191 protein-coding genes, 1 tRNA gene, 1 other RNA gene and 2 riboswitches (2 of these 195 running past the window's edge) are annotated in these 230,686 nt (G+C 67.8%); of the genes, 71 read left to right on the forward strand and 122 right to left on the reverse strand.

The genetic code is table 11. The features are described from left to right. Nucleotides 1-82, reverse strand: partial view of an APC family permease gene (locus ATCM_RS13300; RefSeq protein WP_132864972.1) — the 5' portion only. Its footprint begins 1,532 nt before the window's first position; only the first 82 of its 1,614 coding nucleotides appear in the window; it begins with the start codon at nt 80-82; the stop codon falls past the left edge of the window. A gap of 326 nt (nt 83-408) precedes the next feature. Between ATCM_RS13300 and ATCM_RS13305 the strand changes: the two genes are divergently transcribed. The 3 genes from ATCM_RS13305 to ATCM_RS13315 all read left to right on the forward strand — a co-directional run bounded on the left by ATCM_RS13305 (nt 409) and on the right by ATCM_RS13315 (nt 2,754). Continuing rightward, a complete protein-coding gene (locus ATCM_RS13305; RefSeq protein ID WP_132864973.1) occupies nt 409-1,161 on the forward strand; it encodes a hypothetical protein in 753 nt (250 codons plus the stop codon). 86 nt (nt 1,162-1,247) lie between these two features. Next, complete coding sequence (metF, locus tag ATCM_RS13310; protein ID WP_132864974.1) at nt 1,248-2,078, forward strand: methylenetetrahydrofolate reductase [NAD(P)H]; 831 nt, start codon at nt 1,248-1,250, stop codon at nt 2,076-2,078. Between the two features lie 55 nt (nt 2,079-2,133). Beyond that, complete coding sequence (locus tag ATCM_RS13315; RefSeq protein WP_132864975.1) at nt 2,134-2,754, forward strand: DUF4124 domain-containing protein; 621 nt, start codon at nt 2,134-2,136, stop codon at nt 2,752-2,754. On the opposite strand, the gene ATCM_RS13320 is transcribed toward ATCM_RS13315, so the two are convergent. From ATCM_RS13320 to ATCM_RS13330, 3 genes are all read right to left on the reverse strand, one after another. Beyond that, a complete protein-coding gene (locus ATCM_RS13320; protein ID WP_132864976.1) occupies nt 2,744-3,697 on the reverse strand; it encodes a Nudix family hydrolase in 954 nt (317 codons plus the stop codon). The two genes, ATCM_RS13315 and ATCM_RS13320, sit on opposite strands and share 11 nt — an antisense overlap. Before the next feature lie 240 nt (nt 3,698-3,937). After that, nucleotides 3,938-6,646, reverse strand: coding sequence for a preprotein translocase subunit SecA (gene secA / locus ATCM_RS13325; RefSeq protein WP_132864977.1), 2,709 nt, complete (start codon nt 6,644-6,646; stop codon nt 3,938-3,940). A gap of 160 nt (nt 6,647-6,806) precedes the next feature. Beyond that, nucleotides 6,807-7,757 (reverse strand): M23 family metallopeptidase, encoded by a 951-nt coding sequence (locus tag ATCM_RS13330; RefSeq protein WP_132864978.1) that lies wholly within the window; start codon nt 7,755-7,757, stop codon nt 6,807-6,809. Nucleotides 7,758-7,769: 12 nt separating this feature from the next. On the opposite strand from ATCM_RS13330, the gene ATCM_RS13335 reads away from it, so the two are divergent. Further along, the gene (locus tag ATCM_RS13335) at nt 7,770-8,204 is read left to right on the forward strand and encodes a DUF721 domain-containing protein (RefSeq protein WP_132864979.1); all 435 of its coding nucleotides are present in this window, start codon (nt 7,770-7,772) and stop codon (nt 8,202-8,204) included. A gap of 223 nt (nt 8,205-8,427) precedes the next feature. Here ATCM_RS13335 and lpxC read toward each other — a convergent pair whose 3' ends face one another. The 14 genes from lpxC to mraZ all read right to left on the reverse strand — a co-directional run bounded on the left by lpxC (nt 8,428) and on the right by mraZ (nt 24,482). Further along, nucleotides 8,428-9,339: a UDP-3-O-acyl-N-acetylglucosamine deacetylase gene (gene lpxC / locus ATCM_RS13340; RefSeq protein WP_132864980.1), complete on the reverse strand. Its 912-nt coding sequence runs from the start codon at nt 9,337-9,339 to the stop codon at nt 8,428-8,430. Nucleotides 9,340-9,614: 275 nt separating this feature from the next. Then, complete coding sequence (gene ftsZ / locus ATCM_RS13345; protein ID WP_132864981.1) at nt 9,615-10,847, reverse strand: cell division protein FtsZ; 1,233 nt, start codon at nt 10,845-10,847, stop codon at nt 9,615-9,617. 200 nt (nt 10,848-11,047) lie between these two features. Beyond that, entirely contained in the window at nt 11,048-12,283 is a 1,236-nt protein-coding gene (ftsA, locus tag ATCM_RS13350) for a cell division protein FtsA (RefSeq protein ID WP_132864982.1), read from the reverse strand. After that, nucleotides 12,280-13,008, reverse strand: coding sequence for a cell division protein FtsQ/DivIB (locus ATCM_RS13355; RefSeq protein WP_132864983.1), 729 nt, complete (start codon nt 13,006-13,008; stop codon nt 12,280-12,282). Before ATCM_RS13355 ends, ftsA begins: the two co-directional genes overlap by 4 nt. A 91-nt stretch (nt 13,009-13,099) precedes the next feature. Beyond that, nucleotides 13,100-14,536: a UDP-N-acetylmuramate--L-alanine ligase gene (gene murC, locus ATCM_RS13360; RefSeq protein WP_132864984.1), complete on the reverse strand. Its 1,437-nt coding sequence runs from the start codon at nt 14,534-14,536 to the stop codon at nt 13,100-13,102. A 43-nt stretch (nt 14,537-14,579) separates the two neighbouring features. Then, nucleotides 14,580-15,671, reverse strand: coding sequence for an undecaprenyldiphospho-muramoylpentapeptide beta-N-acetylglucosaminyltransferase (gene murG / locus ATCM_RS13365; protein ID WP_132864985.1), 1,092 nt, complete (start codon nt 15,669-15,671; stop codon nt 14,580-14,582). After that, the gene (ftsW, locus tag ATCM_RS13370) at nt 15,671-16,987 is read right to left on the reverse strand and encodes a putative lipid II flippase FtsW (RefSeq protein ID WP_132864986.1); all 1,317 of its coding nucleotides are present in this window, start codon (nt 16,985-16,987) and stop codon (nt 15,671-15,673) included. The genes murG and ftsW overlap by 1 nt, the downstream gene beginning before the upstream one ends. Further along, nucleotides 16,987-18,072: a phospho-N-acetylmuramoyl-pentapeptide-transferase gene (gene mraY, locus ATCM_RS13375; RefSeq protein ID WP_132864987.1), complete on the reverse strand. Its 1,086-nt coding sequence runs from the start codon at nt 18,070-18,072 to the stop codon at nt 16,987-16,989. The genes ftsW and mraY overlap by 1 nt, the downstream gene beginning before the upstream one ends. After that, nucleotides 18,062-19,444 carry a UDP-N-acetylmuramoyl-tripeptide--D-alanyl-D-alanine ligase gene (gene murF / locus ATCM_RS13380; RefSeq protein ID WP_132864988.1) on the reverse strand — a complete coding sequence of 461 codons (1,383 nt, stop codon included), beginning with the start codon at nt 19,442-19,444 and terminating at the stop codon, nt 18,062-18,064. The genes mraY and murF overlap by 11 nt, the downstream gene beginning before the upstream one ends. After that, nucleotides 19,441-20,928: a UDP-N-acetylmuramoyl-L-alanyl-D-glutamate--2,6-diaminopimelate ligase gene (locus tag ATCM_RS13385; RefSeq protein WP_132864989.1), complete on the reverse strand. Its 1,488-nt coding sequence runs from the start codon at nt 20,926-20,928 to the stop codon at nt 19,441-19,443. Before ATCM_RS13385 ends, murF begins: the two co-directional genes overlap by 4 nt. Continuing rightward, the gene (locus ATCM_RS13390; protein ID WP_132864990.1) at nt 20,925-22,787 is read right to left on the reverse strand and encodes a penicillin-binding protein 2; all 1,863 of its coding nucleotides are present in this window, start codon (nt 22,785-22,787) and stop codon (nt 20,925-20,927) included. The genes ATCM_RS13385 and ATCM_RS13390 overlap by 4 nt, the downstream gene beginning before the upstream one ends. Beyond that, the gene (gene ftsL / locus ATCM_RS13395; protein WP_132864991.1) at nt 22,784-23,047 is read right to left on the reverse strand and encodes a cell division protein FtsL; all 264 of its coding nucleotides are present in this window, start codon (nt 23,045-23,047) and stop codon (nt 22,784-22,786) included. Before ftsL ends, ATCM_RS13390 begins: the two co-directional genes overlap by 4 nt. Further along, on the reverse strand, nt 23,044-24,012 hold the full coding sequence (gene rsmH, locus ATCM_RS13400; RefSeq protein ID WP_132864992.1) for a 16S rRNA (cytosine(1402)-N(4))-methyltransferase RsmH: 969 nt from the start codon (nt 24,010-24,012) through the stop codon (nt 23,044-23,046). The genes ftsL and rsmH overlap by 4 nt, the downstream gene beginning before the upstream one ends. Before the next feature lie 14 nt (nt 24,013-24,026). Beyond that, a complete protein-coding gene (mraZ, locus tag ATCM_RS13405; protein WP_132864993.1) occupies nt 24,027-24,482 on the reverse strand; it encodes a division/cell wall cluster transcriptional repressor MraZ in 456 nt (151 codons plus the stop codon). Nucleotides 24,483-24,802: 320 nt separating this feature from the next. Between mraZ and ATCM_RS13410 the strand changes: the two genes are divergently transcribed. Next, on the forward strand, nt 24,803-25,573 hold the full coding sequence (locus ATCM_RS13410; protein WP_132864994.1) for an NRDE family protein: 771 nt from the start codon (nt 24,803-24,805) through the stop codon (nt 25,571-25,573). Nucleotides 25,574-25,865: 292 nt separating this feature from the next. Here the strand turns inward: ATCM_RS13410 and rnpB are convergent. The 3 genes from rnpB to rsmI form a co-directional block, all read right to left on the reverse strand. Next, nucleotides 25,866-26,218: RNase P RNA component class A (gene rnpB, locus ATCM_RS13415), an RNA gene on the reverse strand. Nucleotides 26,219-26,267: 49 nt separating this feature from the next. Beyond that, nucleotides 26,268-27,032 carry a hypothetical protein gene (locus tag ATCM_RS13420; RefSeq protein ID WP_132864995.1) on the reverse strand — a complete coding sequence of 255 codons (765 nt, stop codon included), beginning with the start codon at nt 27,030-27,032 and terminating at the stop codon, nt 26,268-26,270. Further along, entirely contained in the window at nt 27,010-27,846 is an 837-nt protein-coding gene (gene rsmI / locus ATCM_RS13425) for a 16S rRNA (cytidine(1402)-2'-O)-methyltransferase (protein WP_132864996.1), read from the reverse strand. The genes ATCM_RS13420 and rsmI overlap by 23 nt, the downstream gene beginning before the upstream one ends. A gap of 82 nt (nt 27,847-27,928) precedes the next feature. Between rsmI and ATCM_RS13430 the strand changes: the two genes are divergently transcribed. From ATCM_RS13430 to ATCM_RS13445, 4 genes are read left to right on the forward strand one after another with little or no spacing between them, the layout of a single operon-like run. Further along, nucleotides 27,929-29,653, forward strand: a complete 1,725-nt coding sequence (locus ATCM_RS13430) for a penicillin-binding protein activator (protein WP_132864997.1) — start codon at nt 27,929-27,931, stop codon at nt 29,651-29,653. Beyond that, nucleotides 29,643-30,020, forward strand: a complete 378-nt coding sequence (locus ATCM_RS13435) for a YraN family protein (protein WP_132864998.1) — start codon at nt 29,643-29,645, stop codon at nt 30,018-30,020. The genes ATCM_RS13430 and ATCM_RS13435 overlap by 11 nt, the downstream gene beginning before the upstream one ends. Next, nucleotides 30,020-30,562, forward strand: coding sequence for a metal-dependent hydrolase (locus tag ATCM_RS13440; RefSeq protein ID WP_132864999.1), 543 nt, complete (start codon nt 30,020-30,022; stop codon nt 30,560-30,562). The genes ATCM_RS13435 and ATCM_RS13440 overlap by 1 nt, the downstream gene beginning before the upstream one ends. Next, nucleotides 30,559-31,977 carry an FAD-linked oxidase C-terminal domain-containing protein gene (locus ATCM_RS13445; protein ID WP_132865000.1) on the forward strand — a complete coding sequence of 473 codons (1,419 nt, stop codon included), beginning with the start codon at nt 30,559-30,561 and terminating at the stop codon, nt 31,975-31,977. Before ATCM_RS13440 ends, ATCM_RS13445 begins: the two co-directional genes overlap by 4 nt. A gap of 81 nt (nt 31,978-32,058) precedes the next feature. Here ATCM_RS13445 and ATCM_RS13450 read toward each other — a convergent pair whose 3' ends face one another. From ATCM_RS13450 to ATCM_RS13490, 9 genes are all read right to left on the reverse strand, one after another. After that, nucleotides 32,059-32,613, reverse strand: coding sequence for a GTPase (locus tag ATCM_RS13450; RefSeq protein WP_132865001.1), 555 nt, complete (start codon nt 32,611-32,613; stop codon nt 32,059-32,061). Next, on the reverse strand, nt 32,610-33,566 hold the full coding sequence (locus tag ATCM_RS13455) for a hypothetical protein (RefSeq protein WP_132865002.1): 957 nt from the start codon (nt 33,564-33,566) through the stop codon (nt 32,610-32,612). The genes ATCM_RS13450 and ATCM_RS13455 overlap by 4 nt, the downstream gene beginning before the upstream one ends. A 77-nt stretch (nt 33,567-33,643) precedes the next feature. Continuing rightward, on the reverse strand, nt 33,644-34,006 hold the full coding sequence (locus tag ATCM_RS13460; RefSeq protein WP_132865003.1) for a roadblock/LC7 domain-containing protein: 363 nt from the start codon (nt 34,004-34,006) through the stop codon (nt 33,644-33,646). A gap of 152 nt (nt 34,007-34,158) precedes the next feature. Beyond that, entirely contained in the window at nt 34,159-34,557 is a 399-nt protein-coding gene (locus ATCM_RS13465) for a roadblock/LC7 domain-containing protein (protein WP_132865004.1), read from the reverse strand. 168 nt (nt 34,558-34,725) lie between these two features. Then, a complete protein-coding gene (thiL, locus tag ATCM_RS13470; protein WP_132865005.1) occupies nt 34,726-35,718 on the reverse strand; it encodes a thiamine-phosphate kinase in 993 nt (330 codons plus the stop codon). 91 nt (nt 35,719-35,809) lie between these two features. After that, nucleotides 35,810-36,289 (reverse strand): transcription antitermination factor NusB, encoded by a 480-nt coding sequence (gene nusB / locus ATCM_RS13475; protein ID WP_132865006.1) that lies wholly within the window; start codon nt 36,287-36,289, stop codon nt 35,810-35,812. Beyond that, nucleotides 36,286-36,753 carry a 6,7-dimethyl-8-ribityllumazine synthase gene (gene ribH / locus ATCM_RS13480; RefSeq protein ID WP_132865007.1) on the reverse strand — a complete coding sequence of 156 codons (468 nt, stop codon included), beginning with the start codon at nt 36,751-36,753 and terminating at the stop codon, nt 36,286-36,288. The genes nusB and ribH overlap by 4 nt, the downstream gene beginning before the upstream one ends. Nucleotides 36,754-37,016: 263 nt before the next feature. Then, nucleotides 37,017-38,117 carry a 3,4-dihydroxy-2-butanone-4-phosphate synthase gene (gene ribB / locus ATCM_RS13485; protein WP_132865008.1) on the reverse strand — a complete coding sequence of 367 codons (1,101 nt, stop codon included), beginning with the start codon at nt 38,115-38,117 and terminating at the stop codon, nt 37,017-37,019. Next, nucleotides 38,114-38,716, reverse strand: coding sequence for a riboflavin synthase (locus ATCM_RS13490; protein ID WP_132865009.1), 603 nt, complete (start codon nt 38,714-38,716; stop codon nt 38,114-38,116). Before ATCM_RS13490 ends, ribB begins: the two co-directional genes overlap by 4 nt. A 75-nt stretch (nt 38,717-38,791) precedes the next feature. Further along, nucleotides 38,792-38,978, reverse strand: a riboswitch (FMN riboswitch). A gap of 157 nt (nt 38,979-39,135) precedes the next feature. On the opposite strand from ATCM_RS13490, the gene ATCM_RS13495 reads away from it, so the two are divergent. Then, nucleotides 39,136-39,753, forward strand: a complete 618-nt coding sequence (locus ATCM_RS13495; protein WP_132865010.1) for an outer membrane beta-barrel protein — start codon at nt 39,136-39,138, stop codon at nt 39,751-39,753. A 200-nt stretch (nt 39,754-39,953) separates the two neighbouring features. Here ATCM_RS13495 and ribD read toward each other — a convergent pair whose 3' ends face one another. The 5 genes from ribD to glyA form a co-directional block, all read right to left on the reverse strand. Continuing rightward, nucleotides 39,954-41,039 carry a bifunctional diaminohydroxyphosphoribosylaminopyrimidine deaminase/5-amino-6-(5-phosphoribosylamino)uracil reductase RibD gene (ribD, locus tag ATCM_RS13500; protein WP_132865011.1) on the reverse strand — a complete coding sequence of 362 codons (1,086 nt, stop codon included), beginning with the start codon at nt 41,037-41,039 and terminating at the stop codon, nt 39,954-39,956. 118 nt (nt 41,040-41,157) lie between these two features. Beyond that, nucleotides 41,158-41,625 (reverse strand): GNAT family N-acetyltransferase, encoded by a 468-nt coding sequence (locus tag ATCM_RS13505; protein WP_132865012.1) that lies wholly within the window; start codon nt 41,623-41,625, stop codon nt 41,158-41,160. A 58-nt stretch (nt 41,626-41,683) separates the two neighbouring features. Continuing rightward, nucleotides 41,684-42,418, reverse strand: a complete 735-nt coding sequence (locus ATCM_RS13510; protein WP_132865013.1) for a hypothetical protein — start codon at nt 42,416-42,418, stop codon at nt 41,684-41,686. A gap of 88 nt (nt 42,419-42,506) precedes the next feature. Then, on the reverse strand, nt 42,507-43,040 hold the full coding sequence (gene nrdR / locus ATCM_RS13515; RefSeq protein ID WP_132865014.1) for a transcriptional regulator NrdR: 534 nt from the start codon (nt 43,038-43,040) through the stop codon (nt 42,507-42,509). Nucleotides 43,041-43,211: 171 nt separating this feature from the next. Beyond that, nucleotides 43,212-44,465 (reverse strand): serine hydroxymethyltransferase, encoded by a 1,254-nt coding sequence (gene glyA / locus ATCM_RS13520; protein WP_132865015.1) that lies wholly within the window; start codon nt 44,463-44,465, stop codon nt 43,212-43,214. Between the two features lie 237 nt (nt 44,466-44,702). Here glyA and ATCM_RS13525 point away from each other — a divergent pair, with 237 nt between their 5' ends. Then, entirely contained in the window at nt 44,703-46,397 is a 1,695-nt protein-coding gene (locus ATCM_RS13525; protein WP_132865016.1) for a ShlB/FhaC/HecB family hemolysin secretion/activation protein, read from the forward strand. Nucleotides 46,398-46,407: 10 nt separating this feature from the next. Continuing rightward, nucleotides 46,408-51,783, forward strand: coding sequence for an MBG domain-containing protein (locus tag ATCM_RS13530; RefSeq protein WP_132866178.1), 5,376 nt, complete (start codon nt 46,408-46,410; stop codon nt 51,781-51,783). A 129-nt stretch (nt 51,784-51,912) separates the two neighbouring features. Here ATCM_RS13530 and ATCM_RS13535 read toward each other — a convergent pair whose 3' ends face one another. Next, entirely contained in the window at nt 51,913-52,377 is a 465-nt protein-coding gene (locus tag ATCM_RS13535; protein WP_132865017.1) for an RcnB family protein, read from the reverse strand. Nucleotides 52,378-52,594: 217 nt separating this feature from the next. Here ATCM_RS13535 and ettA point away from each other — a divergent pair, with 217 nt between their 5' ends. Further along, nucleotides 52,595-54,259, forward strand: coding sequence for an energy-dependent translational throttle protein EttA (gene ettA, locus ATCM_RS13540; RefSeq protein ID WP_132865018.1), 1,665 nt, complete (start codon nt 52,595-52,597; stop codon nt 54,257-54,259). 280 nt (nt 54,260-54,539) lie between these two features. Next, nucleotides 54,540-55,856, forward strand: coding sequence for an NCS2 family permease (locus tag ATCM_RS13545; protein WP_132865019.1), 1,317 nt, complete (start codon nt 54,540-54,542; stop codon nt 55,854-55,856). Nucleotides 55,857-55,884: 28 nt separating this feature from the next. Here the strand turns inward: ATCM_RS13545 and ATCM_RS13550 are convergent, their stop codons facing one another. The 5 genes from ATCM_RS13550 to ATCM_RS13570 form a co-directional block, all read right to left on the reverse strand. After that, nucleotides 55,885-56,670, reverse strand: coding sequence for a DUF3667 domain-containing protein (locus ATCM_RS13550; protein ID WP_132865020.1), 786 nt, complete (start codon nt 56,668-56,670; stop codon nt 55,885-55,887). A gap of 76 nt (nt 56,671-56,746) precedes the next feature. Then, a complete protein-coding gene (locus ATCM_RS13555) occupies nt 56,747-57,784 on the reverse strand; it encodes a fimbrial protein (RefSeq protein WP_132866179.1) in 1,038 nt (345 codons plus the stop codon). Continuing rightward, the gene (locus tag ATCM_RS13560) at nt 57,781-60,384 is read right to left on the reverse strand and encodes a fimbria/pilus outer membrane usher protein (RefSeq protein ID WP_132865021.1); all 2,604 of its coding nucleotides are present in this window, start codon (nt 60,382-60,384) and stop codon (nt 57,781-57,783) included. The genes ATCM_RS13555 and ATCM_RS13560 overlap by 4 nt, the downstream gene beginning before the upstream one ends. 97 nt (nt 60,385-60,481) lie before the next feature. Further along, complete coding sequence (locus ATCM_RS13565) at nt 60,482-61,207, reverse strand: fimbria/pilus periplasmic chaperone (protein ID WP_132865022.1); 726 nt, start codon at nt 61,205-61,207, stop codon at nt 60,482-60,484. A 71-nt stretch (nt 61,208-61,278) separates the two neighbouring features. Beyond that, entirely contained in the window at nt 61,279-61,818 is a 540-nt protein-coding gene (locus tag ATCM_RS13570) for a fimbrial protein (RefSeq protein WP_132865023.1), read from the reverse strand. 423 nt (nt 61,819-62,241) lie between these two features. Between ATCM_RS13570 and ATCM_RS13575 the strand changes: the two genes are divergently transcribed. Then, nucleotides 62,242-62,613, forward strand: a complete 372-nt coding sequence (locus ATCM_RS13575; protein WP_132865024.1) for a type 1 fimbrial protein — start codon at nt 62,242-62,244, stop codon at nt 62,611-62,613. 31 nt (nt 62,614-62,644) lie between these two features. Here ATCM_RS13575 and ATCM_RS13580 read toward each other — a convergent pair whose 3' ends face one another. From ATCM_RS13580 to purL, 28 genes are all read right to left on the reverse strand, one after another. Beyond that, the gene (locus ATCM_RS13580) at nt 62,645-64,066 is read right to left on the reverse strand and encodes a lipid II flippase MurJ (RefSeq protein WP_132865025.1); all 1,422 of its coding nucleotides are present in this window, start codon (nt 64,064-64,066) and stop codon (nt 62,645-62,647) included. A gap of 4 nt (nt 64,067-64,070) precedes the next feature. Beyond that, nucleotides 64,071-64,892, reverse strand: a complete 822-nt coding sequence (locus ATCM_RS13585; RefSeq protein ID WP_132865026.1) for an acyltransferase — start codon at nt 64,890-64,892, stop codon at nt 64,071-64,073. Further along, entirely contained in the window at nt 64,889-66,286 is a 1,398-nt protein-coding gene (locus ATCM_RS13590) for an O-antigen ligase family protein (RefSeq protein ID WP_132865027.1), read from the reverse strand. The genes ATCM_RS13585 and ATCM_RS13590 overlap by 4 nt, the downstream gene beginning before the upstream one ends. After that, nucleotides 66,283-67,389 carry a glycosyltransferase family 1 protein gene (locus tag ATCM_RS13595; protein WP_132865028.1) on the reverse strand — a complete coding sequence of 369 codons (1,107 nt, stop codon included), beginning with the start codon at nt 67,387-67,389 and terminating at the stop codon, nt 66,283-66,285. Before ATCM_RS13595 ends, ATCM_RS13590 begins: the two co-directional genes overlap by 4 nt. Further along, nucleotides 67,380-68,582 carry a glycosyltransferase family 4 protein gene (locus ATCM_RS13600; protein WP_207911812.1) on the reverse strand — a complete coding sequence of 401 codons (1,203 nt, stop codon included), beginning with the start codon at nt 68,580-68,582 and terminating at the stop codon, nt 67,380-67,382. Before ATCM_RS13600 ends, ATCM_RS13595 begins: the two co-directional genes overlap by 10 nt. After that, nucleotides 68,582-69,940 (reverse strand): beta-galactosidase, encoded by a 1,359-nt coding sequence (locus ATCM_RS13605; RefSeq protein ID WP_132865029.1) that lies wholly within the window; start codon nt 69,938-69,940, stop codon nt 68,582-68,584. The genes ATCM_RS13600 and ATCM_RS13605 overlap by 1 nt, the downstream gene beginning before the upstream one ends. Then, nucleotides 69,937-71,100: a glycosyltransferase gene (locus tag ATCM_RS13610; protein WP_132865030.1), complete on the reverse strand. Its 1,164-nt coding sequence runs from the start codon at nt 71,098-71,100 to the stop codon at nt 69,937-69,939. The genes ATCM_RS13605 and ATCM_RS13610 overlap by 4 nt, the downstream gene beginning before the upstream one ends. After that, on the reverse strand, nt 71,101-73,083 hold the full coding sequence (locus ATCM_RS13615; protein ID WP_132865031.1) for a lipopolysaccharide biosynthesis protein: 1,983 nt from the start codon (nt 73,081-73,083) through the stop codon (nt 71,101-71,103). It abuts the gene before it with no gap. Next, nucleotides 73,080-73,865, reverse strand: coding sequence for a polysaccharide biosynthesis/export family protein (locus ATCM_RS13620; RefSeq protein ID WP_132865032.1), 786 nt, complete (start codon nt 73,863-73,865; stop codon nt 73,080-73,082). Before ATCM_RS13620 ends, ATCM_RS13615 begins: the two co-directional genes overlap by 4 nt. Further along, entirely contained in the window at nt 73,862-74,788 is a 927-nt protein-coding gene (locus tag ATCM_RS13625; RefSeq protein ID WP_132865033.1) for a glycosyltransferase family 2 protein, read from the reverse strand. The genes ATCM_RS13620 and ATCM_RS13625 overlap by 4 nt, the downstream gene beginning before the upstream one ends. Continuing rightward, complete coding sequence (locus ATCM_RS13630) at nt 74,788-76,158, reverse strand: undecaprenyl-phosphate glucose phosphotransferase (protein WP_207911813.1); 1,371 nt, start codon at nt 76,156-76,158, stop codon at nt 74,788-74,790. The genes ATCM_RS13625 and ATCM_RS13630 overlap by 1 nt, the downstream gene beginning before the upstream one ends. A gap of 367 nt (nt 76,159-76,525) precedes the next feature. After that, nucleotides 76,526-77,695 carry a nicotinate phosphoribosyltransferase gene (pncB, locus tag ATCM_RS13635; protein ID WP_132865035.1) on the reverse strand — a complete coding sequence of 390 codons (1,170 nt, stop codon included), beginning with the start codon at nt 77,693-77,695 and terminating at the stop codon, nt 76,526-76,528. A 197-nt stretch (nt 77,696-77,892) separates the two neighbouring features. Beyond that, entirely contained in the window at nt 77,893-78,726 is an 834-nt protein-coding gene (locus ATCM_RS13640; RefSeq protein ID WP_132865036.1) for a glycosyltransferase family 2 protein, read from the reverse strand. Next, on the reverse strand, nt 78,723-79,586 hold the full coding sequence (locus ATCM_RS13645) for a glycosyltransferase (protein ID WP_132865037.1): 864 nt from the start codon (nt 79,584-79,586) through the stop codon (nt 78,723-78,725). Before ATCM_RS13645 ends, ATCM_RS13640 begins: the two co-directional genes overlap by 4 nt. Nucleotides 79,587-79,588: 2 nt before the next feature. Then, nucleotides 79,589-81,850 (reverse strand): type II secretion system secretin GspD, encoded by a 2,262-nt coding sequence (gene gspD, locus ATCM_RS13650; protein ID WP_132865038.1) that lies wholly within the window; start codon nt 81,848-81,850, stop codon nt 79,589-79,591. A 9-nt stretch (nt 81,851-81,859) separates the two neighbouring features. After that, entirely contained in the window at nt 81,860-82,546 is a 687-nt protein-coding gene (locus tag ATCM_RS13655) for a general secretion pathway protein GspN (RefSeq protein ID WP_132865039.1), read from the reverse strand. After that, a complete protein-coding gene (gspM, locus tag ATCM_RS13660; RefSeq protein ID WP_132865040.1) occupies nt 82,536-83,150 on the reverse strand; it encodes a type II secretion system protein GspM in 615 nt (204 codons plus the stop codon). The genes ATCM_RS13655 and gspM overlap by 11 nt, the downstream gene beginning before the upstream one ends. Continuing rightward, nucleotides 83,125-84,252 (reverse strand): PilN domain-containing protein, encoded by a 1,128-nt coding sequence (locus tag ATCM_RS13665; RefSeq protein WP_132865041.1) that lies wholly within the window; start codon nt 84,250-84,252, stop codon nt 83,125-83,127. The genes gspM and ATCM_RS13665 overlap by 26 nt, the downstream gene beginning before the upstream one ends. Beyond that, nucleotides 84,249-85,091 (reverse strand): type II secretion system protein GspK, encoded by an 843-nt coding sequence (locus ATCM_RS13670; protein ID WP_132865042.1) that lies wholly within the window; start codon nt 85,089-85,091, stop codon nt 84,249-84,251. Before ATCM_RS13670 ends, ATCM_RS13665 begins: the two co-directional genes overlap by 4 nt. Continuing rightward, the gene (locus ATCM_RS13675) at nt 85,088-85,738 is read right to left on the reverse strand and encodes a prepilin-type N-terminal cleavage/methylation domain-containing protein (RefSeq protein ID WP_132865043.1); all 651 of its coding nucleotides are present in this window, start codon (nt 85,736-85,738) and stop codon (nt 85,088-85,090) included. The genes ATCM_RS13670 and ATCM_RS13675 overlap by 4 nt, the downstream gene beginning before the upstream one ends. Further along, nucleotides 85,735-86,124: a prepilin-type N-terminal cleavage/methylation domain-containing protein gene (locus ATCM_RS13680; RefSeq protein WP_132865044.1), complete on the reverse strand. Its 390-nt coding sequence runs from the start codon at nt 86,122-86,124 to the stop codon at nt 85,735-85,737. Before ATCM_RS13680 ends, ATCM_RS13675 begins: the two co-directional genes overlap by 4 nt. Then, nucleotides 86,121-86,627 carry a GspH/FimT family pseudopilin gene (locus tag ATCM_RS13685; RefSeq protein WP_243694020.1) on the reverse strand — a complete coding sequence of 169 codons (507 nt, stop codon included), beginning with the start codon at nt 86,625-86,627 and terminating at the stop codon, nt 86,121-86,123. The genes ATCM_RS13680 and ATCM_RS13685 overlap by 4 nt, the downstream gene beginning before the upstream one ends. 6 nt (nt 86,628-86,633) lie before the next feature. Continuing rightward, nucleotides 86,634-87,062, reverse strand: a complete 429-nt coding sequence (gspG, locus tag ATCM_RS13690) for a type II secretion system major pseudopilin GspG (RefSeq protein ID WP_192286726.1) — start codon at nt 87,060-87,062, stop codon at nt 86,634-86,636. A 29-nt stretch (nt 87,063-87,091) separates the two neighbouring features. Then, nucleotides 87,092-88,309, reverse strand: coding sequence for a type II secretion system F family protein (locus tag ATCM_RS13695; RefSeq protein WP_132865045.1), 1,218 nt, complete (start codon nt 88,307-88,309; stop codon nt 87,092-87,094). Nucleotides 88,310-88,340: 31 nt separating this feature from the next. Next, nucleotides 88,341-90,068, reverse strand: a complete 1,728-nt coding sequence (gspE, locus tag ATCM_RS13700) for a type II secretion system ATPase GspE (RefSeq protein ID WP_243694021.1) — start codon at nt 90,066-90,068, stop codon at nt 88,341-88,343. A 189-nt stretch (nt 90,069-90,257) separates the two neighbouring features. After that, a complete protein-coding gene (locus ATCM_RS13705; RefSeq protein WP_132865047.1) occupies nt 90,258-92,129 on the reverse strand; it encodes a S8 family peptidase in 1,872 nt (623 codons plus the stop codon). A gap of 162 nt (nt 92,130-92,291) precedes the next feature. After that, on the reverse strand, nt 92,292-100,643 hold the full coding sequence (locus tag ATCM_RS13710; protein ID WP_132865048.1) for an ESPR-type extended signal peptide-containing protein: 8,352 nt from the start codon (nt 100,641-100,643) through the stop codon (nt 92,292-92,294). 694 nt (nt 100,644-101,337) lie between these two features. Next, complete coding sequence (gene purL / locus ATCM_RS13715; RefSeq protein ID WP_132865049.1) at nt 101,338-105,219, reverse strand: phosphoribosylformylglycinamidine synthase; 3,882 nt, start codon at nt 105,217-105,219, stop codon at nt 101,338-101,340. Between the two features lie 307 nt (nt 105,220-105,526). On the opposite strand from purL, the gene ATCM_RS19480 reads away from it, so the two are divergent. Continuing rightward, nucleotides 105,527-107,629, forward strand: coding sequence for a glycosyl hydrolase family 18 protein (locus ATCM_RS19480; protein ID WP_132865050.1), 2,103 nt, complete (start codon nt 105,527-105,529; stop codon nt 107,627-107,629). A 79-nt stretch (nt 107,630-107,708) separates the two neighbouring features. On the opposite strand, the gene ATCM_RS13725 is transcribed toward ATCM_RS19480, so the two are convergent. Both ATCM_RS13725 and xerD read right to left on the reverse strand, forming a co-directional pair. Continuing rightward, the gene (locus ATCM_RS13725) at nt 107,709-108,485 is read right to left on the reverse strand and encodes a DsbC family protein (RefSeq protein WP_132865051.1); all 777 of its coding nucleotides are present in this window, start codon (nt 108,483-108,485) and stop codon (nt 107,709-107,711) included. Between the two features lie 196 nt (nt 108,486-108,681). Continuing rightward, the gene (xerD, locus tag ATCM_RS13730; RefSeq protein ID WP_132865052.1) at nt 108,682-109,659 is read right to left on the reverse strand and encodes a site-specific tyrosine recombinase XerD; all 978 of its coding nucleotides are present in this window, start codon (nt 109,657-109,659) and stop codon (nt 108,682-108,684) included. Nucleotides 109,660-109,730: 71 nt separating this feature from the next. Here xerD and ATCM_RS13735 point away from each other — a divergent pair, with 71 nt between their 5' ends. Continuing rightward, entirely contained in the window at nt 109,731-110,201 is a 471-nt protein-coding gene (locus ATCM_RS13735) for an RDD family protein (protein ID WP_132865053.1), read from the forward strand. 145 nt (nt 110,202-110,346) lie between these two features. On the opposite strand, the gene lptG is transcribed toward ATCM_RS13735, so the two are convergent. Both lptG and lptF read right to left on the reverse strand, forming a co-directional pair. Further along, complete coding sequence (lptG, locus tag ATCM_RS13740) at nt 110,347-111,453, reverse strand: LPS export ABC transporter permease LptG (protein WP_132865054.1); 1,107 nt, start codon at nt 111,451-111,453, stop codon at nt 110,347-110,349. Next, nucleotides 111,450-112,535 (reverse strand): LPS export ABC transporter permease LptF, encoded by a 1,086-nt coding sequence (lptF, locus tag ATCM_RS13745; protein ID WP_132865055.1) that lies wholly within the window; start codon nt 112,533-112,535, stop codon nt 111,450-111,452. Before lptF ends, lptG begins: the two co-directional genes overlap by 4 nt. A 104-nt stretch (nt 112,536-112,639) precedes the next feature. On the opposite strand from lptF, the gene ATCM_RS13750 reads away from it, so the two are divergent. The 4 genes from ATCM_RS13750 to ATCM_RS13765 all read left to right on the forward strand — a co-directional run bounded on the left by ATCM_RS13750 (nt 112,640) and on the right by ATCM_RS13765 (nt 117,707). Further along, nucleotides 112,640-114,112 carry a leucyl aminopeptidase gene (locus ATCM_RS13750; RefSeq protein ID WP_132865056.1) on the forward strand — a complete coding sequence of 491 codons (1,473 nt, stop codon included), beginning with the start codon at nt 112,640-112,642 and terminating at the stop codon, nt 114,110-114,112. A gap of 112 nt (nt 114,113-114,224) precedes the next feature. Beyond that, nucleotides 114,225-114,647: a DNA polymerase III subunit chi gene (locus ATCM_RS13755; protein WP_132866183.1), complete on the forward strand. Its 423-nt coding sequence runs from the start codon at nt 114,225-114,227 to the stop codon at nt 114,645-114,647. Between the two features lie 9 nt (nt 114,648-114,656). Then, the gene (locus ATCM_RS13760) at nt 114,657-114,848 is read left to right on the forward strand and encodes a YqaE/Pmp3 family membrane protein (protein ID WP_132865057.1); all 192 of its coding nucleotides are present in this window, start codon (nt 114,657-114,659) and stop codon (nt 114,846-114,848) included. A gap of 33 nt (nt 114,849-114,881) precedes the next feature. Then, nucleotides 114,882-117,707, forward strand: a complete 2,826-nt coding sequence (locus ATCM_RS13765; protein WP_132865058.1) for a valine--tRNA ligase — start codon at nt 114,882-114,884, stop codon at nt 117,705-117,707. Nucleotides 117,708-117,780: 73 nt separating this feature from the next. On the opposite strand, the gene ATCM_RS13770 is transcribed toward ATCM_RS13765, so the two are convergent. The 3 genes from ATCM_RS13770 to ATCM_RS13780 all read right to left on the reverse strand — a co-directional run bounded on the left by ATCM_RS13770 (nt 117,781) and on the right by ATCM_RS13780 (nt 120,376). Next, nucleotides 117,781-118,404, reverse strand: a complete 624-nt coding sequence (locus ATCM_RS13770) for an HAD family hydrolase (RefSeq protein WP_132866184.1) — start codon at nt 118,402-118,404, stop codon at nt 117,781-117,783. 14 nt (nt 118,405-118,418) lie between these two features. After that, complete coding sequence (locus ATCM_RS13775; RefSeq protein WP_132865059.1) at nt 118,419-119,153, reverse strand: hypothetical protein; 735 nt, start codon at nt 119,151-119,153, stop codon at nt 118,419-118,421. A 113-nt stretch (nt 119,154-119,266) separates the two neighbouring features. Beyond that, a complete protein-coding gene (locus ATCM_RS13780) occupies nt 119,267-120,376 on the reverse strand; it encodes an MBL fold metallo-hydrolase (RefSeq protein ID WP_132865060.1) in 1,110 nt (369 codons plus the stop codon). Nucleotides 120,377-120,456: 80 nt separating this feature from the next. Here ATCM_RS13780 and ATCM_RS13785 point away from each other — a divergent pair, with 80 nt between their 5' ends. Both ATCM_RS13785 and ATCM_RS13790 read left to right on the forward strand, forming a co-directional pair. Beyond that, nucleotides 120,457-121,083: a TetR/AcrR family transcriptional regulator gene (locus tag ATCM_RS13785; RefSeq protein ID WP_132865061.1), complete on the forward strand. Its 627-nt coding sequence runs from the start codon at nt 120,457-120,459 to the stop codon at nt 121,081-121,083. 192 nt (nt 121,084-121,275) lie between these two features. After that, entirely contained in the window at nt 121,276-122,568 is a 1,293-nt protein-coding gene (locus ATCM_RS13790) for an acetamidase/formamidase family protein (protein WP_207911814.1), read from the forward strand. Nucleotides 122,569-122,670: 102 nt separating this feature from the next. On the opposite strand, the gene ATCM_RS13795 is transcribed toward ATCM_RS13790, so the two are convergent. Next, a complete protein-coding gene (locus tag ATCM_RS13795; protein WP_132865062.1) occupies nt 122,671-124,623 on the reverse strand; it encodes a M1 family metallopeptidase in 1,953 nt (650 codons plus the stop codon). Between the two features lie 276 nt (nt 124,624-124,899). Continuing rightward, entirely contained in the window at nt 124,900-125,664 is a 765-nt protein-coding gene (gene ubiE, locus ATCM_RS13800) for a bifunctional demethylmenaquinone methyltransferase/2-methoxy-6-polyprenyl-1,4-benzoquinol methylase UbiE (protein ID WP_132865063.1), read from the reverse strand. Nucleotides 125,665-125,764: 100 nt separating this feature from the next. Between ubiE and ATCM_RS13805 the strand changes: the two genes are divergently transcribed. Beyond that, nucleotides 125,765-126,217 (forward strand): nucleoside deaminase, encoded by a 453-nt coding sequence (locus ATCM_RS13805; protein WP_132865064.1) that lies wholly within the window; start codon nt 125,765-125,767, stop codon nt 126,215-126,217. Between the two features lie 116 nt (nt 126,218-126,333). Further along, nucleotides 126,334-126,585, forward strand: coding sequence for a hypothetical protein (locus ATCM_RS13810; protein WP_132865065.1), 252 nt, complete (start codon nt 126,334-126,336; stop codon nt 126,583-126,585). Nucleotides 126,586-126,722: 137 nt separating this feature from the next. On the opposite strand, the gene smeE is transcribed toward ATCM_RS13810, so the two are convergent. Further along, nucleotides 126,723-129,866 carry a multidrug efflux RND transporter permease subunit SmeE gene (gene smeE / locus ATCM_RS13815; RefSeq protein ID WP_132865066.1) on the reverse strand — a complete coding sequence of 1,048 codons (3,144 nt, stop codon included), beginning with the start codon at nt 129,864-129,866 and terminating at the stop codon, nt 126,723-126,725. A gap of 12 nt (nt 129,867-129,878) precedes the next feature. Then, the gene (locus ATCM_RS13820) at nt 129,879-131,063 is read right to left on the reverse strand and encodes an efflux RND transporter periplasmic adaptor subunit (RefSeq protein WP_132865067.1); all 1,185 of its coding nucleotides are present in this window, start codon (nt 131,061-131,063) and stop codon (nt 129,879-129,881) included. A gap of 223 nt (nt 131,064-131,286) precedes the next feature. Between ATCM_RS13820 and ATCM_RS13825 the strand changes: the two genes are divergently transcribed. Beyond that, on the forward strand, nt 131,287-131,964 hold the full coding sequence (locus ATCM_RS13825) for a TetR family transcriptional regulator (RefSeq protein ID WP_132865068.1): 678 nt from the start codon (nt 131,287-131,289) through the stop codon (nt 131,962-131,964). Nucleotides 131,965-132,105: 141 nt separating this feature from the next. Here the strand turns inward: ATCM_RS13825 and hslU are convergent, their stop codons facing one another. From hslU to ATCM_RS13870, 9 genes are all read right to left on the reverse strand, one after another. Next, nucleotides 132,106-133,479 (reverse strand): ATP-dependent protease ATPase subunit HslU, encoded by a 1,374-nt coding sequence (hslU, locus tag ATCM_RS13830; RefSeq protein WP_132865069.1) that lies wholly within the window; start codon nt 133,477-133,479, stop codon nt 132,106-132,108. 29 nt (nt 133,480-133,508) lie between these two features. Next, nucleotides 133,509-134,060, reverse strand: coding sequence for an ATP-dependent protease subunit HslV (hslV, locus tag ATCM_RS13835; protein WP_132865070.1), 552 nt, complete (start codon nt 134,058-134,060; stop codon nt 133,509-133,511). Next, nucleotides 133,946-134,434 (reverse strand): DUF3079 domain-containing protein, encoded by a 489-nt coding sequence (locus ATCM_RS19385; protein WP_343145360.1) that lies wholly within the window; start codon nt 134,432-134,434, stop codon nt 133,946-133,948. The genes hslV and ATCM_RS19385 overlap by 115 nt, the downstream gene beginning before the upstream one ends. Nucleotides 134,435-134,532: 98 nt before the next feature. After that, nucleotides 134,533-135,009, reverse strand: a complete 477-nt coding sequence (locus ATCM_RS13845) for a DUF1203 domain-containing protein (protein WP_132865071.1) — start codon at nt 135,007-135,009, stop codon at nt 134,533-134,535. Between the two features lie 107 nt (nt 135,010-135,116). Beyond that, nucleotides 135,117-135,995, reverse strand: a complete 879-nt coding sequence (gene xerC / locus ATCM_RS13850; RefSeq protein WP_132865072.1) for a tyrosine recombinase XerC — start codon at nt 135,993-135,995, stop codon at nt 135,117-135,119. Between the two features lie 16 nt (nt 135,996-136,011). Then, on the reverse strand, nt 136,012-136,689 hold the full coding sequence (locus tag ATCM_RS13855) for a DUF484 family protein (protein WP_132865073.1): 678 nt from the start codon (nt 136,687-136,689) through the stop codon (nt 136,012-136,014). Then, complete coding sequence (gene dapF / locus ATCM_RS13860) at nt 136,686-137,531, reverse strand: diaminopimelate epimerase (protein WP_165931183.1); 846 nt, start codon at nt 137,529-137,531, stop codon at nt 136,686-136,688. Before dapF ends, ATCM_RS13855 begins: the two co-directional genes overlap by 4 nt. 5 nt (nt 137,532-137,536) lie before the next feature. Beyond that, nucleotides 137,537-137,770, reverse strand: a complete 234-nt coding sequence (locus tag ATCM_RS13865; protein WP_132865075.1) for a lipoprotein — start codon at nt 137,768-137,770, stop codon at nt 137,537-137,539. A 179-nt stretch (nt 137,771-137,949) separates the two neighbouring features. Continuing rightward, complete coding sequence (locus ATCM_RS13870) at nt 137,950-140,058, reverse strand: S9 family peptidase (RefSeq protein WP_132865076.1); 2,109 nt, start codon at nt 140,056-140,058, stop codon at nt 137,950-137,952. A gap of 121 nt (nt 140,059-140,179) precedes the next feature. On the opposite strand from ATCM_RS13870, the gene ATCM_RS13875 reads away from it, so the two are divergent. After that, on the forward strand, nt 140,180-141,382 hold the full coding sequence (locus ATCM_RS13875) for a pyridoxal phosphate-dependent aminotransferase (RefSeq protein ID WP_132865077.1): 1,203 nt from the start codon (nt 140,180-140,182) through the stop codon (nt 141,380-141,382). Between the two features lie 286 nt (nt 141,383-141,668). On the opposite strand, the gene ATCM_RS13880 is transcribed toward ATCM_RS13875, so the two are convergent. Then, entirely contained in the window at nt 141,669-143,768 is a 2,100-nt protein-coding gene (locus ATCM_RS13880; protein ID WP_132865078.1) for a prolyl oligopeptidase family serine peptidase, read from the reverse strand. Nucleotides 143,769-143,836: 68 nt separating this feature from the next. Continuing rightward, a complete protein-coding gene (locus tag ATCM_RS13885; protein ID WP_132865079.1) occupies nt 143,837-144,154 on the reverse strand; it encodes a hypothetical protein in 318 nt (105 codons plus the stop codon). A gap of 137 nt (nt 144,155-144,291) precedes the next feature. Here ATCM_RS13885 and ATCM_RS13890 point away from each other — a divergent pair, with 137 nt between their 5' ends. Next, entirely contained in the window at nt 144,292-144,891 is a 600-nt protein-coding gene (locus ATCM_RS13890) for a lipocalin family protein (protein ID WP_132865080.1), read from the forward strand. 144 nt (nt 144,892-145,035) lie between these two features. Here ATCM_RS13890 and ATCM_RS13895 read toward each other — a convergent pair whose 3' ends face one another. Further along, nucleotides 145,036-146,001, reverse strand: a complete 966-nt coding sequence (locus ATCM_RS13895) for a YafY family protein (protein WP_132865081.1) — start codon at nt 145,999-146,001, stop codon at nt 145,036-145,038. A gap of 161 nt (nt 146,002-146,162) precedes the next feature. On the opposite strand from ATCM_RS13895, the gene ATCM_RS13900 reads away from it, so the two are divergent. Continuing rightward, nucleotides 146,163-146,954, forward strand: coding sequence for a DUF481 domain-containing protein (locus tag ATCM_RS13900; RefSeq protein WP_132865082.1), 792 nt, complete (start codon nt 146,163-146,165; stop codon nt 146,952-146,954). Nucleotides 146,955-147,205: 251 nt separating this feature from the next. Here the strand turns inward: ATCM_RS13900 and hemC are convergent, their stop codons facing one another. From hemC to ATCM_RS13930, 6 genes are all read right to left on the reverse strand, one after another. Beyond that, nucleotides 147,206-148,114: a hydroxymethylbilane synthase gene (gene hemC / locus ATCM_RS13905; RefSeq protein ID WP_132865083.1), complete on the reverse strand. Its 909-nt coding sequence runs from the start codon at nt 148,112-148,114 to the stop codon at nt 147,206-147,208. A gap of 30 nt (nt 148,115-148,144) precedes the next feature. Further along, a complete protein-coding gene (locus tag ATCM_RS13910) occupies nt 148,145-148,864 on the reverse strand; it encodes a LytTR family DNA-binding domain-containing protein (protein ID WP_132865084.1) in 720 nt (239 codons plus the stop codon). Between the two features lie 96 nt (nt 148,865-148,960). Next, nucleotides 148,961-149,626 carry an alpha/beta hydrolase gene (locus tag ATCM_RS13915; protein ID WP_132865085.1) on the reverse strand — a complete coding sequence of 222 codons (666 nt, stop codon included), beginning with the start codon at nt 149,624-149,626 and terminating at the stop codon, nt 148,961-148,963. Nucleotides 149,627-149,745: 119 nt separating this feature from the next. Then, nucleotides 149,746-151,662, reverse strand: coding sequence for a glucans biosynthesis glucosyltransferase MdoH (gene mdoH, locus ATCM_RS13920; RefSeq protein WP_132865086.1), 1,917 nt, complete (start codon nt 151,660-151,662; stop codon nt 149,746-149,748). A gap of 378 nt (nt 151,663-152,040) precedes the next feature. Beyond that, a complete protein-coding gene (locus tag ATCM_RS13925) occupies nt 152,041-152,358 on the reverse strand; it encodes a DUF3817 domain-containing protein (protein ID WP_132866186.1) in 318 nt (105 codons plus the stop codon). A 100-nt stretch (nt 152,359-152,458) separates the two neighbouring features. After that, nucleotides 152,459-153,382 (reverse strand): CorA family divalent cation transporter, encoded by a 924-nt coding sequence (locus tag ATCM_RS13930; protein ID WP_132866187.1) that lies wholly within the window; start codon nt 153,380-153,382, stop codon nt 152,459-152,461. A gap of 141 nt (nt 153,383-153,523) precedes the next feature. Between ATCM_RS13930 and ATCM_RS19270 the strand changes: the two genes are divergently transcribed. From ATCM_RS19270 to ATCM_RS13950, 4 genes are all read left to right on the forward strand, one after another. After that, nucleotides 153,524-153,802, forward strand: coding sequence for a hypothetical protein (locus ATCM_RS19270; protein WP_132865087.1), 279 nt, complete (start codon nt 153,524-153,526; stop codon nt 153,800-153,802). Between the two features lie 127 nt (nt 153,803-153,929). Beyond that, a complete protein-coding gene (locus ATCM_RS13940) occupies nt 153,930-155,096 on the forward strand; it encodes a hypothetical protein (protein WP_243694022.1) in 1,167 nt (388 codons plus the stop codon). A gap of 322 nt (nt 155,097-155,418) precedes the next feature. Then, a complete protein-coding gene (locus tag ATCM_RS13945) occupies nt 155,419-158,433 on the forward strand; it encodes a TonB-dependent receptor (protein ID WP_132865088.1) in 3,015 nt (1,004 codons plus the stop codon). A gap of 110 nt (nt 158,434-158,543) precedes the next feature. Next, on the forward strand, nt 158,544-160,178 hold the full coding sequence (locus tag ATCM_RS13950; RefSeq protein ID WP_132865089.1) for an alkaline phosphatase D family protein: 1,635 nt from the start codon (nt 158,544-158,546) through the stop codon (nt 160,176-160,178). A 105-nt stretch (nt 160,179-160,283) separates the two neighbouring features. On the opposite strand, the gene ATCM_RS13955 is transcribed toward ATCM_RS13950, so the two are convergent. After that, nucleotides 160,284-160,478, reverse strand: coding sequence for a hypothetical protein (locus tag ATCM_RS13955; RefSeq protein ID WP_132865090.1), 195 nt, complete (start codon nt 160,476-160,478; stop codon nt 160,284-160,286). A gap of 264 nt (nt 160,479-160,742) precedes the next feature. Here ATCM_RS13955 and ATCM_RS13960 point away from each other — a divergent pair, with 264 nt between their 5' ends. Beyond that, on the forward strand, nt 160,743-161,105 hold the full coding sequence (locus tag ATCM_RS13960) for a BON domain-containing protein (protein ID WP_132865091.1): 363 nt from the start codon (nt 160,743-160,745) through the stop codon (nt 161,103-161,105). Between the two features lie 93 nt (nt 161,106-161,198). On the opposite strand, the gene ATCM_RS13965 is transcribed toward ATCM_RS13960, so the two are convergent. From ATCM_RS13965 to ATCM_RS13975, 3 genes are all read right to left on the reverse strand, one after another. Then, the gene (locus ATCM_RS13965; protein ID WP_132865092.1) at nt 161,199-162,353 is read right to left on the reverse strand and encodes a YncE family protein; all 1,155 of its coding nucleotides are present in this window, start codon (nt 162,351-162,353) and stop codon (nt 161,199-161,201) included. Nucleotides 162,354-162,511: 158 nt separating this feature from the next. Further along, on the reverse strand, nt 162,512-164,470 hold the full coding sequence (locus tag ATCM_RS13970; RefSeq protein WP_132865093.1) for a S9 family peptidase: 1,959 nt from the start codon (nt 164,468-164,470) through the stop codon (nt 162,512-162,514). A gap of 96 nt (nt 164,471-164,566) precedes the next feature. After that, the gene (locus ATCM_RS13975) at nt 164,567-165,112 is read right to left on the reverse strand and encodes a hypothetical protein (protein ID WP_132865094.1); all 546 of its coding nucleotides are present in this window, start codon (nt 165,110-165,112) and stop codon (nt 164,567-164,569) included. Between the two features lie 358 nt (nt 165,113-165,470). Here ATCM_RS13975 and ATCM_RS13980 point away from each other — a divergent pair, with 358 nt between their 5' ends. Continuing rightward, entirely contained in the window at nt 165,471-166,967 is a 1,497-nt protein-coding gene (locus ATCM_RS13980) for a hypothetical protein (protein WP_132865095.1), read from the forward strand. Between the two features lie 27 nt (nt 166,968-166,994). Here ATCM_RS13980 and ATCM_RS13985 read toward each other — a convergent pair whose 3' ends face one another. Genes ATCM_RS13985 through ATCM_RS13995 form a run of 3 tightly spaced genes read right to left on the reverse strand, consistent with a single transcriptional unit; the run spans nt 166,995 to nt 169,533 of the window. Beyond that, entirely contained in the window at nt 166,995-167,387 is a 393-nt protein-coding gene (locus ATCM_RS13985; RefSeq protein WP_132865096.1) for a hypothetical protein, read from the reverse strand. A 49-nt stretch (nt 167,388-167,436) separates the two neighbouring features. Beyond that, nucleotides 167,437-168,531 carry a crosslink repair DNA glycosylase YcaQ family protein gene (locus ATCM_RS13990; protein ID WP_132865097.1) on the reverse strand — a complete coding sequence of 365 codons (1,095 nt, stop codon included), beginning with the start codon at nt 168,529-168,531 and terminating at the stop codon, nt 167,437-167,439. Nucleotides 168,532-168,579: 48 nt separating this feature from the next. Continuing rightward, the gene (locus ATCM_RS13995; protein ID WP_132865098.1) at nt 168,580-169,533 is read right to left on the reverse strand and encodes a hypothetical protein; all 954 of its coding nucleotides are present in this window, start codon (nt 169,531-169,533) and stop codon (nt 168,580-168,582) included. 311 nt (nt 169,534-169,844) lie between these two features. Here ATCM_RS13995 and ATCM_RS14000 point away from each other — a divergent pair, with 311 nt between their 5' ends. The 4 genes from ATCM_RS14000 to pnuC all read left to right on the forward strand — a co-directional run bounded on the left by ATCM_RS14000 (nt 169,845) and on the right by pnuC (nt 175,171). Then, the gene (locus ATCM_RS14000; protein ID WP_132865099.1) at nt 169,845-170,810 is read left to right on the forward strand and encodes a hypothetical protein; all 966 of its coding nucleotides are present in this window, start codon (nt 169,845-169,847) and stop codon (nt 170,808-170,810) included. Nucleotides 170,811-171,063: 253 nt separating this feature from the next. Next, a complete protein-coding gene (locus ATCM_RS14005) occupies nt 171,064-172,200 on the forward strand; it encodes a phosphotransferase (protein WP_132865100.1) in 1,137 nt (378 codons plus the stop codon). Between the two features lie 43 nt (nt 172,201-172,243). Continuing rightward, nucleotides 172,244-172,339, forward strand: a riboswitch (TPP riboswitch). A 70-nt stretch (nt 172,340-172,409) separates the two neighbouring features. Continuing rightward, nucleotides 172,410-174,578: a TonB-dependent siderophore receptor gene (locus tag ATCM_RS14010; RefSeq protein ID WP_132865101.1), complete on the forward strand. Its 2,169-nt coding sequence runs from the start codon at nt 172,410-172,412 to the stop codon at nt 174,576-174,578. Further along, nucleotides 174,575-175,171, forward strand: a complete 597-nt coding sequence (pnuC, locus tag ATCM_RS14015) for a nicotinamide riboside transporter PnuC (protein WP_207911815.1) — start codon at nt 174,575-174,577, stop codon at nt 175,169-175,171. Before ATCM_RS14010 ends, pnuC begins: the two co-directional genes overlap by 4 nt. Nucleotides 175,172-175,267: 96 nt before the next feature. On the opposite strand, the gene ATCM_RS14020 is transcribed toward pnuC, so the two are convergent. Both ATCM_RS14020 and ATCM_RS14025 read right to left on the reverse strand, forming a co-directional pair. Next, the gene (locus tag ATCM_RS14020) at nt 175,268-176,485 is read right to left on the reverse strand and encodes a GGDEF domain-containing protein (RefSeq protein WP_165931184.1); all 1,218 of its coding nucleotides are present in this window, start codon (nt 176,483-176,485) and stop codon (nt 175,268-175,270) included. A 256-nt stretch (nt 176,486-176,741) separates the two neighbouring features. Then, nucleotides 176,742-177,128, reverse strand: a complete 387-nt coding sequence (locus ATCM_RS14025) for a hypothetical protein (RefSeq protein ID WP_132865102.1) — start codon at nt 177,126-177,128, stop codon at nt 176,742-176,744. Nucleotides 177,129-177,253: 125 nt separating this feature from the next. Here ATCM_RS14025 and ATCM_RS14030 point away from each other — a divergent pair, with 125 nt between their 5' ends. Together ATCM_RS14030 and ATCM_RS14035 are read left to right on the forward strand one after the other, a co-directional pair. After that, nucleotides 177,254-178,138 carry an HNH endonuclease gene (locus tag ATCM_RS14030; protein ID WP_132865103.1) on the forward strand — a complete coding sequence of 295 codons (885 nt, stop codon included), beginning with the start codon at nt 177,254-177,256 and terminating at the stop codon, nt 178,136-178,138. A 63-nt stretch (nt 178,139-178,201) separates the two neighbouring features. Then, nucleotides 178,202-178,921, forward strand: coding sequence for a hypothetical protein (locus tag ATCM_RS14035; protein WP_132865104.1), 720 nt, complete (start codon nt 178,202-178,204; stop codon nt 178,919-178,921). Between the two features lie 546 nt (nt 178,922-179,467). Here ATCM_RS14035 and ATCM_RS14040 read toward each other — a convergent pair. Then, nucleotides 179,468-180,271, reverse strand: a complete 804-nt coding sequence (locus ATCM_RS14040; protein ID WP_207911816.1) for an SIR2 family protein — start codon at nt 180,269-180,271, stop codon at nt 179,468-179,470. 2 nt (nt 180,272-180,273) lie between these two features. On the opposite strand from ATCM_RS14040, the gene ATCM_RS14045 reads away from it, so the two are divergent. Together ATCM_RS14045 and ATCM_RS14050 are read left to right on the forward strand one after the other, a co-directional pair. Next, nucleotides 180,274-180,696, forward strand: coding sequence for a hypothetical protein (locus ATCM_RS14045; protein WP_132865105.1), 423 nt, complete (start codon nt 180,274-180,276; stop codon nt 180,694-180,696). Nucleotides 180,697-180,781: 85 nt separating this feature from the next. Continuing rightward, nucleotides 180,782-180,866, forward strand: a tRNA-Leu gene (locus ATCM_RS14050). A 206-nt stretch (nt 180,867-181,072) separates the two neighbouring features. Here the strand turns inward: ATCM_RS14050 and ATCM_RS14055 are convergent. From ATCM_RS14055 to ATCM_RS14070, 4 genes are read right to left on the reverse strand one after another with little or no spacing between them, the layout of a single operon-like run. After that, nucleotides 181,073-182,632 carry a DHA2 family efflux MFS transporter permease subunit gene (locus ATCM_RS14055; protein WP_132865106.1) on the reverse strand — a complete coding sequence of 520 codons (1,560 nt, stop codon included), beginning with the start codon at nt 182,630-182,632 and terminating at the stop codon, nt 181,073-181,075. 7 nt (nt 182,633-182,639) lie between these two features. Then, nucleotides 182,640-183,821, reverse strand: a complete 1,182-nt coding sequence (locus ATCM_RS14060; RefSeq protein WP_132865107.1) for an HlyD family efflux transporter periplasmic adaptor subunit — start codon at nt 183,819-183,821, stop codon at nt 182,640-182,642. Between the two features lie 11 nt (nt 183,822-183,832). Next, entirely contained in the window at nt 183,833-185,311 is a 1,479-nt protein-coding gene (locus tag ATCM_RS14065) for an efflux transporter outer membrane subunit (RefSeq protein WP_132865108.1), read from the reverse strand. Then, nucleotides 185,308-185,733: a MarR family transcriptional regulator gene (locus tag ATCM_RS14070; RefSeq protein WP_132865109.1), complete on the reverse strand. Its 426-nt coding sequence runs from the start codon at nt 185,731-185,733 to the stop codon at nt 185,308-185,310. The genes ATCM_RS14065 and ATCM_RS14070 overlap by 4 nt, the downstream gene beginning before the upstream one ends. A 245-nt stretch (nt 185,734-185,978) precedes the next feature. On the opposite strand from ATCM_RS14070, the gene parC reads away from it, so the two are divergent. Together parC and ATCM_RS14080 are read left to right on the forward strand one after the other, a co-directional pair. Beyond that, complete coding sequence (gene parC, locus ATCM_RS14075) at nt 185,979-188,222, forward strand: DNA topoisomerase IV subunit A (protein WP_132865110.1); 2,244 nt, start codon at nt 185,979-185,981, stop codon at nt 188,220-188,222. Nucleotides 188,223-188,481: 259 nt separating this feature from the next. Further along, nucleotides 188,482-189,138, forward strand: coding sequence for a thiopurine S-methyltransferase (locus tag ATCM_RS14080; RefSeq protein WP_132865111.1), 657 nt, complete (start codon nt 188,482-188,484; stop codon nt 189,136-189,138). 177 nt (nt 189,139-189,315) lie between these two features. Here ATCM_RS14080 and ATCM_RS14085 read toward each other — a convergent pair whose 3' ends face one another. Beyond that, on the reverse strand, nt 189,316-189,804 hold the full coding sequence (locus ATCM_RS14085; protein ID WP_132865112.1) for a bacterioferritin: 489 nt from the start codon (nt 189,802-189,804) through the stop codon (nt 189,316-189,318). A gap of 185 nt (nt 189,805-189,989) precedes the next feature. Here ATCM_RS14085 and ATCM_RS14090 point away from each other — a divergent pair, with 185 nt between their 5' ends. After that, complete coding sequence (locus ATCM_RS14090) at nt 189,990-192,401, forward strand: penicillin acylase family protein (protein ID WP_132865113.1); 2,412 nt, start codon at nt 189,990-189,992, stop codon at nt 192,399-192,401. A 90-nt stretch (nt 192,402-192,491) separates the two neighbouring features. On the opposite strand, the gene ATCM_RS14095 is transcribed toward ATCM_RS14090, so the two are convergent. The 3 genes from ATCM_RS14095 to ATCM_RS14105 form a co-directional block, all read right to left on the reverse strand. Beyond that, on the reverse strand, nt 192,492-192,917 hold the full coding sequence (locus tag ATCM_RS14095; RefSeq protein ID WP_165931185.1) for a RidA family protein: 426 nt from the start codon (nt 192,915-192,917) through the stop codon (nt 192,492-192,494). An 83-nt stretch (nt 192,918-193,000) separates the two neighbouring features. Further along, nucleotides 193,001-194,686: an asparagine synthase B gene (asnB, locus tag ATCM_RS14100; RefSeq protein ID WP_132865115.1), complete on the reverse strand. Its 1,686-nt coding sequence runs from the start codon at nt 194,684-194,686 to the stop codon at nt 193,001-193,003. A 144-nt stretch (nt 194,687-194,830) separates the two neighbouring features. Further along, a complete protein-coding gene (locus ATCM_RS14105; protein WP_132865116.1) occupies nt 194,831-195,043 on the reverse strand; it encodes a hypothetical protein in 213 nt (70 codons plus the stop codon). Between the two features lie 2 nt (nt 195,044-195,045). On the opposite strand from ATCM_RS14105, the gene ATCM_RS14110 reads away from it, so the two are divergent. Then, nucleotides 195,046-195,942 carry a tetratricopeptide repeat protein gene (locus ATCM_RS14110; protein ID WP_132865117.1) on the forward strand — a complete coding sequence of 299 codons (897 nt, stop codon included), beginning with the start codon at nt 195,046-195,048 and terminating at the stop codon, nt 195,940-195,942. A 70-nt stretch (nt 195,943-196,012) separates the two neighbouring features. On the opposite strand, the gene dapE is transcribed toward ATCM_RS14110, so the two are convergent. The 5 genes from dapE to map form a co-directional block, all read right to left on the reverse strand. Beyond that, a complete protein-coding gene (dapE, locus tag ATCM_RS14115) occupies nt 196,013-197,140 on the reverse strand; it encodes a succinyl-diaminopimelate desuccinylase (RefSeq protein WP_132865118.1) in 1,128 nt (375 codons plus the stop codon). 89 nt (nt 197,141-197,229) lie between these two features. Beyond that, on the reverse strand, nt 197,230-197,586 hold the full coding sequence (locus ATCM_RS14120; RefSeq protein WP_132865119.1) for a Spx/MgsR family RNA polymerase-binding regulatory protein: 357 nt from the start codon (nt 197,584-197,586) through the stop codon (nt 197,230-197,232). A 169-nt stretch (nt 197,587-197,755) separates the two neighbouring features. Next, on the reverse strand, nt 197,756-198,814 hold the full coding sequence (dapD, locus tag ATCM_RS14125) for a 2,3,4,5-tetrahydropyridine-2,6-dicarboxylate N-succinyltransferase (protein WP_132865120.1): 1,059 nt from the start codon (nt 198,812-198,814) through the stop codon (nt 197,756-197,758). After that, a complete protein-coding gene (locus tag ATCM_RS14130) occupies nt 198,814-201,459 on the reverse strand; it encodes a [protein-PII] uridylyltransferase (protein WP_132865121.1) in 2,646 nt (881 codons plus the stop codon). The genes dapD and ATCM_RS14130 overlap by 1 nt, the downstream gene beginning before the upstream one ends. Continuing rightward, nucleotides 201,456-202,232 carry a type I methionyl aminopeptidase gene (gene map / locus ATCM_RS14135; RefSeq protein WP_132865122.1) on the reverse strand — a complete coding sequence of 259 codons (777 nt, stop codon included), beginning with the start codon at nt 202,230-202,232 and terminating at the stop codon, nt 201,456-201,458. Before map ends, ATCM_RS14130 begins: the two co-directional genes overlap by 4 nt. Nucleotides 202,233-202,541: 309 nt before the next feature. Between map and ATCM_RS14140 the strand changes: the two genes are divergently transcribed. The 4 genes from ATCM_RS14140 to ATCM_RS14155 are packed head-to-tail and all read left to right on the forward strand — an operon-like array spanning nt 202,542 to nt 207,255. Further along, the gene (locus tag ATCM_RS14140; protein WP_132865123.1) at nt 202,542-203,054 is read left to right on the forward strand and encodes a spore coat U domain-containing protein; all 513 of its coding nucleotides are present in this window, start codon (nt 202,542-202,544) and stop codon (nt 203,052-203,054) included. A 10-nt stretch (nt 203,055-203,064) separates the two neighbouring features. Continuing rightward, nucleotides 203,065-203,862: a fimbria/pilus periplasmic chaperone gene (locus tag ATCM_RS14145; protein ID WP_207911817.1), complete on the forward strand. Its 798-nt coding sequence runs from the start codon at nt 203,065-203,067 to the stop codon at nt 203,860-203,862. A 16-nt stretch (nt 203,863-203,878) separates the two neighbouring features. Beyond that, nucleotides 203,879-206,206, forward strand: a complete 2,328-nt coding sequence (locus ATCM_RS14150) for a fimbria/pilus outer membrane usher protein (RefSeq protein ID WP_165931187.1) — start codon at nt 203,879-203,881, stop codon at nt 206,204-206,206. A 38-nt stretch (nt 206,207-206,244) separates the two neighbouring features. Then, entirely contained in the window at nt 206,245-207,255 is a 1,011-nt protein-coding gene (locus ATCM_RS14155; protein WP_165931188.1) for a spore coat protein U domain-containing protein, read from the forward strand. Here the strand turns inward: ATCM_RS14155 and ATCM_RS19155 are convergent. Further along, nucleotides 207,208-207,690, reverse strand: a complete 483-nt coding sequence (locus ATCM_RS19155) for a hypothetical protein (protein WP_165931082.1) — start codon at nt 207,688-207,690, stop codon at nt 207,208-207,210. The two genes, ATCM_RS14155 and ATCM_RS19155, sit on opposite strands and share 48 nt — an antisense overlap. Between ATCM_RS19155 and ATCM_RS14160 the strand changes: the two genes are divergently transcribed. The 20 genes from ATCM_RS14160 to dnaE form a co-directional block, all read left to right on the forward strand. After that, complete coding sequence (locus tag ATCM_RS14160; RefSeq protein ID WP_243694023.1) at nt 207,674-208,051, forward strand: spore coat U domain-containing protein; 378 nt, start codon at nt 207,674-207,676, stop codon at nt 208,049-208,051. The two genes, ATCM_RS19155 and ATCM_RS14160, sit on opposite strands and share 17 nt — an antisense overlap. 37 nt (nt 208,052-208,088) lie before the next feature. Beyond that, nucleotides 208,089-208,862, forward strand: a complete 774-nt coding sequence (locus tag ATCM_RS14165) for a molecular chaperone (protein WP_165931190.1) — start codon at nt 208,089-208,091, stop codon at nt 208,860-208,862. Next, entirely contained in the window at nt 208,789-211,209 is a 2,421-nt protein-coding gene (locus ATCM_RS14170) for a fimbria/pilus outer membrane usher protein (protein ID WP_132865129.1), read from the forward strand. Before ATCM_RS14165 ends, ATCM_RS14170 begins: the two co-directional genes overlap by 74 nt. A 50-nt stretch (nt 211,210-211,259) precedes the next feature. Then, nucleotides 211,260-212,219 carry a spore coat U domain-containing protein gene (locus ATCM_RS14175; protein ID WP_165931191.1) on the forward strand — a complete coding sequence of 320 codons (960 nt, stop codon included), beginning with the start codon at nt 211,260-211,262 and terminating at the stop codon, nt 212,217-212,219. 287 nt (nt 212,220-212,506) lie between these two features. Beyond that, complete coding sequence (gene rpsB, locus ATCM_RS14180) at nt 212,507-213,313, forward strand: 30S ribosomal protein S2 (protein ID WP_132865131.1); 807 nt, start codon at nt 212,507-212,509, stop codon at nt 213,311-213,313. A 134-nt stretch (nt 213,314-213,447) separates the two neighbouring features. Beyond that, nucleotides 213,448-214,326 carry a translation elongation factor Ts gene (gene tsf / locus ATCM_RS14185; RefSeq protein WP_132865132.1) on the forward strand — a complete coding sequence of 293 codons (879 nt, stop codon included), beginning with the start codon at nt 213,448-213,450 and terminating at the stop codon, nt 214,324-214,326. Nucleotides 214,327-214,499: 173 nt separating this feature from the next. Then, the gene (locus ATCM_RS14190; RefSeq protein WP_132865133.1) at nt 214,500-216,011 is read left to right on the forward strand and encodes a GGDEF domain-containing protein; all 1,512 of its coding nucleotides are present in this window, start codon (nt 214,500-214,502) and stop codon (nt 216,009-216,011) included. A 109-nt stretch (nt 216,012-216,120) separates the two neighbouring features. Beyond that, complete coding sequence (gene pyrH / locus ATCM_RS14195) at nt 216,121-216,849, forward strand: UMP kinase (protein ID WP_132865134.1); 729 nt, start codon at nt 216,121-216,123, stop codon at nt 216,847-216,849. 78 nt (nt 216,850-216,927) lie between these two features. Further along, nucleotides 216,928-217,485: a ribosome recycling factor gene (gene frr / locus ATCM_RS14200; RefSeq protein WP_132865135.1), complete on the forward strand. Its 558-nt coding sequence runs from the start codon at nt 216,928-216,930 to the stop codon at nt 217,483-217,485. Between the two features lie 3 nt (nt 217,486-217,488). Continuing rightward, nucleotides 217,489-218,265 carry a polyprenyl diphosphate synthase gene (uppS, locus tag ATCM_RS14205; RefSeq protein ID WP_132865136.1) on the forward strand — a complete coding sequence of 259 codons (777 nt, stop codon included), beginning with the start codon at nt 217,489-217,491 and terminating at the stop codon, nt 218,263-218,265. Further along, nucleotides 218,262-219,083 (forward strand): phosphatidate cytidylyltransferase, encoded by an 822-nt coding sequence (locus ATCM_RS14210; protein WP_132865137.1) that lies wholly within the window; start codon nt 218,262-218,264, stop codon nt 219,081-219,083. The genes uppS and ATCM_RS14210 overlap by 4 nt, the downstream gene beginning before the upstream one ends. A gap of 2 nt (nt 219,084-219,085) precedes the next feature. Then, the gene (locus tag ATCM_RS14215) at nt 219,086-220,282 is read left to right on the forward strand and encodes a 1-deoxy-D-xylulose-5-phosphate reductoisomerase (protein WP_132865138.1); all 1,197 of its coding nucleotides are present in this window, start codon (nt 219,086-219,088) and stop codon (nt 220,280-220,282) included. Nucleotides 220,283-220,308: 26 nt separating this feature from the next. Further along, nucleotides 220,309-221,667: an RIP metalloprotease RseP gene (rseP, locus tag ATCM_RS14220; RefSeq protein WP_132865139.1), complete on the forward strand. Its 1,359-nt coding sequence runs from the start codon at nt 220,309-220,311 to the stop codon at nt 221,665-221,667. Between the two features lie 71 nt (nt 221,668-221,738). After that, nucleotides 221,739-224,204, forward strand: coding sequence for an outer membrane protein assembly factor BamA (bamA, locus tag ATCM_RS14225; protein WP_165931192.1), 2,466 nt, complete (start codon nt 221,739-221,741; stop codon nt 224,202-224,204). Between the two features lie 324 nt (nt 224,205-224,528). Then, a complete protein-coding gene (gene lpxD / locus ATCM_RS14230) occupies nt 224,529-225,551 on the forward strand; it encodes a UDP-3-O-(3-hydroxymyristoyl)glucosamine N-acyltransferase (RefSeq protein WP_132865141.1) in 1,023 nt (340 codons plus the stop codon). Continuing rightward, nucleotides 225,548-226,006 carry a 3-hydroxyacyl-ACP dehydratase FabZ gene (gene fabZ / locus ATCM_RS14235; protein WP_132865142.1) on the forward strand — a complete coding sequence of 153 codons (459 nt, stop codon included), beginning with the start codon at nt 225,548-225,550 and terminating at the stop codon, nt 226,004-226,006. Before lpxD ends, fabZ begins: the two co-directional genes overlap by 4 nt. Nucleotides 226,007-226,024: 18 nt before the next feature. Next, a complete protein-coding gene (lpxA, locus tag ATCM_RS14240) occupies nt 226,025-226,816 on the forward strand; it encodes an acyl-ACP--UDP-N-acetylglucosamine O-acyltransferase (RefSeq protein ID WP_132865143.1) in 792 nt (263 codons plus the stop codon). Nucleotides 226,817-226,818: 2 nt separating this feature from the next. Then, nucleotides 226,819-228,087: a lipid-A-disaccharide synthase gene (lpxB, locus tag ATCM_RS14245; RefSeq protein WP_132865144.1), complete on the forward strand. Its 1,269-nt coding sequence runs from the start codon at nt 226,819-226,821 to the stop codon at nt 228,085-228,087. A 38-nt stretch (nt 228,088-228,125) separates the two neighbouring features. Further along, nucleotides 228,126-228,737, forward strand: coding sequence for a ribonuclease HII (locus ATCM_RS14250; RefSeq protein ID WP_243694102.1), 612 nt, complete (start codon nt 228,126-228,128; stop codon nt 228,735-228,737). Between the two features lie 167 nt (nt 228,738-228,904). Beyond that, nucleotides 228,905-230,686, forward strand: the 5' portion of a protein-coding gene (dnaE, locus tag ATCM_RS14255) for a DNA polymerase III subunit alpha (protein WP_132865146.1). The gene runs 1,812 nt beyond the window's last position; the window shows 1,782 of its 3,594 coding nt (coding positions 1-1,782); it begins with the start codon at nt 228,905-228,907; its stop codon lies off the right edge, out of view.

The raw sequence follows: 230,686 nt of genomic DNA on the forward strand, positions 1-230,686 counted from the left end.
CCGAACCGATGATCGAGCCCAGGCCGGTCAGCATCAGGGCAATGGGGCCGACGTCGCGGCGGATGGCACTGGACGTGTTCATGCGGGTTCCCGGGAAACTGCAGTGGCAACGGAAAGGAAGGTCGATCATCGCAAAGCCCGGCGGGCAGACACCTGCCATCGGTCGTGGTCAGCCAGCTACCGCCACAACCGGCACAACCGGTGAACCCGGGCAGCGCAGTCATGCGCCTGTCCGGGACGCAATGCAAGCCGAAGCCGCCGACCGCGGCCGCTCCGGGGAGGGCCGGGCCGCGCGCCCGACGCCCCGGATGCCGGCAACTGGCCGGTGCATGAACAGCCGCCCCGGCTACGACGTGGCTCCGACACGCTCGCTCCGAAGGTAGGCCATCCCCGTCCATGACCCGCGCCATGTCGACCACGCACACGCTCAGCAAGGTCCCCGCCGTCACCCTCGGTTTCTGGCTGGTCAAGATCCTCGCCACCACGCTGGGCGAGGTCGGCGGCGACGCGGTCACCCTGTCGATGGGACTGGGCTACCTGGTCGGTACCGCGCTGTTTGCCGGCGTGTTCGTCATCGCGGTCAGTGCGCAGATCCGCAGCCGCCACTTCCAGCCCTGGCTGTACTGGTTCGCCATCGTCGCCAGCACCACCGTGGGCACCACCCTGGCCGACTACGTCGACCGCTCGCTGGGCATCGGCTACAGCGGTGGCAGCGCGCTGCTGCTGGCCCTGCTGTTGGCCACGCTGTGGCTGTGGAAACGCAGCACCGGCAGCATCGCGGTGGCCAGCATCACCCAACCGCGCAGTGAGTTCTTCTACTGGCTGACCATCACCTTCTCGCAGACCCTGGGCACCGCGCTGGGCGACTGGGCCGCCGATACCCAGGGATTGGGGTATGGCGGTGGCATCGCCCTGTTCGGCGGTCTGCTGGCACTGGTCGCGGTACTGTACCTGACCACCCGCACCTCGCGCACCGCCCTGTTCTGGACGGCCTTCATCCTGACCCGGCCGCTGGGCGCGGTGGTTGGCGACTTCCTGGACAAGCCACTGGACCACGGCGGCCTGGCCCTGAGCCGCTACGCCGGCACGGCGGTGCTGCTGGTCGCCATCGTCGCCTGCATCGCGCTGCTGCCACAGCGGGCCGCGCGGCGCGCGCACTGATCCGGGGCGGTCACGCCTGAAACATTTGCACATCCATCTTGATGGAGAGATATAATCGCTCGCATTCGTCATGCCCGGCCCCCTCCATGACCGCGATCAGCTTCGAGTTCTACCCCCCAAAGACCGACGACCAGCGCGCCCAGCTGGACCGCACCGCCGCCAAGCTCAAGGGCCACGCGCCCGAGTACGTGTCCTGTACCTTCGGGGCGGGCGGTTCGACGCTGAGCTACACCTCCGAGACGGTGCGCCACCTCAACCAGCACCATGGCTTCCAGGCGGCGCCGCACCTGTCCTGCGTCGGCGGCACCCGCGAGGAGATCCGCGAGCTGCTCAAGCTGTACCGCGCCATCGGGGTCAAGCGCCTGGTCGCGCTGCGCGGCGATCTGCCCTCGGGCATGGGTTTCCCCGGTGACCTGCGCTACGCCTCCGAGCTGATCGCCTTCATCCGCGCCGAGCATGGCGACGCCTTCCGCATCGAGGTCGGCGCCTACCCGGAGACGCACCCGCAGGCCAACGACGCCCTGGCCGACCTGCGCCACTTCAAGACCAAGATCGATGCCGGCGCCGATGCCGCCATCACCCAGTACTTCTACAACGCCGATGCCTACTTCCATTTCGTCGACGCGGTGACCCGGCTCGGCGTGGACGTGCCGATCATTCCCGGTGTCATGCCGATCTCCAACTTCAGCCAGCTGCGCCGCTTCTCCGAGCAGTGCGGCGCAGAGATCCCGCGCTGGATCAGCAAGCGCATGCAGGCCTATGGCGACGACGCCGAGTCGGTGCGCGCGTTTGGCGCCGACGTGGTCGCTTCGCTGTGCGAGCGCCTGATCGCCGGCGGCGCGCCGTCGCTGCACTTCTACACGCTCAACCTGGCCAAGCCGACCAACGCGGTACTGCAGCGCCTCGACCGCGGCTGAGCCGGCCCACGCCGCATCACTTCCGGCCTACCGGGGCAGTGGTTACCCTTGCCGGATGCGCACCGTCCTGCTCCTGCTGCTCAGCTGCCTCGCCCTGCCTGCCATCGAGGCGCCCGCACAGCAGATCAACCGCTGCACCAACCCGCAGGGCCAGACCGTGTACGGCGACAAGCCCTGCGAAGTGATGGGCGCCCGCGCGCGGCTGTTGCCGCCCGCACGGGCGGCCGGCAGCAGCGGCCTGTACCGCGACAGCTGCGCGCGGCGCTTGAGCGAAGTGGTCGGCATCATCCAGTCAGCCGCCGACGCCCGCGACCCCAACCGGCTGTCCGGCATCTACCTGTGGACGGGCCTGTCCAACGAGGCTGCCACGCGGGTGATGGACCGCCTGGATGACATCGTGCAGCGCCCGCTGGTGGACATCGCGCCGGTGTTCCCGGAAGCCCCTGCCTACGCGCCGGCACCCACGCAACCGTTCACCTATGCCGACGGCACCCCGGTCGACCCTGCCGATGGCAGCGCCGAGGCACCGGTCGAACACCTGCTCACCAACGTGCAGTACACGCCGCGCAGGCCCATCGGCCTGCGCCTGGAGCAGACCCTGCCACGCAGCAGCACCCCGAGCCGCACCGTGTTCCGGCTGCGTCGTCAGTACAACTGCTTCTGGATCACGCTGTAAGCACGGCCGGCCACAGCGAACGGATCGCCGCCACGCCCAAGGCGCCATGCTGGCGCGCGGCCTGCACGTCGGCCGCCGCCAGTCCGCCGATCGCATAGATCGGCAATGACACCTGCTCGCGCAGGCGTTCGAACGCCTCCCAGCCCAGCGGCGTCGCATCGGGGTGGGTCGCGGTGGCCCGTACCGGGCCGAGCACCGCGAAGTCGCAGCCCAGCCGCTGCGCGGCCTGCAACTGCGCCAGGTCGTGGCAGGACGCGGCCACCGGCAGCGTCGCCGGCAGTGGGCGCGCCTCCAACGCCAGCAGCTGCTCGCCGCCCAGGTGCACGCCAACCCCCAGCTCCTGCGCCAGGGCGATGTCGCGGTTGACCAGCAGTTCCAGATCCCGCCCGAAGCGCTGCACCGCGCTGCGGGCCAGTGCCTGGCGCTCGGCGGCCACCGGCGTGCGTAGCTGGACCCGGCGGATGCCGGAAGCCACGGCGGCCTCGATGCCGGCCAGCCAGGCCGCGTCGCCGTGCAGCGGCTCGGGCGTGACCAGGTAGCACTCCGGCTGGCGCAGCGCCGCCACCACCGGCAGGTCCGCCGGCGGCATCGAGTAGCGCCCCAGCTTGTCCGGCGTCACCCAGGTGATCGCCTGCCCTTCGCGGCCGCGTGCCGTCCCTTTCCATTGCCGCACCATGCGCACTTCCAGGCGCAGGCGCTTGTCCGGGTAGAGCTGCGGCACCTCCATCACCCACTCGCCCACCTCGGCCTCGATGCCCAGCTCTTCGTGCAGCTCACGCGCCAACGCCTGCTCGGAGGTTTCGCCGGGTTCGCGCTTGCCACCGGGGAACTCCCACAGGCCGGCCATGTCGCTGTTGCCGGTGCGGCGGTTGAGCAGGATGCGGCCGCGCGCATCGACAATGACGGCGGCCACGACGTGGATTGAACGCAGGGGGGAATTCATGCCACGAGCATGCCGAACAAGCGCCCGCACGCGCAACGGGAACCGTGCGCCACGATCCGGATTCGAGACATCGAACCCAGCCGCGGGAGCGACCGCGGCCGCGAAGCACGGCAGCCTGCTGCACCGGAATCCCCGGCGGTCACCGCATGCATGGGGCCGGCCGCACCGGCGGCGCGGCCCAGGCCGTTCCTGCCGCTCGCCATGACGAAAACGCCCCGCGTGCGCGGGGCGTTTCGTGGATCAGTTCAACTGGCCGTGGCAGTGCTTGTACTTCTTGCCGCTGCCGCACGGACAGGGGTCGTTGCGGCCGACCTTGACCTCGCCCGAGGCCAGCGCCTGCTCGGCTTCCTCGTCGGCGCTGTAGCCGCCGTTGTCCTGGTGCTGGAACTGCGACATCTTCAGGCGGGCCTCGGCCTGCTGGCGCTCCAGCGCCTCCATCGCCGCCACTTCCTCCTCGCTGCGGATACGCACGCGCGACAGCATCAGGATCACCTCGCGCTTGACGTTCTCCAGCATGTCCGAGAACAGCTCGAAGGCTTCCTTCTTGTACTCCTGCTTGGGCTGCTTCTGCGCGTAACCACGCAGGTAGATGCCCTGGCGCAGGTAGTCCATGCGGGCCAGGTGCTCCTTCCAGCTCTGGTCGAGCACGGTCAGCATCACGTGCTTCTCGAGCGCCCGCATGGTTTCCACGCCCACGGACACTTCCTTCTGCGCGAAGTGCTCATCCATGAACTCGATGACCTTCTGCGCGATGCCCTCGGCGTCCAGCTCCTCGTGCTGCTTGACCAGCCCGACCACGTCCATCTCCACGCCCAGCTCAGCGTGCAGGGTGGCCTGCAGGCCCGGCAGGTCCCACTGCTCGTCCACCGAATTGGCCGGCACGAAGCGGGTCACCAGGTCGTAGATCACGTCGCCGCGGATGCCGTCGATGTTCTCCTTGACCGACTCGGCGTCCAGCAGCTCGTCGCGCTGGGCGTAGATCACCTTGCGCTGGTCGTTGTTGACGTCGTCGAAGTCCAGCAGGTTCTTGCGGATGTCGAAGTTGTGCGCTTCGACCTTGCGCTGCGCCTTCTCGATCTGGCGGCTGACCATGCGGTCTTCGATGACGTCGTCTTCCTTCATGCCCATCAGGCGCATCGCCTTCTGCACCCAGTCCGAGGCGAAGATGCGCATCAGGTTGTCTTCCAGCGACAGGTAGAAGCGGGACGAGCCCGGGTCACCCTGGCGGCCGGAACGGCCACGCAGCTGGTTGTCGATACGACGTGATTCGTGGCGCTCGGTGCCGACGATGTGCAGGCCGCCAGCGGCCTTCACCGCGTCATGGCGCTCCTGCCAGGCCGCCTTGAGCGCGGCCTTCTGCGCGTCGGTGGCATCCTCGCCCAGCTCGTGCAGCTCGGTTTCCAGCGAGCCGCCGAGCACGATGTCGGTACCGCGGCCGGCCATGTTGGTGGCGATGGTCACCGAGCCCGGGCGGCCGGCGTTGGCGACGATGGTCGCTTCGCGGTCGTGCTGCTTGGCGTTGAGCACTTCGTGCTTCACGCCGGCCTTGCGCAGGTGCTCGGACAGCATCTCCGAGGTTTCGATCGAGGTGGTGCCCACCAGCACCGGCTGGCCGCGCTTGGCGCATTCCTCGATGTCGGCCAGCACCGCGTTGAACTTGCCGGTGCGGTTGAGGAACACCTGGTCCGGGTGGTCCTTGCGCACGGTCGGCTTGTTGGTCGGGATCACCACCACTTCCAGGCCGTAGATGCTCTGGAATTCGTAGGCTTCCGTGTCGGCCGTGCCGGTCATGCCGGACAGCTTCTTGTACATGCGGAACAGGTTCTGGAAGGTGATGCTGGCCAGCGTCTGGTTCTCGCGCTGGACCGGCACGCCTTCCTTCGCTTCCACCGCCTGGTGCAGGCCATCGGACCAGCGGCGGCCGGCCAGGGTACGGCCGGTGAACTCGTCGACGATCACCACTTCGCCATCACGCACGATGTAGTCCACGTCACGCTGGTAGATCGCGTGCGCGCGCAGGGCGGCGTTGAGGTGGTGGACGACGGTCAGGTTCTGCGCGGCGTACAGGCCGTTGTCGTTGTCCTCGCCGATGATGCCGGCTTCGCGCAGCAGGGTCTCGGCATGCTCCATGCCGGCCTCGGACAGGTAGACCTGCTTGCCCTTCTCGTCCACCCAGTAGTCGCCCTCGCCGTCCTCGGCGTCCTGGCGGATCAGATGCGGCACCACGCGGTTGACGCGGATGTACAGCTCCGGGGAATCGTCGGCCGGGCCGGAGATGATCAGCGGGGTACGCGCCTCGTCGATCAGGATCGAGTCGACTTCGTCGACGATGGCGTAGTGCAGGCCGCGCTGGTAACGGTCGGCGCGGGTCAGCGCCATGTTGTCGCGCAGGTAGTCGAAGCCGAATTCGTTGTTGGTGCCGTAGGTGATGTCGCAGCCATAGGCTTCGCGCTTGTCGCCGTGCGGCATGCCCGGGTAGACCACGCCCACGCTCAGGCCCAGCCAGTTGTACAGCTTGCCCATCTGCGCGGCGTCGCGGCGGGCCAGGTAGTCGTTCACGGTGACCACGTGGACGCCCTTGCCTTCCAGCGCATTGAGGTAGACCGGCAGCGTTGCCACCAGGGTCTTGCCTTCACCGGTACGCATTTCGGCGATCTTGCCCAGGTGCAGCACCATGCCGCCGATCAGCTGCACGTCGTAATGGCGCATGCCCAGCACGCGCTTGGATGCCTCGCGGCAGACCGCGAAGGCCTCCGGCAGCACCTTGTCCAGGGTTTCACCGCCGGCGATGCGCTCGCGGAACGCGGTGGTCTTGGCTTTGAGCTGGTCGTCGGAGAGCGTCTGGATCTCCGGCTCCAAGGCATTGATCTTGGCGACGATACGGTTGAGCTGGCGCAGCTGGCGCTCGTTACGGCTGCCAAAAACGCGGGTAAGCAGGCTGTTGATCATTGAAGGAACCGGTTTGAATGAAATGCCGCGCGACGCAGGATCCCCCCCGGGTTCACCTCGTCACAAACGAAACAGGGCGCAATGCGCCCTGTCTATGGCAACGCCTATTGTAGCTTGGGGCGGGGGCTTGGCGATTCAAGCCACCCGCACCCGGCAAACATCAGCCCCGGCTGAGACGGCCGACCGGGGTGTTGCCACCCTCGCCCAGGAACTTGCGCGGGTTCATGACCTGGCCGTTCTGCCAGACCTCGAAGTGCACGTGGGCACCGGTGGAGCGGCCGGTGGAGCCGGCCTTGGCCACTTCCTGCCCGGCCCGGACCAGCGCGCCTTCGCGCACGGTCAGGCGGGAGTTGTGGGCGTACAGGGTCTTGTAGCCGTTGCCGTGGTCGATCTCGACCACGTTGCCGTAGCCGCCCTTGACCCCGGAATAGCTGACCACGCCATCGGCCACGGCCATGACCGGGTCGCCGACGCGGGCGTGGAAGTCCATGCCCTTGTGGTTGCCGGCACCGCGGCCGAACGGGTCGGCGCGGGTACCGAAGCTGGAGGTGATGTAGGTGTTGCTGATCGGCATGCGCGAGGGCACGGCGTTCTGCTCGAGCTGGTGGTCGAACAGCAGCGACTCCAGCACCGACAACTGCTTGCCTGAAGCAGCGAAACGCTGCTCCAGCACCTGTAAGTCGCTGTTGACCGCGTTGGCCGGGATGTCCTGGGTCGGGCCCGGATCGCCGTCACCCATGCCGGGGGTTTCGTTGAAGTCGAACTCGCCGTCCTGCAGCTTGCCCATTTGGGTCAGGCGCTCGCCCAGGGCGTTCAGGCGCGTGGCTTGGGCCTGCAGCTCGCCCAGGCGGGCGGCCAGCGCATTGACCTGGGTCTGTGCGTCGGCACGGACCTTGGCCAGCTCCTGCTCCTGGTGGTCGACCTTGGCTTGCAGGGCCGAATCCCCGACCATGCCCAGCGCGAAGCTCATCGCCACGCCTATCAGGCACCCCAGTCCAAGTACGCTGCCCAGCAACGCCTTGGGTCGATCCTCGAAGTACATCTGAACGCGTGCGAGCGGCGTCTTGGCCTGCGGTTCACGCGTTTTGATTACGATCTTTTTGAATGCCATTGAAGAATTCTTATGTCTGAGCCGAAATCCAGCGTTCGTTCCCGTTCCGCGCCCAAGCAGGCGCTGGAAGCGGTGATGGCGGACAAAGCTGGAAACCCGTTGCGACGAGCCCTGTGGCTCGATGCGCTGGACCGGCAGTTGCGCCCCCATTTGCCGCCGGCGCTGGCAAACCGTTGCCGGTTGGCCAATGTGGACGGCGAACACCTCGTTTTTGTCGTCGAATCGCCGGTGTGGCATGCCAAGGTAAGGCTTGCCGAAGGCCAGCTGATCGACGCGGCCCGATCCATCGGGCTGAAGGTCACACGGGTGACCGTCAAGACTGCCACTGCGCCACCGCACTCCCCAGTGCGTAACGACCAGCGCAGTACCGCAGTGTCGGAAGCCACGCACAAAGGCCTGCGTGACGCCCTGGCTGCCCTTCAGGATGTGAAACCCACGCGTTCCTGAAACCACCGGGGCCCGGGGGCCCCGGTTCCCGTCCGCCGCCCCGAGGGGGGACAAACAGGAAGCCGGCAGGAATCCTAGCCGCCGAATGCGACCGGGGAGTTAGTCTTTTGTTAATTTTCAGTTAAATTCAGGCTCGAACCCGCGCGAGGTTCACATTTCGACAACACAGCTGTCCGCCTGTCCGTGGGACAGAACAGGACACATGCGCGGGTGAGCGCCCGGCTCAGGCCAGGGCGGGGACACCGTAGACCACCGGGTCGGTGGCGGTGGGGGACGCGTAGCTGGCCCATTCCCAGGCGCTCTGGTCGGCCAGCAGGGCACGCACCAGCTTGTTGTTGAGCGCATGGCCGGACTTGAAGCCCTCGTAGGCCCCGAGCACCTGGCCACCGGCCAGGTACAGGTCGCCGATGGCATCGAGAATCTTGTGACGCACGAACTCGTCGGCGTAGCGCAGGCCGTCGTCGTTGAGCACGCGGAACTCATCCAGCACGATGGCGTTGTCCATCGAGCCGCCCAGGCCCAGGTTGCGCTCGCGCATGTACTCCAGGTCGCGCATGAAGCCGAAGGTGCGCGCGCGGGAGATTTCCTTGATGTAGGCGGCCGTGGAGAACTCGACCTCGGCGCGCGACTGCTTGGCCGGGATCATCGGGTGGTCGAACTGGATGGTGAAGCCCAGCTTGTAGCCCTCGTACGGGTCGAAGCGGGCGACCTTGTCGCCGTCGCGCACTTCCACCGTCTTGAGGATGCGCAGGAAACGCTTGGGCGCGTCCTGCTCGATGATGCCCGCCGACTGCAGCAGGAACACGAACGGGCCGGACGAACCGTCCATGATCGGCAGCTCGGCCGAGGACAGCTCGACGATGGCGTTGTCCACGCCCAGGCCGGCCAAGGCCGACATCAGGTGTTCGACGGTCTGGATCTTGGCGCCTTCGCAGGTCAGGCCGGTGCACAGCGTGACTTCGGTGACCAGGTCGGCACGGGCCGGCACTTCGACCACGGGCTCCAGGTCGACGCGGCGGAACACGATGCCATGGTCCACCGGCGCAGGGCGCAGGGTCATGTAGACCTTGTCACCGCTGTGCAGGCCGACGCCCGTGGCGCGGATCGTGTTCTTGAGGGTGCGTTGCTGGATCATGGACTCGGAACCGGGAAAGCCGCGCATGCGCGGCCGGGGACAAACAAGAATAACACGCGTTCACACGCGGCCCTGGCCCACTGAAACGAGGCGCCTGCCGCGATTCAGGACGGAAAATGCCGCCGGGCCTGCCCTGGCCCGGCGACAAAGGACATGGATGTTGCCCGTCGGGGTGGACGGCCCCGACGTGTATTGCCTTGCCCCGGGCCAGGCCTGCCCCGGCCTGCCGTCATCGGCAGGCGCAGGGGCCGGCACGCCCGGTCATGCCGGCCGGATCAGTCCGCCTGGCGGCGCAGGAACGCCGGGATGTCCAGGTAGTCGCTCGGCAGTTCGGCGGCGGCCGGGGTCGAAGCCGATGCCGACGAGGCGGCAGCGGTATCGGCGCTCGGACGACGCAGGCCCATGCCCAGCGAGTTGCCGGCGGCCTTGGCCACGGCATCGGCCGGGCTTTCGTACTCGCCGAACTCGGCCTGGCCGGTGGTGGCGTTGCGGACTAGCTTGATCGGTGCGCGCTCGCCGGCACGCGGCGCGGCGCCCTTGGCAACGGCACGGTTCAGGCCGGTGGCCACCACGGTCACGCGCACTTCGTCCTGCATGTCCGGGTCGAGCACGGTGCCCACCACCACGGTGGCGTCCTCGGAGGAGAAGCCGTCGATGGTGCGGCCGATCTCGTCGAACTCGCTCATGGTGAAGTCCGGGCCGGCGGTGATGTTGACCAGGATGCCGTTGGCACCGGCCAGGTTCACGTCGTCCAGCAGCGGGTTCTGGATGGCGGCCTCGGCGGCGGCCTGGGCGCGGTCATCGCCGCGCGCGGTGCCGGTGCCCATCATGGCCAGGCCCATCTCCGACATCACGGTGCGCACGTCGGCGAAGTCGACGTTGATCAGGCCCGGACGCACGATCAGGTCGGCGATGCCCTGCACGGCGCCCTGCAGCACGTCGTTGGCGGCACGGAAGGCCTGCACCATGGTGGCGTTGCGGCCGAGCACGGTGATCAGCTTCTCGTTCGGGATGGTGATCAGCGAGTCGACGTGCTGGCTCAGTTCCTCGATGCCCTTCAGCGCGACCTGCATGCGGCGACGGCCTTCGAACGGGAACGGCTTGGTGACCACGGCCACGGTCAGGATGCCCATTTCCTTGGCCAGCTGCGCCACCACCGGCGCGGCGCCGGTGCCGGTGCCGCCGCCCATGCCGGCGGTGATGAACACCATGTCCGCCCCCTGCAGGGCATCCATGATGCGCTCACGGTCTTCCAGGGCGGCCTGGCGGCCGACTTCCGGGTTGGCGCCTGCGCCCAGGCCCTTGGTGACGTTGGTACCCAGCTGCAGCTGCAGCTTGGCACCGCAATTCTTGATGGCCTGCGAGTCGGTGTTGGCGGTGATGAACTCCACGCCATCCACGCTGCTGTTGACCATGTGCGCCACGGCGTTGCCGCCGCCGCCGCCCACGCCAACCACCTTGATCACCGCGTTCGGTGCCATCTTTTCAATCAGTTCGAAATGCGCCATGTCCATGTCCTCTCTATTGCCGTGATTGGGTCGGGCATCCGGGAAGCATCCTTCTCCTTCTGCGCCCGCCCGCACCGGCGAGTTTTAGTTGATGTACCGGCCGGGCTGCCCCTGCGCGGCGTTGTTGCCTGTATCAATGACTGCGTTACTGCACTTCGTCTTGCCCTGCCTACCACTTCACTGCACTACTGCCGCGACGCTCAGAACTCGCCGCGGAACCAGTTCTTCAATTTGTTGAACACGCTGCCGGCGCGCCCGGTGGGCAACGACGGACGACGCGGGTGCTCGATCTGGCTGCCCATCAGCAGCAGGCCCACGCCGGTGGCATGCACCGGGTTGCCCACTACCTCGCCCAGCCCGGTGACGTGCTGCGGGATGCCCACGCGTACCGGCATCTGCAGCATTTCCTCGGCCAGCTCGACCACGCCTTCCATCTTCGAGGCGCCGCCGGTGAGCACCACGCCGGCGCGCACCATCTCCTCGAAGCCGGAACGGCGCAGCTCGGCCTGCACCATTTCAAAGATTTCCTCGTAGCGGCCCTGCACCGCCTGCGCCAGCGAATGGCGCGGCATGCGGCGCGGCGGGCGGTCGCCGACCGACGGCACCTGGATGCTCTCCTCGGCGGTGGCCAGCTGTGCCAGCGCGCAGGCGTAGCGCACCTTGATCTGCTCCGCTTCCGGAGTCGGGGTGCGCAGCATGTGGGCGATGTCGTTGGTGACGTGGTCACCGGCGATCGGCAGCGAGGCGGTGTGGCAGATCGCGCCCTGCACGTACACCGCGATGTCGGTGGTGCCTGCGCCGATGTCCACCAGCACCACGCCCAGCTCGCGCTCGTCGGCGGTCAGCACCGCCACGCTGGAGGCCAGCGAGGACAGCACCAGGTCGTCGACCTGCAGGCCGCAGCGCTGCACGCACTTGCTGATGTTGGCCGCGGCCGACTGCGCGCACACCACCAGGTGCGCATGCACCTCCAGGCGCACGCCCGTCATGCCGACCGGGTTGCGGATGCCTTCCTGCGAGTCGTCCAGCACGTACTCGCGCGGGATCGCATGCAGGATCTTCTGGTCGGCCGGGATGGCGACCGCCTTGGCCGCTTCCAGCACGCGGTCCAGGTCACCCCAGCTGACCTCGCCTTCGCGGATCGGAGTGATGCCCTGCGAGTTGCGGCACTGCACGTGGTTGCCGGAGATCGAGGCATAGACCGAACGGATCTCGCAGCCGGCCATCAGCTCGGCTTCCTCGATGGCGCGCTGGATCGACTGCACGGTGGATTCGATGTCCACCACCACGCCGCGCTTGAGGCCGCGCGATTCGTGCGAGCCGATGCCGATCACCTCGATCGGGCTGCCCGGCGAGTACTCGCCCACCAGCGCCACCACCTTGGAGGTGCCGATGTCCAGGCCGACGATCAACGATTTGTCACCCTTGCGATTCATGTCCTGTCCTGCGTCTGCTTTGTTGCCGGCGGCGGGGTTCCCCAGCTCAGCGTGAAACCGTTGGTATAGCGAAGGTCGGCGCGCACGATCGGCACCTGGGTGCGCGTGAGCTGCGGCAGCACCCGCACGAAGCGGGCCAGGCGCGTACGTGCGTCATTGCGGCCGACGATGATCTCGGTGCCGTTGTCCAGCGCCAGCGACCAGCTGCCACGGGCGTCCATCACCACCTGGTGCACGTCCACCCCGGCCGGCGCGAACAACGCGCGCGAGTCGTTGTAGAGCTCGACCACTTCGGCGGTCTTGCTGTCCGGGCCATCGAGCAGCGGCAGCGGCGCGTCCTCCAGGCCATGCGGCACGGCGAACAGGCGGCCCTGCTCGGACAGCAGCCGGTCCTTGCCCCAGCGGGCGAACGGCTTGTGCTCGACGATGGTCACTTCCAGCACGTCCGGCCACTGCTTGCGCACCTGCGCGCTCTCCACCCACGGCAGCTTCTGCACGGCGCTCTGCGCGTCCTGCAGCTCGACCGCGAAGTAGCCGGCGCGTGCATACGGCAGCAGGGCCTTCTGCAGCTGTTCGCCGGAGACCCGCTTGAATTCGCCGTGCACGCGCAGCTTGGCCAGCGGCCAACGCTCGGCGCCGACCCAGCCGTTGAGCACGGCCACCACCGGCAACGCCACCAGGGCGATGGCCAGCAACCAGGCGAGCATGCGCAGGAGCGCGTTCATCGCGCGCCCTCCCCCGCATTCCGCGCACGCGCGGCCGACACCGACCGCGGCGCGGCGATGTGGGCGGGCATGGACGGGAATGCGTGGCGGTTCATTCGGCCGGGTGCTCCCTGAAGCCTTCGGTCACCACCGCCTGGGCCACCGCGCCGATGTCGCCGGCCCCCATCATCAGCAGCAGGTCGCCGTCCTGCAGGACGTCCGGCAGCACCGAGGCCAGGTCGGCCGCCTGGCCGACCACCACCGGCTCGCTGCGACCGCGTGCGCGGATGGCGCGTGCCAGCGACTTGGAATCGGCACCCGGGATCGGCGCTTCGCCGGCCGGGTAGACCTCGCTCAGCACCAGCGCGTCCACTTCGGACAGCACCGCAGCGAAGGCATCGAACTGGTCACGGGTACGGCTGTAGCGGTGCGGCTGGAAGGCCACCACCAGGCGTTGCGACGGCCAACCGCCGCGGGCAGCGGCGAACACCGCCGCCAGCTCGCGCGGGTGATGGCCGTAGTCGTCGATCACCCGCACCTTGGCCCCCTTGTGGGTGGTCACGATGCCCAGGTCGTTGAAGCGGCGGCCGACGCCTTCGAACTTCTCCAGCGCGGCGGCGATGGCTTCCGGGGCCACGCCCAGCTGCCAGCCCACCGCAGCGGCGGCCAGCGCGTTGAGCACGTTGTGCTTGCCCGGCAGGGCCAGCTTGACCGGCACCGAGCTGCCTTCGGGCAGGCGCAGAGTGAAGCGCATGCAGGCGCCGTCCTGGACCACGTCCTCGGCACGCACGTCGGCATTGCTGCTCATGCCGTAGCTCATCACGTGGCGCGGGGTCTTGGCCGCCAACGCCGCCACTTCCGGGTCGTCGATGCACAGCACCGCCAGGCCGTAGAACGGCAGGCGCTGCAGGAACTCGGCGAATGCGGCCTGGACGCGGGCGAAGTCGTTGCCGTAGTTCTCCAGGTGGTCCGCATCGATGTTGGTGATCACCGCCACCAGCGGGTTCAGGCGCAGGAAGCTGCCGTCGCTCTCGTCGGCCTCGGCCACCAGCCACTGGCCACCGCCGAGCTTGGCGTTGGCGCCGGCGGCCAGCAACTGGCCACCGATCACGAAGGTCGGGTCCAGGTTGCCTTCGCTCAGCACCGCGGCGGTCAGCGAGGTGGTGGTGGTCTTGCCGTGCGTGCCGGCCACCGCGATGCCGCGACGGAAGCGCATCAGCTCGGCCAGCATCGCCGCGCGCGGCATGATCGGGATGCGCTGGCTGCGCGCCTCCATCAGCTCCGGGTTGTCCTCGCGGATGGCGCTGGAGACGACGATGCAGTCGGTGCCCAGCACGTTGGCGGCCGAGTGGCCGCGCATCACGCGCGCACCCAGCCGCGACAGGCGACGGGTAGCCGCGTTGTCGGCGTTGTCCGAACCGGAGACTTCGTAGCCCAGGGTCAGCATGACTTCGGCGATGCCGCTCATGCCGGTGCCGCCGATGCCGACGAAGTGCACGCGCGGGAACGCGCGGACCAGGTCGTTGGTGTCGTGGAGGCGACGGATCATGCCCGGCCTCCGGTGTGGCGGGCGCGGGTGCGCGGTGCCGTGTTCATGCTGCTTCCTCGAGAATGATGTCCGCGATGCGTTCGGCCGCATCGACCTTGGCCAGCGCACGCGCGGCTTGCGCCATCTGCATGCGGCGGGCCGGCGTATCGGCAAGCGTGCGCAGCACGCCTTCCAGGTTTCTGGCCAGCGCGTCGTCCTGCTTGAGCAGTTCGGCGGCACCGCGCTCGACCAGGTATTCGGCATTGCGGGTCTGGTGGTCGTCCACCGCCGCGGCGAACGGCACCAGCACGCTGCCCACGCCCACCGCGCACAGCTCGGCCAGCGTCGAAGCACCGGCGCGGCACACCACCAGGTCGGCCCACGCATAGGCGGCGGCCATGTCCTTGATGAAGGCATCGACGCGGCCGTCCACGCCCGCGGCGCGGTAGGCCTGCAGGGCTTCCTCGTGCAGCTTCTCGCCGCACTGGTGCCAGACCTCGATGGCCACGCCGCCACCGAGCGCGGCCAGTGCCTGGGGCACGGCGTTGTTCAAGGCGCGTGCGCCCTGGCTGCCGCCCAGCACCAGCAGCCGCATCGGGCCACTGCGTCCGGCCAGGCGCACGTCCGGCGCCGGCAATGCGGCTATTTCCTCGCGCACCGGGTTGCCGACGGCTTCCTCGCGACCATTGGCGAAGCTGCCCGGGAAGCCGGTCAGCACGCGCCGCGCGAAGCGCGACAGGATGCGGTTGGTCATGCCCGGCGCGCGGTTCTGCTCGTGCACCAGCAACGGCAGCCCGTGCAAGCGCGCGGCCATGCCACCTGGGCCGGCGGCGAAGCCACCGAAGGCCACCACCGCGCGCGGATTGCGCTCGCGCAGCACGTAGCCGGCGCCGCGGATGGCGCGCAGCACGCGCATCGGCGCACCCAGCAAGGCCAGCTTGCCCTTGCCGCGCAGGCCGGAGATGGCCAGCGTGTCGATCGGGATGTCGTGCTGGGGGACCAGCCGGGTTTCCATCGCGCCATCGGCGCCCAGCCACACCACCGGCACGCCACGCGCGCGCAGCACCTTGGCCACGGCCAGGCCGGGGAAGATGTGGCCACCGGTACCGCCGGCCATGATCATCACCGGGCGTGCCTGGGCAGTGGACGCGGCCATCAGGCGATCCTCCCGAAGGTCGGTTCGACCCGCTGCTGCATGCGGCTGGTACCGCGCGCCGAGCTGTCGCGCCCGTTGGCGGCCTGCAGCGCGGCGGCCAGCTCGGTGGCCGAACGGCGCTCGGCGCTGTCGTCCTCGGCGGCGGCAACTACCGGTTCGATGTCCTCGCGGAATTCCTGGCGGCGCACGGCGCGGTTGTATTCGTAGGACACGCGCAGCAGCAGGCCCATCGCCACGCAGGTCATCATCACGCTCGAGCCACCGGAGGAGATCAGCGGCAGGGTCAGGCCCTTGGTCGGCAGCATGCCCAGGTTCACGCCGATCGAGACGAAGGTCTGCAGGCTGATCCACAGCGCGATGCCGAAGGCGATGTAGCCGGCGAAGTGGCGGCGCATCTCGATGCAGCGCATGCCCAGCCAGAACGCACGGCCGACCAGCAGCGCGTACAGGCCGATGATCGCGCACACCCCCAGGAACCCCAGCTCCTCGGCGATCACCGAGAAGATGAAGTCGGTATGCGATTCGGGCAGGTAGTTCAGCTTCTGGATCGAGGCACCCAGGCCGACGCCGGTCCACTCGCCGCGGCCGATCGCCATCAGCGCGTTTGACAGCTGGTAGCCCGAGCCGAGCTGGTCCTGCCACGGGTCCATGAACGAGGTGACGCGGCGCATGCGGTACGGCTCGAAGATCACCAGCAGCACCAGCGCCGGCAGCATCAGCAGCACCGGCAGGATGATGCGCTTGATCTGCGCGCCACCGAGCACCAGCATGCAGGTGGTGATGCCCAGCAGCAGCATCGAGGAGCCGAAGTCCGGCTGCATCAGCAGCAGGCCGACCAGCAGGCCGACCACGCCGACCGGCTTGAGCATGGCGATCCAGGTCGCGTTGACCTCGTCGCGGAAGCGCACCAGGTAGCTGGACAGCCACACGATGTAGAGCACCTTCACCGCTTCCACGGTCTGGAACTTGGACACGCCCAGGTTGATCCAGCGCCGCGCGCCGTTGACGCTGCTGCCCAGGCCGGGGATGAACACCACGATCAGCAGCGCGAAGCAGCCCAGCAGCAGCAGCTGGTTGTACTTCTCGATTTCCTTCAGCTCCACCCGCATCGCCACCGCGGCCAGCACCACGCCGATGGCGATGAACATCAGGTGGCGGGTCAGGTAGTAGAACGGACTCTGCGTCAGCGCGATGGAGCTGGAAGCCACCATCACGATCCCGATCGAAGCCAGCGCCATGGCGGCGCCCAGCAGCCACTTGTCGTAGCTGCCGCCGATGGCTTCCAGTCGGGTTGCCTGACGCGAGTAATCGTCCATCAGCGCACCTTGAGCGTTGCCAGGCCGATCAACACCAGCACCACCGAGATGATCCAGAAGCGCACGATCACGCGCGGCTCCGGCCAGCCCTTCAGTTCGAAGTGGTGGTGGATCGGGGCCATGCGGAACACGCGCTTGCCGGTGAGCTTGAACGAGGCCACCTGGATCATCACCGACAGGGTCTCGATCACGAACACGCCGCCCATCACCACCAGCACCAGCTCCTGGCGCACGATCACGGCGATGGTGCCCAGCACCGCGCCCAGCGCCAGTGCGCCGACGTCACCCATGAACACCATGGCCGGATAGGTGTTGAACCACAGGAAGCCCAGGCCGGCGCCGGCGATGGCCGCGCAGATGATGACCAGCTCGCCGGCGCCCGGGATCTGCGGGATCTGCAGGTAGCTGGAGAACACCGCGTTGCCGGAGGCATAGGCGAACACGCCCAGCGCGCAGGCGACCAGCACGGTCGGCATGATCGCCAGGCCGTCCAGGCCATCGGTCAGGTTGACCGCGTTGGAGAAGCCGACGATCCAGAAGTAGGCGATGGCCACGAAGCTGATGCCCGCCAGCGGCAGCGCGATCGACTTGAACATCGGGATGTAGAACGTCAGCGCCGCCGGCACGTCGGCGGTGTAGAACAGGAACAGGCCGGCGGCCAGGCCGAAGATCGACTGCAGCAGGTACTTCCAGCGCGACTTCAGGCCGTTCGGGTCGCGCTTGGCGATCTTGATCCAGTCGTCGTACCAGCCGATGGCGCCGAAGCACAGCATCACCACCAGCACCAGCCAGACGTAGCGGTTGCGCAGGTCGCCCCACAGCAGCACCGAGATCAGCACGGTGGTCAGGATCAGGCCACCGCCCATGGTCGGCGTGCCGGCCTTGGAGAAGTGCGACTGCGGGCCGTCCTTGCGGATCGGCTGGCCGCCCTTGAGCTGGGCCAGGCGACGGATCGCGATCGGGCCCAGCCACAGCGACAGCGACAGCGCGGTCAGCGCCGCCAGGATGCCGCGGAAGGTAAGGTAGTTGAACAGGCGGAAGAGGCCGTCCAACTGCTGCAGCCATCGGGCCAGTTCAAGCAACATGCGGGGTTTCCTCGCCGCGCGGCAACAGCGCGGTCACGATCTTGTCCATGGCGCTGCCGCGCGAGCCCTTGACCAGGCAACGCACGCCAGCATGAAGTTCGGTTTCCAGCGCGGCCGCCAGCGCGGCGTGGCTGTCGAAATGGCGGCCGCCTTCGCCGAAGGCGGTCGATGCGGCCTCGCTCAACGGCCCCAGCGTGTACAGGCGCTTGAGGCCGGCCGCGCGGGCGCGCTGCCCGGCCTGCGCATGCAGCGCGCGCGCATCCGGGCCCAGTTCGCGCATGTCGCCCAGCACCAGCCAGCCTTCTTCCTGGCCTGCGGCCAGCGCGCTGATCGCCGCGGCCAGCGAACCGGGGTTGGCGTTGTAGCTGTCATCGACCAGCACCGCGCCATTGGCCAGCACGTGGGCAACCTGGCGGCCGGCGACCGGGCGCGCCTGCGCCAGGCCCTGGATCACCAGCGGCAACGCGATGCCGGCGGCCAGCGCCAGCGTCGCGGCGGCCAGTGCATTGAGCACGTTGTGGCGGCCCGGCAACTGCAGCGCCACCGCGGCCTCGCCCTGCGGCGCGTGCAGCTGGAAGCGCGAGCTGCCCTGGCCCAGCACGATGCCGGTGGCGGTGACCTCGGCGCTGGCCTCCAGGCCGAAGCGCAGCACCCGATGGCTGCCGGCACGGGCCACGAAGTACGGTGCGAACGCATCGTCGGCATTGACCACCGCCACGCCGTCGGCGCGCAGGTCGTCGTAGACCGCCGCCTTGGTGTTGGCGATCTCCAGCAGGCTGCCCATGCGCTCCAGGTGCGCCGGCGCGACGTTGTTGACGAGCGACACGTCCGGCGCGGCGATGGCGGTCAGGTAGGCGATGTCGCCCGGCTTGCCGGTGCCCATCTCGTAGATGGCGAAGTCGGCATCGTCCGGCGCGTCGATCACCGCCAGCGGCAGGCCGATCTCGTTGTTGCGGTTGCCCGGCGTGGCATGCACGTGCAGGCCCTGCACGGCGGCGGCGTGCTGCAGGATCGCCAGCAGCAGGTTCTTGACGCTGGTCTTGCCGTTGCTGCCGGTGATGGCGAACACGCGCGTGGCGCGGCCCTGCTGCATGCCGGCGGCGATGCGGGCCAGGGCCAGCGCGGTGTCGGCGACCACGACCTGTGGCACGTCCAGCGGCTGCAGCGTGTCCACCAGCAGCGCGCTGGCGCCACGGGCTACCGCTTCGGCGGCGAAGTCGTGGCCGTCGAAGCGCTCGCCGCGCAGCGCCACATACAGGCTGCCGGCGGCGAGCGTACGGGTGTCGTTGCCAATGGCGTCGATCGCCACGTCCTCGCCGTGGATCTCACCGCCGGCCCAATGCGCGATCAGCGACAGCGGGGTGCGCTTCATGCGGTCACCTCCCCGTTCGCCGAGCGTGCCTGCAGCGCGCGCGATGCCACGTCGGTGTCATCGAAAGGATGTTTGATACCTGCAATCTCCTGGTAGGGCTCGTGGCCCTTGCCGGCGACCAGCACGATGTCGCCCGGGCCCGCCTGCGCGACGGCCGCGCCGATGGCGCGGGCACGGTCACGCTGCACGTTGACCCGGGACGGATCGGCGAAGCCGGCCATGATGTCGGCGACGATCACGTCGCCGTCCTCGCCGCGCGGGTTGTCGTCGGTGACGAACACCACGTCGGCCAATTCCTCGGCAATGGCCGCCATCTGCGGGCGCTTGCCGGTGTCACGCTCGCCACCGCAGCCGAACACGCACAGCAGGCGGCCATCGAGGTGGCCATGCAGGCTGCGCAGCGCCTGCTCCAGTGCGTCGGGCGTGTGCGCGTAGTCGATGACCACGGTCGGTTCACCGTGGCCGCCGAGACGGTTCATGCGGCCACGGATCGGCTGCAGCTGCGCCAGCACCTGGGCGATGGTCCCCGCCGGCTGGCCCAGGCCATGCAGCGCACCGGCCACCGCCAGCAGGTTGTCGACGTTGAAGCGCCCCAGCAGCGGCGAACGCAGCGCGAAGCGCGCGTCCCCGATCACCAGCTCGAAGCCGATGCCCTGCCCGTCCAGCACCAGTTGCTCGGCGCGCACGCTGGCACCGGCCTGGCCGGTCGAACTCAGGCCGATGGCCTGCACACCTTCGGCCAGGGTGGTGATCAGGTCGCGGCCGAACGCATCGTCCAGGTTGATCGCCGCCGCCTTCAGGCCCGCGCGATGGAACAACCGGGCCTTGGCCGCGCCGTAGGCTTCCATGCTGCCGTGGTAGTCCAGGTGGTCGCGGGTGAGGTTGGTGAACACCGCCACGTCGTAATGCACCGCATCCACGCGCCCCTGGTCCAGGGCGTGCGAGCTGACTTCCATCGCCACCGCGGCGGCGCCGCCGTCGCGCAGCTGGGCCAGCACGTCATGCATCTGCAGCACCAGCGGCGTGGTGAAGCCGGTCGGCACGATGTTGCCGTACAGGCCCACGCCGAGCGTGCCGATCGAGCCACTGGCGATGCCCAGCAGGTGCCATGCCTGGGTCAACAGCTGCACGGTCGAGGTTTTGCCGTTGGTACCGGTGACGCCGACCATGGTCATCGCACGCGACGGCTGGCCATGGAACTGGTCGGCCATCATGCCCATGCGCTGGCGCAGGCCCGGCACTGCGATGGCATCGGCCGGGGCCGGCAGCTCGGCCGGGGCCGGCGGCTCGAACAGCACCACCGAGGCGCCGTTGGCCTTGGCCTGCTCGACGAAACCCAGTCCATGCGCGCCGAAGCCGGCAATTGCCACGAAGGCATCGCCGGGGCGCACGTGGCGCGAGTCGAGCACCAACCCGCTGATCTGCGGGTCGTGCGGCAGGGCCAGGTCAGGCAGCAGGTGGGACAACAGCATCGTGCGGCTCACTGGCGCACCTCCGTCGTGGCAGGCGCAGGCGCACTGGCCGTTGGCAGTGCGGCGTCGAATTCGGTTTCAGCGTTGGTGGCTTCGGCGGCGTCCTGCGGGATCGGCAGCGGTGCCGTGCTGCTGCCCGGCTTGCCCCCGACCTTGCCCGCGGCCTGCGCCGCCAGCCACGACTGGATGTCGTCCGGCGGCACGTCCATCAGGCGCAGCGTGCCTTCCATCACGTGGTGGAAGACCGGCGCGGACACCAGGCCGCCGTACTGCAGGCTGCCCTGCGGGTCGTTGACCACGATCACCGCGGCATAGCGCGGGTTTGTGGCCGGCACCACGCCGGCGAACAACAGGTTGTAGTGGCCGCGCTCGTAGCCGTTGGGGCCGTTCTTGCGCGCGGTGCCGGTCTTGCCGGCGACGTGGTACCCCAGGATCGCCGCCTGCTTGGCGCCGCCGTTGGTGACCACGGTTTCCATCATCCGCACCACTTCCTGGGCCACGGACGGGTCCAGCACCTGCCGCGCCTCATTGCGCTGGCCCTTGATGAAGGTCGGCTGGATCACCTGCCCACCGTTGGCCAGCGCCGAGTACGCCTGCGCGATCTGCAGCGGCGTCACCGACAGGCCGTAGCCGTAGGACATCGTGGTCTTGGTGGTGCCGTACCAGCCCGGGCTGCCCGGCGACGGCACCACCCCCGCCGATTCGCCGGGGAAGCCGCTGTGCGGGGCCACGCCGTAACCGAAGCCACGCACCGAGTCGTAGAACATCTGGTCGGGGATGCGCGCGACGATCTTGGCCGCGCCGATGTTGGAGCTGCGGGTGATCACGCCGGTGACGTTGAGCACGCCGTTGTTACGCGGCACGTCGCGGATGGTGTAGCGGCCCAGCGACAGGTAGCCCGGGTTGGTGTCGATGACCGTGTCCGGTGTGACCACGTGGTTCTGCAGCGCGGTGGCGATGGTCAGCGGCTTCATCGTCGAGCCGGGCTCGACCAGGTCGGTCACCGCGCGGTTGCGGCGCGTGTCCGGGGTGGCGCCACTGACGGCATTCGGGTTGTAGGTCGGCAGGTTGGCCATGGCCATCACCTCGCCGGTGGCCACGTCCATGATCACGATCGAACCACCGGCCGCACGGTTGGTGGTCACCGCGTTGCGCAGCTCGCGCATGGCCAGGAACTGGATGCGGCGATCGATGCTCAGGGTCAGGTCCTTGCCCGGCTCGGCCGGACGGACCAGGTCGATGCTCTCCACGATCGCGCCCTTGCGGTCGCGGATCACCTTCTTGATGCCCGGCTTGCCGCGCAGCCATTCGTCGAAGGCCAGCTCCAGGCCTTCCTGGCCGTGGTCGTCGATGTTGGTGAAGCCCAGCACGTGCGCCATCGCCTCACCCTGCGGGTAATAGCGACGGAACTCGCGCTGCGAGAACACGCCCGGGATCTTCAGCGCCACGACCTGCTCGGCCACGTCCGGGTTCATCCGGCGGCGCAGGTACATGAACTCCTTGTCGGCCTTCTGCGTGACCTTGGCCGTCACTTCGTCCGCGGGCAGGCCCAGGGCCTGCGCCAGCTCGGGGATGCGCTCGGGCACGCGCAGCAGTTCCTGCGGGTTGACCCAGATCGAGGCCACCGGCGTGGACACCGCCACCGGCTCGCCGTTGCGGTCGGTGATCATGCCGCGCGAGGTCGGGATCGGCACTTCGCGCAGGTAACGGGCCTCGCCCTGCCGCTGGTAGAAGTCGCTGTTGATCAACTGCACGTAGGCCGCGCGCCCGACCAGCGTCACCCCGCACAGGCCCAGGCCCACGGCCACCATCATCAGGCGGTTGCGCAGGTTGAACTGGCTGCGGTTGCGGTTGCGCACGGGCTGGTTCATGGCCGGATCACCACGATGTCAGCGGCCTCGGGGAACTTCATCGCCAGCCGGCCCCGTGCCTCCTGGTCCACGCGCGTGGCCTGGGCCAGGGTGGCCTGCTCCAGCTGCAGGCGACCGAACTCGATGTTCAGCTCGTCGCGGGCGTGCTCGAGCCGGGACAGTTCGACGAACAGCTGCCGATGGCGATGGCGCATGAACACCACCCCGATCGCCGAGGCGATGGTGCAGGCCAGCAGCACGATCAGCAGCAGGCGGCTCATGCAGCCACCTCGCGTTTCTGGGCAACCCGCAGCACCGCGCTGCGCGAGCGCGGGTTGACCGCCAGTTCGTCGTCCTCGGCCTTGATGGCGCCACCGATCAGGTCCAGCGTCGGCACGAAGGCCACCGCCTCGGGCAGCCGGCGGTTGCTCGGCGGGGCCTTGGCATGGCGGTTCATGAACTGCTTGACGATGCGGTCTTCCAGCGAATGGAAGCTGATCACCGCCAGCCGGCCGCCCGGCTTGAGCCGCGCCATCGCCGCGTCCAGCCCGGCCTCCAGGTCGGACAGCTCGCGGTTGATGTGGATGCGGATGGCCTGGAAGCTGCGCGTGGCCGGGTGGATCTTGTCCTTGCCGCGCGGCATCACCGAGGCGATCACCTCGGCCAGTTCGGCCGTGCGGCTGAACGGCTGGTTGGCACGACGCGCAACGATGGCCCGGGCGATGCGGCGGCTCTGCCGCTCCTCGCCGTAGGTCCACAGCACGTCGGCGATCTCGCGCTCTTCGGCGCGGTTGACCCACTGCGCGGCGCTCTCGCCCGAATCCGGGTCCATGCGCATGTCCAGCGGGCCGTCTTTGCCGAAGCTGAAACCGCGCTCGGCCACGTCCAGCTGCGGCGAGGACACGCCCAGGTCGAACAGCACGCCGTCCAGGCCGGCGGCGGTCTGGTTCCAGTCCAGCAGGTCGGCGAAGCTGCCGCGGTAGATCGACACTCGACCGTCCGGCGCGAAGTCGCGCTCGGCCACGGCGATGGCCTCGGGGTCCTTGTCCATCACCAGCAGGCGCCCGTCCGGGCCGAGCTGGCGCAGCACGCCGCCGGCGTGACCGCCACGACCGAACGTGCCATCCAGGTAAGTACCGTCTTCGATCACCCTCAGGCCCTGAAGGACCTGGGTGTACAGCACCGGCAGGTGAGCCGCCGGCGGCTGCGACACCGGAGGGTGACCGGCCTGCGCTTGACCGCGCACCCGGGCACCCCGGCTCACAACTTCAAGTCGAGCAGCCCATCGCCCAGATCCTCGTCAGACAATGTCTGCTGGATCAGTGCGCGATGCGCTTGCTCGCTCCAAAGTTCGAACTTGTCGCCCATTCCCATCAGCACGGCCTTCTTCTCGATGCCCACCGCATTGCGGTGACTGGAAGGCAGGCTGATGCGGCCATTGCCATCCAGTTCCAGATGGGCCGCCGAACCGACAAGCTTCTGCTGCAGGGTGCGCACCACGCGCTGCGTGTTGGGCTTGGCCATCACATCGTCCCGCACCCGTTCCCACTCCTGCTCTGAGTACAACCACAGGCAACCGGCTTCGAACGGGTTGTAGGTCAGTACCAGGCGATTGCCGCTCACGCGCGCGACCAGGTCGCGGTAGGCGGTTGGCACCGCCATGCGTCCCTTGTCGTCAACCGTGATGGCAGTCTCGCCTTGAAACACGACGGCTATACCTGTTTGTCCGCTTTTGCCCAGGGGGTCATTGAACCACGAAAAACCACAAAAAACCCGGTTTTCCCTCTGATGCCCACCTTAGCAGCCGACTTTCGCTTGTCAACAACTTTCCGTGCACAAAATCGCCATAAGCATCAATAGCTTGCAGCAATGTTTAGAGACTTGTTCAAGGCTTATCCACAAGTTGCTGTTTCGTCTCAAATTTTGAGATTTCCATGAAATTCAGCACTGTAGAGGCCATGTGAAATCACGCCAGTGGCTACCTTGCCATTCAGGCGGGCATGGCTGGCAACTGCGCAAACAGGCACACTCCGTGCATGTGCCTGGTCACCCTTGCCTGGAAATGCCATCCCCGTTGGCGCCTGCTGATGGCCGGCAACCGCGACGAGTTCCACGCCCGCCCGACCGCTGCCCTGCACGCCTGGCCGGATTCCCCGGCAGCGGTGATCGCCGGGCGTGACCTGCGCTCGGGTGGCAGCTGGATGGGAATCAATGGCAACGGGCACGCCGCCGTGGTCACCAATGTCCGTGACCCGACCGCCGCAACCGGCGGCCCCTCGCGTGGCGAGCTGATCGCCGGCTACCTGGAGGGCAACGTCGGTGCCACCGCCTATACCGACGCACTGGCCCTGCGTGCGGCCGAGTTCGCCCCGTTCAACCTGCTGGTCGCCGATGCGGACCACTGCGCCTACCTGGGCAACCGCCCCGCGGCCCATCGGGTACTGCAACCGGGCATCCACGGCATGTCCAACGGCGCGCTGGACGCGCCCTGGCCCAAGACCCGTCGCCTGATGCAGGTACTGGACGGCTGGCTGGAGAGCGGCGAGGAGGCGCTGGACGTGATCTGGCAGGCCCTTGCCGATGAGACGCGGCCGCCGGACGCGGAACTGCCGGCCACCGGCGTTCCACTGGAACTGGAGCGGATGCTCTCCAGCGCGTTCATCCGTGGCCACGACTACGGCACCCGCGCCAGCACGGTGCTTGCCATCGACCATGATGGCCGCGGCTTCATCCATGAGCGCCGGTTCGGGCCGGACGGCGTGTACCTGGGCGAGCAGCGCGTGGATGTGTCACCGGGCCAGGTGTGAGGCTGCGGGGTTTGCCGGGGTGCTTGCCAGAAGCCGCCCTCACCCCAACCTCTCTCCCGTGGACGGGAGAGGGGCTCGGTGGATCACGCATTCCTGCAACTGAAGCCTGGCATTCACGCTTCGGTGCCCTGGCGCGATGCAAAGCGAGCCAAGCCATCCCACAGCAGCAGGAAGCCCCCTTTAGTAAAAGGGCGCGCCGACAGGCGCAGGGAATTGGGTGGCCAGAGGCACGGGGCCCAAGGTTCCGCGCCGCGGAACCTTGGGGCTTTGCTCGCCAGGCAGGCGAGGAAAGCGGCGGAGCCGGCCGATAAGCCGGGTTCTGTCGTGGACAGTCATTCTTCTAGGCGCCACGTCACCGTGACGCTCAAGCAACCTACCCGGACCCGACGCGGGCCACGTCATGAGGTCCCTATTTGGTCTTGCTCCAGGTGGGGTTTGCCGTACCGGTCTGTTGCCAGACTCGCGGTGCGCTCTTACCGCACCATTTCACCCTTACCGGCCCCCCGAAGGAGACGTAGGCGGTATCTTTCTGTTGCACTAGTCCGTCGGCTCGCGCCGCCCAGGCGTTACCTGGCACCTTGCCCTGTGGAGCCCGGACTTTCCTCGGCATTCCCGAAGGAATGACGCGACTGTCTGGCCGACTCCGCCGCGCGCATTGTCGCACGTCCAGCAGGGTTTCTGCCCGACGCTTCGTTCATCCGGCCACGGGCGGCACATAGCGCATGCGCTGCACGCCAGTGGTGGTGAACGACAGCAGCCAGCCTTCGCGCAGGATGTCGACCTGCTGGAAGTCGGCATGCGCGTCACTGGCCATCAACTGCGCCGACAACGCATCCAGCGCCGCCACCCCCCAGTCCCGCAGTGCTTCCTCGGCGACGTCCTCGATGAACGCCACCGGCGGCAGCGGCCAGTTGTCGTACAGCAGCAGGACGTTGCACGGCTGTACCGCGAACGCCGGCTTGTGCAGCACCTCGCGTTTCTTCTGCACCGCCCAGCGCATCACCTCCACCCACAGCCGCTCCGGCTCATCGCCGATCCAGGGACTGCCTTCGTAGGTATCGGCCAGCAGTTGCCGCATCAACGGGCTGTCCCACTCCGCCCGTCCATCCCCCTGACGGTGATGCGCCGCCGGGCGGACCCAGCCGGAGTTGATACCGCTCAGCTTGGCCTGCAGCTGCTTGAAGCTCTCCGGCACCACCTCCATGCATTCCACGCCCACCCGCCCGGTTCCGGTATCGACCAGGAAATCCGGGCTTTCGCGCTTGTGCACCTGCACCGGGTACGCCAACTGCGGGGACCAGGCAGTCAGCCAGCGGGTCATCATCCAGCGTTCGCGCTGCTCCTTGGCCTGGCTGCCCGTGGCCACGGCCAATGGATGCTCGCGCAGGTCCAGTTGCCCGCGCAGGCTGGCGGCGTCGGCCGCCGCCCACCACGCCTCAGTCGTTGCCGCCCTGTCCATACAAGGCCTTGCGCGGCGCACCGCTCAGTTCGGCCGCCAGCTTGGCGGCGGTGGAGGGAGGCAGGTGCTCGTTGAGCCTGGCATACAGGCGGCGGCCTTCGGCGACCTTGGCCGCCTCATCGTCGCCGGCGCCCTGCACCATCACCACGAACTCGCCCTTGCGCTGGTTCTCGTCGGCCTGCACGGTGGCCAGCAGCTGCGCCAGCGAGCCATCCAGCACGGTCTCGAACAGCTTGGTCAGCTCACGCGCGACCACCGCCGGCCGCTCCGCACCAAATGCCATCACCATGTCGGCCAGCGATTCGGCGATGCGGTGCGAGGACTCGTAGAACACCAGCGTGCCGGTCTCGCTGGCCAACCGCTGCAGGCGGTCGCGGCGCGCGGCCGCCTTGGCCGGCAGGAAGCCCTCGAACACGAAGCGGTCGCTGGGCAGGCCGGCCACGCTCAAGGCGGCAATGGCGGCGCAGGCCCCCGGCACGGGGCTGACCTTGATGCCGGCCGCGCGCGCGGCGCGCACCAGCCGGAAGCCCGGGTCGCTGACCAGCGGGGTACCGGCATCACTGACCACGGCCAGCGATTCGCCGGCCTGCAGGCGCGCGACCACGCGCTGCGCCATCGCTTCCTCGTTGTGGTCGTGCAGCGCGACCAACGGCTTGCTGATGCCGAAATGCGACAGCAGCTGCCCGGTATGACGGGTGTCCTCGGCGCAGATCGCCGCCACCGAACGCAGCACCTCCTGCGCGCGCGGGCTCAGGTCGGCCAGGTTGCCGATGGGCGTGGCAACGACATACAAGGTGGCAACGGTGGTACTCATCATCGGGATTTCCATGGGCAAGGGTAGAATCCTACCGTTTCCCCCGCCCGGCACCGCCGCGCCCCCGTCGAACGGACCTCAAATGAACAAGCAAGCCGCTCGGATTTCCGCCCTGTCACTGTCTATGCTGCTGTTCGTGGGCTGCGCCACCACCAGCGTGGCGCCGACCACGTCGCCTGCCCAGCAGGCCGCCATCGCCCTGCTCGAGCAGGGCAAGCCGCGCGAAGCGGCGCAGCAACTGGAAGCCCAGGCCGCGCAGGCGCGCGGTGCGGGCAAGTCGATGCTGCTGGCCGACGCCGCCTTTGCCTGGCACGACGCCGGCGACGATGCGCGTGCGCGCATGCTGATCCCGCAGGTGCAGGTGCGCCAGCTCAGCGGTGCCACCCGCCAGCGGTACCACCTGATGCTGGCCGAGCAGGCCCTGGCCGAGCAGCAGCCGGCGGTGGCCCTGCAGGCGCTGACTGGCAGCAATGATCCGTTGCCGCCCGCGCTGCAGACGCGCTGGCTGCTGGCCCGCGCGCAGGCGCTGGAAGCCACCGGCGATGCGTTCGCCGCCGCCGCCGAGCGCGCCCGCGCCGGCGTGCTGCTCAGCGGCACCGCGCGCAGCGACAACCAGCGCGCCATCACCCGCCTGCTGGCCGGCATCAACGATGCCACCCTGTCCAGCCGCGCCGCCGCGCTGCCAGTCGGCGATCCGCTGTACAACCACGCCGGGCGCGCCCTGCTCGGCCGTGGCCTGCCGCTGCCGCGTCCGTTCGACCGCGATGCCGCGTGGCAGGTCGATACCGGCAAGCGCCCGCCGGCCGACGTCGACGGCTACCGTCCGCCGGTCAAGCTCGCGGTGCTGCTGCCGCTGACCGGCAACCTGGCCACCGCGGCCGCGCCGGTGCGCGATGGCCTGCTGGCCGGCTATTACGGCGAAGGCCGGCGCCGCCCACAGATCGATTTCCTGGACACCCGCGGCACCGCCGCCGGTGCGATCGCCGCCTATGACAAGGCCGTGGCCGCCGGCGCCGACTTCGTGGTCGGCCCGCTGGGCCGGGACGAGGTCGATGCGCTGTTCCACCGCGATCCGCTGCAGGTCCCGCTGCTGGCCCTGAACCGCGGCAAGGATGCACCGCCGCCGGGCAGCGCCGCGTTCTCGCTGGCCCCGGAAGACGACGGCATCATGGCCGCCGAATACCTGCTCGGCCGCGAGCGCGGCAACGTGCTGGTGATCGCCAGCAACGACGACAGCGGCCGCCGTGCCAGCGCCGCGTTCAAGGAGCGTTTCGCCGAACGCGGCGGCAAGCTCGCCGCCAGCATCAATGTCGGCGAAGCCCCCGGCGACATCAGCGCGCAGCTGCGCCAGGCCGCCGGCGTGGACGCGGTGTTCCTGGCGGTGAAGGGCAACCAGGCGCGCGCACTGGCCCCCCAGCTGGCGCTGTCCGGCCTGGCCGGGGTCAGCCGCGTCGGCACCTCGCAGCTGGTCAACAACACCGGCAAGGCCGAGGAAGACACCGCGCTGGACGGCACCATCTATCCGAGCGAGGCATGGACCACGCGCGGCGTGGCCGGCCTGCCGGCCGCCAGCAGCCTGGCCAGCACCCTGCCGACCGCACGTGGCGGTGCCGCCCGCCTGTTCGCCTTCGGCTTCGATGCCTGGAAGATCACCGCCTACCTGGAAAAGCTGGCCACCAGCACCAGCGGCGGGCTGAGCGGTGCCACCGGCGCACTGCACCTGGACGGCTTCGGCAACGTGCTGCGCACACCGGCATGGTCCACCTTCAGCGGCGGCCGCCCGACCCCGATCGGTGATGGCCGCTGACCAGGCCCGGCGTGGCGCAGCGGTGGAAGCTGCCGCGCGCACGCACCTGGAACAGGCCGGCCTGCGTTGGCTGGCCAGCAATGTCCGTTATCGGGGCGGCGAACTGGACCTGGTGATGCGCGAGGCCGGCCGCGAAGGCGCGTTGGTGTTCGTCGAGGTTCGCTACCGTCGTTCCAGCGCATTCGGTGGCGGTGCAGCCTCGGTCGATGCCGGCAAGCGCCGCCGCCTGCTGCATGCCGCGCAGCTGTACCTGTCCCAGCACGACGCGCTGGCACGCCTGCCATGCCGGTTCGACGTGGTCGAAGCCAGTGGCGAGCCCCCGCGCCTGCACTGGATCCGCGACGCCTTCCGCGCCGACGACTGCTGATGCCCAGTGTCTTCACCCATGCCGCGGTCCCGCTGGCGCTGTGGTGCGCGAGCGAACGCGGGCGCATTTCCGCCCGCCTGCTCGGCGCCGGCGTAGCGGCGGCGATGCTGCCCGATGCCGACGTGCTCGCCTTCGCCGTGCACATTCCCTATGCCGATGCCTTCGGTCATCGCGGCGCGAGCCATTCGCTGCTGTTCGCCGCCGTGCTGGGTCTGGTGGCATGCGCGTTGTCGCCGTGGCTACGCGCCAGCCGGGTGCAGGCGGCTGCGTTCGTGTCCGCCTGCGCGCTGTCGCATCCGCTGCTGGACGCCTTCACCTCGGGCGGGCTGGGCGTGGCGTTGTGGTGGCCGTGGAGCGAGCAGCGCCTGTTCGCGCCGTGGCGCCCCATCCGCGTTTCGCCCTTCGCCAATAATTTCTTCAGCGCCCGCGGGCTGCAGACCGTGCTGTCGGAACTGCGCTGGGTATGGCTGCCGCTGTTCTCCTGCGTGCTGGGCTGGAAGCTGGTCCAGCACCGCGCGCCCACCGATCAGACATCCCCATGACGCCGTTGCCGCCCGCCTTCCACGCCACCCTGTCCGAACTGCTCGGCGATGACTGGCGCACCGATGCCACCGCGCTGGAAGCGCACGCGCAGGACAACTCCTGGCGACATGCCTTGCCGCAGGGCGTGGCCCTGCCGCGCAACCGTGAACAGGTGCAGGCCATCGTGCGTGCCTGCCACGACCATGGCGTGCCGCTGGTCGGCCGTGGCGCCGGCACCGGCACCACCGGTGCCGCGGTGCCCACCGCCGGCGGCGTGGTGCTGTCCTTCGTGCACATGAACCGCATCCTCGACATCCGCGCGGGCGACCGCTGCGCGGTGGTCGAACCCGGCGTGCTCAACGGCGACCTGCAGCAGGCACTGATGCCGCATGGATTGTTCTGGCCACCGGACCCCTCCAGTGCCGATATCTGCAGCATCGGCGGCAACCTGGCCTGCAATGCCGGCGGCCCACGCGCGGTGAAGTACGGCACCAGCCGCGACAACGTGCTCGGGCTGGTCGCGGTGACCGGCACCGGCGCGCTGATCCGCTGCGGCGGCCCGTATACCAAGGACGCCACCGGCTACGACCTGACCCACCTGATCGTCGGCAGCGAAGGCACGCTGGCACTGATCGTGGAAGCCACCCTCAAGCTGGCGCCGCGACCGCGCGCGCAGGCCGGTCTGCGCGTGCTGTACCGCGACGCCGGGTCGGCCGCAGCGGCGGTGTCGCGGGTGATGGCGCAGCCGGTGACACCGACCATGCTGGAGTTCATGGATGCCCGCAGCCTCGAACTGCTGCGCCGCAATGGTGCGCAGGTGCCCGATGCCGGCGCGATGCTGTTGATCGAGGCCGACGGCGACGACGACACCCTGCCCTACCTGCTCAATGCACTGGCCCAGGCCGCCGAAGGCGATGGCATGCTGGAACTGGACGTAGCCACCGACGGCAGCGCCCGCGACCGGCTGTGGGCGGCGCGGCGCGCGCTCTCCCCGGCGCTGAAGAGCATCGCGCCGGGCAAGATCAACGAGGACGTGGTGGTGCCGGTGTCGCGCATCCCGGAACTGGTGGAGGGCGTGCAGAAGCTGTCGCGGGAAGCGACGTTGCCGATCGTCACCTTCGGCCATGCCGGCAACGGCAACCTGCACGTCAACATCCTTTACCACCCGGACGACGCCGGCGAGAGCGCCCGCGCCCATGCCGCGCTGCCCAAGGTGTTCGCGCTGACGCTGGCGCTGGGCGGCACGCTGTCCGGCGAGCACGGCATCGGTCTGGCCAAGCGCGACTTCATGGCCCAGGCCTTCAGCGCCAACACGCTGGCCGCGATGCAGGCGATCAAGCAGGCGCTGGACCCGGCCGGCATCCTCAACCCGGGGAAGGTAATGCCGCCCCTGGTGCCCACTCCCCATGGGCACCAGGGCACGGACTTCCCCTGAGACATTGCCCCTGCACACGCACGGCGACCGGCGCGCCTGCATGCGCCGTCGCGCGTGGCGGGGAATCGTAGGTCGGTGGTGTTACGCCACCGCTTCAGCGTAGCGGCAGGACAGCAGTGCCTTGACCAGGAAATCGACCTGGCTGGCCTCACGCGCATCCACCCACATCACCGGCAGGCGATGGCCTGCCTGGGACAGCGCGTTGCGGAAATCGGTGAAGCGGAACGCCGGTTCGCGATCCTGGCAGGTGATGCCCACCGCGAAGCAGGCCTCCGGCGCCAATGCACGGAAGTGTTCCAGCAGCGTCAGCGTACTTGGCAGCGCGCGCGGGTTGAGTGCGCTCACAAGTACGATCACGCCAATCGCACCTTCGGCGACGATCGGCCACATGAAGTCCAGGTAGGCCTGGCCCGGCACACCGTAGACATGCAGCAGTTCGCCGTCGCCCAGCTCGATGGAGCTGTAGTCCAGCGCCACGGTGGTGTGCGACTTGTCCTCGAACGCCTCCAGTGCCGCCTCGTCACTGATCGGCATTTCGGTGCTGATCGGTTCCATGTCCGAGATCGACCTGATCGCGGTCGTTTTTCCCGCACCCATTTCACCGACAAATACCAGCTTGGTTGCCATAGCCGTCAGACCTGAAGCCCCTTGGAAAAATTGAGCCCGAACCGTTTTGCGATACGCGAGAAGAAGCCGGAGACCTTGTTGCCGGAGCCGCGCGGGGTGGCCACCGGCGCGCTGGAGGTATCCAGCAGGTGCGTGCAGGCAGCGGCCCCCATGATACGGGCAACGTCGTCCAGTGACGTACCCGTGGCCTGGGCCAGCTCATCCGGCCGCCATGGACGGATCATCATCGCCGCCATCGGCAGCAGCCACTGCATCGGCAGCCTGCCGGTCTCCACCTCGGGCCAACCGCGCAGCCGGCAATGGCCCTGCAGGTCCACCGGCAGCAGCGGCTCGCTGTTCAGCACCGCCGCCCGCCAGCAGAAATCCTCGAACGGGTGCTGCCCGACCGCATCGGACATGCACTGCTCCAGCGTCGTGTCGCCGTCGAGCAGCGACAGCGTCCAACCGGCTTCGGCCGCCGCCCGCAGGCAGTTCTCGTAGGGGATGTCGCGCAGCAGGGTGACCTGGGTCTGGTCGGCATCGACCACCACCTTCACCAAGCCCATGTGCAGCAGGCAGGGTTTGCCCCTGGCCTCTTCCAGGCTGCGGAACAGGGTGCGCGGGCGGAACCGCTCGCCACTGCTGTCCGCGGCCAGCAGGAGCTGGCGCAGTTGCTGGAAGATCTCGCGGACGCTGGCGCCATAGGCCACGCCCGGCACGCTCAGGCTGGACAGCACGTTGCGGGTGACCGCCAGTACCGGCAGCCCCTTCCGGTCGGCCTCGCGCAGCAGCTCCTGGCCGCGGCTGTCGTCGGCACTGGCCACCAGCAGGTCCACCTTCTGCTGGTTCCATTCCTGCACGTCGGCCTGGATGTACTCGGCCATCAACAGCGAACTGGCGACCTTCAGCCGCATGACGTGCAGGACATCCAGTCCCTGGCAACCAATCACGGCGGCGGAGATCTTGCGGGCGGGTGCACTCATCGTATCGATCAGGCCTGGGCGTCGAAGCGCATCAACTGCACCGCCGCCCCGTCACGGGGCAGCGGTGCATCGGTCGATCACTTGAAGTCGAGCGTCTGCTCGAAGGACTTCAGCTCGTGGCGAGCCAGGGCCAGGTTGGCGCGCGAGCGGTCCAGCACCACGTACAGGAACAGGTCCTGGTTGCTTTCCAGCGGGCGGATCAGGTGGTACTGCTTGGTCAGGGTGATCAGGATGTCCTCGATCGCCTCGGTGATGCCCAGCGACGCGGCGACGCGGCGCTTGGCGCGCACCACTTCGGTGTTGCCTGCCGCAGCGACTTCCAGGTTGAGCGGACCGCCGCCGAGCATGCCCAGGGCCATGCCGCTGTCGCTGTCGACCAGGGCAGCGCCGACGAAACCGGCGATTTCATTCAACTTGTCGAGCTTTACGTTTCCAGCCATGTTCATCTCCAAGGTTCAGTGATCTTGATGACGTGCCGCCCAGTCCTTCGCCGGAAAGGCAACACGGTTGGTCGAGGCGAAGCCCGTCGACCCGGGCCGGTCCTCCGGCACGCCGGAAGACCTGTAGCACAGATGCGTTACAGCCAATGGGGTTACAGCAGGGCCTTGATGCGGGCCGCGGCATCGCGGGCCGCGTAGAGCAGGATCGCCAGCGAGGTATCGGAATGGCCCAATGCCGCCAGCGTGTACGGACGGTCGGCATCGACGCGGACCAACACCATGCTGCCCTGCGCGGTGGACATGGTCACGTAGTCGGCCGTTGCCAGCCCGAGCTCGCGCGACAGGGTCTCACCCAGGGTCAGGAAGGAGTTGCTCATCGCCGACAGACGTCGCGGGTCGAGCTTGTTGCGGGAACGGTGCGCGATGGCACGGCCATCGGCCGTGGACACCAACAACATGGAAATGCCAGCACTGCCTTCCATCACGCTGTCCAGTGCCGCTTCCAGCGCAGGGCCGTCCACGGTCACCGAAGGCGAACCTACATCGCTCATCTTCGCCCTGACCTTTTCAAGCGTTGCCATTTCCATTCACGATCCCCTGTTAATCGCGTCGCACCCAGCAGGAACGAAAAACGCGACATCGATCACGTTGTTGATGGTATGTATGAATACGTGGACACGATGTGAACGGCATCTCTCATCGTTCAAAACGGGCTTTTCCTATGGCCCCCCGATCGAAAAGTGATTGAACCCCGACCGCTCCCTGGAGACTGCCTTGCCCTCCCCGTCGAGCAGCCGGACCCCCCTTCCGGTTCGAATATAGCCAATACGTGTAGCCCGAACTGCTACCGATGCCATGCTTTGAGCGACCTGCGCGCGCGCGGACGCCGGCGCGGTGAAGCACAGCTCGTAGTCGTCACCGGCGCCTGCACGCAGGCCTTCGAATGCCGCGCCGAGCTGCAGCTCGCTGGCGTGCTGCGATGCAGGCAGGCTGCTTTCCATCACCTCCGCAGCAACCCCACTGCGCGCGCAGACATGCCCGAGGTCGGCCAGCAGGCCGTCGGAGACATCGATCGCCGCACTGGCCAGCCCGCGCAGCGCCAGGCCGGCCTCCAGCCGGGGCGTCGGCCTGGCCAGGCGCAACCGCAGCTGCTCCCGTGCCGGCTCGGCCACGGGGCCGGCCACCGCCAGCTGCCCCTGCTGCCACAGCGCCAGCGCCAGGCCCGCCTCACCCGGCACGCCGGTCACCCAGACATCGTCGCCCGGCCGCGCGCCGTCGCGGCGCAGCGCCTGGCCGACGGGCACCTGGCCCATCGCGGTGATCGAGATCGCCAGCGGGCCGCGGGTGGTGTCCCCCCCGACCAACGCCATCCCGTGCCGGTCGGCCAGCGCGAAGAAGCCTTCGGCGAAGCCCTCCACCCAGCTGGCCGATGATTCGGGCAGCGACAGCGACAAGGTGCACCACGCCGGCTGCGCGCCCATCGCGGCCAGGTCGGACAGGTTCACCGCCAGTGCCTTCCAGCCGATGTCCTGCGCCGGGGTCTCGTGCGGGAAGTGCACTCCGGCATTGAGCGTGTCGGCGGTGACCACCAGCTGCTGCCCGGGCGCAGGCAGCAGCAGCGCGGCATCGTCACCAATGCCCAGCGCGATGTCGGCGCGTGCGCCGGTGCGGCGACGGATGCGATCGATCAGGCCGAACTCGTCAAGACTCATGGGTTGCACTCTGGATACGAAAACGCCGGTGCCGATGATGCCGGCCCCGGCGTGTTCATGGGTCACGGGCGGCGGCGAGGCCGCCGTCGGCTTACTGGCCGGACTCGGTCTTGCGCCACTCCACCGCAGCGCGGTCGAGCACGCCGTTGACGTAGGTGTGGCCGTGTTCGGAACCGAAACGCTTGGCGGTCTCGATGGCCTCGTTGATCACCACGCGGTACGGCACGTCCAGGCGGTAACGCAGCTCATAGGCGGCCACGCGCAGCACCGCGCGCTCGATCGCATCGACTTCTTCCACGCCACGGTCGACGAACGGGGCCAGCGCCTCGTCCAGGTCGCGACGGTGGTCGAGCACGCCGCGCAGCAGGCTCTCGAAGTAGGCCAGGTCGGCGATTTCATGCGCCTGCTCGTGCGCGAACTGGGCCAGCAGCGACTCGGCGTTGCCGCCGGAGATCTGCCAGGCGTAGATCGCCTGCAGGGCACGACGACGGGCGCGCGAGCGCAGCACCGGGTCGATGCCGTCGCGGCGGACGGGCTTTCCGGCAGGCTTGCCGTTGTTCTTGCTGCTCATGGCAACTGCTCCAGAAGATTGACCATTTCCAATGCCGCCAACGCGGCTTCCTCACCCTTGTTGCCGTGGCTGCCGCCTGCGCGGGCCTCGGCATCCTCGACCCGCTCCACCGCCAGCACGCCATTGAGCACCGGCACGCCGAAATCCAGCTGGGCGCGCATCAGGCCTTCGGCGCAGCGGTCGGCCACATGCTCGTAGTGGCGGGTATCGCCACGGATCACGCAGCCCAGGGTGATGATGGCGGCGTGCCGGCCAGCGGCGGCCAGGCGGGCGGCGACCAGCGGGATTTCCCACGCACCCGGCACACGCACCACGTCGATGGCGTCCTCGCCGATGCCGTTGCCGGCCAGGCTCTGGCGGGCGCCAGCAACCAGCACGTCGGTGATGCGCGCATTCCAGCGGCTGGCAATGATGGCAAAGCGGGCCGAACCGGCCGGGCGGAGGTCGCCTTCGTAGTGGCTCATGGGGTGTGGGGATCCTGAGGGTGGGTAAGTTTAACGTGCGCGGGCGGTGCGGGGCGGGCTTGGCGGTGCTTGGGCTGCGGGGCAAGGCGGACAGGCCCCTTTCCAGCCCTCCCCTACACCTTCGGTGCAAGGGAGGGAGCGGTTCACGCGAGGCCGTCGGGTTGCGGCAATGCCGGCTTCAGCTCCTCCCGTTGGCGCAAGCCAAGGGAAGGGTCGGGGACGGGTTGCCCTGTCCGCTGGACACCCTCTCACTCCCGCCGGCTTCAGGCCTGAACGGTCTCGACGATCTCCAGCCCATAGCCGGCCAGGCCGATCTGCCGGCGCGGGGTGCCCAGCACGCGCAGCTTGCCCAGGCCCAGGTCGGACAGGATCTGGGCACCGGCCCCGTTGCGGCGCCACTGGCCCACGTCCTTGTCCTTGCCCGACACCACCGGCGCAGGCTGCTGGCGCAGGCGAGCCAGCAGGCTGCCGCTGTCACGCGGCGCCGACAGCACCACCATCACGCCGGCACCGGCCGCATCGATGGCGCGCAGCGCATCGGTGGCGGCCACGCCGAAGTCGTCGCGGCGCCAGTGCAGCAGGTCGGCCAGCGGGTTTTCCACCTGCACGCGCACCAGCGTCGGGGTGTCCTTGTCCGGGGTGCCGCGGACCAGCGCGAAGTGCAGGTCGTTGGCGATGCGGTCACGGTAGGTGACCAGCTTGAAAGCACCGAACTCGGTGCCGATGTCGCGCTCGTCCACGCGCTCGACGGTGTGCTCGGTGGCCAGGCGGTAGGCGATCAGGTCGGCGATGGAACCCATTTTCAGGCCGTGCTCGCGGGCGAACACCTCCAGCTCCGGGCGACGCGCCATGCTGCCGTCGGGGTTGAGGATCTCCACCAGCACGCCGGCCGGCTCCAGCCCGGCCAGCATGGCCAGGTCCACGCCGGCCTCGGTGTGGCCGGCGCGGGTCAGCACGCCACCGGGCTGGGCGATCAGCGGGAAGATGTGGCCCGGCTGGTGCAGGTCCGACGGCTTGGCATTGGGCTTGACCGCGGTACGGATGGTGTGGGCGCGGTCGTGCGCGGAGATGCCGGTGGTGACGCCCTCGGCGGCCTCGATGCTGACCGTGAAGTTGGTCTGGAACTGCGCGGTATTGGCCTGCACCATCGGCGCCAGACCGAGGTCTGCCGCGCGCGTGCGGGTCAGCGGCAGGCACACCAGGCCGCGGCCATGGGTGACCATGAAGTTGATGTCCGATGGCTTGACCAGCTCGGCGGCCATGATCAGGTCGCCTTCGTTCTCGCGGTCCTCGTCATCGACGATGACCACCATGCGGCCAGCGCGGATCTCTTCCAGCAGTTCGGGAACGGGTGCGAAGTTCATCGTGCGGCTCCTTGGCCCAGCAGGCGCTCGACGTAACGGGCGACCAGATCGATTTCCAGGTTCACCGCGCTGCCCACGCCGGTGGCCGAGAACGCAGTGTTGGCGACGGTATGCGGGATCAGCGCCACTTCAAAGCCTTCGTCGTCGGCCTCGTTGACGGTGAGGCTGACGCCATCCACGCAGATCGAGCCCTTCCTGGCGATGTACTTGAGCAGCGGCTCGGGCGCGGCGAAGCGCCAGCGCAACGCGCGCGCATCCTCATGGATGGACAACACCTTGCCCAGCCCATCGACGTGGCCGCTGACCAGGTGCCCGCCGAGGCGGTCGGTTGGGCGCATCGCGCGCTCGAGGTTGATCACCGCGCCGTCGGCCAACATGCCAAGCGTGGTCAGGGACAGGGTCTCGGTGGACGCATCGGCCTGGAAGCTGTGCGCGTCGAATGCGATGACGGTCAGGCAGACGCCGTTGACGGCGATGCTCTCGCCCATCTGCACGTGCTCGAACGGCAGGTTGCCGACGTTGAAGGTGAAGCGGACGTCGCCGCCGATGGGTTCGCGTGCGGCCAGCGTGCCGACGCCTTCGATGATTCCAGTAAACACTAACGTTCTCCGCGAAAAGTGAGCGAAAAACGCCGCAAGGCAAACAGGCGCACGGACCCTGCGAGGGGCCCGGGACACCGTCTTCTTTCATCCGGACTATGACCGTCGGCTCCGGCATCTGACCGGATCTGCTGACCTCCTGCCCGCCATCTGCACATGTTTGTGCCGGCCGACCGGAGCGCTCGCGGGCTCGTCCGGCTACCCCGGAAAGGGCGCCAAACCTACCGCCGGTGGGGAGTTACACCCCGCCCTGAAGACGTTTGTACGTACCGGCGAACCGGCCCGCGCATTGTATCAGCCCCGTCTGAACGGATGGATTCCCGTCAAAATTTCGTTAAACTCCCGCCGCCGCGACATGAGGTTGCGGTGCTGGCCTGCAACGGGCCGGGCGATACACACTGGATTTGAAGAGGATTTTCATGCGCAAGACCCTGATTCTGGCCGCCCTGCTGGCCGCCACCCCGTTCGCCGCCGCCGCCGACGAACTGAGCTACACCTTCGTCGAAGCCGGCTGGACCCAGGTCCGCCTCAACGACAACGACCTGGACGATCCCAAGACCAACGGTGCCTACCTGCGCGGTTCGTACAACATCGCCAAGAACGTCAATGTGTTCGGTGGCTACTCCGCTGTTTCCGAAAGCTACAAGCAGGACGGCTACCGCCTGAAGGTTGAGCTGGCCCAGCCGGAACTGGGCATTGGCTACCACATGAACCTGAGCGATCGCGTGGACTTCACCGCCGACGCGGCCTGGGTTCGTGTCGCATTGGAAGCCAAGCTCAGCGGCAATGGCTACCACGAGCGCGCCAAGGACACGGTCAACGCTGGCCGCATCACCGCCGGCATCCGCGCCAAGCCCTCGCCGCGCACCGAAGCCTGGCTCAAGGGCGGCGTGATCGATGGCAGCCGCATGGACACCGAGTTCGTCGGCACCCTGGGCGGCCAGGTCAAGTTCAACCAGACCTGGGGCCTGGTCGGCGAGATCCAGCTGTTCGACGACGTCAGCCAGTACTCGGTTGGCGTTCGCGCCAGCTTCTGATCCCCTCCGGGATCGGCATGCAACGGGGGCCGCAAGGCCCCCGTTGTTGTTTCTGCAGCAGGAGCGGCCTTGGCCGCGAAGCACGCGGGCTGGCCGTATCTGCAGGAAGCGTGCGCCGATGATCGCGGCAAAGCGCATTCGACGGTGCCGGAACCCTTCCCGGCTTCGTGCCTGAAGGCGCTCCTGCCGCAGGACCGCGGCTACAGGCGCAACAGCAGGCGCAGGTCCTTGCCGAGCATGCGCGCGTCGATCGTCTCCAGCGCCATTGCCTGCGTCATGTGCTCGATGCCCAGTCCCGCCAGCAGCGGCCGGGCCCCGTCGCCCATCAACAGCGGGGCGATGTAGAGCAGCAGTTCGTCGGCCAGGCCGGCCTTGAGCAACGCGCCGCACAGGGTGGGGCCCGCTTCCACATGGACTTCGTTGATGCCGCGTGCGCCCAGCAGGGCCATCACCGCATGCAGGTCGAAGCGGCCATCCTCGCCCAACGGCGCGGTGGCGAACTCCGCCCCTTCCAGGCAGGGCGCAGCCAGTGCCGCATCGTGCAGGTACAGGGTGGGTGCGTCGCCTTCGCGCACCCGCGCGCGTTCGAGCGTGCGCAGCCGTGCATCGAGCACCACGCGCAGCGGCGGCAGGAACTGGCCGTGTTCCGGGCGCGCGGTCAGCTGCGGGTCGTCGGCCAGCACCGTGGCCGCACCGGTCAGGATGGCGCCGGCGCGGGCCCGCCAGTGCTGTACGTCGGCACGTGCCGCCTCACCGGTGATCCACTTGGACTCACCATTGGCCATGGCGGTGCGCCCGTCCAGGCTGCCGGCCAACTTGACCCGCACGAACGGCCGGCCGCGTTCCACCCGCGACAGGAAGCCACGGTTGAGCGCGCGTGCCGTGTCGGCCATCAGGCCCACCGCCACCTCGATGCCGGCCTGACGCAGCAGCGCGAAGCCCCCGCCATCCACATCCGGGAACGGGTCGTCCATCGCCGCCACCACCCGCGCCACGCCCGCCTCGATCAGCGCCAATGCACACGGTGGCGTGCGGCCGTAATGGGCGCAGGGCTCCAACGTGACATAGGCAGTGGCCCCGCGTGCGCGCTCGCCGGCCGCGCGCAGGGCGAACACCTCGGCATGCGGCCCGCCGGCACGCTGGTGCCAGCCTTCACCCACCACCTCGTCACCGTGCGCGATCACGCAGCCGACCATCGGATTGGGCCGCGTGGTCCAGGCCGCCTGTTCGGCCAGGCGCAGCGCGCGGGCCATCAGCAGGTGATCGGTGGCGGTGAACGGGCTCATGCGGGACTCCAAGGGATGCTGCGTGCGATGACGGCAACCGGCGGGAACGACGATCCGGACGTGCCTGGCGTGCAAGTTTACGCGTGCCGCCACCTGCCCCGCCGGCCATGCGTGGGACTCAGCCTTGCCGCGTCCGGATTTCCATCACGGTGATGGCCAACGGCCCCAACTGCAGTTCGGCGTGCACCCGCCAGCCAAGGCCCTGGTACCAGGGCACCATCGGCGCCTCGCAGTACAGGTACAGCGTCGGCACACCCAGGCCAGCGGCCTGGGCGACGCAATGCCGTACCAACGCCGCACCCACGCCCATCCCGCGTGCGCGGGGCTGCACGTACAACGATGCCAACCACGGCGACCACCCGCGGATCTGCTCATGGTCGTCATGCAGCAGGCTGACCGAGCCCAGCCAGCCCTGCCCGTCCTCGACCAGCCAGCTGCACGGAACAGCATCGCGCTGCTGCGCGCGCAGTTCGGCTTCGGCCTGGGCAACGGTCCAATCGGGCAGCAGGCCGCCGAAGGCCTGCACATGGGCCGCCGCCAGCGCCGGCAGGTGTTCGGGGCGGTCAAGCAGATTGACGATCAACATCCGTACTCACGAAATCAAATGGCAGAACCGGTCAGGCCCACTGCGCAACGGCCAGCGTTCACGGCCGCTGGTAACGCCCGCGCTCACGTTCGTCCCCCGGCCAGACCGGCACCAATGCCTTGTCTTCGACACGCAGGAAGGTCGGCATCGGCGCATCGCCCCCGGCGCTCAGGGCTTCCACATCCAGCCGCATCAACAGTGGCCAGCGCGCGTCCCCGTCCACCGCCATCCAGGTCATCGGCATGCCGCTGCGCGGCCAACGTGCCCCCACCTGCACCGGCATGCCCGGGCGCGGCGCGAACAGGGCTGCGCCGCGCTCGGCCTGTACCGTCTGTTCCTGGCCATCGGGCCAGCGCAAGGCGACTTCGAGGCCATCGGCGCTCACGCCATGGCTGACCTCGAATGCATAGACCAGCAGGCGATCGCCCTGGTCCGGCATCGGGTACTTGTCCATGTCCGCATAGGTCGCGCGCGCCTGCTCGTCACCGTCACGCCGCAGCAGCTGGAACGGCACCTGGGCGCCCTGCTCCCTCGCCATTCCCACGCAGTCCCCGTTGCGCCACCAGCGCCCCTGGGCGGCGAAATCCATTGCTCCGTAGGCCAGCATCCACTGGAAGCGCCCGTCCGCGCCGAGTACCAGCTCCGAGCCCACTTCCTGCAGGCCGGAAAGGTAGTAGTGGCCCGCGACCGCGCTCGATTCCGCCGATGGCCGCTGCGATGGCTCCGGGCACACGCCGGCGTGGGGAGGGTCCGCCGCCAGCACCGGCAACGGAACGGCCAACGTCAGCAGCATGCCCAGCCGCCGCCACCTGTTCCGCACCGTCCGGATCTTCTGGCCTGGCATCACCGTGTCTTCCTGTCATGCCGTGGCGGACACGGCTTCACCGCCTGACCGGCTTTGCCGCCTTGCCGTCCGGCGCATCGGCCACCTCCAGCAACGGCAGCTGGCCCTCGTCGGTCGGGTGGTCACGCTCGAGCTTCTCGATTTCGTCGCGGAAGTCGGCCACGTCCTCGAAACTGCGGTACACCGAGGCAAAGCGCACGTAGCCGACATGGTCGAGCTTGCGCAGTTCATCCATCACGAAACCGCCGACCTTGATCGACGGTACTTCGCGCTCGCCGCACATGCGCAGCTGGTGGACGACCGCACGCACGGCGGCCTCGATGCGCTCCTCCGACACCGGGCGCTTCTGCAGCGCGCGGTCGAAGCCCACCCGCAGCTTGCGCGCGTCGAACGCCTCCCGGCCCCCATCGCTCTTGATGATCACCGGCAGCTTCAGCTCGATGGTTTCCAGCGTGCTGAAGCGCTCGCCACAGGCCTCGCAGCCACGGCGGCGGCGGATGGTGGCGCCATCCTCGGAAACGCGCGAGTCGATGACGCGGGTGTCGGTGTGTTGGCAGAACGGGCAGTGCATCTATCTCGCCTTGAACATCGTGCGCCGACAGCACGGCGCGGGAAATACTACAACGCAGATACAGCAAACCCCGGGATGGAGCAAGGCTGCCCGGCCCGGGGTCTGGCCGCCATCACCGCGGCGGTCCCTTCAACGAACCAGTGCCTGCACAGAGCCGGCACCGGTAAACCGTCAACCGTAAACCGGGTACTGACGGCACTGCAGGGTGACGTTCTCACGCACGCCGGCAATGACGTTCTCATCGCCCGGGTTGTCCAGCACGTCGGCAATCCAGTTGGCCAGCGCCACGCAGTCCGCTTCCTTGTAGCCGCGGGTGGTGATGGCCGGGGTGCCCAGGCGCAGGCCCGAGGTCACGAACGGCGAACGCGGGTCGTTCGGCACCGAGTTCTTGTTGACAGTGATGTGGGCCTTGCCCAGCGCGGCCTCGGCGTCCTTGCCGGACACCTCCTTGCCGATCATGTCCACCAGCATCAGGTGGTTCTGGGTGCCGCCGGAGACGATCTTGTAACCGCGCGAAATCAGCGTGGTGGCCATCGCCTGGGCGTTCTTCACCACCTGCTGCTGGTAGGCCTTGAATTCCGGCTCCAGCGCTTCCTTGAAGGCCACCGCCTTGGCCGCGATGACGTGCATCAGCGGGCCACCCTGGATGCCCGGGAACACGATCGACTGCAGCTTCTTCTCGATTTCCTCGCCCGCGTCCTTGGCGATGATGATGCCGCCACGCGGACCGCGCAGGGTCTTGTGGGTGGTGGAGGTCACCACGTGGGCGTGTTCGATCGGGTTCGGGTAGACGCCGGCGGCAACCAGGCCGGCCACGTGCGCCATGTCCACGAACAGATAGGCACCGACCTTGTCGGCGATGGCGCGGAAGCGCGCCCAGTCCACGACCTGCGAGTAGGCCGAGAAGCCGGCCACGACCATCTTCGGCTTGTGCTCCAGCGCCAGGCGCTCGACTTCGTCGTAATCGATCAGGCCCTGTTCGTTCACGCCGTACTGGATGGCATTGAAGATCTTGCCCGAGGCGTTGACCTTGGCCCCGTGGGTCAGGTGGCCGCCATGGGCCAGGCTCATGCCCAGGATGGTGTCGCCCGGCTGCAGCAGCGCGAAGTAGACGGCCTGGTTGGCCTGCGAGCCGCTGTGCGGCTGCACGTTGGCGTAATCGGCGCCGAACAGCTGCTTGAGGCGGTCGATGGCCAGCTTCTCGGCGATGTCCACGTACTCGCAACCGCCGTAGTAGCGCTTGCCCGGGTAACCCTCGGCGTACTTGTTGGTCAGCTGGCTGCCCTGGGCTTCCATCACCGCCGGGCTGGCGTAGTTCTCGCTGGCGATCAGCTCGACATGGTCTTCCTGGCGCTGGCACTCATCGGCGATGGCCTTGGCCAGTTCAGGGTCGTAGGACGCAATACGGACTTCACGCGAGTACATCGTCAGCTCCAGGAGATGGGCGAGGGAACTGCCGATTGTAGCCGTTCCTGCGGGCCCGCCCCCGCGCGCGGGGCTGCCTTCCCGGCATCACCCATTCGCCGACAAATAGTGAGCCAAGTCACATTTCGAAGCAATTACCTGAATTCGCTGATCGATCCTGCCGGCTTCTTACGGTTAACAGGGTACAGGCGGGCGTTTGCCGCCTGCCCCTGATCGATCTCCAAGGAACACGTCCCGATGCCCCGCCCCGCCTGCAGCACGCATGAGTCCCTCCCCCCACGCCGGATCGCCCCGGTCCGCGCGACGCTGCTGGCCGTGGCCCTGGCTGGCCTGGCGGCCACGCTGTCCGTGCCGGCACAGGCGGCCGATCCGTCACCGGCCGTGGCAACGGTCCAGGTCGCCCGGGTCCAGGTGGAGGGGGTGGGTGAACACCCCGACAGCGGCATCAGCCCGGCGGGGATCGAGGCGCTGGCCAATCAGGCACTGCGCGCGCTCGGCCCGGATCAGCCCCTGGACCTGAGCTTGGCCCAGATCGAGCAGATCACCGCGCGCATCACCCAGGCCTACCGGGATGCGGGTTTCCTGGTATCGGTGGTCTACATCCCGCCCCAGCAGGTCGGCGACAGCCAGACGCTGACGCTGAAAGTGATGGAAGGCCGGGTCGGCCGGGTGCTGGTACAGGGCAGCCAGCGCTACCGCGAAGATCAGCTCACCGCCAGCAGCCTTGGGCTGATTGGCCGGCCGTTGCGCCGCAACGAACTCGACCGCGCCCTGCTCTACGCGCGTGACCTGCCCGGCGTATCGGTCACCTCGGTCCTGCAGGCAGGCCAGAACCCCGGCGAAACCGACATCGTGCTGGTGGCCACCGACAGCGCGCGCCCGTACGAGATCACCGCCGGGCTGAGCAACCACGGCACCGACAGCACCGGCAAGTACCGGGCCGAGCTGGGCATCAGCGCATTCAACGCATTGGGCGCGGGCGATGTGCTGGCCGCCAGCATCGGCTACGGGTTGGACCCGGCCGACAGCTGGCAGGCGGCACTGTCACTCAGTGTGCCTTCGGCACAGGTGCAGGGACTGAGCGCCATCGCCGGCGTCAGCCGCAGCGAGATGGAGTTGAACACCGGCCCGTTGGCGGCGTTGGAAATCACCGGCCCCACCACGATGTTCTACGCCGGCAGCGACTGGAAATTCATCCAGCGCGCCAACCTGCAGGTGCAGGCCTCGGCACGCTGGATCCACGAGGATTCCAAGCTCGAAGGGCTCGGCTTCCTGCTCTCGCGCCACACCTTTGACGTCCTGGACGCCGGCCTGAGCCTGCGCCATACCGACCACCGCTGGCGCGGCATGAACCTGGCCCAGGTGTCGCTGCGCAAGTCGGTCAATGACGAATCCTCGCCGATGAACTGGCTGTACACCTCGCACGCGCCGTACTTCTGGGTGGCCCGGGCAAGCGTGGCGCGCCTGCAGGCCCTGCCCCACGACCAGCGCCTGCTGCTGCGTGGCAGCGCGCAGTTCACCGATGACGCGCTGACACCGATGGAGCAGTTCAGCGTAGGCGGCCCCACCAGCGTGCGTGCCTACCCGCTGTCCACGGCGCTGGGCGACCGTGGCGTGCATGCCAGTTTCGAGTACCAGGTCAGCGCCCCGGGCTTCGCCAACAAGCCCTCGCCGTTCAATGGCCGCCGCTGGGGTGACCTGCTTGATGTGAATCTGTTCTACGACTGGGGCCGCACTTCGCCGGCGCCGGACAACCGCCGCTTGGGCGCATTGCCCATCACGCTCGAAGGTGCCGGCCTTGGCCTTGGCCTGCGCCTGCCGTGGCAGCCGGAACTGCGCCTGGACGTGAGCGCGGCCAAACCCACCGGAAGCTACCGCGGCAGCGACGGCCGCAGCACCCAGTACTGGGCGCGCATCAGCACTACTTTCTGAGGACACCGCCATGAATCGCATTTACCGCCTTGTGTTCAACAGCGCACTGCGCCAGGTCCAGGTGGCGTCGGAAGCTGCCAGCGGTGGCCGGATCGTCGCCCGTGGCCGACGCACGCAGGCGCTCGATCGCCCACGGTTGAAACCACTTGTCCTGGCCCTGGCGCTGGCCTGGGCAGGTGGCGCACAGGCCCAGGTGCTGCCGAGCAATCCGGTTGTGGTGCAGGGCACGGTAAGCATCGCCAATACCCCCAACACACTGCAGGTGACGCAGACCGGCAACCGCGCGCTGATCAACTGGAGCAACTTCAGCATCGGCCAGAACGGCACGGTGAACTTCATCACCCACAATCCGTCCGCGGTCACGTTGAATGTCGTGATCGGAAATCTGGCCAGCCAGATCGACGGCGTGCTGAATTCCGATGGCCATGTATTCCTGATCAATCCGAACGGCATCACCTTCGGTGGCAATGCGCACGTCAACGTTGCCGGGCTGCTCGCCACGACGTTGTCGCTGCAGGACCCGGACGTTCCCATCTACGATTTCCGGCGTGGCGCACATCCGGGCGCGGCGGTGTTGAACCATGGCCAGATCAACGCCAATGGTGGCCCGGTGCTGCTGGCAGGGGCGGCCGTTGGCAACTACGGCACCATCCAGGGGGGCCACATCGGCCTGGTCGCCGCGGACCGGATGGTGGCGTCCTACGATCCTGCCGCGGGCATGAGCTACTACATCGTCGATGCCGTGGATGACGCCCCGCTGGGGCCGGGTCCGGTGCTGGTCAACACCGGCACCTTGCAGGCTTCGCAGGTCAACCTGCTGGCGCGTGTGCCGACGGGCAGCAGTGCGATCGCGCTCAACATGGGGGGCGTGATCGTCACCGATACGCTGGTGGCCAATGCCGGTGGCGGCGCCCTGGCAGTGGGAGCGAACATCGAGGCCACGCAGACCAGCCTCATCAGCGATGGCTCGCTGCAGCAGACGGGCGGCACCATCGATACCAACACGCTGGCGCTGCAGACCGGCGGCGGTGCATCGTTGAACGCCAGCGGCAACACCGTTTCGTTCATTGAAGGCAGCGTCGGCACCAACCTGGTGTTGGGCAACAACCGGACCCTGTCGCAGCTGGGTGCGCTGAGCGTCGGAGGTGACGCCACCTTCAACAATGGCCCGCATGCGATCACCCTGAGCAACGCCAACAACACGTTCTCGGGCGGGGTGAGGCTGGAAGGCGGTACCACCACGATTTCCAGCAACGGTGTGCTCAAGCTGCGCGCGGCCGAAGTGCAGTCGCTGACGGCATCCGCCATCGGCATCGAACTCAATGGCTCCTTCAACAGCACCGGTGACCAGGCCTACAACGGCGAGGTGACACTGACCGGCAATGCCAGCCTGTCATCGAGTGCCGGGAACATCGCGTTCAACGGTTCCGTCAACGGCGGTGGCAACCTGCGGGTCGATGCGAAGGACGAAGTGCGCTTCGGCGGGATCGTCGGAGGGGCTACCCGGCTGGGGAGCGTGGAGGTGGTGAGCGGTGATGCCACCCTGAACGGGAGTGTGTATACGTGGGGCATGCAGCGCTACGCCGATGCCGTGAGGCTCGGCGGCAGCGTGTCGCTGAGCAGCAGCCTGGGCAGCGACATCGTGTTCGGCAGCACCATCGATGGTGCTTACAACCTGCTGGTACAGACCGATGGCACGACCCGGTTCGGGGGCACGGTCGGCGGCAGCTCGGCGCTGGCCACCCTGCGGCAGGACGGGGGAACCTTCGAGCTTGGCGCGAATGTCAATACCATCGGCCTGCAGACCTATGAGAAGGTCAAGCTTGTCGGCGATGTCAACGTGGCCAGCCTGGGCGGTGGCGACATCCGCTTTGATGGGGCGGTCAACGGAGGGCATGCATTGGCGACCTCCACCACCGGTCAAACGTATTTCACGGGTTCCGTTGGCGGGTTGGACGCATTGACGTCGCTGACCGCCGGTGGTGGTGGCGTGACGCTGCTGGGCGGCAATGTGACCACCACGGGCAATCAGCGCTACCTCGATGCAGCAATGCTGGTCGGCAACAGTACGCTGACCAGTACCGGCTCCGGCACCATTCAATTCAGCAAGCGACTCGACGGCAACTTCAACCTGGCGGTGAACACGGCCGGGCAGAGCATTTTCGATGGCACTGTCGGCTTCTATACGCCACTGTTGTCCTTCAGCAGTGATCTGCCAGGCAGCACGCGGATCGGCACCCAGTTCCGCAGCGTGGGTGGCATCGTGTTCAACGATATGCTGGAGCTGGGTGCGAATACGGTGGTGACCAGCACCACCGGCAGCGTCCGGTTTGGCAACATGATCTCCGGTGGCGGCTGGGACCTGCGCGTTGGCGGGGCGACCGGAACGCGCTTCGACAATGATGTCCAGGCCAACATGCTCACCGTGGAAGGCAACGGCACCACCACGCTGGCGGGGGATGTCACCGTCGCGGATGCGGCGCAGTTCAACCGCCCGGTGCTGCTTGCCGGTGACGTGGCAGTGAGCGGGCAGAGCGTCGTCTTTGGCGGAAGCATCGATGGCGGGCACGCACTGGACATCACCGCCGCGGCGGTGAATGTCGCCAGCCACATCGGCGGCAGCACCCCGCTGGCCTCCCTGGCCGTGGACGCCGGCACGCTTGCGTTGTCCGGGACGGTGACGACCAGCGGCGCATTGTCGTTGGTATCCACCGGCAATCTGGTCCAGGCCGGAGCATTCCAGGCCGGTGGTCCGGCCAGCTTCCAATCCGACGGCGACATCACCCTGGAAAACGCGGGCAACCGCTTTTCCGGCAAGGTCACGTTGAGCGGTGAGGACGTGAGCCTGTATGCCAGCAGCGGGCTGGACATGGACGGTGTGCAGGCGGAAACGCTGGTCGCGACGGCGGTCGGACGCCTGGATCTGTCCGATGCCGTGGTCAACGGCGATGTGACGTTGACGGGCGATGGGCTGGGGTTAGCGCAGGTACACGTGGGCGGCGACCTGGTTGCCGACAGCACGACCGCGATCACGCAGAGTGGCAGCCTTCAGGTTGACGGCACCAGCACGCTGGATGCGGACGGCGACATCACGCTGCGGGATGCAGGCAATGTGTTCACCGGGGCAATGGATATCAGCGGCGAGGCGGTGGCGATCACCGCCAGCAGCGGCCTGAACATCGGCGCACTGCAGAACGGCACCAACAAGGCAGTGGAACTGATCGCCGGGGGCCAGTTGAGCGTGGCGCCTGCGATCAACACCGGCAATGCCAGCCTGCGCCTGAGTTCGCTGGGCGGCGCGCTCACCATTGCAAACGCGCTGTCCGGCGGGCAAGTGAGCCTGAACGGCGCCTCCGGCCTCACCCTGGCGGCTGATGTGACCGGTGCGCAGCTGTCATTGAGCAGCCAGGGGGGATCGATCATGCAGGCGGCGGGCAGCCTGTTGGCCGCCGGTACCACGACGCTGTACGCCGGAAACGCGATCAACCTGGGAATGATTGGCAACAGTTTCGGTGGCGATGTAAGCGTGAACGCGGGGGATGTCCTGCTTCGCACCGGACAGTCCCTGTCCCTGGCCGACGTCACGGCAAACCGTCTCGAGGCGCTGGCGGGCACTGGCCTGACGGTCAGCAACGCGGATACCACCGGTGATGCGGCATTGGATGGCGGAAGCGGCCAGCTCCTGCTTCGTGGCGTCACCACAGGAGGCGACCTGACGGCAAAGGGCACCTCCATCGGCCAGGGCAGCACCCTCTACGTCCATGGCGACAGCAGCTTCCTGGCCGGCGGCGACGTCCTTCTCAACAATGCCGGCAACTTCTTTGGAGGCGTCATGGACATCAACGCCTCCAATGCCCACATCATCAGCGGCGGTGAGTTGGTACTGGGCGAGGTGACAGCCGGCACGCTCGCCGCCCGGGCGGACACCGGCCTGCGCCTGACCGGCCACGTCGTCGCAGACAACGTCGACCTTGCCACCGCGGGCATCTTCGACAACCGTACCGGCGCCGACGCCATCCAGCTGAACGGCAACGGCCGCTGGAACATCTACCTGGACTCCCCGCATCAGGCGCATGCCTTCAACAACCTGGACAGCGGCAACACCGCCGTCTGGAACACTGCAGCGTTCGGCAATTCCAGTGCAACCGGCAACCGCTATGTGTTCGCCTGGCAGCCGACGCTGACGGTTGCCGGAAACACCCTGCGCAAGACCTACGGCGACGTGCTCAACCCTCTGCTGGCCTTCCGCATGCAGGGTGCAATGACTGCCGTTGCCGGAGCATACAAGGGCGACGAATTGGCCAGCCTGTTCAGCGGACTGCCGAGTGTCATCTCGCTGGGCGCCGCTGCCAATGCCAATGCAAGCACCTCGCCCTATGCCGTCACTGTCGGTCCCGGGACACTGGATGCTTCCGCTTCCGGCTATCGGCTGGCCTACACCCCTGGGCAGCTCTTCGTTGACCCGCGCGGGCTCATCATCACGGCCGGCAATGCGAGCAAGACCTACGGGCAGGCATCTTCGCTGGGCGGTTACTCCGTCCATGGCCTGGTCAATGGAGACACGGTGAGCGGGCTGGACCTGCTCAGCAACGGCAGTGCCACCATCGCCAATGTCGGCAACTACGCGATCACCGCCGGCAATGCCTCCGGCATCGGGCTCGGCAACTACGCCATCGCTTACGTCGATGGCCTGCTGTCCGTCGGCAAGGCGACGCTGACCATCACCGCAGGGCCCGGCAGCAAGACCTACGGCCAGGATGGCGGGTTCGGCAACTACAGCGTGGACGGACTGCTCAACAGCGATGCAGTGGCCTCGGTGATGCTGGGCAGCGACGGCGCGGCGGCCAATGCCAGCGTGGGCCATTACGCCATTCACGCCGGTGACGCACGGGGCACAGGCCTGGGCAACTACACCATCACCTACGTCGACGGCCAGATGTCGGTCGGCAAGGCCAACCTGGTCATCACCGCCCGCGATGCCAGCAAGCGCATGGGCCAGGCGCTGCTGCTGGACGGCTACACCGTCGAGGGGCTGCTCAACGGTGACCGCGTCGAGGGGCTCGACCTTTCCAGCGACGGCAGCGCCGCCAACGCCGAGCCGGGGCGCTACGCCATCCTCGCCAGCGCCGCGCGGGGCGACCGCTTGGCCAATTACGCGATCAGCTACCAGGAAGGAACCCTGGACGTTTCGGGGATCGCCTCGGAGGTGCAGGCCCGCATTGCGCGGGAGATTGCCGCAAACGCGGCCAGGCCGGGCAGCCGCGCCCCCACCGGGCCAGCCGTCGATGCACCGCTGTACCGGGCCATCGGCGAGGGCATCGCCCGCCCGGGCGACGCCTGCGTCCACATGGGCGACATCCGCTGCCTCAGCCACCAACCGGAATGACCGACGGGCGGGCCAGGACGCTGCGCCGTTCTCCCCTGCCCGGGTCACCGGGGCCTCGTCCCGCCCCCTGAACGCAGAAGGCGCATCCCCTGGATGCGCCTTCTGTCATTCATGCCCGCGTGGATCAACTCAATGGTTGAACACGATGTCGGCGATGATGCCGGTGGCGATGGCCACCATCAGCAGGTTGCCGCGGTCATCGCGGATCCAGCGGTGGCCATGCGGGGGGCGACGCACGTGGTAGCGGTCATAGTCGTTGACCACGTAGACCGGTCCACCGTAGTAGTTGCTGTAGCGGTAGCCACGCTGGAAGCCGTAGGGCTGGTAGACCACCCGACGCGGCGGGTCGTAGTAGCGACGGTCGTTGTAGCGGGCGTCACGATAGCCCTCACGGTAGCCGGCGTTGTAGTGGCGGCGGTCATCGCGCCATTCACGACGGTCATGGCCGCGACCGCGGTCATGGCCCCGGCCCCGGTCATCCCACCCATGGCGCCCGCGGTCGTGGTCACGGTCGCCTGCCGCGAAGGCCGGTGCGGTGGCACCGAAGGCCAGTAGGGTAGTCATCGCGGCGACAACTAGACGGTTCATCTTCATGGGTGGCCCTCACAGGTTGGGTGGACGGTTTCCATCATGCTCACGTCATCTGAACGGATTCCGGCTGGAAACGGTTACGGATCTTTCCTATTCACAAATCAGCAAGCCCTCGCGGGCCGGCCGGCCCCGGCCGGCTTCCGGCTATAATCGCCCATTCCCTTTTGCCCTGGGCCCTGTCCATGCCGGACCGGGCGCGGGCGTGCGCTACGGAGACTTCATGTCCTCGCAATACATCTACACCATGAACCGCGTCAGCAAGGTGGTCCCGCCCAAGCGGCAGATCATCAAGGACATCTCGCTGTCGTTCTTCCCGGGCGCCAAGATCGGCCTGTTGGGCCTGAATGGCGCCGGCAAGTCCACCGTCCTGAAGATCATGGCCGGCGTGGACACCGATTTCGAGGGCGAGGCCCGCCCGCAGCCCGGCATCAAGGTCGGCTACCTGGAGCAGGAACCGCGCCTGGACCCGGCCCAGACCGTGCGTGAAGCGGTCGAGGAAGGCGTGGGCGAAGTGCTCCAGGCCCAGGCCGCGCTGGACAAGATCTACGATGCCTACGCCGAAGAAGGCGCCGACTTCGACGCCTTGGCAAAGGAACAGGAACGGCTGGAAGCCATCCTGGCCGCCGGCGATGCCCACACCCTGGAGAACCAGCTGGACGTGGCCGCCGACGCCCTGCGCCTGCCGCCATGGGACGCGGTGATCGGCAACCTGTCCGGCGGTGAGAAGCGCCGCGTGGCGCTGTGCCGCCTGCTGCTGCAGAAGCCGGACATGCTGCTGCTCGACGAACCGACCAACCACCTGGACGCCGAGTCGGTGGAATGGCTGGAGCAGTTCCTGGCGCGCTACACCGGCACCGTGGTGGCCGTCACCCATGATCGCTATTTCCTGGACAACGCCGCCGAGTGGATCCTGGAACTGGACCGCGGCCGCGGCATTCCGTGGAAGGGCAACTACACCGAATGGTTGATGCAGAAGGACGAGCGCCTGAAGCAGGAAGACAACCAAGAGAAGGCCCGCCAGAAGGCGATCCAGAAGGAACTGGAGTGGTCGCGCCAGAACGCCAAGGGTGGCCGCACCAAGGGCAAGGCCCGCCTGGCCCGCCTGGAAGAGCTGCAGAGCGTTGACTACCAGAAGCGCAACGAGACCAACGAAATCTTCATCCCGCCGGGCGAGCGCCTGGGCAACTCGGTGATGGAGTTCAAGAACGTCTCCAAGAAGTTCGGCGAGCGCCTGCTGATCGACAACCTGTCGATGATCATCCCGCCGGGTGCCATCGTCGGCATCATCGGCCCGAACGGTGCCGGTAAGTCGACCCTGTTCAAGATGATCACCGGCCAGGAAAAGCCGGATTCGGGCGAGATCGTGGTCGGCCCGACCGTCAAGCTGTCGTACGTGGACCAGAGCCGCGACGCGCTGACCGGCAACCACAACGTGTTCCAGGAAATCGCTGGCGGCCTGGACATCCTCAACATCAACGGTGTGGAGATCCAGTCGCGCGCCTACATCGGCCGCTTCAACTTCAAGGGCCAGGACCAGCAGAAGCTGGTGGGTTCGCTGTCCGGTGGTGAGCGTGGCCGCCTGCACATGGCCAAGACCCTGCTGCAGGGCGGCAACGTGCTGCTGCTCGACGAACCGTCCAACGACCTGGACATCGAAACCCTGCGTGCGCTGGAAGACGCGCTGCTGGAGTTCCCGGGCAACACGTTCGTCATTTCGCATGACCGCTGGTTCCTGGACCGCATCGCCACGCACATCATCGCCTTCGAAGGCGACTCGCACGTGGAGTTCTTCCAGGGCAACTACCGCGAGTACGAAGAGGACAAGAAGCGTCGCCTGGGCGACGATGCCGGTCCCAAGCGCCTGCGCTTCAAGGCGCTGAAGTAATACCCGACAGACGGCCGCCCAGTGCGGCCGTCTGCTTTTTCTGCCTGACCATCGTCGCACTGGGCTTCATGCTTCGAGCCCCTCTTCCGCGAGCGGGAGAGGGGTTGGGGTGAGGGCACGTTGTTCGAGGATGGGGCAGGAAGCAGAAGCCCCTCATCCGCCCCTTCGGGGCACCTTCTCCCGCACGCGGGAGAAGTGAAGCAACAGCGGTCTCGGCAACGCACGTTCTCCCGCAGGCGGGAGCGGGAACGCAGAAGTCCCTTTTCACCGGCCCCACCCCATGTCCCTGTTAGACCGCTTTTTCAAACTCCAGCAGCACGGCACCAACGTCCGCACTGAGGTGCTGGCCGGGCTGACCACCTTCCTGACGATGTCCTACATCGTCTTCGTCAATCCCGAGATCCTCGGCACCACCGGCATGGACCCGGGCGCGGTGTTCGTGGCGACCTGCCTGGCCGCGGCTGTGGGTTCGGTGGTGATGGCGCTGGCCGCCAATTTCCCGGTCGGCATGGCCCCGGGCATGGGCTTGAACGCCTTCTTCGCCTTCACCGTGGTTGGCGCGGCCGGCCTGCCCTGGCAGCAGGCGCTGGCGGCGGTGTTCATCTCCGGCGTGGTGTTCTGGGTGCTGACCCTGACCGGCGTGCGCGCCTGGCTGGTGGCCGGCATCCCGGCGTCGCTTCGCTCGGCCATCGTAGCCGGCATCGGCTTGTTCCTGGCCATCATCGCGCTGCAGAAGTCCGAGGTGATCGTCGCCAACAGCGACACCATGCTCACCCTGGGCCCGCTCAACACCGCTCCGCCACTGCTGGCGCTGGGAGGCTTCCTGCTGATCGCGGTGCTGGAAGCGCGCAAGGTCCGTGGCGCGATCCTGATCGGCATCCTCGCCGTGACCGGCGTGGCTTGGGCGATCGGCAGCGTGCAGTACCAGGGCATCGTGTCGCTGCCGCCGAGCCTGGCGCCCACCTTCCTGCAGCTGGACCTCCCCGGCCTGCTCCACCACGACGGCGGCGCGCCGCTGGCGGTGTTGCTGCAGGTGGTGCTGGTGTTCGTGCTGGTGGAAGTGTTCGACGCCACCGGCACGCTGTACGGCGTGGTCGGCCGTGCCGGCCTGCTCAAGCTGGACGATGGCAACAAGCGCTTCGGCCGTGCACTGCTGGCCGACAGCACCGCGATCGTCGCCGGCTCGCTGCTGGGCACCAGCTCCACCACCGCCTTTGCCGAAAGCGCCTCCGGCGTGCAGGTGGGTGGGCGCACCGGCCTGACCACGTTGGTGGTCGCCGCGCTGTTCCTGGCCGCGCTGCTGTTCTCGCCGCTGGCCGAAATGGTGCCGTCCTACGCCACCGCCCCGGCGCTGCTGTTCGTGGCCGGCCTGATGCTGCGCGAACTGGTCGAGGTGAAGTGGGACGACCTGACCGAATCGGTGCCGGCCGCGCTGTGCGCGCTGGCGATGCCGTTCACCTATTCCATTGCCAACGGTCTGGCGTTCGGCTTCATTGCCTATGCTGCGTTGAAGGCCGGCACCGGGCGCTGGCGCGAAGTGCGCCCGGCGGTGTGGCTGGTGGCCGGGCTGTTCGTGCTGCGCTACGCGCTGGAGTGACCCGGCCAGCGCGGCCGGACACCCGCGTTCAGTGGCTCAGCAGCACCACGATCACGGCAACAACCGTGGCCATCGTGCTGAGCACCGAGAAAGTGCCCAGCGCCAGCAGTGCACGCCACAGGGTCGACCAGATCGGCCGGCCCTTGAAGAACTGCACCAGCGAAACGGCGCTGTAAGCCGAGCCCAACAGCGCCGCCAGGACCTGCGTCTGCGGCAGCCAGCGATGCACCAGCACCAGCAGCGACCAGATGACGAAGACCTGCACCGTGAGCAGGGTGGTGATCACCAGCCATTCGGGATAGTTCAGTTTGCCGAAACGGCTGAACACCACGCGGAAGATCAAGGCTTCCAGCGGCAGCAACATCAGCGTGAACACCGCGAAATGCGATTCGATCCACGCGTTCACGCTGCGGAACGACGCCGCCAGCTTCGCCAGCTCAGGTGGTACCCCCGGACCCGCCCCCAGTGCATCCATGGCGGCACTGTCCATCACGCCTGCGCCTGTGATCAGGCGGTTCAACAACAGCACCGCGGCAGCCGTCATGGTGATCAGCAGCACCGGTTTGACCTGGTTGCCGCGGCGGCCTTCGATGTAGTCGCGCAGCAGCTTGCCCGGCTGCAGCATCAACTGCTTGAGCGAGTACAGGATGCCGCGGTCCATGTGCAGCACGCTGTGCTCCAGCTCATGGCCGAGGAAATGCCAGTCGATGCGATGCACCGGCGTGGGCTGGCCACAGCCCGGGCAGAACTTCTGGTCGGCACCGCCGACCGCGCGGCCACAATTGATACAGCTTGCGTCGACGTGCATCCCCATGCACTGCCCCCTTGTTGGCAAGGCGGCATTCTAGAACGGGCCTCGGCCAGGCCGCCATCGCCCTGCCCGGCCGGGCTCAGTTGTAGGTGATGGTGAAGGTGGCCGCCCCGTTGGCCGTGCCCGGCCCCACCGCGCCCGCCTGGGTCTGGATGTAGCGCGCACGCAGCGGCAGGTTGAAGGCACTGCTGCCGACCACGGTTCTTCCCAGCGGCACCGTGGTGCCGAATGCCAGCGCGCGTTCGGCCGCGCCATCACGCTGCACCAGCTCGATGCCGATCCGCGTGGCGGTGTTGCCGCCCTGGGTCAGGCGCAGCACACCGGCACGGTTGGAGCTGTCCTGGGTGGCATCCAGGCGGATGCCGATCGCGCTCTGGTAAGCGGCCAGGTTGCTGCCTTGGCAACTGAGCCGGATGTCGAAATCACGATTGACCGCCCGCGAGCCTACGCCGGTGAAGGTGCTGGCCGGCACAGCGCCGAAGTCCACCACCAGGTTGCGGCTACCGGCCAGCACTTCGCAGGTGGGACTGACCACGGTGGTGCCGGTGCCCTTGAAGGTGGAGGTAAGCTCTGGCCTGGAAGGACCGTCGCCGTCTAAATAGTACGTGGTGAAGCGCCCGCTGGCAGCGATCGGACCTGAGCCAGTCTGGATGGCAGTCTTGATGAGTTCAACGCGGAATCTTCCGCCATTGAGTGTGATGTCTAAGTTCTTCTCTCGCGCCGCGAGTGGCACCGTATGAGGGTAATAGGCCTGCACCGTCCCGGAGTCGCGGTACACCCGGATCCCAACGCCTTCCACCAACGTGTTGTAGGTGTTGGCGATGCTGGTAGATTGCGCTTGCTGCGCATTGACGTACCTGCCCTCGGCATAGCCACCCGAACTGGTGCAGGTACCGATCCCTTCGACCTGGTTGATGGTGGCGACCAGCTCCTTGATCACGCCCCCCACCGGCGTGCCGGGCAGGATGGTCACCTGCCCCATGTCCATCTGCACGTCCTGCGCGACGAACCCGGATTTGGTGATGCTGCACCTGGCCAACGCGGGCCCGGCCTGCAGGCCAGCCAGCAGCACGGCCACCCCGCAGATGCCACGACCAACCGCGCCCGGGAGAATCATCGACATATCGCCTCCATGGATACAATGCCTGCCTGCCCGGCCGAAGCTTCAGCCGGCACCTGATAGTCCACGCCGCAGTGCTGGTCGTCGTTCGCGCCCCAGCGCACCTGCAGCCTGCCGGCGTCGTGCTCGCTGCGCAGGTAGATGCGTCCACCCTGGCTGACCATGCCCACCGGCTGCCCGGCCACATCAACCACCTGCGCACCGAACGGCATGGCCTGGCCATGGCCGTCGCGTACCCGCATCAACAACGCACGCCCCTTGCGCGTGGCGAAGTGCAGATGGCTGATGGCACCGGCATACGGCGCCACCGTCTGGCTGCTGCCCTGCAGCTCCACCTCCAGCGACATACCCTGCGGATCCAGCGTGACCGTATTGAGTCGATACGGCGAGACATACGGCACCACCGCGTACCCATCGCCATCGATGCGCAATCCGGGGGCATTCCCCACGCGCGCATCGCGCGCATCGCGTGCCTCCACCAGCACCATGGTGTCACCGCGATCCGGCGTGAAGGTGACGCCCCCCGGATGCAGGACCAGGCTGCCATTGGCGCCGAACGCTGCCTGGCGGAACGCGCTGGAATAGCTGTACGAGCCGCTCAGCGCGGTGTAGCGGCTGCGATACTCGGCATTGCCGACCAGGGTGCTGTCCGCATCACGTGCATCGGACAGGGCCAGCCCATAGCTGAGCGCGTTCGCCTCGCCGGTCGCGCCGGTGATGCCGATGCGGCTGTTGTCATACCCCTGCGTGCCGCGCGCGCCCACGTCCACATTCAGCGACAGCGGCTGCGTGCCACGGCCCAGCGGCACGCTCACCGACAGCAGGTATTCGGTGTCCGGGCGTCCGGCAACACCGTCCTCGGTGCGCACCGCGGAGAACCCATAGTTGAGTGCGCGCCAGACATGGTTGTAGCCCACCTGGAACTGCTTGCCGGTGCCTGCGCGGTCATAGAAGTCGCGCAGCGAACCGGTGACGTACAACGCGCCCCATCGCTGTCCCAGTGGCTGGTTCAGCGTCAGCTGGACCTGGCTGCGCTGGCGGCCCAGCGCAAACCCGTCGCCGCGACGTACCGCATCGCGCACCTGCATCGCATCGAGCAGGCTGTAGAAGCCACGGGTGGAGTAGCGGTACGCCGCCACGGTCAGGTTGGTTCCGGTTTCGCCGATGAGATGGCTGTAACTCAGCCGGACACTGGCGCCCTGCCGCCGCAGGCCCGCCAGCTCGGTGCGCGCATGGGTGACATCGGCCGCGAAGGCGCCCACCGCGGTGGAAAGGCCCAGCCCGTACAGCACCGAGGCATAGCCCTCGCTGGCGTTGCCACCGCCGTACAGCGTCAGGCGGTTGCCCATCCCGCGCTGGTAGGTGGCCTGCAGCAACCAGGGAGCATCATCCAGCTGTTCGTTGCGCACCTTGCCCGCGGTGATCGCATAGCGCGAAATGCCCGCCCGCAACATCTGCGGCACCGAACCGAACGGCACCTTGAACACGCGCCGCCGGCCGTCGGCTTCAAGCACGGTCACCTCGAGGTCGCCACCATAGCCGGTGGGGTAGAGGTCATCGATGACGAAGCTGCCCGGCGACACCGTGACCGAATGGATCAACTGCTGGTTCTGGCGGATCTCCACCCGTGCATTGGTTTCGGCGATGCCACGCACCACCGGTGCGTAGCCACGCAGTGAATCGGGCAGCATGCGGTCGTCGCTGACCAGGCTGATGCCGCTGTAGCCGATCGCATCGAACAGTTCGCCGTTGGTATAGGACTGCCCGATCGTCAGCAGGCCACGCACGCCGGCGATGCCGCGCTGGGCGTAGCTCGCGATGCCCTGCCAACGGCGGCCGTCACCTTCGTTCCAGGTGAGGTTGGCGTCATGCCGGAACTGCCATCCGGCCAGGTTCAGCCCGGCGTTGAGTCCCAGGTAGGCGCTGCGGCTGCGTTGCCCACCCGGGGTCCGGTTGTGGCTGTCCACGCCGTTGAAGCTGTAGCCGATGAAACCGGCATTGATGCCGCGATCCCATCGCGCGGGACTGACGTAGCCGCGCGCTTCGCGCCGCAGCACGGCCTGCGGGATGCTCAGGTCATAGCGCAGGTCGGCGCTGTTGAAGCGGCCGAATGCGTCGGCGATGCGCTGGCGCACCGGCATGCAGGCGTCGTCCAGCGGCACGGCCGCGGCGGTGCCCGCGCCGAGTACCGTGCTGTCCACGCCCAGTTCTTCCAACTGCGCGGGGCGGAAGCAGGCATCTACCTGGCCGCTGGCATCGGCCCTGAACTCCACGTCACGCCGCCCCTGCCACGCCCCGTTCACATAGAGGTCCACGCGATAGATGCCCGCAGCCATCGGGTTGCCGTTGCTGAAGGCGGACAGGTCGATGCGACGCGCCTGCCCGGACAGGAAGTTCGAGTTGAACTGGGCGTTGGCCGGCGGTGCCAACGGGACGGCACCGGCCGCGCTCTGTGCCAGCAAGGCGCGCTCGCCGAGGTTGACCGGCTCGGCCCACGCCCGCGCCGCGGCGGACAGTGCCACCGCCGTGGCCAGCCATCGGCAGGCCCTGCCGCCGATCGCGCGGCGCGTTGGTGCATGGCGGGCTACGCCAGGCATGGATGCGATCACCCTGCTTCCCTTCACGCGGACCTCTCCCGACGCCGTCGGTCTGCGCCCGTGCACGGGACACGCGAGCGGACGGCGATGCATCACCTCAGCGACCCGCATCCAGGCGAACGCTCCGCTCGATGCGACCGCCGTAGTCGTTGATGGTGCGGAACCGCACCTCCTCGGTGGCCGCCGGCACGATGAACTCCAGCTGCTGGTCCGGGGCGATCATCCGGCCCTGCGCCTGGATCACCGTGTCCTGGCCGGCGGCCCATGCATGCGCCTCGGCCAGGGTCACGTGGTACGGCGTGGGGTTGTGCACGCGCAGGCGGTCACCGCCCAGGGTCCACTGCAGCGCCTGTGCTGCATCATTGGCGTGGCCGTTCAGCCCCTGCGGACGGAAGAACAGCTTCAGGCGTGAACGGAACGCGACCTGCAGGTAGTTCTGCCCGGCACCGCCGGCCTCCTCAGGAACGGGCGGGACATCCAGCACGTTGAGCCAGAACACCGTTTCACGATCGGCGGGCAGTGCGCGTCCCGAGTAGATCACCCGCAAGGCCTGGCTGCTGCCCGGCTCCACCCGGCTGATCGGCGGCGTCAGCACGAACGGGGCATCGCTGTCCTCCGGCGTCTGTTCGGCATCGCCCGTATCGATCCATGCCTGCACCAACGACGGTGTGTCGCCGACATTGTTCACCTGCACGGTGACCTCGCGCGCCTGCGCCGGGTAGATCACACGCGTACCGTTGATCACGATGCCGGCCTGTGCGGACGGGCAGAACAGCAGGGACGACACCAGCAGCAGTGATGCCCGACGACGGATCACGTTCATTGCCCAACGACCGGAAGAAAGGGAAGCCACCGGCTGGCCGTACGGCCAACCGGTACCAATGCAGGTGATCGTCAGTTGTAGATGATCGTGTACTTGACGCTGCTGGCAACTTCACCGGCACTGGCTGCCGCCGTGGCGTAGTACTCGGCGTAATAGTTGAGGCTGGCCGAGCCATCGGCGGCGACGGTCACCCACTGCGAGTTGGCCTGCGCACTGCCACTGCCCGCGGCCAGCACCGGCAGGAACTGGTTGTTGGACCCCAGCAACTGGATCTGCACATTGCCTGCCGCGTTGGCCGCAGCCTGGTTGAGCAGGCGCCCCGACGTGAAGTCCACGCTCGCGCCCGGCTCGAAGTAGGTCGCCACGTCGCCGGCGCTGCACTGGCTCAGGCTGATCGTGAAGGGCGTGCGGCCTGCGGTGGAGCCGGCGGCGGGCAGCGAGGACTTGGCCACGGTCGGCAGGGTGACGGTGAAGTCCTTGCCCTGTGGCGTGGTGATGTCGCAGGTCTTGTCGGTGACCAGGCCGTTGAAGGTTATGGTGCCGTCGGCGGCGTTGGCAGCGGACGTCGCGGCGGCCAGCACCGCGATTGCAAACAAGCGGATCGTGTTCATTCTCGAGATTCCATCCCTGACGGGAGACAGTGGAAGGGGGAGGAGGAAGCAAAGGATTTCGCGGGCCTTTGCCCTCGCCTTGCGTCTCACCTGCACGCGAACGCTTCCTGTGCGGTCACGGCGGCGGGAGATTAGCCACGCCCGCCAGCGGGCACCAATCCACGGCACGAATGTCCGTTGTTGACACGGCATCGCGCTTGCCCTCTTTCGTGGAAGCGTTGCCAGTGTCCGGCAGACAGCATGCTGCAATGCCGCGCCGGACGCCTGTTTTCTTACACCGCTGCATCCATGCAAATAGCTGAAATACAGCTGTTTGATGCACATCACCCTTTGCCAGTGACGGGCCGTCCAGATCGCGATGTTGCCCCTTACCGAACAGTTCGCGAAGGAGCCAACTGGTCACTCCCCTGCGGAGGACACGTCATGAAAACACCTCTCCTGCTGTGCGTGGCGCTGGTTTCCATTTCTGCAACGGTGCAGGCCAATACCGGCACGATGCGCTTCAACGGGGTCATCACCGACCCCAGCTGCACGATGCAGCTGTCCGCCACGGCGCAGGAACTGCGCCTGTCCGATTGCCCGGCCTCGGCGGGTGGTGCAGTGATCTCGGTGAAACCGCTAGGTGGCGGCGAAGAGGGGAACGCACGCATGGGCGGTCCCGTCGCAGGCCTTGCCGCACTGTCCGGCGATGATCCGGATACGGATCAGCGGGGCATCTCCGCACGCTATCCCCTGCGCGGCGCGCAACAGGCACGCCTGCAGGGCGATTACGTCGTGGTCATTGATTACCCGTGATGGGCTCGGCGGCACGCCGCCGCATCACCGCTCAGGCCGCGCGTCGCGCCTGTCGCACGCTCCATGCGCCCAGCACCAGCAACCACAGCGCCGCATGCACCGACGCTGCGCCCAGTTGCAACCATGGTCCCGGCAACGGGTACAGCAGCAGCGCCGATACCAGCAACGCGATGCCGGCCACCACAGGCAAGCGCAGGACCCATTGCTGGCCCAGCAAGCGGTACCGATGCAGGAACAGCACGGCGGTGACGAGGATGCCGGCCAGCGCCGCCCAGGCGATGCCGGCCATGCCAGTAACCATGGGCACCAGCAGCAATGCCAGTGCGTTGACCGCGCTGCCAAGCAGCTCGCAGCGCATCGGCAACAGGGTGTCGCCGGCGGCATAGGCATAGCGCGCGAGCAGCGCGTTCCACGCGCCGAACACGATCACGCAGGCGAACCACGCCAGCAGCATCGGCAGCGGCCCCTGCGCCATTCCCGCCGGCAACAGCAGTTGCACCAGCGCGGGCGCGGCGCCGATCAGGCCGGCCGCCGCCGGCACGGTCAATGCGGCGGTGGCCAGCATGCCGACCTGCAGGGCCGCGCGGCGCGCCTGCGGGTCATCGGCCAGCCGGGTCATGCGCGCCAGCACCACCTGGTTCAGGCTCATCAACGCGACCAGCGGCAGGTTGACCAGCTTGCGCGCCAGGTTGACCAGCGTGATCGCCCCTTCGCCGAGGAAGGACGCGCAGATGCGCTCCAGCAGCACCAGTCCCTGGCTGGCGCCGGCGCTGGCCAGCAATGGCGCCAGGCGGCGGTACAGCAGCGCGATGTCCTGCACCTGCCACTGCCAGCGCCAGGGGCGCCAACCGCTGCGCCACAGCAGCGGCAGCATCGAGGCCAACATCAGCACCGCGCCGAGGACGAAGGCCCAGGCCAGGCGGTGTTCGTCGGTGCTGCCACGCTGCAGCAGCAACAGCACCACCGCAGGCAGGTTGTAGAGGAACGAGCCCAGGCCGGCGACCAGGAAGCGCTCCTGCGCCTGGGCCACGGCCGCGGCCAGGGCATGCAGCAGCAGCAACGGCACGCTGGCCGCCAGGATCGTCAGGCTGGCCGAGGCATCGTGCTGCGCGGAAGCGGACAGGCCCGGGCCGATCAGCCGCACCCACAACGGTGCGGCGATCGCCAACAGCACCGCCAGCGCAACGCCCAGCAGCATCAGGCTCGAGACCTGCGCGGACAACCAGCCCACGCGCCGTTCGCCGGCCAGTTGCTGGTACAGCGGCAGCGCCGCCGAGGACAACAACCCGGCGGCCAGCGTCATGCGGATCGCCTCGGGCAGGAACATGCCGACCAGGAACGCATCGGTGCGCGCGCCCGCCCCCCAGGCATCGACCAGCAGCCACTCGCGGCCGAAGCCGAGCGCCAGCCCGGCGATGGTCGCCAGCGTCAGCCAGAGCGTGGCGCGGAACATCGGCTCAGTGCAGCAGGGTCAGCAGGTTCTTGCCGCCCACCTTGTAGTTGAGGTTGTGCGGCCGTTCACCCATCGGCTTGGCACCGCTGCCGCCGATGATCTTGTAGGGCGCGACTTCCTTGGCGACCACGGTGTTGGCGGTGATCACGCAGCCGCGTCCCAGGTGCGCGCCATGCGCCACCAGCGCGCGGCTGGCGATCCACACGTAGTCCTCGATCACGATCGGCGCGGACACCGACCAGAACTCCGGCGCGGTCAGGTCATGCGTGCCGGCGATGATCAGCACGTGCGAGGCGATGGCGACGTGGTCGCCGATGCGCAGCCCGGCGCGTGCGTCGATCTGGCAATGCCAGGCAATGACGCTGTCCTTGCCGATCACCAGGTTGTTCACACCCAGCACCTCGGTGTTGCGCCAGATGGTGGAGCCCTCGCCGATCTTCGCCCCGCCGATGCGCAGCCAGGTCAACCGCACCCAGTGGAACGGCACCTTGTTGATGGCGATGTTGTAGACCTGCTCCCACAGCCGCAGGCAACGGTCCTTCAGCGTGGCCCAGTTCTTGCCGTAACGCGGCACCAGCTGGGTGGGCACCTCGCCCTTGAGCTCGTGGTACAGGCGCCGGCCCAACGGGTCCTGCAGGGTCGGCTCGATGTCCACCGAACAGATCGAGACGCGTACTTCGTCGCCGCTGGGTTCCTCGAACGCGCCCTCGTTGGCCAGCAGCCATTCGTAGGCGGCCAGCAGCGCCGGCGTGTCCACGCCCATGCGCGCGGCATAGTCGCCCAGCCGCGAGCGCAGGTCCGTCGAATGGAAAATACGATGTCTCATGCCTGCTTCCTCGAAGACGATGACGGACGGCCTGGCGCGTCGGCCGGCACGGCAGCGGCGCTCTGCAGCCCCATGCCCATCACCAGCCAGAACAGTGCGACCAGCACCATGGTGAAACTGTAGTAGTGATCGATCAGGCCGGTGACCAGCGCGGCCAGCAGGCCGGTGGTACAGCCCATCCACATGCCGTTGCGTGCATCAATGGCCGTGACCTTGCCCTGCGGACGCACCTGCTTCCACCAGCGCCAGGTCACCACGCCGTACAGCAGCATGCCGAGCAGGCCCAGCTTGTACATGTAGTACAGCCACAGGTTGGAGATGCCGAGCAGGCCGCTGCCCGGGACCGGCGGCTCGGTACGGAAGCCGATGCCCAGCGGATAGCGGGCCACCGCCTCGGGGAAACGTTTGTACTCGTCCACGCGCACTTCGGTACTGGCGTTGTCGGAGGAGAACATGGTGGCCAGGCGGTCCTGCAGCGGCGGGTAGCTCACCGCCAGCGCCACGCCGCCCAGCACCCCGGCCAGCACCATCGCCCGCGCGTAGGGCACGCGCAGCCACGACAGCCACAGCAGCATCACGCCGATGGCCAGGATGGCGCCGCGCGAGCTGCTCAACAGCAGCGCCGCCGTGCCCAACACCGCCACCGCCGCGCCGAGCAGGCGCCGCCAGCCATGCTGGTAAAGGGCATGGAACGCCGCCATCGGCACGAACAGGGCCATCGCGCCGCCGGTCAGATTGGGATGCACCCACGGCGTGCCCAGGCGCGCGTTCTCGGCGCTGAAGATGTCCAGCAGGGCTTCCGGGTGCGCGTACCGCGCCTTCTCCAGGATCGGGATCATGTCCAGCGCGCTGCGCGACTTGATGAACATGCCGAGCGAGAGCAGCAGCATGGCCAGGTTGCCCAGCAGCAGCATCACCATCAGCTGCTCGCGTTGCTTCTGCTGCGACAGCATCAACGGTGCCAGCAGCAGCGGCGACAGGTTGGCCAGCCAGCGCACCCAGTTCACCGGGCCATTGCCATCGGCCACCACCATCACCTGGCCGACCAGGAACGGAAACGCGCTGAAGGCCATCAACAACAGCAGCGAACGCTCCACCCCGCCCCAGTCCGGACGCTCCAGCTTCTGGAAGAACAACTGCAGCATGACCCCGGCCCAGGTCAGGCCCAGCATCGCCTCGGCCACGGTGAAACGGATGCCGACCTGCAACGTGCTGTACGGCATGAACGTGGCCGACAACGCGAACAGGGACAGGCCGACCACCGGCCAGCGCAGTACCACCAGCGCCGCCGGAAAGCCCGCCAGCAGCACGAAGAACTTGGACGGCGGCAGCACCAGCAGCAGGCTGCCGAACAGCACCCCGCACAGCACCGCGACGGTGGTGCCCAGCTTCACCGCAGCACCTCGTCCAGCAACTGCAGCACGCGCTGCTGGTAGTGCGCCGGCGCATAGCGCGCCGCCGCGGCCTGCAGCACGGCAACGCTTTCCTCCGCGCGCCGGCCGGTGGCCGCATCCCGCAATGCTTCGCGCAGCGCGTCGGCATCGCGGGGGTCGAAACGCAACGCCTGGCGCGGGGTGATTTCATCCAGCGCGCTGCCGGTGGCCACCGCCACCGGGGTGCCACAGGCCAGCGCCTCGATCACCGGCAGGCCGAAGCCCTCGGCGGTGGCCGGGTGCCACAACCGTTCGGCGTCGTGATACAGCCGCGACAACGCGGCATCGCTCAGGCCACTGCGCCAGTGCAGGCCCGGCAGGTCGGCCAACCATTCCGGCACGTCGCCCGGATCGCCCACCAGCACCAGGTCCGGCAGCAGCAGGCCGCCGTCACGCAGGGCCTGCCAGTGTTCGAGCAGGAAGGGAATGTTCTTGCGGGGCTCGCGGGTGCCCACCACAAGCCAGTAACGGCGCGGCAGGGTCGGGTCACGCAGGGGGTCCGGCGTGGCCAGTGCAGCCACCGCATTGGGCAACACCGCGAGCTTGCCGGCGCTGCGCGGGAACAGCCGCGCCGCCTGCCCCGCGCTGTACTGCGACGGCGTCCAGATCGCGTCGGCCGCGCGCAGCGCGTGGCCGATCAGCGTCCTGTCCATCGTGCCGTACACCCGCCCATGCAACCAGCTGGCATGCCGCCCGGCCAGGGTCAGCTGGAACAGGTCGTGCAGCAGCTGCACCTGGTGCTTGAGCCCGCGCGGACGCGGCCACGGCAGGCCGCTGTTGGCGGTGGCGATGTACAGGTCGATGCCCTGCCCGGCCAGCGCCTTGGGCAGGAAGCCGATCTCGAACGCCAGCCGCGCCTGCGGCCGGTGCAGGCCCGCGGCCGGGACGTCCTGCGCCGGACAGCAGGCGATCGCGCGGTGCGGATGCTGCAGCGGTGCCATGCTGAAACGCACCAGCTCGCCACGACCGCTTGCCAGCAGGGCCTGCTCCAGCGCCAGCACCTGGCGGGCGATGCCCGAGTACGGCGCGGCGGTCACCGGGCGGTAGTCGATGCCTATGCGCATGTCAGCTCCGCGTAGACAGCTTCGAGCTGGTCGGCCGAGCGGCTCCAGTCGTGGTGCTGGCGCACGTAGTCGCGCCCGGCCTCGCCCAGCGCATGTGCCTGGGCAGGATCCTCCAGCAGCTGCCGCAGCGCCGCCACCAGCGCGTCGGCCTGCGCGCCACCGGCGTAATGCACACCCGGCTGCACGGCCAGACCCGACACCGCCTGCGGCGTGGCCACCAGCGGCAGCCCGGCGGCCATCGCCTCCAGCACCTTCAGCTTGGACCCGCCGCCATCGCGCAACGCGGCCAAAAACACGCTGCTCTGTGCCTGCACGCCCTGCAGTCGCGGCACGAAGCCGCGCCACTCGATGCGCGGGTCGGTCCAGCGCCCGGCCCACTGCGTCGGCAATGCGTGCCCGCACAGGCACAGGCGCACGTCCGGCGAATGCTTCCAGAGCGCGGGCATGATCACGTCCAGCATCCACTCCACCGCATCGATGTTGGGCGCGTACTCGAAGTTGCCGATGAACAACACGCGACGTTGCCCTGGATCAGGCACCACGTCGGCGAATGCCGCGGTGTCGGTGCCGTTGACCACCACCGCCACCGGTTGCCGGCTGTACGGTGCGAACACCTTCGCATCCTCGCCGGTCAAGGCGATCACCTTGCGCGCGGCCGACAGCACCTGCCGCTCCCAGCGCTGGTAGCGCCCGCGGTCGAGCCCGGCCAGGGGCCGCAGCACCGCCGGCAGGCGACTGTAGGTCACCTCGGCTAGCGTGGATTCCACGTTGTGCTCGCTGACGATGAAGTCACGCTGGTGGCGGCGCAGCGGCGCGCGGCACGGTTCGTACATGTAGGAGTGTTCCAGCTGCACCACGTCCCACGGCTCGGCCAGCAGGCGGTCCAGTGCCCGCGCGAAGGCCGGTGCATGGCCGTTGACCGAGGCCAGCAACGGCACCGGCGACAACAGCGCCGCCGTCAGGGTGCGAACGGATTTCAGCGGGCGTCGCTCCAGCACCACCAGCCGCTCCAGCAGGGGTTCCAGCTGCTCGCGCGCCTGGCGGTCCAGCGGCGCCTTGCTCTGCACCAGCAATGTGATGCGGTGGCCGCGGGCGGCCAGGCAACGCAGCAGGTGGTACTGGCGCAGCTTGCCACCGCTGGTGGTCGGCCACGGCAGGTACGGCATCACCCAGAGCAGGCGCAGCGGTCGCATCACCACTCCAGGATCGACAGCGTGGTGCCGACCGGCACGGCCAGGCTGCCGGCGTCGGCCTGCAATGCCCGCACGCCACCGCCCAGGACATCGTGCAGCTGTGCATGCTCCACGCCGCGCAGCTGCAGCTGGCCGGGCGCGTCGGCCCAGAAGAACCACAGGCGACGGCCATCCTCGCGTTGCCAGGCGATGCTGACCAACCCCGGCGGCACCGTGGCCAGCGTCGGCGCCGTGCCCGGCGTGATGCGGGGGCCGGTCAGGCGCAGCATGCGCTGCACGGCGGCGTAGACGGGCTTGGGCTGGGCGCGTTCGTCCAGCAGGCCGTAGCGACGGTCACGCGCGCCGGCGCGGCTGTCCAGGTCGCTCAATGCGAACAGGAACACCTTGTCGTAGTCCAGCGCACTCATCAGCGCCAGCCGGCGGGTGACGTAGTCGGCCTGGCCCTGCACGCCGATGATCGGCTGCTCTTCCTTGGGACCGTCGTAGCTCGACCAGCCCCACTCGTCGGCCCAGATGGCGTGTGCGCCGGCCGCACGCAGCGCGGCGTTGCCCTGCTGCGCACGCAGGATGAAGTCCATCGCCTTCGGGTCGTCGCCCTCCGGGTACAGCGAATACGGGTGATAGGCGGTGATCACGTCCAGCGAATACAGGCCGCCTTTGGCCAACTCCTCCACCATCAGGCCACCGCCACGGGTCGGCATCTGGCTGAAGTAACCCATGCCGCCGAGCACGACCTGGCGGCCCGGCGCACCGGTGCGCATCGCGTTGACGGAGGTCAGCAGCAACCGGCCATAGGCCGCCGGGTCCTCGCGCGGACGCCAGAACGCCGGCAGGTTGGGTTCGTTCCAGACCTGCCAGGCGTCGACCTGTGGGTAGCGCTGGGCCAGCAGCACCAGTGCCTTGGCGTACAGCGCCGGATCCTTGGGCGGGTACTGGTCCGGATGCGGGCTGCCGGCCGGGGCCGAGGTCGCATGCGGCGCCGAACCCACCAGGTACACCTCGGCCTTCAGGCCACGGCGCTGGATCTCGGCCATCAACGGATCCAGCACGTCCCAGCGGAACACGCCTTCGCGCGGCTCGATGGTGTCCCAGTGCAGGTCCACGCGTACCCATTGCAGGCCCAACGCCTGCAGCTGGTCCATCTGCTGCCGGTAACGCGCCGGTTCGAACCAGAGGAAATGCGCGTTCACGCCCAGGAAATCGCGCCACTCCACCGCGCGCGGCGGCACCAGCTCCATCGCCGGGCGTTCGCCCTTGGCACAGGCACTGACCCCGCCGAGCAGGGCCGCCAGCGCCACCAGCAGCAGCGCCGCGCGCCGCCACCACCGCTTCGCGGGACGGGCAGTTGCAAGGTTCATCGTCCACTCTCCTGCAACGAGGCGAACAGCGCCGCGAACTGCGCGGCGATACGCGGCCATTGCCGTTGTTGTCCCAGCGCCGCGGCACCGGCGGCCCAGGCCGTGGCCTGTGCCGGCGCATCGACCAGCGCGATGATCCGCCCGGCCAGCGCGGTGGGGTCGCCCTGCGCGAACACCACGCCGTTGCCGTGCGACACCTCCTCGGCGAAGGCACGCGCATCGGAGGCGATCACGCCCCGGCCGCAGGCATTGGCCCAGGACAGGGCACCACTGGTGCCACGCATGCGCCCGAGCAGGGCCAGCTTCTTCGAATCGCGATAGGGCAGCAGCATCACGTGGTGGTCCTGCACGCAGGACACGATCTGCGCGGCGGGCAGGTCCAGCCGCCACTGGATCCAGTCACCGACGCCCAGCCGCTGCGCACGCTCGCGCAGTTCGGCCACATAGTCCCCGCGGCTGCCGAAGGCCAGCTCCGGCGCGCTGCCGCCGGCCATGGTCAGGCGCACCGCGGCCTCCGGCCGTTGCCGGCGCACCAGCGCCAGGGCATCGAGCAGGTCCTCGATGCCCTTGCCCGGGTAGATGAAACCGAAGTACAGCAGCTGCAGCGGCGTCGCCTCCGGCAACGGCTGCGGCGCGAACACGCCATTGCCGTGCGCGATGAAATGCACCTTGTCCGCGGCTAGCTGCATGCGTTCGGCCAGCACCTGTCCGCCGGTGCGGGTCAGCGCGACCATGGCATCGAGCTGGCGCGCCAACGCGCGTTCGCGCGCCAGCATGCGGCGGTCCTGCGACAGCGCCAGCAGCTGCGGCAACGGCCGCGGTGCGGCGGCCAGCCAGCGCCCCAGCCCGTGCGGCGGGCTGGGCGAACGCCAGACCAGGCGTTCCGGGTCATGCACGGTCGCGCTCAGTGGCAGCCGCGGGAAGCGTGCGCGCAATTGCTCCAGCGCCACGAACTCCGGCCCGCGGCCACCGCCCAGTTCGGCGTGCACCCCGTCGATGCCCTGCCAGAAGCCGGCATCGGCGGTGTCCCATTGCCCCTGCCGCTGCGGCGGCACCACCACCTCCACGCCGGCGCCGCGCACGGCCGTCATCCATGCCTGTGCATAGTCGGCGATGCCGTTCTGCAACGGCGGCAACGGCGCGAGCAGGGCAAGCCGCACTCAGTACGCCCCGAGCCAACGGCTGATCGGCTTCCAGTAACGCGGCGGGATCTCGAACACGCGGCGGTTCAGCACCACGCCATCGACATGACCCAGCGCGTCGCGCAGCAACGCGATCGCGTTCTCCACCGCCGGTACCGTGGTGCTGCGGGTCTTCACCACCAGCACGATGCGGTCGCAGCCGCGCAGCTGGATCAGCGCGTTCTCGTCGCTGACCGGCGGTGCCTGCACCAGCACCACCTCGCCGGGGCCGGCCGGCAGCTGGCCATCGCGCACGCTGTAGCCCTGCTGGCGCAGCACGATGGCCAGGCGCGAGGCGATGAAGCTCACGCCTTCGCCACTGCGGCTGGACGTGAGGCCCACCGACAGCCCCTGCGCGGCGATCTGCTCCAGCGGCAGCCGGCAATAGATGCGGTACAGCGCGGCACGCAGCGGCTGCGAGCCGTCCACGTCGTGCAGGATCTCCGGCACCGTCGCCAGCAAGGGCACGCCCAGGGTCTTCTCCAGGCGGCCGCCGTCATGGATGCGCTGGTCCATCAGGTACAGCAGGAACACCACCACCAGCGCCACCGCGAACGCCACCGGGATCGACAGCAGCAGCATCAGCATGCTCTTGGGGAACACGCGCGACGGGGTGAAGCTGGACTGCCCGACCAGCGCCACGTTGCTCAACCGGGCACGGTTGAGGTCGCGGATCACGCGTGCGCGCAGCAGGTAGTCCGAGTACTGGGCAAAGGTCTTCTCCGCCGAGGACAGCTCCAGGCTCAGCCGCGACAGCGACGGCTCGGCCGACATCACTTCCTCGCGCTCGCCCTGCAGCTGCTTGATCTGGCTGTCGATCTCGGCGACGTTGGCATCGATCTTGGCCACGTTGAGGCGCGCGTCCTGCATGTCCTGGCGCAGGCGCGCACCCAGCGCGTTCGGCGCGACGTTGCGCGAGCGCACCACGTTGCCGTCCACGCCGTTGATCTCCGCTTCCAGCGCGGCGATGCTCTCGTCCAGCGCACGCACCGGCGGCGCGCCTTCCTTGAAGTTGCGCAACAGGTCCAGTCGTTGCTGCTTGAGCCCGTTCAACTTCAGCTTCAGGTCCTCGCGCTCCGGATTGAGGCTGATCTCGCGCTCGGTCACCACTTCACCGGCCACCGCCGGCAGCTGCCGGCCGGCCGAGCCAAGGATGCCCACCAGTGCCTCGCGCTCGGCCTGCAGCTCGCGGCGCTGGCGGTACAGCTTCTGCAGCTGGTCGGTGACGTCCTCGATGCGCTGCTCCACGCTGGTGGCGTCGATCACCCGCAACTGCTCGCGCAGCTGGCGCTTGAGCGCGATGATGCTGTCGTTGAGCTCGCGGTTCTGCTCTTCGTAGAAATTGAACAACGCCTCGCCGCCGGCAGCCTTGGCGCGCTCGTCGAAGTAGGCGTCCACCCAGGCACGGGAAATGCCCTGGGCCACGTGCGGGTCGTTCCAGCTGACCCGCATCTCCATCACGTTGGAGCCGGGGTCGTGGCTGACCTGCAGCTTCTTGGCCAGGCGTGCGGCCAGCCGGTCCGCCACCGGCGCCTCGTCCATCAGGCCGATGCCGACCAGCACGTTGCGCAGCATCTCCTTGCACCAGGACAGCGCCTGGCCCATGCGGAACTTGAACAGGGCCCAGCCCCCCTTCGGCGGCACCGAGGACATCGCCAGGTAGGTCTGCGCCACCTTCAGCATCACCGGCGCGCTGGTGGCCATCTTCTCCTCGTCCAGCAGCGGGTCGCGCTGCGGGCTCTGCTGCACGAAGCCGGCGTCCGGGCCCGGTTGCACCGGCAGCTGCACGCTGGCGCTCTCGGTCGGCTTGACCAGCAGGCGGGCATCGGAGACGTAGCGGTTGGGCAGCAGGAACGCGCCCAGGATCACCACGGCCAGGGTCGCCAGCAGGGCGAGCTTGAACTCCCTGCCGAAGATGAAGAGCAGGCGCAGTGCGTCGCGCAGGCTACGGATCTCGATCACGGGACGCTCCCGTCGGGGGTGTTGATCTTGTAGGAAGGTTCGTTGATCTGGTAATTCGCCGACGCGCCGAAACCGCGGAACATCAGCAGCTGGCCGACGTACATGTCCACGCGCTGGATCGCATTGCCGATGCGCGAGCTGGGCACGAACACCAGGTCGCCGCGCTGCAGCCCGATGCTGCGGCTGCCATTGGTGCCGGCGCCCAGCAGCGCCGCATAGTCGAAGAAGTACACCTGCTGCACGCCCTGCTCGTCCTGGCGCACCAGCGCCACGTGGCGGCTGTCGGCGGTGGGCAGCACGCCGCCGGTGGCGGTGATGGCCTGGGCGACATTGACCGTCGAGCCCAGGTCGAACACGCCCGGGTTGCGCACCGCGCCGCCCACGTAGACGCGGCTGCCGGGCGCCTCGGCGATGTTCACGGTCACCTTCGGCTCGCGGTAGATCGCATCCAGCCGCCGAGTGATCTCATCGCCCACGTCCTCCGGAGTGCGGCCACCGGCCTTGACCGTGCCGATGAACGGATAGGCGATCATCCCGTCCGGACGCACCCGGTACAGCGTGGCCTCGTCCTTCTCGGCCGGGGTCTGCGCATCGCGCACGATCCGCAGCACGTCGCCGGTGTAGACCCGCAGCACCGGCGCCGGCAACTGCTCGGGGCTGAAGTTGGTGATCTGGCCCTGCTCGATCACCTTGCCCGAAGGCAGCTTGACGACGTTGGGCATCGCGCACGCCGTGCACAGCATCGCCAACAACGCCATCACCATCACTCTGCTCGTATTCACTGCTGCCTCCAGTAACCGGGGAACATGCTGACCCTGCGCTTGACCGCCAATGGCAGCCTGCGTTCCAGGTGCCCCAATCGATAACCCAACAGTTTCGCGGCACTGCGTAACAGTGCGCCGGGAACCCGCATCCACTGCCGCTCGCGCCGCAGCGCGGCCAGCTCCGACCTGACGAAGCGCCCACCCTCGCCGCCGGCGCGCCCGAAGCGCTCGGCGATCCAGCGCTCGCGCGAATAGAACACGCCGATGTCGAAGTAGCGGCGGAACTCCTCGGCGATGGAGTAGTCGTGCGAATGCCAGGCCTGCGCGTCGGCGACGTAGTTCACCGCATAGCCATCCAGCAGCATGCGCCCGGCCACGTGCGCGTCCTCGCTGCCGATCACGTCCTGCGGAAAGCCGCCCACCGCGACGAGCGCGTCCATGCGGTAGGCGCAGAACGCATCGGAGGTGAAGCAGGTCTTGATGCCCAGCTCGCCGGCATCGGCCAGGCGCTTGATGCGCCCCTGCGCCGGGTAGTTGAACGCCCTTGCATGCCGCGCCAGCACCCCGGCCTCCGGATGCGGCAGCTGGCGCCCGTAGGCCACGCCGATGTCATCGGCGGCATACAGGCCGGCGACCAGCCTGGCCAACGCATCCGGCGGCACCGGGATCGCGTCCTGGGTCATGTAGATCAGCACGTCGGCGTCGACCAGCGTGGACGCCCAGCCGCGCGTACCACCGTGATTGAAGGTGGCCGCGTCGATCTCCACCACGCGTGCGCCGAACGCACGCCAGCGCGCCACGCTCTGGTCGCGCGAGGCGCTGTCGATGACCAGGATCTCGTCCGGCTGCAGGCTCTGTGCCTGCAGCGCCGGCAACATGCGCTCCAGGAACGGCTCGCCGTTGCGCACCGGGATCACCAGCACCACGCGCCGGGCGGCCATCAGTACGCCGCCTTCATCGACAGGACCGCCGGCAGGGTGCGCAGCAGGATGAAGATGTCCAAGCCCAGCGACCAGTTCTCGATATAGGCCAGGTCGTACTCCACGCGCTTCTGGATCTTCTCCAGCGTGTCGGTCTCGCCGCGATAGCCATGCACCTGCGCCAACCCGGTGATGCCGGGCTTGACCTTGTGCCGGGCCACGTAATCGGCCACGGCCTCCTCGAACGGAATGTCGGCCGCCTTGGTCGCGGTGGCATGCGGGCGTGGGCCCACCATCGACATGCTGCCGGCCAGCACGTTGAACAGCTGCGGCAGCTCGTCGATGCTGCTCTTGCGGATGAAGCGTCCGACCCGGGTCACGCGCGGGTCGCCGGCGCGGGTCTGCACCGCGGCGTCCATGTCGCGCTGGTCGTGGTACATCGAGCGGAACTTGTAGACCTCGATCAGCTGCTGGTTGTAGCCGTAGCGGCGCTGCCGGAACAGTACCGGCCCGCGCGAATCCAGCTTGATCAGCGCCGCCACCAGCACCATCAGCGGTGACAGCAACAGCAGCGCCAGCGACGCCAGCACCAGGTCCTCGGCACGCTTGTAGGCCGGCGCCCAGCCCTGCAGCGGCGGCTCGGACACCACCAGCATCGGCACGTCGGAGATCTCGGCCACGCGCGGCAGCGCGTAGTTGAAGGCCTGCATCTCCGGCACCAGGAACACCTCCACCGGCATCTTGCGCAGCAGCGCGACGTAGTGGTGGTTGCGGCTTTCGGCGCTGGCCGGCAGCGCCATCAGCACCTGGTCGACCTCGTTGGCGCGGATCAGCTGCTCCAGCAACGCGAAGTTGCCGATCAGCTGCGGGCGCAGGCTGGAGTCGATGCGGTCCGGCGCGCGGTCATCGATGAAGCCCAGCAGGCCGGAGCTGATGTCCGCGTTCTGCTGCATGTGGCGGGCCAGGCGGCCACCGTTCTCGGTCGCACCGAGGATCACCGAACGGCCCACGAAGTGGCCCTGGCGTATCTGCCGCTGGAAGAAGATCAGCATCACCAGCCGCCCGGCCAGCAACAGCAGCAAGGTGGCTCCGTACCAGAGCACGGCCATCTTGATCGGCAGGTAGGCGATCACCCGGAACAGCGTGTGCAGCAGCAACACCAGTCCGAAGCTGGCCGACCACGCCACCACCGTCGTGCGCAGCATCAGCTGGTTGCTGAACATCTCGCGCCCGTACAGGCCGAAGGCGCCAAACACCAGCACGGTGAGCAGGCCCGCGGCGGCGGCGAGCGCGAGATAGGTGCGGATCGCGCCACCGGCATGCACCTGCATCAACCACAGGATCAGCAGCGCCGGCGCCATCGCCGCACAGAAGTGGAACACGCGCGCCATCAATCGCGACCAACGCGTCACCGCGGGCCGAGTGTTCGCAAACAGTGCTTCTGAAAACGGTAAGCGCATTACGAGGCTTGGCCTTCGTCGACGAATCCGAAAGACGGCCAGCCACCACCTGGCAATCCGGACCTGTCATGACAACCTGCACGACAAACGGCTCAACCACGCGGTAGCCCGCCTTCCCCCATTGGGCAAAACGGATCAGATCCCACTCCTGTGATCGATCAAACCGCATTGCCTGTCCCAATGGCAATACAATAGCGTGACGTCCTTCACGTTTGGAAGTCGGAATTTTCCTTACCGGCCTGCGTTCATTCGCAGGCCAGCTTTGTCCATGTCTTCGTCACAAAGTGACGCCAGGCGCTCACTTGAGCTCGAATACCTGGCGCAGGTAGGCCAGGTAACCCGGGTCATCACACATGCTCTTGCCCGGCGAATCACTGAGCTTGGCGACGGGTTGGCCATTGCAGCGGACCATCTTGATGACGATGTTCAGCGGGGTTGGGCCCAGGTCGTTGGTCAGGTGCGTGCCGACCCCGAATGCCACCTGGCAGCGGCCACGGAAGTAATCGAACAGCTGCATCACCTTTTCGATGTTCAGGCCGTCGCTGAACACCAGGATCTTGCTGGTCGGGTCGGTGCGGTTGGCCTTGAAGTGGGCCAGCATGCGGTCGCCCCACGTGAACGGGTCGCCGGAATCATGGCGCACGCCGTCGAACAGCTTGCAGAAATAGGTGTCGAAGTCGCGCAGGAAGGCCTCCAGCCCAACCACGTCGGACAACGCGATGCCGAGGTCGCCGCGGTACTCGCGCGCCCACGACTCCAGCGCCGCCACCTGCGAATCACGCAGGCGCGGCCCCAGCGCCTGGAACGCCTGCAGGTACTCGTGCGCCATCGTGCCGTGCGGGGTCATGCCGTACAGGCGCGCGAAGTGCACGTTGCTGGTGCCGACGAACTGCGGGCCGAGCGCATCGCGCAACATCGGCAGCATGGTGCCGTGCCATTGCCGCGAATAGCGGCGGCGCGAGCCGTAGTCGGCGATGCGGCAGTTCGCAAAGCCCGGCGTGTCGCGCAGCAGCGCGGTCTTGGCCTGCAGGCGACGCTCGCCTTCGGCGAAGTCGGGCGTGGTGGTGTTGCGGAACCAGACTTCGTTGATGATCGCCAGCAGCGGCACCTCGAACATGATGGTGTGCAGCCATGGGCCGGTGATGTCCAGCTCGATCTCGCCCGGCACCGTGCTCGACGGACGCAGCGTGATGTACTTGCGGTCCAGGTGGAACAGGCCCAGGAAATCGACGAAGTCCGGCTTCACGAAACGCAGCCGGCGCATGTACTCCAGTTCCTCGGCGCTGAAGCGCAGGCTGCACAGGTGATCGATCTCGGCGTTGATCTGGTCGATGTAGCGGGCCAGGTCGATGCCCGGCGTGCGGCACTTGAACCGGTACTGGACGATGGCGCCGGGGTACTGGTGCAGCACCGCCTGCATCATCGTGAACTTGTAGAGGTCGGTGTCGAGCAGGGATTGGATGATCATGCCCACATTATGCGCCGGGGCCGGTGGCAATCCGTGCAGCAGCCCGGACGACCCGTTCAGCCTGGCTTGCAGGCCGGACGTCCGTTCCGGTCCACGTGGCAATCCAACGCGGGCGGGATGCAATCCCGGCATGACCTGCCGGAAGCGCCGGGATTTCGTACCGGCGCCCGGGGCTGCGCGCGTTGCGTTGACCGGGCTCAGCGCAACAGCAGGCGCGGCACCTGCAGGGCCGCATGCGCCCAGATCACGCCCCACACACCCACCCGTACCGGCAGGCTGCGCCGCGGGGCCTCGAACTTGCGGAAGTAGCGCCACAGGCCACGGTGCTTGTGCCACTCCACGAAGAAAGGCCGCGCGCGGCTGGACACGCCGCGCACATGCAATACCTGCAGCGCGTTGGCGATGGCCACGGTCGCGCCCGCCTCTCGGGCGCGACGGCACAGGTCCAGGTCCTCGGCATGCAGCCGGTAGCCCTCGTCCCATCCGCCCAGGCGCTGGAACAGGCTGCGCGGCATCAACAGCAGGGCACCGGACAACGCCGGCACCACCTGCAGCGGCGCCGAGCGATCGGCGTCGATCGACAACCGCGCGCCAGCGCCCGGATGGCGCAGCATCGCGGCGAAATCCGGATCGCGACGGCGCACCGCCGCATCCGCCAGCCCCTGCTCGTCCACCTGTTCCACGCCCAGCAGGCAATCACCCAACGGCAGGCCGAGGTCGCGCAGGCGCGCCAGCGTGTCCGGCTCGACCATCAGGTCCGGGTTGACGAACGCCTGCCACGCCGCGTGGCATTCGGCCGCGCCCTGGTTGCAGGCGGTAGCGAAGCCGGGGTTGTCGGGGTTGGCGATGAAGCGCACGCGCGCATCGGCGAGCGCGTGGCGCTGGGCGATCTCCAGCGAGCCGTCGAACGAGGCGTTGTCGACCACGCGGATCTCGGTGACATCCTGCGCGGCGCGCAGTCGCGCCAGGCATTCGTCCAGGGTACTCGCGCTCTGGTAGCTGACGACGACAACGGCAATCGACTGACTCACAACGGCTCCGCGCCTGGAAGGGAACCGCAGGCATCGAACAGGTCGCGCTGGGCTTGCGGCATTATCGCCTGCTCGACCAGCTGCTGCAGCAGCGCGCGATGGGCCTGCAGCGGGTCATCCATCAGGAAGCCGGCCAGCCGCGCGGTCCATGTCGGCCAGCGATTGGCCAGCACCTCCATGTCGCCATCGCCCGGCTGCCCTTCGCCGGCGCGGCCGACGAAGGCGTTGTCGCACAGCACGTTGCGCCAGCCCAGCCCGCTCATGCGCAGGCTCAGGTCGACCAGCGCGGCGTACCACGAGCCATAGCTGTGGATGTCCAGGCCGCCGGCACGACGACGCGCACTGCCGCGTATCAACACCGCGTGGGTCACCGCCGACGGCAGTTCCGGATGCAGCAACGGCATCGCCGCCAGCGCCAACGCCATGCGTTGCGGGTCGATCGGCAGTGGATTGACCTCGCCGGCGCGCGGCCAGGACACGGTTTCGCCGGCGTTGCTCCAGGGCGTGGCGGTGGCGATGGCCGCATCGCGCGCGAAACACTCGCTGAGCTGCTGCAGCCAGCCACTGCCCGGCACCGCGTTGGGGGCCAGCACCGCCACGTCGGCATCGCCGCAAGCTTGCAGCATCTGGTCCAGATGCGCCGATTCACCGATCGGCCGCGGGCGCCGGGTGTATTCGGCCTGCAGGCGCGTATGCGCCAGCCAGTGCTCGATCACCGCCTGCCCGCGCGGACCGGACTGGCCATCGTCGGCCAGCCATACCGGCGTGCCGGCCGGCGTGGATGCTTCCAGCGCCGCCAGGCAGGCATCCAGGGCCGTGTCATCCACGCCTACCGGCAACAGGATGACGGGCAGGCCCATGCTCAGTGGCCCGCCTTGGGCTTGTTGATCGGGTCCAGGGCGCGGAACTTGCTGCCGTATTCGTCGGTGAGGTTCCGTGCTTCCTGCGGATTGCGCACGATGGTCGGGGTCAGCAGCACGATCACCTCGCTGCGGCGGCTGTTCTGGGTCTTGCGGCCGAACAGGCCACCAATCACCGGCAGCCGGCTCAACCCCGGCAAGCCCGAGGAGCCCTTGGTGGCGCTGTCCTCGATCAAGCCGCCCAACATGACGGTGTCACCGGCATTCACGGCGGCCTCGGTCTTCATGCGACGCGTGTTGATGCGCACGTTGCCGTTTTCATCAGCCTTGCCTTCCGGCGAACTGACCTCCTGCACGATGTCCAGGAACACCATGCCATCGCGGGTCACGCGTGGCCGCACCTTGAGGATGGTGCCGGTTTCCAGGTACTGCACCTGCGCGTACTGGTTGTCGCTGATGCCCGATACCGACACCGAATACACCGGGATCTTGCTGCCCACGTTCAACGTGGCCACCGCGTTGTTGCGCACGAACACCGAGGGCGTCTGCAGCAGGCGTACGTCGGTGACCTGGTCCAGCGCGGTGATCACCGCGGCGGCGTTCTTGCCGAGGAAGGTCCAGCTCAGCCCTCCCGTCCCGTCGGTACTGCCAGGCACCAGCGACCCGGCGATATCGCCCCAGATGCCGCGACCCAGTGCCGACGGCAAACCGGCACCCCCTGACTCCTTGGAGGCATTGACCGCCTGCTCGAAATACCAGTTCACGCCGTAGCTCAACTCGCCGGTCAACGCGACTTCGGCCACCTGCGCCTCGATATGCACCTGCATCGGCATCACGTCGAGCTTCTCGACCACCTCGCGGATCGAGCGCCACGCCTGGGGCGTGCTGCGCACCAGCAGCGTGTTGGTTTCCTCCACCGCCGAGACGCCGACGCGGTCGCCCTCCACTTCCAGCGTCACGCTGCCGTTGCCAGTGCCGCGCGAAGGCAGCGACAGGCTCTCGCCGCTGCCACCACCGCCGTTGCTGCCACTGCCACCGAGGCTGCCGCCATTGCCGCTGTCGGCGAAGCTGCTGCCGTCGCCGCCCGACAGCTTGCTGTCCGGGCCGGAGGACGGATCGTAGGTGCCGCCGCCCATCGACACCGCGCTGCCGCCCGGCGCCAGCGAGGGCCCACCATCGGACGCCCCCCGCGACCCACTGCCCGCGCCGAACACTTCGGCGAGGCGATCGGCCAGGTCCTTGGCCTTGATGTACTTCAGCTCGTAGGAGAACAACCGCGCGGTGCCGCCCGCGCTGTCGATGCGGTCCAGCCATTGCTGGATCTGGTCCAGGTAGCGTGCCTGCGGGGTGATCACCAGCACGGCGTTGGCGTTGTCCAGCGGCATGAAACGGAACATGCCGGCGCTGGGCGTCTTGCTGCCCTCGCCGAACACCTTCTCCAGGTCACTGGCCACCTGCGAGGCGCGGCCGGACTGCAGCGGGAACACGCCCACCGACATGCCCGACAGCCAGTCCACGTCGAAGATCTCGACCGTGCGCAGGTAGTTCTCCAGCTCGGTGCGGGTGCCGCCCAGGGTGATGACGTTGCGCGAGCCGTCGATGCCGACGATGGCATTGGGCCGCGCGTAGGGCTTGAGCACCTTCTCCATCTCGCTGGCGGAGATGTACTGCAGCGGCACCACCCGTACTTCGTAGCCACGCGCGACCGAGGCCGGCGCGGTGCTTGGCGCGACGGTGCCCGCCAACGGCTGGTCGGCCGGCACCACGTTGTAGCGGCCGCCGCTGAACACCAGCCGGGCGTTGTTCCAGCCCAGCACCATCTCCAGCAGGTTCAGCGCCTGCGCCGGCGACACCGGCTTGGGCGTGGCCAGCGTCACCGTGCCCTGCACGCCCGGCGCGATCACGTAGTTCTGGCCCAGCATGTCGCCAAGGATGGCCTTGGTGACGGCCTGCACCGACTCGCCTTCGAAGTTGAACACCGCCGAACCATTGCCGGCCGCCGACAGGGACGGCGCCGGCGCCGAAGCCGCAGCGCGGTTGATCACCGTGCCATTGCCACGGCGGATCACGGCCCGGCTCTGGCCCTCCACTTCCTGCGGCGCGTCGGTGGGGGTCAACCCGCGCGTGGTGGCCGGTTCGCCGGCCTGTGGCGCGGCGATGTCGTTGCCCACCGCCGCGTTGCGCCGGATCTCGGGCACCGGCGTGGTGGCGCAACCGCTCAGGGCGCCGATCAGCAGGGTGATGGGGACTATGCGTGACGTCATGCGCTCACTCTACGGTTTCTGGCCGCCGGGGGCGCCGGCCTGTTGTTGTTGCGCCTGCCTGCGGCGGGCCTGGATGCGATCACGGATCGCCTGGATCTGTTCGGCGGTCGGCGCCGCCGGCTCGGCCGCGGCATTGGCCGGCGGCGGTGGCAGCGGTGGTGGCGGGACCTGCGGCGTGGGTGCGGTACCGGGCGGCGGCACGCCTTCCGGCTTGCCACTGCCACTGAACACCTGCAGCTCCAGGTTCAAGGTGCCCGACGGCCCGCTGACCACCGCCGCGCGTGGCTGCAGCGACAGCAGTTGCCACCCCGACTGCGCCTCGCCGCCCACCCGCAACCGCAGCGACTGGCCCTGTTCGGTGGTCAGCGTCGCCATTTCCATGCCCGGGGTGATCAGCACGCCGGTCAGGCGCACGCTGGCCACCGCCGCCGGCTCGCTGCCATCGCCCAGCACGAACGGGTGCGGGCGCCGGTCGTTGGCGAACAAGGGCCGCGCCATGGCTTCGGCATTGTCGGTGGCCGTGGCACGCGGCGGGTCGGCCACCGGCACGGCTGGCAGTGCCGGCACCTCCAGCGTCGTGGCGGGATCGCCGATGCGGCCGCCCAGCCCGAACAGCGTGGCCGTCCACACCGCCAACGCCCAGCCGCCCAACGCGGCCAGCCACCAGGTCCGCAGGCCCGCCACGTCAGGGCGCATTGGTCACCTCCGGGTTGGCGCCGGCCACCACGCCGGGCGGCAGGTAGCCGCTGAGTTCGAAACTGACATCCAGTCCGACGCTGCCTTCGCTGCCACCGGGAGAGGACAGGATGTCCAACCGGTCCACGCGCAGCTGCGGTGCGCCGGTTTCCAGCGCCTGCAGCACGGTCATCCATTCGGCCATGCCGCAGCGCAGGCGTGCCTGCACCGCCACCCGCACGAAGCGGCCGGTGGTATCGGCCGGCATCGGCGAACGGTCGCTGATCGCGCAGCTGCGGTTGTCGGGGCTGGCCTGGCGCGCGGCTTCCTCCAGCCGCTGCACCAGCCGCGAGGTGGCCAGCTCCACCGAGGTTTCCGGCAGGAAGCCGGGCTCGGTGGCCAACGCCTGCTGTGCCTGCTGCAGCCGCTGCGTCACCTGCGGCGCCTGCCGGATCTGGATGTCGATGCGCTGCCGGCGCTCAAGCAGCGCGTCGATCTGTTCGCCCACCGCCCGCATCGGCTGCGTCCACAACGGATGCACCAGCAGCAGGTAGGCCAGGCCGACCAGGCCGAGCAGCAGGCCCAGCGCCAGCCAACGGTCACGGGGTGCGGGTTGCGGCGCCATCGGCGGCCTCCTTCCGTGGCGCCAGCAGCTCGGCGGTCAGGGTGAAGCGTTCGCGCCGGTCGCCGCCGCCGGCCTGCAGCACGCCGGTCAACGAAGGCGTCTTCCACAGGCTGGAACCCTCCAGCCGGGACACCAGCGAGGAGGAACTGCGGCTCATGCCGATCAGCTGCATGCGACCGGCTTCGATGGACAGCTTTTCCAGCGAGGTATCGTCGTCCAGGCGCTGGCTGAGTTCGTTGATCACTTCGGTGGCGGTGGGCTGGGCGGCCCGTTGCTGGGCGAAGAAGGCCTGGCCATCGACCAGGTCCTGCAGCTGCTGCCGCTGCGTGGCCACGGCGCGTGCACGCACCGAGGCCGCTTCCACCTGCGCGGCGAGCGTGGCCGCGGCCTGGCGACGGTTGTCCAGCAGTTGCCAACCGGCCAGGACCAGCAGCACCGCGCTGCCCAGCACCAGCATGCGGTTGAGCCGGCGCATCGGGTCCTGGCGCTGCCGGCGCAGTGCCGCCGGCAACAGGTTCACGCCCAGCGGCTGGCCCTGGGCATCGGCCACGTCCACGCCATCCAGCTGGCCCTGCCACGCCTCGCGTGGCTGCAGCAGGGTTTCCACCACGGTGCGCGGCGCCACCACCAGCTCGACGTCCAGCTGGCCATCGGCCTGCCGCCCCAGCAATCGCACGTCGAAGTACACCTGCTCGGCGGTGAAGGGGGTCTGCCGGTCGATCTCGAAGCGCAGCACGTCATGCAGGCGGCCGTCGGCGGCGGCCGGCAGGCGCATCGGCTTGCGCAACGCCTTGCCGGCCGGCAGCAGCGCGCAGCGCGGCAGCCGCGCATCGCGCGGCGACAATGCGGCCTCCAGTGCTTCCGGCAACAACGGCGCCTGCAGCGACTGCTGCAACAGCGCTTCGGCGCCCTGCGCCTGCAGCACATGTACCTGCCCGCCCTGCGGCGACAACAGCACCCGCGCACCGGACACCCCCAGCAGCAGGCGCCAGCGCGCCGGCAACCACGACTGCAGCGAGGACACCCACCACGACCAGAAGCCCCCGGCCCCCGGCGCGATGCGCGTCCCCAGCTGTCCCAGTCTTTCCCGCAACGCCGTCATCTCGATACCGCTCCCTGTTCCCACCGCACCATCGTATACGGCATGCCGGCGGCGCCTTCTGGCGCCAGCCGCACCACCGTGCGCAGCACCGCTTCGCGTTCGTCCCCCATCCGCACGCGGCTGTCGACACTATAAATGCCGCTGCCGCCTCCCATCGCACCGCCACCCCCGGGGGTTTCGCGTTCACGCGCGGCGATGACCAGCGCCGCGTCCATGCCCATCGCGGTCAGTACCGGTGCCTGGGCCAAGCGCGCATCCGGCCGCGCCTGGCCGTAGACCGTCACCAACGGGGCCAACTGCTCGTACAGGTCCGCGTCCATGCCGATCAGGCGTTGCAGTTCGCCGATGCTGTCGAAGCGGGCGTTCTTGGCCGGATAGGGATACCCCGCCGCGGCATAGTCGGCGCTTTCCGCGCCGCCGCTGGGCTGGCGCAGGTCGTCGACGTCGCGCCAGTCCAGCACCGCGCCGGCCACCTGCGTGGCGCGCGTGGCTTCCACCCCCAGCGCCCGCAGCAGGCCTTCGAGCAGGGGGCGGTCGGCCTGGTTCAGGTCGACCTTGCCAGCCTCGTCGATGACGCGCAGCTCCACCGTGCGCCCATCGAACTGCCAGCGGTAGCGGCGGCCATCGGCGTGCCAGGCCGGTTGGGTCGGCGTGGCGCGCATGCGCGACAGCGCGTAGTCCACGCCGGCATGGGCGATCTCCTGGCCTGCGCCGAGGTCCGCCGTCACCTTGCCCTGCATGTATTCCACCCGCGCGCTCAACGCGAACGCGCCGATGGTGGCGGTCAGCAGCGCCACCAGCCACAGCACCAGCACCAGCGCCGCGCCGCGTGCCCTCATCGCCAGCCTCCCGGGGTGGCGCCGTACTGCGGCACCGCCACCACCAGCGTCGGCCAGGCCGCACCTTCGGCCGGCACGATGTCGATGGCGACCAGGGCCGGCATCCGTCCCGGCACGTTCCAGCGCTCCTGCCATGGCCCCATCGTCCCGCTCTGCGGGTCGATGCCGCGGTACTGCAGGCGAACCTGCCGGAGCCCGTCGACCAGCAGCTCGCTGCCGCGTGGTGGGTTCTCCGGCAACGGCTGGCCGTTCTGCAGCAGGGTCAGGTCGATGCGCAGCTGCTGCCTGGCGCCGTCGCCGCTGACCTGCAGGTCATGCAGGTACGGACCGCCACGGCCCAGGTAGCCCGGCACGTCGGCGACGAAGCGCATCTGCTGTGGCTGGCCATCGAACATCACCGCCACGGCACTGAGCGAGCCAGGTTCAGCCGGCAACGGCTGGGTCAGCGTCGCCATCAAGCGCCGGCGCAGGAAACCCTCCACGCCACGCATGCGTTCGTTCTGGCTGGCGATCAGTTCACCGCGCGTGCTGATCGCCAGGGTCGAGCGCACGATGGCGAACGCCAACGCCATGCCAGCCGCCAGCAACGTGGTGGCCAGCAGCACTTCGATCAGGGTGAAGCCACGCGCGGGACGGCCCGGCCTCATTGCGTGCCCTCCATGCCATTGGCGCGAAGCCGCAACGTGCGCCAGCGCAGTTGTTCGGCTGCGGCATCGCCCCAGCGCACCTGCAGGTCCAGCAGCCACAACCGCGATTGCGGTTGGCGCGGCTCGACGAATGGCGTCACCTGCAGGGTCCAGCGGTACCGCCCCTGCTCCCATTCGCCCTGGCGCACGCCCGCGGCCAGCGGTGCATCTATGCCGGCGCCGGCGAGCAGCGACTGCGCGTGCAGCGACGCACGGCCCTGGTGCTCGGCCATGCCGACCTGGCGCGCCGCACCGGAAAGACTGCCCAGCAGCAGGGTGGCGGCCAGCGCCATCAGCGCGAAGGCGACGATCACCTCGATCAACGAGAACCCCCGCTGCCGCTTCATTGCGCTGCCCCCTGCAACAGGCCCGAACGCACCTCGCCGGTGATCCAGCCCACGTCGATGCGCCACACCGCCGAGCGCGCGCTCAACTCGATGCGCCCTCCGGTCGATGCGCCGTCCTCGAAGAACCGCACCACGCCCTCGTCGCCGCGCACCTGGGCCTGGCGCGCGCCGGTGTAACGCACCGACAGCGTGTCGGGCAGTTCACCGTGGCGACCACCGGGGCCGGTCCAGCGGCGCGTGCGCACGTCCAGCGCGAACGCCTGCGGCCGGCCGGTGGCGATGGCGCGGGTACGTGCGTAGCGCAGTTCGGCGGCGACCTCCTTGCCGGCCGAGCGCAGCTTCATGCCTTCCAGCCCGCCGCTCATCGCCATCGCCGCGACCAGCGCGATGGCGGCCACCAGCGCCAGCACCAGCAGCATCTCCAGCAGCGACACGCCGGACATGCGCGCCCGCACGCCTGCGGGCAGGCGGCGCGGCCGGAACGGGGCGGTCAGCGCAGGCATGGCCGCTTACTGGTTGCGGATGTCCGCGTTGTAGCTGTCGCCGCCCGGCTGGCCATCGGCGCCCAGGCTGATCAGGTCGAACGGCTGGCCTTCGCCCGGCGCGCGGTACTGCACCGGGTTGCCCCACGGGTCATTGAACTCGGCCGGCTTGGCATACGGGCCGAGCCAGCCACTGACACCACCGGGCTGGGTGGCCAGGTCGTCGAGCTTGGCCGGCAGGCGGCCGGTATCGAGCTTGAAGTTCTCCACCTTGCCGCTGAGCGTCTGGATCTGGGTCTTGGCCAGGTTGGCCTTGCCGCGGTCGGCGCCGCCGAGCACGCGGCTGCCGACCAGGGTCAGCACCGCGCCGATCAGCACGATGACGATGATGATCTCCAGCAGGCTCATGCCGGCCTGGCGCGCGTGGAAGGACGGTTGTCGGATGGTTCGCTTCATGCAGGTTTCCTTGTCGGCGAGGTCGGGGGTCAGCCAATGGCGTTGGTCAGGTCGTACAGCGGCACCAGTACCGCGATGATCACCACGCCCACCACCGAGGCGAGCAGCAGGGTGATCACCGGCACCAGCGCGGCGAGCATGCGGTCGATGCTGCGGGCGGTTTCCACGTCGAAGGTGTCGGCGGTCCTGAGCAGCATGCTTTCCAGCGTGCCGGACTCCTCGCCCACCTGGATCATCTGCAGCGCCAGCCGCGGGAAGCGGCCGTTGCGCGACAGCGCGCCGGACAAGCCGGCACCGTTCTTCACCGCTTCGGCGGCCTCGGCCACGTCGCCGGCCAGGGCGCGGTTGCCCAGCACGTTGCGGGCGATGCCCAGCCCGGCCAGCAAGGGCACGCCGTTGCGCAGCAGCGTGCCCAGCGTGCGGCTGAGCCGAGCGGTCTCCAGCCGCGCCACCAGCGGCCCGACCACCGGCCGCTTCAGCAGCCAGGCATCGAAGGCCAGGCGGAACGCGGCATCACGGCGCTTGCGCTCCATCCACAGCAGCGCCAGCGCCGGCACCACGATGAACACGATCCAGCCCTGGCGCACCAACAGGCCGATCTCCAGCACCGCGCGGGTGAACCAGGGCAGGGTCACGTCCAGGCTTTCGTACATCTGCGCGAACTGCGGCACCACGTAGCCCAGCAGGAACAGCAGCGCGCCACCGACCACCACCAGCAGGATGGCCGGGTAGATCATCGCGTTGATCACCCTGCCCTTCAGCTCCTGGCTGCGCTCCAGGTAATCGGCCAGGCGCTGCAGGGTTTCATGCAGGCTGCCGCCGGCTTCGCCGGCGCGCACCATGTTCACGTACAGCCGCGAGAACAGCCCATGCTGGCGTTCCAGCGCCTGCGACAGCGGGGCACCGCCACGCACGGTGTCGCGGATGTCGGCGATGACGCGGCGCGAACGCGCGTCCTCCGGCGCTTCCAGCAGGATGCCCAGCGCACGGTCCAAGGGCTGGCCGGCACCCAGCAGCGTGGCCAGCTGCTGGGTGAACTGCACCAGCATGGCGCCGGCGAACGGGCGTTGCCGCCACTGCTTCCAGCTGGCGCCCTCGAACGCCGAACCGGTCGCCAGCTTCGCCTCGACCGGCATGTGGCCCTGCTCCTGCAGGCGCGCGATCACGTCCGCATCGCTGGCCGCCTCCATCTGCCCGTCCAGCAGTTCGCCATGGGCATCCAGTGCCTTGTAGCGGTACAACGGCATCAGGACGACCGCTCCACGTGCAGCAGGAGGTTCATGCGTCCTCCGTCACGCGCAGGACTTCTTCCAGCGTGGTCTGGCCACGCAGGGCCTTGATGATGCCATCCTCGTACATGGTGCGCATGCCGGCGGCACGCGCGATCTGCTCGATCTCGCCCATCCCGGCCTTGCGCATCACCGCGTTGCGCAGCGCATCGTCCATCACCAGGAATTCGACGATGGTGGTGCGGCCCTTGTAGCCGGTGGGCGCAACGGCCGATGGCTGCGGCCGGTACAGGTGGATCTGCCCATGCGGCTGGTAACGGCGCAGGTTGAAGCGTTCGATCTCCTCGGCCGAGGCCGGGTAGCGCTGTGCATGCGTGGGCTCCAGCCGGCGCACCAGGCGCTGGGCGAGGATGCCGTTGATGGTGGAGGTGAGCAGGTAGTCCTCCACGCCCATGTCGAGCAGGCGGGTGATGCCGCCGGCGGCGTTGTTGGTATGCAGCGTGGACAGCACCAGGTGGCCGGTGAGCGCGGACTGGATGGCGATGCGCGCGGTTTCCAGGTCGCGCATTTCGCCGATCATGATGATGTCCGGGTCCTGGCGGACGATGCCGCGCAGCGCGCTGGCGAAGTCCAGCCCGATCTGCGGCTTGGCCTGGATCTGGTTGATGCCTTCGAGCTGGTACTCGACCGGGTCCTCGACGGTGATGATCTTGACCTTGTCGGTGTTGAGCTGGCTCAGCGCGGTGTACAGCGTGGTGGTCTTGCCCGAACCGGTCGGGCCGGTGACCAGCAGGATGCCATGCGGCTGCGCCAGCACGCGGCTGAACTGTGGCATGAATGCATCGTCGAAGCCGAGCCGCTGGAAGTCGAACACCACCGCCTCGCGGTCGAGCAGGCGCATCACCACGCTCTCGCCATGCGCGGTGGGCATGGTGCTCACGCGCAGGTCCAGCTCCTTGCCCTGCACGCGCAGCATGATGCGGCCGTCCTGCGGCAGGCGGCGCTCGGCGATGTTGAGCTTGGCCATGATCTTGATGCGGCTGATCACCGCGGCGGTCAGGTTGACCGGCGGGCTTTCGCCATCGACCAGCACGCCGTCGACGCGGTAGCGCACCTTCAGCCGGTTCTCGAACGGCTCGACGTGGATGTCCGAGGCGCGCAGTTCCACCGCACGCTGGATCAGCAGGTTGACCAGGCGGATCACCGGCGCCTCGGAGGCCAGGTCGCGCAGGTGCTCGATGTCATCCAGCGGCGCGGCCTCGCCATCGGCCGACTCCAGGATGGTGCCCATCGCACTGCGGCCCTGCCCGTGCCAGCGCTCGATCACCTCGTCCACTTCACTGCGCAGGCCGACCACCGGGGCGATGTCGCAGCCGGTGGCAAGTCGCATCGCGTCGATGGCATAGCCGTCCTGCGGGTCGGCCATCCACACGCGCACGCGGCCCTGCTGTTCGCCCAGCGGCAACACCAGGAACTGCTTGAGGAAGCGCAGCGGCACCGGCTCGGCCCCTTCCACCAGCTCGGGCGGGTGCTCGGGGACGTCACGCGCGGCCAGCAGGCGCAGGCCCAGCACCCGCGCGCAGGCCTCGGCATGGTCGCGCTCGGACACCAGCCCCAGCCGCGCCAGCAGCACCAGCAGGTCGCCGCCGGACTCGCGCTGCAACTGCCGCGCACGCTGCAGGTCGGCGTCCTTCAGCCGGCCCTGCGCGAGCAGCTCCTGGACGATGCGTTCGGCAGGCGTGGCCGCAACATTGGCGTCATGGACTACCGCGTTCACGCACTCCTCCTCTGTTGACCGGACTTTAGCAGCTCGCCGCGTCGTTCCATACGCATGAACAGGCGTAATTCCCGCTTCCAGCGTGATTGGCATCCACGTCAGCGCGATTACGCCGGCCCGCCCACCCGGCATGGCCAAAAAAAAAGAACCCCGGCAAGCCGGGGTTCCAAGGACCACAGGAGGAAACGCTTACTGGCGCGCGACCAGGCTCACGCCGCTGAAGCTGCCCGCACCGACCAGCTTGACGTAGTAGGTGCCGGCCTTCGGGGCGGTGAAGCGAATGGTCTCGCTGTTGCCCGGGCGGGTGGAGCTGGCATCGGCCGCGCTGGCCGACGGCTCCTTGTCGAAGCTGGCGTACAGCGAGACGTTGCCGCTGCCACCGTAGCTCATGAAGGTCAGCACCTTGCCGGCCTCGGCCTGGAAGCTGTACAGCACCTCGTTGCCACTGTTGCCGGCCAGGCCGGTCACCGCGACCTTGTTGACCAGCGGCGTGGCCACCGGGCCGCATTCCTCCACGGCCGGGTCGCACGGCGGCGTGGTTGCCTTGAGCAGGGCCGCCTCGATGTTGAGGATGCCGGCGCCGATCGGCGTGGACGCCGGGATGCTCACCGGGAACGGCTTGACCGTGGAGGTCAGCAGGTCACGCATCTGCGTCCAGGTCAGCGGCGTGTCGACCACGCTCTGCACCATCGCCACCGCGGCGGCCACGTGCGGCGACGCCATCGAGGTACCCACCATGCCCAGCGGCGCCCAGTCCGCGGTCGGCCCCTGCGTGCCTTCGTTGATCACCTGGAAGATCCAGCCGTTGTTGTTCTGCTCGGCGTTGCCGCCCGGCGCGGACAGGTCCACGCGCGGCCCGTAGTTGGAGTAGTACGTGCGCCCGCCGTTGAAACCGGTGGCGCCCACCGAGATCACGTTGTTGCACGAGGACATCGTGTAGCTGCCGGCATTGGCGTTGTCGTTGCCCGCGGCCACCACGATGATGCTGCCGAGGCTGATCGCCTCGTCGATGGCGTCCTGGTAGATGGTCGGACAGCTCGACGGCGCACCGCTGCCCAGGCTCATGTTGATGACTTCCGCCGGGTTCGGGTTGGCCGGCAGGCCCGGCACGGTACCGCCGGCCGCCCAGATGATGCCGTCGGAGATGTCGCTGCCGAAGCCGCCGCAGGAACCGAGCACGCGCACCGGCATCACCTTGGCCTTGAACGCCAGGCCGGCCAGGTTGACGCCGTTGTTGGTCTCCTGCGCGACGGTGCCGGCGACATGGCTGCCATGCCAGGAACTGACGTCGGCCGCGTGCGGGTCGTTGGTCGCCCAGCCGGTGCAGTAGTTCTGCTCGACCCAGTCACCGATGTCCCAGCCGCCGGCGACGCGGTCATCGCTGTCGCGGCGCGAGACGCGCTTGTCGCTGATCATGTCGTAGCCGGGAATCACGTTGTTCTGCAGATCCGGGTTGCCCTGCGCGATGCCGGTGTCGATCACCGCCACCACCACGCCCTCGCCCTGCGAGATGTCCCAGGCCTGGGTGGCATTCACGCCGCTCTGGGCGTTGTAGAAGTTCCACTGCGCCGAGGTCTGCGGGTCGTTGGGCGCGAAGTTCGGGCTCACCTGGGTTGCCAGGCGCTGGTACATCCGGTCGATTTCCACCCGCTCCACCGCGGGATTGGCCTTCAGCTCGCGGATGAAGTTGGCCGCTTCCTGGCCGTCCAGCTCACGCGAGGCCTTCACCACCGCCCAGCCCGGGCTGCCCATGCGGCGCAGCAGCGCGGCACTGGCGGCCGGACGTGCGGCCGACTTGGCCGAAGCGGCGGTCGCCCGGCTCAGCCCGGCGCGCGAGGCCGCGGCATTAATGCCCCGGTTGGCCACGCCTGAATCACGCAGCTCGCTGCTGCCGGCACGGTACTTGACGATGAATCGGTATCCGCCTTCACCGGCGGCCGGCCCACTGTTGAGCGGGCGTGTCGGCAGGCTGCCGGTGTTGGCCGCCAATGCGGCCGGCACGCCCATCGAAACCATCAACACGACACCGGCAACTGCCACTCCAAGCTTGGTCTTCTTCATGTTCGATCTCTCGTCTGCTGGAACAGGGATGGAACTCCATTGCTGCATTGCCTTGCCTTCCCGACCCTCGCTCCACCGGCTGCGGGGGCAGCCGGCGGCGGGGCCGCGAACCTTGCTGCAGGCGCCCGCCGGTGAGGGCGGGCGCCGCTGTCACCGACGTGCCTACCAGCCGAAGCCGGCGCCCACGCCCACCGAGCTGTCATCGCTGCTGAAGGCACCGCCCAGGGTGACCGTGGCGCGATCGCTGATCGCACGCTGGTAGCCGATGGACAGGGCCGATTCACCGCTCTGGAAGCCCACGCCCACGCCCACGCGGTTCGGCGTGCGTACGCCGGCCGCGCTGGTGGCCATGTTCAACATCGCCGCGTTCATCGCGCCCTGGCGATCAATGCGGCGGTCGATATGCCGCAGGCGGTTGTCCATGTCGTTGCGCAGGCCGGTGAAGCTGTCGGTGAGGCTGCCGAACTTGGTGTCGGTATAGCTGTTGGCCGAGGCGACGCCCTGGTCCAGCTGTCCCTTGTTGACCGCGTCGGTGGCCTGGGTGCCGGCAGCGACATTGGTGATCTGCCGCTCCTGCCCGGCACTGCCCACCGACACGGTGTTGGCACGGTCGGCCACCGAACCCTGGCCCAACGCCACGGCCCCCTGCGCGGTGACGCTCGCGCCCTGCCCCACCGCGGTCCCGGAGGCGGCACTCACGCTGGCGCTTTCACCCACCGCAACGGCATTGGTGGCCGCCGCGGTGATGTGGGTGTTGGCCCCCACCGCGGTGCTGCCGTCGGCGTCAACGCGGGCGTTGCTGCCCAGCGCGGTGTCGTTCGGGCCATGCGCGTAGCTGCTGTTGCCCACCGCGGTGCCGGCGGTGTTGTTGGCCTTGGCCTGGTCGCCCAGTGCGACGCCGCCGGTACTGGCGGTGGTGTCGACGCTGGCGGTACGGGGACCATTGCCATTGCCATTGCCATTACCGTTGCCGTTGCCGTTGCCATTTCCATGGCCGTTCCCGTTCCCGTTCCCGTTCCCGTTGCCATTCCCTGCCAGGCGGCCGTTGATCGAGGTGACCTGGTTGTCCAGTGCCGTCAACGCCGCACCGACGTTGTTGTAGCTGCTGCCCTGGATCACGTAGGTCGGCGCGACGAACACGCCCTGCATGCCGATGCCGGCACCACCGCCGAGGAAGCTGGCCATGTTGCCCAGCGACTGGAACAGCTGGCCCCCGTTGACCGCCTGCATGCTGCCGGCGGCGATGTTGCCGGCGGCCACATTGTCCAGCGTGGTTCCCTTCACGCCGGCCAGGGTCATCGTGTCGCGGCTGCTGTCATCGTAGGTCACGGCGTTGGCGGTGACGTTCTCCACCGTGCCGATGCGGCCATCGATGTCGTCCACGCGCGTCTCCACCGCACCGACCCGCTGGTTGGTGACGTACAACTGGCCACCGGTCACCGCATCGGTGCTGTTCTGGGCGACGCGGCCGTTGGCGACGTTGACGATGCGGCGCGTGGCCGGGCCGTCGGTACCATTGCCACCGCCCACCGAGACCACGTTTGCCTCGGTCGCACGCGAACCGGCACCCAGCGCAACCGAGTTGGCGCCGGACACCCCGGCACCGGCGCCGATGGCGACGCTGTTGACCCCGTTGCTGGCGAACGCGCCATAGCCGATCGCCACGCCGTTGGTCGCGGTGATCGAAGTCTGCCGGCCCAGCGCGGTGCTGTTGGTGCCACGCGCCGATGCATCCGCGCCGACCGCCGTTGCACCGGTGGCGTTGGCGGTGCTGGCCGTGCCCAACGCCGTGGAACGGTTGGCGCTGGCGTTGGCACCCGAACCGGCGGCCAGTGCGTCCGTGCCGCCCGCGCTCGCCGCCGCACTGCCCGTGGCCTGGAAGTACTTGCTGGTCTGGCCGGCGCTGGTTGCCACCGCATCCAACTGCGACTTGTTCACCGCATCGGTGGCCTCGGTACCGGCGGCCACGTTGGTGATCTGGCGCTCATTGCCGGCACTGCCCACCGACACCGTACCGGCGCGGTCGGCAACCGAGCCGGCACCCAGGGCCACCGAACCGGTGCCACTGGCCTCCGCCCCCATGCCCAGCGCGGTGCTCTGCTGGCCCACCGCCCAGGCATTGGCGCCCACCGCGGTGGCGTCATCGCCGAAGGCCCAGCTGGCGCTGCCGATCGCCACCGCATTGGTCGAACCAATGCCGAACAGGCCGAAGCCGGTCTCGGCACCATCACCGATCGCCAGGCTGCCTTCGCCCAGTGCCGAGGCATTGCGGCCCACGGCCACGTTGCCATCCTCGTAGGCCGCCGCATTGAAGCCCACCGCGGTCGTGCCCGCACCTTCGGCGTAGCTCTGCGAACCGGTCGCGGTGCTGTAGTCACCCAGGGCGTTGGCAACCGCGCCATTGGCGGTGGACTGGTCGCCACGTGCCAACGCGCCCACGCCGCTCGCCGTGGCGGCGAAGCCTTCGGCATTGGCGCTGGCACCCAGCGCGGTGCCGCCGACGCCGGCGCTGGTCGCACCGGTATCCACCGGCACGCCACCGACGTTGATCAGCGCATCGCCGTTCTCGTCCACCGCGTTGCCGCCGACGGCCACCGCACCCGGGCCCATCGCCTGCGCGTTCTGGCCGAACGCGGCGGCGTTCTGGCCGCTGGCCAGGGCGTTCATGCCGACCGCGGTCGCCCCGTCGGACAGGGCATTGGCACCACTGCCGTAAGCCGAGGCACCGTTGCCGTAGGCATTGGCCGCCTCGCCGGCGGCCACCGCGTTATCACCCTCGACGTAGGCACCGACATCACTGTCGGCACTGCCGCTGGCCTTGAAGTACTTCGCGGTTATCTGCCCTTCCTCGGCAACGGCGGCCACGTCGTCCAGCTGTGCCTTGTTCACCGCGTCGGTGTCCTCGGTGCCGGCGGCCACGTTGGTGATCTGCCGTTCGCTGCCGACATCGCCCACCGACACCGTGTTGTCGCGGCCCGCCACCGATCCGGCACCCAGCGCCACCGAGTTCTCGGCGCCCGCCTGCGCGCCCGCACCCACGGCGGTGCTGCGCTGGTCGAAGGCCCAGGCATTGGCACCCACCGCGGTAGCGTCATCGCCGAAGGCCCAGCTGCCGCTGCCGATCGCCACTGCGTTGGCCGCACCGATGCCGAACAGGCCGAAGCCGGTCTCGGCACCATCACCGATCGCCAGGCTGCCTTCACCCAGTGCCGAGGCATTGCGGCCCACGGCCACGTTGCCGTCCTCGTAGGCCGCCGCATTGAAGCCCACTGCGGTCGTGCCCGCGCCTTCGGCATAGCTCTGCGAACCGGTCGCGGTGCTGTAGTCGCCCAGGGCGTTGGCAACCGCGCCATTGGCGGTGGACTGGTCGCCACGTGCCAACGCGCCCACGCCGCTTGCCGTGGCGGCGAAGCCTTCGGCATTGGCGCTGGCACCCAGCGCGGTGCCACCGACGCCGGCGCTGGTCGCGCCGGTATCCACCGGCACGCCACCGACGTTGATCAGCGCATCGCCGTTCTCGTCCACCGCGTTGCCACCGACGGCCACCGCACCCGGGCCCATCGCCTGCGCGTTCTGGCCGAACGCGGCGGCGTTCTGGCCGCTGGCCAGGGCGTTCATGCCGACCGCGGTCGCCCCGTCGGACAGGGCATTGGCACCGCTGCCATAGGCCGAGGCGCCGTTGCCGTAGGCATTGGCCGCCTCGCCGGCGGCCACCGCGTTATCACCCTCGACATAGGCACCGACATCACTGTCGGCACTGCCACTGGCCTTGAAGTACTTGCTGGTGGTGTCGGCCACAGCGGCCACTTCGTCCAGCTGCGCCTTGTTCACCGCATCGGTGTCCTCGGTGCCGGCGGCCACGTTGGTGATCTGCCGCTCGTTGCCGACATCGCCCACCGAGACCGTGTTGTCACGCTCGGCCAGCGAATCGGCACCCAGCGCCACGCTGTTTGCTCCCTGCGCGATGGCCGCGTTGCCCAGCGCCGTGCTGTTGGTACCCGGCGACCACGCACCACCGCCCACGGCGGTGGAGTAGTCACCCGAGGCCTCGGCCGGCAGCAGGCCGAACAGCGACCCGCCCACCGCGACGCTGTTGTAGCCGGTCGCCAGCGCGCCCTGGCCGGCGGCCAGGCTGTCTTCGCCACTGGCCACCGCATCGGCGCCAACGGCCACATCGTTGCTGCCGCTGGCCGTACTGCTGTTGCCCAGCGCGGTGCTGTTGAAGCCCGCCGCCTGTGCATAGCCACCCACCGCCGTGGCGTAGCTGGCCGTGGCCTGCGCGGCGAAGCCCTGCGCGCTGGCCGTGGTGCCACTGGCCACGCTCTCCGCGCCCAGTGCGGTCGCCCCGCTGCCTTCGGCGCTGCTGTAGTAGCCCACCGCGGTGGACTCGATGCCATCGGCTTCGGCCAGCACGCCCATCGCCGTGGCGCCATCCCCCGAGGCCGCCGAGGCCGCACCGAAGGCCGCGCTCTGCTCGCCGCTGGCCACGCTTTCCGAACCCACCGCCGTGGCGTACTCGCCGCTGGCGATCACGCTGTCACCGGCGGCGAAGCTGCTGCCACCACTGGCGATGCTGTTGCTGCCCACCGCCGTGGCGTTGTCGCCATCGACGAAGTTGGCGAAGCCGAACGCGCTGCTGTTCTGCCCATCGACCTGGTTGAAGTTGCCCACCGCCGAGCTGTTGGTGCCGTTGGCGGTGTTCACGTAGCCCACCGCACTGGCGTAGTCGCCCGCCGCGCTGTTGTAGCTGCCCACCGCGATGCTCTCCGCACCGCTGGCCACCGAGCCCACGCCCGCCGCCGTGGCACCGTCACCGCTGGCCACCGCGTCATCGCTGCCGTCACCGGCACCGTTGGCCTTGAAGTAGCGGCCCGCCAGCAGCGCGCCTTCGGCCGCTGCATTGAGCTGGTCCACGTTCACCGCGTCGGTGCCTTCGGTACCGGCGGCGACGTTGGTGATCTGCCGGTCGATGGCGGCGTGGGTCACGCCGGCCGCATCGGTCCATTCCTGCGCGGCACCCACCGACACCGTGTTTGCCCGGTCGGCCAGCGAACCGGCGCCCAACACCACGCTGTTCTGCGCGTCCTTGGTGGTCCACGCATTGGAGCCCAGCACGGTTGCGTTCTGCGCCTGCGCGTAGCTGTTGTAACCGACGACAGTGGCGCCGTCCTCGGTCGCCCATGCCTCGGCACCGAGCGCGGTGGTCTGCTTGCCCTCGGTTTCGCTGTAGGCATCCTGCCCGGCCAGTGCATTGGTGCCGACCGCCACGCCCATTTCACCGGTGGCGGCGTTGTTGCCAACTGCCACGCCACCCTGCCCGGCGCGCGTCTGCACGCCGAAGGCGGCACCGGCGATGTCGGCGATGGCGTTCTGGCCCACCGCGGTGGCGACCTCGGCGGCCTGCGCCTGGGTGCCCACGGCGGTACCGAAGAACGTCGCATATGCGCCCGAACCGACCGACACCGCCTGCCAGGCATCGGCGGTCGCGCCGAAGCCGATGGCCGTGGACTCACGCCCGGTGGCCCATGCCGCGTTGCCGATGGCGGTCGCGGCCAGGCCCGAGGCCTGCGCGTCCGCGCCGATGGCCGCGGCGAACAGGCCATTGGCGCTGCTGTCCGCGCCGATGGCCAGCTGCCCGCCCTGCGCGGTGCTGGCATTGGTACCGATGGCGATGTTGTCCTGCGCCGATGCATTGGCGTTCAAGCCCACGGCGATCGCGCCCTCGCCGGTCGCCAGCGCGCTGGTACCCAGCGCGGTCGCGTTGTCGGCCAGTGCATTGGCACCGTTGCCGTAGGCCGAAGCACCATTGCCGATGGCGTTGCTGGCCTCGCCGGCCGCCGTCGCGTTCTGGCCCTCGGCCAGCGCACCGGCATCGCTGTCGTCGCCACCGGTCGCCTTGAAGTACTTGTCGGTGTTGGAGGCGACGGCGGCGACATCGTCGAGCTGCGCCTTGTTCACCGCATCGGTGGCCTCGGTGCCGGCCGCCACGTGGGTGACCTGCCGTTCGGCACCATCGCTGCCGACCGACACGGTGTCGTCGCGATCGGCTACCGAGTTGGCACCCAGCGCGACGCTGTTCACGCCACTGGCCTCGGCCAGGAAGCCCACGGCGGTGGCGTTCTCGGCATTGGCGTAGCTGCCGCCGCCGATCGCGGTGGCGCCGTCACCGGCGGCCGCGGCCAACGTGCCCAGCGTGGTCGCCTGCACCCCTTCGGCGGTCGCCGCGGTGCCCACGGCGGTCGCGCCCAGGTCAGTCGCCTGCGCGCCGTTGCCCAAGGCGGTGGATGCAACGCCACTGGCCTCGGTCGCCTGGGTGATGAAGCCCGGGAAGCCGTACAGCAGGTCGCCGATGTCGGCCACGCCGCCCACCGCGGTGCTGTAGTCGCCGCTGCTCACCGCCGCGAAGCCCACCGCGGTGGCGTAGGTGGCCGTGGATTCACTGCCATAGCCCAGCGCCGTGCTGCGTGCGCCGCTGGCATCGGCAAAGCTGCCGTTGGCGGTGGAATAGGCCCCGCCAGCGCTGCTGCGGTAGCCGGTGGTGGTGGATTGCGCGCCCTCGGCCGTCGCGCCGGCACCATTCGCCGTCGAGAACACCCCGGTCGCCACCGCGCCGGCGCCAAAGGCCGATGCGCCCACGCCGGACGCCGTGGTGGTCTGGTCCAGCACGACGTTGCCGTCGGCATCCTCGAAGTACAGGCGGCCACCGTTGGCGGTGCTGGAATCCCCTTCGGCCACCGCGTTGTAACCGGTGGACGTGGCGTACTGGCCGGTGGCGACCGCGCCGCTGCCGATGGCCGACGCCCCCAGCGCCAGTGCCGAACTGGAAGAACCCAGCGCGGTGGCGTAGTCCCCCTGCGCCATCGCGTTGCTGCCCGATGCAGTCGCCTCCTCGCCTTCGGCGATGGCGCCGTTCTCGCCGGTGGCAACGAAGTACTTGCTGTTGGCGGTGGCTTCGTCCAGCTGCGCCTTGTTCACCGCATCGGTGTCCTCGGTGCCGGCGGCCACGTTGGTGATCTGCCGCTCGTTGCCGACATCGCCCACCGAGACGGTGTTGTCACGCTCGGCCAGCGAGTCGGCACCCAGCGCCACGCTGTTTGCTCCCTGCGCGATGGCCGCGTTGCCCAGCGCCGTGCTGTTGGTACCCGGCGACCACGCACCACCGCCCACGGCGGTGGAGTAGTCACCCGAGGCCTCGGCCGGCAGCAGGCCGAACAGCGACCCGCCCACCGCGACGCTGTTGTAGCCGGTCGCCAGCGCGCCCTGGCCGGCGGCCAGGCTGTCTTCGCCACTGGCCACCGCATCGGCGCCAACGGCCACATCGTTGCTGCCGCTGGCCGTGCTGCTGTTGCCCAGCGCGGTGCTGTTGAAGCCCGCCGCCTGTGCATAGCCACCCACCGCCGTGGCGTAGCTGGCCGTGGCCTGCGCGGCGAAGCCCTGCGCGCTGGCCGTGGTGCCACTGGCCACGCTCTCCGCGCCCAGTGCGGTCGCCCCGCTGCCTTCGGCGCTGCTGTAGTAGCCCACCGCGGTGGACTCGATGCCATCGGCTTCGGCCAGCACGCCCACCGCCGTGGCGCCATCCCCCGAGGCCGCCGAGGCCGCACCGAAGGCCGCGCTCTGCTCGCCGCTGGCCACGCTTTCCGAACCCACCGCCGTGGCGTACTCGCCGCTGGCGATCACGCTGTCACCGGCGGCGAAGCTGCTGCCACCACTGGCGATGCTGTTGCTGCCCACCGCCGTGGCGTTGTCGCCATCGACGAAGTTGGCGAAGCCGAACGCGCTGCTGTTCTGCCCATCGACCTGGTTGAAGTTGCCCACCGCCGAGCTGTTGGTGCCGTTGGCGGTGTTCACGTAGCCCACCGCACTGGCGTAGTCGCCCGCCGCGCTGTTGTAGCTGCCCACCGCGATGCTCTCCGCACCGCTGGCCACCGAGCCCACGCCTGCCGCCGTGGCACCGTCGCCGCTGGCCACCGCGTCATCGCTGCCGTCACCGGCACCGTTGGCCTTGAAGTAGCGCTGCACGTTCTCGCCGGCGGCCGCCACGGCATCCAGCTGCGCCTTGTTCACCGCATCGGTGGCCTCGGTGCCGGCGGCCACGTGGGTGACCTGCCGCTCGCTGCCCGACGTGCCCACCGAAATGCTGTTGGCGCGGTCGGCGACCGAGCCGGCACCCAGTGCCACGCTGCCGTCGGCCGAGGCGACCGTGCCGGCGCCAATGGCCACCGCGTTGCTGCCCGTGGCCTGCGCGTCACCGGACGTCGCGCAATCCACCAGGGTCGCGCTGCCCAGCACCATGCACTGCCCGCTGCCGCCCACTTCGACCGATTGCGCCTGTACGGCGGTAACCGTTCCTGCGCCCAGTCCCAGGGCGATGGCCAGGGACAAGGCCTGCAGCCGATGGCTGCCGGCGCGTCGCTCATCGACGACGACGCCCGACGCGTTGGAAGTGGCCAACTCCGATGCCACGACCAGCTGCCCCAATGCCTTGTTCCACACCTTGCGATAAATCCGATTCATCGTCACAGCTCCTCAAGTGGGGTGGTTTATTCCGCTTGCAGAAACGGCCATCGCTGGACTGAACGCGTCCAACGATCCCCCTGAGGTGTTGTGGATCCTGTCTCCCGGACAACCGGGCACGCGAGGCTCACGCCTGCCGTGGCGGCTCTCGCCCGTACGGATGTGTAACCACGGTTCCGTACGTGTCGAGGCGCTACAGGATGGTTCGAGTGTTAATCGACGATTTATCTAGCGTCAAGTTTCCGGCTGCATAACGATTTTTGAGATGCATCGCACAAATCTCCTTTCCAAAGGAGATGATTTTTGGGAAATTTCTTATGAAACAAACGGATGCGTGTGTTGTCCCCAAGCCATCGCCGCACGCTCTGCAGGCATGACAGGCCCGGCCGGCGGCCAGCCCCGGGCCTTGTCCTACGGGCGTTTCCAGCCAATCTTCCGTCGGGGAACCCAATCCCGATGGCGACACGTGTTCAGGGCGGCTTTTTTTGCGCTGCAGGAATGACCACAGCGCCGGACGCGCGCCAAACCGTCCCGGGCAGCCTGCCACCGCCACCGGATACCCCGACGACACCTGAACCCCCACATCCGGGACCTGCCCGCCACCGGCCTGTCCCCCCCAAAAAAAAACCCGCGGCAGCGGCCACGGGCTTTCCCGGACGGCCCCGACAGGGTCGGGGCCATTTCCCAGCGTTACTCAGCCACACCACACGCGGGCATTGCGGAACATCCGCAGCCACGGCGAGTCCTCGCCCCAACTGCGCGGCGCCCAGCTCAGGTTGACCGTGCGCGGGGTGCGTTCCGGGTGCGGCATCAGGATGGTGACGCGGCCATCGCTGGTGGTCAGGCCGGTGATGCCGTCCGGCGAACCGTTCGGGTTCAGCGGGTACTGCTCGGCCACCCGGCCATCGCCGTCGACGTAACGCAACGCGATGTTGGCGGCGGCCTGGTCCACGGCGTTGTCGAACTCGGCGCGGCCTTCACCATGCGCCACGGCCACCGGCAGGCGCGAGCCGGCCATGCCACGCAGCAGGATCGACGGCGACTCCTGCACTTCCAGCAACGCGGTGCGGGCTTCGAACTGCTCGCTGCGGTTGCGCTGGAACACCGGCCAGTGCTCGGCACCGGGGATGATGGCCTTGAGCTGGCTGATCATCTGGCAGCCGTTGCACACGCCCAGCGCGAAGGTGTCCGGACGCGCGAAGAAGGCGGCGAATGCCTCGCGCAGCGCCGGGCGCTCCAGGATCGAGGTCGCCCAGCCACGGCCGGCACCGAGCACGTCGCCGTAGCTGAAGCCGCCACAGGCAGCCAGGCCACGGAAATCGGACAGCTGCACGCGGCCTTCGATCAGGTCGCTCATGTGCACGTCGTAGGCGTCAAAGCCCACGCGCTCGAAGATGTTGGCCATCTCGATCTGGCCGTTGACGCCCTGCTCGCGCAGGATCGCGACCTTCGGCCGCGCACCGCTGGCGATGAACGGCGCGGCCACGTCCTCGGCCGGATCGAAGCTCAGCTTCGGCTTCAGGCCCGGCGCGTTGAAGTTGCGGGCCAGCGCGCGCTCCTGGTCGGCCGCTTCCGGGTTGTCACGCAGCTTCTGCATGGCGTGGGTCACCGACCACCAGGCGTCGAACAGCTCTTCCCAACGCCATTCCACCAGGCTCTCGCCGCCCAGCTGCACGCGCACCACCGGTGCGGTGCTCGGGCGCGCGATGCGCTGCGCGCATTCGGTCAACGCATGCCGCTCGACCAGGTCGGCGAACGCGGCGCGGTCCTCCTTGGCGATCTGCACCACGGCGCCGAGTTCTTCGTTGAACAGGCTGCGGAACGGGTCATCGCCCCAGGCATCGAGCACGATGTCCAGGCCCAGGCGCGAGGCGAAGGACATCTCGCACAGCGCGGCGAACGCACCACCGTCGCTGCGGTCGTGGTAGGCCAGCAGCAGACCGGCCTCACGTGCATCGCGGATCAGTTCGAAGAACCCACGCAGGCGCTCGGGGTCGTCAAGGTCCGGCACTTCACCGGCAAACGCCGGCAAGGCACTGTGGTCGGCCTGGGTCTGGGCCAGGATCGAACCACCCAGACGCTGCTTGCCCGCACCCAGGCCGATCAGCCACAACTCACTTTCGGCTTCACGGTCGAGCAGCGGGGTCAGCTGCTGGCGCGCATCGACCACCGGCGCGAACGCCGAGATCACCAGCGACACCGGCGACACCGATTTCTCGGCCTTGCCGTCAGCCTGCCACTGCGCCTGCATCGACAGCGAGTCCTTGCCCACCGGGATGCTGATGTCCAGCTGCGGGCACAGCTCCATGCCCACCGCCTTGACCGCGTCGTACAGCAGCGCGTCTTCGCCGTCGTGGCCGCAGGCGGCCATCCAGTTGGCCGACAGCTTGACCGTATCCAGCGACAGCACCGGTGCGGCACACAGGTTGGTGATCGCTTCGCCCACCGCCATGCGCGCCGAGGCGGCGGCGTTGAGCAGGGCCAGCGGGGTACGCTCGCCCAGCGACATCGCTTCACCGGCGTAGGTGTCGAAACCGGCCAGGGTGATGGCGACATCGGCCATCGGCAGCTGCCACGGGCCGATCATCTGCTCGCGTGCGGTCAGGCCGCCGACGCTGCGGTCACCGATGGTGACCAGGAAGCTCTTGGAAGCAACGGTCGGATGCGCCAACACGCGCAGGCCGGCTTCATGCAGGTTGATGCCGGCGGTCTTGAGCTGCGGCCAACGCGGTGCAGCCGGATGCGTGGTGTCGCGATGCATCTTCGGCGCCTTGCCGAACAGCACGTCCATCGGCAGATCAATCGGTGCATCGGCCGGAATGTTGCCCGGCGTAGCGCCGTAAGCGACAACCAGGCGTTCCTCGGCGGTGGCGATGCCGACCGCGGCGAACGGACAACGCTCGCGTGCGCAGATGTCGGTGAACTCGGCCAGGCGCCCGGCCGGGATGCCCAGCACGTAGCGTTCCTGCGATTCGTTGCACCACAGTTCCAGCGGCGACAGCGACGGATCGTCGGTGGGCACCTTGCCCATATCGATCACGCCACCCACGCCGGAGTCGTGCAGCAGTTCCGGGATGGCATTGGACAGGCCACCGGCGCCGACGTCATGGAAGAACTTGATCGGGTTGTCGGTGCCCATGGCCACGCAACGGTCGATCACTTCCTGGCAGCGGCGCTCCATTTCCGGGTTGTCGCGCTGCACGCTGGCGAAATCCAGGTCCTCGGCGCTCTCGCCGGAGGCCACCGACGAGGCGGCACCGCCGCCCAGGCCGATCAGCATCGCCGGGCCGCCGAGCACGATGACGATGTCACCGTCCTGCAGGCGCAGCTTGTCCACCTGCACGCGGTCGATCGCGCCCAGGCCACCGGCCAGCATGATCGGCTTGTCATAGGCGCGGGTGATCTCGCCTTCCGGCAGTTCGAAGCTGCGGAAGTAACCCAGCAGGTTCGGACGGCCGAACTCGTTGTTGAACGCGGCGCCGCCGAGCGGGCCGTCGAGCATGATGTCCAGCGCCGGTGCCATGCGCGGGTTCAGCGCGCGCGGCGCTTCCCACGGCTGCGGCAGGGTCGGGATGCGCAGGTGCGAGACCGAGAAACCGGTCAGGCCCGCCTTGGGCTTGCCGCCGCGGCCGGTCGCGCCTTCGTCGCGGATTTCGCCACCGGCACCGGTCGATGCGCCCGGGAACGGGGCGATCGCGGTCGGATGGTTGTGGGTTTCCACCTTGATCTGGAAGGCGCTGGGCACCACCGCTTCGCTGCGGTACTTGCCGCTGGCCGGGTCCGGGCGGTAACGCGCGGCCGGCTCACCCTCGATCACCGCGGCGTTGTCGCTGTACGCGCTCAACGTGTGCTGCGGGGTCTGCTGGTGGGTGTTCTTGATCATCTTGAACAGCGAGCGGTCCTGCGCCTGCCCATCGATGGTCCAGCTGGCGTTGAAGATCTTGTGGCGGCAGTGCTCGGAATTGGCCTGCGCGAACATCATCAGCTCGACGTCGGACGGATCGCGGCCCAGCTCGGTGTAGCGCTGGCGCAGGTACTCGATCTCGTCCTCGGCCAGGGCCAGGCCCAGGCGCTTGTTGGCGCTTTCCAGGTCGGCCAGCGCGATGCGCTCCAGCTGGCCGCGGGCCAGGCTGGTGAACAGTGCCTGCGCCTGCCCGATGTCGGTCAGCAGCGACTGCGTCATCGGGTCGTGCAGCAGCTTGGCCACCGCGGCCTGCTGGGCCGGGTCGGCCGGCCAGCCGCTCAGGTCGATGCGGGTACCGCGCTCCACGCGCTGGATCGCCAGGCCGGCGCCACGCACCAGCTCGGTGGCCTTGCTCGACCACGGCGACAGCGTGCCCAGGCGGGGCACCACGTAGCGCGACACCGCGCCGTCGGCGCGTTCGGCCGCCTGCGGCTGGCCCTGCACGATGCGGCCCAGCGTGGTCAGGTCGACCGCGCCGGCATCGGCAGCTTGGGTGAAATAGACATGCCAGGCACCGGTGATACGCAGGTCGGCGGCGATGGACTGCAGGCGGGATTCAAGACGTTCGCGACGGAACGGCGAAAGGGCAGCTGCGCCCTCGAGGACGATCATGTCCGGGAAACCATGGTTAGGAATCGGGCCCGGCATTGTACCGGAGTCCGCCGCCGCTCCCCTGATTTCCGGTTCAGCGCGGGCAGGCGCTGGCCGGGCGCCAGCGGCAATCGCCCGGTGTGGAGGGAAAGCGGGGTTACGGTTCCCCCCTCGCTATGCTCATTCAGCCGGTGGCGCTGCCCCGGCCCGTCCGCCCGCCTTACCGCTCGCCAACGGAACTACCCCAACCCGGCCCCGGCCAGGCGCTTGATGCGCGGGCCATGCCGAAGGCATGCCCCGCGCCGGCCACCCCCAAAGGAGATTGACCATGACGGATCATCCCAACCACCGCCCGCCCCACCGGCGCCGTCGCACCCGCACCGGCCTCCTCCTGGCCACGGTGATGGGCCTGGCCGCGCTGCCAGCGGCCCAGGCCGCCGATTGCACCGGCGTGAAGCCCTGGATCGCCACCACGATCTACTCGCCCGGGCAGACCCTGCAGAAGGACGGAGTCCTCTACCAGGTCCAGCAACAGATCTGGAACGCCGCGCCGGACCATCCCGCCGGCCGGCGCTACTACCGCTCCCTTGGCCGTTGCGGGAGCGGCGCCGGTAATCCGCCACCGCCTTCCCCGCCGCCGGCCAACCAGGCGCCGCAGGTCCGGCTGACCGCTCCTTCGGCCGGCAGCCGTTTTGCCGCCGGCAGCACGGTCACGCTCCGCGCCGATGCCTCCGATCGCGATGGCAGTATCCGCAAGGTCGAGTTCTTCCATGACGGCAGGTCGCTGGGCGTGGCCCCCCAGGCCCCGTACACCCTGCAATGGCAAGCGGTTCCAGCCGGCACCCATGTGCTCAGCGCCCTGGCCACCGACGACCGCAATGCGAGCACGCGCTCGGCCACGGTCACCCTCATCGTCCCCCCCGCTCCCCACGAGGACAGGGATACCACCGCACCCACCGTCCCCGCCGCAATGTCGGCCCAGGCGTTGGACCCGAACCGCGTCCAGCTGCGCTGGAATCCGTCCAGCGACAATCCCGGTGGCAGCGGGCTGGCCGACTACGACCTGTACCGCGATGACCGCCTGGTCGCCTCGCCCTCCACCCCCTCCTACCTGGACAGCGGCCTGGCACCTGACACCGCCTACCGCTACGCCGTGCGGGCCCGCGACGTGGCCGGGAATGCTTCGGCCCGCAGCACACCGGTGGGCGTGCGCACCCCGTCTGCCGACACCGACGGCGACGGCCCGGGCGCCAGGCGGCTCATCGGCTACTTCACCCAGTGGGGCATCTACGGCCGCAACTACAAGGTCAAACAGATCGACAGCAGCGGCTCGGCGGCCAAGCTGACCCACATCAACTATGCCTTCGGCAACGTGCGCAACAACCGCTGCGAGGTCGGCATCACCCAGGCCGCGAACCCGGGCACCGGCAGCGGTGGCGATGCCTATGCCGACTACACGCGCAGCTTCGGTGCGGCCGAGAGCGTCAGCGGCCGTGGCGATACCTGGAACCAGCCGCTGCGCGGCAACTGGAACCAGCTGCGCCAGCTCAAGGCCAAGCACCCACACCTGAAGGTGCTGATCTCGCTCGGTGGCTGGACCTGGTCACGCGGCTTCTCCAGCGCCGCGCAGCCGGAGAACCGCGCCGCATTCGTGGCCTCGTGCATCGATGCCTACATCAAGGGCAACCTGCCGTTCACCGACAACGCGGGTGGGCCGGGCGTGGCCGCGGGCATCTTCGACGGCATCGACGTGGACTGGGAGTACCCGGCCGACCGGCAGAATTTCACCGCACTGCTGGCCGAGTTCCGCCGCCAGCTCGATGCGGTCCGCCCCGGCATGCTGCTGACCGTGGCGGTGGGTGCCGGCATCGACAAGATCCGCGTGACCGACCCCGGGGAGTACCACCGCTACTTGGATTTCATCAACGTGATGACCTACGACTTCCACGGTGCCTGGGCACCACGTACCAACCACCATTCGGCACTGTTCGATTCGCCGGCCGACCCGTCCAGCGGGGACGAGCGCCTGTACAACAGCAATGACGCGATCGAGGCCTACCTTGCCCGCGGCGTGCCGGCCCACAAGTTGAACCTGGGCGTGGGCTTCTACGGCCGCGGCTGGACCAACGTGGCACCGACCAACAACGGCCTGTACCAGCCTGGCCGCCCGGCGGCTGGCAGATACGAAGCCGGCATCGAGGACTGGAAAGTGCTCAAGGACCTGGGCTGGCCGGCCTACCGCGACCCGGCCGCCAAGGCCGCGTGGATCTACAACAGCACAACCTTCTGGAGCTTCGATACCCCGGAGATGCTCATCGAGAAGATGGCCTACGTGAAGGCCCAGGGCCTGGGCGGCGCGTTCTTCTGGGAGTTCAGCGGTGACGATGCGCAGGGCACGATGGTCAACGCGCTGGACCGCGGCCTGAAGTAAGCGGCGCGCCCGCAAACAAAAAGCCCCTCCATTGGAGGGGCTTCCGGTATCACGTGCAGCCGATCAGCCGGCGAATGGATCAGCGACCGCCGCCGGCGGCGTCGATGCGCTCCAGCGCGGCCTTGAGCTGTGCCGGCGGCAGGTAGCCACCGAGCTGGCTGCCATCGGCGGCGAAGATCGCCGGGGTACCGTTGATGCCCAGCTGCTGGCCGAGGTTGTACTGCATGGCGACCGGGTTGGTGCAGGTCTTCGGGGACACCGGCTGGCCGGACTTGGCCGCAGTCAGCGCGGCCTTGCGGTCGCTGGCGCACCAGACCGAGATCATGTCGGTGTAGTCCTTGCTGCCCAGGCCCATGCGCGGGAACGCCAGGTACTCGACCGCGATGCCGTTGCGGTTGAGCTCGGCGATGTCCTGATGCAGCTTGCGGCAGTAACCACACTCGATGTCGGTGAACACGCTGATGGTGTACTTGGCATTCGGCGGGGCGAACACGATGCGGTCCGCGTGCGGCAGGGTCGCCAGCAACCCGCGGCGGTACTGCAGCAGCCCGGCGCTGGTGGCCATGGCCTTCTTCTGGATGTCATACGGCTGCGACTGCATCAGGTAGCGGCCATCGTCGGTGACGTACAGCACCTGGCCGGACACGATCACCTCACGGAAACCCGGGAACGGCGCGGCACCGATGTAGTCGGGGCTGAAGTTCGGGTCGAGCTGCTTGAGCGCATCGCGCACGGTCTGCTCGACCGGGCCTTCGGCGACCTGTGGCGCAGGGGCGGCGGCGGTCGGCGAGGCCTGCTGCGCACAGGCGGTAAGGCTGATCGCGCCCAGCAGCGCGGCAATGGCAATTCGGTACATCGGCAACCCGTGGGAAGAAATATCCGACCGATTCTCGCATACGCCCCTGCAACGCGCCGTGCGGGCAGCCGGCAACCTGCCACGGGACATCTGGACAAATATTCACCAGCCACCGGAAACGCCGGCGGGGCAAGGGGTACCGGCATTTATCCACAGCTTGTGCGGCCACTGCCGCACACCCGTTGTGGAAAACCCCTCAACCGCGCGGGTGATGCCTGCGGTGCAGCTTCTGCAGGTGCTCGCGCGCCACCAGCGTGTAGATCTGGGTGGTGGACAGCGAGCTGTGGCCCAGCAGCATCTGCAGCGCGCGCAGGTCCGCACCGTGGTTGAGCAGGTGGGTGGCGAAGCTGTGGCGCAGGCCGTGCGGGCTGATCTTGCCCGGGTCGATGCCCGCGACCGCTGCACTGGCCTTCACCAAGGCCCAGAACTGCTGCCGGCTCAAGGGCTTGCGCTCGTTGCCGACGAACAACGGCACCTGCCCGTCCGGCGTGGCCTGCACCGCCTTGCCGCCGGTCAACTGCGGGCGCGCCTGCGCCAGGTAGCGCTCCAGCCAGTGCTGGGACTCCTCGCCCAATGGCACCAGCCGCTCCTTGCTGCCCTTGCCGGTCACCCGCAGCACGCCCTGGCGCAGGTTGACCGCATTGGCCGGCAGGTTGACCAGTTCGCTCACGCGCAGGCCGGCGGCGTACATCAGCTCCAGCATCGCGCGGTCGCGCAGGCCTTCGGCGGTCTCCACGTCCGGCGTGGCCAGCAGCGCATCGATCTGGCTTTCGGCCAAGGCCTTGGGCAGCGAGCGCGGCAGCTTGGGCGGCTCCAGCAGGGCGGACGGATCGTCATGCCGCTCACCGCGCTTGAGGCCATATCCGAAGAACGCCCGCAACGCCGACAGCAGCCGTGCATTGCTGCGGGCCGTCCAGCCATGCCGGGTACGCCAGGCCAGGTAATCGAACAGGCCCGCGCGATCGATGCCAGCCAGGCCATCGCCGGCGCCGTCACGCCACCGCGCCAGCCCTTCCAGATCACGGCGGTAGCTGTCCAGCGATGCCCGGGCCAGGCCCTGCTCGGCCCAGATCGCATCCAGGAAACGCTGGATCAGGCGGGCATCGGCATCGCGCAGCGGCGGCAGCTGCTGCACCATCTGGCGGCGTTCGGCGGGCGTCAATGCGGCGGACATCGGCACAAGCATAGGGGCTGGCCGTGCCGCTGCCCATGCATCGTCGCCGTCCCAGCCCGTATGCTCGGCACATGACGATCGCCGCCGACGCTCCTCCCGCCCGCCCTTCCGCCCTGCTGCCACGTCGGCTGGCGGCACTGTTCTACGACTTCTGGCCGGCATTGGCGTTGTGGATGCTGGTCTCGGCGGTATTCACCGTCGGCTACACCCTGGCCGGCCATGCCGCACGCGAGAACATCCATCCCTTCAGCGGCCTGCAATGGCTGCTGTGGCTGTGCTGCTGGATCGTGGCTGGCATCTACGCCACCGCCAGCTGGAAACGCGGTGGGCAGACCCTGGGCATGCGCCCGTGGCACCTGCACCTGCGCGCGATCGATGGCGGCCCGATCGGCACCGGCGCGCTGTGGGTGCGTTACGCGGTCGGCACGTTGTCGCTGCTGTGTGGCGGCCTTGGGTTCTGGTGGGCGCTGGTGGATCGCCAGCGCCTGACCTGGCATGACCGTGCCAGCGGCACGCGCCTGGTGAAGCTGCCGAAGCCGTGATCGCCCGACGCGGATACGTGCCGGGAGTCGCTGCGCGGACTCCCCGCCTGCCGGCAGGCGAGCACGCTCACGCAGGTTGGGAAGCCATCCCGGCCTTGGATCAATGGCCGCGTCACGGGTACAGGCTTGGCGGCCAAGGCCGTTCCTAGCCGACCCGTCGTCGTGACAGCCAGCCGGAGATGGCCAGCATCATGATCGGCGGCAGCGCATAGGCGATGCGGTAATCGATCTTCAACGCGCCGGCCATACGGCCGAAGAACATCTGCAGCAGCAGGAAGCCCAGCGCGAACAGCATGCCCAGGAACAGGCGCTTGCCCATGCCGCCACTGCGCAGCGAACCGAACGCGAACGGCACCGCGGCCAGGCACAGCGCCAGCACGTTCAACGGGTAGAACCAGCGGCTCCAGTACGTGTCCTCGTAGTCCCGCGCGTCCAGCCCGTTGCGCTTGCGGTAGTCGATGCTGGTCTTGAGCTCGCCCGCGCTGAGGTTACGCGGGCGCGCCAGGCCCGACGCCAGCGCCGCGGCGTCCAGGTTCGACTCCCAGACTTCGCTCTCGGCGGTTTCGCGGGTCACCGAACGGTCGCCGAACACGTCGCGGCGGACCTTGCCCAGTACCCAGCCATTCTGGTCATGGGTGGCGGTCACCGCATAGGTCAGCGTTGCCAGCCGGCCGGCATCGTCGAGGGTGTACAGCCGGACCTCGTTCAGCACCAGGCGGCTGCGCCCCTCGTCGTCGAGCAGTTCCTCGCCATTCTGTGCGTTGAGGAAGGTGTCGCCCTCGCGCGCCCACAACCCGTAATAGCGGGCCATGGTCATGTCGGTGTTGTACTTGGCGCTGGTCTTGAGCGCATCGGCACGGTTCTGCGACCACGGTGCCAGCGTCTCGCCGTTGACCACCATCAGCACGGTCAGCAGCGACAAGGCGATCGCCACCGACCCGGCGATCCGCCGCCGCGACACGCCCACCGCGCGCAGCGCGGTCAGCTCGGAGGTCGCTGCCAGCTGGCCCAGGCCCATCAGCGCACCGATCACCGCGGCCATCGGGAACAGCGTGTAGGCACGGCGCGGGACGGTGTAGGCGGTCCAGGCCAGCGCATGGCCGAAGGTATAGCTGCCCACGCCGATGTTCTTGGCCTCGCCGGACAGCGCCAGGATGGCGTCCAGCCCCAACAGCACCAGCCAGACCAGCAGCACGGTCGCCAGCACGTTGCGGCCGACGTAGATGTCATGGATGCGCGGGGTCAGCCTCATGCCGTTGCTCCTGCGCGCGGGCGACCCAGCCGGCCATCACGGAAATACAGCCAGAGCGCCAGCGCCAGCAGCGGCACGGTCAGCCACCACATGCCCAGCCCGGCCGGGATGTCGCCCTTGGCCAGCCACTGCCGGCCGAGGATGCTCAGCTGCACGCCCACCATGTAGGCCAGGAACGCCATCATGATCCGGCCATAGCGCTGCTGGCGCGGCGCGCTGCGCGCCAGTGGCAGGGTCAGCAGGGCGAAGGCCAGCGCCAGCAGCGGCGGGGTGATGCGCCAGTGCAGCTGGGCCTTGGCCTCCGGCCGCGGGTCCGCGAGCAGTTGCCCGGTGGTCATCATTTCCGGGTCGTCCTTGTCGCGCGTCTCGTCGCGGTCGGGCAAGGCGATCTCGTTGCTGGCGTAGCGCATCAGGCGATAGTCCAGTGCCCCGTTCTCCGGGCCCTCGACCCGGTAGCCGTCCTCCAGGCGCAGGAACCGCTGGCGCTCGCCCTCGAAGAACATCGAGCCCTGCTTGGCCGACACCACGTCGATCCGGCCATCGCGGGTGCGCTGCATGAAGACCTTGCCCATCCGGGTGCCGTCCTCGTTGAGCGAGGACAGGTAGATGATGCCGCCGCCGGACACCTGGGTGAACTTGCCCGGCTCCAGCCCGGCCACCACGACGCTGCGGCTGGCGTCCTCGATCATCTGCTCGGAGGTGCGGTCGGCCCAGGGGCCCAGCCACACCGAGCACAGCGCCACCAGTGCCACGACCGGCGCCACCAGCAGCAGGATCGGCTTGAGCAGGCGCCGCGGGCCGACGCCCACGCCGGTCAGCACCGCCATTTCCGAGTCGCGGTAGAGCCGGGCGATGGCCAGCGCCAGGCCCAGCATCAGGGCCAGCGGCACGATGATCGGCAGGTAGACCACGAACTGCAGGCCCAGCTGGGACAGCAGCAGCCCGGCGGGCATGCGCCCGTCGGCGATGCGGCCGAGGATGTCGACCAGCACGCCGCCGACACTCACCACCAGCAGGACGATCAAAGTGGCCAGAAAGCTCTGGAGGAAGTCGCTCAGCAGGTAGCGGTCAAGCTTCGCCATAGGGTCGGTGGTTTAAACTCTCGGTTTCGTCCGCGGCACGCCGGTCCATGGGACCGTACGTAAACAGCCTGCGATTGTACGGATTTGGCAACGGAATCTGATCAATGTCTCTGGAATTCACCCTGAACCACGCCGCCCCGGCCTCCGCCGGCTTCGATTGCATCATCGTCGGCGCCTTCGCCGACAAGTCGCTGAGCCCGGCCGCCCAGGCCCTGGACGCCGCCAGCGGCGGCCGTCTCACGGCCCTGGTCGAGCGTGGCGATGTCGGCGGCAAGACCGGCAATACCACCGTGCTGCACGACCTGCCCGGCGTCACCGCGCCGCGCGTGCTGGTGGTCGGGCTGGGCGAACCAGCCAAGTTCGGTGTGCCCCAGTACATCAAGGCGGTCGGCGACGCCGGCCGCGCCCTGAAGAGCGGCGTCACCCGCAGCGCCCTGTTCACCCTGTCCGAACTGGCCGTAAGCGGCCGTGATGCCGCCTGGAACATCCGCCAGGCCGTGATCGCCGCCAACCACGCCAGCTACCGCTACACCGCCACCCTGGGCAAGAAGAAGCCCGACGCCCCGGGCCTGGAGACGCTGGCCATCCTCGGACAGGACGACACCGCGCTGCTGCAGGGCCAGGCCATCGCCGCCGGCGTGGAGTACGCCCGCGAGCTGGGCAACCTGCCGCCGAACCTGTGCACCCCGGCCTACCTGGCCGAATCCTCGGTCGCCTTCGCCGCCGGGCACGACGGCGCCGAAGCCGAGATCCTGGACGAGCAGCAGATGGAAGCGCTGGGCATGGGCTCGCTGCTGGCCGTGGCCCGCGGCTCGGCCAACCGCCCCAGGCTGGTGGTGCTGAAGTGGAACAACGGCGGTGACGCCAAGCCCTACGTGCTGGTCGGCAAGGGCATCACCTTCGATACCGGCGGCGTCAACCTGAAGACCCAGGGCGGCATCGAGGAGATGAAGTACGACATGTGCGGCGGCGCCAACGTCATCGGCACCTTCGTGGCCACGGTCAAGGCCAGGCTGCCGCTGAACCTGGTGGTGGTGGTGCCGGCGGTGGAGAACGCCATCGACGGCAATGCCTACCGCCCGTCCGACGTGATCACCTCGATGTCCGGCAAGACCATCGAAGTGGGCAACACCGACGCCGAAGGCCGCCTGATCCTGTGCGACGCCCTGACCTACGCGCAGCGCTTCGAACCGGCCGCGCTGGTCGACGTGGCCACCCTCACCGGTGCCTGCATGGTCGCCCTGGGCCACCAGACCGCCGGCCTGATGAGCAAGCACGACGACCTGGCCAATGAGCTGGTCGCCGCCGGCGAGCACGTGTTCGACCGCGCCTGGCGCCTGCCGCTGTGGGACGAGTACCAGGGCATGCTGGATTCGACCTTCGCCGACGTCTACAACATCGGCGGCCGCTGGGCCGGCGCCATCACCGCCGGCTGCTTCCTGTCGCGCTTCACCGAAGGCCAGCGCTGGGCGCACCTGGACATCGCCGGCGTGGCCAGCGACGAAGGCAAGCGCGGCATGGCCACCGGCCGTCCGGTGGGCCTGCTGACCCAGTGGCTGCTGGACCGGGTGGCCTGAGGCAGGTAACGGGGAGCCGGCAACCGGGCATGCGAATGCCCCGCGCCGGTTCCCCACGCCGCCTTCCGCACCGTCCTTCCCCGTTCCCCTTCCCCGGTTCCCCGCCTTGACCATCCGCGCCGACTTCTACCTGATCGCCAAGCCGCGTTTCCTCGCCGAACCGCTGAAGCTGGTGTGCGAGCTGGCCCGCAAGGCCAACGACGGCGGGCTGTACACGCTCGTACTGGCGCGCGATGCCGCCCAGGCCGAGGAACTGGACGAGCTGCTGTGGTCGTTCGACCCGGATGCCTACATCCCGCACCAGATCGTGGGCGAGGACGTGGACGAGGAGGAAGCCATCGTGCTGATCGCCGTGCCCGGTGCCGATGCGCCGGAACGCCCGCTGGTGATCAACCTGCGCGACGAACCCTGGCTGGGCGCCTGCGAGCGCGTGCTGGAAGTGGTGCCGGCCGACCCGGAAGCCCGCGAACCGCTGCGCGAGCGCTGGCGCCAGTACAAGGCCGCCGGCTACGCGCTCAACAAACACGACATGTAAGGAACGACCATGCGCCTGCTCATCGCCATCCTCCTGCCCTGGCTGGCCTTCTTTACCATCGGTCGTCCCATTTCCGGCATTGTCTGTCTGATCCTGCAGATCACCTTGATCGGCTGGCTGCCCGGCGCCATCTGGGCTGCATACGCGGTCAGCCAGTACCACACCGACCAGAAGATCAAGCGCGCGCTCGGCGCCCGCTGATCCCCTTTTCACGCTTCGACCCGGTTTCCCCGCATGACCCAACTCGCCTCCAGCTACGACCCCAAATCCTTCGAAACCGATCTCTACGACGCGTGGGAGAAGGCCGGCCACTTCAAGCCGTCCGGCAAGGGCGAGCCGTACACCATCGTGCTGCCGCCGCCGAACGTGACCGGCACCCTGCACATGGGCCATGCGTTCCAGCAGACGCTGATGGACGCACTGATCCGCTACCACCGCATGCGCGGCTACGACACGCTGTGGCAGGTGGGTACCGACCACGCCGGCATCGCCACCGAAATGGTGGTCAGCCGCAACCTGGCGCTGGAAGGCAAGGGGGAAACCCGCGACTCGCTGGGCCGTGACGGCTTCATCGACAAGGTGTGGGAGTGGAAGGCGCATTCGGGCAACGTGATCGAGGGCCAGATGCGCCGCCTCGGCACCTCGGCCGACTGGTCGCGCAGCACCTTCACGATGGACCCGGGCCCGAGCGAGGCGGTGATCGAATCGTTCATCCGCTGGCACGAGCAGGGCCTGATCTACCGTGGCCAGCGCCTGGTCAACTGGGACCCGGTGCTGAAGACCGCCATCTCCGACCTGGAGGTGGAAAGCGCCGAGGAAGACGGCTTCCTGTGGTCGATCGCCTATGCGCTGGAAGACGGCGCCAGCTACGAGCATATCGAGGTCGATGCCGACGGCAACGAGACCCTGCGCGAAACCCGCAACTACCTGGTCGTGGCCACCACCCGCCCGGAAACCCTGCTGGGCGACACCGCGGTGATGGTGCACCCGGAGGACAGCCGCTACGCGCACCTGGTCGGCAAGACCGTCACCCTGCCGCTGACCGGCCGCAGCGTGCCGGTGATCGCCGACGACTACGTGGACAAGGCGTTCGGCACCGGCGTGGTCAAGGTCACCCCGGCGCATGACTTCAACGACTACCAGGTGGGCGTGCGCCACGGCCTGCCGATGATCAACCTGTTCACCCCGGTGGCCGCGCTCAACGAGAACGCGCCGGAGCAGTACCGCGGGCTGGACCGCTACGAAGCACGCAAGGTGATCCTGGCCGAGCTGGAGGACCTGGGCATCCTGGTCGAGACCAAGGCGCACAAGCTGCAGGTGCCGCGCGGCGACCGCACCGGCCAGGTGATCGAGCCGTACCTGACCGACCAGTGGTTCGTGAAGATGGAAGGCCTGGCCAAGCGTGGCCTGGAACTGGTCGAGAACGGTTCGATCACGTTCGTGCCGGGCAACTGGATCAACACCTACCGCCACTGGATGGAGAACATCCAGGATTGGTGCATCAGCCGCCAGTTGTGGTGGGGCCACCGCATCCCGGCCTGGTTCGACGAAGCGGGCAACTGCTACGTGGGCCGCAACGAGGCCGAAGCCCGCGCCAGGGCCGGGCTGGCCGATGACGTGGTGCTGACCCAGGACAGCGACGTGCTGGAGACCTGGTTCTCCTCGCAGCTGTGGCCGTTCTCCACGCTGGGCTGGCCGAACGAAGCAGCCATGGCCGAGCGCGGTTTCGACCGCTACCTGCCGTCGAACGTGCTGATCACCGGCTTCGACATCATCTTCTTCTGGGTGGCGCGCATGATCATGGCCACCGACAGCTTCACCGGGCAGATCCCGTTCAAGGACGTCTACATCACCGGCCTGATCCGCGATGGCCAGGGCCAGAAGATGTCCAAGTCCAAGGGCAACGTGCTCGACCCGCTGGACATCATCGACGGCATCACCATCGACGACCTGGTCGCCAAGCGTACGCATGGCCTGATGCAGCCGAAGATGGCCGAGAAGATCGAGAAGGCCACCCGCAAGGAATTCCCGGACGGCATCATCGCCCACGGCGCCGACGCGCTGCGCTTCACCATCGCCGCGCTGGCCACGCACGGCCGCGACATCAAGTTCGACATGAGCCGCGCCGAGGGCTACAAGAACTTCTGCAACAAGCTGTGGAACGCCAGCCGCTTCACCCTGATGAACACCGAGGGGTCCAGCTTCAACGGCGCGCCGCAGCCGCGTACCGATGCCGAGAAGTGGATCCTGTCGCGGCTGGCCAAGGTCTCGGCCGAAGCGCAGCAGAACTTCGCCGACTACCGCTTCGACCTGCTGGCGCAGTGCCTGTACGAGTTCGTCTGGAACGAATTCTGCGACTGGTTCCTGGAGCTGACCAAGCCGGCCCTCAACGGCGACAACGCCGACGATGCAGCCAGCACCCGCCACACCCTGCTGTACGTGCTGGAAGCCGTGCTGCGCCTGCTGCACCCGCTGACCCCGTTCGTCACCGAGCAGCTGTGGCAGCAGGTCGCCCCGCGCCTGGGCATCACCGCCGACACGCTGTCGCTGCGTACCTACCCGACCGCCGCCGAGTTCGCCGGCGACTACGCGCAGGCCGAAGCCGACGTGGAATGGTTCAAGGGCATGGTCAGCGCGCTGCGCCGCGTGCGCAGCGAACTCAACGTGCCGCCGTCCAAGCAGGTGCGCCTGCTACTGCAGGGTGGCCAGGCCGTGGATCAGGCGCGCGTGGAGCGCTTCACCTCGCAGCTGCGCTTCCTGCTCAAGCTGGAAAGCATCCAATGGCTCGCTGCCGACGCGCAGACCCCGCCGGCCGCGGCCGCCATCGTCGGCGAGCTCAAGCTGCTGGTGCCGCTGGAAGGCCTGGTCGACCTGGATGCCGAACGCGCGCGCCTGGACAAGGAAATCGCCCGCGTTTCCTCGGAGAAGGAAAAGAGCGAGACCAAACTGTCCAGGTTCACCGACAAGGTGCCGGCGGCGGTGGTCGAGCAGGAGCGCGTGCGTCTGGCTGACTGGAACAGCCAGCTGGCCGGCCTGCAGGAACAGCGCGCCAAGCTGTAAGCGCCTGCGATACGTTGGACATGAAAACGCCGCCTCCGGGCGGCGTTTTCATTTCACTGCAAGCGCGGCGGCATCACGCCACCGGCACCGCGAGCGCAGCGTGCCACTGCTGCAGCAGCTCGGCGCAATCGCGCACCTGCCAGTGCGCCATGCCCGGCCACGGGTCACCGGGCTGGTTGACCAGCACGCCCGGCACGCCCGCAGCCTGCGCGGTGGCCAGGTCGTAGTAGTGGTCACCGACCATCCGCATCGCTGCCGGTGCCACCGCCCAGCGTTGCGCGAAGTACTGCAGGCCGGCCGGGGACGGCTTGGGCGTGACCTCGTCACGCCCCAGGATATCTTCCGGCGCGAAACAATCGACCACGCCGATCGCCGCCAGGGTCACCTGTGCCAACGCGCGCGCATTGCGGGTCAGGATGCCCAGCCGGCAGCCCTCGGCGTGCAGGGTCCGCACCAGGTCCACCGCGCCCGGCGCGGGCGTGGCGGCAACCGCCAATGCATGCTCGTGCTCCATCAGCCAGGCATGGCCTTCGGCGGCACGCGGCGGCGGCAACGCCGCCAGGTGCTGCAGGATGTCGGCCTCGGCCGGGATATCCAGCGCGCGCCGGATCAGCGCGAAATCATGCACCGGCTCGGTGAGGGTCCCGTCCATGTCGAACACCCAGTGACGCGACTGGGCCAGCGCCTGCGCTGCCATGCCCTGCCCCACGCTCAATCCCAGTTCGGCATCTGGCTGCCATCCAGGCCGCCGACCTCGAAGACCGCCTTGCGGGTGCCGCCGGCCTTCACCGGGAAGTCGATCTCGACCACCTTGGCCTTGCGCAACTGGCGCCACAGGCCACGGTTGTCATTGATGAACATGGCGATGGCTTCATCGGTATCCGGGCGGTTCGCGGCCATGCTGCGCGGCGCGGCACCGTCCACGCTCACCGTGACCTGGCAGCTGCGGTAGCAGGCGCGCGCGAAGTCGCTGGCCTGCAGCACCAGATAGGCGTGCCGCTTCCATTCCGGGTGGTCGCGGAACACCAGCTGCACCGGCTTGGTCCCCGTGCCATCCACGTCGACGCGGTCCTTGCTGTAGATCGCCGCCGAACGCTGGGTGCCCCCCTTCACCGCCACCTGGTTGTAGTTCCACAGGCCCTGCATGCGGCGCAGTTCGCGTGCTGCGTCGGCCTTCTCCCTCACCTCGGCCAAGCCCGGCTCGATGCGTTTGGCCGCCTCCGAATCGGGGAACTGGTCCAGCAGCGCGGCACCGTGGATCTTCGCCTTCTCCCAGTCGGTGCCGGTCACCGCTGCGTCGTACAGCTTTGCAATGCCCTCGGCGTCGGCCTCGCGCTTGGCGCGCTCCTGCGCGGCGGCGGCTTCCTGTTGCTGGCGCTCGGCTTCCGGGTCGCGACAGCCGGCCAGTGCAACGACGCACAGCACGCCAAGGATCAAGGGTTTCATCAGGCAGCTCCAGGGAAACAGGGCGCGGCACCTGGCCGCGCGACGCCGCCCACTTTAAACATCCACGCCAGTGATTGCTCGCCCTGCGCCCTGCCCGCTGCACATGCGTGGGCTCACTCGGCCGGCAGGGGCAGCGCGGCTTCCCCGCGCCACCAGTGCGTGGACGGGGCCGGTGCCCCCAGGTCCAGGCGCTCGCCCATCCGCGGTGCGGTCAGGGCCACGCCCTGCTGCTGCGCCAGCGCGGTGATGCGCTCGAACGGCTCGGTCCACGGATGCAACGCGAGGTCGAAGGTGCCGTTGTGGATGGGCATCAGCACCTTGCCACGCACATCCAGGTGCGCCTGCAGGCTCTGCTCGGGCTGCATGTGCACGTCGGGCCAGTCCGCGTCGTAGGCACCGGTCTCGACCATGGCCAGGTCGAACGGCCCATACCGTTCACCAATGCGGGCGAAGCCATCGAAGTAGCCACTGTCGCCGCTGAAGAACAGGCGCAGCCGGCCGCTGTCGATCACCCACGATGCCCACAGCGTGCGGTTGCCATCGGAGAGCCCGCGCCCGGAGAAGTGCTGCGCCGGGGTGGCGACGATCTTCAGCCCCTCCACCCGCGTCTCCTGCCACCAGTCCAGCTGCGTCACCTGCGAGGCCGGCACGCCCCAGCCGATCAGCCGGTCGCCCACGCCCAGCGGCGTCACGAAATGGCGCACCTTCGGTGCCAGCGCCAACACCGCGGCATGGTCGAGGTGGTCGTAGTGGTCGTGGGAGATGATCACGCCGGTGATCGGCGGCAGCGCCTCGATCGACAACGGCGGCGCGTGGAAGCGCTTGGGGCCCATGAACGACATCGGCGAGGCCCGTTCGGAGAACACCGGGTCGGTCAGCCAGAAGTGGCCGTCCAGCTTGAGCAGCATGGTCGAGTGCCCAAGCCGCCACAGGCTGTCATCAGGCGCGTCCAGCAGCGCCTGGCGGGTCAGCGCCTGCACCGGGATCGGGGCCTGCGGCGTGGCATCGGCCGGCTTGTCGAACAGGAACCGCCACAGCACGCCGAGCGTGCGGGCCGCGCCCAGCGAGGTCTTCTTCGCCGCCGCGTTGTGGAAGCGGCCATCGCCGTATTGCGGCGACTGGTCATAGGAAGCGGCCGGGTGCGCGCCGCAGGTCAACAGGCCAATGGACATGGCAGTCAGTACCGTGATCAGGAGGAGGAAACGGGGCAGGCGACGCTTCATCGGGGCTTGCCATGGAAAGTACACCGGCGAGTCTACTTCCAATTTCCAGAAAGTAAACTGAACGGTGTAAAATCGACGGCATGACCACCAGCAACCGCCCTCCCCGGCTCACCGACCGCAAGCGCGCCGCCATCCTGCAGGCGGCCGTGGCCGAGTTCCGCGCGTTCGGGTTCGCCGGCACCAGCATGGATCGCATCGCCGCGACCGCCGATGTCTCCAAGCGCACGGTCTACAACCACTTCAGCAGCAAGGACGAGTTGTTCGTCGCGATCCTGTTGCAGCTGTGGGAGGCCAGCCGCGCGCTTGAAGGGGTGGCGTACGACCCGGTCCGCCCGCTGCGCGACCAGTTGCTGGCATTCCTGGCGCAGAAGCTGCGCCTGCTGGCCGACCCGGGGTTCATCGACCTCTCGCGCGTGGCCATCGCCGAACTGGTGCACGCGCCGGAACGCGCACGCGTGGTGATGGACAAGCTCGCCGAGAAGGAGGAAGGCATGACCACCTGGATGCGCGCCGCACAGGCCGATGGCCGGCTGCGCGCGGACATCGCGCCCGCCGAGGCGGCCCACCAGTTGCAGGGCATGGTCAAGGCCTTCGCGTTCTGGCCGCAGATCACGCTGGGCCAGCCGCCCCTGGACCCGGCCGCGCAGCAGCGCCTGATGGAAGACTGCGTGGACATGTTCCTGGCGCTGCGTGCGCTCAAGCCCTGAGTGCGGCCCGGGCCGGTATCGGTCACCAGCGGCCACAGTCCTGGCCCGGCTTCACGGCGGCCGACCTGACTACACGTGTCGTTACGTTTGACACTGCGACGGCAGCATCGCCATTCGTACACTCCGCGAACACGCCCGCCGGGCCCTACGCGGACACGCATCGTGCGCACCTGCCTGAAATGGTCTTCGCTGTTGTTGTCCGCATTTCCGCTCGCCGCCCTGGCCAGCGATCAATGGATCCTGGCCACCGATCTATGGGGCAACAGCGCCAGGCAGACGTTGAATCTGGACGTCCAGGGCTCGCGTGTCAGCGGAACGCTGGGCGGCGACCCGATCAAAGGCACGTTGAACGGCGCGCAGCTGAAGTTCACCGCCACCGGCAGCGACGGCCAGGTTTACCACTACGATGGCCAGATCGATGGCAACCGCATGCGGGGCCGCAGCGACGAGCCGGACACCAACAATCGCAATGCCCGTGCAGCGCATGATTTCAGCGCATGGCGGGTGCCGTCACGACCAGGGGATATCCCGCGTCTGCACGACTTCACGCCGAGCGACTACGCCAATACCTTCAGCGCAGAGCGCGCCCCGGCGCTGGTGATCTGGCCCGGTGATTCCGTGCAGACCAGGACCCTGGATTCCGGCGGTGTCGACGAGCACGGCGTCACCCGCGCCTTGTTCGGCAACCCACAGGTCGGGCCGTTCTTCGTCGCCGGTGCCGAGCCTGGCGACACGCTGGCAATCACCATCCGTTCGCTGAAACTCAACCGCGATTACGCCGACAGCCTCGACGGCATCGTCGGCCGCCTGAAGACCCCGCGCATCGCCACCGAAACGGCGACGTTGGGAAAGCCGGTGCGCTGGGAACTGGACCGCGTACGTGGCACGGCTCGCCCACAGGGCGCCAATGGCGCATTGGAACACTTCCAGATCCCGGTCAAACCGATGCTCGGCGGCCTCGCCGTCGCCCCGGGCTTCGGTTACCCCGCGTTCTCCACCGGCGACGCCGGCGATTTCGGCGGCAACATGGATTTCAATGCTGTGGTCGAAGGCAACACCGTCTACCTTCAGGTCCAGCAACCCGGCGCGTTGCTGTATGTCGGCGATGGCCACGCCCTGCAGGGCGATGGCGAGACCAGCCAATGGGCGCTGGAGACATCACTGGACGTGGTACTGAAAGTGGAACTGATCAAGAAACAGTCCATCGCCACGCCACGCGTTGAATCACCGACGCAGATCATGACCCTGGGGCAGGCAGGCTCCAGCGACGATGCGCTGCGGCTGGCGACGTCGGGGATGTTGCAGTGGTTGCGCCAGTCCCATGGACTGGATATGTCGCAGGCCACCCAGGTACTCGGCGTGGCAGTGCAGTACAGCGTGGTCAATCTTGCCGGCCGCAGTGTGGGTGTGGCCGCGAAGATCGACAAGTCGGTGTTGAAAGGCTTGCCGGGGGCCACGCTGAAGACTCCCACCCCAACGCCGTGATCGATGTTGGAGGCGGGCATGCACAGCCCGCAAGCCAACAGCGGCACAAGAACAAACGGCGAGCCGAAGCTCGCCGTTTGCCTTGAAACCTGCCGAGGCCGATTACGGCTTGGGCGCAGCTTGCTGCGTCGATGCAGCTTCCGCCTTGGCGATCATGTCTTCCACCGAGGCGGTGGTGATCGGGTGGTAGCCCGGCTTGGCCTTGGCGAACACGTCCTTGGCGAAGGCCAGGCCTTCCGGGGTCTTCAGCAGCTCGGCGTAGATCGGCAGCACCAGCTTGCGACGGCCCACCTTCTGGATGAACTCACCGGCCGCCGGCAGCGCTTCGTTGTAGCCGCTGCGGATGGCCAGCGGGTACCAGCGCATGGCGATCTCGCCATTGGCGGTGCCGGTGAAATGGTAGGCCTTGTCCAGCTGTGCCAGCTTCTCCACCGGCTGCTTCTCGCCCAGCCCGTCGATGAAGCGCACCCACTCCTGCGTGCCCCACGCACCGGTGACCTGGTTGCTCGGCACGGTGTCGCTGCCCAGGTAGGCGATGCGGGCGGTATCGACCACGGCGAAGTTGCGCGAACGGGCGCGAGTGGCGAAGGCCGGGATGCCCGGCTCCTCCAGCCATGCCTTCAGTTCGGCATCGGTGACCGCCGAGGGATTCTTCGGCAGCAGGTTCTTCTTCATGTACTCGACGAACTGGTCGGTGTTCGCGCTCTGGAAGGCATGGTCGTTGAACCAGCCACGCAGGAACGGATCGAACACCTCGCGGCCGAAGCGCTGTTCCAGGAACTGCAGGAACCAGGCGCCCTTGACGTAGGCAACGTTGCTCAGCGCTTCGTCCGGGTCGCGCTCGTTGAGCGGCGGCAGCGCCAGTGCCTGGTCGGCCGGGCTCATGTCCTTCACTTCGTTGAGCAGGTCGGTCTGGTCGATCTCGCGCTCCATCTCGGCCATTTCCTGGCCGTACAGCGCCTCGGTGATGCGTGCCTGCACGTAGGTGGTGAAGCCTTCGTTGAGCCAGATGTCCTTCCAGCTCGCGTTGGTCACCAGGTTGCCCGACCAGCTGTGCGCCAGTTCGTGGGCCACCAGCGAAACCAGCGACTTGTCGCCGACGATCACGGTCGGGGTGGCGAAAGTCAGGCGCGGGTTCTCCATGCCGCCGAACGGGAACGACGGCGGCAGCACCAGCATGTCGTAGCGGCCCCAGCGGTATTCGCCGTACAGGTTCTCGGCGGCACCGATCATCTTCTCGGTGTCCTCGAACTCCTTGGTCGCCTTGCCAACCATGGTCGGCTCGGCCCACACGCCCGAACGCTCGGAGATCGGCTGGAACACCAGGTCACCGGCGGCGATGGCCAGCAGGTAGGACGGGATCGGCTGCGGCATCTTGAAGGCGTAATCGCCATCACGCGCGGCCTTCGGGTCGTTGTCGGCGCTCATCAGCACCATCACGTCCGGGCGGCTGGTCACGTGCGCGCTGTAGGTGAAGCGCACGCTCGGGGTGTCCTGCAGCGGTACCCACGAACGGGCGTGGATGGCCTGCGACTGGCTGAACATGAAGGGCAGCTTCTTGCCCTCGGTCATCGACGGCTCCAGCCACTGCAGGCCCGAGGCGGTCGGTGCGGTGTGGTAGGTGATGCGCACGCTGGCCGGCTGGTCCGGGGTCTCGATGCTCAGCTTGCTGCCGAACACCTTGTCGGCCGGAGCCAGGGCGAACTGCAGCGGCGAGGCGGCACCGTCGGCGCCGATCGCCTCGACCTTCTCCACGGTCAGCTCGCGGGTGTCCAGCACCAGCTGCTTGGCGGCCTTGTCCTTCCACTCCAGCGTGTAGGTGGCGGTGCCACCGATCTGCTTGGCGTCGAAATCGACCTTCAGGTCCAGCGCCAGGTCCTTGATGACGACCTTGTCCGGCTCGGCATAGGAGCTTTCATCGTGGCTGCGGCTGACGGTATTCACGGCGGCGGCGGGCTTCTGGGCGACGGGGTCGGCGGTGGGGGCGGCAGGTTCCTTGGCACAGCCGGCGACAAGCGCCACGGCCAGGGGCAGCATCAGCAGGGAAGAACGCATCTGAAGAGAACCGGTTCAGGGAACAGCCGTCGATTTTAAACCCGAACCGCCTTGCCGGATGCGGCGGTGCACCGTAGGAACGACCTTGGCCGCTGCTGCCGTGTCCATGCCGGGGATCGCCCCCTCCCTTTGGCGAAGCCAAGGGGAGGGTTGGGGAGGGGTTGGCTTTTCGCGCACAAGTGATGCGCCTGCTTCGCGGCCAAGGCCGCTCCTGCCGCCTTGCGGCCATGAAAAAGGCGGCCCTTGGCCGCCTTTTCCCTGCATCCTGAACCCGCCTCAGAGCTTGTAGCCGGAATGGATCGACACGATGCCGGCACTGAGGTTCTTGTAATGGCAGCGGCCGAACCCGGCCTCGGTCATCATCCCCTTCAGCTCCTCCTGCGGCGGGTGCTTGCGGATGCTCTCGGCCAGGTACTGGTAGCTGTCAGCATCGCCACGCGCGAACAACTTGCCCAGCTTCGGCAGCACCTTGAACGAATGGAAATCGTAGATCGGCTTGAACCAGTCCACGGTCACCTCGGAGAACTCCAGCACACGCGCCTGGCCACCGACCTTGAGCACGCGGTACATCTCGCGCAGCGCGGCGTCCTTGTCGGTGACGTTGCGCAGGCCGAAGGAGATGGTCACCAGGTCGAAGCTCTGGTCCGGGAACGGCAGTGCCTCGGCGTTGAGCTGCACCCATTCGAAGCCGGACACGTGGCCGCGGTTGGTCAGGCGGTCACGCCCCACCGACAGCATGCCGGCGTTGATGTCGCCCAGCACCACGCTGCCCTCCGGCCCCAGTCGCTCCTTCAGCAGCACGGCGATGTCCCCGGTGCCACCGGCCAGGTCGAGCACGCGGTCACCCGGCTTCACCTGCGCGGTGGCCACGAAGTAGCGCTTCCACAAGCGATGGATGCCCAGGCTCATCAGGTCATTCATCAGGTCGTAGTTGTCGGCCACGGAGGTGAACACCTGGCCGACAAGCTTCTGCTTGTCCTTGGCCGGTACGTCGCGGAAGCCGAAGTGGGTGGTGCCGGTCTTGTAGGGGGATTCGCTCATGAGCACGATTATCGCACCGCCGGCGCGCTTGCGGCGGCAGGCGCCTGAATCACGCCGCTATCATGGCCGCACCGGCGCCCGCGCGCCTTGAGGACCCCGCATGATCACCACCCCCGACTACCGCGCCCTGCTCGAAACCGCCATCGCCGAAGCCCGCCAGGGCCTGGCCGAGGGTGGCATCCCGATCGGCGCGGCGCTGTACCACAACGACGGCCGCCTGCTCGGCTGCGGCCACAACCGCCGCATCCAGGAAGGCGATCCGTCCATCCACGGCGAAACCGATGCCTTCCGCAAGGCCGGCCGCCAACGTGGCTACCGCGACACCATCATGGTCACCACCCTGGCCCCGTGCTGGTACTGCAGCGGGCTGGTCCGCCAGTTCAACATCGGCACCGTGGTGGTCGGCGAATCGGTCAGCTTCGGCGGCGGCATCGACTGGCTGCGCGAGAACGGGGTCAAGGTCATCGACCTGAACGACGCCGGCTGCATCGAGATGATGGGCCGCTACATCACCGATCATCCGGAGATCTGGTACGAAGACATCGGCGAGTAAGCCAGCTGACTGCGGCATGACTGGTATCACGCCAATGTGAGACAGTGAAACCCAATCGTAAGAGTTGGCAGCGTAAGCTGCGCGGACAGGGGCACTGCCATTGACGAGGTGAAGCGATGTTCATCGCGCCCATCCAAGCCAGCAGTCGCCGTTCTCTGCAACAGGCTGGGGAACGGCTACGCCAGCATTACCAGCGTTACCGTAGTTCGGCCCCGTTCTGGGATGCCTACCAGCAGGTCCAGCGCGAGCTGGTCGCGGCCTACCCCGAGCACCAGGCCGAGTTGTGCAACCGGTTGGCGGTCTTCGCGCAACGGCTGGGCGCGGTTGAAAAGGCCCAGTTGCTGGAAACCGCCGAGTTCGAGCATTGAAACAGGAACACCGGGCATTGCCCGGTGTTCTTGTCTGCGACGTTTGCCTTCATCCGTTGCCAGCTTCGCGGCCAACGCCGCTCCTATAAAAAAACGCCGGGCATTGCCCGGCGTTTTCCGTTTCACCACGTGGTCGCTCAGTGCGCCGCGTCTTCAGGCTTGTCGCGCAGCTTGCGGTTGAACAGGCGCTGCACCACCACGAAGAACAACGGGATGAAAAACAGGCCCAGCAAGGTGCCCACCACCATGCCGCCGAGCACGCCGGTACCAATGGCGCGCTGTGCACCGGAACCGGCGCCGGAAGCGATGGCCAGCGGCAACACACCCAGGCCGAACGCCAGCGAAGTCATGATGATCGGGCGCAGGCGGTCACGGACCGCATGCATCGTCGCTTCGATCACGCCGGCGCCCTTCTCCAGGTGCTCCTTGGCGAACTCCACGATCAGGATCGCGTTCTTCGAGGTCAGGCCGACCGTGGTCAGCATCGCCACCTGGAAGTACACGTCACGCTCCATGCCACGTATGGTGTTGGCCAGCACCGCGCCGAGGATGCCCAGCGGCGCCACCAGCAGCACCGCGGTCGGCACGCTCCAGCTCTCGTACAGCGCGGCAAGGCACAGGAACACGATCAGCAGCGACAGCGTGTACAGCAGCGGCGTCTGCGAACCGGCCTCGCGCTCCTGGTAGGACACCGCGGTCCATTCGATGCTGAAGCCCGGCGGCAGTTCCTTGGCCAGGCGCTCCACTTCCAGCATCGCGTCGCCGGAGGCCACGCCCGGTGCGGCTTCACCCTGGATTTCCAGCGCCGAGACGCCGTTGTAACGCTCCAGGCGCGGCGAACCGTAGTCCCAACGCTGGCTGGCGAAGGCCGAGAACGGCACCATCTCGCCGGCGTTGTTCTTCACCGTCCACAGGCTGAAGTCCTCCGGGTTCATGCGGAAGCCGTCATCGGCCTGCACGTACACGCGCTTGACGCGGCCACGGTCGATGAAGTCATCGATGTAGCTCGAGCCCCAGGCCGTTGCCAGCGTGCTGTTGATGGTGTCCAGCGACAGGCCATGCGCACCGGCCTTGGCCACGTCGATGTCCAGGCGCAGCTGCGGGGTGTCATCCAGGCCGTTCGGGCGCACGTTGGCCAGCTTCGGGCTCTTCCCGGCCAGGCCGAGCAGCTGGTTGCGGGCGTTGACCAACGCTTCATGGCCCTGCCCGGAGTTGTCCTTCAGGAAGAAGGTGTAACCCGAGGCGATGCCCAGCTCCGGCATGGCCGGCGGCGGGAAGGCGAAGATGAAGGCGTCCTTGACCTGGCCCAGCGCCATCATCGCGCGGCCGGTGATCGGGCCCACGCCCTGGTCGGCCGAGCGCTCGCCCCAGTCCTTGAGCTTGACGAAGGCCATGCCCGAGTTCTGGCCCATGCCCGAGAAGCTGAAGCCCTGCACCGAGAACACCGATTCGACCGCGTCCTTCTCGTTGTTGAGGAAGTGGTCTTCCAGCTTGTAGATCGACTCCAGCGTGCGCTCCTGGGTGGCGCCGACCGGTGCCTGCACCAGCGCCATCAGGATGCCCTGGTCTTCATTGGGCAGGAACGAGCTGGGCAGGCGTGCGAACAGCAGGCCCATCACCACCGCCAGCGCCAGGAACACCGCCATGAACCGGCCCGGGCGAAGCAGGATGCCCTTCACCCCGCGCTGGTAGGTACCACTGGTGCGATCGAAACCGTTGTTGAAGCCATTGAAGAAGCGGCCCAGCAGGCCGGTGTGGGCAACATGGTGCTCGCCCTTCTTCAGCGGCTTGAGCATGGTCGCGCATAGCGCCGGGGTCAGCACGATCGCCACCAGCACCGACAGCGCCATCGCCGAGACGATGGTGGCCGAGAACTGGCGGTAGATCACGCCGGTGGAGCCGCTCATGAAGGCCATCGGCACGAACACCGCCGACAGCACCAGGCCGATGCCGACCAGCGCGCCGGTGATCTGGCTCATCGACTTGCGGGTGGCTTCCAGCGGCGACAGGCCCTCCTCGGACATGATGCGCTCGACGTTCTCCACCACCACGATGGCATCGTCCACCAGCAGGCCGATGGCCAGCACCATCGCGAACATGGTCAGCATGTTGATCGAGAAGCCCAGCACCGCGAGGATGCCGAACGTACCCAGCAGCACCACCGGCACGGCGATCGTCGGGATCAGCGTGGCGCGGAAGTTCTGCAGGAACAGGTACATCACCACGAACACCAGCACGATGGCTTCCAGCAGCGTCTTGACCACGCCCTTGATCGACACGCGCACGAACGGCGTGGTGTCGTAGGGGATCACCGCCTTCATGCCGGCCGGGAAGTTGGCCTTGAGCTCATCCAGCGTGCGGCTCACACCCTCGGAGGTCTCCAGTGCGTTGGCGCCGGTGGCCAGGGTCACGGCCAGGCCGGAGGCCGGCTTGCCATTGAAGCGGGTGACGAAGTCGTAGGTTTCCGCGCCCAGTTCGACGCGGGCCACGTCACCGAGTTTCAGCGCCGAGCCGTCGGCTTCGGTGCGCACCACGATGTTGCGGAACTGCTCCGGCGTCTGCAGCCGGTCCTGCGCGTTGATGGTGGCGTTGAGCTGCTGGCCCTTCACCGCCGGCGCACCGCCGAGCTGGCCCACCGCGACCTGCGCGTTCTGCGCCTTCACCGCGGCGGTGACCTCGTCAACGGAGACCTTGTAGGTCTGCAGCTTGGTCGGGTCCAGCCAGATGCGCATGGCGTACTTGCCGCCGAACACCTGGATCGAACCCACGCCCGGCACGCGGCTGAGCGGGTCGACGACGTTGGAGCCGACGTAGTCGGAGATGTCGTTCTCGTCCATGCTGCCGTCCTCGGACACGAAGCCGATGACGTTGAGGAAGCCGGAGCTGGACTTGGCGACGTTGATGCCCTGGCGCTGCACTTCCTGCGGCAGCAACGGCATGGCCAGCTGCAGCTTGTTCTGCACCTGCACCTGCGCGATGTCCGAGTTGGTGCCGCTCTCGAAGGTCAGGGTGATGCTGGCCTGGCCATTGGAGGAGCTGTTGGACGAGAAGTACATCAGCCCGTCCAGGCCCTTCATGTTCTGCTCGATGATCTGCGTCACCGAGTCCTCGACCACCTTGGCCGACGCGCCCGGGTAGCTGGCCGAGATGGACACCGCAGGCGGTGCCACTTCCGGATACATCGAGATCGGCAGCTTGAGCATGGCGAGGGCGCCAGCCAGCATGATGATGATGGCGATGACCCACGCGAAGATGGGTCGGTCGATAAAGAAGCGTGCCATGGAGTTCTCCGCTTACTGCTTGGCCGCCGGCGCCGTCGCGTCGGGCGCGGCGGCGGGCTTGGCGGCTTGGGCACCCTTCTCGGCGGCCTGCACCGGCATGCCCGGGCCGATCTTCTGCAGGCCTTCGACGATGACCTTGTCACCGGCCTTCAGCCCGCTCTCGACCAGCCACTTGTCACCGATGGTGCGGCTGACGGTGACCGGACGCACGGCGACCTTGCCTTCGCCATCGACCACCATCGCGCTGGTGTCGCCCTTGGCATCGCGGGCGATGCCCTGCATCGGCACCAGCAGGCCGTTCGGCCGCACGCCGCTGCCCAGCACCGCGCGCACGAACATGCCCGGCATCAGCACGTGGTCGGGGTTTTCCACCCGCACGCGCAGGCCGTAGCTGCCGGTGGACGGGTCGACGTTGACCTCGGAGAACTCCAGCGTGCCCTTGTGGGCGAACGGGGTGCCGTCTTCCAGCACGATGTCCACCGGCAGCTCGGAGGCGCCTTCCAGGCGGCCTTCGGCCAGTTCGCGGCGCAGCTGCAGCAGCTCGGCCGAGGACTGGGTGACATCGATGTAGATCGGGTCGAGCTGGTTGATGGTCGCCAGCGCCGCGGCCTGGCCCGCGCTGACCAGCGCGCCCTGGGTGACGCTGGACTTGCCGATCTGGCCGCTGATCGGCGCGGTGATGCGGGCATAGCCCAGCGTCACGTTGGCCGCGTCCAGCGAGGCGCGCGCGGCGCCCACGTCAGCCTCGGCCTGCTTCCAGGCGGCCTGTGCGTTCTCATCGTCCTGCACGCTGATCACCTTGCTCCGAACCAGCTCGCTGCTGCGGCGCGCCGCCAGCCGTGCGGCGCTGGCGGTGGCTTCGGCGCGGGCCAGCTGCGCGCGGGCGCTGTTGGCCTGGGCGCGGTAGGCCGCATCGTCCAGCTGGTAGAGCGCCTGGCCTTCCTTGACGAAGCTGCCTTCGGTGAACAGGCGCTTGGCCACGATGCCGCTGACCTGCGGGCGCACCTCGGCCACCTGGTAGCCATTGGCGCGGCCGACCAGTTCGCGGGTCAGGGTGACCGGCTCGGTCTTGAGGGTGACGACCGTGACCTGGCCCGGGCCGCCCTGCGGCGGCGCTTCCCCGCCCTTGCAAGCGGCCAGTGCAACGGAAAGGGCAAGAGAAAGCGCGACGACGCGATAGCTGCGGATTCGAGACATGTGGAAGACTCAATGGGAAAGGTGGCGCTCGCGGACCTGCGCCGGCCCCGAAGGGCCCGGCACGCACGGTGTGCATAACTTACGTGGAGGCCCGTGAGAACCGCCACCACAAATGCACAGCAGTGCCATCCTGCGAAGCAAGCCGGCGAAATATACATACATGCACGCATGTTTGTAAACGGCTACAATTCAGCCCGGTTTCATCCAGCAACGGCGCAGTGCCATGGCCAGAAAGACCAAAGAAGAAGCCCAGGCCACCCGCGAAGGCATCCTTGATGCCGCCCTGGCCTGCTTCCATGAGAACGGCGTCGCCAACACCTCGCTGGCGGCGATCGGTGAGCGTGCCGGCTATTCGCGCGGCGCGGTGTACTGGCACTTCAAGAACAAGACCGAAGTGCTCGAAGCGATGATCAACCGCGAGCGCGTCCCCTTCATCAAGCGCCTGCGCCGCACCTACTCGCCCCACCGCAACACGCCGATCCTGGACCTGCGCTCGGCGATGCTGGTCTCGCTGAGCGAACTGGCCACCGAGCCACACCTGCGCGACATGATGGAGATCATGCTGCGCAACGACCTCAGCGCCGAAAGCCAGGCAATGCAGCAGTTGCAGCACGACAGCATCGAGGAGGAGATGGCGATCTTCCGCCGCGCCTTCGAACGCGCCCGCGAGCTGGGCCAGTTGCGCGAGGGTGTCGACACGGCCGTGGTCTCGCGCATCCTGCATGCGGGCATGACCGGCGTGCTGTACAGCGCGATGCTCGAACCCCGCCAGTTCGAGCTGCAGCGCGACAGCCGCGAGGTGATGGATGCGCTGCTGTCCTACTACGTCAAACCCGGCGTCATCACCCCGGGGGCCGATCCCCTGCCCTTGCCGCCGGCCGACCCGGACGAGCACGACTGAAACGCGCGGGTGCAGCGCGGTGAGCCCATCCCCGCTGCATGGGCGGGGATGCAACCCCAGCGCCAAGCCCAGCCACGAATCCCCAACGAAAAACGGCAGCACTGGCGTGCTGCCGCTTCCTCGAACACCGGAGCGATTCGCTTACAGGATGTAGCGGCTCAGGTCCGGATCCTGCACCAGTTCGCCCAGGTGCTTGTTCACGTAGTCACTGTCGATCGCGATGGCCTCGCCGTCACGGTCCGGCGCCTCGTAGCTGAGCGAATCGAGCAGCCGCTCCAGCACCGTGTGCAGGCGGCGTGCACCGATGTTCTCCTGGCGCTCGTTGACCTGGAAGGCGATCTCGGCCAGGCGATCCACCGCGTCCGGGGTGAAGTTGACCGTGACGCCCTCGGTCGCCAGCAGCGCTTCGTACTGCTTGGTCAGCGCGGCCTTCGGCTCGGTGAGGATACGCACGAAATCCTGCTTGCTCAGCGCACCCAGCTCCACGCGGATCGGGAAACGGCCCTGCAGTTCCGGGATCAGGTCACTGGGCTTGGCCAGGTGGAACGCACCGGAGGCGATGAACAGGATGTGGTCGGTCTTCACCGTGCCGTACTTGGTGGAAACGTTGGAACCTTCCACCAGCGGCAGCAGGTCACGCTGCACGCCCTCGCGCGAGACATCGCCGCCACCGACGTTGTCACCGCGCTTGGCGACCTTGTCGATCTCGTCGATGAACACGATGCCGTGCTGCTCGCAGGCCTCGATGGCGGCGGTGCGGATGTCGTCCTCGTTGACCAGCTTGCCGGCCTCTTCCTCGACCAGCAGCGGACGTGCGGCCTTGATCGTCAGCGTGCGCTTGTTCGACTTGCTGCCGCCCAGGTTGGCGAACATCGACTTCAGCTGCTGGCCCATTTCCTCCATGCCCGGCGGGGTCATGATGTCCATGCTGACGTTGGCCGCCACTTCCAGCTCGATCTCGCGCTCATCCAGCTCGCCGGCACGCAGCATGCGGCGGAACTTGATGCGGGTTTCGTTGTCGGCGGCCGACGGCTCGTTGCGCGCGGCCTCGGCATCGAAGCCGATGCCGACGCTGCGACGCGGCAGCAGCGCATCCAGGATACGGTCCTCGGCGCGCTCCTCGGCCTGGGTGCGCACGCGCACCTTGGCCTGTTCGCGGTACAGCTTGACCGCGGTGTCGGCCAGGTCACGGATGATCTGCTCCACGTCCTTGCCGACGTAGCCGACCTCGGTGAAGCGGGTGGCTTCCACCTTCACGAACGGCGCGTTGGCCAGCGTGGCCAGGCGGCGCGCGATTTCGGTCTTGCCGACACCGGTCGGGCCGATCATCAGGATGTTCTTCGGCATCACCTCGTTACGCAGGTCGGCCGGCAGCTGCATGCGGCGCCAGCGATTGCGCAGGGCGATGGCGACCGCACGCTTGGCGTCATGCTGGCCGACGATGTGCCGGTCCAGCTCCTGCACGATCTCGCGCGGGGTCATGGTGGCGGAAGAGACTTCGATCTTGTGGTTCATGGGGTACTCGCAGTCGTTGGCCGAAGCGCTCAGAGCTCTTCAACCACCACGTTGGTGTTGGTGTAGATGCAGATGCCACCGGCGATGTTGATGGCCTCCATGGCAACCGACTTCGCATCCATCCCGGTGTGCGCGAGCAGCGCGCGCGCGGCGCTCAGCGCGTAGGAGCCGCCGGAGCCGATGGCGATGATGCCGTCTTCCGGTTCGATGACGTCACCGGTGCCGCTGATGATCAGCGAGGTTTCCCTATCGGCCACCGCCAGCAGCGCCTCGAGCTTTCCGTAGCGGCGGTCGGTGCGCCAGTCCTTGGCCAGTTCCACCGCGGCACGGGTCAACTGGCCATGCTTCTCGAGCTTGGCTTCGAACAGTTCGAACAGGGTGAACGCATCGGCCGCCGCACCGGCGAAACCGGCCAGCACCTGGCCATCGCGGCCCAGTCGACGCACCTTGCGGGCATTGCCCTTCATCACCGTGTGGCCCAGCGTGACCTGGCCATCACCTGCGATCGCCACGTGCTCGCCGCGACGCACGCAGCAGATGGTGGTGGCGTGGAAAACATTGGGGTTCTGACTGGGGTCCATGTGGCCTCCGGGATACTGTCCAACCGAAGTGGGGCCAGACGCGCGGCGATCAAGCCTGCCCCCTCCCCCACCGGCGACAGCCGGCGTTCAGCAAAACGGCCAGGTCCGGAGGCGTCGGCCGCACCCACGCAGCACCATCCCGGCTCCCAGGGCACCAGCCGGGCCAGATTCGGGCGATCCGGTTCCGGCTCGATGCCCCACGCCACGTACCAGTCCTCGCCCTGCGTCTCGATCGGATGCAGGGTGCGGCCCGAGCCGTTGCCACAGGCCAGCGCGTCGCTCGCGCGATAGCGGTCGTATCCCCAGCAGATGCGCTCGGGATGACGGGGTTCGAGCGGGAACGGTTTCGCCATCTTCGGCAACGCCACGACCATCCGTGGCGCAGTGTGCGCTGCGGGCGTGCGGCTGGCCCTGACGCAGATCAATCCCCGGCCTGATCGTGCGCCGGGCTTCCGTGCGCCTGGCGCGGGCTTCACGCGCGGTCGGCGCGGCAGGAATAGCAACCGTAGCGGGCATGGTGGACATGCACGTAATCCACCGCAGGGTCATCGAAGCGGGCCTGCAGCCAGGCCGCGACCGCGGTCCCTTCGCAGACCTCGGCGGCGATGATCCGATGCGCATGATCGTAGGCGCGCACGGACAGCAGCCGCCGCAGCATCGTCGCCGGCACCTCGTCCGTCCCGAGCACGGCGCTGCGTGCGCCGCGCCGCACGAAGATCGGCCCGCTGGCGCGGTATGGCGATTCGGCGGGCTGGTGCTGGTAGGGCAACAGCAGCACCTGTTCGCCCGGCTGGGCATCGACCAGGCTGATCCGGCAGGGAAATCCCGTCGTCGCCGTATCGGGAACCGTCAGCCGCTGCATCTGCCGTGCGCTGAGCACGACATCAGGGAGCAGGAACAACGGAGCAAACGTATCGGGGGCCAGGCCCCGCAGGATGAAGGACGCCATCTGCATGCACCAGGAATGGGGAGCTGCAGCATGGCGATCGGCGCCGCGACGTGCTCGCCGTATCCGGACACCACAATCATGGCGACGCCGCGCCTTGACCGACCAGCTCAGCGCTTGCGCTTGGCGCGCGGGTGCGCCGCGTCGTAGACCTTGGCCAGGTGCTGGAAATCCAGGTGCGTGTAGATCTGGGTGGTGGCGATGTCCGAATGCCCGAGCAGTTCCTGCACGCCACGCAGGTCGCCGGAGGACTCCAGGATGTGGCTGGCGAAACTGTGCCGCAGCATGTGCGGGTGCACGTTCTTGAACAGCCCTTGCCGCTGCGCCAGCTGCTTGATGCGGATCTGCACCGCCCGCTGGCTCAACGGGCCGCCGGCGCGCCCCGGGAACACCGGCTTGTCGCCGCTGCCCGCGCTGTCCCTGCGCCAGTCCTGCAGTGCGTTCAACGCATGCGTACCCACCGGCACGCTGCGCTCGCGGTTGCCCTTGCCATGCACCAGCACCAGGCCGCTGGCCATGTCCAGGTCACGCCAGCGCAGTGCGCACAGCTCGCTCAGGCGCAGGCCGGAGGAATAGAACAGTTCCAGCAGTGCGCGGTCGCGCAGGCCCAGCGGTGCATCCGTGGGCAGCTCGACCAGTTGCACCGCTTCATCGGCATCGAGCACCTGCGGCAACTTGCGCGGCGCCTTGGGCGCGCGCAGGCCGGCGGCAGGGCTGGTGTCGATGGCGTTGTTCTTGAGCAGCCACGCATAGAAGCTGCGGCAGGCCGACAGGCGGCGCTGCAGGCTCTTGGCCGCCAGCCCGCGGCGGTGCTCGGCGGCGATGAACTCACGCAACTGGTCGGTGGCCAGCGCCTGCGGGTCGTCGATGCCATGGGCCTGGCACCATTGCGACAATGCGGCGAGGTCACGCTGGTAGGCATCGAGCGTATGCGCGGACATGCGCCGCTCGACCTGCAGGTAGGACAGGAACGCCGGGACGGCGCTCATCGCCGCACGCCCCCGCTCACGCCGCGTTGAAACGCTGCAGCCCGACCACCAGCGACTCGCCCATCATGCGCAGGAACAGCGTGCCCATGCCCGGGTAGAAACGGTTCGGGTCATGGCTGCCGACCGCGATCAGGCCTACGCCCGGCAACGGCAGCAACGCGGTGGATGCCACTTCGTCGACCCGTTCGCCGTAGAGCACGTCGTTCTTCTCCGACTGCAGCCGGCCGCAGATCGGCTCGCCATCCTGCAGGCAGTCGTGGAACGGCGCCAGGCGCGGGCTGTCGGCGGCGATGACCTGCAGCCACGGCGCCTGCTCAAGCCCTTCGACCGGCTGCAGGCTGATGATGCGAACCAGGTCACCGGCGAAGTCTTCCTCCAGCGAGGCCGCCATCGCCCGCAACGTGTCCGCTGCCGACGCCTGGCGCATCAACGCCAGGGTCAGCTGGTGCGTGCGCACTGCCAGCCGTTCGTTGATCTGGGCGTTGACGCCCAGGTCGGACAGCCGCCGTGCGAGCTCGCGGTTCTTGTCGCGCAACACTTCCAGCTGGTAGCTGGCCAGCGACGCGGTCGGGCCATCGTCGCGGGGCACCACCATGGTCAGGGCCAGGTCGGGGAACTGCTTGAGGAAGGTCGGGTGTCGGCGCAGCCAAGCGGCCACCTCGTGTGCCCCGATCTTTTCGGCCGTGTCGTTCATCCTGTCCACTCTCCGTCGAATACGAATGCCGCCGGACCGGACATGACGATTTCCGCCGCATCGTCCGGCCACTGGATACGCAGGTCGCCACCGGGCAGTGACAACACCGCATCGCGCCGCAGCCGCCCCCGCTGCATCAACACCACGGCCGCCGCGCAGGCGCCGCTGCCGCAGGCCAGGGTCTCGCCGACACCGCGCTCGAACACGCGCAGCCGGGCGTGGCCGCTGTCCAACACCTGGGCGAAGCCGACATTGACCGATTCCGGGAACGAGGCATGCTGCTGCAGCAACGGACCGACCCGCTCCACCGGCGCGGCATCGGCCGAGCCGACCTCCAGCACCGCGTGCGGGTTGCCCATCGACACCGCGCCAAACCGCACGTTCTCGCCCTGCAGCGACACCGCGTATTCCTCGCGCGCGCGCGGGAAGCCGACCAACGGGATCCGCTCCGGCTCGAACTCCGGCTTGCCCATGGCCACGGCGTAGTGATCCCCGCCCAACCGCTGCACGGCATGCGTGCGCAACGGGCTGTCGATCAGGAAGTGCTCGCCCTGGGCGGCGCCATCGCGCACCAGCCAGGCCGCCACGCAGCGCGCGCCGTTGCCGCACTGCTGGGAAGTGGACCCATCGGAGTTCCAGATCCGGTAGGACGCCACGGAGGCTTCCGAGCGCGGTGGCTCGATGGTCAGGATCTGGTCACAACCCACGCCGCGGTGGCGGTCGGCCAGGCGCGCGGCAAGGTCCGCGTCCGGCGGGGCCATGCCGGCGCGCAGGTCCAGCACCACGAAATCATTGCCGGCGCCGTGCATCTTGGTGAACGGCAGGCGCCCTGAAACGGACATGCTCATTACGGCTGGGTACCCTCGGCCGGCTTCCTGGCCTGCGCAGGCTCAGTGCCGTCGGTCGGCGGGACAGCGGCGGCATCGTCGGCAGCCGGTGCGTCTTCCGGCACCACCTCCTGCTCTTCGACCGGCACCGGCTTCTGCGGCATCACCAGCGGGCCTTTGTTGCCGCAGGCGGTGAGGGCCAGCAGCGCGCAGGCCACCGGGATGAGCAACAGGGAACGGGACGTCATGTTCATCCCCCGAGTATAGCCACTGGACCATGAAGTCCGGATGGAACTGCGGCTGTTCAGTCACCCATGGATCGCGTCCGCAGGCGCCCGTCGGCCATCCCGCGCAGGGGGCCCGCCCATTGCAGGGCAACCGGGCAGGCACCGGTCATGGTTGCGGGCCGCCCGGGCCCGCAACCGGTTCGGCATTACTGGGCCACGCCCAGCTGCGACAGCACGAAGGCATACGACTCGGCCAGCTCGTGGTAACGCTGGAAGCGACCGGACTTGCCGCCGTGGCCGGCTTCCATGTTGGTGCGGAACACGATCGGCAGGCTGCCGGTGTTCACGTCGCGCAGGCGCGCCACCCACTTGGCCGGCTCCCAGTACTGCACCTGCGAATCCCACAGGCCGGTACCGACGAACAGCGACGGATAGTCCTGGGCGCGCACGTTGTCGTACGGCGAGTAGCTCAGCATGTAGTCGTAGTACGGCTTCTGCTCGGGGTTGCCCCACTCGTCGTACTCGTTGGTGGTCAGCGGGATGCTGGCGTCGAGCATGGTGGTGACCACGTCCACGAACGGCACCTGGGCGACCATCACCCGGTAGTCGCCCGGGGCCTGGTTGGCCACCGCGCCCATCAGCAGGCCGCCGGCACTGCCGCCGGACGCGGCCACGCGGTCCTTGGCGGCATAGCCCTGCGCGACCAGCGCGCGGGTGACGTCGACGAAGTCGTTGAAGGTGTTCTGCTTGTGCAGCAGCTTGCCGTCCTCATACCAGTTGCGGCCCATTTCCTCGCCGCCGCGGATGTGCGCGATGGCGTAGACCAGGCCACGATCAAGCAGGCTGACCACGCTCTGGTTGAAGCCGGGGTCCATCGACATGCCGTAGCTGCCGTAGGCGTACTGGTACAGCGCGGCGCTGCCGTCCTTCCTGAAGCCCTTCTTGTAGACCAGCGACACCGGCACCTTGGCGCCGTCGCGCGCAGTCACCCAGACCCGCTCGGTCTGGTACAGCGACGGGTCGTAGCCGATCACCGGCTGCTGCTTGAGCTGGCGGCGCTCGCCGGTCTTCACGTTGAGCTCGTAGGTGGTGGCCGGCGTGGTCAGCGAGGTGTAGCCGTAGCGCAGCCAGTCGGTGTCGGGCTCGGCATTGACCGACAGACCCATCGAGTACGCCGGCTCGTCGGCCTTGACGAACTCGCTGCGGCCGTCTGCAAACAGCAGGCGCACGCGCTCCAGCGCATCGGCGCGCTCGGCGATGGCGGTGTAGCCGTTGAACAGCTCGAAGCCCTCGACCAGCACCTGCGGATCGTGCGCCACCCAGTCCTGCCACTGGTCGCGGCGGGTGGCACCTTCCGGCGCGGTGACCAGCTTGAAGTTCTTCGCGCCATCGGCGTTGGTGCGGATCACCCAGCGGCCGTCGAAGTGGTCGGCGTCGTATTCCACGTCGCGCGCGCGCGGGGCGAGCACGGTGAAGGTGCCCGGGTTGGCGGCCGAGGTGTAACGCAGCTCGGAGGACACCGTGCTGTCCACGCCGATGGTGATGAACTTGTCGTCGCGGGTACGGCCGATGCCCATGTAGAAGCTGTCATCGGTTTCCTCGTACACCAGCACGTCGCTGCTGGCCGGGGTACCGAGCACGTGCTTCTTCACCCGCACGGTGAGCAGGGTTTCCGGGTCGTTCTCGACGTAGAACACGGTGCGGTTGTCATCGGCCCAGACCACGTTGGCCGACACCCCGGTGATCACATCCGGCAGCAGCTGGCCGGTGCCCAGGTCCTTGAAGCGCAGCGTGTACTGGCGACGGCCCACGTCATCCTCGGCCCAGGCCAGGATGCGGTTGTCCTGGCTGACCGCCATATCGTCGACACCGAAGAAGCCCTTGCCCTCGGCCATGGCATTGAGGTCCAGCAGCACCTCTTCCGGGGCCTGCATGTCGCCCTTGCGGCGCGCATGGATGGGGTAGTCCTTGCCGGTCTCGTAGCGGGTGTAATACCAGTAGCCGCGCTCGCGGTACGGCACGCTGGCATCGTCCTGCTTGATGCGCCCGACGATCTCGGCGTACAGCTTGTCCTCCAGCGGCTTGAGCGGCGCCATCAACGCATCGGTGTAGGCGTTCTCGGCGTTGAGGTAGGCCAACATGGCCGGATCCTCGCGCTTGTCGTCGCGCAGCCAGTAGTACTCGTCCTGGCGCTGCGCACCGAACGGCGCCTTGACCGTGTGCGGACGCTTCTCGACATCCGGCGGAGTGGGCGTTGCGGCGATGGCGGAATTGATCATCAGGCTTGCTACCAACAGACAAAGGGTGGGTTTCACGGAAGGGTTCCCATGGGCGGGGCGGATGCCCGCGCAATGCCGACAGTGTGCCATGGGCAATGCAGCCCTTCGAGACGACATACGGCTGCCAGCACCGGCCTTGCGGCCTATGATGTCGGCGATGAACACCCCAGCCCCCACGCCGTCCGGCTACAGCCGGCGCAGCCACGAGATCGCCCCGTTCCACGTCATGTCCCTGTTGGCCCGCGCCAATGCGCTGGAGCAGGCCGGCCACGATGTGATCCACCTGGAAATCGGCGAGCCCGACTTCACCACCGCCGAGCCGGTCATCCGCGCCGGCCAGGCCGCGCTCGCCGCCGGACATACCCGCTACACCGCCGCGCGTGGCCTGCCGGCGCTGCGCGAGGCCATCGCCGGCTTCTACGCGGACCGCTACCGGTTGCAGATCGATCCGGAGCGCATCCTGGTCACCCCGGGCGGTTCCGGCGCGCTGCTGCTGGCCTCCAGCCTGCTGGTCGACCCGGGCCGGCACTGGCTGCTGGCCGACCCCGGCTATCCGTGCAACCGCCATTTCCTGCGCCTGGTGGAAGGCGCCGCGCAGCTGGTGCCGGTCGGCCCGGACAGCGGTTACCAGCTCACCCCCGAACTGATCGCCGGGCACTGGAACGCCGACAGCGTCGGCGCGCTGGTCGCCTCCCCCGCCAACCCCACCGGCACCACGCTGGACGCCACCCAACTGGCGGCGTTGTCGGCCACCTTGAAGGCTCGCGGCGGCCACCTGGTGGTGGACGAGATCTACCACGGCCTGACCTACGGCTTCGACGCCCCCAGCGTGCTGGAAGTGGACGACGAGGCGTTCGTGCTGAACAGCTTCTCCAAGTACTTCGGCATGACCGGGTGGCGGCTGGGCTGGCTGGTGGCGCCCCCGGCCGCGGTACCGGAACTGGAGAAGCTGGCGCAGAACCTGTACATCAGCGCGCCCTCGATGGCGCAGCATGCCGCGCTGGCCTGCTTCGCGCCGGAGACGATCGCCATCTTCGAGCAGCGTCGCGCGCAGTTCCAGCAGCGTCGCGACTACCTGCTGCCCGCCCTGCGCGAGTTGGGCTTCCGCATCGACGTGGCGCCGCAGGGTGCGTTCTACCTGTACTGCGACGTGAGCGCATTCACCGATGACGCGCAGGCCTTCTGCGCGCACTTCCTGGAGACCGAGCACGTGGCATTCACGCCCGGCCTGGACTTCGGCCATCACCGCGCCAACCAGCACGTACGCATCGCCTACACGCAGGACGTGGCCCGACTGCAGGAGGCAGTGCTGCGGATCGGGCGCGGGTTGGAGCACTGGCAGGGACAACAGACGACCTGATGACTCCCTTCTCCCGCCTGCGGGAGAAGGTGCCCGAAGGGCGGATGAGGGGCTTTGGGCTTTGGGCTTTGGGCTTTGGGCTTTGGGCTTTGGGCTTTGGGCTTTGAGCTTTGAGCTTCGAGCTTCGAGCTTCGAGCTTCGAGCTTCGAAAGCGTTCATATGAGTTCACTATCGGGGCTTCGCCCCTGCCCTCACCCCACCCCCTCTCCCGCCTGCGGGAGAGGGGCTTCAAACAACAAACGCCACCTTCCGGTGGCGTTTGTTGTGTATCAACTCCAGCTGAGCATCACTTCTTGCTCAGCTGCTCCCACAGGAAGCTATAGGCCAGTGCCGACATGTGCGCGGCCTGCGCGTTGTTGGCTGCGCCGCCGTGGCCACCTTCGATGTTCTCGTAGTAGGTCACGTCCTTGCCGGCGTCGATCATCTTGGCCGCCATCTTGCGGGCATGGCCCGGATGCACGCGGTCATCGCGGGTGGAGGTGGTGAACAGCACCGGCGGGTAGGTCTTGCCCGGGTCGAACAGGTGGTACGGCGAGAAGGTCTTGATGAACTCCCAATCAGCCGTGTCCGGGTTGCCGTACTCGGCCATCCACGAGGCGCCGGCCAGCAGGTGGCTGTAGCGCTTCATGTCCAGCAGCGGCACCTGCACCACCACCGCACCGAACAGCTCCGGGTACTGGGTCAGCATGTTGCCGGTCAGCAGGCCGCCGTTGCTGCCGCCCTGCACGCCCAGGTGCCTGGCCGAGGTGATGTTGCGGCTGACCAGGTCCTGCGCAACCGCCGCCATGTCCTCGTAGGCCTTGTGGCGGTTCTGCTTCAGCGCGGCCTGGTGCCAGCGCGGGCCGTACTCGCCACCGCCGCGGATGTTGGCCACCACGTACACGCCGCCCTTGTCCAGCCAGGCGCGGCCCATGCCGCCGGAGTAGCCCGGGGTCAGCGAGATCTCGAAGCCACCGTAGCCGTACAGCAGGGTCGGGTTGGAGCCATCCAGCTTCATCGCCTTGTCGTGCACCACGAAGTACGGCACGCGGGTGCCGTCCTTGCTGGTGGCGAAATGCTGCTCGATCACCTTGCCGCTGGCGTCGAAGAACGCCGGCATGGTCTTGAGCACTTCCGGCTGCTGGCCGATCTCTGCCAGCGACAGCGTGGTCGGGGTCAGGTAATCGGTGACGGTCATCCACACCGCGTCGCTTTCGTCGGCGTCGACCGCGCCGATGCCAATGGTGCCGAACGCCGGTGCGCCGGTGAAATCACCGGTGGTCCAGCCGTTGGCACCGTGGGTCAGCACCTGCAGGCGGTTCTTGACGTCGTCCAGCACGTTCAGCACCACGTGCGACTTGGTCCAGGACATGCCGGCCAGCGACGTCGTTTCGGTCGGTGCGAACAGCACGTCGAACTCGCGCTTGCCGGCCATGAAGTCATCGAACTTCGTGGCCAGCAGCGAACCGGCGGCGTAGGTCTTGCCACCCACGGTCCACGGCTCGCGCAGCTCCAGGGTCAGCCACTCGCGGCGCACGCCCTTCTCGGCCGAATTCGGCGCATCGATCTTGGTCAGCTTGCCGTCGGCGCCGAGCACGAACAGCTCGTTGTTGTAGAAGGCGATGGTGCGGCTGACGTAGTTGCGCTCGAAGCCCGGGGTGTCGTCGTGCATCGCGGCGATGTACATGTCCTCCGGCTTGCCTTCGTACACGGTCGTGGCCGAGGCCATCGGCGTGCCGCGGCGCCACTGCTTGACCACGCGCGGGTAGCCGGACGTGGTCATCGAGCCATCACCGAAGTCGGTGTAGACGAACACGTTGTCCTGGTCGATCCAGCCCAGGCCACCCTTGGCTTCCGGACGGAAGAAACCGTCCTTGATCCAGTCCTTCCTGGACAGGTCGAACTCGCGGGTGACGTCGGCATCGGCGCCGCCGCGCGAAAGCGCGATCAGGCAGCGGGTGTACTCCGGGCGCAGGCAGTTGGCGCCATGCCACACCCAGTTCTCGCCCTCGGCCTTGTTCAGCGCGTCCAGGTCCAGCACGGTTTCCCACAGCGGCTCGGCCTTGCGGTACTCCACCAGCGTGGTCCGGCGCCACACGCCGCGCTCGTGCTGCTTGTCCTTCCAGAAGTTGTAGTAGTAGTCGCCGATCTTCTCCACGCCCGGGATCTTGGCGTCCGAATCCAGCACCTCGCGGATGCCGGCTTCCATCTGCCGGAACTGCGGGGTCTGCGCCAGGCGGCCCTCGGAACGGGCGTTCTGCTCCTTCACCCACGCCAGCGGCTTGTCGCCGGTGACGTCTTCCAGCCAGGCGTAGTTGTCCTGGGGTTCGTCAGCGGCCATGGCGGCACCGGCCAGGCCAGAGGAGATCAGGCCTGCAACGAGGCAGGCGGAGGTGATTCGGGACATGTGTGCTCCACGCGGACATAGGCCGCGAACGCTAGCACAGGCCCTGCCCCACCTCCCCCTGTCGAAGGTCAGGCCACCTGCGACCAGCGCGCCCGGACCGGACGGCGTGCGCGGCGCGCCTGCGGGCCACGGCGGCGCGGTGCCGCCTGGCGGTTGCGCCAGCGCGCAGGCAGGCGGAAGCGGTACAGGGCCCACCATGCGCTCAACGGCATGCCGACCAGCCACAACGGCAACCAGCCGATCCACTCGCTGTGGCCTCGCGCCGCCGGCCATACCACTACCAGGGCCAACCCTGCCATCACGGCTTGCCTGACGCAACGCAGCACCCGCAGATCGGGGGTCGGCTCAGGGTGACGGCGGGATGACGAAGCAGCAGGCTTGGACATGACGTTCTCCGGCAATGGGACGGGTGTTGGCGTGCATCCTCGCCATCGGCCATCTCACGGACTGCGACCTGCCATTGACGCGCCCATCGCTGCCCGTCGAACATGCTGCCGTCATCAACCATGGCGCGTCCTACGCAATGCGACTCATTCCCGCGATCCTGTCCGCCCTGCTGCTGAGCTTCACCCTGCCGCTGGCCCCTGCACATGCGCAGGACCCGGCTGCCGCCGCCCCGGTCGTGGAGGGCGATGCCGACGGCCCGATCGACCTGCAGCGCTTCATGGGCCGCTGGTACGTGATTGGCCGGGTGCCCAACTTCGTCGAGCGTGGCCACGTGGCCAGCGTCAACACCTACTCGCTGACGGACGGGGACAAGGTCGCCATCCGCTACCAGTTCCGCGACGGCTTCAACGAGCCCGAGGAGGAGATCAACATCCGCGCCAAGGTCGATGACGACAGTGGCAACCGGCGCTGGCGCACCTGGTTCTACAAGATCGTGCCGACCCACTCGCGCATCCTGGAAGTGGCACCGGACTATTCCTGGGCCCTGATCGGCTACCCGGGCCGCGAGATGGCCTGGATCTTCGCCCGCCAGCCGGACATGGATGCGGCTACCTACCGGGCGCTGGCACTGCGCCTGCGCGACAAGTACGACGTCAACACCGACAAGCTCAAGCGCGTGCCGCAACACCCGGCGCAGGTGGACAGGCTGGGCTTCGAGGTACCGAACAAGAAGTAGCCACGGCCGGCCGGATCGGCCACCGGAACCCCCGCGCCCTTCGCCGTAGCCTGCACGACGCCACGGCACACTGCCTGGCGATCACTACCGCAGGGTGCTCACGGAAGCCGGGGCACGGCATCCGCCCCGGGGCGGCGCTTGACGTCAGTCGTAATTGCTCAGGGCCAGCGACAACAGCGCCTTGGCCTGTTCGCGCAGCGACTGTGGCTCGACGATTTCCGCGTCCGAACCGTAATGCAGCACGTCCATCAGCAGCTCGCGCGACACGCTGTAGGGCACCTTCAGTTCATAACGCCCATCCGGCAGGAACCGCCCCTGCTGCTTGGAGTGCCAGTGTTCGTCAGCCACCCAGCGGGCGGCCTTGGCACTGAACACGATGGTCGCCCAGCCCTTGGGGGCACCGGAAAAGATGCCGTAGCTGGCGGCCAGCTGCTCGTTCAGCTCTTCATCCGGCACGTCGCGGGCCGGCTGTTCGAGCAACCGGGCCTGGTGGATGCGGTCCACCGCGAAACTGCGCACCGCCTCGCGGGTATGGTCCCAGGCGTCCAGGTACCAGTTGTCGCGGTAATGGGTGATGCGCTGCGGTGACACCGTGCGGCGGGTGGCCTCGTCGGTGGAACGGGCACGGTATTCGAAGGACAGCTGCTTGCGCTCGAGCACGCCCGAGGCCACGGTGCGGAAACTGGCCTCGTCCAGCTTGCGACCGCGGTGCGGGATGACCCGGACCCGCTCGACCGGCCAGGAGGACGCCCCGGCCTGGGCCGCGAGCAGGCTCTCGATGCGCTGCTGCAACGGCGCCAGCACCGAGGACAGCACGCCGCCACTGGTCCGCGCCAGCAGGTGCTGGGAGGCCAGCAACGCATGCAGCTCCTCGGAACTGAGCCACAGCCCGGGCAACTCGAAACGGTCGCTTTCGGCGGTCTGGTAGCGGAAGCCGGCGTCGCCGTCGCCCTCCACCGGCGCCATCAGCGCGTCGCGCAGAAAGGCCAGATCGCGGTAAACCGTGGCACGGGAACAGCCCAATTCCTCCTGCAGCCGCACCACCGTGATGGGGTAGCGGGCGGACTTGAGCAGACGATGCAGCGCATTGATGCGTTCATAGCGGTCCATGGCCCGATTATGTCCGAAGTTCAGCGCCGGTTGGGGTCCGGCAACCGCTCCTGCCCGCCTAACCGCGTCTGAAGCAGGGCCATCGGCACGGGTCCGGCGCCGGACCCATCCGGTATCATGAAACCGTTTACTTGCCCGCCTTGGCCCCGGAGATTCAATCGATGTCCCTGCGTGTTTCCCTGCTCCTGCCGTTGCTGCTGTGCGCCCCGGCCGCCTGGGCCGACGACGGCCAGACCCCCGACGAGGCCACCCTGGCAGCCATGACCTCCCCCTGGAGCGGCAGCGGCGGCGAACTGGGTTTCGCCTCGGCCCACGGCAACAGCAACACAGAGAGCTTCAACGGCCGCCTCAAGCTGCGCTACACCGACGATGACTGGGTGCACAGCATGGACCTGTTCGGCCTGCGCTCCAGCTCCGAGTACACCGAGACCAGCGACGACGGCACCAGCAAGCGCACCCGCCAGACCACCGCCAACCGCTACACGGCCAGCGCCGGCAGTGCGCTGCAGTTGGGCGAGCATCGCCAGATCACCGCCACCGGGCGCTATGAACGGGACGATTTCGCCACCTACGACCGCCAGGCCAGCTTCGGTCTCGGCTACGGTACCCGCCTGATCGACGGCGAGCGGCTGATCCTGGACACCCAGATCGGCCCCGGCGTGCGCCGCAGCCACAATGCCGATACCGACGAAAACCGCGTCGGCCTGATCGGCCGCGGCCTGTTCGACCTGAAGTACACCATCACCGACAACACCGAACTGGTGAACACGTTGCTGGTGGAATCAGGCTCGTACAACACCTTCGCGCAGAATGATTTCGGCGTGTCGGTGAACATGAACAAGCACTTCGCGCTGAAGGCCGGCTGGCAGGCCCGCCACAACAGCGACGTCACCGAAGACAAGCGCAAGACCGATACGCTGACCACGATGAACGTGGTTTACAGCTTCAAGTAAGCGAGCGCGCGGGATTCATGAAGAAGCCGGCTTTCGCCGGCTTTTTCATGCGCGGGTGCTTTGGATGGATGCGGCGGGATGCCTTCCGCGAACGGAACCATCATCGGCTTGGCGGCCGAGGCCGTTCCTGCGGCAGCGCGGCGATCTGCCCCCTCCCTTGAGCACAGCTCAGGGGAGGGCTGGGGAGGGGTGCTCCTGGCAACGGGGCGGGGTATCGACTTCGTGGCCGGGATCGCGCCTACGCGGGCCGCTCAACGCAGCAGTTCACCCGCGCCACCATCGAGCAGCCTGCTCGCCACGCTGCGGCCCAACGCCTCCGGGTCCGTCGCCGGCCCCTGCCCTTCGGCGCGGACGATGCGGCCATCGGCCACGCCGCCCACCAGCCCCTGCAACCACAGGTCCTGGCCCCGCCATTGCGCCAGGCCGGCCACCGGCACGTGGCAGCTGCCATCCAAGGCGCGGTTCATCGCCCGCTCGGCCTCCACGCAGCTGCGGGTCGGCGCATCGTCCAGCGCCGCCACCAGCGCGATCACCGCGTCGGCATCGGTCCGGCATTCGATCGCCACCGCGGCCTGCGCCGGTGCCGGCAGCCATTGTGGCGCCACCAGCCGGCTGCGGATGCGCGCTTCCAGCGCCAGCCGCTCCAGGCCCGCGCAGGCCAGGATGATGGCGTCGTACTCGCCGGCGTCGAGCTTGCCCAGGCGCGTGTTGACGTTGCCGCGCAGGTCGCGGGTGAGCAGGTCCGGGCGCAGCGCGCGCAACTGCGCCTGGCGGCGCAGCGAGGACGTGCCCACCACCGCGCCGGCCGGCAGGTCGTCCAGCGTGTCGTACTGGTTGGAAACGAAGGCATCGGCCGGATCGGCGCGGGTGAGGATGGCCGGCAGCGCGAACGGTGCCTCCAGCTCCATCGGCACGTCCTTGAGCGAATGCACCGCGCAGTCGGCCTCGCCACGCAGCATCGCCAGCTCCAGCTCCTTCAGGAACAGGCCCTTGCCGCCGATGGCCGCCAGAGAGCGGTCCAGCACCTCGTCGCCGCGGGTGCTCATCGGCACCAGTTCCACCGCCAGCCCCGGGTGGGCCTGGCGCAGGCGGTCAGCGACGTGTTCGCTCTGCCACAGGGCGAGCGGGCTCTTACGGGTAGCAATGCGCAGGATGGTCATGCGGCCATTATCGCCGCTGGCGGCGCCCGCTCACAGCCGGACCAGTTCGGTCCGCAGATTGGCGACGCAGCGTCGGCTGACCTCCAGGGGCTGTTCGACCCCGCGCAGCACCGCCTGGACCTGGCCGGCCGGCGTGCGTCGCACTTCCTGCAGGCGGTCGCGGGCGACCAGGCAGTTGCGATGGATGCGGATGAACCGCGAGCCGAACTCCTCTTCCAGCGAGCGCAGCGATTCCTCGACCAGATCCTGCCCCCGCGTATGGTGCAGCACGACGTACTTCTCCTCGGCCTGCAGGTACAGGATGTCCTCCACCGGCACCAGTCGCAGGCTGCCACGCAGGCGCGCGCTCAGGGTGCGACGCGGCTGATGGGCGGGGGGGCTAGCGCGCCCGGCAAGGAAAGTGCGCGCCCGCTCCAGCGCCGCGGCCAGGCGCTCGGCGCGTATCGGCTTCATCAGGTAGTCGATCGCCGCAGCCTCGAACGCGGACAGCGCGTGCGCATCGAAGGCCGTGCAGAACACCACTGCCGGGCGCGGCTCGACACGCGCCAGCTGCCGGGCCACCTCCAGCCCGTCGATGCCGGGCATGGCGATGTCGAGCAGCAGCAGGTCCGGCTGGTGTTGCGCGCAGGCCTGCAGGGCCTCGTCGCCGTTGGCCGCCTCGGCCAACACCACCACCCCATCGTGCCCGGCCAGCAATGCGCGCAGGCGCCCGCGTGCCAAGGGCTCATCATCGGCAATGACCACCTTCATATCACTCTCCCCATGGAACGCCGGCATGGCCATGGTAGCCCTGCCGTCGCACCGCCATTGTGTTCAACCCCCGGACAAGGCGTCCCCACGCCCTGTTCAACCCGCGCTGAAACGCGCCTGCAGCCAGTCGCCCAGCGCGTGGATTTCCTCGGCGCAGACCTGGTGTGCCATCGGATAGCGGTGCCAATCCAGCTCGAAGCCCAGCGCCTTGAGCACCTGGGCGCTGTTCTCGGCGACCTGCACCGGAATCACCGGATCGGCGCTGCCGTGGGCCATGAAGACCGGCTGCGTGTTGGCACCGGCGGCCAACTGGTCGGCCGCGGCGTCCACTTCCGGCAGGTAGGTCGACAGCGCCACCAGCCCGGCCAGTTGCGCACGCCGCTGCAGGCCCGCCGACAGGGTGATCGCACCGCCCTGCGAGAAGCCGGCCAGCACGATGTGGTCCAGTGCGATGCCGCGGGCCTGCTCGCGTGCGATCAGCGCCTCCACCTGCGCCACCGATTCGGCCACGCCGCTGGCGTCGGCGCGGCTGCGGAAATCCATGCTGACGATGTCGTACCACGCGCGCATCGGCATGCCACCGTTGATGGTGACCGCGCGCTTGGGGGCATGCGGGAACACGAAGCGGATCGCCGGCCAGTGCGGGCGCACCAGCTCCGGCACGATGGGGGCGAAATCGTGCCCATCAGCGCCCAGACCGTGCAACCAGATGACCGACCATTCCGGCGCCGCGCCGGTTTCCTGCTCCACCGTTTCCAACATCTGCATGACTCCCGAAGACGAAGCGGGATTATGCCGCCTGGCCGCGGCGCGATGTTCAGGCCGACGGTTCAACGGCCACTGCCCGGGGACCGGTACGTGCCCGGGCCCGGTGGCGGCAGTCAGTCCTGCAGCGGTTCGCGCAGCGCAGCCGCGCGCAGTTCGGCGGCACGCACCAGCACCTGCGGCGGGTGGCTTTCCTCCGGGATGCACAGCAGGCCGTGACGGCGCAGCCAGTCACCCACCTTGCGCGAGGAGGTCCAGGCCACCACCGGTACCGCCAGTGCCATGCCCACCACCACCGGCGCCATCCACGCCGCCAATGGCGGCGACACCGCATATGCCATGGCACCGACCATCAGGCCGAACAGGCTCAGGCCACCGTAGCCACGCAGCAGCGCGCCCCAGGAGATGCTGCCATCGTCGCGCTGCTGCGCATCCCAGCCGGAGTCCTTGCCGGCCAGTACTTCGGCCACGCCACGCGACTGCACGTACATCACCACCGGCGCCATCAGCGCCGCCAGCAGGGTTTCCAGCACCATCGAGACGAAGGCGCGCAGCGCGCCGCCGCAACCAATGCGTTCGCTGCGCGAGGTCAGCATCGCCACGTAGCCCATGGCCTTGGGCGCAAGCAGCACCGCCATGGTGATCGCGAACACCCAGAGCACGCCGTCCTGGTCCAGACCGCGCCAGTAATGCGACGGGGACATGCGCAGGTGCAGTTCCTCGGCCAGGTCGATGCCGCCATGGATCAGCGGGATCGCCACGCCGATCAGCATCAGCATCGCCCACATCGGCGCGGTGAAGTAATGGCCGATGCCGATCATCATGTGCACGCGGCTGATCCAGTGCAGGCCGGACGTCCCCACCACCTTGGCGTGCTGCAGGTTGCCCTGGCACCAGCGGCGATCGCGGATCAGCAGGTCGGTCAGCGTCGGCGGGCCTTCCTCGTAGCTGCCCTGCAGGTACGGCACCATGTGCGCGGCCCAGCCGCCCCGACGGATCAGCGCCGCTTCCACGAAGTCGTGGCTGAGGACATGGCCGCCGAACGGCTTGCGCCCCGGCAGCTCCGGCAGCCCGGCCTGCTCGGCGAAGGCGCGGGTGCGGATGACCGCGTTGTGCCCCCAGTAGTTGCTCTCGGCGCCATGCCACCAGGCCACGCCGTAGGCCATCACCGGGCCATACACGCGCCCGCCGAACTGCTGCATGCGGGCAAAGGCGGTGCGCCCGTTGACCACCGCCGGCAGCGACTGGATCAGGCCCACGTTGGGGTGGTTCTCCATCGCCGACACCAGCCGCACGATGACATCACCGGTCATCAGGCTGTCCGCGTCCAGGATCAGCATCTGCGGGTATGCACCACCGAAGCGGCGCACCCAGTCGGCGATGTTGCCGGCCTTGCGGCCGACGTTGCTGGCGCGGCGCCGGTAGAACAGCCGCCCTTCCCCGCCGGTGGCAGCGACCAGGCGCGCGAACACCTGTTCCTCGGCACGGCCGATGGCGTCGCGGGTGGTGTCGCTGAGCACGAAGAAGTCAAAGTTCTCGAGCTGGCCGGTGGCGGCGACCGATTCGTAGATGGCCTGCAGGCCGGCCATCATCCGGCGCGGGTCCTCGTTGTAGGTCGGCATCAGCAGCGCGGTGCGGCTGCGCAGCGTCGGCAGCGGCGTGTCCGGGTAGATGCCCAGCTTGCGCCGGCCACGCAGCAACGCCTGCAGGCCGGCCAGGCTGCCGACGAAGGACAGCGCGACCCACGCAAACAGCAGCACGAACAGCACCAGCAGCACGCCTTCGAGCACGTTCAGGCCACCGTTGAGCAGCACCCGCGCCATCATCCAGGTCGCGCCAACGGTCATCAGCGCGGTGGTGCCGAACACGTACAGGCGACGCAGGCCGATGTTGGGCGGGGCGGTGTCCTGGCGCGGCACCTGCAGGCGGCCGGTGCGCAGCGATTGCTCCGGCATCTCCAGCGGGTGTTCACCCGGCAGGATGGCGATGCCTGCATCGAGGGCGGCGGTGGTCTCGGTCACGGAGCTGCTCATTGCCGCGCTGCCCCGGCGATCACGAAGGAAACGAACCGCTGCCCGGCAACGTGTTGCTGACTGTCTCGGTGTAGCACCAGAAATCCTTGAAGAGGGAACGCGTTGTGCGTTGAAGGCCAGAAGGGCAGAGGTGGACCGATGCCACGGGGCATCGACGACGTATCGGGGGAACACCCTCCGGTGGTACGGGAGCCCCCTCGACCGCACCACCCGGCCCCTGCGGACCAGCGCAGCGCCAGGACCCGGCGCTGCAGGGGCGCATTATCCATGATCGCGCGTGACCACCAAAACGGTCATCGACCGCTGTTTCACTGCTGTTCGGGCACGGTTGAAGCAAAACCGACGAGGCCCGCGTCGCGGGCCCCGGGATGAAAACGGTTACGGCGCCGAACCATCACGCGCGGACAACAGGCCGATGCGGCGGAACCACATCTCCAGTGGCACGGTCACCAGCGGCGGCACCGCCGCGACCAGCGCCACCAGCATCGCCCACAGCGGCCAGCGCAGTTTGATCCAGGCGTACAGGCAGATGGCGACGTAGAAGAGGAAGGCAATGCCATGCAGCGGCCCGAAGATGCGCACGCCCAGGTCGGTGAGTTCCAGGCCACGCTTGAGCAGCATGCCGACCAACAACCCTGCCCAGGTGACGCCTTCGATCAATGCGGCGGCGGCGAACAGCTTTCCTGCAGGGTACATCGGCTTGACGGGCATTGCGGCTCCTGGAACACGTGGGGAGACGCGATTGTAGGTGGCCGGGCGCTGCCGGATAAGGGGCGTGCCGGCGCCCGGCGCGCGCTCAGATCCAGCCACGCCGCCTGAACCATGCCAGCGGCACAACGATGCTCAGCAGCACCACGCCCAAGGCGATCGCGTAACCGTAATGCCAGTGCAGCTCCGGCATCGCGGCGAAGTTCATGCCCCACACGCCAACCAGCACCGTCGGCGGGATGCCCACCACCGAGGCCACCGCCATCACCTTCATCACTTCGTTCTGGTCCATGTTGATCAGGCCCAGCACGCTGTCGAGCAGGAATTCGTTGCGGTCCCCCAGCTGCTGCTCGAACTCGCTCAGCGAGGTCAGGTCCTTGAGCACCAGCTTGATCCGCTTGGGCGCCTCGGCACCGAACCACTCCGGCGCCGACTCATCCAGGTAATTCACCATCCGCAACAGCCCGTGCAGGGTGTTGTGCATGGCACTGATGCGCCGCCCCATCACCCCCACCTCGTGCAGCATGCCCTCCAGCCGGTGCGAGGCGCGGCGCCCCTTGGGGTGGTTGAAGGCCTGCCGCGAGAACTCGCTCATCGTGCTCTCCAGCGATTCCAGCTGGTCGGCCAGGTGGTCGACGATGTGCTCGATCACGCGCAGGAACAGGTCCGCCGCGCCCACGCAGGGGTGCTTGTCCAGGTCGGCCTCCAGGCCGTCGAGTACGTCCAGCGTGTGCTCGCGCTGCACCACCAGTGCATGCGGGGCGACCACGAAGCCCAGCGGCGCGACCACGTGGTCCACCGCGTACTGGAAGCGCGGCAGGTTCAGCACCAGCGCCTCGCCCTCGCGCCGGACCCGGCTGCTGAACTCGATCTCGCTGATGCCGGCCCGGTCCGGGATGGCGAACCCCACCTGCCGGGAGGCCTGGTCCAGTTCCTCCGGCGTGGGCTGGCACAGGTCCACCCACAGCGCCGGTGGCGTGGCGGACGGGGTGATGGGACGGCAATGCAGCATCGACGGCACCTGCAACGGGAAACCATGCCCGCATGGTCCATCCAATGCCTGCGCCAGGTAAAGCACCCCGCGCGCGTGGCGGTTGCGCGGCACCGGCTTCATCACGCAAGCTCTGCGCTCCCTTCGGCCAACACTCCACCCATGCAAGACAACATCATCCAGATCATTCCCGCCAACGGCTGGGTCGCGGTATTCGAGGAAAACGGCGATGAAAGCGCGCAGTCGCTGGTCTGCTTCGCCGTCGTGGAAGAAGCCGGCAAGCGTGCGGTGCGGCCGATGGTGGCCAACGGCAAGCTGATCAGCCTGGCCGACACCCTGCCCCACTTCGCCCGTGTCGAAGAGCTCGATGCCTTCGAAGACGAGGAAGATGAGGAGGAAGACGAGGAAGAAGAAGAGGACGAGGAAGAAGACGAAGGCTGAGCCCTTCGCCCCCGCGTCTCCGATGGCCCGGCCTGCCCTGCGCAGCCGGGCTTTCTTTTTGCCTGTCATCACCGGGTCACGCCCGTGCTCGATGCTCGTCGGTTGCTTCCGGACCGCCTCGCACGCCATGAAGATCCGCACCCCGCTGCTGACCCTGCTCGCCGTCGGCATCAGCTTCACCGCCCTGGCCGCGCCTTCCACGACACCGCCGGTGCTGCCCGTGGCACACCACGGCGGGCAATGGGAGTCCGGCCACGTGCAGGGCATCGCCGTGGACCGCGCCAACGGCTACATCTACTACTCTTTCACCAACCTGCTGGCGCGCTATGACTTCAAGGGCAACCTGGTGGGGACGCTGGCCGGCTGGACCGGCCACCTGGGCGACCTGGACTTCAACCCCGCCGATGGCAAGGTCTACGGATCGCTGGAGTACAAGAAGGACAACGCCTTCTACATCGCGATGATCGACGTATCGCGCATTGACCGGGTGGGCATCCGCGCCTCGGAGAGCGACATCCTGCGCACCGTCCACCTGCCGGAGGTGGTGGCGGACTACACCGCCGACGTCAACGGCGATGGGCGCTTCGAAGGCGATGACGGCAGGTACCGCGGCAGGGAGGCCGAATCACCCGACCACCGCTATGGCTGCTCGGGCATCGATGGCGTCTCGTTCGGCCCCCGCTTCGGCCGGACCGACGGACCGCGACTGCTCACCGTCGCCTACGGCATCTACGGCAACACCGCGCGCACCGACAACGATCACCAGGTGCTGCTGCAGTACGACACCGCGCAATGGGATGCACTCGCGCGCCCGCTCACCGAAGCGGCGCCGCACCACAGCGGCCCGGCCACCGTCGACGGCAAGTACTTCGTGCGCACCGGCAATACCCGCTATGGCGTGCAGAACCTGGCGTATGACGACCACGGCCAGCGCTGGTTGATGGGTGTTTATGCCGGCAACAAGCCACAGTTCCCGAACTACCTGATGTTCGCGGTCGATGCACGCAGCGCCCCGGTCCGGGCCGACCTGCGCGGCGTCGCCGGCCAACGCGCCGGGCAGTGGCAGAAGGGCCTGTTGTTGCCGCTGGCCGACATGGGCCTGCACGACACGACCAGCGGCGTGCGGGGCTGGAACCAGAAGAGCGACGTCGGCCTGCAGCCACTGGGGGACGGCCTGTTCTACCTGGCCACGGACGCGCGCATCGATGGAAAGCAGAGCGCGGATCTGCGCCTGATGCGCTGGACTGGCGACGCACACCAACCGTTCGCACCCATCGACGCTGACCTCCGGTAGGAGCGGCCCGTGCCGCGACGCGCGCGGCATGCGTGCCCGCGCGTGCGCCTGCCATTGCAGGAACGTGGGCAATCGATGCACTTCATCCACCGTCGGCTTCGCCGCCGAGGCCGCTCCTGCCGTTGTTGTCGGTGCGGAAATGGCCTTGGGCTGCTGGAAATTCGGCATCAGCGATCACACGCAACAAAAAGCACTTTCATACCGCGCCGACTGCGGCGGTGAAACGTAAAGGTTCTGTAATTGTCCGGACGTAACCTTCGCGCCGCTTGCACGGCGGACGCTCAGCTGTGTGCGGTACTCCCACACTTCTCCGGATGGAAACATGTTCGAACTCAGGAAGTCGGCGCTGGTCAGCGCCATCATGGCTGCGCTCAGCGTTTGCCCGGTTGCGCATGCACAGCAGTCGGCCGAGGCCATCGTGCAGGACGTGGGCACCGGCAGCCTGCGTGGCCGCGTGCTCAACACCGCCACCGGCGATTACGTGCGAAACGCCGAAGTGCGCATCGAGGGCAGCCGCAGCGTCACCTACTCGCAGGAAGGCGGGCACTTCCAGCTGACCGGCATTCCGGCCGGCGAGGTCACGGTGCTGGTCAGGTACACCGGCCTGCAGGAATCGCGCAGCACGGTGCGTATCGAGGCCGGCAAGGCCAACGCGCTGGAGGTGGCGTTGCAGGCACCGTCGTACGCCGCCGGCAGCGCTGCGGCGACCGACCTGGACATGATCAAGGTCACCGCCTCGCGTGACGGCCAGGCCAGCGCCATCATGGAACGCCGCGCCGCGATGAACGCCAAGAACGTGGTCGCCGCCGACAACTACGGCGCGCTGACCATGGGTGACGTCGGTGAATTCATGAAATCCATGCCGGGCCTGTCGCTGGATTACACCGAAGTGGACGCCACCGCCGTGCGCATCGGCGGCCTGGACCCCAAGTACTCCACCTTCACCACCGATGGCGCGCGCATGGCCACGGCCACCTCGAACAACAACTCGGGCCGGCAGAACTCGTTCGAGCAGATGTCCATCACCGGCATCGAGTCGATCGAGTTGAACAACACGCTCACCGCATCGATGGACGCCGACGCACCGGGCGGCAACATCAACCTGCGCAGCAAGTACGCCTTCCAGCGCACCAAGCGCGACATCGTGTTCCAGCTGGGCGCGGTGGGTACCTCCGACTCCACCTGGTCGGGCAAGTACTTCCCGGATGACAGGAAGCACTCCACGATCTACCCGTCCGGCCAGTTCGGCTTCGGCGACGTGTTCATGGATGGCCGCCTGGGCGTGGAGTTCAACACCAGCTACAACGCCAACTACGTGCAGCAGGACCGCATCCAGACCGACTACGCCTACAAGGCCGACGGCAGCGCGATGCCGTACCGCGTGATGTGGCGCCCGGGCCCGAAGATGACCAGCCGCACCGCGGCCAACCTCAGCCTGGACTACCAGATCACCGATGACCTGGTCGCCTCGCTGCGCAGCACCTATTCGATGTATGACGTGGAGTACTTCAACCAGTACACCTACCTGATCTTCGGCACCCCGACCAAGTCCGAGGCCGCGTCCGGCTCCACGCCCAACCACATCGTGGTCAACCCGAACGGCACCAACACCCGCCTGCATACGCAGTACTCGCATCGCTATGCGGGCACGCCGGCCTACCTGGTCGCGCCCAAGCTGGAGTACAAGGGCGAGGACTGGGAAGTGGTGCTGCGTGGCAGCTATTCCGGTGCCGAGTTCAACTTCCGCGACAACAGCAAGGGCTTCTTCCAGCGCACCGACAGCTGGCTGACCGGGATCGGCTTCACCCTGGACCGTCCGTCGGAGAGCTCGCACGAATGGATCCTCAACCAGACCGCCGGACGCCCATGGGGTGACCCGGAGAGTTTCAACCGCGACGCCGACATCGGCTACAACATCCGCACCGCCGAATCGGACGCGCTCAACGACCAGCATGGCGTCAACCTCGACCTCAAGCGCCACCTCACCTTCTACGACAACCCGCTCACCCTGATGGGCGGGTTGGGCACGCGCAGCAATGACTGGCGCACCAACGAAGGCGCCTACAAACAGTACAAGTACATCGGCCCGAACGGCAGCCAGACCGACCCGGCGTCGCAGATCCCGTGGACCGGTGACTACGACTTTGCCATCATCGGTACCGGCGCGGGCAACATGAACCAGCAGGGCTGGCGCGCGGACAGCAACTACGCGATGTACGACATCTTCAAGGAGCACCCGGAGTACTTCGCCCCGGACGTGGTCGGCAACCTCAAGCGCGAGCTGGACAACAACAAGCGCATCCGGGAAGAGGTGAACGCGGCCTACCTCGAGGCCGAGACCCGCATCGGCGACGCGCGCATCGACCTGGGCCTGCGCTACGAGCAGACCCGCACCGCCGCGCGCATCGCCGACGTGCGCCCGCTCAGCGAGGTCAAGGCCGCCGGCCTGGATCCCAACACGGTCGAAGGCCTGATGTTCCAGTACAACAACGGCCGCTACACCATCCGCCGCGGCAAGTACGACGACTTCTTCCTCAGCGGTGGCGTCAAGTACGACTTCACCGACAAGCTGGTCGGCCAGGTCTCCTTCAGCCAGTCGATCCTGCGCCCGGACTACGGCAACCTCGGCGGCGTGGTCTCGGTCAACGACGACACGATGATCGTCACCGTGCCCAACGCGCAGCTCAAGCCCGAGCATTCCACCAAGTACTACGCCAGCCTGCAGTACTACCTGGAGCCGTCGGGCATGCTCGGCCTGTCCTACTACAAGCTGGACATGAAGGACATGCAGGTCACCGGCATCACGGTGGACCCGCAGGACGTCGGCTTCAATCCCGGCGACTACGAGGGCTACACCTTCCGCAGTGCGCAGAACCTGCCGGGCACGAGCACCAACGAAGGCATGGTGCTGGAGTACAACCAGCAGCTGACCTTCCTGCCGGGCGCCCTCAAGGGCCTGAGCCTGTACGGCTCGCTGACCCACGTGAACCCGGACGGCCCGCGCCAGAACCTGCCCAAGGAGGCGGCCAACTGGGGCGTGCGCTACAACTACGGCCGCTTCGATTTCCAGATCAACGGCAACTACCAGTCCAGCCACCGCGTCAGCGCGCTGAGCAACACGCCGACCACCGCCAACAACGGCATCCTGTACCGTGCCTCGCGCGAGCTGTGGAACATCAGCGCCACCTACAAGCTCACCGACAACATCGACGTGATGCTGGCCGGCCGCAACATCTTCAACGAGCCGGAAGTGATCTATTCCAACGTGGCCAGCCGCGTGCAGATGTACACGGTCTACGGCTCGATGTGGAACTTCGGCATCCGCGGCCGCTTCTGAGCCCGCCGCCCCCTGCACTCCGTCCTTCCTCGCCTGCGGGGAAGGGCCGGGGCAGGCATCGGCATCCATGTCCTTTCCGCTTCCTCCAGCGCCCACCAGGAACCTTCGCAATGACCCTCACCATCGACCGTCGTCGCCTCATCATCGGCGCCGGCCTGGGCCTGGGCGCCCTGCTGCTGCCGGGTGGCAAGCTGCTCGCCACCGAGGTGATGAATGCCAAGGGGTTCACCCACAACGTGGCCAGCGGCGAGCCGGGACCCGATTCCATGCTGCTGTGGACGCGCTACGTCCCTGCGGGCAACACGGACGAGGTCCGCCTGCAGGCGGAGATGGCCCTGGACCAGGCGTTCACCCGCGTCGTCGGGGGCGCCATGGTGCGCACCGGCGCCTATCGCGACTGGACCGCCAAGCTCACCATCGATGGGCTGCAGCCCGGCACCACCTATTACTACCGGTTCATCGCGCCGGACGGCAGCCACTCGCCGGTGGGCCGCACCCGCACCCTGCCGGTCGGGGACGTCGCCAGCTTCAGGCTGGGCCTGTTCTCCTGCTCCAACCTGCCGATGGGCTGGTTCAACGCGTATGCACACGCAGCCCAGCGCCAGGACATGGACCTGTGGCTGCACGTGGGCGACTACATCTACGAGTACGGCATCGCGTCCTACAAGCCGCATGACCGCATCGCCGAACGCCGGGTGCTGCCCGCGCACGACCATGAAATGGTCTCGTTGCTCGACTATCGCATGCGCTTGGCGTGCTACCGCGCCGACCCCGACCTGCAGAAGCTGCACCAGATGGCGCCGATGGTGGCGGTATGGGACGACCACGAGATCACCAACGACAGCTGGGAGGGCGGCGCAGGGAACCATCAACCGGCTACCGAAGGCGACTGGAGCATGCGCAAGGCCGCCGGCATGCAGGCCTATCGCGAATGGCTGCCGATTTCAGACGAGCCGTGGAAGGCCTATCCCATCGGCGCGCTTGCCACCTTGTACCGCACCGAATCGCGCCTGCTCGGGCGCACCCGCCAGGCCGACATCGAAAGCGCCTTCGCGGCCGGCAGCCAGGCTGCGCTGGAAGCCTTCCGCGATGGTCCATGGCAGGACCCGTCGGCCACCATGCTCGGCCTGCAGCAGGAAAGCTGGCTGTACCGTGCGCTTGGCCAGAACGCGAGCCAGAGCATCTGGCAACTGGTCGGCATGGGCACCATCCTCGGTCGCACCGTGATGCCTGCCAAAACCGTGGACTGGCTGCGCCCGGATGCCAGCGCACGCACCGTGCAGGCGTTCACCGACTACGTGCGCGCGGCGCGGCTCGGCCTGCCGATGTGGATGGACCGCTGGGACGGTTACCCCGCCGCACGCTCGCGCCTGCTGCGTGCAGCCCAGCAGGCGGACGCCAACCTGGTGATGCTGTCCGGCGACAGTCACAACGCCTGGGCCTACTCGCTGCAGGAGGACGACCGCCCCGCGGGCATCGAGTTCGCCGTGCAGGCCGTCACCTCGGGCGGCATCGAAGGCAGCGTGGTCGTGGATCCGCGTGACGTCGCCCGCATCTTCATCGAAAGCAATCCGGAGCTGGACTGGTGCGATACCTCGCGGCGCGGCTACGCGATGATCGACATCCGTCCGCAACGCATCACCGGCGAGTGGGTGTTCATGCAGGACATCAAGACGCGGGGCCTCGACGTGTCTGGCACCCACCGCATGAGCGCCGAGCGCGATCGCAGACGGTTCTCGGCATAGTCGCGCTGAAACGGCGTCGGTCGCGAAGCCGGTCGATCCTCCGTACGCACCCAGCCCGGCAACCGGTATCGGCTTCGCGCCCGAAGACACTCCTGCGACGAGGAGTCACCGGTGATGGGATGCGTGGTGCGCACGGCCGGAGCCGGAGCGCTTGCCGCCGCCATCGTGCTTGTTCACCGTCGCCCAGGCGATGCGTTCGGCATCCTTCTTCGAACGCCCCTCCTTGCGCTCGCTTTGTTCGATGTGCTCGGCCTGCCGCTTCTGCTTGTCGGTATAGGCACTCTTGTCACCACGGGTCATGGTCGCTGCTCCTGCAGGCACGGTGGTGGCCTGCCGGTGTCCAGACTGCGCAGCCGTCCGTAATCGGCATGTGCAGGTACCGTTTCATGTGTGCATTCAACACCACCGGAGCGCACGGCGTTCAGCGCCGGCCCATCAACTTGAATGGCCGGCGCTCACCTTCTGCTTGCACAACCGGTGCAGTCCATTAACCCGAGCGGGCGCAGGATGTGATCGGGTCCTTGCAGGGCCCGCGTTCATCCCCACAAGGCCGGAGGTACGTCCATGAAACGTCACCCGAGCGGGTTGTTGATCCTCGCCGTGGCAGCCGTCCCCACCTGTGCGCCGGTGGCCACCGCCACGCAGACGATGCAGGAAGGCCCGCCACCGCAGATGGCTCCTGCAACCGAGAAACCACCCAGCGATGCCTGGATCACCACCAAGGTGAAGGCGGCGCTGGTCACCGCCGCCGATGTGCCAGGCATGGATATCCGCGTGGAAACCCAGCGCGGCACGGTCATGCTCAGTGGCCACGTTCCCACGCAGGAGCAGGCCGACCGCGCGGTCGTCACCGCACGCCGGATTGATGGCGTGCAGAGCGTGGACAGCAGTGCGCTGATCATTGGTGACGCGAGCGCTGGCCACTGACGCAGTCCCCTCGGCGCATCTGGCCGCTCATCGCGGCAACCGCCCGGCAGCGATCGCTTCCTGCCGGGCGGCTTCCTGCCGCCGCCGTCGCGGTCAGCTGCCCAGTTCAATGCGGGCCACGCTTTCCTCACCGCCATTGGGATCACCCTCGCCATTCTTGATGCTCACGTACAACACGTTGTTGCGTGCATCCAGCGCCAGGCTGTTCGGATGGGTCGGCACGGACCAGCTGCCCACCGGGCGATAGCTGTCGCTGTCATAGGCGGTGACCGTCCCGGCTTCCCGGTTGGTTACGTACAGGCGCTTGCGCGCTGCATCAAGCAGGATGCCGAGCGGACCGGCATCGGTCGGGATGCTCGCCAACTCCCGCCCGGTACGGCGGTCCAGCACCAGCACACGCTGGCCGGGGTGGCGCGAGACGAAGCCATCGATGCTCTTGCCCTGGTAGGCGCGGATCATCTCCAGCCCCTGGTCGGTGACGAACAGGCGCTCACTGCCGGGGTCCAGGGCAATGTTCATCGGTTGCTCGGCGCTGATCCTGAAGCGTTGCTCGACCTTGCCGCTGTCGGTGCCGACGGTGACCACCTCACCGCGCAGGTTCGAGGTGTACACGCGCTTTCCGGCTGCATCCAGGGCCAGCCCCGGGGCCTTGGCGTTACCCAGCCCGGCAATGGTCTCCAGCAGCGTCAGCGATTGCGTGTCGACCACGAACAGCACGCTGCCTTCCTGCGAATGCCCGGTGACATACAGGCGATGGTTGGGCGCATCGACCACCAGCTCGCGCAGGTCGTGGCTGTAACGGGGCTTGCCGTCACTGCCGGTTACCTTCTCCATCAGCTGCACGGTGCCGATGGCCATGCCCTGCGCGGTGTCGACCACGGTCACCGAGGTGTCCACGGTGTTGCCGACGTACAGGCGGTGGTTACTGTCGTCCAGCACCAGGCCGAAAGCCTTGCGCTCCAGCGGGATGCGGGCCTGCACGGCGAGCGTGCGCGGGTCCAGGCGCAGTACCTGTGCCGGCCCGGCATCGTCACCGAAGCCGCCGGAGGAGGCAACGAACAGCGCCTGTTGCGAAGGGCTGTAGGCCAGCTCGTACAGGCCCTTGGCCACGGCCTGGCGCTGCACGCCGGCAGGCGCGCCATCGGCATCGGCCGACGCATTGCCGGTGGCCATTGCCAACGGCGCAGCCAACGCGAAGGAAACCGCCAGCGCGAGGGCGGCGGAACGGAAGAGGAAATGAGAGTGCATGCGAGCGTCCTTTGGTCGGGCACGAAGGGTGTCCTGGCTCGCTGGGCCGTCCTCGGACGGCAGGTCCCGCTGCATGAAGCGTGGGTGGCTTGCTGGTGCCGGCATGGTAGGGAAAAGCGAAGGCCGAGTCGAGCATCCGCCTTCGCAGCCGTTGCCGCCTATTGTGCGCTGGCCGTCGCTCCGCCGAGATGGCGTGCGAGGAAGGCCAGCAGGCGCTGGTAGTACGCACGGCGATGCGGCTGCGTGTAGAAGCCGTGCCCCTCGTTCGGGTAGTAGAGCGTCTCCACCGGCACGCCGGCACGCTTGAGCGCCTTCTCCATGCGTTCGGTATGTTCCACCGGTGCACGCTCATCCCTGCCGCCGGCCGCAAGGAAGACCGGCACCTTGATCTGTTCGGCGAGGCGGCTGGGCGAGCGAGCCGCCAGCGTATTGCGCTCGCCCAGCCATTCGGCGGCCCACGTACGCCCGGAACGGCTGCGCGAGGATGCATCGCTGTGCATCAACTCCAGGTCATAGACGCCGACATACCCCACCGCACACCGGTACAGCTCCGGGTCGCGTACAGCGCCCATCAACGCAGCGTATCCCCCGTAGCTTGCGCCGTAGATGCAGATCCGATCAGCCTGGGCGATGCCCTGTGCAACGGCCCAGCGGGTGGCATCGGCCAGGTCATCCTGCATGCGTCCGCCCCACTCGCGCACGCCCGCATCGGTAAAGGCACGGCCATAGTTGCCCGAGCCTCGGTAGTTCACGCGCAGCACTGCATACCCGGCGGCCGCCAGCAGCTGCGTATCGTCATCGAACTCCCAGCCGTCAAACACACCATAAGGTCCGCCGTGCGGCAGCAACACCATCGGCTTCGCCCCCGCCACCGCGCCCCTGGGCTCGGTGAGGTACCCATGCAGCGTCATGCCGTCGCGTGCCTTGAAACTCACATACCGTGTGGCCGGCATCTGGTCCGGGATGAACCACTCGCGGCGACTGAAGATCCGGTTGGCCTTGCGCTCCTGCGTATCGAACAGGAAGTAGTCGCCGTTGTTGCGGTCGCTCCACACGTACAGCAGCACCAGCCGGCCATCGGCAGTGGCCGAGGTCAAGCGGATCGCATCGCCACTGAAAGACTTCTCCAGGCTGCGGTACAACCGTGCCGCGCGCCCGTTCTCGTCGAAGAAGCGGTTGTCGACCCGTTCGCGCATGTACGACGCGCCCACCGGCGTGCGGCCGTCGAGGTCATACAGGATCCGGTACGGGTCCACGACTGCATCGCGCAACAGTTCCACTTCCTCACCCGTGGCCGGGTTCCAGGAAACAATCTCGTCCGGGCCGGCCTTGCGCTCCACCTGCAGGTAGGCCAGCGTGCCGTCGGCGCTGAAACCCAATGGGTAGCGCCGGTGCCCGCTGCTGCCCTCGTCATTGATCAGCCGCCATTCCTGCCCGCGCGCGTCGCGGTAGTACAGCTTGGACACGTTGTCGGTGTTGGCACCCACCGCGAATCGCACCTCGCCGGAAGCGTCTGTCTTGAAGTCCGCACGCCGCACCGGCACATCCGCGATGCGGGCCCGGTGCCGGTTGTAGATATCGATCTTCTCGATGCGGATGAATGGATCGCTCGCCACCGGCATCGCCGATACCAGCACATTGCGCGCATCGTCTGCCAATGGGTCCAGCATGTATACCGATTGATCGAAGGTGGACTTGTATTCAGAGACGATCCCCGCCCTCTCGTTGACCCCGTAAGGGCTGGCCAGCAGCATGCTCTGCTTGCCGTCCACGTTCACTGCGTACAGCTCGCCAATGGCCACCGGAGTATCACGCGAGCCCTGCCGGCGTGCCATGGAGATGACCACGCGCTCGTTGTTCGCCCACCAGAAGTCATCCACCACCGAGTTGGCGTCCCCGGAGATGCGCGCGGTGAAGGCGTTGTCGGAACGGCGCAGGATCAGCAGCGCGGTGCGATCCTCCAGCGGCGCGGTCACCGCGTAATGCAAGCCGTCGGGCGAGATCTTCACCCCCTGGTACATGTCCTGCCTGACGAACGGCTCCACGTCCAGGGTTGCCGCACCGGCAACTGGCATACCTGCCATCAGCACGAACAACACGCGCATCCATAACCGCATATCGAACCTTCCGTTCGCTGCCCCAGCCCCCCGCTGGCGAAGCGAGCATGGCGAAAAATGCCAGCAGCGTCGAGTGCCGTCGACCGGCGCCCCGCCTCAGCGTGGGCGCAGCCTTTCGCATTCCCTCGCCGCGGCGTACTGCGTGTAGTCCTGCAGCCGGGCACGCATCGACGGCAAGCCATCCAGCCGCGCATGGAGATGGGCATCAACCGGCACGAGCGCACGCAGCGTGCGGCTGACCGACAACGACCAGTTCTGCCTGTCCGGCGCTTCCATCGGCGCGTAGTCGCCAGCGACCCACGGCACCAACATGGCGTGCTGTGCGGTCGAGTGCCAACGCTGCTCGCGGCCCTGGCGGTGGAGGATGCGCAGCTGGACGTAGGGATCGTCATCGGTCCAGCGCATCCCGGTGCCGTAGTAGGCATCCACCTCATCCCGCACGCTGCGACCGCGCAACCGGCTGCGCGCCAATGCACGCAGCTCATCGGCATCGCAGGCCAGTGGCGGCCAGGTGGTCCAGAACGTAGCGGGAATGAGCTCGCTGCGCCGCACTCCGCCTGCGATCTCGCGCATGGCACGTTCGCGTAGCCACGGGCGTTCCTGCAAGGCAGCCAGCAGTTGCGCCACTGCCGTCGACCTCACCGGCCACTCCCCGGCACGGACGCCGCCAGCGGTGCTCTCATAGTGCCCCTGAAGGCGGAATCCACCACCTCCCCGGACCGGAACAAGAACGAACGTCTCATTGATGACGCCCCAGCCAGTGTGTTCGTACCTGATCTCGATACGGTCGATATCGGCAACATCCGCCATCGGCAATGGCGGCTCCGTGCAGGAGCATCCCCCCAACAGCAGCACTCCCAGGACAAGCCAACAAGCACGCATCCGACGTCCTCCCTAGATGCAGCCATTCAAGCATCATCCGCGCCATCATCGCCACGCGCACCCAACTGCGGGCGTCGCGTGCCACAATCCAAGGACTCCAAGGGGATGGGATGGGCGGATGACTCTCAGGCACATGGCCATGCTGGCCGTTCTGTTCGGCTGTGTTTCCGGTACGGCCGTCGCCGCGCCCGCAGCGGATGTGTTCTACCGGCAGCGCGTCGCCGAGGCCCTGGCCATCGCCGCCGACGAACCCGGCAGTCGCGCCGATGCGCTGCTGGACCGGCTGCTGGCCGACCCGGACTATGCCGGCCTGCCACCGGCCGAGCGCAACCGTCTGCTGTCACGCGCGGCGCTGGTTGCCTGGCAGAACGACCGCCTGGACGTCGCCTCGCAGCGGTATGCGGAGCTGGCCCGGCTGGACAGCGACAACCCCGATGATTGGTACCGCATGACCGGCGTGGCGATGCAGAAGGACGACATGGACGGCGCCGCCGAGGCCATGACCGAATTCGCCGCACGCTGGCCGGAATATCTGGACAACACCCGCCCCGAACTGCTGTTCATGCTGGCCACCCACGGCGATACCCGCAGCCCGGCACGCATCGGCTTCCAGCAGGCCCTGTTCGATGCCAACTGGAAGGGCGGCAGCTCCAACACCCCGGGCGCCATCTGGTTCCGGCTGGCGCGCGCACGCCTGGAGCAGGGCGACACGGAGGCCGCGCGTGCCGTGGTCCAGCGCATCCAGGAGCCGGAGTTCCTGATCTCGATGCGCGCGGACAAGCGTTTCGACCCGGTGTTCAACCGCGACCGCCCGCGCTTCGACGTCGCCCTGGCGGTCGATCGCCAGATCGCCCTGCTGCGCACCCGCACCCAGGTATTCCCCGACCGCCTGGAGCCGCTGCTGCACCTGAGCAGTGCCCTGTTGCTGGCCGGCCGCAACGAGGACGCCATCGCGCTGTCCGACGCCGCCGTCGCCCGGATCGCCGCCGCCAGCACCGACAAGCCGGCCTTCAGCGACATGGACCAGCAGGTCTGGCTGATGAACAACAAGGCCATCGCACTGCGCCGGATGGGACGCACCGAGGAAGCCATCGCTGAAATGCGTCGCGCCAGCCAGCTCAGCGAGAATGGCGAGGAGAACATCAGCCAGGTGTTGAACCTGGGCGAGTTCGAATGCGCCAACGGCAATGCCGCCGAAGCCATCCGCGTCGTCGCCGCCGCGCCGCTGGCCAACCTGAGCAACTATGGCAAGGCGGTGGCGGCCCATGTGCGCCACTGCGCCGCCCTGCAGCAGGACGACAGCCGCCAGCAGAAGAAGGCGCTGAAGGAACTGCACGCGCTGCGCGATGATGCGCCCATGCCGTATCTGGACGCGTTGATCCAGGTCGAGCCGGAGCAGGCCCTGGCCTTCATGCGGCAGCTGCTGGCCCGGCCGGACAGGCGCAACGACGTGCTGGACTGGGCCCAGGACTGCCTGCAGTCACCGCTGCTGCCCGGCGAGCAGGTTCCCCAGCAGCGGCAGGACGCGTTCCTCGCCCGCGCCGATGTGCGGGCCGCCATCGAAAGCGTCGGCCGGATCGAGCGCTACCCGCTGTACTGCCGGCAGTCGCGCTGACCGGCATGGCAGCGTAACCGTCGCGAACTACCGCGCTGCGCTGGCTCCCCGCCGCAGCGCCAGGTTGTAGAAGCTCGAGTACACCGTGGTCACCGACAGCGGCACCGCGATGGTTCGCGCGATTTCCGGCGTACCGGCCAGCCAATGCAGGGTGGTCAGCAGGACCAGCGATACCGTCATCGCCACCACCGGCGGCAGCCACCCGCCCACGCTGCCCGGCAGGCGCACCGACATGGCCTCGATCATCCGCTTCAGGAACAACGTGATCAGCGCCGACAGGGTGCCCTGCACCACGCCGGCGATCAGTGGGCGTGGCATCGGATGCGCACTGTTGGCGAACACCGCCCAACCGCCCATGCCCAGGAACGCCACCGCCATGTGTACCGCGCTGCTGCGCATCGCCGCTGTCGCCTGCTTCATTGCCTGCCGCTCTCCTTGAGGGCGCGCGCCGCGCGGCGCCGCTCCGTTGTCATGGGTCCAACCCCAGGAACACCCGCATCCGCGCCAGCTCATCCTCCAGCCCGCGCCGGAACGCGGCGTCACGCGGTGCCCGCCCCGCCACGTAGCCCAGCTGCGCCTGCAGCTTGCCGTCAGCCACGCCGAGGTTGCCCCAGCCGATCACCTGCTCGCCCCACAGCAACGGCAGGGCGTAGTAACCGAGCTTGCGCTTGGCCGGTGGGGTGTAGGCCTCGAAGCGATACGCCCATCCCCAGAACTGTTCGAAGCGGCGCCGGTCCCAGACCACCGGATCGAACGGCGTCAGCAGCCGCACCGCGTCATCGGGCTTCCAGCGCGCCGAGGCCGGGTTCTCGCCCTCGGGCCAGAACCAGTCCACGCCCTCCACGCGTACCGTGCCAAGACGCTGCCGTGCACGCTTCAGCGCATCGGCACGCAGCCCCTGCCATTGCGGCACGCCGCTGCGCAGGTGGCCCAGCAGTTGGCCCAGGCTGGCCGCCGGCAGCGGTGCGTACTTGCCCACGATGATGTCGAGCAGCGCGTCCAGCCGGGCTTGTGCAACCTCCGCCGTCACCGGCGTCGCATCGCCCTGGCGCAGCGCATACACGCGGGTTCCGCCGTCGCGCCGTGCCACCCGCAGCAATCCGCGGTAATGCATGCCGTCCAGCAGCTCGGTGCTGGCATTGGACGAGCCGCCAAACCAGTTGGTGGTCTTGCCGTGGGCGAACTGCGCATCGACCTCGCGCGGATGCACCACGCCACGTTCGGCGATGAACTCGCGCACCGCATGCGCCTGTTTCCAGCGCGCCGGCGTCCACACCACCCGCGCCTGGCGCGGATGCATCAAGGCATGGTGCGCGCGCGGCAGGAAGCCGTAATTGACGAAGAAATCCTCTTCCAGCGCCAGCCGCGGATAGCGGCGCTCCAGCTCACCGGCACGATAGCCGGTGACGCGGTGGCGCAGGGTCAGGTCCTGTGCACGCGCCGGCGCCCGGATCGGATCGGCCTGGACAAAGCCAAGCTTGCCGATCGCCCGCATCAGCGTGGTCGGCGTGAAAAGCGAGCGGGCGATGGCGTACCGGCGAAGATGGTCGAGGGTGGGCTGCATGGGGGAATGATGCACGCATTCCCCCTGCCCCACACAGTGCCGCCGGGCTCAGCGCTGGCCGCTAGCCGCGCGGCAGTAGTATTCGGCCAATGCGAAGCTCAAGGGATGCTGCGCGGTGAGCCCCCATTCCGCTTCCAGCGCGCCGGTACGGAACCGCACCACGCGGTCGGCCACCCCACGCGCCTCCAGCAGGCCGGGGAGTTTGGCGCCGAGCGCGCTGGCATCCAGCGCCTCGTCGCTCACGATGCACAGCCCCACGCCGGCAGCCAGTGGCGCTTCCTGCAACATCTCCTCAAGGTCTTCGATGCTGCCCTTGTCGTTGTCGATGGAATCCACCTCGGCCCCTTCCTCGGCCAACCGGTACTGCAGCTGGTCGGCATTGAGGAACAGCGTCATCAACGACGGCGCCGGACGGGGCGGCGCGTCGCACTTCTTCGGCCACGGCGCGGTCTGAACCGGGCTGAGGCTGCCGTCGGAAGCGACCTGGCGCACCGCAATCCCGCATCGCATGGCATCGAAGTCGCGGATCATGTCGCCCTCGTAGTCCACGCCCGCCTCGGGAACGAAGCTGACCTGCACCCCGCGTCCGCGCCCGCAGCTCAACCCGGCGCCGCTGGCGATCTGCGCCTGCAGCGCCACCGGCTGTCCCGGCACCAGCACGAACTCGGTGTAGTAAGGGTTGGCCATCAATCGGTTGCGGTCTTCCAGCGTGCGCGTGGTATCGCTCTGCGGGATGCCAATGGAGGTATTGGGCTGGCGCTTGCCGACCAGTGCCTTGAAGCCGAGCGACACCGCACCCGAACCCTCGATTTCCTCCTCGTAGGCATCCTCGCAGTGGGCGTTGGTGAACATGGTCAGGCCAACGCCGTTCTGCCCGAACAGGCGGATGCGGGCCGGGCGCTCGATGCTCGCGGGCGCAACCGGCGACGCGTGCGCCTGTGCGGCCGATGCATCGATGAAGGAAACGCTGGCCAGGGCCAGCAACAGGGCGCGGGGGGACATGGGTACGAACTCCATTTCGAAAGGCGGATCGCCGGAAGGGGAAAGGGCGGCGCACGATAGCGCATCGCCGGAGACAGCATCGGCCGCGCGGACGGGAAATTGAGCCCTTTCCCTCAGCCCACCCCCTCTCCCCGCATGCGGGAGAGGGGCCGGAGCCGGCCGCTCCTGCAGGCTGGCACGTTTCCTGCCCCTGCAAGTCCCAGTCCCCTGACCCGTCGCGGGGCACTAGTCCGCAGCGTTTCGGATTGAATCCAGCAGCAGCTGGCACTGACCATTTCCGTGCGGCATGAGCCGCTTCTGGAGTTCGTTCCATGGAAAGGATCCGATCCACATTCGCTGGCCTGCTCTTCGCCGCCACCGTGCTGCTCACCCCCACTCCCGCGATCGCCGGCGGGGTGGTCGAATGCAACCGCTGCCCGTCCACCGTCAATGCTGCCATTTCCAAAGGGCCGGGTATTACCGTGGTCGTCGACTTCGAAAGCGCCAAGCTGACCGCCTACGATGTCGAGTACGACAAGGAGTTCAAGCGTTGGCGCACCCTCCGTGTCACCGTTCCAGCGAAGATCTCGGCGGCGTTCTACCGGATTCTTGAAGCGGCGGCTGCGGCCCCTTCTTCCCAACCGACCAATGGTTACCCAGGCTTCGGTGGTCCCGCGCCGGCAGATGAGGCAGCACGTGGGCGCTCCAAGGATTCGAAGGGCGGGCTGGTTGTCACGGCCCACCCGGATGACCCCCAGTTCTCCAACCCCACGGGCATCCGCTTTCCGGATGCCTACAAGAACTTCAGCGCCAGTGACATCGTCATGTCCGCCACGTCACGGACTCGGTTCGGCAGGGAAATCGCCCTGGACCTCGCCGGTGCAAACACCACCAGCGCGGCCTGGAACTCGGTTGCACTCACCCTGCAGGAGCTGGCGCTTTCCTGGGGCTCCCTGCGCGGTGCCGGGTCCATCATCGTGATGGTCAATTGGCGCGACGGCTCACGGACCGTCTACCGGGTCACCGTGGACAACGTGGGAGAGGCGAAGTACGTGACTGGCGAGAGTCGCGACGGTCTCGGCAACAAGTTTCCGGACGCAACCATCGCCACCCGCGATACCGCACCGGAGTACGCAGGCAACTACTACTTCGGCGAAGGCCGGGAGGGCTCAAGAAATCTGGAACGCTGGATCGAATCCGCCCGTCTCTACGGTGTCCCGATTGGAGGCTCCGCCGCGGGACGCAACCGGATGTCGTGCAGCTGGAATGGCGAGACGATCAACTGCAGCATCCGATGACGTCCCGCTTCACTTGCCTGTAGGGGCTTCCGCCCAGTTGGCTGCGGGCATGAACGTGTCGGCCACCCTCTGCGGGCCAGGCGGGATGGACTGGAGGCATTCCCCTGCCCCCGCGCATTCGGGCTCCGGTCATCCATGCATGGCGCCCCTCTCCCTGCATGCGGGAGAGGGGCGTCGCCGCACGTCCCCTCCCCTTGCCGGCCCGACGCGCTACCCTGTCGCCCCTGCACCGCCACGCCCGCCCCGCTTTGCCATGACCACCTCCCCTCACCGCGTCCAAGGCCTCAACAACGACGAGGTGCCGGCCGACTGGCCTGCGATCAGCGCCGGCGAGATCACATGGCTGGCGACGCGCTTCCCGCAGCTGGAAGCCACGGCAACGCTGATCTGGCACAGCCCACGCCCGATGTCCGCTGCGGCCATCGCGCAAGGCGTCAATGGCAGGGTCTTCATCAAGCGCCACCATCACCGCGTCCGCACCGCCGCCACGCTGGCCGAGGAGCACCGCTTCATCGCACACCTGGCCCGGGCAGGTGTCCCCGTGGTTGACGTGCTGGCGGACCGCAGCGGAGCCACCGCCCTTGCGCACGAAGGCTGGACCTACGAGCTGCATGCCGTTGGCAAGGGGGACGACCTGTACCGCGATGCGCCGTCATGGACGCCGCTTACCGACCTCGCCCAGGCACGCGAGGCCGGTCGCATGCTGGCCACGCTGCACCACGCAGCGGAGAGCTACACCGCGCCACAGCGCGACACCCACATCCTGGTCGCCCGCGATGACCTGATCCGCAGCCCAGACCCCATCGCGCTGCTGGCACGCGACGCCTCCACGCGCCCGGCCCTGCACGACTACCTGTCCCGGCGCCCATGGCTGCAGGAGCTGCAGCAGGATGTGCTGCCCTGGCACAACGGCCTGGCCGCGCGCCTGCAGGCCGAGCCACGCCTGTGGACACACAACGATTGGCATGTCTCCAACCTGCTGTGGCGGCGCGAGGGCGAGGCGACGCGGATCGCCAGCGTGCTCGACTTCGGGTTGGCCTCGCCGACCAGCGCGCTGTTCGACCTGGCCACCGCCATCGAGCGCAATGCCATCGCCTGGCTGGAACTGGAGCGCGGCATGGCTGCCGTGCATGTGGATACCGCACTGGCCCTGCTCGACGGCTACCGGCAGGTGCGCCCGCTCCCGGCCGCCCAGGTACACCTGCTGGCCGATCTGCTGCCCATCGTGCATCTGGACTTCGCACTGTCCGAAGTGGAGTACTTCCACGGCATCACCGGCTCCACCGCCAATGCCGACATCGCCTACTACGACTTCCTGCTCGGCCATGCCCGTTGGTTCGGCAGCGCCGACGGCCAGGCCCTGCTGTCCGCCCTGCACGCCGCTGCCTGAATACCAACGGGGCGCAAATCCGTACCGTTTGTGGTCAAATACGCGCCTGAAGCGGGGGTGCCTGGTTTTCGCAGGCTGAGAGAGTCCCTTGGAACCTGATCCGGTTTGCACCGGCGTAGGGAGCTTTGAGCAGCAGGCACACCGCCTCCATGGCCGGTTGCGCGTGCGCGCCTTCGCTTCGTCTCCCCCACCGGCTGATGACGAAACGAATGAACCGCTGCTACCGAATCTCGCTGTTGAGCGCTGCCCTGAGCGCGGCCCTGCCGCTGTACGCCAGCAACCTCGAAACCGCCGCCGAGCGCTCGCCCACCGAGCTGGCCGCGGTGCGCGTGCAGGCCGAGCAGCCGCATGCCGGGAACACCCAGTCCAACAGCTTCGGCGCCGGTGACTGGAAGAACACCCCGGCGTCGATCACCGTGCTGGACCGCGAGCTGCTCGACAGCCGCCACGTGCGCACGCTGTCCGAGCTGGCCTACAACGATGCGTCGCTGGGCGACGCCTACGCACCGGTCGGCTATTACCAGAACATCGCCATCCGCGGCTTCGCGCTGGATACGGCCACCGGCTACCGCTTCAACGGCCTGAGCATGGCCGGCGAGCAGCGACTGGCGCTGGAGAACGTGCAGCAGGTGGAAATCCTCAAGGGCGAGGCCGGCCTGGCGGCTGGCGTGATCGCCCCCGGCGGCGTCATCAACTACGTGGGCAAGCGCCCGGCCGAAGTACGCACCGTCACCCTCGGCACCGATTCGGAAGGCAGCCGCTATGCCGCGGTCGACGTCGGCCATTGGGTGACGCCGCGCATCGGCCTGCGCTTCAACGCCGCGTGGGATGACAGCAACTCCTATGTCGACAATGCCGACGGCCGCCGCAACTTCTACGCACTGGCCACCGACTGGCTGATCGGCGAGCGCGGCAAGCTGGAAGTGGATGCCAACTACCAGACCAGCGCGCAGCGCTCGGCGTCGGGCTACCAGCTGCTGGGCGCCACCGCGTTGCCGCGCAACGTGGATCGCAAGAAGATGCTCGGCCACCAGGCATGGCAGGCGCCGGTCGGCATCGACAGCACCAACCTCACCGCGCTGCACACCTTCGACTTCAACGAGGCCTGGCAGTCACGCGTGTCGGCCAGCTACAGCCGCTCGGTCATCGACGACAACGTCGCCTTCGCCTACGGCTGCTACTACGCCGCCGAATGCGCCGACGGCAGCGTGCCGGGCAACTACTTCGCGCCCAACGGCGACTACGATATCTACGACTACCGCAGCCCGGACGACACCCGCCGCAACCGCCAGCTGCGTGCCGAGCTGCGTGGCCAGTTCAGCACCGGCAACGTCGCGCACCAGCTGACCGTGGGCGCGGACTACTTCGACCGCACCGTGGACAAGCGTCGCAACGTCAACGAGTACGTGGGCACCGCCAACATCCACGACAGGGACGTGCCGCAATTCGCACCCTCGCCGCTGCAGCCGGGCCCGTCGGTGCGCCGCCTGGACAGCACGCAGAAGTCGCTGTTTGTGCTAGACCGCGTGAGCTTCGCCGACGATTGGCAGCTGCTGGCCGGTGGCCGCTTCGTGCGCCTGGACGAGCGCGCCTTCGACAAGCGCGGCAACCTGGAACGCAGCAGCCGGCTGTCGCGCTTCCTGCCGCAGACCGCGCTGATCTGGAGCGCCAACGACGACCTCAACCTCTACGCCAGCTATGCGCAGGGCATTTCGCTCGGCCAGGAGGCGCCGTTCTGGACCACCAATGAAGGCACCTTCCTGCCGGCGGTGCGCTCGCGCCAGGTCGAGGTCGGCGCCAAGTACACCCCGTCGGATGCGCTGACGCTGAGCGCGGCGCTGTTCCGCATCAACCAGCCGTTCCAGTACGCCAAGCCCGACGACAGCGACTACGGCTATACCTTCGTGCAGGAAGGCCAACAGACCCACACCGGGCTGGAACTGAGCGCACAGGGCCACCTCACCGAACGCCTACAGCTCACCGCCAGCGCCACCGCGCTGCGCGCACGCGCCCGCAACAGCGGCACGCCTGCCTACGAAGGCCACCCGCTGATCAACGTGCCGAGCAGCCGCGCCAGCCTGCATGCCGACTACGCCCTGCCCTTCGCCGAAGGGCTGGGCATCACCGGCGGCTGGCGCTATGCCTCCTCCAACGTCGCCACCGCCGACGGCCGCGTGCGCGCACCGAGCTACAGCGTGGTGGACGCCGGCCTGCGCTTCCAGCACCGGCTGCACGATCACGCGGTGAACTGGAACCTGTCGGTGGACAACGTGTTCAACCGCTTCTACTGGCGCGACACCGGCAGCAGCTCCGGTGACTACTACCTGTTCCCGGGAGCACCGCGGCAGGCGCGCCTGTCGGTGACCATCGCGCTATGAACCCGGCGATCCTGGAATGGTCGGCGGTCGCGGCCAGCATCCTCGGTGTGTGGCTGATGGCGCAGCGGCGGATGCTGGCCTGGCCGGTGGGGCTGGTGTCGGTGGGCCTGTACGCGCTGGTGTTCATCGAAGCCCGGCTGTACTCGGACACGCTGCTGCAGGGCGCGTTCGCCGCCTTCCTGCTGTACGGCTGGCTCAACTGGCGCAGACAGACGCAGGCCGAAGGCCGCATCGTCATCGCGCCCTTGGCCACCGGCCAGTGGACGCGCGACCTGGGCATCGGCATCGCCTTCGGCCTTGCCTTGGGCGCGGCCATGCACAGCTGGACCAAAGCCGCCCTGCCGTGGTTGGACGCCATGCTCGCCGCACTCAGCCTGGTCGCGCAGTGGTGGCAGGCGCGCCGCCACACCGCCGCCTGGTGGCTATGGATCGTGGTGGACGTGGTTTACGTCGGCATGTACGCGGTGAAGTCGCTGCATGCCACGGCGGGCCTGTACCTGGTGTTCGTCGGACTGGCGGCGATGGGCCTGCGCGCGTGGAAGAAGGCCGGCGCGCAGGACCGTATGCAACGACCGGCCTCGCCGGCCGCCTGACCCCGGCGCGCGACGCACGGACGACCGTGCCGGTTCCCTCCCCTTCGGCGGGAATCGGCCAGGCCACACGTCCTCCCGCGCGGCCGGGCCTGCGCCTCAGGTGAGCGCCACGTCCGCTTCCGCCTTCATCGGCGCGCTTCCTGGCGGGGCATCCACCACCGGCAACGCCCACTCCACGCGATTGCGCCCGGCGCGCTTGCCGCGATAGAGCGCGGCATCGGCGTCCTGCATGGCGCGCTCCAGCGAGGCCTCGTCGCCAAAGCAGTGCGACACGCCCACCGTCACCGTGCAGCGCAGCCCCGCGTAACGGGGGCCTTGCAGCATCACCTTGTCCTGGATGGCCCCGCGCACCCGCTCGGCCACGCGCCGTGCCGCCGCATCGTCGGCGCCCATGCAGATGGCGGCGAACTCCTCGCCCCCCAGCCGGCACACCAGGTCGTCCTTGCGCACCGCGCCACGCAGCGCATCCGCCACGCCACACAGCACCGCGTCGCCCACATGGTGGCCGTAGTTGTCGTTGATGCGCTTGAAGTGGTCGACATCGACCAGCAACAGGCGAGCCCGGGCATTGGGCCGCCGGAACCAGGCGTCCAAAGCCTCGGTCAGGCCGCGACGGTTGAGCAGCTGGGTCAGCGGATCACGCGCGGCCATGCCACGGAGCGCATCGGTCAGGCGGCGCAACACCAGCCACACGATCGACGGCGGCAGGATGGTCGCCAGCGAGCACATATAGACATAGAAGACCATCTGGAACGGGCCATCCATGCTCAGCGCCGCCAGCCCGCCGCTGAGCAGCTTGATGAGCTTGATGACATTGAGCACGCAGATGCCACTGATCAGCAACGCGAACAGCAGCACCTCACCGCGCAGGTCGCGCGCGAACGTGCGCACGCCGTGCAACAGCACCGCCACCATGCCGACGAAGCACAGCGCACAGGTCGCCGCGAGCAGCGCATAGCGCGCCACCGAACCCCACGCCGCATCCACCAGCACCTGCACCACGGCATAGCCCATGCCAATACCGACCGATGGCCACAGCAGGGGCACGGCGCGGCCAAAGAAGCGCGCTCCCCCCACGCAATACGCCAGCAGCGAGCAGAGCGTGAGCGAATGGTTGACCACGCTCATCCAGCTCCAACCCGCCGGCCCCTCCAGCAGCTGCAGCACATAGGCCATGCCCAGCGTGAGGTTGCCCACCGCAAACGCGTCCATGCCCATCTTCTCGCCATGCAGACGCCGACTGATGAGCAGGAACATCACCGTGAAGCTCAGCAGGTAGACACACAGCATGCCTACGAGAAGGGTGGCGATCATGGGGTGGTCGAGGTTGAAAAGCGCAGGTGCAGAACATCGCGGATGGCCGCCAGCCTGGGCAGCGGAATCCGGAGCGGAGAAATCACGTGGCGCGTATCGTACCCAATCGCACCGTTAAACCGGCCCTCTCCGTAATGGAACATCGGCAACGCGAGAGATGGACCTGACTCTTACGATCATCCCGGTTGATGCAAGCACCCGAGTATCGTCGGATGCTTTCGCACACGTAGTGGTCCGGCCTCAAGCCGGCACATACTCAACCTACCCAGCCGGAATACATCTCCCTCAAGTACCGCGAGCAGCGGACGTCCCATCGGCCGCGCGCTTCCAAGAAGAGTGCTGCGACTTCCATTGTTGATCCAATGAGAGGATGCAACTCAGCATCCTCCTTTCCAACATCGCGCAATCCTACGAACTCATGAAATGCATGGTCCAAGTCGTTGGGCCCGTCGCCGTACTGATTCCAATGCCAGCGGTGCAGCCCTGGCAGCAGCACTTGCTCGGGCACGAACACCTCCCCGGGATCCAAACAAGACCGAATCGTCGCCTCCAACGCCCCGACATTGCCCAACAGCAAAGCGACGCCATGGGTCTTCCAATTCCCTGCATCGCGATACATGTACTCCAGCACCGAGTAACTCACGCTCTCTCTCATCCCATCAGCCACGAGAACAACCAGCAGCGAGCCTGACCTGGACGCGTCCCACGCATTGAGATGGAAGATTCCAGTCAGCTCGCCTACCATCCCTCGAAAGGGGGAAAGTCTGAATGGCGAATGCGATCTTTACTGCTTCCGAAAGCTCTAGTTACGACGACCAGATCGAGCGGCGTTATCACTTCCCGAAGACCTACTACGGCCAGGCCGCACAGGCCGTTGGCGATCTGATCGCCTACTACGAACCCCGCCGCGATGCCGGGCAGAGCAGCAGTGGCGGACGACAGGCCTACTTCGCAGTCGCACGCCTCATCAAGATTGAGCCAGACAGCACGCTCGACGGCCACTTCTACGCCTATTTGGATCAGTTCCTTGAGTTCGACCGGGCCGTTCCTTTCAAGGAAGGCGGCACCTACTACGAGTCGCTGTTGCAGAAGGAGGACGGCAGCACTAACAAGGGCGCATTTGGGCGCTCTGTCCGACTGATCCCAGCGGATGAGTTTGAAGCGATCTTGAAAGCGGGCTTCACCTCTGCGCTGGAGCCATGGGAGCTTGCAGACGAGGCGGACAGCGATACCCCCGAATCCACTCCTCGCCCCATCATCCAGCAGGTCATCTCCCGGCGATTCCGTGACAGGGCCTTTCGCAAACACGTGCGCAACGCTTACTCCAATACCTGTGCAGTAACCGGCTTATGTCTCATCAACGGCGGCGGCCGGCCCGAAGTGCAAGCCGCGCATATCCTCCCCGTGGAAGCCGACGGTCCAGATACCGTGCGCAACGGCATCGCGCTGACCGCCACTGTGCACTGGCTATTTGATCGGGGTCTGATTAGCTTTGATGACCAGTACAACGTGTTGTTGTCCCCAGCTGGAGTTCCCGACGAGCTGGATAAGCTGATCCCATCGAAGCGACGGTTAACTGTCCCGGCCCACGCGGAGCAATGCCCGCATTCGACGTATTTACGCTGGCACCGAGAGAATCGATTCAAACGCTGAATGCAGGGTCGAAGACCACGCCAGCGTGCCTTCCCGGCCACTCCCTTTTTTTGGACGTCACGCATGGATGCAACGAGCAGCTCACCCCGCCACACCTCCGAAGAGCCACCCTTCTTACTTCGGAGCTTGCATTTCTCTGACCTCAACCAACTGTTGGATCAGTATCTCAACGGCATAGACGGCGCCAAGCCGGGAAAGTGGGAGCGTTACTCACTGATTCTGGGAATTGGCGGGGCGGGATTTGGACTGCTATTGGGCACGACCTTGAACGGCGTCGCCGGGGCAGTGGCCGCCTATGGCGGGCTATTTATCGAAACCATCGGCTTGTTGACTTACGCGGGACTGCAGATTCGTCGCGATTGGCATCAGTTCCGCCATGCGCGCGCCCACCACGCAAGCGAGCTTGAGTCCGGCTATCAGCAGTACCAGCATCTGGTAAAACTGACCCGCAGTTTTCCCTTGGCCGAGCGCAAGCGACGCCTGCGCTATATCCAGGATCGGCGCAACACGATGCATGATCGGCTAAGCCTTTTCACCGGCGGCATGGAAAGGCTGGGGGTCATTCCGTTACTTCTTGCCTTGTATTTGCAGTTCAAGGATTGGCGATGGGCCGACTGGAAGGCGATTTCCAACATCACCTTCGCTCAGGGCCTACTCGCCTTCATCCTAATGCTGGCCTATCTGTTGTTCTGGCATCTCATCCACCTAAGGGCACGGATTCAGGCCTATGAGCTCCTCCTGACCGAATCAAACAAGCGAGATGACGAGGAAGGCCGGGGGTAAATCGGGGGTGGGAACGAACTCTTACACTGTCTCTACGGGTCGTCCCCAGTAGCCGAGCTACCTTACCCTCGCCGGCACGCGGCGGAAGGGACGGTACAAATCGCACCTCGCCGCCAACGACGAACACCTCTTGCGATGCTATCGCTATATCGAACTCAATCCCGTCCGCGCCGGAATGGTGTCCCATGCAGGTGGCTACCGATGGTCGAGCTACCACCACAACGCGCTGGGCAGAGCCGACCCGCTCATTCGCCCGCACGTCTGCTACAGCAGCCAGGCCCGCTCAGAAGCAGAACGGCTGCATGCCTATCGAGAGTTGGTACAGCAGGCCTGCGATGAAGACGCCTCCCGCTTCAGCAACCACATACGACATCAGCGCCCAATGGGGAGCGACCGATTTCGAGCAGCCATCGAAGCCCAGTACAGTCGCAAACTAACACCTAGAAGAACTGGCCGACCCAAGAAACAAGGACCGGAGACTTAGAAACTCGACTCTGCCCCCTGCTTTCCTCACTCTGCCCCCACCCCCCTACTTATATTCAGGGGTTAGAGATTAACCGCACTTTTGTCAAGCTCGTAAGTATCCCCGTCCATAACCTTGCGGAGGATATCAACGGCAGCGTCGGTATATCGATGCCCCAACATCGCTGATTTGTGCCCCAATTTAATTGCAATGTGGTACTTATTATCAGTAGAACGCATATCAAAACCAGATTGATTTTGAAGCAGATTAATCAGCTCGCTTGCCTTATGCCATGTCTTAAAGCCAAGCTTCTGAGCTACGCCGATTAGAGCGTACTTATAGTCAATATTAACCTTGGATGGATCCGCAATTGAAGTAACACCAAAAAGTTTCGCAAAACTCTCGCCGGATTCTACAGTCTGCTCTAGCTGCTGAAAATCAACCTCTACGTGCTTCTTTGGAATATTTGATCGAACAAGCTCCACCGAGCGCGCCATCAATGCACGTAACAGCTTCGTGTTTATCTTCTCCAAATTTCCCGCCTGCCCGAAGGCTTTGAACACCCACTCAAACCCTGAAGCCACTATGCACTTAACTCGCACATTTACATCAGGCGCAACTGATATGACCTTGTCTCGCGGCGGGTACGACGAAGCATCAACAGAATCATCCCACTCCAGTATGTATATATTAGGAATCAGGCCATCTCCAGCGCGAGTCATTCGATAAACGTCATAGAGAATTGCCTTTATATTCGGATCCTCTGCGCGATAGCCAACGAAGAGCAGCGGATGGGTAATCCCCCCGCTTTTAGCGGCTGCCAAAAGTGGAGCTATGCGGCCATCGCCCGTGGAGGTTCGAGTCCTCTCCTGGGCACCACGACTCAAGAATGAAGAAACCCGCGAAAGCGGGTTTTTTCATGCCCGCGATCCAGCACGGAACAGGCGGTGCCGAGCCACGCTCGGCAAGCATCCCGGCGCAGCATGCCTGCGCTCACCCCCTGCATCACCCCTGCACGTCATCGCGCGAACTCCTTCGCATCGGCCACGCACGGCGCCGCGGCCAGCGTCACCGCACGCTCACCGCCTCGTGCATCAACGATGCCACCGGCATTGCACTCGCCTTGCGCGCTTCCCCCCTGAGGGAAGACATCGCGCCCGCCACCGGCAACGCCTTCGATCAATCGCACACCGCCGGCAGCGTCCTGCGGTTCAACGCCGCCCAACAAGCGGATGAGCGCATCCACGAGGTGCTCGCACGCGCGTTGCCCGCCGCAGTTGATGATGTCCGCAGGGACGCGATGCAGGACTGATGCAGCGCTGAAAAAAACCTGCGCATCGCCTGCGAAATCCTGTTGACATGTCGCGCGTTCTCCAACAGAATTCACGCCCTGAGTCGCCCAGGTGGCGGAATTGGTAGACGCACTAGTTTCAGGTACTAGCGGGTAAAACCGTGGAGGTTCGAGTCCTCTCCTGGGCACCACGACTCAAACAGATCAAACCCGCGAAAGCGGGTTTTTTCATGCCTGCAGTCCAGCACGAAAGAAGATCGAAGCAAGGCAGTGCCGGACCATGCCCGGCACGTATCCGGCAGGGCACGGCGCAGCACGGCAGCGCTCTACCGCTGTACCACCCGATCGTGCCGAGCCACGCTCGGCACGTATCCGGCACCTGCTCGGCCAACGCCGATCAATGACCGCCCGCCGATGCCGCGCCACCGCCCGCACCGAACGGCGGCTTGGCCATCCACACGATGCCGGTGATCAACAGGAACACCCAGCCCAGCAACAGGAAGATGTCGTTGAAGCCCATCTGCGAGGCCTGGTGCACGATCATGTTGTCCAGCACCGCGGCACCGCGCTGCAGATCGCCCTGCCCCATCGCGGTGACCTGCGCATGCATGCCCGGGTCGTACAGCGACACGTGCTCGGTCAGGCTGGCGTGGTGCTGCTGGGTGCGGCGCGCCCACAGCCAGGTAGTAAGCGAAGCTGCGAAGCTGCCGCCCAGGGTGCGCAGGAAGGTCGCCAGGCCCGAACCTGCCGCCACTTCACGACCATCCAGGTCGGACAGCACGATCTGCAGCACCGGCATGAAGAACAGCGCCACGCCCAGGCCCATCAACAGCTGCACGCCGGCCACATGCTCGAAGTTGACCTGCAGGTTGAAGCCCGCGCGCAGGAAGCAGGTCGCCGACAACACCACGAAGGCGAAGCTGGCCAGCGTGCGCATGTCGAAGCGGTGCCCGAACTTGCCCAGCAACGGCGCCAGCAACACCGGCAGGAAACCCAACGGCGCCGTGGCCAGGCCCGCCCAGATCGCGGTGTACCCCATGTCCCGCTGCAACCACTGCGGGATCATCAGCGCCACCGAGAAGAACGCGGCGTAGCCGACCACCATCGCCAGCGTACCGGCACGGAAGTTGCGGTGGCGCAGCAGGCGCAGGTCCACGATCGGATCCTTGTCGGTCAGCTCCCAGATCACGAACACCGCCAGCATCACCACCGCGATGCAGGTCAGCACCACGATCTTGGTCGAGGCGAACCAGTCTTCCTCGTTGCCCAGGTCCAGCATCAGCTGCAGGCAGCCCACGCCGATCACCAGGGTGACCAGGCCGACGTAGTCCATCTTCGGCTTCTCGACCTGCTCCACGCGGTGCCGCAGCTGGCCACCGACGATGGCTGCGGCGATCACGCCCAGCGGCACGTTGATCAGGAAGATCCATTCCCAGCTGTAGTTGTCGGTGATCCAGCCACCGAGGATGGGCCCGGCGATCGGCGCGACCACCGTGATCATCGCCAGCAGCGCCAGCGCCTGCCCCCGCTTCTCGCGCGGATAGATCGACACCAGCAGCGACTGGGTGATCGGGTACATCGGGCCGGCGACGAAGCCCTGCAGCGCGCGCGAAACCACCAGCATGCCCATGCTCTGCGCGATGCCGCACAGCAGCGAGGCGATGGAGAAGGCGATGGTCGCCCACATGAACAACTTCACCTCGCCGAAGCGCCGGCTCAGCCAGCCGGTCAGCGGCAGCGCGATGGCCGTGCTGACCGCGAACGAGGTGATGACCCAGGTCGCCTGCTGCGAACTGGCTCCGAGGTTACCGGCGATGGTCGGCAGCGAGACGTTGGCGATCGTGGTGTCGAGCACCTGCATGAACGACGCCAGCGCCAGGCCGGCCGTGCACAGCGCGACGTTGACCGGCGCCTGGCCGGCCTCCGCCTGCGGGGCTGCGGGAGCTTGAGCGGACATGGTGACCTCAGCCGGCGCGGGCCGACGACGGCAGGTTGCCCTGGATGATGGCGTGGATCAGCGCGTCGGCTTCCTGCAGCTGCCTGGCGTAGACCTCGGTGCCATACACGGTGCCCTTGGCGACGTCGGCCGGCAGCACGCTGCCCTTCTGGTCGTGCAGGTTCACCTCGGCCTTCATCGACAGGCCGATGCGCAACGGGTGGTCAGCCAGCTGCTTGGCATCGATGGCCACGCGCACCGGCACGCGCTGCACGATCTTGATCCAGTTGCCGCTGGCGTTCTGCGCCGGCAGCAGCGAGAACGCCGAACCGGTGCCCAGGCCCAGGCTGGTGATGTGGCCCTTGTAGGTCACCTCGCCGCCGTACAGGTCCGAGCGCAGTTCCACTTCCTGGCCCAGGCGCATGTGGCGCAGCTGGGTTTCCTTGAAGTTGGCCTCCACCCACATCTGCTCGGTCGGCACTACCGCCATCAGCGCGGCGCCCGGCTGCACGCGCTGGCCAACCTGCACCGAACGACGGGCCACGTAGCCACTGACCGGCGCCACGATGCCGGCGCGGGCATTGTTCAGATAGGCCTGGCGCAGCTGCGCCGCGGCGGCCTGCACGTCGGGCTGGGTGGCGATGACGGTGTCATCGACCAGCGCGCGGCTGCGCTCCACGCTTTCGCGCGAACCGGACACCGCCGCTTCGGCGGCCGCCAGTTCATCGGCGGCGTGGGCAAGTTCCTCGCGCGAGATCGCGCCGGTATCGGCCAGGCCCTTGCGCCGCGCGTAGTCCTCGCGGGCGCGCTTGAGCGTGACCTGGCGGGCGTTCAACTCGGCCTGCGCGCCTTCCACGCTGCGGTACATGCCGCGCACCTGGCGCACGGTGCGGGCCAGGTTGGCTTCGGCCTGCTGCATGGCCACCTCGGTGTCGGCCGGGTCCAGCTGCACCAGCAACTGGCCCTGCTCCACCTTCATGCCGTCATCGGCGGCGATGGACACCACCGTGCCACCGACCAGCGGGGTGATCTGCACCTGGTTGCCGACCACGTAGGCGTCGTCGGTTTCCTCGGCCCAGCGGCCCATCAGGTAGTACCACGCCACGAAGGCGACCAGCAGGATCACCACGATCAGGAACAGGCCGCGCAGCAGCTTGCCGCGGCGGCTGGGTGCGGCGGCGGCCGCGTCATTGGAATAAGTCTGGCTCATGGAAAGGACTCTCAGGAATTCGGAAGATCGGAAGCCTTGGCGGTACCCGGCAGCGCGTCGTCGCCGGGCTGGTAACCACCGCCCAACGCCGCGCTCAACTGCACCGAGGACAACAGCTGCTGCGACTGCAGGTTGCTCAGCCGCTGCTGCGCTTGCAGCAGCACGTCCTGGGTGCCGAGCACGTCCAGGTAGTTGCCGATGCCCGCGCGGTAGCGCTGCTGCGCCAGCGCGTTGGCCGACTGCGCGGTGGCCACGGCCTGCTGCTGGGCTTCCACCTGGGTGGCCAGCGAACGCACCGCGTTGACCTGGTCGGCCACCTCGCGCAGCGCCTGCACCACGGTGGTGTTGTAGCTGGCCACGGCCAGGTCGTAATCGGCGTCACTCTTGGCCAACCCGGCGCGCAGACGGCCACCGTCGAAGATCGGCAGGCTCAATGCCGGTGCCAGCAGGCCGAAGGTGGAGCCACTTTCCAGCAGGCTGCCGACGTCCTTGGACACCACGCCACCGAGCGCCATCAGATTGAGGCTGGGATAGAAATGCGACTTGGCGACATGGATCTGCTTGTCCGAGGCTTCCACCCGCCAACGCGCGGCGACCACGTCGGGACGACGACCCAGCAGTTCGCTGGGCAGCACGCCCGGCAGTTGCAGCGCCAGCGGGCTCAGCGCCTCCGGCACGGCGATCTGCAGGCCGCGGTCCGGCCCCTGGCCCAGCAATGCGGCCAGCCCGTTGCGGGCGGCATCGATCTGCTGCTGCGCCGCCAACTGCTGCTGCCGTGCCAGCGGGATGCGGGCTTCGGCCTGGCGCACCTGCAGGTCGCTGTCGATGCCGGCGCTGCGGCGCTGGCGGGTCAGTTGCAGCAACTGTTCCGAGCGTGCCAGCTCGTCATTGGCCACCCGCTGCAGGGCACCGGCGTGGGCCAACTGGGCGTAGCCCTGGACGATGGCCGCCGACAGGTCCAGCCGTGCCGCCTGCGCGTCCACCGCCGCGGCATGCCGGCTGTCCACCGCCGCTTCCCAGGCGGCGCGCTTGCCGCCCCACAGGTCCACGCCGTAGCTGAAGTTCAGCACGGTCTGCACGCTGCCGGCGTAGTGGCCACCGGCCTCGCCCAGCATCGATTCGGGCAGGCGCATGCCGGTGTAGCCCGGCGAGACCGACAGGCTGGGCATGCGTTCGGCCTTGCTGCCGGCCACCTGCGCCTGGGCCTGGCGCAAGCGCGCATCGGCCACTTCCAGCGACGGACTGTTGCGCAGCCCTTCGGCGACCAGCGCGTCGAGCTGGGCATCGCCCAGCGCACGCCACCAGTCCACGGCCGGGAAACCGGAGGCGCTCAGGTCATCACCGGCCAGGCTGCGGCCGGCCTGCAGGCCGTCCATGTCGAGCAGGCGTCCCTGCGGCTGCAGCCCACGGCTGCTGGCACAGGCGGTGAGCGCCAACGCCAAAACGCCCACCAACAGCGGGCGGGCTGATTGCAATGGATGAGTTTTCATGGGGAAGAGAGGGAGTCGCGGACTCGGGTCAACAGGGAAGTCAAAAGAGCGCGCTCGGCGTCGTCGAGGTCGCGCATGGCCAGGTCCATCACCCGGTCACCGCGCACCTTCAACTGCTGCCAGAGCGCCTGGCCTTTTTCGGTAAGCACGATCTGCAATGCACGCCGGTCCTGCGCATGCGGCTCGCGGCGCAGGCAGCCCAGCGCTTCGAGCTTGTCCAGCAGGCGCGTGACCGCGCTGGGCACCTGGTTGATGGCCTGGCCCAGCTCGGCCGCCGTGCACGGGCCCATGTTGGCCAGCACCTTCAGGCCCACGTAGTGGGTGAAATTGATGCCCAGGCCTTCTTCGGCCATGGCGGCATCGAGCTGGCGCACCAGCCCGTCGCCGACCTGGCGCAACAGCAGGCCGAAACTGGGGGGCATGGCGATCGGGGGCACGGACAGGCAGGAAATCATGGGGCGGCATATTATTTCCATTTGGAAATATTCTCAATGGAACATTTCCAACAAGAAGTGAATTCAGTGTTACAGATTTGGATCGAATCCTGCGCCGTGCCGGTTGCCGCGGCGGTACACGCTTGGCATCGCCGCCGCCATCCGGATAATCGGGCGGCTGGAAGCCGGCAGCCACGCCGCGGCTTCAACGTTCACAGGTAGCACCACCCGCAATGACCGACCTTGCACGCCCCGCGTTCCACGGCTTCGAACAGCAGCCGCTGCGTGAATACGCCGAACGCGCCTATCTCGATTACTCCATGTATGTGGTCCTGGACCGCGCCCTGCCGTTCATCGGCGACGGGCTCAAGCCGGTGCAGCGCCGCATCATCTACTCGATGAGCGAGCTGGGGCTGAGCGCCTCGGCCAAGCCCAAGAAGTCGGCACGCACCGTCGGTGACGTGATCGGTAAGTACCACCCGCACGGCGACAGCGCCTGCTACGAAGCGCTGGTGCTGATGGCCCAGCCGTTCTCCTACCGCTACCCGCTGATCGACGGCCAGGGCAACTTCGGCTCCAGCGACGACCCTAAGTCTTTCGCGGCCATGCGCTATACCGAATCCAAGCTCACCCCCATCGCCGAAGTGCTGCTGGGCGAGCTGGGCCAGGGCACCGTGGACTGGACGCCCAACTTCGACGGCACCCTGGAAGAGCCCAGCTGGCTGCCGGCGCGCCTGCCGCACCTGCTGCTCAACGGCACCACCGGCATCGCCGTGGGCATGGCCACCGACGTGCCCTCGCACAATCTCAATGAGATCGTCAGCGCGCTGGTGCACCTGATCGACGACCCGGACGCCACCGTGGCCGAGCTGTGCGAGCACGTGAAGGGCCCGGACTACCCGACCACCGCCGAGATCATCACCTCGCCGTCGGACCTGCGGAACATCTACGAGACCGGCAACGGCAGCGTGCGTGCACGCGCCACCTTCCTGCGCGAGGCCAGCAACATCGTGGTCAACGCGCTGCCGCACCAGGTCTCCCCGTCCAAGGTGATCGAGCAGATCGCCGCGCAGATGCGCGCCAAGAAGCTGCCGTGGCTGGAAGACATCCGCGACGAGTCCGACCACGCCAATCCGGTACGGGTGGTGCTGATCCCGCGTTCCAACCGCGTCGATGCCGAACAGCTGATGGGCCACCTGTTCGCCACCACCGACCTGGAGCGCAGCTACCGCGTCAACCTCAACGTGATCGGTCTGGACGGGCGCCCGCAGGTCAAGAACCTGAAGATGCTGCTCGGCGAATGGCTGCGCTTCCGCCAGGACACCGTCACCCGCCGCTTGACCCACCGCTTGCAGAAGGTCGAGCGTCGCCTGCACCTGTTGGAAGGCTTGCTGATCGCCTTCCTCAACCTGGACGAGGTGATCCGCATCATCCGCACCGAGGACGACGCCAAGGCCGCGCTGATCGCCCGCTTCGCGCTGAGCGAAGACCAGGCCGAGTACATCCTGGAGACCAAGCTCAAGCAGCTGGCCCGCTTGGAGGAAATGAAGATCCGTGGCGAGCAGGACGAGTTGGCCAAGGAGCGCGACAAGATCCTGTCGATCCTGCAGAGCAGCGCCAAGCTGAAGAAGCTGGTCAAGGACGAGCTGCTGGCCGATGCCAAGAAGTTCGGCGATGCCCGCCGTTCGCCGCTGGTGCAGCGCGTTGCCGCCCAGGCCATCGACGAGACCGAGCTGGTCGCCAGCGAACCGATGACCGTGGTGCTCTCGGAGAAGGGCTGGGTGCGCGCGGCCAAGGGCCACGACGTGGACGGCGCCACGCTGTCCTACCGCGAAGGCGATGGCCTGCTTGCCGCCACCCGCACCCGCAGCACCCAGCAGGTCGCCTTCCTCGACAGCGAGGGTCGCGCTTATTCCACGCCGGTGCACACCCTGCCCTCGGCGCGCGGCAACGGCGAGCCACTGACTGGCCGCTTCTCGCCGGCGGCGGGCAGTTCCTTCGTCACCGTGGCCAGCGGCGAGAACAACACCCGCTTCGTGCTGGCGTCCTCGCACGGCTATGGCTTCGTCACCCGCTTCGAGAACCTGGTCGGCCGCAACAAGGCCGGCAAGGCGATGCTCAACCTGAGCACCGGCTCGACGGTGCTGTCGCCGTCCGTGGTCGCCAACCCGGAGACCGACCGCATCGTCGCGGTGACCAGCGCCGGCAACATGCTGGCCATCCCGGCCGCCGACCTGCCCGAGCTGGACAAGGGCAAGGGCAACAAGATCATCGAGATCCCCAAGGCCAAGCTCTCCACCGAGCGCGTGGTGGCGGTGGTCGCGGTGGGCCCGGGCAACACCCTGCTGGTCCGCAGCGGCCAGCGCACGATGAACCTGTCGTTCAAGGACCTGGAAACCTACCTGGGCACCCGGGCCACGCGCGGGCATTTGTTGCCGAGGGGGTGGCAGAAGGTCGAAGGGCTGGAAGTCCAGTAATTCACTTCACTGGCGCGCGGCGGCGCATTCGGCAATGCGATTGCCGGATGTGTGCATGGCGCGGCAGAAGGTCGAAGGACTGGAAGTCCAGTAATCACCAAAAAGCCGGGCAGAACGCCCGGCTTTTTTTTTCGCAGGAGCGACCTCGGCCGCGAAGCCGATGAACGCGCCGGTCAGGCACGGCCTGCATCTGCAGCATGCCCGGCATCGCGGCCAACGCCACTCCTACAATGGTGCCCTCTTCCCTTGGACGAACCCCATGCATCCCGACTTCTGGCTCCAACGCTGGCATGACGGCCAGATCGGCTTCCACCGCAACGAGGTGATGCCGTTGCTGCAGAAGCACTGGCCCGACCTGCAGCTGCCCACCGGCAGCCGTGTGCTGGTGCCGCTGTGCGGCAAGACCCTGGACATGCATTGGCTGGCCGCGCAGGGGCACCGGGTGCTGGGCGTGGAGTTGTCATCGCTGGCCGTGGAGCAGTTCTTCGCCGAAGCCGGCCTCACCCCGCAGCGCCACCGCAGTGCCAACGGCGAGCACTATGTCGCGGGGCCGATCGAGATCATCTGCGGCGATGCCTTCGCGCTCGATGCGACACTGCTCTCCGACATCGCCGCGCTCTACGACCGTGCTGCGCTGATCGCCCTCCCGCCGGCGCTGCGCGAGCGCTATCGCGACACCGTCTATGCACGCGTGCCGCAGGGCTGCCAAGGCGTGCTGATCACCCTGGAGTACCCGCAGGACGAAAAGCAGGGCCCGCCGTTCTCGGTCGAGCAGCCCGAGGTGGAGCAGCTGTCCCGGCTGGGCTGGAAAGTGCAACTGGAAGAGCGCCGCGACATCCTCGACCAGCAACCGGACTTCCGCGCGCAGGGCGTGAGTGCGCTGTCCACGGCCGTGTATCGCTTGCTGCACGGCTGAAGACAGCCCTCACCCCAACCCCTCTCCCGCAGGCGGGAGAGGGGCTTGTCACGACCAGTCCACGGGCTCCGAGCCCCTCTCCCGCCTGCGGGAGAGGGGTTGGGATGAGGGTCGCTTCAAGGAAAAGCCCCATAAAGAAGAAGGGCGGCTCACGCCGCCCCTCCTCCGTCATCCCGATCAGTGCGCCGGGGTGCCCTTGGCGTCCATCTTGCTGGTCTGGTACAGCGCCAGGCCGATCCGCTTGATCAGGCCCAGCTGCTGCTCCAGCCACCAGGCATGGTCTTCCTCGGTGTCACGCAACTGCGCGATCAGGATGTCGCGGCTCACGTAGTCACCGTGCGCTTCGCACAGCTTCACGCCGGCGGCCAGGTTGGCGCGCACCTGGTATTCGACCTGCAGGTCCTTCTCCAGCATCTCCACCACGGTCAGGCCCGGCTCGAAGCCGTGCGGGCGCATGTCCGGGTTGCCGCCCAGGAACAGGATGCGGCGCAGCAGCGCGTCGGCGTGCTCGGTCTCCTCTTCCATCTCGTGGCCGATGCGTTCGTACAGCGCCTGCAGGCCCTGGTCCTCATAACGGCGGGAATGGATGAAGTACTGGTCGCGCGCAGCCAACTCGCCGCGCAGCAGCTCCTTCAGGCATTCGATGACTTCGGGTTTGCCCTGCATGGGGGTGCTCCTGATGGTTCGGAATGGGCATAGGGTGCCCTATCCCGCCGCGCAATGATCTAATCGGAATCACTTTCAGTTGCGCTTCCCCTCGCCGGCCCGCCTTTTGACACCTGCCGGCTTCACAAGCTGTCTACAATCGCCGGACACACCTGACCGGGGGTAGGCCTGTGCTGCGTTGGCTGATGCGTTCACTGGGGATCTTGCTGGGTCTGTTGCTTGTTCTGGTTCTGGTCGTCTGGCTGCTGCTGCGCGGCAGCCTGGCCCAGTTGGATGGCGAGTTGCTGTTGCCCGGGCTCAGCGCCCCGGTCAGCCTTGATCGCGATGCCAACGGCATGCTCACCGTGCAGGCCGCCAATGAGGCGGACATGGCGCGTGCACTGGGCTACGTGCACGCGCAGGAGCGCTTCTTCGAGATGGACCTGATGCGGCGCGCCGCCGCCGGCGAGCTGTCCGAACTGTTCGGCGCCGCCGCCCTGCCCCGCGACCGCGCCATGCGCGTGCACCGGCTGCGGGCACGCACCCATGAAAACCTGGGCGTGGCGCTGGGCGACAAACGCGCGGTCATCGAGGCCTACCGCGAGGGCGTCAACGCCGGCCTGGCCGCCCTGCCGGTGCGCCCCTGGCCGTACCTGCTGCTGCGCCAGCAACCACGGCCGTGGGAACTGGAAGACTCGGTCCTGACCGGATTGGCCATGTATGCCGACCTGCAGGACACCAGCAATACCCGCGAACTGGCGCTGGGGCGCATCCGCGAGGTCGTGCCTCCGGCCCTGTATGCCCTGATCAGCCACGACGGCAGCAGCTGGGACGCGCCCCTGTTCGGAAACGCGCGTGGCGATGCGGTGCTGCCGGGGGCGGATGCCTTGGATCTGCGCGTTGTGCCGCCCGCGCAGGGCGACGCGACGGCAGCCCCCTCTCCACCCTCCGCGTCGCAGAGGGTCCCCCTCTCTCCCGCAGGGGGGAAGAGAGGCCTCGGCGGGCCGCCGGAGGCGGCCGATTACTTTCCGGGGAGCAACAACTTCGCCGTGTCCGGGGCGCTCACCGCCGACGGCCGCGCGATCATCGCCGATGACATGCACCTCACCCTGCGCGCACCCAACATCTGGTTCCGCGCGCGCCTGCGCTATGCCGAACCCACCGCGCCGGACGGCAACATCGATGTCACCGGCTTCACCCTGCCCGGCCTGCCGGCGGTGATCGTCGGCAGCAACACGCGCGTGGCCTGGGCGTTCACCAACAGCTACATCGACACCGCCGACTTCGCGCCGCTGCCTGCGGACACGCCGCTGCGCGAGTACGTGGAATCCATTGCCGTCGCCGGGCAGGCGCCGGAACGGCTGCTCGTGCGTGAATCCGACTGGGGACCGGTGCTGCATGACACCCCCGATGGCTCGCTGCTGGCGCTGCGCTGGGTGGGCCAGCTGCCCGGCGCGGTACGCCTGGACTTCGCCGACATGGCCAAGGCCGCCGACCTCGATGCCGCCTTTTCCGTAGCCGACCGCTCCGGTATCCCGGCGCAGAACCTGCTGGTCGGTGACCGCAAGGGACGCATTGCCTGGCGGCTGATCGGCGCACGTCCGGACCGGAGCCAGGACTGTTCGCATGGCATCGATACCCCTGCCCAGGCGGTGCCCGCCACGCCGACGACGTGTAGCGCGTGGGCGATCCGCTCCGACCAGGCCCCGTCACTGGTCGACCCGCCGGACCACCGCCTATGGACCGCGAACGGGCGCGTACTCGACGGCCCGGCGCTGGCGGTGGCCGGCAACGGGGGCTACGACTTCGGCGCACGCGCCCGGCAGATCCGCGACGCCCTGTTCGCACGCCAGCAGTTCACCGAACGCGACCTGCTCGCCATCCAGCTCGATGACCGCGCCCTGCTGATGGAACGCTGGTGGAAGCTGTTGCGGCAGACCGTCGAGCACAGCAGCGATCCCGCGCTGCAACGGCTGGAAGCGGCCACCCGCAGCTGGGAAGGCCACGCCAGCGTCGACTCGGTCAGCTACCGGCTTGCCCGCGGCTTCCGCGGCATCCTGCTCGACAACCTGCAGGCCGCGCTGCTGGCACCCGCGCAGGCCACCTTGGGCGATGACTTCATCGCGCCCAACCTGCCGCAGATGGAGGGCGTGGCCTGGCCACTGCTGACCGAACGGCCGGTGCACCTGCTGCCGCCACCGTTCAAGAGCTGGGATGCGTTGCTGGCCGAGAGCGCCGTCCAGCTGGAGAAGGACCTCACCGCCCAAGGGGCGGACCTCACCCAGCGCACCTGGGGCGAACGCAACACGGCGGCCATCTGCCACCCGGTCAGCCGCGCACTCCCGGAACTGTTCAAGCGCTGGCTGTGCATGCCGCGCCAAGCCCTGGCCGGTGATGGCGACATGCCGCGCGTGGTCGGCCCCTCCTTCGGCGCCTCCGAGCGCATGGTGGTCTCACCCGGACATGAAGCCGACGGCATCGTGCACATGCCCGGCGGCCAGAGCGGTCATCCGTTGTCGCCGTTCTGGGGCGCGGGCCATGAGGATTGGGTCAAGGGCACGCCGACTCCGTTCCTGCCCGGGGAACGCGTGCACACGCTGCGCCTGAGCCCACGATGATCCCGGCCGGCAGGAGCGCGTCCGGTCGGCGGGGCCACTGCAATGAAGCCCGGCCGGCCATGCGCCGCCGGGCCATCCCTCATGCGGCGGTCACTTCAGCCGCACGGTCCACTCCACCTCCAGCATGTCCTGGGCATTGAACAGGCGCTCCACCTGTACCCAGGAGGCAGCCGGATAGCGACCATCGGCAAAGAACGCCTTTCGTTCCGGGATGGCCTTGACCAGGGCATCCATGTCGGTGGTGAACGCGGTTTCCTTCACCACCTGACTGCTGTCGGCACCGAAGCGCTGCAGGATCTCGTTCAATTTCCCGTAGCAGCGCTGCACCGCCTCCTGCATGTCCTTGCCCCGGCACGGCACGCCGGAGATATGCAGCGTGTCGCCGTCACGGACCACGCCGCTGTAGCCGATGTCCGCCTCCCAGCTGCCCAGCGAATGCCGTTCCAGCGGGACCTCCGTCGCCTGCGCCAGGCCACACGCCAACAGGCCGGCAATTCCCAGCATCAATGCGCGCATCATTCCTCCTCCCCGTCATGGAAATGCCGTCACCGGCGATCGATACGACGGGACCCGCATCCGTGCGGGGCCCGCCGCGCTGCTCAACCGGCCAGTGCCTGCTCATGCACGCCGGCCACGGCGCGACCGGAGGGGTCGGCCATGCTGGCGAAACTGGCATCCCAGGCAATCGCGGCCGGCGAGGAACAGGCGATCGACTTGCCGCCCGGCACCGTCTCCGACGCCGCGCGGCTCGGGTAGAACTGTTCGAACAGGTGGCGATAGTAGTACGCCTCCTTGGTCTGCGGCGGGTTGTACGGGAAGCGCTTGTCGGCCGCGGCCAGCACGCGGTCGCTGACCTGTTCCTCGGCGTGCGCCTTGAGCCCGTCGATCCAGCCGTAGCCGACGCCGTCGCTGAACTGCTCCTTCTGCCGCCACAGGATCTCCTTCGGCAGGTAGCCCTCGAAGGCTTCGCGCAGCACCGCCTTCTCGATGCGGCCGCCGGCCTTGTCGACCATCTTGGCGCGCGCGTCCATCTTCATCGCCACGTCCATGAACTCGCGGTCCAGGAACGGCACGCGCGGCTCCACGCCCCAGGCCATCATCGACTTGTTGGCCCGCAGGCAATCGTAGTTGTTCAGCCCGTCGAGCTTGCGCACCAGTTCCTCATGGAACTCGCGCGCGTTCGGCGCCTTGTGGAAGTACAGGTAGCCGCCAAAGATCTCGTCGCTGCCTTCGCCGGACAGCACCATCTTCACGCCCATCGCCTTGATCCGGCGCGCCAGCAGGAACATCGGCGTGGAGGCGCGGATGGTGGTGACGTCATAGGTCTCGATATGCCGAATGACTTCCGGCAGCGCATCCAGCCCTTCCTCGAAGGTGTACTCGAACCCATGGTGGACGGTGCCCAGCGCCTCGGCGGCAACCTTGGCCGCGGCCAGGTCCGGCGAGCCCTTCAGGCCGATGGCGAAGCTGTGCAAGCGCGGCCACCAGGCCTCGCTCTGGCCGCCGTCCTCGATGCGATGGCGTGCATAGCGCGCGGCCACCGCCGCGACCAGCGACGAATCCAGCCCGCCGGAGAGCAGCACGCCATACGGCACGTCGGTCATCAGCTGGCGGTGCACGGCGCGCTCGAACGCCTCGCGCAGTTCCTGCAGCGGCACGTCCACGCCCTGGACCGCGTCATAGTCACGCCACGGCCGCTCGTAGTAGCGGGTCAGCGTGTCGGTGCTGCTGTCGTACCAGTGGCCCGGCGGGAACTGCGCCACGTCGGCGCAGGTATCGGACAGTGACTTCATCTCCGAGGCCACGCACAGGCGGCCCTGCTTGTCATGCCCCCAGTACAGCGGCACCACGCCGATCGGGTCGCGGGCGATGATCGCGCGGCCCTTGGCCTTGTCCCACAAGGCGAAGGCGAAGATGCCGTTGAGGCGGTTGAGGAACGATGCCGGTTCGTCCTGCCGGTACAGCGCGTTGATCACCTCGCAGTCCGAACCGGTCTGGAAGGCGTAGGGCTGGGCGAGTTCCTTCTTCAGCTCCTGGTGGTTGTAGATCTCGCCGTTCACCGCCAGCGCCAGTTCGCCGTCCTCGGACAGCAGCGGCTGCGAGCCGCCGGCCGGATCGACGATGGCCAGCCGCTCGTGCACCAGGATGGCGCCGGTGTCGACGTAGACGCCGCTCCAGTCCGGGCCGCGGTGGCGCTGGCGCTGGGATTGGTCAAGCGCCTGGCGACGCAGCGCCTGCAGGTCATCGCCCGGTTGCAGGCCGAAAATGCCGAAGATGGAACACATGGGAAAGCTCCTGGGGTTGTGTGGGGACAAGCATTCGAAGCAACGGCATGGGGACGGCGCAGCCGCTTGGTATTCCCGCCCGGCCACAAAAAAACCCGCATCGACCGATGCGGGTTTTCTGGTGTCCTGAGCGTGTTGCCTGTTCTAGCTCTGGTCGCAGTCCCGCATCGGCCGCGCACGATTATTCGCGCGCAGATTATTGCGGTTGTTGTTGTTGTTGACGGCGGTGGCCAGGAACGAGGACATGGCGCTGACCGTATCCCTGTTTTGGCGGCCGCGCAACTGTTGCTCGCGCAACCGATTCAGCGGTTGGGCCGCCACGGTCCCGGATAATCCCCTGCCCTGCCAGGACTTCACGGATGATCCCCCACGCTCCCCGCCTGCTCCTGGGCGCGCTCGCCCTGTTCATCCTGGCCGGCTGCGCGTCCACCCGGACACACCGGCCAAGCGACGACAGCGAACGCCAGGCCCTGGCCGCCACCGCCGATGGCCAGTTCGATTCGGCCCTGCGCATGGCGCGCCTGTACCGGTCCCGCAACGATCCGCGGGCACTGGACTGGTACGCACGCGCCGCGGCGATCCCGCCCCGCACCCACCACAGCGCCAGCGCCGAGGAACAGCTCGGGACAATCCTGGAACGTGGCCGGCTCGACAGTGGCGATGCACCACAGGAACCCGGGCACGTCGTGCTCAAGCCATCGCCACGCAAGGCCTACCGCTGGTACCGCAGCGCCGCCTACCACGGCTCGCCCTATGCCATGGCCGACCTGGGGCGGTGGCATGCCGATCGCGGTGACATGGCCGGCGCGCTGCGGTGGCGGATGCGCCACGCGGTCTACATGCGCGAGTTGTACAAGCTCGCGCCCCTGCGCGCGGCGGCGGGTGAGCCGGCATCGGTCGGCCGCCTGCGCCTGGACGGGCCATCGTTGAACGCCGTGATCGCGCGCATCCAGCGCGACGCCGCGCGTGGCGACGCCGAGGCGCAGGTCGATCTCGGCACGCTGCACGAAGCCGGACTGGGCGTGGCCGAAGACACCACCGAAGCGCTGCGCTGGTACCAGCGCGCGGGCGCACAGGGCAACGTCTACGGGCAGTACTTCGCCGGACTGGCGCTGGGACGCGGCAGCAAGGGACTGCAGGCCGACGTGGACGCTGCGGCGGCGTGGTTCGCACAGGCGCAGGCCCAGCAGTTCTATCGGGCCGAAGAAGCCTACTGGCGCAAGGCCATCGCCCCGCCCTTCTTCATCTTCGAATAGGGCGCCTGCCCCGCGCCCGGGTCCTGCATCGTCGAATGCCGGCCGCCGCGTCGCCGCCGGCGGGCAGCGGCTAGGCGAGCAGGCGCTCGATCAGCCGCTGGTACAGCGCCGGCAAGGCTTCCAGGTCGGCCACGCGCACGTTCTCGTCCACCTGGTGGATGCTGGCGTTCACCGGCCCAACCTCAATGCACTGCGCGCCCAGCGGCGCGATGAAGCGTGCATCGGAAGTGCCACCGCCGGTGCTTTCTTCCGGCGGCGTGCCGGCGAACCCGGCCAGCACCTCGCGCGCGACGCTGCGCAGGCGCCCTTCCGGCGTGTAGAACGGCTCGCCGCTGCGATGCCAGTTCAATTCGTAGTCCAGGTGATGGCGGTCGAGCAGCGCGGTGATCTCCGCCTCCAGCTGGTCGGCATTCCAATGCGGGTTGTAGCGCAGGTTGAACATCACCTGCAGCTCGCCGGGGATCACGTTGTTGGCGCCGGTGCCGGCGTTGATGTTGGACACCTGCAGGCTGGTCGGCGGGAAGCTCTCATAGCCATCGTCCCAATGCCGTGCGGTCAGCTCGGCCAACGCCGAAGCGGCCAGGTGGATCGGGTTGCGCGCCTTGTCCGGATAGGCCACGTGGCCCTGCACGCCCTTCACCCGCAGCTTGGCCGACAGGCTGCCACGCCGGCCCACGCGCAGCAGGTCACCGAGCCTTGCGGTGGAAGAAGGCTCGCCGGTGATGCACCAGTCGATGCCCTGCCCGCGCTCGCGGAACAGGCGCGCCACGTGGCGCACGCCATCGATGGCATCGCCCTCCTCATCGCTGGTCAGCAGCACCGCCAACGTGCCCGGATGCTGCGGATGCGCGGCCACGAACTGCTCGGCGGCGACCACGAACGCGGCCACGCTGCCCTTCATGTCGGCCGCACCACGCCCATACAGTACGCCTTCGCGCACGACCGGAGTGAACGGCTCACTGGCCCATTGCTCGGCCGGGCCGCTGGGCACCACGTCGGTGTGACCGAGCAGCACCAGCACCGGCGCACCACTGCCGTGGGTGGCCCACAGGTTGTCGACTTCGCCCAGGCGCAGGTGCTCGCAGTGGAAGCCGGCGGCGGCCAGGCGCCCGCCGATCAACTGCTGGCAACCGGCATCGTCCGGGGTTACCGAGGGGCGCGCGATCAACGCGCAGGTCAGGTCGAATACGTCGCTCATGGGGGCCTCGTTCGAGGGTGCGCCGGGCTTTTCGCCGCGGTTGTTTCGGCGGTGGTGGTTTCGCGGCCGAGGCCGCGCCTACGTTGGATTCAGGCGATGTCGAAGCGCTTCTTGAAGCCGTTGTCGCTGAAGCCCTGGCTGAACTGGCCATCCTCGGTGATCACCACCGGGCGCTTGATCAGCTGCGGGTATTCGCGCAGCAGCAGTTTCCACTCGGCATCCGACGCGGCGCCCTTGCGGTTGTCCGGCAGCTGCCGCCAGGTGGTCGAGGACTTGTTGATCATCGCCTCGAAACCGCCGGCCTTGCCGGCCCATTCCAGCAGCGTTTCCGGGCTGGGCTTGTTGTCGCGGTAATCGACGAAGGTGTAGGCGACGTTGAAGCGGTCCAGCCACTTGGTGGCCTTCTTGCAGGTGTCGCAGTTCTTCAAACCGAAAACGGTGGTCATTGTTCAATGCTCGCGATGATGTACTCCCCTCTCCCGTGTACGGGAGAGGGGTTGGGGGTGAGGGCAAGCTCCAGGTTTGCGTGCATCAACAGCACAGAAGCGCCCTCATCCGGTGCTTCGCACCACCTTCTCCCGCTCGCGGGAGAAGGGAACTTCCGGGGCTGCTGCGTTAGTCGGCCAGGCCGCGCAGCAGGTCGTTGACGCTGGTCTTGCTGCGGGTCCGGGCATCAACCTGCTTGACGATCACCGCGCAATACAGCGAGTGGGTGCCGTCCTTGGACGGCAGCGAACCGCTGACCACCACGCTGTACGGGGGGATGTAGCCGTAGCTAATCTCGCCGGTGGCGCGGTTGTAGATGCGGGTGCTCTGGCTCAGGAACACGCCCATGCCGATCACGCTGTGATGGCCGACGACCACGCCTTCCACCACTTCCGAACGCGCGCCGATGAAGCAGTGGTCCTCGATGATGGTCGGGCTGGCCTGCAGCGGCTCCAGCACACCACCGATGCCGGCACCGCCGGACAGGTGGCAGTGCTTGCCGATCTGCGCGCACGAACCCACCGTGGCCCAGGTGTCGACCATGGTGCCCTCGCCCACGTGCGCGCCGATGTTGGTGAAGCTCGGCATCAGCACCACGTCCTTGCCGAAGTGCGTGCCGCGGCGGGCGATCGCGCCCGGCACCACGCGCACGCCGGCCTGGCGGAAGCGGGTTTCGTCATAGCCTTCGAAGCGCGATTCGACCTTGTCCCAGAACGGTGCCGGACGGCCTTCCATCACCGCCATGTCGTTGACGCGGAAATACAGCAGCACCGCCTTCTTCAACCACTCGTTGACCTTCCAGCCGCCGTTGCCATCGGGCTCGGCGACGCGGAACTCACCCGACTCCAGTCCATCGATCACGCGGTTGACCAGCGGGCGGGTCGACCCTTCCATCTCGTCGACGGTCAGCATCGCGCGGCGCTCGAACGCGCTCTCGATGCTGAACTTCATTTCCGCCACGCCCGGCGCCGGCGGCTTGCGCAGGCTGCGCGGCCCCACCGATTCGATGGCCTTCGGCTTGGCGGCGGCCACCGCCTTCTTCACGACTGGCTTGGCCGCTGCAGCGGGCTTCTTCACCACCGGCTTCTTTGCAACGGGCTTCTTCGCAACAGGCGCGGGGGCTGCCGGCTTGGCGGCGGTCTTCTTGGTCGGTGCAGCCTTCTTGGCGGCGGGTTTCCGGGTGGCCATCAGTGGGGGTCTCCTGGCGTTTTTTCAGGCTCCAGGCTGGCCAGCAACGCTTCGCGCAGGGCCTGCCGGGAGGATTCGGTAAGGGGTTGGTCGTGCCGGTCGGTCAACTGGAACTGGTCTTCGGCGCGCTCGCCGAACGTGGCGATGCGCGCATCCTGCACGCGCAGTTGCTGGTCACGCAGGACATGCGCCACGTCGGCCAGCAGGCCGGGGCGATCCGGCGCCACCAGGTTCAACAAGGTGCGGTCGGCATGCGTGGACTCGATGAACTCGATCCGCGGCGCGAAGCGGAAATGCTTGAGCTGGCGTGGCATCACCCGCCGCGCCGGCCGCAGGATCTGGATATTGCCGGCCAGCGCCTTGCGCAGCGCCGCCTCCAGCCGCGCGGTATCACCATCGGCGAAGTTCACCGCCGGGGTCACTTCGAACGTATCGAAGATGGTGTCGTCCGGGCCGTCCAGCACGCGCGCGCGGTGGATGCCGTACCCGGCGCGGTCCAGCGTCATCACGATGGCGGCGAACAGGCCATCGCGGTCCAGCGAATGCACGAACACTTCCAGTGCATCGCTCTCCGGGGTGATGCGGCGCACCTTCACCAGCGTGCCGCCCTTGCGCACCTCCACCAGCGAGGCCGCCTGCCACACCAGCTGTTCGGGACGGAAGCGCAGGAAGCTCTCGTCCGGCATCGCCGCGAACTGGCGGTCGATCACCGCGTCGGCATGGCCGAGCAGCCGCATCTGCTCGCGCACGTTGTCACGTGCTTCCTGCACGCGCTCGGCTTCGGGCAAGGTGTGCTCGCCACCTTCGCGCAGCGCGCGACGGGTGGCGAAGTACAGGTCGGCCAGCAGGCGGTCCTTCCAGGCATTCCACAGCTTGGGGCTGGTGCCGGCGATATCGGCGCAGGTCAGCAGGTACAGGTAATCCAGCCGGTCGCGGTCGCCCACCAGCGCGGCAAACCGCTGGATGACGTCCGGGTCGGTGATGTCCTGCTTCTGCGCCGTCACCGACATGCGCAGGTGCTGTTCCACCAGCCATGCCACCAGTTCGGTGTCCGAGGCGCTGAGCTCATGTGCGGCGCAGAACCCGCGTGCATCCACCGCCCCCAGTTCGGAATGGTCGCCGCCGCGTCCCTTGGCGATGTCGTGGAACAGGCCGGCCAGCAGCAGCAACTCGGGCTTGCGCAGGCGCGGCCAGACTTCATGGGCGATGGAGAAGCGCTCATCCGCGCGCCCGGAAGCGAACAGACCGATGTTCCGCAGCACCATCAAGGTGTGCTGGTCCACCGTGTAGACGTGGAACAGGTCGAACTGCATGCGCCCGGACACCTGCGCGAACGCCGGGATCCACTGGCCGAGCACGCCCAGGCGTGCCATCCGGGCCAGCGTGTCGACCGCGCGCGGGCCGCGCAGCAGCGCCATGAACTGGTCGCGCACCGCCACGTCCACCTCGGTGTACGCGGGGATCTCGTCCAGCATCTCGGCCAGGCCACGCGCGGTCATCGAATGCAGGCCACGCACGTCCGGGGTGCGTGCCCAGCAGGCAAACAATGCGAACAGGCTGCGGATGTCGCCATGCGGCCAGGCGGGGTCGTCGGCGGACAGGTAACCGCGGCGCAGCGAGAAACCATCGCCCACCGGCTCCGGGCTCGCCTCGCCGTCGAACTGTTCCTCGAAGCGCTGCAGCAGGCGGTCGCTGATGCGACGGATCACCGCGGCGCTGCGATAGAAGCCCTGCATCATCTTTTCCACGCCCAGGCTTTCGGCGTCATCGACGAAGCCCATGCGCGCGGCGAGCGTCTTCTGGTGATCGAAGCGCAGCCGTTCCTCGGCACGCTGGGCGACCAGGTGCAGGCCGAAGCGCAACCGCGCCAGCACCAGCCGCTCGCGCTTGAGGGCAGCGGCCTCGTCCAGGCCCAGGTGGCCCAGGCCCACCAGCGCGTCGATGTTGCTCACCCCGAAGGCGCGCAGCGCCATCCAGCCCAGCGTGTTGAGGTCGCGCAACCCGCCCGGGCCGTCCTTGATGTCCGGCTCCAGGTTGTCGGCGGTGTCGCCGAAGCGCTGGTGCCGCCGCTGCAGTTCCTCGCGCTTGGCCAGGAAGAATTCGCGCGCCGGCCAGACCAGCCCGGGGGCGACCGCGCGCGCCAGCGCCTGCTGCGCGGCGTTGCCGGCGCACAACGGGCGTGCCTCGATCAACGCAGTCAGCACGGTCTGGTCGGCGGCGGCCCGGGTGCACTCCTCGGCCGAGCGCACTGCATGGCTGGCCGGCAGGCCGGCGTCCCACAGCAACGCGAACAGGCGCGCCAGGCCCGCCTCATGCGCCTGTTGGGCCGGCACCTCGCCCAGCACCAGCAGGTCGATGTCCGAGCGCGGGAACAACTCCCCCCGCCCGTAGCCGCCGACCGCGAACAGGGACAACGCGGCATCGCCGATGCAGCGCTGCCAGGCCTGGCGGATCAGCAGGTCGGCCGCGCGCGCGCGCAGCCCGAGCAGGCGCTCGACGTTGTCGCCCTGCTCGAAGCGTTTGCACAACCGCGCATCGGTATGCGCCAGTGATTGCCGCGCCTGCGCGGCCCACTGCGCATCACCGGCAGGATCTGCCGGCGCGTCCGGTACGGAATCGACCTGACCCGCCGGCAGTTGGCTCATGCCTGCGCGGATTCGGCTGGCGACAGCGTCAGCACTTCCACGCCGTCTTCAGTCACCGCGATCATGTGCTCCCACTGGGCCGACAGCTTGCGGTCCTTGGTCACCACGGTCCAGCCGTCGGGCAGTACCTTGGTGTAGCGGGTGCCTTCATTGATCATCGGCTCGATCGTGAAGGTCATGCCCGGCTTGAGCACCAGGCCCTGGCCCGGACGGCCGTAATGCAGCACCTGCGGCTCGTCGTGGTAGACCTTGCCGATGCCATGCCCGCAGTACTCGCGCACCACGCTGAAGCGTTCGGATTCGGCGTATTCCTGGATGGCGTGGCCCACGTCGCCCAGCGTCGCGCCCGGCTTGACCGCACGGATGCCGCGCCACATGGCTTCCCGGGTGGTCTCCACCAGGCGCTTGGCCATCACCGACGGGGTGCCGACGTAGTACATGCGGCTGGTATCACCGTGCCAACCATCCTTGATGACGGTCACGTCGATGTTGACGATGTCGCCGTCCTTCAACACCTTGGCTTCGCTCGGGATGCCATGGCAGATGACGTTGTTGACCGAGGTGCAGACGGTCTTGGGGAACCCGCGGTAGCCCACGTTGGCCGGGATCGCACCCTGCACGTTGATGATGTGATCGTGGCAGATGCGGTCCAGTTCCTCGGTGGTGACACCGGGCTTGACGTGCGGACCAATGATGTCGAGCACCTCGGCAGCCAGGCGGCCGGCGATGCGCATCTTCTCGATTTCTTCAGGGGTTTTCAGTTGGATTGCCATCGGCGGATTATCGCGCATTTGGGGAGATCGCTGAACCTTTCACATTATTAAACGTTTAGGTGCCCCGGCGGCCGACCGGACCGGCCGCCCCCGATTGCCGGCAAAGGCCCTGCTGACAGCAGCCCTGTCGAATTGGCGGCAATTTGGCCGACAAACATCACAAAAACCCCGGATCCGGCCATATCTCATCCTTTGGCCCGGCGGCCAGACAGCACACTGGATCCCGCACCTGCTCCCACATTCCTGTCTTGCTGCAAGGGCTCGCCAACGCGGCAGCCGGTGCCCCACTCCCCCCGCGCAAGGATCCCAATGAACGCTCGTACCGCTCATCTGTTCGCCGGCCTGTTGGCCGCCTCCATGCCCAGCGCCGCCCTCGCCGCCACGGATACCGCCCAGTTCCAGGTCAAGATCGTCATCACCGAGTCCTGCGATGTGCACACCATCAGCGCCACGGACATCGACTTCGGCACCCACGCGCGCTCCACCGACGCCACCCCGATCGACAAGCAGGGCGCCCTGCAGCTCAACTGCACCAAGGGCACGCCCTACCAGATCGCCATGAATGCCGGCCTCAACCCGACCAGCCCCACGGCATCGGCCGACAACCGCAGGATGGTCAGCGCCGACAACCGCTACGTCCGGTACGGCCTGTACCGTGACGCAGCGCGCACCGACTTCTGGGGCGATGTGAGCAACACCAACACCCTGGCCGGCACGGGCACCGCGGCCACCCAGTCCATTCCGGTGTATGGGCGCGTCCCGGGTACCGACGCCCCCGCCGGCACCTATGTGGACACGGTCACTACCACCGTCATGTACTGAGCGGGCCCTCATGTCCCCACGCCACCCGCCCGCGTCGCGGGTGGCGAGCCTGCGCGGGCTCGCCACCGCCGCATTTGCGTTGCTGCTGATCGCCGCGGGCAGCACACATGCGGGCAACCTGCAGGTCGCCCCGATCCTGCTGGAGTTTGCCCATGGCCAGCACTCGCAGACGCTCTGGCTGGCCAACACCGGGCAGCACCCGCTGCGCGCGCAGATCCGCGTCCAGCAGTGGACACAAGCGGGGCAGCAGGACGTGTTGCAGCCCTCCGACGCCCTGCTCGCCAGCCCGCCACTGATCGAGATCGCGGCGGGCCACAGCCAATTGGTCCGGCTGGTACAGGCCGAGCCCGGCATCAATGACCTAGAGAAAGCGTTCCGCCTGATCGTCGACGAGTTGCCCGGCGACGCGGATACCCCCGTCCCTAGCCTGCAGTTCCTGCTGCGTTATTCCATCCCCGTGTTCGTACTGCCGCCCGGTGCAGTCCCCCAACTGGAGCGCAGCGGCGGCCGCCTGCCAACGGACGCACACCACCTGCAGGGCCACTGGACGAAGGAACGCGGCAACCTCTCCCTGGTGCTGCACAACCACGGCACACAACGCATCCGCATCAGCCAGCTGCGCTGGGTGACGCCCACGGGCCCGGACATCGAATTGTCTCCGGGCCTGTTGGGCTACGTGCTGCCGGGTGCCGGCGTGCGCTGGACACTGCCCCTGCCTTCGCCCCTGCACGGCAACGGCACGCTTCACGCAAGACTCAATGACGACACCGACCCACAAGCACTGCCGCAGATCGCTGCCGGCCAGTAGGCTTCGGCAGGCCGTTGTGGCCGCGGTCACCGGGCTGGCCCTGGCCGACGCCCCTGCCAATGATGCGACGGATATCGCGGTCGACGAGCACGTGCTTTACCTGGACACCCGCGTCAACGAGGCCGCCACCGGCAAGCTGGCACGCTTCGTACGACGCGGTGACGTGCTGCTGGCCAGCCCGGCCACCCTGTGGAAACTGGGGCTCCGACTGCCGGCCGCGGTTGCCACCCGGCACCTGGTCGAACTGCCCTCGCTGGCGGGGCTCAGCGTGCAATACGACGCACCACGGCAACGCCTCGACCTGCTGGCGCCGGTGGAGATGCTCGACCGCCCGGTGACGCATATCGACCTGACCCGCACCGAAGCTGCGCTGCGCGATGCACGCCAACGCGTGCCCGGTGCGGTGCTCAACTACGACCTGTACGGCCAGCGCTCCGGCGAGGGAAGCAACCTCAGCAGCTTCAACGAAGTGCGCCTGTTCGGCGTGGGCCGTGGCGTCTGGAGCAACACGATGCGCAGCCGCCTGCATGCCGGGCCCGCCAAGGCGGACGTCCGCGCCCGCAACACGCGCCTGGACAGCCGCTGGCAGCTGGATCTCCCCGAATCCATGGTCACCCTGACCGTGGGCGACACCACCACCAGTGCGCTGGAATGGTCACGCGCGACGCGTATCGGCGGCATTCGACTATCGCGCAACTTCGCCCTGCAGCCTTACCGCATCACCACTCCCCCGGCCGCATTCTCCGGCGAGGCGGTGTTGCCCTCCACGGTCGACCTGTACATCGACGGCATCCGGCAATCCACCCATTCCCTGCTCCCCGGCCGCTTCCAGCTGGATGGCAGCCCTTCGCTCAACGGCACGGGCCATGCGCAGCTGGTCATCACCGATATCAACGGACAACGTCGCACGCTGGACTTCAACCGGTATGGCAGCCCCCGCCTGCTGCAGGCGGGGCTGTCGGACTGGTCGCTGGAGGGAGGGGTAATCCGACGCGAGTACGGCCAGCGCTCCTTCCGTTACGGCGACGTCGCCCTGGCCAGCGCCAGCCTTCGCCATGGCATGAACAAGCACCTGACCCTGCAGACCCATGTCGAGGGCAGTCACGGCATCGGCCAGACCGGAGCCGGCGCGGTCCTGCTGCTTGGCCAGCGTGGCGGGGTAGTCAGCGGCTCGTGGGCGAGCAGTCGCGCCGGTGCCAGGATGGGCCAGCAACGGGGGCTGGGCTACCAATGGACGTCACCGCGGCTTGCCGCCGCGGCCAGCACGTTGCGCCGCAGCGCGGACTATCGCGACGTGGCCGCCGTGCATGAGGGCGCCACCCTGCCGCGCCGGACCGAACAGGCCTCACTCGGCATCAGCACCCCGGCCGGACAGCTGGGCCTGAGTTATGTGATGCAGCAGTACCCGGATACCTCGCGCACCCGCCATGCAGGACTGAACTGGTCCCTGACATCCCCCGGCGGTGCGCTGCTCAACCTCAACATCAACCGCGACCTCACCGACCACCGCGGCGAGAGCGCGTTTCTGTACTGGTCGATGCCCCTGGACCGGCACACCGCCACGGCCGCGTCCATCGGCCATGACCGCGGCGGCAACAGCCTGTCCGTGGAAGCCCATCGCAGCGCCAGCCGCGAGCAGGGCGAACTGGGCTGGCGCGCGCAGGCCAGCGTGGGCAATCACCGCTATGGCGCGCGCGGGGAAATCAGTCAGCACGGCAACCATGGCCAATGGACGGCCGGCCTGGACCACGACAACCGCAGCGGCAACAGCCCGCTGCTCTACGCCGGTGCCAACGGCGGAATCGCCTGGCTGGGCGGGCGCCTGCACGCCCTGCCACGTGTCGATGACGCCTTCGCCCTGGTATCCACCAGCGGCGTGGCCGGTGTCCCGGTGCAACTGGAGAACCGCACCGTCGGCGTCACCAACAAGCATGGACAGCTGTTGATTCCGCATCTCACTGCCTGGCAACGCAACCAGCTGTCCATCGACCCGCTGGACCTGCCGGCCGACATGCTGCTGGAGACCGTCCGGCATGACGCCGTACCGGAAACACGCAGCGCGATCCAGGTGGCGTTTACGATGCGCCGCACCCTGGCCATCCAGTTCGGCGTGCGCGACCGGGCCGGCCAATGGTTGCCGGCCGGCAGCCGCCTCACCCTCAAGGCACCCGGCGCCCCATCGGCCACTACGCTGGTGGGCCACGAAGGCAAGGTCTACCTGCTCGATCCGCCCCCGCTGGCGCACCTGCACTTCCGTTCCGACAGCGACGCCTGCAGCGCCGCCGTGCCCGAAGCCCCTTTGCGCGAAGGGCGCATCAACCTGGCCGATGTGGTCTGCCAATGAGCCATTCCTGCACTCCCCTGCGCCGTCCCGGCCCCCTGATGTACATCCATTCCAGAGGCCACGCCCACGCATGGTCAACGCGGGTGCTGGTGGCCCTGGCCATCCTGTTGGCGCCCAGCCTGTCGTTTGCTGCCTACCCGGTGTGCACTGTCCGCCAGCAGGCATCCCTGGACTTCGGCACCGTCTCCGGCACCGGTGCGCGCGATGCCAGCGCTTACCTTCGCGTGGAATGCAGTGGTGACACCAACACCTTGATCAGCACCGCCCTGTTCCGGGTCTGCCTGTTCATCGGCGAAGGCTCGCCTGCCGGCATCGCACCACGGCGGATGTACAACGGCACGGATGCCTACATGAACTACGACCTTTACTCCGATTCCAGCCGGACGCTGATGATCGGCACACCGGGATCCAGCCATCCCCTGCACAGCGCCACCTTCGGCGTCGCCCCGCGAGCCACCTATTACCACGACTTTCCCATCCATGGCCGGGTACGGGCAGGACAGAACCTGCCCGCCACCTCGGCCTACAAAGGGCTGCCAACCAATTCGATGGTGCGGTACAGCTACGGCTACGTGTACACCCCGACGGAAAGCGAGTGCCGCGCCGGGACGCCAGGCCACTTTGGCGGTGCCGGCATCGCCAACTTCACCTGGAGCGGGATCCACGCACGCGTCGCCAACACCTGCAGGATCTCCACCGCCACCGACATGGATTTCGGCACGGCCGGCGGCTTGGCTGCCGCGCTGGAGCAGACCTCGGCCATCCGATTCAAGTGCCCGGCCAATACCGCATGGCACGTCACCCTGAACGATGGCGCCTACGCCCAGGCGGGCCGTCGCTTCATGAACGCCGGCGGCAAGCGCCTCGGCTACGAGTTGTACCGGGACCCCGCGCTGCTCGAACGCTGGGGCAATACCCGGGCCACCGGGGTCAGTGGCATCGGCACCAATGTCGAACAATCACTGACGGTCCATGGCCGTGTCTTCAGCGACCCCGCCGCCTCACCAGGCAGCTACCGCGACACCATCACGGTCACGCTCACCTTCTGAAACTGCCGCGCCATCGTTCCCGAACGTGCTCCACTCGGCAGGCAGGAATGAGGGGACCGTCACCTGGCTGTACCCCGAAATGGTACGCACACGATCCATGCCGGCATTGATATTGCTCGGCTTTTGTATCGGCAGCCCCCCTCGCTTCCCTGCGGCCACGGCGCGGCACATCATCGATGGTGCCTGCCGCGCATTCCAATTCGATCGCGGACTCCAGCCCTGACGCGCGCCCAATCGGTGAATCCAGCGGCGCTGCGGCGGCCCAACCTGCAAGGAGACGGTCATCGACACTTTCAATGCATTCCTGGTCGCGAGCGCGCTTGCCCTCGCCAGTTTCTCCAGCCACGCGCAGACAGCCACCGCCACGACCCAGTTCCAGGTACGGATCGTGATCACCGAGTCGTGCCTCATCCAATCGGTGAGTGCCAGCGACATCGATTTTTCCAGCCATGCGCGCTCCACCGGCACACCGGTCGATGCACAGGGCACCCTGCAGGTGAACTGCACGCTGGGCACGCCCTATGCCATCGGCCTGAATGCCGGCACCAACGCCAGCAGCCCCACCGCCGCGGGTGACAACCGACGCATGGCCGACGCCAACAACCAGTACGTGGCCTATGGCCTGTACCGCGATGCCGGCCGCCAGGACGTCTGGGGCGATGTACTGGGCAGCAATACGCTGGCCGGCACCGGCACGGCCACCGATCAGCTGATCCCGGTGTTCGGCCGGGTGCCTTCCACCGATGCCGCGGCCGGCAGCTATGTGGATACCGTGGTCGCCACAGTCACCTACTGAACGGCGGGCAGCCATGTGCAACCCGCCGCTTGGACGATTGACAGGCAACCGCCGGCGACGGTTCAGCGCTGCGATCCTGGCTTTCGTGGGGGCCGCCGGCCATGCTGGCGCCGGAAACCTGCAGGTTGAACCCATCCTGCTGGAGTTCGAACACACCCAGCCCGCGCAGATCCTGTGGCTGAGCAACAACGGCACGCAACCGCTGCGCGCGCAGGTGCGCATTCACCAGTGGCAGCAGGCAGATGGCCAGGAGCAACTGCTCCCCAGCAACGCCCTGGTGGCCAGCCCACCGATGAGCGAGATCGCCCCCGGGCAGCGCCAACTGGTACGCATCGTGCGCGAACAGGTGCCCCCATCGGCCCGCGAGCAGGCTTTCCGGCTGATTGTCGACGAACTACCTGAGCCGGCAGCCCCCACTTCGGCGGGTGGGTTGCAGTTCCTGCTGAGGCATTCGATCCCGGTGTTCGTACTACCGGCCGGCACACGGGCACCGCAGCCACCGGCTGGCAAGGCCGCCAACACCGACATCGGCCTGCTGCAGGGCAGTTGGCGGGCACAGGGCCGCAGCGCCAGCCTCACCCTGCACAACAACGGCACCGGCCGCATCCGCATCAGTCAGGTGTCGTGGCTGTCGGCCGACGGACGCCGCGTCGACATCACCCCGGGACTGCTGGGTTACGTGCTTGCCGGACAGCAGATGCGATGGACCCTTTCCCTGCCCGAGGCCCTTGCTGCCCATGGCACCCTCCACGCCAAGCTCAACGACGACACCAGCGCGCAGGCCCTACCGCTGGCCGGCACCGATCGTTAGCGTCGCGCTCGCCATGTCCGCCGGCAAAGCCATGTCCGTGAACGCCCCTGTGGATGGCGCCACCGCTACTCCCGCCGGCCAAACGGCTCCGGCCGGGCAGGTATTGTTTCTCGAAACCCGGATCAACCACGAACCGAATACCCGGCTGGCCCGCTTCATCACCCGTGATGGCGTGCTGCTGGCCAGTCCATCCACCCTGCGCGAACTGGGCCTGCGTCCGCCCGCCGCAGCCGATGCATCGGGACTGATCGCCCTGCATGCGCTGGCCGGCGTCCGCGTCGATTTCGACGCCTCACTCCAGCAGTTGGACCTGCTCGTGCCAGTGCAGATGCTCGAGCGCCCACTCACGCACATTGACTTGGCGCGGCGGCCCATGCTCGGCCCCGATCCCGGCCAACGCAGCCCCGGTGTCCTGCTCAACTACGACCTGTACGGACAGCGCTTTGCGGGCACAGGCAACTACAACGCGTACAACGAACTGCTCCTGTTCGGCATGGGGCCCGGCCAGTGGAGCACTACGATGTCCAGTGAACTCCACACCGGCAGCGCCGGCACCGGTATCCGTACCACGCGCCTGGACAGCCGTTGGCAACTGGACATCCCCGACAAGATGCTCACGTTGAGCATCGGCGACACCCTCAGCGGCGCGCTCGACTGGTCGCGCGCCACGCGCATCGGCGGCATCCGCCTGTCGCGAAATTTCGCCTTGCAGCCGTACCGGGTCACCACGCCCTTGGCGTCCTTCGCGGGCGAAGCCGTGCTGCCGTCCACCGTCGACCTGTACATCGATGGCATTCGTCAGTCCAGCCAGCAGGTGCTGCCTGGAGGCTTCCAACTCGACGCCGCACCTTCGATCAACGGCGCAGGCCAGGCACAACTGGTGGTCACCGACATCAATGGCCAACGCCGGACCATGGACTTCGCGCTGTACGCCAGCCCGCGCCTGCTGCAGGCAGGGCTGTCCGACTGGTCGCTGGAACTCGGCACGCTGCGCCGCGACTATGGCCAGCGCTCGTTCGTCTACGGCAACAAACCGGTGGCCAGTGCCAGCACGCGCCGCGGCCTGGAGGAATGGCTCACGGTGGAAGCCCACGCCGAGGCCAGTGCGGGAATCGCCCAGGCCGGTGCCGGCATGCAGATGCTGCTGGGCCAACGTGGCGGCATGCTCAGCGCCTCGCTGGCAGCCAGTCAGGCCGGCCCTCGCCAGGGAAGCCAATACGGACTGGGCTATCAATGGGCTTCTCCATGGCTCTCCCTGGCCGCCAGCACGCTGCGCCGCAGCCAAGGCTTTCGCGATGTCCCGGCGGTTCTTGAGCAGGCGACGCTGCCGCGCCGGACTGACCAGGCGTATGCCGGCTTCAGCACCCGCTTCGGTCAGTTCGGACTGAGTTACGTGTCCCAACGGCTGCCCGGCGTCGATCCGAGCCGCTACGCCAGCTTCAACTGGTCCCGCAGCTCCAGCGGCAACGCGTTGTTGAGCCTGAGCTACAACCGCAACCTGGGAGGCAGCCGCAGCGACAGCGCCTTCCTGTATTGGTCACTGCCCCTCGACCGCCACACCAGCATCGCCACGTCGGCCCGCCACGGCCTGGACGGCAACAACCTGTCCATGGAAGCCAGCCGTGGCGTTTCCAGCGACCTGGGCGGCTGGGGTTGGCATGCCCAGACCAGTACGGGCGAGGACCGCAGCGCGCGCGCCGAGGTCACCCGACTCGGCGAGTACGGGCAATGGAGCGCCGGCCTGGAGCGCACCGACAGCAGCGGTGCCCACTCGACCCTGCTTTATGCCAGCGCCAGCGGCGGCGTGGTCTGGCTGGGCGGATACCTGCAAGCGCTACGACGGGTCGACGATGCTTTCGCCCTGGTCTCCACCGATGGCATCGGCCATGTGCCGATACACCTGGAGAACCGCATGGTCGGGACCACCGACGCCCGCGGCTATCTGCTGGTCACGCCGCTGAACGCCTGGCAGCACAACCAGCTCTCGATCGACCCCCAACAACTGCCGGCGGACATGCTGATCAAGGCGACCCGCATTGATGTCGTCCCCGCCTCCCGCAGCGGGGCCAAGGTGAGTTTCGCGATGCGCCGCACCCTGTCCCTGCAATTCGGCATCCGTGACCGCCACGGCCAATGGCTGCCGGCCGGCAGCCACATCATCCTGCAAGCCGAGGGCAGTGCGCCCATTGCGCTCAGCGTGGGTCATGAAGGCAAGGTCTATGTGCAGGATCCCCCCGCACAGGCACGCCTCCATTTCGATGGCGGCGATGCCGCGTGCCACGCCGCGCTGCCGGTTGTCCCGGCCCGCGAAGGCCACTTCGAACTTGCCGACGTGATATGCCGATGAGCCGCTGGCATCGCCGGGCATCCCGCCGGTCGCCAGGCCGGACGGTACGGTTGTCTGCTTTCCTGTTGGCCAGTCTCCCGCTATCGGTCCCTGCCCAGAGCTGCTCGGTCACCAGCCCGATACAGCTGAATTTCGGCACCGTCACCTCGGCAGGCAGAAGTGACGCGCAAACCACCCTGCAACTTACCTGCCAAGGGCCCGCCGATCTATGGTCGATCCTGCCCGCGCAGTTCAGCGTCTGCGTGTTCGTCGGTGAAGGCACGCCCGCTGGCATCGCCCCCCGGCGCATGAGCAATGGCAACGGCGCCTTCATGAATTACGACCTGTATGCGGATCCGGCACGCACCCAACTGGTCGGCCCTCTGGGGAGCGCCTATCCCGTCTACAGCCTCAGCTTCGATGTGGGCGTCCGCCAGTCGCGCCAGCTCAGCATCCCCCTGTATGGCCGCGTACCCGCGGGGCAGAACCTGCCGGCCGCCTTCCCATATCTGGGCACTCCCGGCGCCTCCGTGGTCCGCTACAGCTACGGCTACGTGCTCACCCCAAGCGTGGACAATTGCCGCAACGGGGCGGCCGGTGCCGGTGGCGGTGCCGGCCAGGCCAATTTCACCTGGGCGGGGGTAAATGCCCTCTACACCAACAGCTGTCGCATCAACGCTGCCAGCGACATGGATTTCGGCCGCAGCGACGGCCTGGCCAGCCCCCGCGAACAGACCTCCACGATCAGCCTGCAATGCCCGATCGGCGCACCATGGAACGTCACGCTGAACGATGGCGCCAATGCCAACGGCAGCACCCGGCGCATGGCATCGGCAGGCAACCGCATCACCTACGAGTTGTACCGGGATGCAAACCGGCTGGAACGCTGGGGCAGCTCGCCGGCCTCCGGCGTTGCGGGTACCGGCAGTGAGAACCCGAGCATCCTGACCGTCTATGGCCGCATCCCCGCCCAACCCGGCACCCGCGCCGGCAGCTACACGGACACCGTGACCGTGACCCTGACCTACTGATCCGCCCGTCTGCCTGCCCCCGGGCGCCGCCGGGTCTGGCAATTTGCGGCCGACACCCGCTGCCGCTATACTTCGCGAGCTTTGCCGGGCCCTGCCCTGCCAAATGCCGCCCACGCCGTGCGTCATCGGTGAATCCACACCCTTCGCCCCCATCCGTGCCGGGGTGCCCTGCCAGTCAGGGTTCGGCCACGGAGGCGTCGGGGAAGCCCAACCCCGGAACCTACCGCTTCAATGCGGACTGCCCTCCCTTTTACCCGGCAGCCGGTTCCCCGTCAGGAGTTTTTGCAATGCCCCAGATCACCATGCGTCAGATGCTGGAAGCCGGCGTCCACTTCGGCCACCAGACCCGCTACTGGAACCCCAAGATGGCTCCGTACATCTTCGGCGCCCGCGGCAAGATCCACATCATCAACCTGGAAAAGACCGTCCCGCTGTTCAACGATGCGATGAACTTCATCTCGTCCGTTGCCCAGAAGCGCGGCACCATCCTGTTCCTGGGCACCAAGCGCAGCGCACGCGATGCCATCAAGGAAGAAGCCGAGCGTTGCGGCATGCCGTTCATGAACCAGCGTTGGCTGGGCGGCACCCTGACCAACTTCCGCACCGTGAAGCAGTCCGTTGCCCGCCTGAAGGAACTGGAAGCCGGTGAAACCGACGGCACCTTCGACAAGCTGGTCAAGCACGAAGTGCTGGGCCTGCGCCGCGAGCGCGACAAGCTGGAAGCTTCGCTGGGCGGCATCAAGGAAATGAACCGCCTGCCGGACGCCATCTTCGTCATCGACATCGGTCACGAAGACATCGCCATCAAGGAAGCCAAGAAGCTCGGCATCCCGGTGATCGCCGTGGTCGACACCAACTACAACCCGGAACTGGTGGACTACGCCATCCCGGGCAACGACGACGCCATCCGCGCCGTGCAGCTGTACGCCCGCGCCGCCGCTGACGCCGTGCTGGAAGGCAAGGCCGCTGCTCCGAACGCCGCCTCGGTGCGCGAGGAAGAGTTCGCCGACGCCGACGCCGGCGAAGAAGCCAAGCCGGCTCGCCGCGCTCCGGCCAAGAAGGGCGCCAAGAAGGGCGACGAGGCTTCGGCCTGATACACCCGGCGGGCGCAGCCCCTGCGCCCGCTCTCCCTGTACCGGCAGCCCAGCGCGCCGGCTTCTGACAGGGCCACGTAACAACGGCCGGCGACCATTGCCGGCCTGCCCCTTTCTATTCGTGAGGAAATTCCATGGAAATCACTGCTTCCCTGGTCAAGGAACTGCGTGAGCGCACCGGCGCCGGCATGATGGAGTGCAAGAAGGCTCTGTCCGAAACCAACGGCGACATCGACGCCGCTGCCGAGGCCCTGCGCAAGTCCGGCGCCGCCAAGGCCGACAAGAAGGCTGACCGCGTCACCGCCGAAGGCCGCATTGGCGTCGCCGTCGACGGCGGCAAGGCCGTGCTGGTCGAAGTGAACTCGGAAACCGACTTCGTCGCCAACGACGTCAACTTCAAGGCATTCGTTGACTCCGTCGCCCTGGCCGCCCTGGCCTCCGGCGCCGCCGACGTGGAAGCCCTGAAGTCGGCCAAGCTGCCGACCGGCGAGACCGTCGAGGAAACCCGCGCCACCGCCATCCAGAAGCTGGGCGAGAACATCCAGATCCGCCGCCTGGTCAAGGTTGACGGCAACAACACCGTGGGCGCCTACGTGCACTCCAACGGCAAGATCGGCGTGCTGGTCGACCTGGCCGGCGGCAACGCCGAGCTGGCCAACGGCCTGGCCATGCACGTGGCCGCGATGAACCCGCCGCACAACAAGGCCGCCGACGTGCCGGCCGAGTTCGTTGCCAAGGAAAAGGAAATCGAGCTGGCCAAGATGACCGACAAGGACAAGGCCAAGCCGGCCGAAATCCTGGAAAAGATCATCAGCGGCAAGATCAACAAGATCATCAGCGAAGTGACCCTGTACGGCCAGGCCTACGTGCTGGACAGCGACAAGACCGTCGAGCAGGCCGTCAAGGCCGCCGGTGGCGACGTCGTCGGCTTCCAGCGCCTGATGGTCGGCGAAGGCATCGAGAAGGTGGTGGAAGACTACGCCGCCGAAGTTGCCAAGGCCATGCAGGTCTGATCCCTGCCTGAGCCCGCAACACCCGAAGAAGCCGCGGACCTCCGCGGCTTCTTTGTTTTTCCGCAAACCGAAGCACGCGGGAAGTGCAACCACTTTCATGCAAAACCATGACGCCCCTTTCATATTCGGGGGGTGTCTGTATGCTTTGAGGGATTGCCTCCTGCCTGCCTGTCATGTCGCCCGAGCTCAACGCTGCACTGTCCCTCTGCCGCAACCTGCCCTCGCCGCCTGCCATCGCCGTCCGCCTGATCGAGCTGGCGCAGGATCCGGAGACCGATATCGCCACCGCGGCCGATGTCATTGCACTGGATATGGGCCTGAGCGCGCGCATGATGCGCATCGCCAACTCCCCGCTCTACGCCAGCCGCCGCCGCATCGAGAACCTCGGCCAGGCGCTGACCATGCTCGGCCTCAACGCCACCCTGCAGCTCGCACTGGGTTTCAGTCTCTCGCGGGCCCTGGAGGACGACGCACGCAACGCGCAACTGCATGAGGCGGTCTGGCGCCGCGGCATCCTCAGCGCACTGGGCGCCCGCTACCTGGGCCTGGCCATCGGCGTGCGCCGCCTCGAGGAACTGATGCTGGCCGGGCTGCTGCAGGACATCGGCATCCTGGCCCTGCTGCAGGTCCGGGCCGACAGCTACCCAGCCATCCTGGCCGATGCCACCAGCAACGACGGCCTGCTCGACCACGAGCGCGCCCTGTTCGACTGCACCCACGCCGACATTGGTGCGCGGCTGGTCGAGATGTGGGGCCTGCCCCACTACCTCACCCATGCCATCGCGCACAGCGAACCCCCGGCCGAACCGGCCGACCCGTTCGAACGCTGCGTGGCGCTGTCCGGCGCGCTGGCCGAGATGTGGCTGGCCGACGACGTCGACGCAGCCCGTGCCCACGCGCTGAACCTGGTCCACACCCAGCTGGGCCTGGACAGCGCCCAGTTCGAGCAGGTCCTGCAGCAGATGAGCCAGATGCTGCCGGAAATCAGCGCACTGTTCGACATCCCGGTCCCCTCGCCGGCACGCATCACCTACCTGCTCGACCACGCCAGCGAGCTGATGGCCTTGCGCAACCTGCGCGAACTGCAGGACGCCAGCGCCTCCCACCGCCGCGCCGACGATTTCGAGGCCCAGGCCCGGCGCCTGTCCGAACAGGCCCACCTGGATGCCCTGACCGGCGTGCTCAACCGGCGCCAGCTGGAGGTCGTGCTGGAACAGGAGTTCACCCGCGCCAGCGCCGCCGCCCGGCCGCTGTCGGTGGCCTTCATCGACCTGGACGACTTCAAGAAGATCAACGACCAGCACGGCCACCTGGTCGGCGACCAGGTGCTGCAGGCCTTCGCCAGCCGGCTGCAGGGCCAGCTGCGCGGCACCGACACCGTCGCCCGCTTCGGCGGCGAGGAGTTCGTGGTGCTGTTCCCGGGCGCGAACGAGCAGATCGCGGTGGAAGTGATCCGCCGCGTGCTGCAGGTCATCACCCAGACCCCGATGGCCATCGTCAACGAGGCACCGCTGTACGTCACCTTCTCCGCCGGGGTGGCCACCCACGGCGCCTACGAGCGCTTCAGCGACACCCGCGGCCTGCTCCAGGCCGCCGACGACGTGCTCTACCGCTCCAAGAACCTGGGGCGCAACCGGGTCATCGCCCGCGCACCGTCCCCGGTGTCGCAACCGTCCGCCTGCTGAACCGGCGGGCGGCAATTCCCGCGAATTGTCGCCGCACTGCAACAAAGCTCTGACTGTACGACCCGGGTTCCGTTAGAATTCCCGCGTTTTCCAGCCACCAGAGGTCGTCATGTCCAAACTCGCCTACCAACGCATCCTTCTGAAACTCTCCGGGGAGGCGCTGATGGGAGATGAGGACTACGGCATCGACCCCAAGATCATCAACCGCCTGGCGCGTGAGGTCATCGAAGCCCAGCAGGCCGGTGCCGAAGTGGCGCTGGTGATCGGCGGCGGCAACATCTTCCGCGGCGCCGGCCTGGCCGCCGGCGGCATGGACCGCGTCACCGGCGACCAGATGGGCATGCTGGCCACGGTCATCAACGCGCTGGCCATGCAGGACGCGCTGGAGAAGCTCGGCGCCAAGGCGCGCGTGATGAGCGCGATCAAGATCAACGACGTGTGCGAGGACTACATCCGCCGCCGCGCCATCCGCCACCTGGAAAAGGGCCGCCTGGTGATCTTCGCCGCCGGCGTCGGCAGCCCGTTCTTCACCACCGACTCCGGTGCCGCGCTGCGCGCCATCGAGATCGGCGCGGACCTGCTGCTCAAGGCCACCAAGGTCGACGGCGTCTACGACAAGGACCCGAACAAGCACGCCGACGCGGTCCGCTACGACACCCTGAGCTACGACCAGGTCATCAGCCAGGGCCTGGAAGTGATGGACACCGCCGCCTTCGCCCTGGCCCGAGACAGCGACCTGCCGCTGCGCGTGTTCGACATGGGCCAGCCGGGCGAACTGCTCAAGATCCTGCACGGCGAGAACATCGGCACCCTCGTCCACGGCCGCGACGCACACTGACCTTCCACGGTTCCGGTCCGATGGAGGGGGGTCTTCGCCTATAATCGCCCGGTTCCAGCACCATCAAGGATTCGGGCGATGATCAACGACATCAAAACCACGGCGCAGACGCGCATGGCAAAGAGCCTCGACGCTCTGCGCCACACCCTCACCACCATCCGTACCGGCCGTGCCTCCCCGGCGCTGCTGGACGGCATCAAGGTCAAGGCCTACGGCACCGACACCCCGCTGAACCAGGTGGCCAGCATCAGCGTGTCCGAAGGCCGCTCGCTGGTCATCACCCTGTTCGACAAGAACATGATCAAGGAAGTCGAGAAGGCCATCTACGCCTCGGACATCGGCATCACGCCCACCACCATGGGCACGGTGATCCGCCTGAATCTGCCGCCGCTCACCGAGGAGCGCCGCAAGGAACTGGCCAAGTCGGTCAGCAAGGAAGGCGAGGAGACCAAGGTCGGCATCCGCAACATCCGTCGCGATGCCAACCAGGACGTGGCCAAGCTGCTCAAGGACAAGGCCATCACCGAGGACGACGACCGTCGCGCCCAGGACGACATCCAGAAGCTGACCGACAAGGCCATCAAGGACGTCGACGACATCGTCAAGCAGAAAGAACAGGAACTGATGGCGGTCTGACCGGTGCCATCCGTCCTGCCCAGCGGCACACCCGCACCGCGCCTGCCGGGCCACATTGCCATCATCATGGATGGCAATGGGCGCTGGGCGCAGCAACGCCGTCGGCCGCGCATGATCGGCCACCGCGCCGGCGCGCGCGCGGTCAACCGCACCATCGACTTCTGCCTGGAACGCGGCATCGCCGCGCTCACCCTGTTCGCGTTCTCCAGTGAAAACTGGGGCCGCCCGCAGGACGAGGTGGACGCGCTGATGAAGCTGTTCCTCGGCGCGCTGGACCGCGAGGTGGATGAACTCCACCGGCGCGGCGTGCGCGTGCGCTTCATCGGCGACCGCTCCCGCTTCGCCGCCAGCATCGTCCAGCGCATGGACAAGGCCGAGCAGCGCACCGCGGCCAACGCCACGATGACCCTGAGCATCGCTGCCAGCTACGGCGGCCGCCAGGACATCGCCATGGCCGCCCGACGCCTGGCCGAGCAGGTCGCCGCGGGCACGCTGCGCCCCGACCAGGTCGACGAGGCCCTGCTCGGGCAACACGTCGCCCTGGCCGACATGCCGCCGCCGGACCTGTTCATCCGCACCGGTGGCGACACCCGCATCAGCAACTTCCTGCTGTGGCAGCTGGCCTATACCGAACTGTGGTTCACCGAGGTGCTGTGGCCGGACTTCGATGCTGCCATCCTTCAACAGGCACTGGATGACTATGCCGGGCGCGAACGCCGCTTCGGCCTGACCAGCGCCCAGATCGCCGCCGGCAAGGCGGCCGAGAGCGCCCTTCCATGACCAAGACCCGAGTGATCGCCGCGCTGATCATGGCCCCGGTGGCCATCTGCGCGATTCTGCTGCTGCCTACCCAATGGCTGGCGGCCGCGGCCGCGCTGGTGTTCCTGGTCGGGCTGTGGGAGTGGCTGAAGCTGTCCGGCGTGGACGGCCTGCCGCGCACCGTGCTGCTGGTCCTGAACCTGCTGCTGATGGTGCTGATGGTCTGGGCTTCGGCCGGCTATGACGTGCTTTTCCAGCTGACCGCGCTGATCGGCGTCGGTTTCTGGTTGCTGGCCCTGCTGTGGCTGCGCTTCTTCAATTTCGGCGCGCACGAGGAAAGCGGCGCCCGCCCGCTCAAGCTGGCGGCCGGCACGCTGGCGATCGTGCCAGCCTGGGCCTCGCTGGTGCTCATCCACGGCAGCGAGCCGAACGGACACCGCTGGCTGTTGACCGCCCTGACCTTGGTCTGGGCGGCCGACTCCGGCGCCTACTTCGCCGGCCGCGCCTTCGGCAAGCACAAGCTGGCCCCGCGCATCAGCCCCAACAAGACCATCGAAGGCCTGCTTGGCGGCCTGGTCGCCGGCATGGTCACCGCGGGCGTGTTCGGCTGGATCGCCGGAGTGCAGATGTCGCAGTTCGGCTGGCTGATGCTGGTGGCGGCCATCGCTGTGCTGGCCTCGGTGCTCGGCGACCTGTTTGAAAGCCTGCTCAAGCGCCACGCCGGCGCCAAGGATTCGGGCCACGTGATCCCGGGCCACGGCGGCGTGCTGGACCGCATCGACGGCGTGCTGGCCGCGCTGCCGGTGTTCGCGCTGGGCAAGGAAATCTTCGGTTTCTGACCATGTCCTCCTCCTCGACCCCGCGCCAGGTCGCCATCCTCGGCGCCACCGGCTCCATCGGCACCTCGGCACTGGACGTCATCGCCCGCCACCCGGAGCAGATGCGCGCCAGCGTGCTGGCCGCCGGCAGCAGCGTGGATGCGCTGCTCGCGTTGTGCCGCACCCACCGCCCCGACCACGCCGCGATCGCCGACCCGGCCCTGTTCGAACGCCTGCGTGACGGGCTGGCCGACGCCGGGCTGGCGACCGAAGCCCATGCCGGGCATGCCGCCATCGAGGCGCTGGCGGCCAGCGCCGCCTGTGACACCGTGGTGGCCGCCATCGTCGGCGCCGCCGGCCTGGCCTCCACGCTCGCCGCCGCCCGCGCCGGCAAGCGCCTGCTGCTGGCCAACAAGGAATCGCTGGTCCTGGCTGGCACCCTGCTGACCCGGGAAGCGGCCGCCGCCGGCGCTGAAATCATCCCGATCGACAGCGAACACAACGCCATCTTCCAGTGCCTGCGCTCGCGCGATGCCAGCCTGGACGCCGGCGTGCGCCGGATCATCCTCACCGCCTCCGGTGGCCCGTTCCGCGGCCGCAGCCGGGCCGCGCTGGAGACGGTCACGGTCGCCCAGGCCGTGGCCCACCCGAAATGGTCGATGGGGCCGAAGATCTCGGTGGATTCGGCGACGTTGATGAACAAGGGGCTGGAGGTCATCGAGGCCCACCACCTGTTCAACGTGCCCGGTTCGCGCATCGACGTGCTGGTCCACCCGCAGAGCCTGGTGCATTCGCTGGTCGAGTTCATCGACGGCTCGACCCTGGCCCAGATGGGCCTGCCGGACATGCGCACCACCCTGGCCGTGGGCCTGGGCTGGCCGCGCCGCATCGAATCCGGCGTGGCCGGGCTGGACCTGCTGAGCCAGGGCCGGCTGGATTTCGAGGCCCCGGACCTGGACGCCTTCCCCTGCCTGCGCCTGGCCTGGCAGGCGATGGACGCCGGCGGCACCGCCCCGGCCATCCTGAACGCGGCCAATGAAGAAGCGGTTTCAGCCTTTCTTCAGGGCCGCATAGGCTTCCTGTCGATCCCTGCGCTGGTGGAACAAGCCCTCTCCACCCTGCCTCACGCGGCCGCCGATACACTGGAGGCCCTGCTGGCCGCCGATGCACAGGCCCGCCATACCACCCGCACCGCCATCGCCCACCTGCCGCATGTCTGAGCCCTTCCCCCAACCGAGCGCTGCACATGGCTGACTTCCTCGGTTCCGTGTGGTGGATGATCGTCAGCCTTGGCCTGCTGGTGACCTTCCATGAATTCGGCCATTACTGGGTGGCCCGCCGCTGCGGGGTGAAGGTGCTGCGCTTCTCGGTCGGCTTCGGCAAGCCGCTGTGGAGCCGCTACAACAAGGACGGCACCGAGTTCGCGATCGCCGCGATCCCGCTGGGCGGCTACGTGAAGATGCTCGACGAGCGCGAGGTCGAGGTCCCCGCCGGGGAGCGCGCGGTCGCGTTCAACAACAAGACCGTCTGGCAGCGCATCGCCATCGTCGCCGCCGGCCCGGCCGCCAACCTGCTGCTGTGCATCGCCCTGTTGTGGGTGATGTTCGTGATCGGCCGGCAGGACTATTCAGCCACCCTCGGCCGCACCACCGGCATCGCCGCCAGCGCCGGCTTCGCCAGCGGCGACCGCGTGCTGGAGGTGGATGGGCGCAAGGTCGACACCTGGGCCGAGGCGAGCATGGCGCTGACCACCGCGGCCATGGACCGCCAGGACGCCCATGTGCGCGTCCGCGACGCCCTGGACAACGAGCGCACCCGAGTGCTGCCGCTGTCACAGCTGCCGGCCGGCTTCGACGAGCGCCAGGTTCCTGCCCAGGCCGGCCTGGTCTGGCAGTTCTGGCTGCAGCCGGCCCGGGTCGACAGCGTGGTCACCGGCTCGGCCGCCGCCAACCTGCTGCAGAGCGGCGACCTGATCCTGGCCGTCGATGGCCAGCGCGTGGACAGCATGGACCAGGTCACCCCGCTGGTGCAGGCGCTGGGCAAGCGCGGCGGCCCCGGCATGGTCGAGGTCGAGCGCAATGGCGAGCGCCTGGCGCTGGAACTGACCCCGAAGCCCGGGCAGGGTGCCGACGGCAAGCCGCAATGGCTGCTGGGGGTGGGTTTCCAGCAGGGACAGGCCCCTGCCTATGACGCCCGCCAGCAGTACGGCGTGCTGGCCGCCCTGCCGGCCGCGGTGCGCGAGACTGGCAAACTGGCGTCAGATTCGCTTGGCATGATGCGCCGGATGCTCACCGGCCACGCCTCGCTGAAGAACGTTTCCGGCCCGATCACCATCGCCCGCGTGGCCAATGCCTCGGCCGAGCGCGGGGTGGACTGGTTCCTGTATTTCCTGGCCCTGCTGTCGCTGAGCCTGTGCATCATCAACCTGCTGCCCATCCCTGTCTTGGACGGCGGGCACCTGCTGTATTACCTTATCGAGTTGGTCAAGGGCAGCCCGCTGAGCGAGCGTGCCATGGCGACGGGTCAATTCATCGGCCTGGCGCTGTTGGCCGGGCTGATGGGCTTGGCGTTCTACAACGACATCCTCAGCCTGGTCCCGCGATGAACTTTTTCCCGCTGACGTCGTCATACGCCGGCACCCACGCAACTCTGAAATCGACTCCAACCGGACGTGATATGACGCGACTCCCCAATCGCCGCCTGCTAGCCCTCGCCCTTGCTGCCGGCCTGGCACTGCCTGCGCTCGCACAGGCGGCCGAGCCGTTCACCGCCAGCGACATCCGCGTGGACGGGCTGCAGCGCATCTCCTCCGGCACCGTGTTCACCTACCTGCCGGTGGAGCGTGGCGACGTGGTCGACGATGCCAAGGTCGGCGACACCATCCGTGCGCTGTACAAGACCGGCTTCTTCGAGGACGTGCAGCTGGACCGCCAGGGCGACATCCTGGTCGTCACCGTCAAGGAACGCCCGGCGATCAACAAGCTGACCGTCACCGGCAACAAGGACATCAAGAGCGAGCAGCTGCTCAAGGGCCTGGCCGACATCGGCCTGAGCGAGGGTGGCACCTTCGACCGCCTGAGCCTGGACCGCGTGACCCAGGAGCTGCGCCGCCAGTACAACGACCGCGGCAAGTACAACGTCGAGATCACCCCGACCGTCAGCCCGCTGGACCGCAACCGCGTGGACGTGGCCATTGCCGTGAAGGAAGGCAAGGCCGCCAAGATCCGCCACGTGAACCTGATCGGCACCGAGAAGTTCCCGGCCGAGGACATCCTGGAAACCTGGGAGTCCAAGGAGCACAACTGGGCCTCGTGGTACCGCCGCGACGACCAGTACTCCAAGGAAAAGCTGTCCGGCGACCTGGAAAAGCTGAACTCCTGGTACCTCAACCGCGGCTACGTGGACTTCAGCGTCGATTCCACCCAGGTCTCGATCAGCCCCGACAAGCGCGACATGTTCATCACCACCGGCGTGACCGAGGGTGAGCAGTACAAGATCTCCGACATCAAGGTCACCGGCGACACCATCCTGCCGCAGGAAACGGTGGAGAAGATGGTGTTCCAGAAATCCGGCGACATCTTCTCGCGCGGCCTGCTGGAGCTGAGCGCGGACAGCATCACCAACAGCCTGTCCAACATCGGCTACGCCTTCGCCAAGGTCAACCCGATCCCGACCAGCAACCGCGGTGACCGCACCGTGGCGGTGAACATGCAGGTCGTGCCGGGCCCGCGTGTGTCCGTGCGCCGCATCGTGTTCAAGGGCAACTCGCGCACCGCCGACGAGGTGCTGCGCCGCGAGATGCGCCAGTTCGAGAACAGCTGGTACTCGCAGGCCGCCATCGACCGCTCCAAGATCCGCCTGCAGCGCCTGGGTTACTTCGAGTCGGTGGACGTGGAAACCACCCCGGTCACCGGCAGCAACGACCAGGTCGACGTGGTCTACAACGTCAAGGAAACCACCTCCGGCAGCTTCGTGTTCGGCCTGGGCTATTCGCAGTCCTACGGCATGACCACCTCGGTGCAGCTGTCGCAGAACAACTTCCTGGGTGGCGGCAACCGCGTGTCGGTCGAAGCTTCGCGCAGCAGCTACCTGCAGCGTTATGGCTTCTCCTACACCAACCCGTACTTCACCGATGACGGCGTGTCGCTGGGCTACAACCTGTCCTGGCGCGAACTGGACTACTCCGACTTCAACACCGCCCAGTACAACAGCACCAACGGTGCGGCGCAGGTGGTGTTCGGCGTGCCGATCACCGAGAACGATGCGTTCTCGCTGATGTTCGGCATCGACAGCAACCAGATCACGACCTACCAGGGCTACACGCCGAAGGCGATCATCGATTACATCGATGCCATTGGCTCCAAGACGTTCCACTCCTGGCGTACCGAGCTGGGCTGGGCGCGCGACACCCGCAACGACTACTTCATGCCGACCGCCGGTACCTACCAGCGCCTGGGCCTGGAAGCCACGCTGCCGGGTTCGACCGTGGAGTACTACAAGCTCAGCTACCAGTTCTCCAAGTATTGGCCGATCATCCCGTCGCTGGTCATCAATACCCGCCTGGAACTGGGCTACGGTGATTCGTACGGCAGCGACAAGGTCCGTGACATCTGCTGGAACGTGATCCCCGGTACGCCGGGCACGCCGGCCAACGGCAGCACGCCGGCGGTCCCGGGCACCCCGGACACCACCCAGGTCGTCGACTGCGCCACCAACCCGACCGCCAACCACCGCCAGGTGAAGGCCACCGGCCTGCCGTTCTTCGAGAACTTCTACGCCGGCGGCACCAACTCGGTGCGCGGCTTCGAGGACAACACCCTGGGCCCGCGCTCGGAGATCATCGGTGGCTACTACAACGGCCAGCCGCTGGGTGGCTCGGTGAAGACCGTCGGCTCGATCGAAGCCTACTTCCCGAAGCTGTTCGACAGCCCGTCCGCGCGCGTGTCGGCCTTCGTCGACTTCGGCAACGTCTACAACGGCGTGGACAACTTCAAGGCCAACGAGCTGCGTGCCTCAGCCGGTGTCGCCCTGTTGTGGCGCGCCCCGGTCGGCCCGATCTCGATCAGCTACGCGATCCCACTGAAGAAGGAAGACGGCGACGAGATCGAACGCCTGCAGTTCACCTTCGGTGGGCAGTTCTAAGCGACTGCCACGCTGACCCCGGGGCGGCCCGGGGTACCCGGCATCACGCCATGGGCGCGCTGCCGGGGCGCGCTCCGGGACTTCCAGATCCCCGCGCGCCCTTACCAAAGTGGCTTTCCTCCAGAACCGCCGGCGCGCGGTTCTGGTCGTTTAGGGCTTCCGGTTTACGGCCCCCTCCCCGGCCTGCGTGGGCGGTGGCGGGCTCTGGCTCCCTTTCCGGTCCACGCCTTGACCGCTGTTGGCCGGTCCACGTCCGTCTGTCTCGCGCCACGTCGGCCCGGCCGCCCGCATGACCACCACCTGCACAGGCTGTAAACTCGCCACGTGAATATTCCTACCCATACCGCACAGGAACTTGCCGACCGCTTCGGCCTGCAGGTGCACGGCGATCCGGCTGCCGCCATCTCCGGCGTGGCCACGCTCGCCCATGCCGGCCCCGGCCAGCTGACCTTCCTCGCCAATCCCCGCTATCGCGCGCAGTTGGCCGACAGCAAGGCCTCGATCGTGGTGCTGCGCGCCGATGACGCCGAGGCCGCACCCGGCACCGCGTTGATCGCCAAGGATCCCTACACCACCTTCGCCAAGATCGGTGCGCTGTTCGAAACCGTGCCGGTCCGCGAGCCCGGCATCCATCCCAGCGCGGTGATTGATCCCAGCGCGACGGTGGCGGACAGTGCGCACATCGGCCCCCACGTCTGCATCGGCGCACGCTCGGTGATCGGCGAGGCGGCCATCATCGGCCCGGGCTGCGTGATCGGCGATGACTGCATCGTGGAGGCCGGCAGCGAACTGCTGGCCCGCGTCACCCTGGTCGCCCGGGTCAAGCTGGGCAAGCGCGTGCGTATCCATCCCGGCGCGGTGCTTGGCGCCGAGGGCTTCGGCCTGGCGATGGACAACGGCCACTGGATCAAGGTGCCGCAGCTGGGCGGCGTACGCATCGGCGACGATTGCGAGATCGGCGCTAACAGCTGTGTGGACCGCGGCGCGCTGGAAGACACCGTGCTCGACGAAGACGTGCGCGTGGACAACCTGGTGCAGATCGCCCACAACGTGCAGATCGGCGCGCACAGCGCCATCGCCGGTTCCACCGGCATCGCCGGCAGCGCCAAGATCGGCCGTTACTGCCTGCTCGGCGGTGCGGTAGGCGTGGTCGGCCACCTGGAAATCTGCGACCACGTGGTGATCACCGGCAAGTCGGTGGTCCGCAACTCCATTACCGAACCGGGCGAGTACTCGTCCGGTACCCCATTGACCGATAACCGCACGTGGCGCAAGAACGCCGCGCGCTTCAAGCAGCTCGATGCGCTCGCGCGGCGCATCCTGGCTGTGAGCAAGGAGAAGGAATGAACGCACCGCTGCAGCTGCCCGTCGACGTCAACACCATCCAGACGTTGATCCCGCACCGCTACCCCTTCCTGCTGGTCGACAAGGTCGTCGAGCTGGACGTGGAAGGAAAGCGCATCGTTGCGCACAAGAACGTGACCATCAACGAGCCGTTCTTCCAGGGCCACTTCCCCGGCCAGCCGATCATGCCGGGCGTGCTGATCATCGAGGCGCTGGCGCAGGCCGGTGGCGTGTTGACCCAGCTGAGCCTGGGCCGTGATGCGCAGTCCAAGCTGTTCTACCTGGTCAAGGTCGACAACGTGCGCTTCATGAAGCAGGTGGTGCCGGGCGACGTGCTGGAGCTGCACGTGCAGGTCAAGCGCGTGATCCGCAACATGGCCGTGTACTACGGCGAAGCCAAGGTCGATGGTGAAGTGGTCGCGCACGCCGAAGTGCTGTGCGCCGGCACCCGCGAGTAATCCAGCCGGAGTCTTTGCATGAGTGACAGCGCCTCCCTGATCCATCCGACCGCGGTCATCGACCCTTCCGCCAAGCTGGGTAGCGGCGTGCGCGTGGGCGCGTTCACCCTGATCGGGCCGGAAGTGGAGATCGGCGACGGCACCGAGATCGGCCCGCACTGCAGCGTCCACGGCCCGACCCGCATCGGCCGCGACAACCGCTTCATCGGCCACGTCGCCGTCGGCGGCGAGCCGCAGGACAAGAAGTTCGCCGGCGAACGCACCGAGCTGGTCATCGGTGACCGCAACGTGTTCCGCGAGTTCGTCACGCTCAGCCGTGGCACCGCCGGCGGTGGTGGCGTGACCACCATCGGCAACGACAACTGGATGCTGGCCTACACCCACATCGCCCACGACTGCCATGTGGCCGACCACTGCGTGTTCTCCAACAACACCACGCTGGCCGGGCATGTCAGCGTCGGCAGCTGGGTGATCATCAGCGGCTTTGCCGGTGCCCACCAGTTCTGCCGCATCGGCGACCACGCCTTCCTGGGCATGGGCTCGCTGGTGACCGGTGACATCCCGCCGTTCACCATGGTCGGCATCGATGGCCATGGCCGCCCGCGCGGCATCAACAGCGAGGGCCTCAAGCGCCGCGGGTTCGACGCCGAGCGCATCAGCGCGATCAAGCGCGCCTACCGCACCATCTACGTCGCCGGCCTGCCGCTGGCCGAGGCCAAACAGCAGCTGGCCGAACAGGCGCGCGACAGCGACGACGTGAAGCAGCTGCTGGACTTCATCGAAAGCGGCGAGCGCCCGTTGCAGCGATGAGCATGGGGAACCGCCCGGGGAACGGGGAGCTGGGGGCAGCAAGTGCGCCGACCACGGCGCAGCCAGCTGCCCTTCCCGCCTCCCTGCTCCCTGTTTCCCGCCGCAAGGTCCGCATCGCGCTGGTCGCGGGCGAGGCGTCCGGCGACGGGCTCGGCGCCGGCCTGATCAAGGCGCTGCGCACGCGCTATCCGGACGCCGAGTTCGCCGGTATCGGCGGCGATGCCATGCGCAACGCCGGCTGCGAAACCTGGTTCGATGCCAGTGAACTGGCGTTGATGGGCCTGGCCGAGATCCTGCGCCATCTGCCGCGCCTGCTGAAGCTGCGCAAGGCGTTCCGCCAGCGCGTGCTGGAATGGCAGCCGGACGTGTTCATCGGCATCGATGCGCCGGACTTCAACCTGGCCGTGGAGAAGTGGCTCAAGCAACGCGGCATCCGCACCGTGCACTACGTCAGCCCGTCGGTCTGGGCATGGCGCGAGAAGCGCGCCGAGAAGATCGGCGCCAGCGCCGACCTGGTGCTGTGCCTGTTCCCGATGGAGCCGCCGATCTATGCCCGGCACGGCATCGACGCGCGCTTCGTCGGCCATCCCATGGCCGATGACATCCCGCTGCAGAGCGACCGCCTGCAGGCACGCCAGGCACTGGACATTCCCGCGCAGGCACCGGTGCTCGCGGTGCTGCCCGGCAGCCGGCTGGGCGAGGTCAGCCGCCTCGGCCCGCCGTTCTTCGCCGCCGCCTGGCAGCTGTGCGAGGACCGGCATGACCTGCACCTGGTGGTGCCGGCCGCCAATGCCAAATGCAAAGCGATGCTGGTCGAGCAGATCCGCGCCGCGGCGCTGCCCAGCGCGCGCGTGCACCTGCTCGATGGCCGCGCCCGCGAGGCCATGACCGCCGCCGACGTGGTGATGCTGGCCTCCGGCACCGCCACGCTGGAAACCATGCTGGTCAAGCGACCGATGGTGGTCGGCTACCGGGTGTCCGAGCTGACCTACCGCATCGTCAGCAGCCTGGGGCTGATCAAGGTCAGCCGCTATGCACTGCCCAACGTGCTGGCCGGCAAGGACCTGGCACCGGAGCTGATCCAGCACGACTGCACACCCGACAACCTGGCCGGCGCCGTGCGTGACTGGTTCGACGACCCGGCCCGCGTGGCCGGACTGCAGGACGACTACCTGCGCCTGCACCAGCAACTGCGCCAGGACGCTTCCGCCCGCGCCGCCGATGCGGTGGCCGGCCTGCTGGATGCACCGGCCCGGCAAGCCCAGCCGTGAACGCCCGCCGTGTTCCTGCCAGGACAGCGGACCTTTCGCTGTCCTTGTTCGACGATGCCGCGCTGGCGCAACGCCAGGCCCCGCGCCTGGTCGCAGGCGTGGACGAAGCCGGCCGCGGCCCGCTGGCCGGCCCGGTGGCCGTCGCCGCGGTGGTGTTCGACCCGGCACGCCCGCGCATCAACGGACTGGATGATTCCAAGGCCCTGACCGCCGGCAAGCGCGAACTGCTGTACGACCGCATCGTCGAGCGCGCCCTGGCCTATTCGATCATCTTCGTCGACGTGGCCGAGATCGACAGCCTGAACATCTTCCAGGCCACCATGCAGGGCATGCGCCGCGCGGTGGAAGGCGTCGGCCACGTGGCCCAGTTCGCCCGCATCGACGGCAACAAGATCCCCAAGGGGCTGCCCTGCCCGGCCGAAGCGCTGGTCGGCGGCGACGCCATCGACCGCGCGATCATGGCCGCCTCGATCCTGGCCAAGGTCAGCCGCGACCGTTACATGCTGGAGCTGCACCAGCGACACCCTGAATACGGCTTCGACCAGCACAAGGGCTACGGCACGCCGTTCCACTTGGCCGCGTTGAAAGCCCACGGGCCCTGCGCCGAACACCGAAGGTCGTTCGCGCCGGTCAGGGATGCCTTGGGGTAGTGCCTCCGGCCAAGGCGTCGCCCGGCCCCCGCCCCGCCTCGCCGGCGGCAGCGGTGCCCGATTGCCGTCAGGCGCCGCCCGCCTTCGCCTTCCTGTACACCCGTTCCTGAGCCCTTGTTCCCCCGTTCCCCCGTCGCTACCCTGCTTCGGCACACTTCTGGCCCGGCATGTCTACTTCTTCCCGATTCGTCCATCTCCACGTCCACACCGAGTTCTCGATGGTGGACTCCACCATCCGCGTGCCGGCCAAGCCGGACCAGGCGGACCCGAAGAAGGCCAAGCAGGCCAACATCCTCAGCCGTTCGGTGGAGATGCAGGCCCCCGCGCTGGCCGTCACCGACCTGAACAACATGTTCGCGCTGGTGAAGTTCTACAAGGCCGCCGAAGGCGTGGGCATCAAGCCGATCGCCGGTGCCGACCTGCTGATCGCCGAGGAGAACCAGGACCCGTGGCGGATGACGCTGCTGTGCCGTGACCGCGAGGGCTACCTGAGCCTGTCGCGGTTGCTCACCCGCGCCTGGATGGAAGGCCACCGCAACGAAGGCGGCGTGGCGGTGCACCCGCAATGGCTCAAGGACGGCGGCCAGCACCTGTTCGCGTTGGCCGGCCGCCACAGCCTGGCCGGCCGCCTGGCCGCCGAAGGCCGCCACGACCTGGCCGAGCAGCAGCTGGCCGACTGGCAGCGCGTGTTCGGCGACGGCCTGCACCTGGAGCTGACCCGTACCCAGCGCGAGGGCGAGGAAGCCTTCAACCAGTTCGCGTTGATGGCCGCCGGCCAGCGTGGCCTGCCGGTGGTCGCCACCAATGACGTGCGCTTCCTGGCACCGGAGGATTTCGACGCGCACGAAGCGCGCGTGTGCATCTCCACCGGGCGCGTGCTCGATGACCCCAAGCGTCCGCGCGAGTACAGCCGCGAGCAGTACCTGAAGACGCCCGAGCAGATGTGCGAGCTGTTCGCCGACATCCCCGACGCGATCGACAACACGCTGGCGCTGGCGCAGCGCTGCAACGTGGAGATGCGGCTGGGCACCTACTTCCTGCCCAACTACCCGGTGCCCGACGACGAGACCCTGGATACCTGGATCCAGAAGATGTCGCGCGACGGACTGGCCGAGCGCCTGGAGAAGAACCCGCTGGCGCCGGGCATGAGCCGCGAGGACTACTTCGAGCGGCTCGAGTTCGAGCTCAACACCATCATCAAGATGGGGTTCCCGGGCTACTTCCTGATCGTTGCCGACTTCATCCAGTGGGGCAAGAACCAGGGCATCCCGATCGGCCCGGGCCGTGGCTCGGGCGCCGGCTCGCTGGTGGCCTGGGCGCTGAAGATCACCGACCTGGACCCGCTGCCGTACAACCTGCTGTTCGAGCGCTTCCTCAACCCCGAACGCGTGTCGATGCCCGACTTCGACATCGACTTCTGCATGGACCGCCGCGACGAGGTGATCGACTACGTCGCGCGCAAGTACGGCCGCGAGCGCGTCAGCCAGATCATCACCTACGGCACCATGGCGGCCAAGGCGGTGGTGCGCGATACCGGCCGCGTGCTGGGCTTCCCGTATGGCTTGGTCGACGGCGTATCCAAGCTGATCCCCAACATCCTGGGCATCCACCTGAAGGATGCGCTGGGCAAGGGCAAGGAAGGCGTGGATTCGGAAATGGCCTCGGCCGAGCTGATCCAGCGCTACGAGAGCGAGGACGACGTCCGCGACCTGATCGACCTGGCGCTGCAGCTGGAAGACCTCACCCGCAACGCCGGCAAGCATGCCGGCGGCGTGGTGATCGGCCCCGAGCCGCTGAGCGAGTTCTGCCCGCTGTACGCCGAACACGACGAAGGCGGCATCGGCAAGAACCCGGTCACCCAGTTCGACAAGAACGACGTGGAAGAAGTGGGCCTGGTGAAGTTCGACTTCCTCGGCCTGCGCACGCTGACCATCATCGATTGGGCGGTG

It is taken from the genome of Stenotrophomonas sp. ATCM1_4 (assembly GCF_004348115.1).
In the GTDB taxonomy this organism is placed as follows: Bacteria; Pseudomonadota; Gammaproteobacteria; order Xanthomonadales; family Xanthomonadaceae; genus Stenotrophomonas; species Stenotrophomonas capsici.

Excerpts from the sequence above, each read along its gene's own strand:
- ribH (WP_132865007.1), bottom strand. The coding sequence starts at position 36,753 with ATGAGCCACTACGAAGGCGACCTCCGCCCGGCCGGTTCGGCCCGCTTT.
- ATCM_RS13770 (WP_132866184.1), bottom strand. The coding sequence starts at position 118,404 with ATGGCAGCGCAGGCGCTGGCCCAGTCGCGTCACTGGGTGTTCGACATG.
- purL (WP_132865049.1), bottom strand. The coding sequence starts at position 105,219 with ATGATCGTCCTCGAGGGCGCAGCTGCCCTTTCGCCGTTCCGTCGCGAA.
- ATCM_RS14070 (WP_132865109.1), bottom strand. The coding sequence starts at position 185,733 with ATGCCCCCCAGTTTCGGCCTGCTGTTGCGCCAGGTCGGCGACGGGCTG.
- ATCM_RS13885 (WP_132865079.1), bottom strand. The coding sequence starts at position 144,154 with ATGTCCAAGCCTGCTGCTTCGTCATCCCGCCGTCACCCTGAGCCGACC.
- ATCM_RS19155 (WP_165931082.1), bottom strand. The coding sequence starts at position 207,690 with ATGTCGCTGGCACTCACCGATTGGATGAGGCACGACTCGGTGATCACG.
- ATCM_RS13760 (WP_132865057.1), top strand. The coding sequence starts at position 114,657 with ATGCGCCTGCTCATCGCCATCCTCCTGCCCTGGCTGGCCTTCTTTACC.
- ATCM_RS13320 (WP_132864976.1), bottom strand. The coding sequence starts at position 3,697 with ATGAATTCCCCCCTGCGTTCAATCCACGTCGTGGCCGCCGTCATTGTC.
- ATCM_RS13675 (WP_132865043.1), bottom strand. The coding sequence starts at position 85,738 with ATGAGGCCGGGCCGTCCCGCGCGTGGCTTCACCCTGATCGAAGTGCTG.
- lptG (WP_132865054.1), bottom strand. The coding sequence starts at position 111,453 with ATGAGGCTGACCCCGCGCATCCATGACATCTACGTCGGCCGCAACGTG.
- ATCM_RS13410 (WP_132864994.1), top strand. The coding sequence starts at position 24,803 with ATGTGCCTGGTCACCCTTGCCTGGAAATGCCATCCCCGTTGGCGCCTG.
- ATCM_RS13910 (WP_132865084.1), bottom strand. The coding sequence starts at position 148,864 with ATGAAGGTGGTCATTGCCGATGATGAGCCCTTGGCACGCGGGCGCCTG.
- ATCM_RS13630 (WP_207911813.1), bottom strand. The coding sequence starts at position 76,158 with ATGGCGCGCGTGTTCCACTTCTGTGCGGCGATGGCGCCGGCGCTGCTG.
- nrdR (WP_132865014.1), bottom strand. The coding sequence starts at position 43,040 with ATGCACTGCCCGTTCTGCCAACACACCGACACCCGCGTCATCGACTCG.
- ATCM_RS13575 (WP_132865024.1), top strand. The coding sequence starts at position 62,242 with ATGAAAACACCTCTCCTGCTGTGCGTGGCGCTGGTTTCCATTTCTGCA.
- ettA (WP_132865018.1), top strand. The coding sequence starts at position 52,595 with ATGTCCTCGCAATACATCTACACCATGAACCGCGTCAGCAAGGTGGTC.
- ATCM_RS13460 (WP_132865003.1), bottom strand. The coding sequence starts at position 34,006 with ATGGCTGGAAACGTAAAGCTCGACAAGTTGAATGAAATCGCCGGTTTC.
- ribB (WP_132865008.1), bottom strand. The coding sequence starts at position 38,117 with ATGAACTTCGCACCCGTTCCCGAACTGCTGGAAGAGATCCGCGCTGGC.
- ATCM_RS14035 (WP_132865104.1), top strand. The coding sequence starts at position 178,202 with ATGGATGCAACGAGCAGCTCACCCCGCCACACCTCCGAAGAGCCACCC.
- hslU (WP_132865069.1), bottom strand. The coding sequence starts at position 133,479 with ATGAACCACAAGATCGAAGTCTCTTCCGCCACCATGACCCCGCGCGAG.
- ATCM_RS13550 (WP_132865020.1), bottom strand. The coding sequence starts at position 56,670 with ATGGGGATGCACGTCGACGCAAGCTGTATCAATTGTGGCCGCGCGGTC.
- ATCM_RS14045 (WP_132865105.1), top strand. The coding sequence starts at position 180,274 with ATGAAGAAACCCGCGAAAGCGGGTTTTTTCATGCCCGCGATCCAGCAC.
- ATCM_RS14030 (WP_132865103.1), top strand. The coding sequence starts at position 177,254 with ATGGCGAATGCGATCTTTACTGCTTCCGAAAGCTCTAGTTACGACGAC.
- ATCM_RS13810 (WP_132865065.1), top strand. The coding sequence starts at position 126,334 with ATGTTCATCGCGCCCATCCAAGCCAGCAGTCGCCGTTCTCTGCAACAG.
- lpxA (WP_132865143.1), top strand. The coding sequence starts at position 226,025 with ATGAGTGACAGCGCCTCCCTGATCCATCCGACCGCGGTCATCGACCCT.
- ATCM_RS13430 (WP_132864997.1), top strand. The coding sequence starts at position 27,929 with ATGAACAAGCAAGCCGCTCGGATTTCCGCCCTGTCACTGTCTATGCTG.
- ATCM_RS13710 (WP_132865048.1), bottom strand. The coding sequence starts at position 100,643 with ATGAATCGGATTTATCGCAAGGTGTGGAACAAGGCATTGGGGCAGCTG.
- ATCM_RS14145 (WP_207911817.1), top strand. The coding sequence starts at position 203,065 with ATGTCCCCACGCCACCCGCCCGCGTCGCGGGTGGCGAGCCTGCGCGGG.
- ATCM_RS14055 (WP_132865106.1), bottom strand. The coding sequence starts at position 182,632 with ATGTCCGCTCAAGCTCCCGCAGCCCCGCAGGCGGAGGCCGGCCAGGCG.
- ATCM_RS13970 (WP_132865093.1), bottom strand. The coding sequence starts at position 164,470 with ATGCGGTTATGGATGCGCGTGTTGTTCGTGCTGATGGCAGGTATGCCA.
- ATCM_RS14090 (WP_132865113.1), top strand. The coding sequence starts at position 189,990 with ATGCGTTCACTGGGGATCTTGCTGGGTCTGTTGCTTGTTCTGGTTCTG.
- map (WP_132865122.1), bottom strand. The coding sequence starts at position 202,232 with ATGGCAATCCAACTGAAAACCCCTGAAGAAATCGAGAAGATGCGCATC.
- ATCM_RS13880 (WP_132865078.1), bottom strand. The coding sequence starts at position 143,768 with ATGTCCCGAATCACCTCCGCCTGCCTCGTTGCAGGCCTGATCTCCTCT.
- ftsZ (WP_132864981.1), bottom strand. The coding sequence starts at position 10,847 with ATGGCGCATTTCGAACTGATTGAAAAGATGGCACCGAACGCGGTGATC.
- ATCM_RS13945 (WP_132865088.1), top strand. The coding sequence starts at position 155,419 with ATGTTCGAACTCAGGAAGTCGGCGCTGGTCAGCGCCATCATGGCTGCG.
- ATCM_RS13765 (WP_132865058.1), top strand. The coding sequence starts at position 114,882 with ATGACCCAACTCGCCTCCAGCTACGACCCCAAATCCTTCGAAACCGAT.
- ftsA (WP_132864982.1), bottom strand. The coding sequence starts at position 12,283 with ATGAATCGCAAGGGTGACAAATCGTTGATCGTCGGCCTGGACATCGGC.
- ATCM_RS13915 (WP_132865085.1), bottom strand. The coding sequence starts at position 149,626 with ATGTTGGAAACGGTGGAGCAGGAAACCGGCGCGGCGCCGGAATGGTCG.
- ATCM_RS14010 (WP_132865101.1), top strand. The coding sequence starts at position 172,410 with ATGAACCGCTGCTACCGAATCTCGCTGTTGAGCGCTGCCCTGAGCGCG.
- ATCM_RS13900 (WP_132865082.1), top strand. The coding sequence starts at position 146,163 with ATGTCCCTGCGTGTTTCCCTGCTCCTGCCGTTGCTGCTGTGCGCCCCG.
- ATCM_RS13655 (WP_132865039.1), bottom strand. The coding sequence starts at position 82,546 with ATGCGCCCTGACGTGGCGGGCCTGCGGACCTGGTGGCTGGCCGCGTTG.
- ATCM_RS14120 (WP_132865119.1), bottom strand. The coding sequence starts at position 197,586 with ATGACCACCGTTTTCGGTTTGAAGAACTGCGACACCTGCAAGAAGGCC.
- fabZ (WP_132865142.1), top strand. The coding sequence starts at position 225,548 with ATGAACGCACCGCTGCAGCTGCCCGTCGACGTCAACACCATCCAGACG.
- ubiE (WP_132865063.1), bottom strand. The coding sequence starts at position 125,664 with ATGAGCGAATCCCCCTACAAGACCGGCACCACCCACTTCGGCTTCCGC.
- ATCM_RS13390 (WP_132864990.1), bottom strand. The coding sequence starts at position 22,787 with ATGAACCAGCCCGTGCGCAACCGCAACCGCAGCCAGTTCAACCTGCGC.
- ATCM_RS13495 (WP_132865010.1), top strand. The coding sequence starts at position 39,136 with ATGCGCAAGACCCTGATTCTGGCCGCCCTGCTGGCCGCCACCCCGTTC.
- ATCM_RS14140 (WP_132865123.1), top strand. The coding sequence starts at position 202,542 with ATGAACGCTCGTACCGCTCATCTGTTCGCCGGCCTGTTGGCCGCCTCC.
- mraY (WP_132864987.1), bottom strand. The coding sequence starts at position 18,072 with ATGTTGCTTGAACTGGCCCGATGGCTGCAGCAGTTGGACGGCCTCTTC.
- glyA (WP_132865015.1), bottom strand. The coding sequence starts at position 44,465 with ATGTACTCGCGTGAAGTCCGTATTGCGTCCTACGACCCTGAACTGGCC.
- nusB (WP_132865006.1), bottom strand. The coding sequence starts at position 36,289 with ATGAGCAGCAAGAACAACGGCAAGCCTGCCGGAAAGCCCGTCCGCCGC.
- ATCM_RS13785 (WP_132865061.1), top strand. The coding sequence starts at position 120,457 with ATGACCACCAGCAACCGCCCTCCCCGGCTCACCGACCGCAAGCGCGCC.
- pnuC (WP_207911815.1), top strand. The coding sequence starts at position 174,575 with ATGAACCCGGCGATCCTGGAATGGTCGGCGGTCGCGGCCAGCATCCTC.
- ATCM_RS13525 (WP_132865016.1), top strand. The coding sequence starts at position 44,703 with ATGCCCCGCCCCGCCTGCAGCACGCATGAGTCCCTCCCCCCACGCCGG.
- mdoH (WP_132865086.1), bottom strand. The coding sequence starts at position 151,662 with ATGAGCAGCTCCGTGACCGAGACCACCGCCGCCCTCGATGCAGGCATC.
- ATCM_RS14155 (WP_165931188.1), top strand. The coding sequence starts at position 206,245 with ATGTACATCCATTCCAGAGGCCACGCCCACGCATGGTCAACGCGGGTG.
- ATCM_RS13665 (WP_132865041.1), bottom strand. The coding sequence starts at position 84,252 with ATGACGGCGTTGCGGGAAAGACTGGGACAGCTGGGGACGCGCATCGCG.
- ATCM_RS14190 (WP_132865133.1), top strand. The coding sequence starts at position 214,500 with ATGTCGCCCGAGCTCAACGCTGCACTGTCCCTCTGCCGCAACCTGCCC.
- rsmI (WP_132864996.1), bottom strand. The coding sequence starts at position 27,846 with ATGAGTACCACCGTTGCCACCTTGTATGTCGTTGCCACGCCCATCGGC.
- murG (WP_132864985.1), bottom strand. The coding sequence starts at position 15,671 with ATGGCCGCGTCCACTGCCCAGGCACGCCCGGTGATGATCATGGCCGGC.
- ATCM_RS13990 (WP_132865097.1), bottom strand. The coding sequence starts at position 168,531 with ATGCAGCCCACCCTCGACCATCTTCGCCGGTACGCCATCGCCCGCTCG.
- ATCM_RS14110 (WP_132865117.1), top strand. The coding sequence starts at position 195,046 with ATGATCCCCCACGCTCCCCGCCTGCTCCTGGGCGCGCTCGCCCTGTTC.
- ATCM_RS13585 (WP_132865026.1), bottom strand. The coding sequence starts at position 64,892 with ATGAGACATCGTATTTTCCATTCGACGGACCTGCGCTCGCGGCTGGGC.
- ATCM_RS13600 (WP_207911812.1), bottom strand. The coding sequence starts at position 68,582 with ATGCGACCGCTGCGCCTGCTCTGGGTGATGCCGTACCTGCCGTGGCCG.
- ATCM_RS13725 (WP_132865051.1), bottom strand. The coding sequence starts at position 108,485 with ATGTACCGAATTGCCATTGCCGCGCTGCTGGGCGCGATCAGCCTTACC.
- ATCM_RS13780 (WP_132865060.1), bottom strand. The coding sequence starts at position 120,376 with ATGAAGCGTCGCCTGCCCCGTTTCCTCCTCCTGATCACGGTACTGACT.
- ATCM_RS13510 (WP_132865013.1), bottom strand. The coding sequence starts at position 42,418 with ATGCTGCTGACGTTGGCCGTTCCGTTGCCGGTGCTGGCGGCGGACCCT.
- ATCM_RS14065 (WP_132865108.1), bottom strand. The coding sequence starts at position 185,311 with ATGAAAACTCATCCATTGCAATCAGCCCGCCCGCTGTTGGTGGGCGTT.
- ATCM_RS13705 (WP_132865047.1), bottom strand. The coding sequence starts at position 92,129 with ATGAAGAAGACCAAGCTTGGAGTGGCAGTTGCCGGTGTCGTGTTGATG.
- murC (WP_132864984.1), bottom strand. The coding sequence starts at position 14,536 with ATGATCCGTCGCCTCCACGACACCAACGACCTGGTCCGCGCGTTCCCG.
- dapD (WP_132865120.1), bottom strand. The coding sequence starts at position 198,814 with ATGGCCACCCGGAAACCCGCCGCCAAGAAGGCTGCACCGACCAAGAAG.
- ATCM_RS13305 (WP_132864973.1), top strand. The coding sequence starts at position 409 with ATGTCGACCACGCACACGCTCAGCAAGGTCCCCGCCGTCACCCTCGGT.
- ATCM_RS14060 (WP_132865107.1), bottom strand. The coding sequence starts at position 183,821 with ATGAGCCAGACTTATTCCAATGACGCGGCCGCCGCCGCACCCAGCCGC.
- secA (WP_132864977.1), bottom strand. The coding sequence starts at position 6,646 with ATGATCAACAGCCTGCTTACCCGCGTTTTTGGCAGCCGTAACGAGCGC.
- ATCM_RS13505 (WP_132865012.1), bottom strand. The coding sequence starts at position 41,625 with ATGTTGATCGTCAATCTGCTTGACCGCCCCGAACACCTGCCGGCGCTG.
- ATCM_RS13580 (WP_132865025.1), bottom strand. The coding sequence starts at position 64,066 with ATGTTCCGCGCCACGCTCTGGCTGACGCTGGCGACCATCGCCGGGCTG.
- ATCM_RS13545 (WP_132865019.1), top strand. The coding sequence starts at position 54,540 with ATGTCCCTGTTAGACCGCTTTTTCAAACTCCAGCAGCACGGCACCAAC.
- hemC (WP_132865083.1), bottom strand. The coding sequence starts at position 148,114 with ATGACCATCCTGCGCATTGCTACCCGTAAGAGCCCGCTCGCCCTGTGG.
- ATCM_RS13890 (WP_132865080.1), top strand. The coding sequence starts at position 144,292 with ATGCGACTCATTCCCGCGATCCTGTCCGCCCTGCTGCTGAGCTTCACC.
- ATCM_RS14130 (WP_132865121.1), bottom strand. The coding sequence starts at position 201,459 with ATGAGCCAACTGCCGGCGGGTCAGGTCGATTCCGTACCGGACGCGCCG.
- ATCM_RS14000 (WP_132865099.1), top strand. The coding sequence starts at position 169,845 with ATGGAAAGGATCCGATCCACATTCGCTGGCCTGCTCTTCGCCGCCACC.
- ATCM_RS13950 (WP_132865089.1), top strand. The coding sequence starts at position 158,544 with ATGACCCTCACCATCGACCGTCGTCGCCTCATCATCGGCGCCGGCCTG.
- ATCM_RS13925 (WP_132866186.1), bottom strand. The coding sequence starts at position 152,358 with ATGTACCCTGCAGGAAAGCTGTTCGCCGCCGCCGCATTGATCGAAGGC.
- ATCM_RS13670 (WP_132865042.1), bottom strand. The coding sequence starts at position 85,091 with ATGAGGGCACGCGGCGCGGCGCTGGTGCTGGTGCTGTGGCTGGTGGCG.
- ATCM_RS13555 (WP_132866179.1), bottom strand. The coding sequence starts at position 57,784 with ATGATTCTCCCGGGCGCGGTTGGTCGTGGCATCTGCGGGGTGGCCGTG.
- ATCM_RS13355 (WP_132864983.1), bottom strand. The coding sequence starts at position 13,008 with ATGAACGCGCTCCTGCGCATGCTCGCCTGGTTGCTGGCCATCGCCCTG.
- ATCM_RS13735 (WP_132865053.1), top strand. The coding sequence starts at position 109,731 with ATGACGATCGCCGCCGACGCTCCTCCCGCCCGCCCTTCCGCCCTGCTG.
- ATCM_RS13530 (WP_132866178.1), top strand. The coding sequence starts at position 46,408 with ATGAATCGCATTTACCGCCTTGTGTTCAACAGCGCACTGCGCCAGGTC.
- gspM (WP_132865040.1), bottom strand. The coding sequence starts at position 83,150 with ATGGCGCCGCAACCCGCACCCCGTGACCGTTGGCTGGCGCTGGGCCTG.
- ATCM_RS13560 (WP_132865021.1), bottom strand. The coding sequence starts at position 60,384 with ATGCCTGGCGTAGCCCGCCATGCACCAACGCGCCGCGCGATCGGCGGC.
- ATCM_RS13865 (WP_132865075.1), bottom strand. The coding sequence starts at position 137,770 with ATGAACATGACGTCCCGTTCCCTGTTGCTCATCCCGGTGGCCTGCGCG.
- ATCM_RS13875 (WP_132865077.1), top strand. The coding sequence starts at position 140,180 with ATGAACACCCCAGCCCCCACGCCGTCCGGCTACAGCCGGCGCAGCCAC.
- rpsB (WP_132865131.1), top strand. The coding sequence starts at position 212,507 with ATGCCCCAGATCACCATGCGTCAGATGCTGGAAGCCGGCGTCCACTTC.
- ATCM_RS19480 (WP_132865050.1), top strand. The coding sequence starts at position 105,527 with ATGACGGATCATCCCAACCACCGCCCGCCCCACCGGCGCCGTCGCACC.
- ATCM_RS13750 (WP_132865056.1), top strand. The coding sequence starts at position 112,640 with ATGTCTCTGGAATTCACCCTGAACCACGCCGCCCCGGCCTCCGCCGGC.
- ftsL (WP_132864991.1), bottom strand. The coding sequence starts at position 23,047 with ATGAGCCGCCTGCTGCTGATCGTGCTGCTGGCCTGCACCATCGCCTCG.
- dapE (WP_132865118.1), bottom strand. The coding sequence starts at position 197,140 with ATGAGCGACGTATTCGACCTGACCTGCGCGTTGATCGCGCGCCCCTCG.
- ATCM_RS13315 (WP_132864975.1), top strand. The coding sequence starts at position 2,134 with ATGCGCACCGTCCTGCTCCTGCTGCTCAGCTGCCTCGCCCTGCCTGCC.
- gspD (WP_132865038.1), bottom strand. The coding sequence starts at position 81,850 with ATGACGTCACGCATAGTCCCCATCACCCTGCTGATCGGCGCCCTGAGC.
- ATCM_RS19270 (WP_132865087.1), top strand. The coding sequence starts at position 153,524 with ATGCAAGACAACATCATCCAGATCATTCCCGCCAACGGCTGGGTCGCG.
- lptF (WP_132865055.1), bottom strand. The coding sequence starts at position 112,535 with ATGGCGAAGCTTGACCGCTACCTGCTGAGCGACTTCCTCCAGAGCTTT.
- ATCM_RS13980 (WP_132865095.1), top strand. The coding sequence starts at position 165,471 with ATGACTCTCAGGCACATGGCCATGCTGGCCGTTCTGTTCGGCTGTGTT.
- xerC (WP_132865072.1), bottom strand. The coding sequence starts at position 135,995 with ATGAGCGCCGTCCCGGCGTTCCTGTCCTACCTGCAGGTCGAGCGGCGC.
- hslV (WP_132865070.1), bottom strand. The coding sequence starts at position 134,060 with ATGGACCCCAGTCAGAACCCCAATGTTTTCCACGCCACCACCATCTGC.
- ATCM_RS14080 (WP_132865111.1), top strand. The coding sequence starts at position 188,482 with ATGCATCCCGACTTCTGGCTCCAACGCTGGCATGACGGCCAGATCGGC.
- ATCM_RS13605 (WP_132865029.1), bottom strand. The coding sequence starts at position 69,940 with ATGAACCTTGCAACTGCCCGTCCCGCGAAGCGGTGGTGGCGGCGCGCG.
- ftsW (WP_132864986.1), bottom strand. The coding sequence starts at position 16,987 with ATGGACGATTACTCGCGTCAGGCAACCCGACTGGAAGCCATCGGCGGC.
- ATCM_RS13440 (WP_132864999.1), top strand. The coding sequence starts at position 30,020 with ATGCCCAGTGTCTTCACCCATGCCGCGGTCCCGCTGGCGCTGTGGTGC.
- bamA (WP_165931192.1), top strand. The coding sequence starts at position 221,739 with ATGACGCGACTCCCCAATCGCCGCCTGCTAGCCCTCGCCCTTGCTGCC.
- ATCM_RS13445 (WP_132865000.1), top strand. The coding sequence starts at position 30,559 with ATGACGCCGTTGCCGCCCGCCTTCCACGCCACCCTGTCCGAACTGCTC.
- ATCM_RS14095 (WP_165931185.1), bottom strand. The coding sequence starts at position 192,917 with ATGCGCGCATTGATGCTGGGAATTGCCGGCCTGTTGGCGTGTGGCCTG.
- ATCM_RS13645 (WP_132865037.1), bottom strand. The coding sequence starts at position 79,586 with ATGGGCCTGCCCGTCATCCTGTTGCCGGTAGGCGTGGATGACACGGCC.
- ATCM_RS13940 (WP_243694022.1), top strand. The coding sequence starts at position 153,930 with ATGAAGATCCGCACCCCGCTGCTGACCCTGCTCGCCGTCGGCATCAGC.
- ATCM_RS13465 (WP_132865004.1), bottom strand. The coding sequence starts at position 34,557 with ATGAGCGATGTAGGTTCGCCTTCGGTGACCGTGGACGGCCCTGCGCTG.
- smeE (WP_132865066.1), bottom strand. The coding sequence starts at position 129,866 with ATGGCACGCTTCTTTATCGACCGACCCATCTTCGCGTGGGTCATCGCC.
- ATCM_RS14210 (WP_132865137.1), top strand. The coding sequence starts at position 218,262 with ATGACCAAGACCCGAGTGATCGCCGCGCTGATCATGGCCCCGGTGGCC.
- ATCM_RS14020 (WP_165931184.1), bottom strand. The coding sequence starts at position 176,485 with ATGATCGCCACCCTTCTCGTAGGCATGCTGTGTGTCTACCTGCTGAGC.
- murF (WP_132864988.1), bottom strand. The coding sequence starts at position 19,444 with ATGAAGCGCACCCCGCTGTCGCTGATCGCGCATTGGGCCGGCGGTGAG.
- ATCM_RS13695 (WP_132865045.1), bottom strand. The coding sequence starts at position 88,309 with ATGCCGTTGTACCGCTACAAGGCACTGGATGCCCATGGCGAACTGCTG.
- ATCM_RS14170 (WP_132865129.1), top strand. The coding sequence starts at position 208,789 with ATGGCACCCTCCACGCCAAGCTCAACGACGACACCAGCGCGCAGGCCC.
- ATCM_RS13995 (WP_132865098.1), bottom strand. The coding sequence starts at position 169,533 with ATGTCCCCCCGCGCCCTGTTGCTGGCCCTGGCCAGCGTTTCCTTCATC.
- ATCM_RS13420 (WP_132864995.1), bottom strand. The coding sequence starts at position 27,032 with ATGGACAGGGCGGCAACGACTGAGGCGTGGTGGGCGGCGGCCGACGCC.
- ATCM_RS14085 (WP_132865112.1), bottom strand. The coding sequence starts at position 189,804 with ATGCAGGGCAAACCCGAAGTCATCGAATGCCTGAAGGAGCTGCTGCGC.
- ATCM_RS13595 (WP_132865028.1), bottom strand. The coding sequence starts at position 67,389 with ATGCGCATAGGCATCGACTACCGCCCGGTGACCGCCGCGCCGTACTCG.
- ATCM_RS13565 (WP_132865022.1), bottom strand. The coding sequence starts at position 61,207 with ATGAACGTGATCCGTCGTCGGGCATCACTGCTGCTGGTGTCGTCCCTG.
- frr (WP_132865135.1), top strand. The coding sequence starts at position 216,928 with ATGATCAACGACATCAAAACCACGGCGCAGACGCGCATGGCAAAGAGC.
- ATCM_RS13825 (WP_132865068.1), top strand. The coding sequence starts at position 131,287 with ATGGCCAGAAAGACCAAAGAAGAAGCCCAGGCCACCCGCGAAGGCATC.
- ATCM_RS13820 (WP_132865067.1), bottom strand. The coding sequence starts at position 131,063 with ATGTCTCGAATCCGCAGCTATCGCGTCGTCGCGCTTTCTCTTGCCCTT.
- ATCM_RS13960 (WP_132865091.1), top strand. The coding sequence starts at position 160,743 with ATGAAACGTCACCCGAGCGGGTTGTTGATCCTCGCCGTGGCAGCCGTC.
- ATCM_RS13625 (WP_132865033.1), bottom strand. The coding sequence starts at position 74,788 with ATGGCCGCCCGGCGCGTGGTGCTGGTGATCCCGGTGCGCAACGGCGAG.
- ATCM_RS13680 (WP_132865044.1), bottom strand. The coding sequence starts at position 86,124 with ATGAAGCGGCAGCGGGGGTTCTCGTTGATCGAGGTGATCGTCGCCTTC.
- ATCM_RS13805 (WP_132865064.1), top strand. The coding sequence starts at position 125,765 with ATGATCACCACCCCCGACTACCGCGCCCTGCTCGAAACCGCCATCGCC.
- ATCM_RS13855 (WP_132865073.1), bottom strand. The coding sequence starts at position 136,689 with ATGAACGACACGGCCGAAAAGATCGGGGCACACGAGGTGGCCGCTTGG.
- ATCM_RS13570 (WP_132865023.1), bottom strand. The coding sequence starts at position 61,818 with ATGAACACGATCCGCTTGTTTGCAATCGCGGTGCTGGCCGCCGCGACG.
- ATCM_RS13435 (WP_132864998.1), top strand. The coding sequence starts at position 29,643 with ATGGCCGCTGACCAGGCCCGGCGTGGCGCAGCGGTGGAAGCTGCCGCG.
- lpxC (WP_132864980.1), bottom strand. The coding sequence starts at position 9,339 with ATGATCCAGCAACGCACCCTCAAGAACACGATCCGCGCCACGGGCGTC.
- ATCM_RS13775 (WP_132865059.1), bottom strand. The coding sequence starts at position 119,153 with ATGAAACCCTTGATCCTTGGCGTGCTGTGCGTCGTTGCACTGGCCGGC.
- rseP (WP_132865139.1), top strand. The coding sequence starts at position 220,309 with ATGGCTGACTTCCTCGGTTCCGTGTGGTGGATGATCGTCAGCCTTGGC.
- ATCM_RS14215 (WP_132865138.1), top strand. The coding sequence starts at position 219,086 with ATGTCCTCCTCCTCGACCCCGCGCCAGGTCGCCATCCTCGGCGCCACC.
- ATCM_RS13455 (WP_132865002.1), bottom strand. The coding sequence starts at position 33,566 with ATGAGTGCACCCGCCCGCAAGATCTCCGCCGCCGTGATTGGTTGCCAG.
- ATCM_RS13335 (WP_132864979.1), top strand. The coding sequence starts at position 7,770 with ATGTCTGAGCCGAAATCCAGCGTTCGTTCCCGTTCCGCGCCCAAGCAG.
- ATCM_RS13965 (WP_132865092.1), bottom strand. The coding sequence starts at position 162,353 with ATGCACTCTCATTTCCTCTTCCGTTCCGCCGCCCTCGCGCTGGCGGTT.
- ATCM_RS13535 (WP_132865017.1), bottom strand. The coding sequence starts at position 52,377 with ATGAAGATGAACCGTCTAGTTGTCGCCGCGATGACTACCCTACTGGCC.
- ATCM_RS13795 (WP_132865062.1), bottom strand. The coding sequence starts at position 124,623 with ATGCGTTCTTCCCTGCTGATGCTGCCCCTGGCCGTGGCGCTTGTCGCC.
- parC (WP_132865110.1), top strand. The coding sequence starts at position 185,979 with ATGACCGACCTTGCACGCCCCGCGTTCCACGGCTTCGAACAGCAGCCG.
- lpxB (WP_132865144.1), top strand. The coding sequence starts at position 226,819 with ATGGGGAACCGCCCGGGGAACGGGGAGCTGGGGGCAGCAAGTGCGCCG.
- ATCM_RS13985 (WP_132865096.1), bottom strand. The coding sequence starts at position 167,387 with ATGAAGCAGGCGACAGCGGCGATGCGCAGCAGCGCGGTACACATGGCG.
- xerD (WP_132865052.1), bottom strand. The coding sequence starts at position 109,659 with ATGTCCGCCGCATTGACGCCCGCCGAACGCCGCCAGATGGTGCAGCAG.
- ATCM_RS13895 (WP_132865081.1), bottom strand. The coding sequence starts at position 146,001 with ATGGACCGCTATGAACGCATCAATGCGCTGCATCGTCTGCTCAAGTCC.
- ATCM_RS14005 (WP_132865100.1), top strand. The coding sequence starts at position 171,064 with ATGACCACCTCCCCTCACCGCGTCCAAGGCCTCAACAACGACGAGGTG.
- pncB (WP_132865035.1), bottom strand. The coding sequence starts at position 77,695 with ATGATCATCCAATCCCTGCTCGACACCGACCTCTACAAGTTCACGATG.
- ATCM_RS13930 (WP_132866187.1), bottom strand. The coding sequence starts at position 153,382 with ATGCTGCATTGCCGTCCCATCACCCCGTCCGCCACGCCACCGGCGCTG.
- ATCM_RS13685 (WP_243694020.1), bottom strand. The coding sequence starts at position 86,627 with ATGCCTGCGCTGACCGCCCCGTTCCGGCCGCGCCGCCTGCCCGCAGGC.
- ATCM_RS19385 (WP_343145360.1), bottom strand. The coding sequence starts at position 134,434 with ATGGTCGTGGCGTTGCCGAAGATGGCGAAACCGTTCCCGCTCGAACCC.
- thiL (WP_132865005.1), bottom strand. The coding sequence starts at position 35,718 with ATGAGTCTTGACGAGTTCGGCCTGATCGATCGCATCCGTCGCCGCACC.
- gspG (WP_192286726.1), bottom strand. The coding sequence starts at position 87,062 with ATGAAGCGAACCATCCGACAACCGTCCTTCCACGCGCGCCAGGCCGGC.
- asnB (WP_132865115.1), bottom strand. The coding sequence starts at position 194,686 with ATGTGTTCCATCTTCGGCATTTTCGGCCTGCAACCGGGCGATGACCTG.
- ATCM_RS13955 (WP_132865090.1), bottom strand. The coding sequence starts at position 160,478 with ATGACCCGTGGTGACAAGAGTGCCTATACCGACAAGCAGAAGCGGCAG.
- dapF (WP_165931183.1), bottom strand. The coding sequence starts at position 137,531 with ATGTCCGTTTCAGGGCGCCTGCCGTTCACCAAGATGCACGGCGCCGGC.
- metF (WP_132864974.1), top strand. The coding sequence starts at position 1,248 with ATGACCGCGATCAGCTTCGAGTTCTACCCCCCAAAGACCGACGACCAG.
- ribD (WP_132865011.1), bottom strand. The coding sequence starts at position 41,039 with ATGAGCCCGTTCACCGCCACCGATCACCTGCTGATGGCCCGCGCGCTG.
- tsf (WP_132865132.1), top strand. The coding sequence starts at position 213,448 with ATGGAAATCACTGCTTCCCTGGTCAAGGAACTGCGTGAGCGCACCGGC.
- pyrH (WP_132865134.1), top strand. The coding sequence starts at position 216,121 with ATGTCCAAACTCGCCTACCAACGCATCCTTCTGAAACTCTCCGGGGAG.
- ATCM_RS13845 (WP_132865071.1), bottom strand. The coding sequence starts at position 135,009 with ATGGCGTCCTTCATCCTGCGGGGCCTGGCCCCCGATACGTTTGCTCCG.
- ATCM_RS13330 (WP_132864978.1), bottom strand. The coding sequence starts at position 7,757 with ATGGCATTCAAAAAGATCGTAATCAAAACGCGTGAACCGCAGGCCAAG.